This window comes from Paenibacillus litoralis, assembly GCF_046244365.1.
Classification (GTDB): Bacteria; Bacillota; Bacilli; order Paenibacillales; family NBRC-103111; genus Paenibacillus_V.
Window position 1 is genome coordinate 4,573,182 of the sequence record NZ_CP176395.1, and the last position, 230,686, is coordinate 4,803,867.

The 230,686-nt window shown below is 48.8% G+C and carries 174 protein-coding genes and 7 pseudogenes (2 of these 181 only partly in view); 47 read left to right on the forward strand and 134 right to left on the reverse strand.

Annotated elements, in window-relative coordinates; genetic code table 11:
- The 3 genes from ACKGJP_RS19055 to ACKGJP_RS19065 all read right to left on the reverse strand — a co-directional run.
- A protein-coding gene (locus ACKGJP_RS19055) for a pectin acetylesterase-family hydrolase (protein WP_409340403.1) crosses the window boundary here: on the reverse strand, positions 1 to 289 show its start. It extends 914 nt beyond the left edge of the window; the window shows 289 of its 1,203 coding nt (coding positions 1-289); it begins with the start codon at positions 287 to 289; its stop codon lies beyond the left edge, outside the window.
- 23 nt (positions 290 to 312) lie between these two features.
- Positions 313 to 1,242, reverse strand: coding sequence for an alpha/beta hydrolase (locus ACKGJP_RS19060; RefSeq protein ID WP_409340404.1), 930 nt, complete (start codon positions 1,240 to 1,242; stop codon positions 313 to 315).
- A 446-nt stretch (positions 1,243 to 1,688) separates the two neighbouring features.
- Positions 1,689 to 4,115, reverse strand: a complete 2,427-nt coding sequence (locus ACKGJP_RS19065) for a glycosyl hydrolase family 28-related protein (protein WP_409340405.1) — start codon at positions 4,113 to 4,115, stop codon at positions 1,689 to 1,691.
- 676 nt (positions 4,116 to 4,791) lie between these two features.
- Here ACKGJP_RS19065 and ACKGJP_RS19070 point away from each other — a divergent pair.
- Positions 4,792 to 6,759, forward strand: a complete 1,968-nt coding sequence (locus tag ACKGJP_RS19070) for an S-layer homology domain-containing protein (protein ID WP_409340406.1) — start codon at positions 4,792 to 4,794, stop codon at positions 6,757 to 6,759.
- 260 nt (positions 6,760 to 7,019) lie between these two features.
- Here the strand turns inward: ACKGJP_RS19070 and ACKGJP_RS19075 are convergent, their stop codons facing one another.
- The 4 genes from ACKGJP_RS19075 to ACKGJP_RS19090 form a co-directional block, all read right to left on the reverse strand.
- On the reverse strand, positions 7,020 to 8,660 hold the full coding sequence (locus tag ACKGJP_RS19075) for a P-loop domain-containing protein (protein WP_409340407.1): 1,641 nt from the start codon (positions 8,658 to 8,660) through the stop codon (positions 7,020 to 7,022).
- A gap of 640 nt (positions 8,661 to 9,300) precedes the next feature.
- The gene (locus ACKGJP_RS19080) at positions 9,301 to 9,933 is read right to left on the reverse strand and encodes a class I SAM-dependent methyltransferase (RefSeq protein ID WP_409340408.1); all 633 of its coding nucleotides are present in this window, start codon (positions 9,931 to 9,933) and stop codon (positions 9,301 to 9,303) included.
- A 205-nt stretch (positions 9,934 to 10,138) separates the two neighbouring features.
- Positions 10,139 to 10,687 carry a DUF3221 domain-containing protein gene (locus tag ACKGJP_RS19085; RefSeq protein WP_409340409.1) on the reverse strand — a complete coding sequence of 183 codons (549 nt, stop codon included), beginning with the start codon at positions 10,685 to 10,687 and terminating at the stop codon, positions 10,139 to 10,141.
- 40 nt (positions 10,688 to 10,727) lie between these two features.
- Complete coding sequence (locus ACKGJP_RS19090) at positions 10,728 to 11,066, reverse strand: AraC family ligand binding domain-containing protein (protein ID WP_409340410.1); 339 nt, start codon at positions 11,064 to 11,066, stop codon at positions 10,728 to 10,730.
- A gap of 129 nt (positions 11,067 to 11,195) precedes the next feature.
- Between ACKGJP_RS19090 and ACKGJP_RS19095 the strand changes: the two genes are divergently transcribed.
- On the forward strand, positions 11,196 to 11,519 hold the full coding sequence (locus tag ACKGJP_RS19095; protein ID WP_409340411.1) for a hypothetical protein: 324 nt from the start codon (positions 11,196 to 11,198) through the stop codon (positions 11,517 to 11,519).
- A gap of 342 nt (positions 11,520 to 11,861) precedes the next feature.
- On the opposite strand, the gene ACKGJP_RS19100 is transcribed toward ACKGJP_RS19095, so the two are convergent.
- The 5 genes from ACKGJP_RS19100 to ACKGJP_RS19120 all read right to left on the reverse strand — a co-directional run bounded on the left by ACKGJP_RS19100 (position 11,862) and on the right by ACKGJP_RS19120 (position 17,020).
- Positions 11,862 to 13,010, reverse strand: coding sequence for an ABC transporter permease (locus tag ACKGJP_RS19100; protein WP_409340412.1), 1,149 nt, complete (start codon positions 13,008 to 13,010; stop codon positions 11,862 to 11,864).
- A 1-nt stretch (position 13,011) separates the two neighbouring features.
- Positions 13,012 to 14,124 carry an ABC transporter permease gene (locus ACKGJP_RS19105; RefSeq protein ID WP_409340413.1) on the reverse strand — a complete coding sequence of 371 codons (1,113 nt, stop codon included), beginning with the start codon at positions 14,122 to 14,124 and terminating at the stop codon, positions 13,012 to 13,014.
- Positions 14,125 to 14,155: 31 nt separating this feature from the next.
- Entirely contained in the window at positions 14,156 to 15,091 is a 936-nt protein-coding gene (locus tag ACKGJP_RS19110) for an ATP-binding cassette domain-containing protein (protein WP_409347197.1), read from the reverse strand.
- A gap of 121 nt (positions 15,092 to 15,212) precedes the next feature.
- Positions 15,213 to 16,349, reverse strand: coding sequence for a sensor histidine kinase (locus ACKGJP_RS19115; protein WP_409340414.1), 1,137 nt, complete (start codon positions 16,347 to 16,349; stop codon positions 15,213 to 15,215).
- Positions 16,349 to 17,020: a response regulator gene (locus tag ACKGJP_RS19120; protein ID WP_409340415.1), complete on the reverse strand. Its 672-nt coding sequence runs from the start codon at positions 17,018 to 17,020 to the stop codon at positions 16,349 to 16,351. Before ACKGJP_RS19120 ends, ACKGJP_RS19115 begins: the two co-directional genes overlap by 1 nt.
- Positions 17,021 to 17,688: 668 nt before the next feature.
- Between ACKGJP_RS19120 and ACKGJP_RS19125 the strand changes: the two genes are divergently transcribed.
- Positions 17,689 to 18,501 carry a class I SAM-dependent methyltransferase gene (locus ACKGJP_RS19125; RefSeq protein ID WP_409347198.1) on the forward strand — a complete coding sequence of 271 codons (813 nt, stop codon included), beginning with the start codon at positions 17,689 to 17,691 and terminating at the stop codon, positions 18,499 to 18,501.
- Positions 18,502 to 18,507: 6 nt separating this feature from the next.
- Here the strand turns inward: ACKGJP_RS19125 and ACKGJP_RS19130 are convergent, their stop codons facing one another.
- Positions 18,508 to 19,113 carry a YdcF family protein gene (locus tag ACKGJP_RS19130; RefSeq protein ID WP_409340416.1) on the reverse strand — a complete coding sequence of 202 codons (606 nt, stop codon included), beginning with the start codon at positions 19,111 to 19,113 and terminating at the stop codon, positions 18,508 to 18,510.
- 142 nt (positions 19,114 to 19,255) lie between these two features.
- Positions 19,256 to 19,654 carry a hypothetical protein gene (locus ACKGJP_RS19135; RefSeq protein WP_409340417.1) on the reverse strand — a complete coding sequence of 133 codons (399 nt, stop codon included), beginning with the start codon at positions 19,652 to 19,654 and terminating at the stop codon, positions 19,256 to 19,258.
- 280 nt (positions 19,655 to 19,934) lie between these two features.
- Between ACKGJP_RS19135 and ACKGJP_RS19140 the strand changes: the two genes are divergently transcribed.
- Together ACKGJP_RS19140 and ACKGJP_RS19145 are read left to right on the forward strand one after the other, a co-directional pair.
- The gene (locus ACKGJP_RS19140; RefSeq protein WP_409340418.1) at positions 19,935 to 20,300 is read left to right on the forward strand and encodes a PadR family transcriptional regulator; all 366 of its coding nucleotides are present in this window, start codon (positions 19,935 to 19,937) and stop codon (positions 20,298 to 20,300) included.
- Positions 20,287 to 21,333, forward strand: a complete 1,047-nt coding sequence (locus ACKGJP_RS19145; RefSeq protein ID WP_409340419.1) for an HAAS signaling domain-containing protein — start codon at positions 20,287 to 20,289, stop codon at positions 21,331 to 21,333. Before ACKGJP_RS19140 ends, ACKGJP_RS19145 begins: the two co-directional genes overlap by 14 nt.
- Positions 21,334 to 21,586: 253 nt before the next feature.
- On the opposite strand, the gene ACKGJP_RS19150 is transcribed toward ACKGJP_RS19145, so the two are convergent.
- Positions 21,587 to 22,045, reverse strand: coding sequence for a hypothetical protein (locus ACKGJP_RS19150; RefSeq protein WP_409340420.1), 459 nt, complete (start codon positions 22,043 to 22,045; stop codon positions 21,587 to 21,589).
- A gap of 147 nt (positions 22,046 to 22,192) precedes the next feature.
- Here ACKGJP_RS19150 and ACKGJP_RS19155 point away from each other — a divergent pair, with 147 nt between their 5' ends.
- The gene (locus ACKGJP_RS19155) at positions 22,193 to 22,327 is read left to right on the forward strand and encodes a hypothetical protein (RefSeq protein ID WP_409340421.1); all 135 of its coding nucleotides are present in this window, start codon (positions 22,193 to 22,195) and stop codon (positions 22,325 to 22,327) included.
- 24 nt (positions 22,328 to 22,351) lie between these two features.
- Here ACKGJP_RS19155 and ACKGJP_RS19160 read toward each other — a convergent pair whose 3' ends face one another.
- The 8 genes from ACKGJP_RS19160 to sigJ form a co-directional block, all read right to left on the reverse strand.
- Entirely contained in the window at positions 22,352 to 22,477 is a 126-nt protein-coding gene (locus ACKGJP_RS19160) for a hypothetical protein (RefSeq protein WP_409340422.1), read from the reverse strand.
- Positions 22,478 to 22,480: 3 nt separating this feature from the next.
- Positions 22,481 to 26,245, reverse strand: coding sequence for a hypothetical protein (locus tag ACKGJP_RS19165; protein ID WP_409340423.1), 3,765 nt, complete (start codon positions 26,243 to 26,245; stop codon positions 22,481 to 22,483).
- Positions 26,246 to 26,263: 18 nt separating this feature from the next.
- A complete protein-coding gene (locus tag ACKGJP_RS19170; RefSeq protein WP_409340424.1) occupies positions 26,264 to 34,156 on the reverse strand; it encodes a neuraminidase-like domain-containing protein in 7,893 nt (2,630 codons plus the stop codon).
- 149 nt (positions 34,157 to 34,305) lie between these two features.
- Positions 34,306 to 42,096 (reverse strand): SpvB/TcaC N-terminal domain-containing protein, encoded by a 7,791-nt coding sequence (locus tag ACKGJP_RS19175; RefSeq protein WP_409340425.1) that lies wholly within the window; start codon positions 42,094 to 42,096, stop codon positions 34,306 to 34,308.
- Positions 42,097 to 42,287: 191 nt separating this feature from the next.
- Positions 42,288 to 42,554, reverse strand: coding sequence for a hypothetical protein (locus ACKGJP_RS19180; RefSeq protein ID WP_409340426.1), 267 nt, complete (start codon positions 42,552 to 42,554; stop codon positions 42,288 to 42,290).
- Positions 42,555 to 42,763: 209 nt separating this feature from the next.
- Positions 42,764 to 43,351, reverse strand: coding sequence for a P1 family peptidase (locus ACKGJP_RS19185; RefSeq protein WP_409340427.1), 588 nt, complete (start codon positions 43,349 to 43,351; stop codon positions 42,764 to 42,766).
- Positions 43,351 to 44,232, reverse strand: coding sequence for a GNAT family N-acetyltransferase (locus tag ACKGJP_RS19190; RefSeq protein ID WP_409340428.1), 882 nt, complete (start codon positions 44,230 to 44,232; stop codon positions 43,351 to 43,353). Before ACKGJP_RS19190 ends, ACKGJP_RS19185 begins: the two co-directional genes overlap by 1 nt.
- A 492-nt stretch (positions 44,233 to 44,724) precedes the next feature.
- Positions 44,725 to 45,588 (reverse strand): RNA polymerase sigma factor SigJ, encoded by an 864-nt coding sequence (gene sigJ, locus ACKGJP_RS19195; protein ID WP_409340429.1) that lies wholly within the window; start codon positions 45,586 to 45,588, stop codon positions 44,725 to 44,727.
- 305 nt (positions 45,589 to 45,893) lie between these two features.
- On the opposite strand from sigJ, the gene ACKGJP_RS19200 reads away from it, so the two are divergent.
- On the forward strand, positions 45,894 to 46,643 hold the full coding sequence (locus ACKGJP_RS19200) for an SDR family oxidoreductase (RefSeq protein WP_409340430.1): 750 nt from the start codon (positions 45,894 to 45,896) through the stop codon (positions 46,641 to 46,643).
- 304 nt (positions 46,644 to 46,947) lie between these two features.
- On the opposite strand, the gene ACKGJP_RS19205 is transcribed toward ACKGJP_RS19200, so the two are convergent.
- Positions 46,948 to 47,742 (reverse strand): Cof-type HAD-IIB family hydrolase, encoded by a 795-nt coding sequence (locus ACKGJP_RS19205; protein ID WP_409340431.1) that lies wholly within the window; start codon positions 47,740 to 47,742, stop codon positions 46,948 to 46,950.
- Positions 47,743 to 47,916: 174 nt separating this feature from the next.
- Here ACKGJP_RS19205 and ACKGJP_RS19210 point away from each other — a divergent pair, with 174 nt between their 5' ends.
- Positions 47,917 to 48,999, forward strand: a complete 1,083-nt coding sequence (locus ACKGJP_RS19210; RefSeq protein ID WP_409340432.1) for a stalk domain-containing protein — start codon at positions 47,917 to 47,919, stop codon at positions 48,997 to 48,999.
- A 297-nt stretch (positions 49,000 to 49,296) separates the two neighbouring features.
- Here ACKGJP_RS19210 and ACKGJP_RS19215 read toward each other — a convergent pair whose 3' ends face one another.
- Positions 49,297 to 51,366, reverse strand: a complete 2,070-nt coding sequence (locus ACKGJP_RS19215; RefSeq protein ID WP_409340433.1) for a beta-galactosidase — start codon at positions 51,364 to 51,366, stop codon at positions 49,297 to 49,299.
- 151 nt (positions 51,367 to 51,517) lie between these two features.
- Between ACKGJP_RS19215 and ACKGJP_RS19220 the strand changes: the two genes are divergently transcribed.
- Positions 51,518 to 52,369 carry an AraC family transcriptional regulator gene (locus ACKGJP_RS19220; RefSeq protein WP_409340434.1) on the forward strand — a complete coding sequence of 284 codons (852 nt, stop codon included), beginning with the start codon at positions 51,518 to 51,520 and terminating at the stop codon, positions 52,367 to 52,369.
- 133 nt (positions 52,370 to 52,502) lie between these two features.
- On the opposite strand, the gene ACKGJP_RS19225 is transcribed toward ACKGJP_RS19220, so the two are convergent.
- From ACKGJP_RS19225 to ACKGJP_RS19320, 20 genes and pseudogenes are all read right to left on the reverse strand, one after another.
- Entirely contained in the window at positions 52,503 to 54,524 is a 2,022-nt protein-coding gene (locus tag ACKGJP_RS19225; RefSeq protein ID WP_409340435.1) for a discoidin domain-containing protein, read from the reverse strand.
- A gap of 122 nt (positions 54,525 to 54,646) precedes the next feature.
- The gene (locus ACKGJP_RS19230; protein ID WP_409340436.1) at positions 54,647 to 55,492 is read right to left on the reverse strand and encodes a carbohydrate ABC transporter permease; all 846 of its coding nucleotides are present in this window, start codon (positions 55,490 to 55,492) and stop codon (positions 54,647 to 54,649) included.
- A 33-nt stretch (positions 55,493 to 55,525) separates the two neighbouring features.
- Positions 55,526 to 56,404 carry a carbohydrate ABC transporter permease gene (locus ACKGJP_RS19235; RefSeq protein ID WP_409340437.1) on the reverse strand — a complete coding sequence of 293 codons (879 nt, stop codon included), beginning with the start codon at positions 56,402 to 56,404 and terminating at the stop codon, positions 55,526 to 55,528.
- Positions 56,405 to 56,552: 148 nt separating this feature from the next.
- Positions 56,553 to 57,944, reverse strand: a complete 1,392-nt coding sequence (locus tag ACKGJP_RS19240) for an extracellular solute-binding protein (RefSeq protein ID WP_409340438.1) — start codon at positions 57,942 to 57,944, stop codon at positions 56,553 to 56,555.
- Between the two features lie 349 nt (positions 57,945 to 58,293).
- Positions 58,294 to 59,787, reverse strand: coding sequence for an ABC transporter substrate-binding protein (locus ACKGJP_RS19245; protein ID WP_409340439.1), 1,494 nt, complete (start codon positions 59,785 to 59,787; stop codon positions 58,294 to 58,296).
- A 22-nt stretch (positions 59,788 to 59,809) separates the two neighbouring features.
- Positions 59,810 to 61,357 carry a response regulator gene (locus ACKGJP_RS19250; RefSeq protein WP_409340440.1) on the reverse strand — a complete coding sequence of 516 codons (1,548 nt, stop codon included), beginning with the start codon at positions 61,355 to 61,357 and terminating at the stop codon, positions 59,810 to 59,812.
- Between the two features lie 43 nt (positions 61,358 to 61,400).
- Positions 61,401 to 64,235 carry a sensor histidine kinase gene (locus ACKGJP_RS19255; RefSeq protein ID WP_409340441.1) on the reverse strand — a complete coding sequence of 945 codons (2,835 nt, stop codon included), beginning with the start codon at positions 64,233 to 64,235 and terminating at the stop codon, positions 61,401 to 61,403.
- Positions 64,236 to 64,369: 134 nt separating this feature from the next.
- Positions 64,370 to 64,667, reverse strand: a pseudogene (locus ACKGJP_RS19260) (PhzF family phenazine biosynthesis protein); the annotation flags it as partial.
- Positions 64,668 to 64,927: 260 nt separating this feature from the next.
- On the reverse strand, positions 64,928 to 65,269 hold the full coding sequence (locus ACKGJP_RS19265; RefSeq protein WP_409340442.1) for a hypothetical protein: 342 nt from the start codon (positions 65,267 to 65,269) through the stop codon (positions 64,928 to 64,930).
- Entirely contained in the window at positions 65,223 to 65,537 is a 315-nt protein-coding gene (locus ACKGJP_RS19270) for a DUF4304 domain-containing protein (protein ID WP_409340443.1), read from the reverse strand. Before ACKGJP_RS19270 ends, ACKGJP_RS19265 begins: the two co-directional genes overlap by 47 nt.
- 23 nt (positions 65,538 to 65,560) lie before the next feature.
- Complete coding sequence (locus ACKGJP_RS19275) at positions 65,561 to 65,944, reverse strand: hypothetical protein (protein ID WP_409340444.1); 384 nt, start codon at positions 65,942 to 65,944, stop codon at positions 65,561 to 65,563.
- 498 nt (positions 65,945 to 66,442) lie between these two features.
- Entirely contained in the window at positions 66,443 to 69,562 is a 3,120-nt protein-coding gene (locus ACKGJP_RS19280; RefSeq protein ID WP_409340445.1) for a glycosyl hydrolase, read from the reverse strand.
- Positions 69,559 to 70,941: a GH39 family glycosyl hydrolase gene (locus ACKGJP_RS19285; RefSeq protein WP_409340446.1), complete on the reverse strand. Its 1,383-nt coding sequence runs from the start codon at positions 70,939 to 70,941 to the stop codon at positions 69,559 to 69,561. The genes ACKGJP_RS19280 and ACKGJP_RS19285 overlap by 4 nt, the downstream gene beginning before the upstream one ends.
- A 9-nt stretch (positions 70,942 to 70,950) precedes the next feature.
- On the reverse strand, positions 70,951 to 71,121 hold the full coding sequence (locus tag ACKGJP_RS19290) for a hypothetical protein (protein ID WP_409340447.1): 171 nt from the start codon (positions 71,119 to 71,121) through the stop codon (positions 70,951 to 70,953).
- Positions 71,118 to 71,867 carry a phytanoyl-CoA dioxygenase family protein gene (locus tag ACKGJP_RS19295; RefSeq protein WP_409340448.1) on the reverse strand — a complete coding sequence of 250 codons (750 nt, stop codon included), beginning with the start codon at positions 71,865 to 71,867 and terminating at the stop codon, positions 71,118 to 71,120. The genes ACKGJP_RS19290 and ACKGJP_RS19295 overlap by 4 nt, the downstream gene beginning before the upstream one ends.
- Positions 71,868 to 71,892: 25 nt before the next feature.
- A complete protein-coding gene (locus tag ACKGJP_RS19300) occupies positions 71,893 to 73,863 on the reverse strand; it encodes a hypothetical protein (protein ID WP_409340449.1) in 1,971 nt (656 codons plus the stop codon).
- A 22-nt stretch (positions 73,864 to 73,885) separates the two neighbouring features.
- On the reverse strand, positions 73,886 to 74,713 hold the full coding sequence (locus ACKGJP_RS19305) for a carbohydrate ABC transporter permease (protein ID WP_409347199.1): 828 nt from the start codon (positions 74,711 to 74,713) through the stop codon (positions 73,886 to 73,888).
- A complete protein-coding gene (locus ACKGJP_RS19310; protein ID WP_409340450.1) occupies positions 74,713 to 75,597 on the reverse strand; it encodes a carbohydrate ABC transporter permease in 885 nt (294 codons plus the stop codon). The genes ACKGJP_RS19305 and ACKGJP_RS19310 overlap by 1 nt, the downstream gene beginning before the upstream one ends.
- 85 nt (positions 75,598 to 75,682) lie before the next feature.
- Positions 75,683 to 77,020, reverse strand: coding sequence for an ABC transporter substrate-binding protein (locus ACKGJP_RS19315; protein ID WP_409340451.1), 1,338 nt, complete (start codon positions 77,018 to 77,020; stop codon positions 75,683 to 75,685).
- A gap of 140 nt (positions 77,021 to 77,160) precedes the next feature.
- Positions 77,161 to 78,189 (reverse strand): serine hydrolase domain-containing protein, encoded by a 1,029-nt coding sequence (locus tag ACKGJP_RS19320; protein ID WP_409340452.1) that lies wholly within the window; start codon positions 78,187 to 78,189, stop codon positions 77,161 to 77,163.
- Between the two features lie 186 nt (positions 78,190 to 78,375).
- Here ACKGJP_RS19320 and ACKGJP_RS19325 point away from each other — a divergent pair, with 186 nt between their 5' ends.
- From ACKGJP_RS19325 to ACKGJP_RS19335, 3 genes are all read left to right on the forward strand, one after another.
- On the forward strand, positions 78,376 to 80,103 hold the full coding sequence (locus tag ACKGJP_RS19325; RefSeq protein ID WP_409340453.1) for a sensor histidine kinase: 1,728 nt from the start codon (positions 78,376 to 78,378) through the stop codon (positions 80,101 to 80,103).
- The gene (locus ACKGJP_RS19330) at positions 80,100 to 81,659 is read left to right on the forward strand and encodes a response regulator (protein WP_409340454.1); all 1,560 of its coding nucleotides are present in this window, start codon (positions 80,100 to 80,102) and stop codon (positions 81,657 to 81,659) included. The genes ACKGJP_RS19325 and ACKGJP_RS19330 overlap by 4 nt, the downstream gene beginning before the upstream one ends.
- Positions 81,660 to 81,801: 142 nt before the next feature.
- A complete protein-coding gene (locus ACKGJP_RS19335) occupies positions 81,802 to 84,066 on the forward strand; it encodes a right-handed parallel beta-helix repeat-containing protein (protein WP_409340455.1) in 2,265 nt (754 codons plus the stop codon).
- Between the two features lie 232 nt (positions 84,067 to 84,298).
- Here the strand turns inward: ACKGJP_RS19335 and ACKGJP_RS19340 are convergent, their stop codons facing one another.
- From ACKGJP_RS19340 to ACKGJP_RS19350, 3 genes and pseudogenes are all read right to left on the reverse strand, one after another.
- On the reverse strand, positions 84,299 to 84,763 hold the full coding sequence (locus ACKGJP_RS19340; RefSeq protein WP_409340456.1) for a VOC family protein: 465 nt from the start codon (positions 84,761 to 84,763) through the stop codon (positions 84,299 to 84,301).
- 224 nt (positions 84,764 to 84,987) lie between these two features.
- A pseudogene (locus ACKGJP_RS19345) lies at positions 84,988 to 85,119 on the reverse strand (HAD hydrolase family protein); the annotation flags it as partial.
- Positions 85,120 to 85,177: 58 nt separating this feature from the next.
- Entirely contained in the window at positions 85,178 to 86,251 is a 1,074-nt protein-coding gene (locus ACKGJP_RS19350; protein ID WP_409340457.1) for a phosphotransferase enzyme family protein, read from the reverse strand.
- A gap of 471 nt (positions 86,252 to 86,722) precedes the next feature.
- On the opposite strand from ACKGJP_RS19350, the gene ACKGJP_RS19355 reads away from it, so the two are divergent.
- Positions 86,723 to 86,947 (forward strand): hypothetical protein, encoded by a 225-nt coding sequence (locus ACKGJP_RS19355; protein ID WP_409340458.1) that lies wholly within the window; start codon positions 86,723 to 86,725, stop codon positions 86,945 to 86,947.
- Positions 86,948 to 86,955: 8 nt separating this feature from the next.
- Here ACKGJP_RS19355 and ACKGJP_RS19360 read toward each other — a convergent pair whose 3' ends face one another.
- The 4 genes from ACKGJP_RS19360 to ACKGJP_RS19375 form a co-directional block, all read right to left on the reverse strand.
- Complete coding sequence (locus ACKGJP_RS19360; RefSeq protein ID WP_409340459.1) at positions 86,956 to 87,714, reverse strand: class I SAM-dependent methyltransferase; 759 nt, start codon at positions 87,712 to 87,714, stop codon at positions 86,956 to 86,958.
- Between the two features lie 293 nt (positions 87,715 to 88,007).
- Positions 88,008 to 89,969, reverse strand: coding sequence for a ribosomal protection-like ABC-F family protein (abc-f, locus tag ACKGJP_RS19365; RefSeq protein WP_409340460.1), 1,962 nt, complete (start codon positions 89,967 to 89,969; stop codon positions 88,008 to 88,010).
- A gap of 391 nt (positions 89,970 to 90,360) precedes the next feature.
- Positions 90,361 to 90,963, reverse strand: coding sequence for a class I SAM-dependent methyltransferase (locus ACKGJP_RS19370; RefSeq protein WP_409340461.1), 603 nt, complete (start codon positions 90,961 to 90,963; stop codon positions 90,361 to 90,363).
- Positions 90,964 to 91,051: 88 nt separating this feature from the next.
- Positions 91,052 to 91,612 carry a TetR/AcrR family transcriptional regulator gene (locus ACKGJP_RS19375; RefSeq protein ID WP_409340462.1) on the reverse strand — a complete coding sequence of 187 codons (561 nt, stop codon included), beginning with the start codon at positions 91,610 to 91,612 and terminating at the stop codon, positions 91,052 to 91,054.
- A 167-nt stretch (positions 91,613 to 91,779) separates the two neighbouring features.
- Here ACKGJP_RS19375 and ACKGJP_RS19380 point away from each other — a divergent pair, with 167 nt between their 5' ends.
- The gene (locus tag ACKGJP_RS19380) at positions 91,780 to 92,730 is read left to right on the forward strand and encodes a DsbA family protein (RefSeq protein WP_409340463.1); all 951 of its coding nucleotides are present in this window, start codon (positions 91,780 to 91,782) and stop codon (positions 92,728 to 92,730) included.
- A 336-nt stretch (positions 92,731 to 93,066) separates the two neighbouring features.
- Here ACKGJP_RS19380 and ACKGJP_RS19385 read toward each other — a convergent pair whose 3' ends face one another.
- Positions 93,067 to 93,948 carry a phosphotransferase family protein gene (locus tag ACKGJP_RS19385; RefSeq protein ID WP_409340464.1) on the reverse strand — a complete coding sequence of 294 codons (882 nt, stop codon included), beginning with the start codon at positions 93,946 to 93,948 and terminating at the stop codon, positions 93,067 to 93,069.
- 1,142 nt (positions 93,949 to 95,090) lie between these two features.
- On the opposite strand from ACKGJP_RS19385, the gene ACKGJP_RS19390 reads away from it, so the two are divergent.
- From ACKGJP_RS19390 to ACKGJP_RS19400, 3 genes are all read left to right on the forward strand, one after another.
- A complete protein-coding gene (locus ACKGJP_RS19390) occupies positions 95,091 to 95,789 on the forward strand; it encodes a DUF4386 domain-containing protein (RefSeq protein ID WP_409340465.1) in 699 nt (232 codons plus the stop codon).
- 33 nt (positions 95,790 to 95,822) lie between these two features.
- Positions 95,823 to 96,443 carry a class I SAM-dependent methyltransferase gene (locus ACKGJP_RS19395; RefSeq protein ID WP_409340466.1) on the forward strand — a complete coding sequence of 207 codons (621 nt, stop codon included), beginning with the start codon at positions 95,823 to 95,825 and terminating at the stop codon, positions 96,441 to 96,443.
- A 202-nt stretch (positions 96,444 to 96,645) separates the two neighbouring features.
- Positions 96,646 to 97,155: a hypothetical protein gene (locus tag ACKGJP_RS19400; protein WP_409340467.1), complete on the forward strand. Its 510-nt coding sequence runs from the start codon at positions 96,646 to 96,648 to the stop codon at positions 97,153 to 97,155.
- Here ACKGJP_RS19400 and ACKGJP_RS19405 read toward each other — a convergent pair.
- The 3 genes from ACKGJP_RS19405 to ACKGJP_RS19415 form a co-directional block, all read right to left on the reverse strand.
- Complete coding sequence (locus tag ACKGJP_RS19405) at positions 97,131 to 97,589, reverse strand: hypothetical protein (RefSeq protein ID WP_409340468.1); 459 nt, start codon at positions 97,587 to 97,589, stop codon at positions 97,131 to 97,133. The two genes, ACKGJP_RS19400 and ACKGJP_RS19405, sit on opposite strands and share 25 nt — an antisense overlap.
- A gap of 279 nt (positions 97,590 to 97,868) precedes the next feature.
- The gene (locus tag ACKGJP_RS19410; RefSeq protein ID WP_409340469.1) at positions 97,869 to 98,651 is read right to left on the reverse strand and encodes a hypothetical protein; all 783 of its coding nucleotides are present in this window, start codon (positions 98,649 to 98,651) and stop codon (positions 97,869 to 97,871) included.
- A gap of 365 nt (positions 98,652 to 99,016) precedes the next feature.
- Positions 99,017 to 100,270 carry a hypothetical protein gene (locus ACKGJP_RS19415; RefSeq protein ID WP_409340470.1) on the reverse strand — a complete coding sequence of 418 codons (1,254 nt, stop codon included), beginning with the start codon at positions 100,268 to 100,270 and terminating at the stop codon, positions 99,017 to 99,019.
- Positions 100,271 to 100,684: 414 nt separating this feature from the next.
- Here ACKGJP_RS19415 and ACKGJP_RS19420 point away from each other — a divergent pair, with 414 nt between their 5' ends.
- From ACKGJP_RS19420 to ACKGJP_RS19435, 4 genes are read left to right on the forward strand one after another with little or no spacing between them, the layout of a single operon-like run.
- Positions 100,685 to 101,257 (forward strand): RNA polymerase sigma factor, encoded by a 573-nt coding sequence (locus ACKGJP_RS19420; protein ID WP_409340471.1) that lies wholly within the window; start codon positions 100,685 to 100,687, stop codon positions 101,255 to 101,257.
- Positions 101,254 to 102,081 (forward strand): hypothetical protein, encoded by an 828-nt coding sequence (locus ACKGJP_RS19425; protein WP_409340472.1) that lies wholly within the window; start codon positions 101,254 to 101,256, stop codon positions 102,079 to 102,081. The genes ACKGJP_RS19420 and ACKGJP_RS19425 overlap by 4 nt, the downstream gene beginning before the upstream one ends.
- Entirely contained in the window at positions 102,071 to 102,973 is a 903-nt protein-coding gene (locus ACKGJP_RS19430) for an ABC transporter ATP-binding protein (RefSeq protein WP_409340473.1), read from the forward strand. Before ACKGJP_RS19425 ends, ACKGJP_RS19430 begins: the two co-directional genes overlap by 11 nt.
- Entirely contained in the window at positions 102,970 to 104,109 is a 1,140-nt protein-coding gene (locus ACKGJP_RS19435) for a hypothetical protein (protein WP_409340474.1), read from the forward strand. Before ACKGJP_RS19430 ends, ACKGJP_RS19435 begins: the two co-directional genes overlap by 4 nt.
- A gap of 161 nt (positions 104,110 to 104,270) precedes the next feature.
- On the opposite strand, the pseudogene ACKGJP_RS19440 reads toward ACKGJP_RS19435, so the two are convergent.
- Positions 104,271 to 104,384, reverse strand: a pseudogene (locus tag ACKGJP_RS19440) (isochorismatase family protein); the annotation flags it as partial.
- A 970-nt stretch (positions 104,385 to 105,354) separates the two neighbouring features.
- A complete protein-coding gene (locus ACKGJP_RS19445) occupies positions 105,355 to 105,789 on the reverse strand; it encodes an SMI1/KNR4 family protein (protein ID WP_409340475.1) in 435 nt (144 codons plus the stop codon).
- An 847-nt stretch (positions 105,790 to 106,636) separates the two neighbouring features.
- Here ACKGJP_RS19445 and ACKGJP_RS19450 point away from each other — a divergent pair.
- From ACKGJP_RS19450 to ACKGJP_RS19460, 3 genes are read left to right on the forward strand one after another with little or no spacing between them, the layout of a single operon-like run.
- Positions 106,637 to 107,137: a MerR family transcriptional regulator gene (locus ACKGJP_RS19450; RefSeq protein WP_409340476.1), complete on the forward strand. Its 501-nt coding sequence runs from the start codon at positions 106,637 to 106,639 to the stop codon at positions 107,135 to 107,137.
- 3 nt (positions 107,138 to 107,140) lie between these two features.
- Positions 107,141 to 107,581, forward strand: coding sequence for an SRPBCC family protein (locus ACKGJP_RS19455; RefSeq protein WP_409340477.1), 441 nt, complete (start codon positions 107,141 to 107,143; stop codon positions 107,579 to 107,581).
- An 8-nt stretch (positions 107,582 to 107,589) separates the two neighbouring features.
- Positions 107,590 to 109,170 (forward strand): MFS transporter, encoded by a 1,581-nt coding sequence (locus ACKGJP_RS19460; RefSeq protein ID WP_409340478.1) that lies wholly within the window; start codon positions 107,590 to 107,592, stop codon positions 109,168 to 109,170.
- Between the two features lie 350 nt (positions 109,171 to 109,520).
- Here ACKGJP_RS19460 and ACKGJP_RS19465 read toward each other — a convergent pair whose 3' ends face one another.
- From ACKGJP_RS19465 to ACKGJP_RS19545, 17 genes are all read right to left on the reverse strand, one after another.
- On the reverse strand, positions 109,521 to 109,994 hold the full coding sequence (locus ACKGJP_RS19465) for a response regulator (protein ID WP_409340479.1): 474 nt from the start codon (positions 109,992 to 109,994) through the stop codon (positions 109,521 to 109,523).
- A gap of 183 nt (positions 109,995 to 110,177) precedes the next feature.
- Positions 110,178 to 110,687 carry an SRPBCC family protein gene (locus tag ACKGJP_RS19470; protein WP_409340480.1) on the reverse strand — a complete coding sequence of 170 codons (510 nt, stop codon included), beginning with the start codon at positions 110,685 to 110,687 and terminating at the stop codon, positions 110,178 to 110,180.
- Between the two features lie 267 nt (positions 110,688 to 110,954).
- Positions 110,955 to 111,506 (reverse strand): cyclase family protein, encoded by a 552-nt coding sequence (locus tag ACKGJP_RS19475; protein ID WP_409340481.1) that lies wholly within the window; start codon positions 111,504 to 111,506, stop codon positions 110,955 to 110,957.
- 236 nt (positions 111,507 to 111,742) lie between these two features.
- Positions 111,743 to 112,525 (reverse strand): exo-alpha-sialidase, encoded by a 783-nt coding sequence (locus tag ACKGJP_RS19480; protein WP_409340482.1) that lies wholly within the window; start codon positions 112,523 to 112,525, stop codon positions 111,743 to 111,745.
- 232 nt (positions 112,526 to 112,757) lie between these two features.
- Positions 112,758 to 113,942 (reverse strand): CapA family protein, encoded by a 1,185-nt coding sequence (locus tag ACKGJP_RS19485; protein ID WP_409340483.1) that lies wholly within the window; start codon positions 113,940 to 113,942, stop codon positions 112,758 to 112,760.
- 537 nt (positions 113,943 to 114,479) lie between these two features.
- A complete protein-coding gene (locus ACKGJP_RS19490; RefSeq protein ID WP_409340484.1) occupies positions 114,480 to 116,435 on the reverse strand; it encodes a GTP-binding protein in 1,956 nt (651 codons plus the stop codon).
- A 375-nt stretch (positions 116,436 to 116,810) separates the two neighbouring features.
- Positions 116,811 to 119,459, reverse strand: a complete 2,649-nt coding sequence (locus tag ACKGJP_RS19495) for a hypothetical protein (RefSeq protein WP_409340485.1) — start codon at positions 119,457 to 119,459, stop codon at positions 116,811 to 116,813.
- Between the two features lie 36 nt (positions 119,460 to 119,495).
- Positions 119,496 to 120,404, reverse strand: coding sequence for a carbohydrate ABC transporter permease (locus ACKGJP_RS19500; protein WP_409340486.1), 909 nt, complete (start codon positions 120,402 to 120,404; stop codon positions 119,496 to 119,498).
- A gap of 17 nt (positions 120,405 to 120,421) precedes the next feature.
- Complete coding sequence (locus ACKGJP_RS19505) at positions 120,422 to 121,312, reverse strand: ABC transporter permease (protein ID WP_409340487.1); 891 nt, start codon at positions 121,310 to 121,312, stop codon at positions 120,422 to 120,424.
- A gap of 73 nt (positions 121,313 to 121,385) precedes the next feature.
- Positions 121,386 to 123,038 (reverse strand): extracellular solute-binding protein, encoded by a 1,653-nt coding sequence (locus ACKGJP_RS19510; RefSeq protein ID WP_409340488.1) that lies wholly within the window; start codon positions 123,036 to 123,038, stop codon positions 121,386 to 121,388.
- 168 nt (positions 123,039 to 123,206) lie between these two features.
- Positions 123,207 to 124,625, reverse strand: coding sequence for a helix-turn-helix domain-containing protein (locus ACKGJP_RS19515; protein ID WP_409340489.1), 1,419 nt, complete (start codon positions 124,623 to 124,625; stop codon positions 123,207 to 123,209).
- Positions 124,626 to 124,629: 4 nt separating this feature from the next.
- The gene (locus ACKGJP_RS19520) at positions 124,630 to 126,387 is read right to left on the reverse strand and encodes a sensor histidine kinase (protein WP_409340490.1); all 1,758 of its coding nucleotides are present in this window, start codon (positions 126,385 to 126,387) and stop codon (positions 124,630 to 124,632) included.
- Positions 126,388 to 126,845: 458 nt separating this feature from the next.
- Complete coding sequence (locus tag ACKGJP_RS19525) at positions 126,846 to 127,571, reverse strand: ABC transporter permease (RefSeq protein WP_409347200.1); 726 nt, start codon at positions 127,569 to 127,571, stop codon at positions 126,846 to 126,848.
- A gap of 42 nt (positions 127,572 to 127,613) precedes the next feature.
- Complete coding sequence (locus ACKGJP_RS19530; protein ID WP_409340491.1) at positions 127,614 to 128,384, reverse strand: ABC transporter ATP-binding protein; 771 nt, start codon at positions 128,382 to 128,384, stop codon at positions 127,614 to 127,616.
- A gap of 30 nt (positions 128,385 to 128,414) precedes the next feature.
- Entirely contained in the window at positions 128,415 to 128,759 is a 345-nt protein-coding gene (locus ACKGJP_RS19535; protein ID WP_409340492.1) for a hypothetical protein, read from the reverse strand.
- Positions 128,760 to 128,765: 6 nt separating this feature from the next.
- Positions 128,766 to 129,197, reverse strand: a complete 432-nt coding sequence (locus ACKGJP_RS19540) for a hypothetical protein (RefSeq protein ID WP_409340493.1) — start codon at positions 129,195 to 129,197, stop codon at positions 128,766 to 128,768.
- Positions 129,198 to 129,213: 16 nt separating this feature from the next.
- Positions 129,214 to 129,579: a DUF2089 domain-containing protein gene (locus ACKGJP_RS19545; protein WP_409340494.1), complete on the reverse strand. Its 366-nt coding sequence runs from the start codon at positions 129,577 to 129,579 to the stop codon at positions 129,214 to 129,216.
- A gap of 959 nt (positions 129,580 to 130,538) precedes the next feature.
- Between ACKGJP_RS19545 and ACKGJP_RS19550 the strand changes: the two genes are divergently transcribed.
- A complete protein-coding gene (locus ACKGJP_RS19550; protein ID WP_409340495.1) occupies positions 130,539 to 130,838 on the forward strand; it encodes a hypothetical protein in 300 nt (99 codons plus the stop codon).
- A 394-nt stretch (positions 130,839 to 131,232) separates the two neighbouring features.
- Here ACKGJP_RS19550 and ACKGJP_RS19555 read toward each other — a convergent pair whose 3' ends face one another.
- The 3 genes from ACKGJP_RS19555 to ACKGJP_RS19565 are packed head-to-tail and all read right to left on the reverse strand — an operon-like array spanning position 131,233 to position 132,351.
- Entirely contained in the window at positions 131,233 to 131,652 is a 420-nt protein-coding gene (locus tag ACKGJP_RS19555; protein ID WP_409340496.1) for a DoxX family protein, read from the reverse strand.
- The gene (locus tag ACKGJP_RS19560) at positions 131,606 to 132,025 is read right to left on the reverse strand and encodes an SRPBCC family protein (RefSeq protein WP_409340497.1); all 420 of its coding nucleotides are present in this window, start codon (positions 132,023 to 132,025) and stop codon (positions 131,606 to 131,608) included. Before ACKGJP_RS19560 ends, ACKGJP_RS19555 begins: the two co-directional genes overlap by 47 nt.
- Complete coding sequence (locus tag ACKGJP_RS19565; protein WP_409340498.1) at positions 132,022 to 132,351, reverse strand: ArsR/SmtB family transcription factor; 330 nt, start codon at positions 132,349 to 132,351, stop codon at positions 132,022 to 132,024. The genes ACKGJP_RS19560 and ACKGJP_RS19565 overlap by 4 nt, the downstream gene beginning before the upstream one ends.
- Before the next feature lie 516 nt (positions 132,352 to 132,867).
- Here ACKGJP_RS19565 and ACKGJP_RS19570 point away from each other — a divergent pair.
- On the forward strand, positions 132,868 to 133,320 hold the full coding sequence (locus ACKGJP_RS19570) for a VOC family protein (RefSeq protein ID WP_133235270.1): 453 nt from the start codon (positions 132,868 to 132,870) through the stop codon (positions 133,318 to 133,320).
- A 241-nt stretch (positions 133,321 to 133,561) separates the two neighbouring features.
- On the opposite strand, the gene ACKGJP_RS19575 is transcribed toward ACKGJP_RS19570, so the two are convergent.
- From ACKGJP_RS19575 to ACKGJP_RS19665, 19 genes and pseudogenes are all read right to left on the reverse strand, one after another.
- Positions 133,562 to 135,013, reverse strand: a complete 1,452-nt coding sequence (locus tag ACKGJP_RS19575) for a hypothetical protein (RefSeq protein ID WP_409340499.1) — start codon at positions 135,011 to 135,013, stop codon at positions 133,562 to 133,564.
- Positions 135,014 to 135,025: 12 nt separating this feature from the next.
- Positions 135,026 to 135,658, reverse strand: coding sequence for an alpha-L-rhamnosidase C-terminal domain-containing protein (locus ACKGJP_RS19580; protein ID WP_409340500.1), 633 nt, complete (start codon positions 135,656 to 135,658; stop codon positions 135,026 to 135,028).
- A gap of 158 nt (positions 135,659 to 135,816) precedes the next feature.
- Positions 135,817 to 137,037: a hypothetical protein gene (locus tag ACKGJP_RS19585; protein ID WP_409340501.1), complete on the reverse strand. Its 1,221-nt coding sequence runs from the start codon at positions 137,035 to 137,037 to the stop codon at positions 135,817 to 135,819.
- A gap of 163 nt (positions 137,038 to 137,200) precedes the next feature.
- Positions 137,201 to 139,585 (reverse strand): polyprenyl synthetase family protein, encoded by a 2,385-nt coding sequence (locus tag ACKGJP_RS19590; RefSeq protein ID WP_409340502.1) that lies wholly within the window; start codon positions 139,583 to 139,585, stop codon positions 137,201 to 137,203.
- A 174-nt stretch (positions 139,586 to 139,759) separates the two neighbouring features.
- On the reverse strand, positions 139,760 to 145,366 hold the full coding sequence (locus ACKGJP_RS19595) for a hypothetical protein (RefSeq protein WP_409340503.1): 5,607 nt from the start codon (positions 145,364 to 145,366) through the stop codon (positions 139,760 to 139,762).
- A gap of 266 nt (positions 145,367 to 145,632) precedes the next feature.
- Entirely contained in the window at positions 145,633 to 146,841 is a 1,209-nt protein-coding gene (locus ACKGJP_RS19600) for a GDSL-type esterase/lipase family protein (RefSeq protein WP_409340504.1), read from the reverse strand.
- A 17-nt stretch (positions 146,842 to 146,858) separates the two neighbouring features.
- Positions 146,859 to 149,075, reverse strand: a complete 2,217-nt coding sequence (locus tag ACKGJP_RS19605; protein WP_409340505.1) for an FAD-dependent oxidoreductase — start codon at positions 149,073 to 149,075, stop codon at positions 146,859 to 146,861.
- A 101-nt stretch (positions 149,076 to 149,176) separates the two neighbouring features.
- Positions 149,177 to 150,799, reverse strand: coding sequence for a response regulator (locus ACKGJP_RS19610; protein WP_409340506.1), 1,623 nt, complete (start codon positions 150,797 to 150,799; stop codon positions 149,177 to 149,179).
- Entirely contained in the window at positions 150,799 to 152,538 is a 1,740-nt protein-coding gene (locus ACKGJP_RS19615) for a histidine kinase (protein WP_409340507.1), read from the reverse strand. Before ACKGJP_RS19615 ends, ACKGJP_RS19610 begins: the two co-directional genes overlap by 1 nt.
- Before the next feature lie 67 nt (positions 152,539 to 152,605).
- Positions 152,606 to 154,198 carry an extracellular solute-binding protein gene (locus ACKGJP_RS19620; protein ID WP_409340508.1) on the reverse strand — a complete coding sequence of 531 codons (1,593 nt, stop codon included), beginning with the start codon at positions 154,196 to 154,198 and terminating at the stop codon, positions 152,606 to 152,608.
- 65 nt (positions 154,199 to 154,263) lie between these two features.
- A complete protein-coding gene (locus ACKGJP_RS19625; RefSeq protein ID WP_409340509.1) occupies positions 154,264 to 155,133 on the reverse strand; it encodes a carbohydrate ABC transporter permease in 870 nt (289 codons plus the stop codon).
- Positions 155,134 to 155,146: 13 nt separating this feature from the next.
- Positions 155,147 to 156,094 carry an ABC transporter permease gene (locus tag ACKGJP_RS19630; RefSeq protein WP_409340510.1) on the reverse strand — a complete coding sequence of 316 codons (948 nt, stop codon included), beginning with the start codon at positions 156,092 to 156,094 and terminating at the stop codon, positions 155,147 to 155,149.
- Between the two features lie 297 nt (positions 156,095 to 156,391).
- Positions 156,392 to 156,631 (reverse strand): annotated as a pseudogene (locus tag ACKGJP_RS19635) (ATP-binding cassette domain-containing protein); the annotation flags it as partial.
- Positions 156,632 to 156,937: 306 nt separating this feature from the next.
- Positions 156,938 to 157,699 (reverse strand): SDR family NAD(P)-dependent oxidoreductase, encoded by a 762-nt coding sequence (locus ACKGJP_RS19640; RefSeq protein ID WP_409340511.1) that lies wholly within the window; start codon positions 157,697 to 157,699, stop codon positions 156,938 to 156,940.
- Between the two features lie 76 nt (positions 157,700 to 157,775).
- The gene (locus ACKGJP_RS19645) at positions 157,776 to 158,255 is read right to left on the reverse strand and encodes a MarR family winged helix-turn-helix transcriptional regulator (RefSeq protein ID WP_409340512.1); all 480 of its coding nucleotides are present in this window, start codon (positions 158,253 to 158,255) and stop codon (positions 157,776 to 157,778) included.
- A gap of 662 nt (positions 158,256 to 158,917) precedes the next feature.
- Positions 158,918 to 159,415 carry a DinB family protein gene (locus tag ACKGJP_RS19650; protein ID WP_409340513.1) on the reverse strand — a complete coding sequence of 166 codons (498 nt, stop codon included), beginning with the start codon at positions 159,413 to 159,415 and terminating at the stop codon, positions 158,918 to 158,920.
- A 101-nt stretch (positions 159,416 to 159,516) separates the two neighbouring features.
- Positions 159,517 to 160,554, reverse strand: coding sequence for an alpha/beta fold hydrolase (locus ACKGJP_RS19655; RefSeq protein ID WP_409340514.1), 1,038 nt, complete (start codon positions 160,552 to 160,554; stop codon positions 159,517 to 159,519).
- Positions 160,555 to 160,772: 218 nt separating this feature from the next.
- Entirely contained in the window at positions 160,773 to 161,996 is a 1,224-nt protein-coding gene (locus ACKGJP_RS19660; protein ID WP_409340515.1) for a sensor histidine kinase, read from the reverse strand.
- A gap of 124 nt (positions 161,997 to 162,120) precedes the next feature.
- Complete coding sequence (locus tag ACKGJP_RS19665; RefSeq protein ID WP_409340516.1) at positions 162,121 to 162,801, reverse strand: response regulator transcription factor; 681 nt, start codon at positions 162,799 to 162,801, stop codon at positions 162,121 to 162,123.
- A 492-nt stretch (positions 162,802 to 163,293) separates the two neighbouring features.
- On the opposite strand from ACKGJP_RS19665, the gene ACKGJP_RS19670 reads away from it, so the two are divergent.
- The 4 genes from ACKGJP_RS19670 to ACKGJP_RS19685 are packed head-to-tail and all read left to right on the forward strand — an operon-like array spanning position 163,294 to position 166,820.
- A complete protein-coding gene (locus tag ACKGJP_RS19670) occupies positions 163,294 to 163,863 on the forward strand; it encodes a sigma-70 family RNA polymerase sigma factor (RefSeq protein ID WP_409340517.1) in 570 nt (189 codons plus the stop codon).
- Entirely contained in the window at positions 163,820 to 164,992 is a 1,173-nt protein-coding gene (locus ACKGJP_RS19675) for a hypothetical protein (RefSeq protein WP_409340518.1), read from the forward strand. Before ACKGJP_RS19670 ends, ACKGJP_RS19675 begins: the two co-directional genes overlap by 44 nt.
- Complete coding sequence (locus tag ACKGJP_RS19680) at positions 164,989 to 165,978, forward strand: ABC transporter ATP-binding protein (protein WP_409340519.1); 990 nt, start codon at positions 164,989 to 164,991, stop codon at positions 165,976 to 165,978. Before ACKGJP_RS19675 ends, ACKGJP_RS19680 begins: the two co-directional genes overlap by 4 nt.
- On the forward strand, positions 165,975 to 166,820 hold the full coding sequence (locus tag ACKGJP_RS19685) for an ABC transporter permease (protein WP_409340520.1): 846 nt from the start codon (positions 165,975 to 165,977) through the stop codon (positions 166,818 to 166,820). The genes ACKGJP_RS19680 and ACKGJP_RS19685 overlap by 4 nt, the downstream gene beginning before the upstream one ends.
- A 174-nt stretch (positions 166,821 to 166,994) precedes the next feature.
- On the opposite strand, the gene ACKGJP_RS19690 is transcribed toward ACKGJP_RS19685, so the two are convergent.
- Entirely contained in the window at positions 166,995 to 167,405 is a 411-nt protein-coding gene (locus ACKGJP_RS19690) for an Lrp/AsnC family transcriptional regulator (RefSeq protein WP_409340521.1), read from the reverse strand.
- 228 nt (positions 167,406 to 167,633) lie between these two features.
- Here ACKGJP_RS19690 and ACKGJP_RS19695 point away from each other — a divergent pair, with 228 nt between their 5' ends.
- Positions 167,634 to 168,395, forward strand: a complete 762-nt coding sequence (locus tag ACKGJP_RS19695; RefSeq protein WP_409347201.1) for an MBL fold metallo-hydrolase — start codon at positions 167,634 to 167,636, stop codon at positions 168,393 to 168,395.
- A 133-nt stretch (positions 168,396 to 168,528) separates the two neighbouring features.
- Here the strand turns inward: ACKGJP_RS19695 and ACKGJP_RS19700 are convergent, their stop codons facing one another.
- Entirely contained in the window at positions 168,529 to 170,784 is a 2,256-nt protein-coding gene (locus ACKGJP_RS19700) for an ATP-binding cassette domain-containing protein (RefSeq protein WP_409340522.1), read from the reverse strand.
- Positions 170,785 to 171,226: 442 nt separating this feature from the next.
- On the opposite strand from ACKGJP_RS19700, the gene ACKGJP_RS19705 reads away from it, so the two are divergent.
- The gene (locus tag ACKGJP_RS19705) at positions 171,227 to 172,591 is read left to right on the forward strand and encodes an FAD-binding oxidoreductase (RefSeq protein WP_409340523.1); all 1,365 of its coding nucleotides are present in this window, start codon (positions 171,227 to 171,229) and stop codon (positions 172,589 to 172,591) included.
- A gap of 95 nt (positions 172,592 to 172,686) precedes the next feature.
- On the opposite strand, the gene ACKGJP_RS19710 is transcribed toward ACKGJP_RS19705, so the two are convergent.
- Positions 172,687 to 172,968: a HesB/YadR/YfhF family protein gene (locus ACKGJP_RS19710; protein ID WP_409340524.1), complete on the reverse strand. Its 282-nt coding sequence runs from the start codon at positions 172,966 to 172,968 to the stop codon at positions 172,687 to 172,689.
- A 284-nt stretch (positions 172,969 to 173,252) separates the two neighbouring features.
- Between ACKGJP_RS19710 and ACKGJP_RS19715 the strand changes: the two genes are divergently transcribed.
- Positions 173,253 to 173,894, forward strand: coding sequence for a helix-turn-helix transcriptional regulator (locus ACKGJP_RS19715; protein ID WP_409340525.1), 642 nt, complete (start codon positions 173,253 to 173,255; stop codon positions 173,892 to 173,894).
- Between the two features lie 89 nt (positions 173,895 to 173,983).
- On the opposite strand, the gene ACKGJP_RS19720 is transcribed toward ACKGJP_RS19715, so the two are convergent.
- A complete protein-coding gene (locus tag ACKGJP_RS19720) occupies positions 173,984 to 175,153 on the reverse strand; it encodes an MFS transporter (RefSeq protein ID WP_409340526.1) in 1,170 nt (389 codons plus the stop codon).
- Between the two features lie 171 nt (positions 175,154 to 175,324).
- Positions 175,325 to 176,512: a M20 family metallopeptidase gene (locus tag ACKGJP_RS19725; RefSeq protein WP_409340527.1), complete on the reverse strand. Its 1,188-nt coding sequence runs from the start codon at positions 176,510 to 176,512 to the stop codon at positions 175,325 to 175,327.
- Positions 176,513 to 176,721: 209 nt separating this feature from the next.
- On the opposite strand from ACKGJP_RS19725, the gene ACKGJP_RS19730 reads away from it, so the two are divergent.
- Positions 176,722 to 177,498, forward strand: coding sequence for an SDR family NAD(P)-dependent oxidoreductase (locus ACKGJP_RS19730; RefSeq protein ID WP_409340528.1), 777 nt, complete (start codon positions 176,722 to 176,724; stop codon positions 177,496 to 177,498).
- A gap of 81 nt (positions 177,499 to 177,579) precedes the next feature.
- On the opposite strand, the gene ACKGJP_RS19735 is transcribed toward ACKGJP_RS19730, so the two are convergent.
- From ACKGJP_RS19735 to ACKGJP_RS19785, 11 genes are all read right to left on the reverse strand, one after another.
- Positions 177,580 to 179,418: an ABC transporter ATP-binding protein gene (locus ACKGJP_RS19735; protein WP_409340529.1), complete on the reverse strand. Its 1,839-nt coding sequence runs from the start codon at positions 179,416 to 179,418 to the stop codon at positions 177,580 to 177,582.
- Positions 179,415 to 181,148, reverse strand: coding sequence for an ABC transporter ATP-binding protein (locus ACKGJP_RS19740; RefSeq protein ID WP_409340530.1), 1,734 nt, complete (start codon positions 181,146 to 181,148; stop codon positions 179,415 to 179,417). Before ACKGJP_RS19740 ends, ACKGJP_RS19735 begins: the two co-directional genes overlap by 4 nt.
- Positions 181,149 to 181,334: 186 nt before the next feature.
- Positions 181,335 to 182,216 carry a carbohydrate ABC transporter permease gene (locus ACKGJP_RS19745; RefSeq protein WP_409340531.1) on the reverse strand — a complete coding sequence of 294 codons (882 nt, stop codon included), beginning with the start codon at positions 182,214 to 182,216 and terminating at the stop codon, positions 181,335 to 181,337.
- Between the two features lie 14 nt (positions 182,217 to 182,230).
- The gene (locus tag ACKGJP_RS19750) at positions 182,231 to 183,196 is read right to left on the reverse strand and encodes an ABC transporter permease (protein WP_409340532.1); all 966 of its coding nucleotides are present in this window, start codon (positions 183,194 to 183,196) and stop codon (positions 182,231 to 182,233) included.
- A 91-nt stretch (positions 183,197 to 183,287) separates the two neighbouring features.
- Positions 183,288 to 185,006 carry an extracellular solute-binding protein gene (locus ACKGJP_RS19755; RefSeq protein ID WP_409340533.1) on the reverse strand — a complete coding sequence of 573 codons (1,719 nt, stop codon included), beginning with the start codon at positions 185,004 to 185,006 and terminating at the stop codon, positions 183,288 to 183,290.
- Between the two features lie 36 nt (positions 185,007 to 185,042).
- Positions 185,043 to 186,191: a Gfo/Idh/MocA family protein gene (locus ACKGJP_RS19760; RefSeq protein WP_409340534.1), complete on the reverse strand. Its 1,149-nt coding sequence runs from the start codon at positions 186,189 to 186,191 to the stop codon at positions 185,043 to 185,045.
- A gap of 146 nt (positions 186,192 to 186,337) precedes the next feature.
- Positions 186,338 to 188,059 (reverse strand): dihydroxy-acid dehydratase, encoded by a 1,722-nt coding sequence (locus ACKGJP_RS19765; protein WP_409340535.1) that lies wholly within the window; start codon positions 188,057 to 188,059, stop codon positions 186,338 to 186,340.
- Positions 188,060 to 188,116: 57 nt separating this feature from the next.
- Positions 188,117 to 189,337, reverse strand: coding sequence for an MFS transporter (locus ACKGJP_RS19770; protein ID WP_409340536.1), 1,221 nt, complete (start codon positions 189,335 to 189,337; stop codon positions 188,117 to 188,119).
- Between the two features lie 470 nt (positions 189,338 to 189,807).
- Positions 189,808 to 191,394, reverse strand: coding sequence for a response regulator (locus ACKGJP_RS19775; protein ID WP_409340537.1), 1,587 nt, complete (start codon positions 191,392 to 191,394; stop codon positions 189,808 to 189,810).
- Between the two features lie 16 nt (positions 191,395 to 191,410).
- Positions 191,411 to 193,252, reverse strand: coding sequence for a sensor histidine kinase (locus ACKGJP_RS19780; RefSeq protein ID WP_409340538.1), 1,842 nt, complete (start codon positions 193,250 to 193,252; stop codon positions 191,411 to 191,413).
- A 326-nt stretch (positions 193,253 to 193,578) separates the two neighbouring features.
- A complete protein-coding gene (locus tag ACKGJP_RS19785) occupies positions 193,579 to 194,466 on the reverse strand; it encodes a LysR family transcriptional regulator (protein WP_409340539.1) in 888 nt (295 codons plus the stop codon).
- A 113-nt stretch (positions 194,467 to 194,579) separates the two neighbouring features.
- On the opposite strand from ACKGJP_RS19785, the gene ACKGJP_RS19790 reads away from it, so the two are divergent.
- Entirely contained in the window at positions 194,580 to 195,965 is a 1,386-nt protein-coding gene (locus ACKGJP_RS19790; protein ID WP_409340540.1) for an MFS transporter, read from the forward strand.
- A gap of 252 nt (positions 195,966 to 196,217) precedes the next feature.
- Here ACKGJP_RS19790 and ACKGJP_RS19795 read toward each other — a convergent pair whose 3' ends face one another.
- From ACKGJP_RS19795 to ACKGJP_RS19820, 6 genes are all read right to left on the reverse strand, one after another.
- Complete coding sequence (locus ACKGJP_RS19795) at positions 196,218 to 197,633, reverse strand: S41 family peptidase (RefSeq protein ID WP_409340541.1); 1,416 nt, start codon at positions 197,631 to 197,633, stop codon at positions 196,218 to 196,220.
- Between the two features lie 349 nt (positions 197,634 to 197,982).
- Complete coding sequence (locus ACKGJP_RS19800) at positions 197,983 to 199,374, reverse strand: sensor histidine kinase (protein WP_409340542.1); 1,392 nt, start codon at positions 199,372 to 199,374, stop codon at positions 197,983 to 197,985.
- The gene (locus ACKGJP_RS19805) at positions 199,371 to 200,051 is read right to left on the reverse strand and encodes a response regulator transcription factor (RefSeq protein WP_409340543.1); all 681 of its coding nucleotides are present in this window, start codon (positions 200,049 to 200,051) and stop codon (positions 199,371 to 199,373) included. The genes ACKGJP_RS19800 and ACKGJP_RS19805 overlap by 4 nt, the downstream gene beginning before the upstream one ends.
- Before the next feature lie 98 nt (positions 200,052 to 200,149).
- On the reverse strand, positions 200,150 to 200,701 hold the full coding sequence (locus ACKGJP_RS19810) for a nucleotidyltransferase domain-containing protein (RefSeq protein ID WP_409340544.1): 552 nt from the start codon (positions 200,699 to 200,701) through the stop codon (positions 200,150 to 200,152).
- A 43-nt stretch (positions 200,702 to 200,744) separates the two neighbouring features.
- Entirely contained in the window at positions 200,745 to 200,900 is a 156-nt protein-coding gene (locus ACKGJP_RS19815; protein ID WP_409340545.1) for a hypothetical protein, read from the reverse strand.
- A 353-nt stretch (positions 200,901 to 201,253) separates the two neighbouring features.
- Positions 201,254 to 201,676, reverse strand: a complete 423-nt coding sequence (locus ACKGJP_RS19820; protein ID WP_409340546.1) for a GNAT family N-acetyltransferase — start codon at positions 201,674 to 201,676, stop codon at positions 201,254 to 201,256.
- Between the two features lie 319 nt (positions 201,677 to 201,995).
- On the opposite strand from ACKGJP_RS19820, the gene ACKGJP_RS19825 reads away from it, so the two are divergent.
- Positions 201,996 to 203,465 carry a flavin monoamine oxidase family protein gene (locus ACKGJP_RS19825; protein ID WP_409340547.1) on the forward strand — a complete coding sequence of 490 codons (1,470 nt, stop codon included), beginning with the start codon at positions 201,996 to 201,998 and terminating at the stop codon, positions 203,463 to 203,465.
- Between the two features lie 348 nt (positions 203,466 to 203,813).
- Here the strand turns inward: ACKGJP_RS19825 and ACKGJP_RS19830 are convergent, their stop codons facing one another.
- The 4 genes and pseudogenes from ACKGJP_RS19830 to ACKGJP_RS19845 all read right to left on the reverse strand — a co-directional run bounded on the left by ACKGJP_RS19830 (position 203,814) and on the right by ACKGJP_RS19845 (position 207,292).
- Positions 203,814 to 204,704: a glycosyltransferase gene (locus tag ACKGJP_RS19830; protein WP_409340548.1), complete on the reverse strand. Its 891-nt coding sequence runs from the start codon at positions 204,702 to 204,704 to the stop codon at positions 203,814 to 203,816.
- Between the two features lie 126 nt (positions 204,705 to 204,830).
- Entirely contained in the window at positions 204,831 to 206,168 is a 1,338-nt protein-coding gene (locus ACKGJP_RS19835) for a YheC/YheD family protein (RefSeq protein ID WP_409340549.1), read from the reverse strand.
- A gap of 146 nt (positions 206,169 to 206,314) precedes the next feature.
- Positions 206,315 to 206,401: pseudogene (locus ACKGJP_RS19840) on the reverse strand (DNA-binding response regulator); the annotation flags it as partial.
- Positions 206,402 to 206,413: 12 nt separating this feature from the next.
- A complete protein-coding gene (locus ACKGJP_RS19845; RefSeq protein ID WP_409340550.1) occupies positions 206,414 to 207,292 on the reverse strand; it encodes a LysR family transcriptional regulator in 879 nt (292 codons plus the stop codon).
- A gap of 125 nt (positions 207,293 to 207,417) precedes the next feature.
- On the opposite strand from ACKGJP_RS19845, the gene ACKGJP_RS19850 reads away from it, so the two are divergent.
- Positions 207,418 to 208,158: an SDR family NAD(P)-dependent oxidoreductase gene (locus ACKGJP_RS19850; protein ID WP_409340551.1), complete on the forward strand. Its 741-nt coding sequence runs from the start codon at positions 207,418 to 207,420 to the stop codon at positions 208,156 to 208,158.
- 252 nt (positions 208,159 to 208,410) lie between these two features.
- Here the strand turns inward: ACKGJP_RS19850 and ACKGJP_RS19855 are convergent, their stop codons facing one another.
- The gene (locus ACKGJP_RS19855; RefSeq protein ID WP_409340552.1) at positions 208,411 to 208,806 is read right to left on the reverse strand and encodes a VOC family protein; all 396 of its coding nucleotides are present in this window, start codon (positions 208,804 to 208,806) and stop codon (positions 208,411 to 208,413) included.
- Between the two features lie 552 nt (positions 208,807 to 209,358).
- Here ACKGJP_RS19855 and ACKGJP_RS19860 point away from each other — a divergent pair.
- Both ACKGJP_RS19860 and ACKGJP_RS19865 read left to right on the forward strand, forming a co-directional pair.
- Positions 209,359 to 210,822 carry an ABC transporter substrate-binding protein/permease gene (locus tag ACKGJP_RS19860; RefSeq protein ID WP_409340553.1) on the forward strand — a complete coding sequence of 488 codons (1,464 nt, stop codon included), beginning with the start codon at positions 209,359 to 209,361 and terminating at the stop codon, positions 210,820 to 210,822.
- Positions 210,809 to 211,531, forward strand: coding sequence for an amino acid ABC transporter ATP-binding protein (locus ACKGJP_RS19865; protein WP_409340554.1), 723 nt, complete (start codon positions 210,809 to 210,811; stop codon positions 211,529 to 211,531). Before ACKGJP_RS19860 ends, ACKGJP_RS19865 begins: the two co-directional genes overlap by 14 nt.
- 140 nt (positions 211,532 to 211,671) lie before the next feature.
- On the opposite strand, the gene ACKGJP_RS19870 is transcribed toward ACKGJP_RS19865, so the two are convergent.
- From ACKGJP_RS19870 to ACKGJP_RS19885, 4 genes are all read right to left on the reverse strand, one after another.
- Positions 211,672 to 212,523, reverse strand: coding sequence for a nucleotidyltransferase domain-containing protein (locus tag ACKGJP_RS19870; RefSeq protein ID WP_409340555.1), 852 nt, complete (start codon positions 212,521 to 212,523; stop codon positions 211,672 to 211,674).
- Positions 212,524 to 212,651: 128 nt separating this feature from the next.
- Complete coding sequence (locus ACKGJP_RS19875) at positions 212,652 to 212,891, reverse strand: S-layer homology domain-containing protein (RefSeq protein WP_409340556.1); 240 nt, start codon at positions 212,889 to 212,891, stop codon at positions 212,652 to 212,654.
- A gap of 176 nt (positions 212,892 to 213,067) precedes the next feature.
- Positions 213,068 to 214,465 (reverse strand): copper amine oxidase N-terminal domain-containing protein, encoded by a 1,398-nt coding sequence (locus ACKGJP_RS19880; RefSeq protein ID WP_409340557.1) that lies wholly within the window; start codon positions 214,463 to 214,465, stop codon positions 213,068 to 213,070.
- Positions 214,466 to 214,692: 227 nt separating this feature from the next.
- Positions 214,693 to 216,273, reverse strand: coding sequence for an MHYT domain-containing protein (locus ACKGJP_RS19885; protein WP_409340558.1), 1,581 nt, complete (start codon positions 216,271 to 216,273; stop codon positions 214,693 to 214,695).
- Between the two features lie 257 nt (positions 216,274 to 216,530).
- Here ACKGJP_RS19885 and ACKGJP_RS19890 point away from each other — a divergent pair.
- Positions 216,531 to 217,803 (forward strand): annotated as a pseudogene (locus tag ACKGJP_RS19890) (IS110 family transposase).
- Positions 217,804 to 218,328: 525 nt separating this feature from the next.
- Positions 218,329 to 218,751, forward strand: a complete 423-nt coding sequence (locus tag ACKGJP_RS19895; RefSeq protein WP_409340559.1) for a cupin domain-containing protein — start codon at positions 218,329 to 218,331, stop codon at positions 218,749 to 218,751.
- A 37-nt stretch (positions 218,752 to 218,788) separates the two neighbouring features.
- Here ACKGJP_RS19895 and ACKGJP_RS19900 read toward each other — a convergent pair whose 3' ends face one another.
- The 3 genes from ACKGJP_RS19900 to ACKGJP_RS19910 all read right to left on the reverse strand — a co-directional run bounded on the left by ACKGJP_RS19900 (position 218,789) and on the right by ACKGJP_RS19910 (position 222,830).
- A complete protein-coding gene (locus tag ACKGJP_RS19900; protein WP_409340560.1) occupies positions 218,789 to 220,015 on the reverse strand; it encodes a hypothetical protein in 1,227 nt (408 codons plus the stop codon).
- 12 nt (positions 220,016 to 220,027) lie between these two features.
- Positions 220,028 to 221,176 (reverse strand): HesA/MoeB/ThiF family protein, encoded by a 1,149-nt coding sequence (locus tag ACKGJP_RS19905; protein ID WP_409340561.1) that lies wholly within the window; start codon positions 221,174 to 221,176, stop codon positions 220,028 to 220,030.
- 349 nt (positions 221,177 to 221,525) lie between these two features.
- Entirely contained in the window at positions 221,526 to 222,830 is a 1,305-nt protein-coding gene (locus ACKGJP_RS19910) for an MFS transporter (RefSeq protein WP_409340562.1), read from the reverse strand.
- A gap of 327 nt (positions 222,831 to 223,157) precedes the next feature.
- On the opposite strand from ACKGJP_RS19910, the gene ACKGJP_RS19915 reads away from it, so the two are divergent.
- A complete protein-coding gene (locus tag ACKGJP_RS19915; protein WP_409340563.1) occupies positions 223,158 to 223,886 on the forward strand; it encodes a helix-turn-helix domain-containing protein in 729 nt (242 codons plus the stop codon).
- Between the two features lie 147 nt (positions 223,887 to 224,033).
- On the forward strand, positions 224,034 to 224,906 hold the full coding sequence (locus ACKGJP_RS19920) for a DMT family transporter (RefSeq protein ID WP_409340564.1): 873 nt from the start codon (positions 224,034 to 224,036) through the stop codon (positions 224,904 to 224,906).
- Between the two features lie 92 nt (positions 224,907 to 224,998).
- Here the strand turns inward: ACKGJP_RS19920 and ACKGJP_RS19925 are convergent, their stop codons facing one another.
- Positions 224,999 to 225,589, reverse strand: coding sequence for a TetR-like C-terminal domain-containing protein (locus ACKGJP_RS19925; RefSeq protein WP_409340565.1), 591 nt, complete (start codon positions 225,587 to 225,589; stop codon positions 224,999 to 225,001).
- Between the two features lie 282 nt (positions 225,590 to 225,871).
- Here ACKGJP_RS19925 and ACKGJP_RS19930 point away from each other — a divergent pair, with 282 nt between their 5' ends.
- Positions 225,872 to 227,308, forward strand: a complete 1,437-nt coding sequence (locus ACKGJP_RS19930) for a DHA2 family efflux MFS transporter permease subunit (protein ID WP_409347202.1) — start codon at positions 225,872 to 225,874, stop codon at positions 227,306 to 227,308.
- Between the two features lie 258 nt (positions 227,309 to 227,566).
- Here the strand turns inward: ACKGJP_RS19930 and ACKGJP_RS19935 are convergent.
- Positions 227,567 to 227,878: pseudogene (locus ACKGJP_RS19935) on the reverse strand (6-aminohexanoate hydrolase); the annotation flags it as partial.
- Positions 227,879 to 228,017: 139 nt separating this feature from the next.
- On the opposite strand from ACKGJP_RS19935, the gene ACKGJP_RS19940 reads away from it, so the two are divergent.
- A complete protein-coding gene (locus ACKGJP_RS19940) occupies positions 228,018 to 228,398 on the forward strand; it encodes a VOC family protein (RefSeq protein WP_409340566.1) in 381 nt (126 codons plus the stop codon).
- A gap of 152 nt (positions 228,399 to 228,550) precedes the next feature.
- On the opposite strand, the gene ACKGJP_RS19945 is transcribed toward ACKGJP_RS19940, so the two are convergent.
- On the reverse strand, positions 228,551 to 229,981 hold the full coding sequence (locus tag ACKGJP_RS19945) for a PLP-dependent aminotransferase family protein (protein ID WP_409340567.1): 1,431 nt from the start codon (positions 229,979 to 229,981) through the stop codon (positions 228,551 to 228,553).
- A gap of 116 nt (positions 229,982 to 230,097) precedes the next feature.
- Here ACKGJP_RS19945 and ACKGJP_RS19950 point away from each other — a divergent pair, with 116 nt between their 5' ends.
- Together ACKGJP_RS19950 and ACKGJP_RS19955 are read left to right on the forward strand one after the other, a co-directional pair.
- Complete coding sequence (locus ACKGJP_RS19950) at positions 230,098 to 230,331, forward strand: aldo/keto reductase (RefSeq protein WP_409340568.1); 234 nt, start codon at positions 230,098 to 230,100, stop codon at positions 230,329 to 230,331.
- Positions 230,328 to 230,686 carry the beginning of an aldo/keto reductase gene (locus tag ACKGJP_RS19955; RefSeq protein ID WP_409340569.1) on the forward strand. Its footprint extends 394 nt past the window's final position, so only the first 359 of its 753 coding nucleotides appear in the window; its start codon is at positions 230,328 to 230,330; its stop codon lies beyond the right edge, outside the window. Before ACKGJP_RS19950 ends, ACKGJP_RS19955 begins: the two co-directional genes overlap by 4 nt.

The following is a 230,686-nucleotide window of genomic DNA, read 5'->3' on the forward strand; positions in this document are numbered from 1 at the left end:
AGCGCAGCGACAAAGGGATATGCGCCGTCTCGCCGTCCCAGCAGGCACCGCCTCCGCAAAAATAAACCATCAAATTGCGGCTTGCGCCTTTGCGGGTGTACAAAAAAAACTTCGAGCCGTCGGTTGCCGTTGCTTTTGTGCCCAGCTTCACTTTATTCCACTTGCCAGGCTTCGTTTGCTCAAAGCTGGTTTTGCTGCTCGGTCTCTTGAGAACTTTGCGGTTGAAGTACACGATGGAAAGCACAACAGCGGCAATGGAATAAAAAAGAACGCGCTTAATCGTTTTCATTGGTCGATTTCCTCTTCCCGTCTTTAATTAACGTCCTTAAGATTTTGGGTGCGGATATGCTTCCAGCCTTGATTGCGATGCATCTCGGGGCTCTTACCCGCAAAGGCGGCAGCGGCTTGCCCGTCCTCTGCCAACCGATACCGCAGCCACGCGGTCAGATAGCCTCTATGCATGCCTCCGTTCCCCATGCTTTCCAGATGGTCTGCACATTTCGTCATAGCCATGGCTGCCGCTTGCCCCGGACGAACCGCATGATAGGCTTTCGAATTGGAAGCTGTCGGAGAAATAATGAAATCGTGCGTACCGGCCATGAAAAACAAGTCGGCAGACTGGCTCTCGATTTCATACACATCCTTCGCATCGCACCATTTCAGAGCCGGCAGAGCAATCGTAACAACCGTCTGAAGCGGCTTCTCCAAATACTTGTTGGCGTTCAGAACCCCGGTCGCGCCTTGAGATTGACCAACCGCGCCAATCCGATCCGTACGGATCTTACCATAGAAGAGACTTGTTGGCTTTTCATTCTCACGTAACACATAGTCGACGGTGTCCGCAATCTCCTTGCCGGTTCCCGTATTGCGGCAATAATTGCCGACAATCGCAAACCCCCAAGTGGCCAGATGAGCCAGCAAATCTCCATAATTCTCCGGCTGAGCATCCGAGCCGTTGCCCCATATGACAACCGGGCAGGCTTCCATCCGATCTTCCGGATAATCGATCCGATATAGCGGGCGTCCCTGTTCGTCATGAATGACAACGCTGGCGCTTCGGTAAGGCCCCGATTCGCGATACAGCCGCTCCAGCTTCTCCGGTCGATAGCGGTATAACCGCTCGCGTAATTTAAGCACATACATAAGCAGCACAATTATAGGCATGACCACCCACTTTATCCATGGGCGTGCTGTCGGCTGTTCCGAGGTCGTCATACGGTTTTGCAATCCTTTCTCATTCATTTTATGTTACACCTAGTTCATTCATTACACACCGTGTGTAACACATTATAATTTTGAAAGCCCTTTCTGTCAACGAAACGATTAACAGTTCCTTGGATCATTCTTACTTTGTTGCTTGAACGGGGAAATAAAGAGCTCATGAAAGGCAGTACGGTTATTTTAATTGACGCTGCTTGGACAAAAGGATATGTACGAAGGACAAGCATGAGCTAACGTGTGAAAGACCATCCCAAGGTGATTGCCGAATCTTTGAACACGTTTATTCACTTGCGGGAAAGCATATATGTTCTTGTCCATATAGAAAAAAACCGCGCAGCGCGCGGATCTTAATGAATGTATGTTCTTGGCTTCCGACATCGCGCTTCTCCTCCTACTATGTGTCGCGGGCAGCGCAACCTTCCGATTGCGTTTACGACATCTGTCTGCCCGCAACCACTCAAGTAAGGTCAGCTCGATGCGATAATCCCGTAGTCGCGCAGCGCATCCTTCAATTTATTCACTTCCGCCTCGAGCGCCGTCACCGTCGTGAGCGTCGTCGTTTTGACGATTCCCGGAAGCTTTCCGACTGCGCCAAACGTTTTGAGCACGGGTACGGTAAAGGAAACGTTCCCGCTTGAAGCGGCAGCCGTCAAGCTTCGGTCAAGCCGGAGCTCGTTCCCGCCGATTCGCAAGATTTTGCGCGATACCGTCGTACTGTCCGATTGCACGATATCGATCCATTGCCCCACCTTTAATTGCGAAGAGCTGCTTACGGTTATTTTGTTCGAGCCGCTGCTCCCTGTGGCCGTTACCCCGCTGAGCGACCCGATCGTGCCGCCTGACGCGCATTTGTAGCCGCTTGGCGTTTGGCCGTCCATAATGGATGTTTTGATCGAAAGCACGATGTCTCCCGGATCGAACGTTCCCGAAGCCGGCGGATGCTCGCTCGCGAATTTGATTCGTTTGTTCGTATCGGAAACGGTTACGGAGCCACCTAGATCGAGCCAAGGCCCCCCTTGCTTCGCCTGAATGAAATTTCCGCTCGCTTCTACGTTCGTATAGGTGCCATCGTTGTCGTTTATGCGGATCGAATAGAGCATTTTGCACGAATCGTACGTATCGATGATGCAGTTGTTCGAGATTTTGGCATTCATGGCCGTTTTGCGCAAATAGATGCCGGTATTGTATTGTTCAGTGACAGCGGGGGACGGAAAATGGCCGGCATTGACGATGACGTTGCCGGTAATCTCCAGGTTGCTGAAGGTGCTCGTCTTGGGAGCGGGGTTCGGACATCCGATGTGGATGCCGAACGTTGGGGCATTTCGGATAAGATTGTTGCTGATGAGGATGTTCCGGTATTCGATCCCTAACGGATTCACCGACGTATCAGCGCCGCGCGTAAATCCGATTCCGCATGTAAAAGCCCCGTCCAAGCTCGAACGGTACGTCAGCTCTTCCTTGAACAAGATCGTATTCCCGCTAATCGTAATGTTCTCGAAAGCGCCAACATCTTCCGCGCCTCCAGCCGTTCCGATGCCTGTCGTCGTTATCCGCAAATGAGCGGTATTATTAAGGCTTATCGTATTCCCGGAAATGGTCACGTTCTTGAGCGGGTAACCGAGCCGAGGCCACAATTGGATGCCGTTGTTCGCGTTGCTGAACGTGTTGCCGGCAATCGTCATGTCGCAGTGATCCAGCGCGGTGGTCTGCTCGCTCGCCTGCAGGTTGACGCCGGTACAATAGCCGTCGGTCACGTTGCCGGTAATGACACTTTGTCCGGTGTGCGTTTCGATCGCACCGAGCGCCTTCGCGTCAATGGCCGCATAAAACTTGCAGTTCATGACCGTATGGTTCGTGCCGTTCAAATAAACGGCCGAGTTGTCGTAGTTCGCCGTCGACGTCCCTTTGGCGTGCACAAAACGGAACTCGCAGTCGGTGATCGTCGCCTTTTGGCAGGTCGGTTTGTTCAGCGTGATCGTGTTGACGCCGCAGGTCGGGTCGAAGCGGACATGGTCGATGACGATATTCTCGTAATCATAAAGGGCAATGCAAAACTGCCGCCAGTAATAGTTTCCGGCAGCATCCTTGGCCGGATCGATGCCGCACGACGTATTGTTGTCGACGTTCTGGTCGATGCAAAGGTGGGCGATGCGGACATTTTCGACTCTCGCCGAAGCCGGGTTCATGGTGCCGAATATCGTCCAGTAGTCACCGGCGTTGTTTTTTACCTTAATGACCGAATTCGTGCCTTCGCCGAGCAGGTTGACGTTGCTTTTCAGGTCGATGCGGCTGCTTAGGCTGGGTGCGACGATATACGTTCCTCGCGGAAAAAAGACCGTACCGCCGCCCATGGCGGAAACGGCATTGATTGCATCCCGGATTCGCTGCGTATCATCCGTGCTGCCGTCCCCTTTGGCCCCGAACCACTTGACGCTCAGGTATTCCGTCTCGATGATCCGCTTGAACCGGTAGCCGGTGCCTGCCGGCGTGGACACGACGATCGTTCCGGTATTGTCGGGGGATGTCGTATCGGCGGCATCGTACGCAAAAAAGCCTTCCTGCCCACTGTCCGTCACAAAGTAAATCGTCCCGGCCGCGGGCGCCGATGCCATCGACCGTAGTCCGGGAATCGTCGCGCATTCCAAGTTACCTGCCCCGGCCAGCATCTCTGCGGAGCCGCCGCCATAGACGGCAAGGGCAACTGTTTCTCCCATGCGGTTTGGAAGCAGGTTGCCCGCTGCGAATGCCGCTCCAGCCATTCCGATCGAGGCGAGGAGTTTCCTGCGGCTTATGAAGCCCCCCGTGTCACGGCCATCTTCGTTCCTCTCCGGCGTTTGCCCGCCGGATTCGTCTTCAGTCCAATCCCCTCGGTCCCGCTTCACACTGTCCTCCATACTGATGCCTCCCCAAAAAAAAATTTCGCAAGCCTGCCGCGGCCCTGGGACTGTTGGAGTCATATTCAGGAATGTTTGGATCTGGAATCGGATCGGTAAGCGCTTCGTTCAGCCGCCGCGCACATCATTCCCTACCACCTTAGCACGGGGCCGCGGAAATTGATTTATACGGCCGAACGTTTTTATTGCACTGCGTTTTACACTACCGTTCGTTTTTTTTGCGTTAATCATTAATAGAGTCAATCGATGCCGGCATGATTTGGATTCATGAAAGGAGCAAAACAATTTGTCCTCCAACAGCCGGCTTCTCGTGTCCTCTTAGTTGAGCAACTATGTTCAATAGCTCTACAAGCTGACAACTACGTCAGTCTAATACATTAGTCTAATACTTTATTTCCAGTCTAAAATATTATTTTCTTCTGACAGGAGCCAGATGCGACGCTCTCGTCAGGCTCTTCCTTCAGCTGCTGCTGCTTCTCGATCGATCTCAGGGTGCCTGGCGCCGGGCGGCGGCCTGTGCCCCCCGCGCCCCGGCACAGAGCATTTGCCTCGGATCAGGATGGCCACGTTCTCGGGGGACAAAAGAAATTTCACATTTTACTATCATTGGAAAACCATCTAATAATATAATTTGAGTATCCGAATCCCGTCGGAATATCGACATTGGAGGAATTCCATGAACAAGTTGCGACGTAGGGCTTCTTTATTATCTATACTTGGGCTGCTTGCCTTCTCGCCATTCACCGCCTCGGCAGCGGAACCGATTATTAAGCCGACTCTCCCGTCTTTTCCGTCTGTACCGATCATATTGATCGATCCCGATGACGATTTCCCTTCGGGGTCCTTGGCGAACGCCACGTTGATCGAGCGCCGTTGGGAGTATTCCCACCTAAAGGGAGCGTATTATTCTCCGAGCCTGGCGACAGACGGCACCTTATACGTCGGAAGCTGGAACAAATACTCAGACGGTGACGGGCTGGCCGCCATCGCACCAAACGGCAAGCCGTTGTGGAGCCTCCTCTCCGACAACGGCTATTACGACACGACCATCGGACCGGATGGCACTTTATACGCTGCAAGAGGGGGAGGCGGGCTGCAACAAATATTCAAAGACGGACGGACCGGATGGACGTACTCAGGTTCTATTACGGGGAAGATTTCTTTTTTGCCGGACGGAACGATTGTGCTCGCAGACTCGAATAAAATCGTATTTATCGACCCCGAAGACGGTTCGGTTATCCGGTCGGTCGCTGTGCCTTCGGTGCTCCCGCATTCGCTCAGCGTCGCCTCCGACGGCACTGTCTACGCCGTATCCGGAAACTCGACTATCTACTCGATCAAGCCGGACGGCAGCTTGAAATGGTCGCGCGATATGACCGGCGGCAGTGGCTCCGCTAACTTCTTCGGCACCGCGCTCGGTTCTGACGGCACCGTGTACGCCGTAGCCAACAAAAACACCGTCATGGCCTATAAGCCGGACGGGAGTGTTAAAGATAAATTTACGGCATCCGCGGACATTTCGACGACCCCGGTCATCGACAAATCCGGCGAGTTGTACGTCGGACTCGTCAATGGCAAGCTGGTCGGATTGAATACAGCCATGGACGTGAAATGGATCACCAAATTCACCAATTCCATCACGCGAATCGTCGCCGGTCCGGGAGAGCTCGTGTACGTCTACAGCAGCGACGGTCAATATTTGTACGCGATTGCCGCGGTCGACGGCAATGCCAAGTGGAAAGCCGAAGTGCCTCATAACAGCGGCGGCGGCCACGGGAATATCGTTTTCTCCTCCGACGGTACCCTGTTTGCCAGCGGCTTCGGGCTGTTCGCACTCGGAACGCCGCCAGTTGCCAGCGTAACGCTGGATAAGTCGACGATCGAGCTGCAAGCCGGACAGAGCGCGGCGCTAACCGCCACCGTCGCTCCCTCCGAAGCGGTCAATCGCAAAGTCAATTGGAAGAGCGACGATCCGAATGTCGCCAAGGTGGATGGCGCGGGCATCGTAACGGCAGTGTCGGCGGGCAAAACCAAGGTGATCGCATCGACAGACGAAGGCGGCTACATGGCGATTAGCGAGGTGAACGTCAGCACCTCCACGCCCCCTCGCATCGTGTTGAAGGATATCGACGGCCATTGGGCCAAACCTGAGATTGCGAAAGCGGTGGAACTGGGAATTGTCTTCGGATACGAAGACGAAACGTTCAAGCCGGAAAAGGGCGTGACAAGGGCGGAGTTCGCGGTGATGCTCATGCGGGCTTTGAAGCCGGATGTGGAAGGCATTGCTCTGCCGTTCACGGACAAAAACGATATACCTTCATGGGCGGCCAACGCCGTCGCTCAAGCCGCTCAGCTCAATATTGTAAGGGGCAATTCCGACGGAACCTTTCTTCCGTCGAACAACATCACGCACGAGGAAATGCTGGCGATGGTCGTGCGCGCCTCAGGAAAAACGGTTCCGGATCCGGCGCCGACCAGCGGTTACGCCGACGACGCCGATCTTTCGGACTGGGCCAGGGGATCGGCATACGTCGCTAATCGGTATTCGCTTCTCGGCGGCATGAACGATAACAAGGTTCGGCCGAAGACCTCGACCACTCGCGCGGAATCTGCCGCCGCCATCGTCCGCATGCTGGACATATAAGTCAACAAGCCGGGGATCATAGTGTCCCCGGTTTGTTACCAGGGCATTGTGCCTGGCGCGGGCGGCGGTCTGCGCCCGCCCTACGGCACAGAGCGTTTGACCCGCGAACTGTCTGATGAAAATAGTGTTAGACTGGAAGGCTTGATATTACGTGCTTTGAGAACAGGGAAATCGTCAGTTAAATAGATTAGGCTGTCCCCAGAAATCGAAACAGCGACAGACTTGGACGAGAAAATAAAGTCCTAGTCTGCCGGTGCCATTCAAATAAAATTCAAATGTTTCATTCGGTTTATGACAGATAATACTTCATTAATTCTTGGTAATTCAAGCCATCTTTCGAAACCAGGAAAAAAGGAAGAAAATACAATATCCACTCCTTCTCTCTCCATATCTTCGAGAGCTTTTTTGATCTTTTCATGAAGAAAGATGAGGTGATCCTGATTACTTATAGCGATTTTTCGAATTAAAAAGGCAATAGCTGCAAGCTGGGCGTGTGATGTGATATTGTAAAGCCCTCTGATATCAATTTGTTCATCACCTATCATCATGTATCCCATGGTTGAAACCATCAGCTTTTCTCTACCACTGCCCTGTGGATAGCTCGAAAAGTGATCGGTGGTTATTTTTCTTTCTATCTCCCATTTTGTAAGGGGGATACGTTCGCGCGGTTTGTCGTGTTCACATAATTTTTTTGCTTCCTGGGTTACGTTTTTTGGCACAAAATTGTCCATCAGGATGATTTGATCGGCAACGGATAAAAATTCACCGCTACCTCCAATAACAAGAACGGAAGATACGCCAACAGCCTCATAAAGCTCCTTGACACGTTCCGTAAAAGGTGTAATGGGTTCATGCTTGATTAATGAACGCATTTTGATGTCTTGAATCATAAAATTCGTCGCACTTCTGTCTTCATCAATAAGAAGAAGCTTACACCCGAAGTTGATTGCCTCCATAATATTTGCGGCTTGAGATGTGGAACCTGAGGCGTAGTCAGTCGAAAACTGTTCAGCCGAACTATTGGGTATCCATTTTATGAAAGGCGTAATATTGATATTTTTAATGGAACGGCCTTCCTCTGCAGATATTTCCATTGCACTTTGATCTGTAATCACAAATTCTCGTCCGTCGCCTTTGATGTGATTATAAGTCCCCGAATTAAGTGCATCCAGCAATGTGCTTTTACCCGAATAACCACCGCCGGTGATGACCGTCACACCATGTTTTATTCCCATTCCTCGCAAACCACAAATTTCAACTTCAACATCTTCCGGGGATGTAAAAGGCAAGGCACCCTCCAGTGGCCCGCTGTTGTCTTTATTTCTTGGCAAAATGCTGCCATTCGCAATAAACGCACAATAATCACTGGATTTCAGCCATTCGCGAATCCTATTTTGTTTTTTTACCAATTCATAGGCAGCATTTAATTTGATGAGATCAAACTTGGCAATTAACCCCTCCACTTCTTTTGGAAGCATTTTGCAGAGCATGCGCATAGCTTTATCATTATTCTTGAATGGAAGTTGAACTGTAATCATTAAGCATAGATACCATTTTTCCGAGATGACTTCGACAAAGGATGCATTACGTTGCAACACCACATTGGTTGGACGAAAACAATAAAAAGCACCATTTTCTTTATCAGAACGTGACCGGTTATAAATCAATTCATTTAATGCCTCAATATGATCAACCCATTCTCTTAATGCAAAATCGGAGAGAACAACTTGATCCCTATTTTCATCTAAGCCGAGACGGTCAAAAGGTATTTTTATGGTGATACATGGTTTATCCAGTGTGAGTTTATGTGTCCGTTCAATGTAATAGGCAACATCATTATTCCAATAGGTTGGGTCCGATATCGTCCCCCCTTGATCATAGTATGAACCTTCATAAATCATACTGTAAGATGACTGTCCGGATTGTAATGAGCGAAAATATTGAGCGAGTCTTTTAATAAAGCATCATCCTTTCATATTTGGAAAGCGGCGAATAACGGGAAACGATGCCGAAGTTGAAACGATATCTCAAGAAGGGGGCCCCTTATCCTTTGGAACAAGGTAACGACGAAACGGATCGACCAAGTTCAATACATATTCCCCCTAATAGAGTTCAGATCAATTTGTAAAACAAACGATTAAATCCTAACCAATTTCAAAATAAAACCACTATTGTTGCCTTGACCAACCTTTTGTCCTAAAAAAATAACAGCCACTCCGAGAGTGGCTGTCATAGACCGGCAAGAAAGGTTAAACGTACCTTCTGCCTAAATATAAAAGCCCTGAGAGTGAATCCTACCCTCAGAGCCTGATGTATTCGTAAAAAAAACTAAAAAGCATCATGAGGATAAGACGTATATTTTTTTGTTTTCATTGTCCTCACCTCGTTACGCTTTATTTTTACTGCAACACAATCATAACATTAAGATCATCCACAATATAGGGAAAGATTAATAATAATTAACTCAAACCCTGAAATAGGTAAAAGATGCCCCCATAGAATGAAAACACAGGACACGATATCCTCTTCCCGAAGCTGCCATCAGCGGACACAAGCCGCCAGCTCCCAGCAAATTTTCGGCTTCCCGTAGCGCTGCATGTTCGTCTCCGTCAGTACGTCGATCGCCCATCCGGCAAACAACCGCTGCAAATCTGCTTCGTCAAAAAAACGTTTCCGCCGCCCCTCATGCTCGTAATAACGGGGTTCCACTTGGATGCCCTGACCGGCGCCGTAATGAACATCGCGCGTGGAATTCAAGCGGGCTAACAGCAATCCGCCGGTGCCGACAACTCTAGCGATTTCGCTAACGATAGAAACAGTATCGTCCCAGCGAAAATAATGCAGCGACAAATCCGCGACAACCGCCCTCACGCTGCCATCCGGAAACGGCAATCCGCCCGTCATATCGAACAGCTTCGTTTCCGCGCCAGGCACGTATTCGCGTATAATCGCCAACGCTTCCGAGGAGAAGTCGCAGGCGATGACCCGATAACCTCGTTCCGTTAAAAACATAGAGTCGCAGCCATATCCGCAGCCAAGATCAATGACCGGTCCATTTTGGGGCGATGCCAGCCTCGGTTCGTATTTTTCCAGCCAAAAATCCGCTTGTGGCTTGCCGAGCTTCAGACCGGCAAACACCTCGTTCCAATGCTCCGCTTCTGAACGCATCGTCATAGGCAGTTCCTCACTTTCTGCGCATCAGCAGCGCAAGCCTTATTTTCAAACATCGAAGTCAATTCCTTTACTGTCTGGGACGCTTTGCCGCGCATCGGCTTGACGGTTACGATCGAAAGACCGTCGATGCGCAGCGAGGCTGCCGCTCCTTGCCGGCAGCCCCGCCTTAAGCGATTATTGAACTATCGTTTCCGTTAGCTTAATGTTATTTATCTGGAACTTGCATACTATGTTCCTCAATTGAACTATCCGTAATAATTGCACTTTTGTATCGAATAGTCCAAACCGCTGATTTTTCATTATAAACTACTTCATTGATAACAAAGATGTTGATACTTGAAATATCCTTGTTTAAGAGGGCTTTGCGTATTACTTCGTCTTGAGACATGATTGCTTTTTCAGGTTTTTGTATTTTGGTTATGGTGACCTTCGATGCTTTTCCTTGAGCAGGGTATGAGGTTGCAATGGCACCTTCAAACCATACATTAACGTATTGCCCAACCTCTACATCTTTGGGTATATTTGAAACCCATATTGCATCGTAGAACTCTTTTCTCGTTTGATTTATTTCTCTGCTTATCGGACTAACCACCAAGGCTCTTTGATTTTCAAGCTTGGTAATATAACCCACAAGTTCCGCTGAACTGGATTTATTAGATTCCGCTAATGGAGATTGCTTAGATTCTACTTTGTTGGAACAAGCATTAAGAAAAAGTGATGCTATTAAAATGAATAATAAACAAAGTTTTTTCAATGGATAACCTCCTTTGAGTCTTACATAATAGACGTTGTAATCATTTTAGAGGTTGCGAAGTTATTCCGCTATCCTGCATAGTTTGTTGAGCAATTCTGCCAGTTAGTTTTTCGTCATAATACAAATCAAAATGTACGATATATTGGATCAATGGCACCTCTGAAATAGAGCGTATAATATGCCCCATGAAGGGAGGCATTAGGAGAATGTCGCCTTCCTTCACCTGATATTTGACCCCGTCCAAAAAAAACTCAGCTTCTCCTTGCTCGATATAGGTAAACACATGGTCATAATCCATCCATTCACCCGCCAGAGAGAAAGATTTATGAATTTTGACCACTCTGACGAAAGGCGTCAGGCTGTTCATCCAAGTCTCCATGTACTTCCCTCCTGCGGAATGATAATTGATGAATGCCTCAATAGTTAACCGTATTATCCGCAAAATGACTGCCGCCGTCACTAATTGTCCGCAGTCCCAATACAATATTGCATATTGGGGAGGGATGATATGGACATCTATGAAAGATACCACACTTGTAACCGCTACATGAACCGAAGAGTCTCCGTGATCACGGTAGACGGAAGACGACATGAAGGCGTAATAGTAGGCGTTGACGAACAAAACGTATATCTCGATACGTCTGAGGCACCCGGCTATCGGGCAGAAACGTTATCGACCAAACGCAAGAAAGCCAGAACATCGGGTTTTGGGTACGGCTATGGTTACGACAATGGCTACGGTTATGGCAACGGTTATGGCAACGGGTTTGGGTTTGGAGGAGCGATTCTACCGCTAGCGCTGTTCTCTTTGCTGGCGATCGCGCTTATATAGAACGACGTAAGGCTCCTTTCGGGGAGCTTTCCGCGTGCCGAGGACTTTATGAACGTTGAAGCCCTCATCGAGTCGCGCTCATCCCTGCGCTCGGCGCGGGTTATTATGGATATATGTTCTTGTCCTCTGACAATGATACTTTTAAAATTTTTAAGGGCTACTCCCTATTGCGTGTAGTAAAACTTTCCTTTGATTCAAAAATGCACGAAAAATAAATGCACCAAAAAAAGAGAGGTCAATTAAAGACCTCCTTTTTCATTGGAACGAGTACATGGCTGATCGAGCCCGGCTGCTCAATGGAGCGGGGTTAACTTACCGGAGGCTTCCGACTTATAGGGTTAGTCATATATAGCTTCGCGTATCATTATTTCTGCTAAATTTATAAATCGTTATCAAGGATAGAGTAATGGCGAAAGCGATAAGGATCAGCAGGTTAACGAACACGCCCTCTAAGGAATTCCCCTCCTGCAGCTTGCCGAATGAGTCGAGCACCCAGTATTGGGGAAGGAAAAAGGCGACTTTCTGCATCATTGCCGGCATAATCTCGATCGGAAACATACACCCGGCAAGGAGACAGGTCGGCAGAAACAGTATATTCTGAACCGCGCTAGCCGCCATCGAGCTTTTGGAGAACGCCATAATCACCAGAGACAGGCTGATCGCCACGAGAGCGAATAACCCCAAGATCAAAAACATTTTCCAATACGGTAAACCCGGATCCACATGGAAGATCTCAATCATGACCACTAGCGTTATCGCGATTTGCGCAACCATGACGGCTAGATTGACAAGAATATTGGAAATCACATAGGTTCTTGCCTTGACAGGCGAAGTGATGATGCGATGATACGTTCTGTTTTCTCTTTCTTTGATAAGGATCCCTGACAGACTTGCGGCCGCGAACAGCATGAGCACGATCAAATACCCCATCGATTGATTCGACTTTCTATAATTGACCGACCGATCCTCTATGGTTTCGGCGGTTACATGGAAACCGGAATTTTGAAAATCGGCGTACATGGCATCAAATGCAGCCCCGTCTCCTCCAGCCATATCGGCGATGGAAGCCATATTGTCGATATACTGATTAAGGCTCGACTTCACATATCCGGTAATCTCCGCTCCTTTAATCGACACGATTTGTACGGATTCGGGTGTACCGCTCTTTAAGCTTTGGGCGAAGCCGGCTGGAAAAATAAGTGCTGCATCCAAATCGCCCGATGTCACCTTGTCCTTTACTTCCGATTCCTTTATCTCGCTAAGCAGCACGGAATCCAGCCGTTCGATGAACGCAATCATATCCTGTGTCATGATCTGCCCGCTGTCCTTATTCAAATACCCGATCTTTACTTGCATGTCTCCGGATTGGCCGCGGGTCAGAACGGCAAGGACAATAGCCAATACGGGTAAAGCGAAATATAATAACCAATTTTTATAGTTTTTGAAAGTTGATATACATGTTTTTCGGATCAGCCATACCGTATCCTTCATGTTACAACCCCTCTCGTCTTCGCATGATGATCGCCGCCGCGCTTAGCAGGAACACGGAGAACCCGAGGTTAAGCAGCATAGCCTTCGCGGCGGCAGACCAGCCGTCCCCATAAATGACTTGAAGAATAGCCGTATTCGTCCACTCCAGCGGTGAAAATCGAGTGATCGTCCTCATCACCCCCGTCAAATCCTCAACCGGAAAGTATGAACCCCCCATAAACGCTCCTGCCTGGATCACCATCATGATGACCGAACCCGCGGCTTTTCCCTTTAGGAGATAACTAAACCCAAGTCCAACACTTAGGGCGAATATGATCTCAGTAATCAACACAAGAAAGACAAGACCCAAATTCTCTCCCCAATACACATTCAACATATATTTGCAGACGAGAACTACGATTACGGTACTTATGACGTTCGTCAGCAGGTTTCCCGCGATTTTCCCCGCAAATATTTCTGCTTTCGAAACAGGAGCCGCAAGCAGCCGGGCGGCTGTATTGCGTTTTCGTTCGCTGCTGAACATCTCGGCTGCCGATAAAGCGCTGTACATAATAATCAAGGTCAACATCGCTATGGCATAATAGTCCAAAGCGCGCGGCTGCCTAGCCGCATTAAGCGAAGTTTCCCGCACATAATCCGGATTCCCGTTCCCGGACAACAATGCAGCTTGATCGCTGCTACCCGCTGCCGCCGATGCAAGCTTGTAGCGGTTTGCGAAAGCCGTAAGCAACCCTTGGGCAATACCGCTTTCGACCGGACTTGAACTATTTCCGTAATAGTTCAGTCCTCCATCCGAAATCTCGACATAGCCGACGTACCGATTGTTAGCGACTTCCAGCTTACCGTCCGTATTCTCGTTAGCGGGCTCAAGCGTCATGCCGGATTCGCTCGCTTGATCGGCGAATGCGTTCCAGGATTTCGCAAGCTCGGATCCCGAGCCGTTTATTTTATATAGAACACGAATGTCTCCGACCGTTATGCTTCCGTTAAAAGCATTCGTAAGCACAGACCCCAGTATAAGGATAATCAGTGCCGGCATCAGGATTAAGAAAGCGATTGTCTTGATGTCTCTAAACGCTTTTATTTCCTTGAGTGTAATACGCCATACGTTCAAATTTCCCGCCTCCTTCTTGCTTCGTTCAGGGTCAATCCCGCAAGCTTCTGCCGGTCAACGTAAGGAACACCGTCTCCAGATTGGGCTCCCGCTCCTCCACGGAACGAATTTCGATATGATCTGCCATCAACAGCTGGATGATCCTGTTTAAATTATTAACCTCGGCATCGGAACTGAACTTCAAAATCCGATCTTCGATTTCCACCTTGTTTACACCGGCAACTTCCTGCAAATTGCTTAAATTCAACTGCTCTGCCGACCGCACTTCGATCCAAATGCTTTTCTGGTTCGTTACGATCGCCTCGAGCTCTTTCTTCGTTCCTTCCGCAATGATCTTGCCGTGATCGATAATGGCGATGCGTGTACAGATCTCCTCGACTTCCTCCATATAATGGCTGGTGTAAATGACCGTACAGCCCATCCGGTTCAGCTTCTTCACGGAGTCCAAAATATAATTTCTCGAATGCGGATCAATCCCTACGGTCGGTTCATCCATAATGAGCAGCTTGGGCCTGTGAGCGATCGCGCATGCAATGTTCAGCCTTCGCTTCATGCCTCCCGAGAAGTTTCGAGGGTAGCCCGAATGCTTATCGCCAAGACCGACGAATTCCAGCGCCTCGACCGTTCTTGCTTTTAATTCGGAGCCCCTTAGACCATACAATCCCGCAAAAAAATGAACATTCTCATATGCCGTCATATCCTCGTAAATCGCGATTTCCTGGGGGACGATCCCGATGTTCGATCTCGCAAATTTGGCGTTTTGGGATATGCTTTTGCCCAATACCTGAATTTCGCCTTTCGTAATGCGGAGCAAGGAGGCGATCATGTTGATCGTCGTGCTTTTGCCGGCTCCGTTCGCTCCCAGAAAGCCGAATATTTCTCCTTCCTTTATGGACAGAGATAAATTATCCACGGCGATGAATTCTCCGAATTTCTTGGTGAGCTGTTTAATTTCGAGCACGTTCATCTGTTCCACTCCCATCCATCCTCTAAGATGCTCTCAGTATAATGAAAAAGGATGTACCTGCGACAGTGCACAAGTTCATCCTATACCCATGAGAAATTTCATCATTTTTGGAACGCTCGAATCATTGCTTTTCCCCATAGGGAAGCAAGGTGGTAACCGAAAAGCCGTGCGACCCGTCGACGACAACCTTGCCGTTCACGCTCGCAGCCCTTTCCTCCATCCCGATGATTCCCAAGCCTTTGATCAGCTTCTGTGTTCCTTTGCCGTTATCGGAAACCTCGAATTTAATCAACGTATTAAGCACCTGAATGCGGATGGAGACGGTAGCAGCCCCTGAATACTTCAGCATATTGGTTAACGCTTCCTTGCCGTTCTCCATAATAATTTTCCATTGAATCGGTGTGATCGAATCGATGTTTCCTTCATGTGTCAGTATGGTTTTAACGCCATGCTTGGCGGAAAACTCATCGATGAACAATTTCATGCGGTTGATGCCCAGTTGCTCCGTTGCCGGCTTCATCCTTTTGAGCTCGGAACGAATGCTCTCGATGCCTTCTTTCGATATATGGATGGCGTTATCCAGCAGCGACGCCGATTTGCCGGGATCCGTTCGAATTAATCGCTTTGCTGCCTCCATCTGGATAAGCGCCCCGGTCATCGCATGTCCGATGTTATCGTGAATGTTCTGGGATAACCGGTTCCGCTCCTCCATCTTATGCGTATACTCCGTTTGCCGCAGAAATTCGTCATTTTCCCGCAGCCGGGTTTGCAGCCTGTCCAAGTCATTGCGCATCCGATCCAGACTGGCGCTTTGCTCCCGCAGCTTGCCGCTGAACCTCTCGACCATTGAAAAATACATTAGCGTCAATAAAGCAATCAGCATGTACAAGGGAAGCAGATGCGGGGGTACGAAAATCAGAGGAATCAACATAAGGAGGAATGCCGCTATCCCTTTTTTGCCGGAAAACATAGACGATAACTCGAAGACATGAACCGGAAGCAGAATAAAAAACAGCGGGTAGTCCTGAAGCGCAGCGGAAAATACTATCCCTATGATTAGCGCCGCGGCGGCGGGACGAACGCTTTCTTTCTTAATGATGTAGAACAGCAAATTCGAACTGAGATATAGCAAGAGATAAAAAACGATCCAAGGTGTAAAGCTCGAGTCGGACGTCACAAAGGGAGTGACAGCAAATAATAGCAAAACCGCTTTATAACCAATCGACCATAATTCCTGTACTTCGGTGGCTTCCCGCATTAGGTCAATTCCCCAGTCAAATAATAGATGGCAATTTGCGTGCGGTGCGTAAGACCTGTCTTCCCAAGTATGGAGGTAACATGATTGGCGACGGTTCCTTCCGATAGAAAGAGTTGATTGGAAATTTCCTTGTTCGTCCGGCCTTTGGCGATCAGTGCCATAACGTTGTGCTCTCTTTCTGTGAATAGACTGCGGTCAATCCCGCTCCACTGGTTGGGCGCAGCCGCATTTTGATTGATTTCATTCTTTGTACCGGCAACTCCCGATTTCAATTTCTCCATTACCGTATCCTGCAGTACGCTATGGCCGTAATATACGGTTCTAATCGCATCGCAAATTCGATCGGGGTCATTATTTTTAAGCAAATACCCTCTAGCCCCGTTGGCGATCGCATCCACTATGTATTCGTCATCATCGAACGTCGTCAATATTAACGGCCGGGTTGCTGTCCGTTCCGTAATCAGCCGGGTCGCTTCCACGCCGTTCATCTCCGGCATCCGAACATCGAGCAGCGCAACATCGACCTCATGCTGTTCGCAGTATGCCACTGCCTCCCGACCGTTCTGAACCGTTGCGACCACCTCGAATCCCTCGAACGTGCCTAATATGATTTTCATCCCTTCGCTTATAAAAGAATTGTCGTCGGCAATCAGAACCTTTATGTTTAGCACGATTCGTCCTCCTAGAAATTAATTCAAAAAACGGATTGTAGTCGATCTATCGTTGTCAACAATGGGTAAAGCTTGTCTCCAGCATGCCAAATAAAGAATCATGGATGAATCCAAAGTACTCTTAATTATAACACGTTCCCTAAATTAAACTATTCTCTTCAACTTTCTTCGAGCCTTACCAATACGCCAAATCTCCATTGATTTCATGTCTGATTATCTCATTCATCTTGAAATCACTACCTTTCCACAATCCCCCATTTTACTCGAGTATAGAACATTAGTTCCCGTCAGGAAATCATTTTGTTATATGAATTTAGACAGCACTCCGTCACCATCCGTCTGGTTATCACAAACTGCTCCGGAGAGGTGTACTTTACTGATATCATGCTGCAGGCCGGTACCATTGCCACAGGATGGGTCGGTCATAAATGAACGCTGGATGGATGATTTTAGGTGGATTTGTTCATAGAAAAACGGTATATTATTTTGAGGTTAATAGCGCAGAGTGTTCGTGTTCGATATGTGTTATTTGGCTAACATGCAAGTCAGGATATCCGTTTAGGCTCATATTAATTATATTTGGGGAGGGCGTCGGCATGGACAAGAATGCTGTTTATAAAACAAACATAATAGGCGCTGGCGAGGTTGGCTGCGCCATCTCGGTCGACATGAACAAGAATGCTGTTTATAAAACAAACATAATAGGCGCTGGCGAGGTTGGCTGCGCCATCTCGGTCGACATGAACAAGAATGCTGTTTATCAAACAAACAGCTTCTATTGGGATACAAAAGGAAATGATTTCTTAGGAGCAATCGTGCTTCCTTTTTATGGAGCATTTGTCTCAGAAGAAAAATGCCAGCTTTTTGGCGATGTCTCAGGGAAAAAGATGCTGGAGATAGGCTGTGGAAACGGTCAATCCTTGCAATATCAGGGGGAACGCAAAGCATCTGAACTATGGGCTGTGGATATATCAGAAAAACAAATCGAAAAGGCAGCGCAACATTTGAAAGCATGCGGTCTTTCAGCAACATTGATCTGTTCTCCCATGGAAGAAGAATGTGGCATACCAGTGGATTATTTTGACTTTGTTTATTCGATTTATGCCATAGGCTGGACCACTGACCTTGAGGGTACTTTTTGCCGGATCGCTTCTTACCTTAAAAAAGACGGTGTATTTATTTTCAGTTGGTCTCACCCTATACACAAATGTGTTGTTGCAGAAAATAATAGGCTTGCTTTTAAAAAATGTTATTTCGATGAATCTTGGTATTCGGTATCTCTTGATGAAGGTGCGCTAACATTATCGGACCGTAAACTATCAACCTATGTGAATGCGTTGGCAAAAGCGGGATTTGTAATTGAGCGAATGATTGAGCAATCTGATGATGAAATTATGCAGTCGCGGGACGATAACAGCGATTTTGCAAAAAAAGCAAAGATGCTTCCTGTAACTTTTGTAATCAAAGCAAGAAAACTATAGTACCCGTTAGCTCGATCCCTTTTCTTCCCTCTGTTTAACCCAATTTGGAATATGATGACCAAAATATTTTGTGATTTTTTCAGCCTCAGTTAGGACCGTTTTTATTCCAAGTTCATTATAATACCAATTCTCTCTATTCAAACGGGAATCATCTTGCTTCACCTGGAATATTACAGTTTCTGGGAACACTGTTTGGTAAGTCATCAACGCTCTTCTTGAAAAGAAAGATTTACTTACAATAATGGCACGTCTTACTTCAATTTGTTGCTCAACGATCACCTTCCAGGAGTTCCTTGCATTATCAAATGTGTTTTTTGCTTGGTCTTCTTTAAGTATCCTATCTTCAGGTACTCCAGATGAGATTCCGATATCTTTTAGAAATTCCCATTCCGTTTTACCGATCTTTGCATTATAACCACCGGAAGGTAATATATAGTTTGCCATTCCAGTTTTAAATAATTCCGCAGCAAGCTCCATAGGCCTTATATGACTACCACCTGGAACGAGGATGATATCCGACGGAACGATTTCTTCATCTGGAACAAATACTAGATCCGTAAGGCAATCAAAGGGATATTTCAATGAAGCAGCCCCAACATGAGAATTACTCAATTCCTTCACTCCTCTAAAAGACTACTTATAATAAAGGGCTATTTGATTGATACTGTTTAAAAATTCAGCCCAATAGCGAAACGAGGCTGCCAATCATTTCCTCGGCAGTCTTCTTGTCTTGGATGTTAAGTTCTTGTGCCCGTTAGCTTAACAATTCTGCGTTTGTACGTAACCCTAAAATTTCAATAACTTCTGCTTTTGCCACTTTTTTTGGACCTTCCATGAAATAGCCAATAACACCAATCCTTATTCTATCCACATGTATTTTCTTTCTCATTTCAGGAAAAAGAATCCACATTCGAGCCGTACCTTCAATTGGTACAGGAGTGGTGTCGCTTAGATTGACATTGCCCTGATCATCCTCAAACTCTGGATGTATACAGTAAATACCATCTCGTATATCATCTCCATCATAACAAAAATCAGAGCGGTAACCTTGAAGTACGGGCTTCTTTCTACCGCCTTCTTCTTGAGAATAAAATCTGTACTTAACTCTGAAATCAGCTGGGTGTTTCCTAATTTCTTCATAGGATTTCCACACTAACAACCCTCCCTAAAAAGTCTTTCCCCTTTCAATGATACCATAAATTGGTGGTAGATTCCCGGTTACATTATTAAACTGAAAAGTCCATAGGCATCCAGGACCACCTTCGATGTCACCTACTTTGACACCATAAATTCATATTCATACTACTTGAAGGGCGAGCGAGACAGAGGAATCTTTTAAGTTCCTGAATAAAAGGCACAAAGTGAAATTAATTATATTGTTACATTTACAATAGTGTGTGACGCACAGTATAATATCTCCAGGAGCTGATCAGATGGCGGATGTAAATGAAACGATAATGGGTTTATTAAGCGAGCTGCGGCGAGGCACGATTGTCATTGGCGTGCTCAGTCAATTGTCCGAACCGCGGTATGGCTATTCTCTTATACCCTTCTTGGAGGAAAAAGGAATCACCGTTGATCCCGGCACCTTGTACCCCTTGCTTCGCAGACTGGAGAAGCAAGAGCTGTTGGAGAGCAGATGGGATACGAATGAATCTCGCCCCCGTAAATACTATTTACTCAGTCCGCACGGAAAAAAAGTATATGCGGGACTGTACCAGGAGTGGCGCAAGCTAGTCGCCAGTATGGAAGGCATTTTGACTGATCTTGGAGGAGGAGAGCAGGATGGAAAGAATTGACCGTTATATTTATGCGGTGACACAGCGTCTGCCTGAGCAGCAAAGAGAGGATATTAAACGGGAATTGCAAAGCCTGATTGAAGATATGCTGGAGGAGCGCATATCAACTGGCCACGCATCTAAAGAGGATGTCGAAAGCGTGCTGCTTGAGCTAGGTCATCCGAATGAGCTGGCCGCGAAGTATCGCGGGTACGAGCGTTACTTGATCGGTCCGATGTTGATCGACGCTTACTTGACTACGCTAAAGATTGTGTTGGCTTCGATCGCCATAGGGCTAACCGTCGTTTTCATCATCGATACATTCCTTTCACATTCGGGGAGGCTTGAACCGGTAACAAGTTACCTGGCCTCTTTAGTTACGGGTGCTGCACAAGGATTCGCTTGGGTCACCGTTGTATTCGCTTGGATGGAGTATAGGCAGCGAATAAATAACGCCGGTAACGGCAGCAGGAATAAAACGTGGAGACCCTCCGATTTGCCGCTGATTCCAGATGCAAAGATGAAAATCAAAAGGATCAGGCCAATCTTAAGCATCTTTTTTACCATTGTGGTCATGGTGATTTGTCTCTATTTGACCGATCTGCTCGGGATTTGGAGGTACCGCGATGGCGTGCTCACGGCCGTTCCGTTCCTGGACAACGATGTATTCCGACACTATTGGCCGCTTCTGTGGATCGTGGCCGCACTTTCCATTACGAAGCAAATCGTCCGAATTATTGTGCGTTATAGATCGAGCAAACTGCTGGCTTTCCATATCGTGATGACGATTACTACAACGATACTTGTGTGCATCATGCTTTCGGATATATCGCTATGGAATCCCCATTTCATCCAGGATTTGACCGCCTCGAGCCTTATGTCCGCCGAAGGAAATAACCTCAAATCCCTAGTGTCAACCTGGCCCAGGATGAAAGAATGGTTCGTAAACGCCATCGTGTTGTTTGCATTACTCAATATCATAAGAGAGTCCCTTGCCTGGTATCGAGCAAAATCATCGCCCTCTCCAATCACAAAACAAAAGCCGCTTGTATAGCGGCTCAGGCTGTTGAGAATCCCCCCATTTTTCCGATTGTGGCTGGATCAGAAGTGATCTCGGCAAATTCTCGACAATCTGACTGACCTCAAGAGGTCAGTTTTTTGTTGTTACATCTACAGTCCTCAAAACATCATTTTCGCCCTACTTGTGGAAGGGTTCACCGAACAGTGGATCGCGGAGAATCGGATTCTTTCGTTTTATGGAACGACTAATTTGCTCAGCTGCATTCTCTGGTTTTTTGGTGTTGCTTTTAAGCTTTACCTGATGGTTCCGTTCCGTCTGGGCCATCGACAAGATCCACCAAGCCAATACCAATTGTGGTGATCGCCGCTGCCTTCCCCAGCTTCTTTACGCCTTCTTTAAGTAGCTCCTTATCGTTTTCTTTGATGCCTGTCACCATCTCTCTCCCGCTTTCGACCACGTATTCGATCCCATCGCCAATACCTTTAACTGTTACATCTCCAAGCTCGCCTATTCCCGTATTCGTTTGCCGCTTATCCGCCGTTAATAAGCCTGCGCCTACATCCCATACGCCGCTCGCTGCTTGCCCTGCGATTTCACCCGTCTTAGCGGTTACTCTTTCTACATCATTGCCGATCTCTTTAATGTAATTGCTATTAACGAGCTCACCGGCAACACGCACAGTACCTCCAAGCACTCTCCCTGTCACATCGCCAGCCAGTTTCCCAATGCCTTTCAATAAATCCATCTAAAGCACCTCTGTATCTTCGAATTATTTTATATATCGACTGTTGACACGCTTCATTTAGTCATTATTATATTTGAATACCAGTATTAACAAGAACAGACCTGCGGCTTTATTTGTACTGGACTTTAGTCGGAGGAAAGGTAATCGATGAATCACGGAAAGGCAGATCATCAAGAGTACGGGAGCAAGGCGGCCGTGCTGGAGGACAACATTTTGAATAACCTGGGCGATGCCGAGCCCGAAGAAAACCAAAAGGAGCTTTCCGCCCTGTCAGGAAGATGACGTGAGGATAGCTCCTACTTGCGTTTAGAACAATTCTTTGTGAATCGCGTCCAAGGCGTAGCGGCTAACCGGCGCTAGCGCGCGGTTGATCCGTTTGCCCTTCGTGAAGTCGGGGATCGCGACCGTCATGCTGCCGAGTGCGTTTGTCACCTATTACTCTCGCCAATTTATCGCAATCCATAGATCGGTTATATTCTTTGATTCAAAATAGAGAGTAAGCTTTTCATCCGGCTTTGCAGGCACCCCTTTTATTAGAGGTCCGCGCAAAAGCATATTCTGCTGCTGAAGTGTACCCATTATGTCTTTGATGGTTGAATCCGCGCTTTCAAAAATATCAATGCTAAGGGTCGGCTCCTCTGCAGGGATTCTTGCTAGAATCTCAACCCGTTCTGTAGCATTCAGACGACCCTTGCTCCAAATTGGGAAATGTTCAGGACGAATATCAAGTGTAAGCATGAAACGCTGGTTCTCAGCAGGCTTGCTACCCTGGAATTGAGCCCATGCAGTAGGGAACTCATGGCGGACGGAGAACAAGCGTATGGAGCCCGGTGCCAGTGCTTCTTTAAACAGGGATTTCACATGCTCCATCGCAGCCCTTCGCAGCAGGCCTCCCCCTTCGCGCGCCGTGTACTGTACATGCAGGAGAACATCGCTAATCGTGTTGTAATCGAATGTACATGGATCATTCTTGCTCAGGTCGGCTGGCAGTTCCAACTGCCACTCGCTGATGACACCGGCATTCTCGAAGGGTAAATAGCGCTCATCGCGAAGATTGGTTTCGAAAAGCCCAGTATCGTTTTGAGAGGAACTGGTGATGATGGATTGCAGACTGCCGTAATAGTCGCTGAATCGCTCGTCATCCGCATCTTCGCGCGCATAGTTCCCGCCGCTAAAAATTTGCGTCTTTCGAATACTGCTCTTCAGCAGCGTCAAGGTGCAATTTACGCTGACATATGGCCCGACAACACATGGGATGCTTAGAGCCACAGACTTGATCCGCCGAAAGTAATGCCCAGGTCCGTCCATATCGAATAGCGATTCGGGAAGCTGTACCGTGCAACGGCCGGTCATTCGCAGCTGAATAAGCGCAAGTGGATCTACCTGTAGGAAACTAATATGTTTAGTCAACTCATACTCTCGCTGATTAAGCTCATGATAGGCTAGCTCCATTCTCTTCACGTCGAGATAGAGCTTCTCGCCGGCCAGTAAGCCTTCCTTGCCAGCAACATACCCAAACTGAAGAAAGCTTACATTAGGATTTCCTATTTCATGCTGCAAGGCACGCTCTGCCTTTTTAGCGAGATCGAAGGCGAATTGGAAGCTCTGAACATAGAGACCTCTGACTTCCCGCTTTAACCACGTGTAGAGTGCTTTGTTGGACTTCTTACCCTCCTTCCCTGTTCCCTCCGCATTCAGAAAATCCTCTATTTCCCGGGCTTGGGTCATCTGCTGCTGATGCGATTTCAATTCCTGCTCGGCGATCGCCTCCCGAATCTGTGCGACACGCAATTGCTTGAATATCTGGTTCATCTCGCCGGCAGCCAAATTACTTTGGAATGCCCATTCGCGTTCCCGGCGGGCAAACGAATCGATCCGACTGGCTCTCCTCGCTTCGAAGTTCAATCGATCCGCCAGACTCCGTGAGGCATCTGCCAGCTTGGAAATTCCCGATGAAATGTGTTGACCTCCATACGTATAGCCAGTACCTACTCCCCATGGCGCGGCTACTAATGAGAAGTCTGGCATTACTGTGGCTGCTGAACTGGTAAGGTTTAGCACTCCTGCAATGTCACTCGCAAGTTGTGCACCTTCTAGCAGAAGAGTCTCACGCACTTCGTGTGAGCTAAGCAGCTTGCCTCCATTCAGAAATTGTGCAGCCTGGGCAAATACATCCGTTGCGATATCAGCCTCGATCGATCGCAGCTCGATATCATTCACTTTCGCAGGCGAATCCCAAAAGTTACTTCCTAGTTCACCCAATTCATTTTTGGCTTGAGTGATTGCCTTCTCTATTTCTTCCGGTTTCCTTCCAAGTTGCTTCTCGTAGAAGGAATACCGCTGCACGGCCAAAGCGAGTGAAGAACCAATAGCTTCCTTCGATTGCGTAGCTTCTTGAAGCTGGCCTCGCTTCACATAATCTACCATTTGCATAATGGCAGTCTCGTGCTGAGCGCGCTTGACGGCCAGCGCCTCCCCATCCTCTTTCTCAATAGCCATGAGCAAGCTGCTGCCAAGAGACTTCAATTCCTGAATGACCTCAATCGCCTTCAGTACAAGAAATTGAAATCGAACAATTGGCAGCGGTTGATTCAAACCATTCACGATTGATGCAACGTCTAGGCCCGCTGCAGTTGCACTTGCAAGCAATGCGGGATCGATAGGCGGTTCAAACAGCGCAAGCTGTCTAAACGTACCCTGAAAGTTGAGACTATTTCGGATTTTGAACAGTCGATCGGCAATCGTATCCCAGTAGCTTAGCAGCTTATCGTTACGCGGCACAGCGAAGTAGAGCGCCTTGCTCATACTGCGAATTGTAGACATACGCTCGTCATCGCCGGTGCTTGCTGATGGAAGCGGCATCAGATCGAACGGCATGTCAGCAGCCACATCGCTCATCACGACGCCGAACTGTTTGATCTCCTTTCTTAAGTTGGCGTAATTCTGAGGGCGGACGGAGCCCTTCTTCGGCACTGCTTGAGGACGCGGCCCTAGAATATTGGCCGCCAGGATATAATGCAACATAGCTTCCTCGATCGATTCCCCTTTATCCTCCATAAATAAGGAGTCACCCCAGGAGATCAGGTTATCTAGATAAGCCATAACCGCTTTGTACATATAGGCTTGCTGCCGATATCTGGCAATTACATGCGGCCGAAAGGGTTTCGATTCCCACTCCTTAATGCTCTTGATGGTCTCCTCACTCAATCCATCGTTTGCTCCAAGGATCTCCTCTATCTTCTTCATATCGGAGTATTGGAACGGTTTTACTTTCCAGAATCGGTCCGGAGTAGGTCCTTCGCTGTCATCCGTCGGGTTGAACACATAATGGAGCCACCTTTGCGCCTCTGCATAATGTTGATTTTTGCTAAGGTGGCTGGCAATTGCCATTGGGATATGGAAGAACAATTCCCAGTTATATACGGAGTAAGCGCCACTAGATGTGAAGTCAAGTTCTTTCACAGGGTAGGGCCATTGCACGAATGCCGGATTCGGTTTGTACAATGCGTCGAAGAAATCAGCATATAGCTCAGGAAGCGGCTTGCTCTTAAGTAGACTCGCCGTTGTCAGCTTTGGAATTACCATTTGTGTATCACTTGTGAGCAACATGTCTGTTCCAGCAGGAATCGTCGCTAGCTTGCCATCATGCAATTGAATCGGCATGACTTCAACGGATTTCATACTCAACCCGCTGAGCGTAATCGCTTTGCAATCTTCGGACAGCGTAAAAGCGGATCCGATGGAAGGGGCTTTGCTCATACCATCGATCAACGTCACTCTTGTTTCGCCAGTTAGCATAACGCGACGATAGTTTCCGATATTTGCAAGCTTATAAACCAGGTCAGGTGCCAGTTCGATGGTACCATCCTCTGTCATGGCGTGTACGGATTGAGTAAGAGCGATCCGGGAACCCGCGGGAACCAACACCGGCGTGTTGCTTGCAAGAGTAATGACCATGCTGCCTGGTAGGGTAGCACTCTTATCGTATTGTGTGTCCGCGTCTTGCAACCCGGATACTCCGCCTTCGAGCAGCCTTGTCATGAGCTGTTGTACATAGGGATGCTGGTGCAGGTAAAGTCGGTAACTCACCTCGCGTTCTTGGATGACTGTCGATTTCAATACCTGCATATCGTCTGGTCTAATTAGGCGCTCGATGTCCAGATGCCCATGGAACCGCGCTTCCGAATACTTCGCATTCATGCTTTGTTCCCTCCTTCGTTAAAGGCTGATGCGGCCTGTGCTTTGCGTGGAAAGGATACTATCCGAAATGTTTCGTGATATTGCGCTATGAAGACCCGCTTCCCCGACTACGTTCGAGCGCTGTGGTCCAATAACTTTGTCGTCAAACAATAAGCTGGTTTGGGGATTGATTAGCCAATCGGCGTGCGACTTCAAGCTGAAGCGAGAGAGCGGATCAAGCACAATTTGAGATGTGTCATTAGGGTCCAAACTAGGCTTCTGAGGCATGATCACGATATCTTTCCACCAATCGGGATGCTTGACTTTCAGAGGAGGAGCGATCCATTGGTTCCACTCTTCGATGGTCTGTTCTACAACGTAAGGCTCAACGAAAATGGTGTTCATTCGGTTGTCGTCCTGGTAAAATATAGGCTTCATGAGCGACGAAATTTCGGGCGATCCGATCACGATGTCGTTATTACAAGGAAGCAGGGTAAACGTGGTGCCTTTTTGCAGAATGATATCAGAAGTCTCCGCATCCGGCCTCGGGTCTGATTTCGCCTCAATAAGTGATCTCTTCGTAAGCCGATGCTTAAACTTAACGGCGAGTTCGTTCCCTCCTGTAAAGCGAGTGGCGGACACATCAGATGCACTGTAAGGATTTCTTGGTACCTTGCCGCTCTCTACAAGTTTTGGTGTACTATTTCTGCCAGCCAAGTAGAAAGAGGTAAAGAGCGTATTGTAGAACGAGCCAGTCAAATGAATATAGACCCCCTGCTCTTCTCCTCCCTCATATGCCTTGGAAACGTGGATGCCTACGTCATTCGGATCGTAATCACGCGGGAATTCCGCCTTCAGAATAGTTGTACTCGTTTTTCTGGTGCTCCACTCCCCATGCAGGTATTCGCTCCAATACAGTTGGATTTCCATGTTTTTTCCGCCTAGTAGGGTTTGCAGCTTATCCATCGTCATGGCAAAAACATCAAGCGAACCTTCGATGCCGTTCCCGGTTACATTCGGCTCCTTAGTGGACAAGTCCGCTAGTGTTACCCAGAACAAATATAACCGACCGTGCCATACGATCGGTGCAAGGTGATTACTTTCTATTTCAGCGCTGATCGGCTCCCATGGCGTCCACGATTGATCAAGGCGGCGATAGAAGTATTTTTTGGGTTGGTTAAAGGTGCGTCCGATGACATGCAAGATTCGTAAAGAAGGGTCGTTCTCACTTACTTCCAAATGCATCGCCACGACATCTAATCGTGCCAGTTCGTCCAGTTTATTCAGATATTGGAGGAAGGCGTCCTCGGCTAGATCGGAGGACACATCTCCCTGAAGCAGAGCGCCTTCCAACTCACTGAACAGATGTGTTTTGTCGTCGCGGAATTCAGGTTCCAACCAGTTTTCCGGGAAGAGGAAAATTTTTCGATTGGCTTCCCATACGCGGTAACGCTTCATCCATTCCCATTGTTTCGAGTTAATAACGGATGGATGTACCTTGGTTTCATAATTAAGCAGACATCGTTGAATGAAAAGCTGCACCGAGCTGATAGCCAGTCGTATTCGGGACGTCTGCACGACCGGTTCCATACCGGGGTCGATTAGGAAGTATTCATAAATTTGCTCCATGCTGGCAAAGCCGAGCTGTTGCTTAACGTATGAGACTAAGGCATCTCGTTGACGCTGGCGCAACTTGTCGAATATAGGCTGAGCGACGCGCTTCCAAGCCTCTGCGTCAAAGCGAGCCTTGATGGTTTCCTTCATTTCGCGAGCGATGGCGAAACGCTGCATAGGCGAGGCGGCCGGACTTACAATATGTGTCCATTCAACCAGCGACGACGTGGTCACGCCGAACCGCTCCATTACTTTCAGTGCTTCCCATATCCGCAGCAAAGTCTGTTCATTGGCAAAATCGGGCTTTGCAAACAGAGCAATACAGATGGACTTGATTAAGTCCTGATTACGGCGGAAGAGCTTTGCAATGAGCGTATAGACGTTATCTGGGGCGTGATTCGGCTCCCCTGCTCCGTTCGCTTCAAATATCTCAATGATTTGATCGCTGTTTACGACTAATTCCCGTTTCAGTCGTGCATAGCTCGCCAGGCGTCTGAAAGACTTATAAAAAGCTTGACTGCCCTCTAGGGTGTCGCTGCCGCTCTTCGTCGGCATTAAGCTCAGATTCAGTCCGCCAACTGTAAGCAAATAACGTGCTTCACGCTCCCCTAATCCAAGCTGCTGCAGCAGCATATTGGCCTTCGTCAACAAGATGATCGACTGTTCAGCCCCCTCGATTACAGCCTTTGGATAAAGCACAAGCTGATCCAGACTGCCCTTGGGTAGTGTTTCTCCCTGAACGAGCAACCGTGCGCCTCCGCCGTTGAGCTTGCGAAGATCCAGTGCAAATCCGTACATAACCCCAGCTTTTAGTTCCAAATAATGCTTGGGACTCTCGCCCAACACACTAAGATCTTGCTCGGCGACTTCACGCCAGAACATCGGATCCGGGAGATGATCGAAGCGTAAGTCTACTTCAGCGTCCTTCTTATCTAGCACAACTGAGAATCGGTATGCACCGGTCTGAGTGACCTCCAAATATCCTTCTAGATGAGCGCTGTTCGCCCCTGGAGGTTTGATAAACGGATTAACTGCGATTGTTTCTGCCGGCTTCAGTAAATCACCCGAACAATTATCTGAGGCGTAGTATGAAGCCGTCATCCCTCGTTCAGCAGCGGCGGTTAACTTAGCAAGCAGCGAACCTGGATTAGCTAGCATTCTCGCATCCGTAAGTAAGCTCTCCACAAGCAGAGGGTCTCCGCCAATATATGCTGTCATGGTTTGGATCATATATTGTCGGATCAATTTGTCCTGCACGAATGGCAGGAAGCTCTCAGCAATTCGCTTGCGCTTGTTTCGATCCCGCGCTTCCCGGTTGCGCAATTGGACATCTTCGGTTTCGTCAACTTCGAGCGGCCGATAACGGTCAAACAGCAGATCGAAATCCGCGCTATCGAGAAAGCCGGTAGCAGGCTGGTAATCCGGTGCTTGCTTCTGAAGATGTCTGACAAAGAACGACCGGGGCTGCTCCCGAATGTCGTCCAATAAGCTGGTCAATAAAGCAGAATGCTCATGTGGCAATCTGCTCAGCAGGACTTGCTGATCACTCTCAAACAGCACGCCTCGATAGGTTAGTTTTAGTTCTTTACGCGTATCGCTATAGCGTACTTCGCGGATTGCCGCTTCATCGGCAAAGTCTTCCGGATGTAAGGGGGCATCCAGCTCCACTTTCACAGAAGCGGTATACTCTGCTGTGCCGTTCATCATCGCTTGAAATTGTTCGGCTACCTCAATGGGTACAATAAGCCCCAGCTTCTGACGCAGCATCTCATCGGTCAAGACGCCGGGATCCTCCGGTACGGCATGTTCGGCGCGAATGGCGCGTATTCCGTCAACCAGCTTACTAAGCAGCGCCAACATATCTGCACGATTTGGAACATACTTGCCAGACTCGTCGCGATGGCGCAGTAAATATTCCAGTTCACCAATCGTTACACCGCTATCCTTGACCTCCTGAACAATATCAACAAAGCCGAGTGTCTGTGTGAACGGATGATCTTCTTCCAGCGTGAGTAATTTGTCAGGCTTTAATGGCTTGAAAGGATCGAGCCCGGATAGTTGTTTCAGCGTGATCAAGTCACTAACTGAAAGATGTAACGCTTTGGCCAACAATCCATAACGATATAGAAGAGATACATTAGATAACGAAAGGACTGCCGTACTTAGAGACTTCTTGGCGTCAACCAATATGTGTTCGATGTCATCGCCAGTAAGACCTAGTATGCCTTGAAGTGAAGTCAAATGACCTTTGATGAGCGAAAACTCGTTAGCTTTAGCTTGTACCCCATTCAGCAGCGTAGCGAATTCGGGTAAAGGCGCAATGTTCATCAAAGTATCCTTATCCGCATCGCTCATCACACCTTTGAAGGCAACATACTGGACTTCCTCCAGATGATCGTATGTTAGCTCTATCCTAGGATCTCCAGCAAACAATGCTGGATCGATTTGTTTGTCTGGCGGTATTTGCGTTAGACGAAACTTGAACAGGCTTATCTTCGACAAGTCTGCGATCCGTTTTTCTGACAGGTATCGCCCAAGCGGGTCGTCGAACACAGGCTCGCTCTTCAGTATGCTTGGCGCAAGGAATAGTTGCTTATAAAGCGGCTTGTTCCCCGTCGTCGGAATATCTGACCAGAGTGTAATCAGCTTTAGCCGACTACCTTTGCCTAACTGCAGCTTGTCATCGAGCGACTTGAAATGCGACAAGTAAATTAGTGCAGATTGAAGCGGCTGCTTATCAAGATGGGCGGAATCATACGGTGTATCGCTAGGCATGAACGTATGAAGAGCACGGTCGGTCTCGTCGATCGTCCAGCCCAGTTTACGCCACAATCGCACGAAAAGATTGATTCGCAAGAAGGTGAGATCATCCGCTTCATCCCCATTTGCGTACTGCAGCACAGTTAAGTCGAAGCTGCATCCTACATAAGGATCGGCCAGTACAAGCACATGTGAGAAATCAATGGCATCCAGCTCGTTTTGAAGTTGATCCAGCTGCACATTGAGCGCATTGGCAAGTGTAGTCATACGGTTGAAGAATGCATCCGCCTCTAATCGACGCTGCATATCATCAGGTGAAAGCGTGTTAGGATCCTGCAGCAACAGCTCCTTGTTGAGTTTATACGCCCGTGCATCATGAATGCTGACTCCGAGCCTGTACAGAATACCCAGACTCGCCATGCCTGGATTAACAAAATTGGTTTCAATAATGTCCGTCAGTTCCATGTAAGATACACCCAGACGGTCTGATAAAAACTTGGCGGATTTCAGTTTCGGCTTAACAGAATCGGCGGATGCGTATCCATAAAGCTGGTGCCATTTATTGGCGGAAAGCGGGTTCGGATCGGTGAAGATGGCAAATTCTATTGGTAAGATTCCAAGTGATTCCATAAAAATAGCGGTGCGATCGTAGGGTTGTGTCTTAGCCATAAGATCGTTGCTCGGGCGGAAAATGTCTAGCAATCGATCTAGCGGAGTGTCGAAATAACTGCAGAACTGGCGCACGGTCTCGGTCCACAGATCGAATGGCAAGTTAAGGGGATAAAGGGAATCACGCAATATGTCATATGCCTCACGAATGACGTTCTGAGGCTCGGCGAGTAACTGATCAGTTGTAGCTTCACCCGTGTCGTGTGAGGCATGTTCCGATAAGCCTCCGTTGGCTACATAGTACTCAAGAATCTCGTTTATGATGTCAATATAGGGCAGAACGGTTAGCGTGTTCTCACAGGTGAGCGGTAGATAAGGCAAATCCGGCCGGCGCTCAATGAGTGCGTCATATGGCTTCATATACGTTGCATGGTAAGGCGTATCGTGCCTTTCATCCCACCGTGCGAGGAAAGTCTTCCATGTTTCGGGCTCGGTGTCAATAAACTGCAGCAAATCTACCAGATAAGCGGCCGGGCTGAGTACCGAACGGCAATGCTCGCATTCGCAATAGTCCATGGATCCGAACAGCGACTCCATGGTCGGGAATTGCTTGATCAGTTCATTGCGGACGTTTTCTCGAATATCTGCGGCGGCTGACATTCCAGCAATCTGCACGTCGCTGTCGATTTTTCTGGCCACAGTGAATAGGTTGTATAAAACGCTGTTGATCTGCTTTGCTTTGCGATACACTAGCTTGGCTTCCACTTTAGCAGGCTCTTTTTGAAATAATTGCTTAAAGGCGGCATTATAGGAAATGAGGAAATCGGCTTCAGAGTGGGCTGTTACATCAGAGGCCGAGGTAATACCCAAATGCAGCATTACAGGAATCCCTTCATTCCCTGTGGTGAGCTGATAAATACGCTGCAGTGTTTTCAACTGCTTCCCCGCTTCCATAAATTCGTGCTCCATCATCCCGGCCGAGACTCCGGTATGCGTATTGAGGAATGCGGATACAGGTGTTCTGCCTAGCCGAAAGCCTTGCCTAGCCGAGTTTTTTAGAAGCTTCGCGGTATTTATTCGATATGCGCCAAGTCGGAATAGATCCTCGTCGTCCTTCTCAAGCAACCTTGCCACGACGTGCGTCGGGTAGCTCAAACGGATTTTGCGAGCCAGATCCTCGGTATAGGCGTTCAGGCGGTTTTCCAGGCTCTCGTCAAGATAAGCTGCGGGGATCAATTCTGACAGTACAAGCTCATCATTGTCTGCAAGCCTTCTGACCTCATCTCTCCAAGTTTCAGGCAAGTGAAAATCGAGATCTACCAGTTCCGATGGATCGAAGATGGAACTGGCTCCAATCTTCTTGCTCATGAGCATGGCAGACATTGCATTGCTGTTTCCGACGAGGAATGCCAGCTTGCCGTGAAGCTGCAGCCTGCTCACTTGAACATCGTCCAGACCGGCTTCACGCACTTTGCTCCACAATTGTTCGGCATCTCCGTCATGATTGAGATAGACCGATACAAATTTGTTGCGTGCCTCCTCATGAAGCCCGGAGGATTGAAGCAGTTCACCATAGGTCGATGTAGAGCCCGGGGCTGGAATCGTAAGTCGAACTTGGTTAGCGAAAGCGACGAACTGTTCCTTGTATTGGTTAATCTGGTCGTCATGAAGCGCAATAATGCCTGCATCTCGCACCCGTATGAGCGCTTGTTCGGCTAAATCGGGCGCTACTTGCGCAAGCAACAGCTTGTCCGAGGGCAAGCCGGCACGAAGCAAGCCATAGATCGCCTCCTGCGGCAGATTAACTTCCTGATCAGCGCTCAGTCGTTCTGTAAGGACAGCTCGAGCGATAAGTCTCGAATCCCAGCCTGTCGCCCGATTGAGAATCGTCAGATCCTGTTGTTCGTCACTCTCTCTTGCATCAGCTAGCCTTGTTAATTCACCGACATGCGGTAAGAGATCAGCCTTCAGACGTTCGTATTCCGAAGCCGATGGGGCTGCAGGGACAACCAAATTCCAGCTCTCAAACGCAGCTGCACCGTATCTAGGATGAGACAACGGAAGCTCTTTCTCCTGGTTAAGAGGGTCAGTGATCCGAATTTCCAGATTGACTGCAGTTGTGCCGGGATCATATCGGAAAGTATATCTGCCGCTTTGATCGGTATTGGAACTGCCTAGCAACAAGTTATTGCCGCCGAAGCCCAATTGATATAGGAACAGGGTCAGGTTTGGCGCAGGTAATCCATTGTCTTGAACGACGACACCTGCGACGACTGAGTGTTTGATCACGCGGATCACGACAGGTTTCCGCGGAGGCTGAAAGGCAATCAATACGCCTTGATCGTTTGCGTTTTCTGGCAGTACATCCTCCAATTGAATTGCTCCGCGTTGGGCTGTGAAGAACAAGTTGGGATGTAATTCACCCTCATTCGCACTGAAGTCGGTTCGTCGGAAGCGGAATGCTACGTTCCCCCCGGTATCCGTTATCACGGCTTCGCCTAGTTGTATCGGTGGTGAATTCTCGTTACGGTGGAAAGATTGGAGCTGCAATCCTGCAATTGGCGTGTCGCGGATATCAACAACCTGACAAAGAACGATATACGGGGAATCCATATGAGCGTTAGCGCTGCTTAACGGTGGAAGTAATCCCCATTGACGCAGAAGAGCGTTTACGACATCGGCGGTTTTCTCATCCACGAAATGATCTTCAAAAGGAAGCCCGTGTTCATTTTGTAACTGGGATACAACAATCGCGGTGAAGTCGCCGTATTTGTTCGCTTCTCTTTCACGTTTAAGATTGTTAGTCCACTCGTTGCGCCGCTCGTTGTGCTGACCATCATTGCCTGGGAACAAGGCTCCCCTTTCAAGCAGGAACAGTAACGCATCTTGAAGATTGGTCACGTCTTGACCGACTGTTCCTCGCTTTAAGGGGAAGATAATAGGGTTCATGCCGTTTCCTCCGCTCTTATGATTTAAATGTAAAGTGGCTATTGGCAAGGGCGTTTCGAGTTGCGTCGAGTTGCATCATCGAACACGCCCGTGCGGGCAACATTTCGCTAAGCTCTCAGGTTCCAACGCTATCGACTCAATAAGGGATTCTACTGCTTTAAAGGTTCATGTATGACTGTAATTTTCCCCTTAATTTCCGGATCGTTTTCGAAAAGCATTTGAAAAGCTTGTGTCGCTTTTTCTCCAGATACATGCCATTCGATTTTTGCACCTGTTCCTTCTGCTGCTTTTACTTGATCCTTGGCTTGATCCAAGATTTCACTAGCTTTATCCAATAAGTACATGTAGTCGCTGTAGTTGCCGTTCATCAAATTGTTTAGAGCCTTCATAAATCTACTATTATCGCTCCAATTTTTGGCCTCGAGCAGTTTTCCTGGCTCTCCTCCTTTTCCGTCCCTATAGCCGTCAAAAGATACGCCGTTCACATAATAAGTCTCACTGGCCGGTTTACCGGTAATCTGCTTCTGATATAAAGCATCTTTATCCTCCATATTATGACCAGCTGTTAAGTCCGGGGCCCATTGACCTGGTTCCTTCTTCTTAGGGGAACTCGAACCTGTTGCCTTCCCTGTCGGTGCTGGCGCCGGGGTTGCCGCTACTCCATGATTTGGAGGCAGCTTCGGCGGTTTCATAGCATTACCGCTCTTGGCATTTGATCTTCGAGCCGCGGTATCGTTCTTAGGTACCGCAGGTACAAATACGCCGTTCTCCCATTTGCCCTGAATTTTCTCAACACTAGGATCGTCCTTTAACGGCGGAGGTGGAATTACTGCAGGCTGAGAAGGTTTTGGCGGTGCACTTGAAGGCGGCGGACTTGGCGGCGCCAATGATGCAGTACCCGCTGGAGCAGGAGTCGGCGTCTTGTTGTCTTCCGGTTTTGTATAGGGCACTGGATTAGCTTCTGTGTAAAAATGAACGGCTACCGGTACTCCGATAGCGACAACTGCGAGAAGTGTATAAGGGCTACTGGCAACACGTACCACTGCAGGCACCGCCACTGGCATACCAATAGCTATAAAGCCAGAAGCTAAAATCCGATAACCTGTCTGAAGAACCTCTTGCTCAGTGGGGTATCTCCCGTCAAGGTCGAAATAGCGGATTGGGTTGCCTCTGACGTACATATAGACGCACGGACCGTCAGCTAATCCTGCTGGATCACAACTCGTCCATCTAGCCAACCATAGCGCATAATACCTCGCTCCATGATAGCTAAACCCAGTCTCCTCATCCCGTTCCTTACCCGTATATCGATAGCGTTTCAAACTTACCTCGGCAGCGCTGCATCCGGCACAGTAAGCGGTGCTGCCGAACGGCGTATATTCCTCATATGTGATCACCGCAGCGTTCTCGTCAAGTTCCAGACTGACCGAACCGAGGTGATTTCCAAGTTGATAGCGAACGATAGGCTGGGGGCTGGCAATCGGAATCTGTTCTTTAATCGTTTGTGTCTCGATCAAAGCCAAACGCTGCTTGTCGTCCATCACATGTAACGACTCACGCTCTAGCTTGACCGTGCCGCCGCTGTATTCACGATACAACTCAAACCCGCCGATATAAATGCGCTGCTTGCTGAGTGCGCCTGTTTGCGTTTCGGTCACCTTGCGGACGCGCTGGCCTGCCGCATCATAGACGTAGTAAGTTATCGCCGATACTTTGCCGGGTGGCAGGCTATCGTTCTTGACCATCTTCGTTGTTGCGATCAATTGGTCTTTGAAGTCCCAACTCATCTGAGGCAAGTGCGGCATCGACGTCATATTACCATGCAGATCGTAGGTATATTTGGCACTGTATCCACCGGGCGTTGCCGCATAACCAAGCAGGTCAGGGTCATCGGGTAGGCTTGTGGCAAGCAAACGGTTGCTGTCCAAAGCATATTGGTAACGCCGGTTCCAGATCGACTGACCCGGTTGCGCCAGATTACGTCCAGTGTGATGGATCATTTGCATAATGTTGCCGACCTCGTCGTAACGATAAGTCTCTACGTAGTTCTGTAATGCATGACAGTCGTTGGTTATCGTTGGGACATAATGGGAACTATCATCCCAGTCATATTGCTGGCCCTTGCCTTTATGTTCTCTTCCGCCGGCTGCGATGAGGCGATACAAGGCATCGTAGCGATACTCCGCACCCGGCAGCACGCATTGGTTGTTGTGAATCACTCGATCATTGGCGTTGTCCAGGATTTGAGTGATGTTCCCCACAGGATCGTAAGTGTAGTTCAGGTCTTGCAGAAGGGCGTCATCATTGTCGCGTGTGGTTATCAATCGTTTCAGCCGGAAGCTCTTCTGTTCGTACTTGTAAATCGTTTTGGATCCATTCCCATATTGCAAAAGCACACGCTGCCCTTTGGCATTATACTTGATGTTCTTCACAGGATGCTGGCTTGCCGTGTTACCGGCAAGCAACGTAATAGGCTCAACGGCTTGGTTTAGCCACACATCCAAGCGCTCAAGCAGCCCGGCTTCGTTGTATACCGGCTGGGTAATGTTGATGCGCTTCGGGTTGGCCGTCATGTAGTGCGGCGCGACGAGTTGGATCGGCCGATTTAGTGCGTCGTAGCGGGTTCTGGCGACGATCCGCTCCGCTTCCAGCGCTGGAGCCGGATGTTGCGACCAATCGGGGGTTGCCTTGTAGTCGACCGTCAGTTCGCGTATCGTTTGCAAAGGATTTCCCTTAAAGTCGTAGGCCTCAACCTCAACGATACCAGCCGTATCGAAATGCTTTAACAGCTTGCCCCTTAAGTTGCGATTCTTATCGTCAACTTGTCCTTCGCCATATATCAGCTTCTCGAATTGAATCTCGCGGCTAGGATTGACCGGATCAGTGCCGGTGACATAAGAGCCGATAGGCCGGTGCAAATCATCATAGATCGTCCTCGTTCTGAACGATCGGTTGTTCCAGGCAAACATCGGCTTACCTGACGCGTCAAATAACATCCAGCGGTCGCCGGCGTCCATGCTATGCTGGTAGAGCAGGTTACCTGCAATGTCATAACATGGAGAAAAACCTTCCGTATCCATATTGATGGGGTCGTTGAACAGATGTACGCCGCCCGGCAGCAGCGGTAAGATGTATTGCATCACACGGTTGCCGCGCGCATCTTGCACCCATAGCGGTTTGCCTTCAGCATCTAGCTTGGTGAAGGTGACGTATTTCTCGTCGGTTGACCCCACGCGGTTGTGAGCGATCGTAACGACCTCGCGACCTAGGCTGTCGAAAATCGTCACTGAGGGCGTATTCTCATGTTCTGCAGCCAATAAGGCCGCACGCTGGTCTTCTTTCGAGACTTCCAGCTTACTGTTGCGATTGTACCAGGCGTTATTCATTTTTACCGTGTCGTTCGCATCATAATGTACGGCATGCCATGGAGAAAAATCCGCGCGGCTGTAGGATCCGTTCGGTAAATCCGTGCGTATCAACCGCCCGACCGCGTCATAATACATCACCGGTGTCACCCCGGCTTCGGACGGTTCCTCATAACGATGCCCGACCATCGGCTGGCTAAAGTACGGCTCATATTGTTTAACCGGATTGCCCTTATTGTTGTGAATTGTCTTTCCGCTTGCTACCCACCGCAAAGGACCGCCGGGTGTTTCCGGGTCCGCTTCGGCCTGAACTTTCTTCACTATCACATTGCCCGTGCCGTCCGAATATTCAAACCCGCATTGCACCGTGCTATCCGGCTCGTCGACAAAATGCCGCTCACGTACAATACCGCAAGCGCAGGCAGGATGCTGCCCCCAGACGGTCTTGCCATCTTTGAAGATCTCGCCGAAGTAATACACATGACGAGCACTTGCGCCGCGCAACAAATTTTTGGCATCGGCAACGTCATAGTCATGGTTGACGAAGAAGTTCTGCCGTGTTTCTAGATCAGGATTCAGCAGCGCGTTATCGAAACCGATTAGACTGTCGGCTTCACCGCCTTTGCCCAATACCGCTGTGGCAGCGGGCATCCCCAATATATCAAAGCGCACTTCCGAAAGATTATCGTTCAAATCTTTCATACGGCGAGGGGCTAGCACGCGAAAATCGAACTCAACCACCTCAGTCCGGTTACCCTTCGCATCGGTACTGGATTGGATGTAGAGATCGCGTGAATCATAGCTTAATGTTGTCGTGTTTCCGAATGGGTCGGTATAGCGTTCGGGCAAATAAAAGTGATCACGGGCATCTACGTTAAAACCTGCCACACCCGAGCACATCCAGTACTTCCCGGCTATACTCAAGTAGCCTCCTTTTTTCTTGTCCGTAATCGCCGTTTGAACGTCTAGATGGATTTTGTCTCCGAAGACCAATCCAAGAATTTCATCGGTAAGCGCCAGTTTATAACTCTCATACGGCAGACCAAGTGCGCTCATTTGCCCCAGAGCCAGCGGCTGATCCAAGTTTGCATCGAAAAATCGCGTTTGCGAATGTTCAACGATTCGCTTTTGAGGCAAGTCACCGCTTGGGAGAACTTGATAGGCGATCTCCTCAACCAATTTTGGTTTTTTGACGCTAGGGTATCTGTCACTTAATTTGTATTCCCGCAGCTCTTCCAGAGTGCAGCAGCGACAGGCTTCATTAAATCTCGGCTTGTCGGTCAATTCATATCTCAATAACTCGCAAGGCAGCCGCAAGCGATAGACGTCCGGCTCCATTACGTCCTTGGTATAGTGTGTCTCGGTATAGGACAGATGCATTTCCGAATGCACATGATGGATCAACTTCCTTGCATCGTCTTGCACATGCAGGTACACATCCGACTCATCGCCTATTAACGCGGCATCGCCATGATTCCTCAGGCGAGGGTAGACCACTGCAACGGATTGCTGATTGTTGCCATATTCGTCCATGCTCAAATTAAGGGTGTGCACGATACGCGGATCGGGCTTTAGCTCCTTAGCGCGCAAATCGAGTTCATAATGGTAGGTAATCGCTTCGCTCTCGGTGACGTGAAATACCGCATGCGGATTGTCCGCTTTCGGTTGAACAAGGTGTATATGGCAATTGTGAAAAGCAGCCGAGAACAGTTTGACTTTCGCTATCGCTTCCACATCAAGTTCATACACTTCTTGCCGCAGCATCATGCCTTTGCAGGCTCGCAGCGCTTCGCGCCACTCTTCGCCCGAAAGATTCAGAGCATCGAGATCGGGCTCGGGTAAGGGATTCTCTTGAAAATCGCCTTGAACTTGAAAGTACTCTGCTTGAAATTGGCCCATGATGCGCTCGCGGTCGAGAAACGCTCCGGTGTGATACCAGGTGACGGTTTTAACTGGGGGCTGATAGAGGGTATTGACATCGGTGATGTAGGGGCTGTTATTGTTCTCTTTGGCAAATGTGCCATAATCCTCGACGTCGATCTGTTCAACGCGACCAAAGCCTCGAAACTCACGCTCCGACCCATCGAAGTAGCCATGATGGTAACTATAGGTCGTTGAAAAATTCGTTTGGCGCCAAATGTCCTTCACCGTCACCTTCTCCACGCAATGTACCGGAAAAGGCAGCTTGGTGATCCATGGTTTGCCATCTTTTTTGTCCTGCAGGTAAAACTTGGTCGAAGGCGCATAATGAATGGTCGTCTCTGCACCCAGGTTATTGATCGTTTTCTCCAAGAGGTGCGGCTTCTTCCCGCCCATCAGGTCAAGGTAACGAAGCGGGCGGCGAGCGTCGCTAGGCAACGGCGATGACCAGACTAAACAGGCCGTACCGTTACCCAGAAGATCCATCACCTGCACCGAGCCTACATGATCGGGTAAGGGGAAGTTCTGGATTGCGGTCGGAGCGCTCCAGCTATTACCGGATTGGTTAAAATACACGCGCACGCCATCACGATGAAGATAGAGAATGTCGGTCGTACCCGTGCCGTCGATATCGGCCAGCCGAATACGGCGAGGATCGAATTGATCGGCATGGTCGAACAATAGCGGCTCAAATTGATCGGGTTGATCTACCCTAGGCGCGTGATCCATCGTGACTTTAGCGCCAAAGCGGCCGTATCCGAGATTAGGCCAATAACACACTTCGCAGTTGCGAACACGTACGATGTCGCTCAACCCATCGCCCGACATATCCGAGAGATAGATCGACTGTTCCCCATCGGCAAATACGATGTGAGGTCCTTCTTCTTCGTCCCATGATTTGCTCACGCGCTTCGCCGCATCAAAGCCGGCTTCTCCAAGAGACGGATACCAAACAAACGCATCGTGTTCACTGATCAAGATATCGGCGTGACCGTCCCCGTCGAGGTCGATGAATTTGAGATTGGGGTCATTCCAATCCACATTGGGCAGAGAAGCAAATGGTACAAACGTGTCCCACTTCTCGTCCATAGTCCGTTCAAAGAACCCCGGCATTGGGCCTGCAAATCGCACCACATCCGGACGACCGTCGCCTGCCAAATCGAGGAACTGCGTTTGTCTGGCCAACGCCATCGAAGGTTTGGTAGAGACAAGTTCCGGCGGTCCGAACTTCGCCTCAATCTGCTCGCCCACCGCGTTGGTAGGACTAAGGTTGCGTTTGTAGTACCATGCGTTTTCTTGTTCGGCCAGAATACCCGATAGCCCTTCACCGTCAAGGTCAATCCAATGATATTTAGCGCCGTCAATGCCTATGGGAATATTATCGAGACTTTCGCCCTGTAACTCTCGCAGTTCATCTTGAATAGCAGCGTCGCGGTATTGGAACTCATGCGGAGGGAGCATGGCTGTGAGGTATTCTCCGTCTGCTGTAAGTTGATAACTTCGCTGCGCCACTTCGATCATTTTTGAAAAGATGGGGGTGCGAACGTTTTCGGTGTCATCCTCGTATTCGTAGGAGAATTCGGTCGAACGAACAAGGCCATCGTATCCTTTGTGACCGTCAGGACCAGGATCATCCGGAATGTGATGGAACATGAGAACGCGCTGGCACAAACGATAGGTACGCACTTCAAACGTTGATCGGTATGAGGAGAAGGGATCATAACGAAGGTTCCATAAGCCGACTTCTTCAGGTGCAGGTTTGGTCTCATGGTGTTCGCCATAGTCGAATACCGTTTCAAAGTACCAATTGTCCGGGGGCTCCGGCCATGGCCGATCTTCCACAAGTTTGGGAAAATAGGGCTTATGGTTGCCATAGAAGATGCGCTTGAGATACCTGTTGGAAAATCGCCGCTTGTCCGTTTCATCCCCGCGATTCAGCTCATGAGCTTTCGTGAAATCAACTTTGTCCGCGTTCTCGGCTTTATATTGATACTTGATGACGTTGCCCTTGTCGTCGTGGCTCTGGCAGATGAGCCAACTGAAAATGCGTTCGGAATGCTCGGGGGCTGTAATTCTCGACTCTTCGTTTCTGCCGTACCAGGTTGTAACATTGTCTCTCGAGATGGAACGCCAAAAGACATCGTCCGGCTTGGACGTATTTGTCCACCTTTCAATGCGGGCGAACAAGCCCTCGACGCGCGGGCGATACCGGCAAATCCGATAGTTTTCACCATTTACCGTCCGTGGATCTACTTTCTCGCGAATCCATTTTTCATCCGCATCCATAATAAGTGCAGGCACCAAATCTTCGGAACCGGACAGCATGAACACGTCCGAATCCTCGTCATCCAAATATTGCGGCAGCCCCTTATCCGTCTTACGCGTGATTGAAGGCAGAGAGAGACTCCAGCCCAAACCAAAAGGCCCGTTCCCGGCACCGGAGTCATACGATAGGGAAAGCTGCGGGCCAAAACCGCCGCGGCCAGGACTGGTCACAATGGGTACGCTCATAGATCCGGTACCTGTGACCGGGTTGGCGGAGAACTTCTCTCCTATGCCGCGGATCGCCCCGCCACCTTTGGGCAGCGAGATGGAGGGCGCCTTTAATACATGCTCATCTTTGCTTGGACTTGTTGTCATTTCCGGTAAGACCATAGTCATCCCCCTGTTAATACCCAAAAATGATTTCTTTTTGTCTTATTGACAATGTCCGTCAGCATCCCTAATCTCTATTATTGCTTAGGGTGGTTTATTTTACCAATGTGCTCTAATACCTATTTATTTGATAATTCTTTCGTTTCATTTCGCTAAAAAACGCGATCATTCTACACAAACATGATAATCTTTTATATCCATAAAATAAAAAAACCGCGCTCGGCGCGGGTTTTTATTGATATATGTTCTTGTCCTCTGTCAAAAATCGACTTTACGTCTCGTAGCAACAGCCCTAATGGCAAAAAGAACATCAATTTACTCAAATCTATGCCAGTTACCCTCAATGCAAGTATGACGATAATCAGTGCCGCCAGTAACAGACCTAAGTCAATCATAAAACCAAAAGCTCGCCGTCTGTAAGATGCCCAAGTTAATACTAACTCTCCTTCTGGCTGCATGACTTCTCCTCTCTGTAATCCAAAAAAATCAATGGATGCACCCTCTGATATCCCCTACAGTTGCTTGATAATATTACGGCTGTCTGTCCATTAACGAAACTAAACTAATTATTTCTTTCAAAACTGTTTATTACTGCATCCCACGCTAGCTCCGATGCAAGTAATCCAATATGACCGGCACTAAGATCTGGGTTATCGACTTTATTGGTTTAAGCCATAAATAAAACGTCACCATCGTCAATTGTGTGAAATGGATATATTGCTCTTGCCATTGAAGTATGTATTTGCTTGGACAATTGGCGCAAAGATGCAGCAGGTAACTTCTGATTGGTTACGACTACTGTCAACGTTGTATTTCCAAGCTTCTTAACAGAGTCATCCATATGATGTTCTAGGTTCAAATATCGTGTATTTATATGGATATCATGATAACCTCTTATAATTGAACCATCTCTACCTATAATGGCTCCCATCGAATTGACAACTGTGTATACTACAATTTTCGTTGGACCGATTTGCCGAAAAGCTGCGCCTTGGCCTCCTGCTTCCCAATGGTTATCCCCTTTTCCAACCTTTGCGGAACGTCCTGCACCAATTGTTCCCATCGGAAACTTGTTTATTTGCGCACTTAGAAAGGCAGCGCTTCCGAGCTGCTTATCCGGGTAGATCGCGTTATCCCTTCCGACGAAGTCATAGATGGTTGCTGCCGCCACTCTAGGCATAGAGTTTGTTGAGTAACCGCTCTGGGCCAATAATTCAGAAGTAACTCCAGTCACAGCTTCTAATCTGCCAGCCATTATATATCGCTTGGAGGTCTGCTCAATCGAGTGTCCGGTTTGTAATATTTTGTTACCCAATGGTTTAATGACTTTTCTTTGAAACCAAGACTCTTATACAATTTTATCGCAGGATTGCCTTTTACAACCCCGAGCGTCACGTTTTTTCCACTTCTTCGCATAATTTCATTTACTAGAAATGAAATAAAAGCTCTGCCGTATCCTCGTGATTGAATATCTGGGCGAACGGAAACATGGCTTAGCTCACTGCCGTCAATAATGCCAACTGCCACTATTTCACCGTCGATAAGCATCACGAATCTATTGTTTCTATCTTCGGCGAATCTCATCCGTTCCGTTTCGTTAGGAGGATAATAGTAAGACGGAAGAATCCCCATGCGTTCATGCATTTGGTAAAAGGCTATTTCGCAAATGTTATGGCATATTACATAATCATCATCTTCGTATTTCCTGACAGAAATATTACTTTCAGGAAGAGGTACACCTTCACGCTCCATGATAAAGGATGAATAACTTATGTAATAACCATGCTTATATAAAAATTGGAGAGAACAACGATCGCCATCTATACAGACTCCTATCGAACGTTCTACTGCCGCGTTTTTGGAAAGTATGTCATCCGCCTTTGCCATAAGTGCGGCACCAATGCCCATTCTTCTGTATTCTTTATTAACAAATATCGTCGTCAACGCTCTTCTCTTAAAACCATCAAATGAGAGAAAAGCTACCGTTAAGTCGTTGTAACGAGCAACAAATATTCCGTCAGAGAGCATTTTGTCACTCTGTTGAAACACGTTAAACGGTTCATTTCCACACCACATGGCTGTGATTGAGGCTTTATCCCTTTCGGGTTTATAGGGTTCAATTATCAGATGTTCCACCGGCATTCTCCTTTCAAATTAGGCATTTAATACTGTAACATTTTACCACAATAATCAAACATGCGTTCAACGTGGTGTTGCGTTATTCTGCCCGTTCGTAATATGAGGTCAGCCAGTCCTTTCTAGTTGATCCTTTTTTCATATGCTCTGAGGATAAAGTTGGCCGAGTCGAACGTTCCTGCCCGTGTGACTTGATACCGAGCGCTATAATGTTCACCCCTACTTGTCATGACCATGATTGAGGCTGGTTGGGACGTGTGATCCCGTATAACAAGCGATGCTATGGAGCGACAAGAAGAACCCCTAGGGGCTGGAGCTTTTGTGCGTTTTGCCGGCAAGCATTTTTTCCTACACAAAAAAAAGCCTGATTTCTCAAGCTTTTTGTGTCTTTGGACACGACATCAGTCGTCGTTTGTCGGTTGACAAGAACTTAACGACATTAAAGATCACCCGAAAAAACTTGACTGCCCTCGCCTCAGGCCCATCAGCCCCTCACGCCAGCGACTTAAGCTTGTCCGGATTACGCAAAACATACAGGCCGCGGATGAGTCCGCCTTCGACGCGGAACAGGGCTGCCGTATGAACAACTCCGTCCTCGGAGCGCAGAATCATGCCGGGTTCCCCGTTGATGCGCTCCATATGGATAACCACTTCTCCCTCGAACGTAGCGGCCTTGCGAATGATGCCCATAAGAAATTTCGCAACGCGCTCTGCGGTATGAATCGGATTAACCGCCGCCTGCACCTTGCCTCCGCCATCGGGCAGCAGCACAACGTTGGGATCGAGCATCGACAGAAGGCGATTCATGTTCCCCTGTTTGAGGGCGGTCACGAAACCGTCTACCCATTCCTCGCCGGCCGATTGGGCCGGGAGCGGCGCCTCGGCGTCCAGCCCCAGTTTCGCGCTTGCGCGGCTGAACAGCTTCCGGCAATTGACCTCGCTTTTATCCATTAGCCTGGCGATTTCCCCATACTCGAACCCGAGAGCCTCCCGCAGCACAAAAACCGCCCGCTCCGACGCCGACACCCGCTCCAGCAGCACCAGCATGGCATAGGACAACAGATCGTCGCGCGCGACCGAATCCGCCGGGTCGTTATCCGCCGCAACATGGGGCTCGGGCAACCACTCTCCAAAGTATTCCTCCCGCTTCTTGCGAGCCGACTTGTACAGATCCCGGCAGCGGTTCGTGACCATTTTGCAAAGGTAGGGTCCGGGCTCGTTCAATTTCTCCGGCGGCAATTGATAGGCTTTCAAAAATACGTCCTGCACAACGTCCTCGGCGTCGGAGACCGACCCGGTCAGCTGGTAGGCGAGGTTGAACAGCAGTCCTTTGTACTGCTTGTACAACTCCTGCATCTTGTCACTTCCTTGTCCGGCTGCTTTCTTCTTGTACTTACCTTATAACTTGATCGGCAATTAATCAACCCAAGCCTAAACGGTATACGACGTCCTTTGGAATTGCGCAATATCGTTTAATAGTCGCATTCGGATAAAGTTAATGCAGTCCGGGCGCTTACTTTTTGTTTGTTCAAGCGAAAATCTTCGCCGTCCCGTGTCACAGAACGTTCGGCTCGGTCGTTATAAGTATGTCGGACCAAACAACAGGCTTCATTTAAACCTAATCGCCCAGCGGATACGGGCTAAAATCCAGGAGGAAACTCATGAAAATTGTAGTGATCGGCGGCAGCGGACTTATCGGCAAAGGACTCGTACAGAACCTGAACAATCTCGGTCATGAAGCGGTGGCGGCTTCCCCGTCTCTGGGCGTCAACTCGGTAACGGGCGAAGGGCTGGCCGCGGCGCTGGCCGGCGCGCAAGTCGTCGTCGACGTCACCAACTCGCCTTCGTTCGAAGAGCAAGCGGTGCTGACGTTCTTCGAAACGTCGACCAAGAATCTGCTGGCCGAGTCGGCGAACGCGGGCGTGCAGCACTATATCGCCCTGTCGATCGTCGGCACGGACCGTCCGCCCGGAAACGCTTATTTCAACGCCAAGGTCGCCCAAGAGAAGTTGATCCAAGCGTCCTCGATTCCTTACACGATCGTCAGAGCGACGCAGTTCTTCGAATTTGCCGGCACCATCGCCTATACGGCGACGGAAGGTCAAATCGTCCGTTTACCGTCCTCCGCTATGCAGCCGATCGCGGCCGCGGATGTGAGCGCAGCTTTGGCCGACTACGCGCTGGCGGAACCCGTGAACGGCATAGTCGACCTGGCCGGACCCGAAAAGATCGGGATGGATGAGTTCGTCCGCCAATCCTTGAAGGTGGCTGGGGATAATCGCGAGGTCGTCACGGACAACGAGGCAGACTACTTCGGAGGGCAAGTGGATGATAGCGCGCTCGTTCCTGCGGAAGACAGCAACGTGCGTCTTGCGCCGACCCGTTTGGCGGATTGGCTCGCGCGCTCCTGATTGCAAGCAATATCTGGGAGACATATGGTGTACTGTGGCTATCGTTGCGAGTGTGTATTCCGCGGATGAAGTATAGGCTCCATATCGCTTGAACTGTAGGGTAACATTCCAGGTTAGATACTAAGGGCCTCAAATTCTCTGCGTAATGCAGGGGGATGAGGCCCTTCGTGACGTTGGGCTTTAGAAGGTTCGTGCGACAGATCAGGTATTTTCCCTGCCCGTTACTTCAAAAAAATGAAGGAGGAACCGCGGCTTGGCAAACCCTATGCAATCGTACCCAGTTCAATCAGTATCAGCTTGTGATTCACAGCACAAATTTCTCAAGTGCAACAGCAACACCATCATTATCATTTGAATCGGTTACGTGGGCTGCACAATTCTTTAGTTCCAATATCGCGTTTCCCATTGCAATCGGAAATCCACACATATGGAACAGTCCTAGATCGTTAAAGTCATCCCCCAATACCATTACATTTTCAGATGTTACCCCGATTTCGTTTAACACCCATTGCACGGCATCTTCCTTTGATGCTGATTTATGCATGATTTGAACCAATACTCCTCCATCGGTTGCGATTACGTTCACATGCTCACCGAAATGTTCGATAATATCCCTCCACGTGTTATAACCTAGTACCAATATTTTGGTCGGGGAAAGTGAACTAATATAATCTTTATCAACAACCTGGGGTTTCGGGTCATTCGAGCGGATACCTAATGGAGCGCATTGGGAGTCGGGAACTGGTCTACACGTATACCATGAATCATTAACCTCGTATGAGATTATCGATTGAGGTATTCGTAACTCGATAAATTTGATAATCTGTTGGCTAATCTCCATAGGGATACTAATGTGCCGCTCATTTTGCTTAGATTTGTATGTAACTAAAGCACCGTTATAATAAACCATGTAGTCTACAAAAGGGAACTTCTTCAAAAAATGACTAGCCGCTCTAGGCGGCCTCGCCGTGGCAATAATAATATGAATTCCAGAATCAAAGCATCTTTTAACAGCCTGATAATTCCTAGGGGATATCGATTTATCACTGCCGAGCAAGGTTCCGTCCAAGTCCAGTACAATTGCCTGAATAGTAGACATCTGTATCCTCCCCTCAAAATAAGCTAAATTGGGAGAATAATACTATTTAATAAAGGTGTCGTCAACCGAAAAGTCATAATTTTGGACACCTGCAACCTATTCGAACCGATATTCGTCTGATGGATTGTCAACATGATTGACGCACAATATCAGATTGGGAAGGAGCTTTATGGTATGGAAAAGAAACTAACGGTATTATTAACTTTGGCTGGGATACTCGGCACGACGGCCGCTGTCGGAGCTGAAGATTTTGTAGAAAAGGTTATAGGTTTCTTACAAAAAGATGTAAAGGTTCTTGTTAACGGACAAGACAGTAAGCTTACGCCTGTCTATATCGATGGAAAAGCGTATATCCCGGTGCGCGATGCTGCTGCTAAGCTGGGGTATACTGTAAATTACGATGAAGCCAACAAAGAAATCGAGCTTGACGAAGCGGCTGACTTGATGCGTGCATCCGGTGTAATCGTAAACGTGCAGGCTAAAGAAGACGGGAAATACCGTATCGAGCTCCTCGGCAGCACATGGGTCATTTTGACTGTAGACCAATCGACAGCGATTAAAAGCCTAGACGGCAAAACGCTAACCCTTGCCGATTTGAAAGCCGGCACACAAATCGATGCGGAGTTCGGACCGACCATGGCGATGAGCTTCCCGGGCCAAGCGCAAGCCGTAAGTATTAACGTTCACGCAGATCGTGCGATCAAAGAAGATACAATCAAAGAAGTGAAACATACGGATGACGGCTGGCAAGTTCAATTAGGCGACTCTTTGGTACTGAACGCAGGTAAGGAAACTCGCGTCATGACGTCTCAAGGCGAGTCCGTAAATTGGGAGGAACTGAAAGCCGGCACGAAAGTAATAGCCTACTATGGTCCATTCGAGACGAAAAGCCTCCCTCCTCAAAGCCCTGTTTTCCTCCTAGTTGTTCAGGCTAAAGCGCCAGTTACAGGCGAACTGAAAATGTCGCCAGAGACGGCGCAGGAATACCGCAACTTGGCATGGGCGCAAGTGAATGTGCAAGCGTCCCATATTACGACGAAGCAAGATGAAGCAACTGTTCACATTGTTTCTTCTAAAGTGGTTAACGTATTTGCTCCCACAGCCGAGCAGAAAAAATTGTTTGCAGAAGTTCAAGCTGCGAACGGCAACTTTGTGACGGTTACTTACAACACGGACCAAGATGAGCTGATTGGACCTTTGACAGTCGTGTTCGATTTCAACACAAAAGCTTTTGTCGGCTTTTACCCAAGAAGATAAATGCTTTCTATGCAGCCATGAAATTCAATCTCCGTTGAATTTCATGGCTTTTTTTATTCATTAGGTGCAGAATGTGTTATTTAAGCGCTTAATCTAGTGTTCGTCAGGTAAATATCTCCATTCTTTAACCTGCTTCCAGAATCCTTAATTCCCACATATTACAACAATTAGATTAAGATAACGTTTGGAAGAAAAGGCTGCCATATCGGCAACCTTAAAGGTGATTATTGAGCAAACGTGTTTAAGTGAAAGGCTCTATGTCTTTGTGTCGCCGGACAATAGTGACTCCGGGCTCGATCAAACCACTTCCCGCCGCAAAATCCGGACGCCATTTACGGGTAACTCCACCTGCCGGCCGACCGTCTCGCCGGTTTCGGCATCTTCATAGTTGCGGCCATCGAGCTGAACGGCAACCTCCTTGCCCGAGAAATTGAGCAGAAACACATAATCGCGGCCGCCGTCACTGCGAATCTGGGCGGTTACCCCGGCAGGCAAGCTGGCATCGATTGTCTTCCTCGCACCGGCTTTTTCGACGATTTTGCCGTAGAAATCCTGATAGAAAGCGGGGTCGTTTACTCGAGCCGCGAGGTAATACGCTTCTCCCTGTCCAAGCCGGTTGACAGTTAATACCGGATTGCCGGCGTAAAAATCGTCCTCGTATACGGCAAGAACTTCTGCACCTTCGGAATGGATCCGTTCGCATATTTCGCGGACTTCGTACTTGCGGGTCAATCCCAGCGCATTGCCATCGGCTGGTACAAGAGCATTGCGGTCGTGATCGTACAGCCCCTCGATTTCCTCCGCCCAAATGCCGACCGTCCTGCGCAGCGGACCAGGGAATCCGCCCAGATGGCAAAGATCGTTCTCGTCGACAATCCCTGACCAAAAAGTAACAACCAAAGTGCCTCCGTTCCGGACGAACCGCTCGATCTTTTCTCCGGTCTCTTCCCGCAGCAAGTATGCCATCGGGAGCACGAGAAGCTTATACGTCGCATCGAAATCATCACCGGAGCCGACGATATCTGTAGGTACTCCCATTTCCCAGAAGGCCCGGTAATGCTGCATAATAGTCTGCTCGTAATGAAGCCCCGAATTTCTCGGTCCCTGCGCGTCGTTCACCGCCCAACGGTTGTCCCAGTCGAACAGGATGGCCGTTTCCGCCGGGACCGGCATCCCTATCAGATCGCCAAGACCAGCAAGCGACTGGCCTAGCTCCTGAACGTCTCGGAAAACACGTGTGTTCTCGTGACCGACATGGTCGATCACGGCGCCGTGAAATTTCTCGCTGGAGCCGCGGCTTTTACGCCATTGAAAATATTGGACCGAATCCGAGCCGTGCGCTACAGCCTGCAGCGAAGAGAGACGGTGCATGCCCGGCCGCTTCAGCTTGCTCACGGCCTGCCAGTTCGTCAGGCTCGGCGTGCTTTCCATCAGCATGAAAGGCTTTTTCTTCAAGGACCGGAACAAGTCGTGGTTAAACGCGAACCATGACGCGATATTACCGTCCGAAGCCGCTTCATGCCAAGTCGGGTACGCATCCCAGGAGACCACGTCCAGAGTGTCTGCGAACTTCCGGTAGTCGAGATCGTAGAACTGGTACATCAAATTCGTCGTACACGGCAAATCAGGATTGGCGGCCTTAAGCGGCGCAATCTCATGCTTGTAAAAATCCACCGTCTGATCGGAAACGAAGCGTCTCCAGTCCAGGTTCAAACCGTGAACCATCTTCTCGCCATGCGGTGCTGGAGACTCGATCTGCTCCCAGTCGGTATAGGTATGACTCCAGAAAGTCGCCCACCACGCTCGGTTCAACGCATCCAGCGAGCCATATTTCGCCTTCAGCCAATTGCGGAACGCCGTCTGGCAATAGTCGCAATGACATTCGCCGCCGTATTCGTTCGAAATATGCCATCCTACGACGGCGGGGTGCTGCCCATATCGTTCGGCGAGACGTGTGTTCATGATCGTCACTTTCTCGCGGTATACCGGGGACGTATAGCAATGATTGTGCCGCAAGCCGTGCAAATTCCGGACGCGGTTTGCCCCGACACGAAGCACCTCCGGATATTTTTGCGACATCCAAGCAGGACGGGCACCGCTCGGCGTAGCCAGCCAGACATAAATCCCGTTCTGATCAAAGGTATCCAGGACACGATCCAGCCACCCGAATTCAAAGGTCCCTTCTTCCGGCTCGAGTGCCACCCAGGAAAAAATGCCCACAGACATCACGTTGCAATTTGCCAGCTTCATTAAGCGGATATCTTCGGCCAACACTTGCGGGTCGTGAAGCCATTGATCCGGATTATAATCGGCCCCGTGCATAAAGACCGGCAGCTTGCTGCTGATGGGCGGAAACTTACTTGCCATAGTACATGTCTCCTTTAGTAATGGTTTTTTAGGGTCTTTTCGATTATCGGGTTGATCGCTCATCTGATTTGATCATAAACCAAGCAGGACTTATACTAATAGCAAAGAACGACCGAAAAATCCTCCAATTTGAACATGGTGGTTATAGAACATGATGCCTTTCCTTCTTGCCGAATTCGCCAATATGGAGAATACTCTTCCGCTTTACGTTTGTTGTGTGGGGAGTCACGAACAAAAGCATCTCGTGCGAAAGAACGGCTATCCGGCCCATCAGCTGTTTCTGTCCAGAAGCGGAAGGGGCACATTTCGCATTGAAGGTCGGCGCGACTTGGTCCTGATGCCCGGAACCGTACTGATCCTGCCCGCCAGCGTGCCTCACTCTTACTTTCCGGATTGGCCGGATGATGTCTGGGATTTGGGTTTTGTCGCTTTTCAAGGCAAAGCTGCCCTCCCCATGCTCGAGCAAATAAGCCATCTGCTGATGAGAGCACTGGAAACGCCGAATTTCGCAGTTCTCTGGGATCAGTTGGAGGCTCTTTGGCATCTGATTAGTCTCAATGGGGAAAAGGCTTATTGGGGAGCGTCAAAGCGGTTGTACGATTTGATGCTGACCCTGTTGGAGGGCCAGGCTACAAGCAAACCGGTACCGAAAAGCGTCTTCCCCGCGGGACAACCGCATCCCGCTCTTCAAGCGGCCATCAAGCTTATCCACGATCATTTCAATGAGCGGCTGCTCCTGTCGAATGTCGCTAGAGCAGTGGGCTACTCCGTGCAGCATTTTCGCCGCCTGTTCGTAGACTATTACAGGATGACGCCGCAGCAATATATTCTGCAGCTCCGGATGCGCTGGTCCACCCAATTGCTGCAAGAGGATCCGGGAATCGCCGTTGAGACTGTCGCTCAGCAGATCGGTATGGATACTAGCTATTTCATTCGGATGTTCAAACTAACGTACGGTAAGACACCGAAACAATACCGCAAGTCAAAGCATTCTCACTCGTAGGAAACGTGCTGCAAACAATACCAGTGGGGCGCATCCTCCCGTTCCACCGGGACAAAACGGCACACGCAACAGAACCGGGTCCGATTCATCATCGGATACCCGGCCCTTCTCTTTTCTATCATTCGAGCTCTACTTAAGAAGCTTCATACAACTCTAGCTCGTTTAACAAAGCCCATCCTGCGGACTTGGTAATCTCCACCTTGACGTAAGCGGCCGCCATCGGCGCCGCAAACCGGGTGATGTCGATCGTTCCGTCTTGATGGACGGCGTCTGAATAAGTTGCTACGGGGATCCACGTCGTACCGTCCGCCGAGACCGATACGACCGCATCCTCGGCATAACCCGGCTTCAAATTGACGCCTACCGCCTTCAATTGCTTCGTACTGCCAAGCGAAACGGTATAATGCGCTGACGGAGGTGCGGACGAATTGCGGGTGGAGGAATACCAGTAGGATGAATTGCCGTCGATCGCGCCCGTTACGCCGAGCCCCGGGCGGGATGATGCGGTATAGGTCATGTCGGTATCGATCTGGAGCTGGTTGGCGTTGTACAGCGAAAGCAAGTCGATTTTTGTGCCGGGACTAGGAGGCTGCAGCGTCCCGAACAAGGCGATCTCCGTCAGTCCGGCCCATTGGCTCGACGACGTAATCTCGACCCGGACATGCTTCGCCGTGACAGGCGCGGTCGGCTCGATCATGTCGAACTCGCCGCTGTTTTGTACGACGTTCGTATACGTTCGCAGCGTCGTCCAGGACGTTCCATCGTTCGAATAGGAAACCGTACCGCTCATCGTATAGTCGGGCCTCATGTTGATGCCGACCGCCCGAATCGTTACCGGGTCTTGGAAACTCAGCTCGTAATGCGCCGCGGGCGGAGCCTTCGAGCCACGGAACGAGCTATTCCAGTACGAAAAGCTGCCGTCGATCGCACCCGTAATGCCCGTCACCGGATGGCTGGCCGTCGTCCACGTCAAGTCCGTGTCGATCTGCACGGCGCCGCTCGCATAAAGGGACATCAAATCCAATCGGTCATGCGGATCTTGCTTGGACAGCTCCTCCACGGTCGCATACGTCCCGCCGATAAAGCCGCGCGATGCATCGTAATACACTATGAATATGGTCCCGTCCGGCAGTTCGACCGCGCTCGGGTAGCTCATATCCCCTACGCTCCCATTTTTGTAGATGCCTACCGTTTGCCAATCATCCCAGTCGTCTCCGACCGGAATCGCCTTGCCTACCACCGGTCTGCCGCCTGAAAAAGCAAAGCTCCGATCCCCCCACGTGTGCAAAAGAAGACCTCCGCTCAGCAGCAACAAATCGGAGCAGTGCGCCTTCATCGACGTTCGCGCCGCCTGTGTCCACGTAAAGCCGTTGTCATACGAGTGGCTTTCCCATGCGTGATAATTATCGTATTCTCTCAACGTACGATGCAGGCTGTACAGATGTCCGCTTCCAAGGTCAACGATGACCGGCTCGACGAAGCCGATGTTTTGCGCCGGAATCGGCTCGGCCAGCAATACCTCCGTCGAAGCGTTCCAGGTCAAGCCGCCGTCCGTGCTTCGAACCGCGGTAGAGCGCGGCATTTCTTGCCGGTTTACGATAGTACCGTAGATCGGCAGGAGCAGATCGCCGTTGCTCAGCTCGACCGCCTTCGATGTGACGGCCGAGTAAGAAGCCAGGCTTGTGCCGACCGTGACCGGACTGCTCCACGTCGCTCCGCCGTCCGTGCTCCGCGCCGTCCGGACTTGCCGGGCCGTCGTCGTATTGTTGAAGGTAAACCAGGACACGAGCAGCGTGCCGTCGTTCATCTGCATGACCGACGGGTCGCGGTCGTCTTCCAGCGTATCAATTATCGTGACGGAGGTCGACCACGTTTGTCCGTTGTCTGCACTTACCGTTTTCATGATTTTGCCGTTCGTTGCCTCGTGGGCGCTGGCGGAGTAATAGACGACGAACAGAGTTCCGTCTGCTAACCGCTCCATCGAAGGAAAATACGTATTCGACGTTCCCGGGATACCGGATGCGACGATGATGTCAGGCTCGGTCTTACTGGAGATCGCCGAAGCCGGCTGAGACCGGGACAGGATCAGGCCGATAGCCATAACGAAGCACAGTAGCAGCCGGCTTGCGTACGTGACATTTGTTTTCCTTTTCATACCACAAAACCTCCAATTAATGGAATGCGGTCCAGTTGTTCCTGGAAAGGTCGAGCTAGTTGGCTGCCACCATTCCAGGTCCACGATATGTTCATTAAGGAAATCGATATGCGTCATTGTCCTTATCCTTTGAGCGCGCCCACAGTAATGCCTTTGACGAAAAATCTTTGAAACGCCAGGAAAAACAGCAGCATCGGCAAAAATGCCGCCGTACCGCCCGCCATAGCAAGCCCCAAATGAACCGTCGTCAAACCGTACGCCAGCTTGGAGACGCCGAGGGGGAGCGTCAGCATTTCCTTCTGATCGACGACGACCAGCTGCCACAAATATTCGTTCCATACCGCGACGAAGGCGAAAATGCCGACCGCCCCGATCGCCGGTTTGGCGATTGGCAGTACGATCGTCGAGAAAATCCGGATTTCGCCGGCTCCGTCGATTTTGGCCGCCTCCAGCAGCTCGTTCGGTATCGACGACATGAATTGCTTAACGAGGAAAATGCCGAACGGGTATGCGAGAAACGGCACAATCAGTCCCGAATACGTGTTCATCCAGCCAAGCTCGGCGATCAGCAGAAAACGCGGGATGAGCATCACCTCGTTCGGCAGCATCATCGTTACCAGCATGCACCAGAATAACAGAGTGCGTCCGGGGAACATCTTCTTGCCGAAGGCGTATCCGGCCAGCGCGCTTGTGAGGATGGCGCCGAGCGCGGCGCTTCCGGCAACGATCACGCTGTTCAACAGCCATTTCAGCGTCGGATTGCTCACGAACAGGATGCGGTAGTTTTCCATCGTCGGAGCGGCGGGGAACCATTCCGGAGGCATCTTCATCGTGTCCGACATAATCTTGAACGAGCCTGTAATCATCCAATACAGCGGCATGAGGGTAATAACCGTCATTATAGTCAATAGCAGCAGTCCGCCCGCGCGCAGCATCGTTTCGGACCTGCTCAAGTGCATCGTTTTCATTCTATCCCCCCCTTCCTAGACCGACGCTCCGGATCAGTATTCGGTATCTCTGCCAAGCAAACGGAAATTGATCCAAGTAATTAAACAGACGATTGCCAGCAGGACAACCCCAAGCGCGGATGCATAGCCGAAATTGAAAAAGTCGAATGCGGTCTGATAAATGCGGAACACGATCGTCTGCGTGCTGTTGGCCGGTCCGCCGCCCGTGAGCAGCAGGATGACGACGAACACCTGAAACACCGCTATCGTCTTGGTCACGACGACGAACAGCGTCGTCGGCTTCAGAAGCGGCAGCGTAATGCGTATAAACCGCTTCCAGGCATTCGCCCCGTCGATCATCGCCGATTCGTACAAATCGGAAGGAATGCCGCCAAGCGCCGCGAGGAACAAAATGATCGGCTGCCCGATAATAAAGGTGACGACGACCGTAATGATCGACATAAGCGCTTTGCCCGGCGTGCCCAGCCAAGCTACCGGCTCGATGCCGAACAAGCCGATGAGGTAATTGAGCAGTCCATAGGTCGGATGCAGAATCCAAATCCATACCATCGAAAGCACGACTCCGCTTGCCACGACCGGCAGATAGAATGCCATTCGGTAGAACGTCTGCAGCCAGCGGCTCAACGGAAATACGAGTACCGCAATGCCTAGCGACAGCACGAGTCCTGCAGGTACGACACCCAATACGATGAGGACCGTATTCGTAAGCGACTTCCAGAATGCCGCGTCGTTGTACAGCTTCTCGAAGTTGCCGAGCCCCACCCAAGTTTTCCCGCTCAGTTTCACGTCATAGAAGCTGAAGCTTAGCCCGCGCAGGATTGGAACGAAAGTAAAAATGACGAAAAAGAAATAAGCGGGAAGCAGGAAGAAATAAGCCCACCTCGCTTTGACGATTTGACGGATCAGGTTCATTTCCTTTGTCCCCCCCTTAACGGAGCAGCAAAGCCGCTGCCTGGCATTTGATGCCAAGTCTCTCACGGCGCAGCTGAAAGTGGAGTCAACTGTTCGTTAGGACTTCCCGTATGGCCGCGGCTTTCGCTCCAATTGTCGATCGTGCCGGTTACTTGCCGGATAAAATTTTGTTGGCCGCCTTCTCATAATCGGCGAGCGCCTGCGCCGGCGTCTTGGCCTTAAGCAGCGCCGCTTGAATTTCAGGTTGAAGCAGCACACGGATTTCCGCATATTTCGGAACGGTCAAGCCGAGGTCCTCGACGCCGCGTTCCTGAATGATTTTTTGCAGGACGCCATAGTTTGGATCGTCTTGAAGCGGACTGCCGGCTGATTTTTTGACTGGAAATTGCCCGGCGTTTATTGCGTATGTTTTCTGGTACTCCGTACTGTTCAGGAACTTTAGAAATTCGCCGATCCATTTTTTCTTCGTTTCGTCTTTTTGTTTGAATACGGCGAGGCCAGTCGGACCGACCGGTACGCCGTTTTTGACGCCCTGAGCACTCGGGAGCTGTACCATGGCAAGCTCGACATTGCCCTTCACTTTGCCTTCCGTCTTCGCATTGTCAAGCTTCGACCACTGGCCGAGCGTATCGCCTTGGGCGCCCAACTGGCTTTGCCAGAACAATAGGTCGATATCGGCCACTTTGGCCGTAACCGCGCTAGGCTGCAGAAGACCGTCGTCCTTCATTTTGACCAAATATTCAAGCGCCTTCAGACCTTCGGGACTATTAAGCGCTACTTTGCTGTAATCGCCGTCCTTGAACAACTTGGCGCCGAATGCCCAGAAATAGCTGTACAATCCATGATCGCCTTGCGGAACGGCAACTTGAATACCGAACGGGTACACCTTGTCTTTCTCGGCTACGGCACGCATGGCTTGATCGAATTGTTCGATCGTCCAGTATGGATTTTCTTTGGTCGGCAGCATGCTTTCTTTTCCTTTACTCTTCCAGATCGATTTATTGACGACTAGACCGCTCGCCCAGGCATAGGACGGAAGCGCATGAAGGTGCCCGTCGATCGTATACAGCTGCATGTAAGACGGGATATAATCGTCAAGCTCCTCCTTCGGCAAGAGCGTTTCCAAGTTTTCGAGAACGCCTTGGTGCGCGTACTGTGCAGTCCTGCCGAGGTAATCGCGCAAAATGTCAGGCGGTGTGCCGGCAGCTACAGCCGCCGGAATTTTTTTCGGTAAATCGTCCCATGTAACCGATTGAACGTCGATCTTCACGTTCGGATATTTCTCCATAAATTTCTTCGCTTGAATTTTCTCAAAATCGCCGAAGTTCTCGGTCTCCTTCTCCATCCCTTTGATCCTTTGGAAGCGCGGATCCACCCAATAAGTAATCGAAACCTTTTCATCCTTGCCGGTTGCGGCTGCTGATGCGTTTGCCGGTTTGTCCGATTGATTTCCGGCATTTCCGCTTCCGCCGTTTCCGGAGCAAGCGGTTAAGTACACCAAAGCGAATGCGGTACAAGCCAGCAGCATTTTACGAAACATACGGTGATTCCTCCCCAATCGTAATTTTGACAAAATCAATTTCTCAGTACACAATCGCCCTCAATGTCCGGTTGTGATACCCCTCCTTTTGTTCATGCGGTCCGCCCCTTTCCTCTGGCATTACGGCAAAATCATGATACGATCCGTTCTCATAATGTTCGCCCGACTGTCGGGCTTGATATCATTGTAGTTTTTATGAAATCGCTTTCCTATGTGGTAAAACTAATAAAATGTGTGTGGAATTAACTAAGAGCGGCAAACTTCACCGCCATGCAACGAGGAGATCCCCACCCTTCGATATCGCAGATGTCCTTATCAAAAGGGATGAAAAAAACGACTCGGCATCTTGTTACCATACCTTGTCGTTTTTCGTTTTATCTGTCGATTCCGCTGGCGCTCCCGCATTAGCAGCTTCCTCATCGGCAAATGCTTGAACCCGCTCCATCAGCTCATCGACGGTGATCCTCCCCGCGAAATAACGGTCGGTTTCCCGATTGAACGCTTCCTTCATATCCGTTAACAGCTGAGCGCTAGTTTTGTCCGGCGGAACTTCCCCCTCAATCGGAACGGTTTCCTCCATCACGCGCTTAAGCTTGCGCAGGTATGATTCGGGATACAGCCCGGTATGCTTAACGTTGTTTTTATCAATAAACGTATTGAAAATTTGATTGTACAACGACATATCCGCTGTTTTGTCGGCCGGTATATGCCCGTTCAGATCGGGGATTTCCGTCGATAGAAACTTCGCGAACATATACGCTTCGAGCGGATGCTTCGTTCGGGCATTAACCGAGTACCCCCAGCCGGGCAATACTTCCTGCCGTTTAGGCGTGGAGGTCTCATCGTAACGAGGAAGGAAGGTAATATCGTAACGGAAGCCGGGCTCATCCGGATCAAGCGTGCCGCTGTTATACTTCTGCATGCTCCAAAAAACCTGCGGCCACCAATTCTCGACCATCATTGCCGCTTTACCCTCCGCAAATAAAACGGAAGCTTTCAGCTTATCCAGCCGCAGCTGAAGATAACTCGGGCTGGCGCCCGAATCGAACAGCTCCTTATGGAGTTCAAGCGATTTACGGACGCGGGTATCGGCAATGCTCGGCGACCGAACGTCCTTCATCCAGCTCCAACCCGCATTGAGCGCCGGCTGCAAGGGATTTTTGCCTATATACCCCCATACTTTATCGCTGCCCGATCCTTCCTGGAGCCGTTTCGCCATGGAAACGAGCTCCTCGAAAGTCGTATGCTCGTTCGGATAAGGCACGCCTTTCGAATCGAACAAATCTTTGTTGTAATACAGCATTTCGACGTTTAACGTGTATGGGAGCTGATAGTTGTAGCCGCCCAGTTGTATGCTTCTAAGCTTGCCGCCGAATATGGCGTCGATGCTGTCGTTCGCCTGAAGCGCCATGCTGTCAAGCTCATGAAGCTGGCCGTTCTGCGCACGCGGCAGCACCTCCTCATGGGATAACAGCAGCACGTCCATCGTTTCGTTCGAAGAGAACGCTCCGTTTAGCGCTTGCGAGTATGAAGGCGGCTCGGCGGGAAAATCTTTATAGACGACTTCGATATTCGGATACTTGTCGTGCCAGCGAGCCAAAATCGCGTCTTTCTTCCCTCCGGAAAGCATATTGTAACCGACCCAAACTAGCTTGACTTTGTCACGCCGGTAAGCCAGATCCGAAGCGGTCAGAGGCGTTCCATGGCTGGAGGCCCCGCCTTCCTCCTTCTTCATGCCCTCCTGAAGCGGAGCGCTGTCCCTACAAGCGGATGCGAACATCGCAACCGTAAGGAAAATGATCCCCAGCCGCGCTTCGCGACTCCTGTTCTTCCATCCGCGCATCGTCCCTCTCTCCCTTCAGCCGTTACAGAGATTCCACGTATTGCTTGGGCGTCATCCCCGTACTTTCCTTGAACACTTTGGAGAAATGACGAGGATCGCTATAGCCCACCTGCTGCGCAAGCTCGTATATTTTTAACGTGCAATCCGCCGCCATGAGCTCCATCGCCCGCTTCATCCGAATATCCCTCAAATAAACATGGAAGTTGACGCCTTCCTCTTTCTTGAACAGCACCGACAAATATTCTTGGGAGATCGAATATTTATAAGCAATTTCGGCAAGCAAAATCGGCTCGGCAAGCCGTTCGTTCACAAATCGCTTCGTTTCCATAACGATTCTGCGTTTTTTATCTTTGGCCGCGGCAGCCAATCGATCGGCGATTTCCTCGAACCGGCGCATCATGTCGCGATGCAGAACGGAAAGTGTCGGTAAGCGTTCGGACAAGCCGAGACCGGGGTTTTCCTCCGTAAACGAGCGTCCTCCCGCGACCGCCGCTGCTTCAGCGGCACAGCTCAAAAGCCTTTCGTAAATACGGCGGACGCTGTCCGGATCGTATTGAGGATTCGCTTGCAGAGAAAAGTATAAATCGGACATCGACTGCCGGATACGCTGCAAATCATTCCTCCGAATCCCCTCCGTTACGGCTGTCCCCAGCTTATCATCTGGTTCGAGCCTGCGGCGCGTGCAGGAAGGAATGGGCAACTCAAGCTGCATCACCTTTCCCGAAGCATAGAACAGCTTCCGTTCCAGATAGCCCGTTTCGATGGCGGAACGAACATAAACGATCCAATCCTCCGCTGTCAACAACGGTCCGACGGCAACCGTTTCCGCCGCGTTGTCCGCAATGTTCGCGAGCAACTCTTCCTTTTCTACGATACGAACCCCGATATTTATCGGATGGGGGGCGTCCATTTGGACAGAGGCAAGAAGCAGTCCAAAATGTCGACTAACCGCACAAACCGTCATATCGGCCCCTAAAATTTCCGTCAGCCGTTCCGCCGCCGTTTTCTTAAATGAACCCAAATCGGGACCGATTCCCGCAATGGCCACAATCCGAAGTTTATATCCCGCGAAATGGCGGACGAAGCTGTCTCTGCTATCTTCGCTTAACCCCGCTTGCTCCCCGGCAAGTTTATGCAGTACGGATTCGAGCATCTGGCGCCGCAATTGAAGTTCTTCGGCTTCTTGCCGCTTCCGTCGGTCCAGCTGTCCGCGAATGTTTCGCATAAGAGGAACGAGCTCGTCCATGTCGACCGGCTTCAGCAAATATTCAGCCGCTTTGTACTTAACCGCGGCACGGGCATATTCGAAATTGTCATAGCCGCTCAGCACGACGGGAATCACATTCGGCTCACGCTTCGCCAGCTCCTCCAGCAGGTCGATTCCGGACATGCGCGGCATTCGGATATCGAGAAATACGACATCGATATCGCCCTGCAGGATGCGGTCCAGCGCTTTAGCGCCGTTCTCCGCTTCAGCCGTTACTTGAAAGCCCAGCTCCCGCCACGGAATGAACGTGCGCATTCCGCTGCGCAACACAGCTTCATCGTCCACAAGCATAACCGAATACATGCAATCCCCCGCATTCCTTTGATTTCAGGCATATTTTCTCTTGTTATTCATGTCCGGCCGCCGTCTGCGTAATCTGCCCGTAATCCTCGTCCCGCTTCAACGGAAGCTCCAATCTGACGCGCGTCCAGCAGCCCGAAACGCTTTCGATACGCAAGGATGCCTCCTCGCCGTACAGCAGAGCGAGCCTTCTGCTTATGTTTCGAAGCCCGACGCTTTCCCCGGCCGATTCATCCTTCATGTCCGCGTGAATCTCTTCCAACCGTTCCGGTTCGATACCGGCTCCGTTATCGGTTACGTCGATAACGAGCTTCTCGCCCTTCTTCGCGGCACAGATCAGCAGGTACGCTTGCGTCTCTATCCCGTCGATCCCGTGCATGAGTGCGTTCTCGACAATCGGCTGTAGCACGAAACGGACGATCGGCACATGCTCCAAGCCGTCTTCTATCACCCATTTAACCTGTAATTTTCCGCCTAAGCGAATTTGCTGGATATAGAGATAAGCGCGCACATGGGCCAGTTCCTCTTTAACCGTAATCATGCGCGTACCGGCATGTACGCCTGAGCGCAGGTAGACGGATAGCGCGCGTATGATTCGGGTCACTTTATTTTCGCCGTTCGTCATTTCCATCGACATCCATCGGATCGTTTCCAGTGTGTTATACAGAAAATGGGGGCTTAATTGCTGCAGCAAACTGGATAGCTCCGCTTTTTTATAGTCAAGCTGAATTTCCCGGTTACGTACCTCTACGTCGTATATGTAATTCATCTGCTCCTGGATTTTATGAATCATCGCGCGGATATGTGCGGCCAGCTCGCCGATTTCGTCCTTCTCCGCAAACACCGGCACTGTCGTCTTCTCGAATTTATTGTCAATGACAACTCGGATGTGACGGTTCAATTCCTGCATCGGCCTCGCGATCTGTCTCGACATGAAATAAATGAAAGCGAACAAAGTAAGGAGAACGACGAGCAAGGCAAACCCGTTTACGAGCAGCACATCTTTCGCCCCGCGGAATGTTTCGGCCGAATCGATGACGCTGATGAACGTCCAGTTCGTTTTGTTCATCGATTCATGCATGACGACGGCGTTGCGGCCGTCGATCTTCTGCACCGACATCGCGTTCCCATCGACGGTGACGGTCCAGTAATTCGGCCACGGCTTGCCGACGAGCTCTTTGTTTTTGCTGTAGATGACTATTCCATTCGACTCCGTTATAAGAAAATCGAGGGATGAGAGGCCGAAGCTGTTGTTCATAATTTCCAGCTCGCGTTCGTTGACGGCGAACATATAATAGCCAATAATGCGAGGACTGCTGCCGAGCCCGTAAATCTTTTTGGCGGCGGTTATGACATGATCCCCGAAAGGATCTTTATTTTCGTTCACATAGATGGTTTCGCCTGATGTTTGCTGCAGAGAGGGGTAAACGTTCCGCGTTTGAATCGGGCCTTCGTTCAAAAAGCTGTTTACTGTGGAAAAGAGCAGCTCGCCGCGGCTATCATATAAGTTAATGTAGTTAATATTTTTGCTGAGGACATGCCGGTAGGAGAAAAACTTTTTGAATTCGTTACGCATTTCGTCGGTGCTGCCGGCCGCGGTAAAGTATTGCTGAAGCTTGCTGTCGCTGACTACCGTATTCAATACCTGCTCCGAGCTCCGCAGCGTCGCCTCCATCCATTTGTTCGATTGAAAGACGTATTCCGCGTAATATTGTTCTAGATTGTGTTTAATCAGCCGGGAGGCGTAAGCATAGTTGATCGTAAACAGGACGGACGCCCCGAATACATATACTGCGGCAAGAAAAACGAATATTTTAACACGGAAGCTGAGCGGTCTGATGCGGCCTGCTTTGTAATTCAGTACGGCGCTTACAGAGTCGAACTTCTTAACGTCCTCGATTTGCTGCTTAATCTTCGCGATCGGCAGCATGAGACCGCGTGCAAAAAGCCGCACGGCGGCAAACGTCAACAGAATGAGCGCCAAAACCGCTATCAGTAGGGCTTGCCGATTTTCCGCCGTAACATGCGTGCCTACTGAATCCTCCGACGAAGCGATAACCGCGAGGCCGAAGCGCGCCGTTCCCGCTCCTTTGGCCGGCGGACCCAAGGATAAACGGTTACCTGCGTCATCGATGCCGGCATTTGCCACGCCGCTTTCAAGATATACCTTCTGCTTCACGGACGAAAGGACGGGTTGAAGCTCGTACCGGAATACGGACTCGCTTGCGATCAGCGCCTTCATGTTGCGGTAATTGACGGTAATGGTTACGGCTATATTGTTGTTTAATTGTTTGATGTAAACGAACCGGTCTTTAAAGACAACTTGTAGATCGGAGAGCCGAGCTTGCGAATCGGAGGCGGGAAAAAGCGGCGGAGGCAGCCACGCCTCGCTGCGGCCGGCCATCGCTTCGTAAAACTGCGGGATCTTATAGAAGTTCAGCGCTCGCCATTCGTCGGACGTCAGGAAATACGGATTGGCCGATACGTACACGTTCCCGCTTTTTTCCGAAAGCTGAATCGATTCGATGATCGGTGTAAACGTCGGATTCATGCGAAACAGGTTTGTTTCGATAGACTCGACGCGGCTCCATTCCTGCAGCGCATCGGCTCCCCGACTGGTCACCTCGTTCAGCAAATCATTGTTTTCGGATAAAATGAGCGCGATTTTCTCTACCTGCTCGAATACGGCGGCGATGTTTCGCGATGCCTGATCCTGAATGCCGGCAAGCTGCTTCGCCTTCTCCTCGTCCACCTTCTGCAAAGACAAATAGTAGGAGACGGCTGCCGTAGACGCAAAAACGATGAGCCCCAATAACAAAGTAAAGGTGACCAGTTTGCTGCGGATGCTGCTCATATTCAGCTCCTCGTAGAGATATTCCATTTTGTTGAAACGCTTACATATTAATTGTATTACATTTTATCACAGCCGCTCCGCAAAGGGCATCAACTTTTTCAGAAAACCAAATAACTCCGCCATGTACATATGATGGTACCCTCGCTTCAACCGCTTCAGTGGGGTCTGACTCCAAGAGCTTCAAGCATCTGGTCGGTTAATTACCGGCATTATGCTAGGAAAATCCGTTTGGTACATATCCCCCTTTCTCACTACTACTAACTCGCCGCTTCATGTTTGAAAGCGAATGCGCTCGCTAGCTTTATCATAAAAATTTGCGATCACGTAGGCTGTGGCTAACGTTGCATGGCCGCATAAGTCAATTTCGCCTCATGGCGTGAACCACCGTAGCCGGTAAAGTTCATCCTCTTCTTTGACCGCAGAGGCTGTTTCGGAGAGATTGTTCTCCATCACAATCTCTTATTGTTAACTGATTATTAAGATCATAAAATATATCGTACAAACTCAGGTGTTTATTGGTGGAGAACCTATCATTTATATGTACAATTACGGATAACCATCCGACTTCTTGTCTTGCGGATAGGACAAGAAGTTGTAACCATAAAATAAAAAAAACCGCGCTCGGCGCGGGTTATTATTGATATATGTTCTTGTCCACTGACACTAATTGATAACTAAATGTCCTCCCACCTGGGTGGATGATGGGGTTTTTATGAGACTTATAGCTTATTAAATTCCACTCCGTATTTATTGAAGATGGTCTTGTATTTATTTTCGAATATGGTCCATCGCTTTTCTGTTCCGTACTTTTCCTGCAAAGCTTTCAAATAATGGTTAGCCGCTGCTAGATCATTGGATTGCAATAGCAAATGAAAGCTCTCTTCGCCCAGATGTAAAAATGGACCTGAAGTGTAATAATCAACAAGGGATCTGGCACTGGTCATCGTATCATAGAAAAGAATAACCTCTTCTAATCCACTTAGCAGCGTTTTTCTCAAATCATCCATATTCGTATCAGGAGTGATTGAAAATCGATCTGGAACAGACTCGACAATTTCCAATTCTTGCTCTGAAGTGACACTCCGCTTCTAGGGGTGCTGTCAGAATCTCTCTCGATTGTATCTGTGCCAACTCCGCTGCATAAATACCGCAGTTCACATAAAACATAACATTGTCCGCTGCATTGCCAGAGGATTTTTGAAAATTGAACATGTAGATGAGGCTTTCTGTTATCTTATTGAAATTCAAATTCTTCTTTGTGAAGCCACGCATGGAAAGGAACGGCTTTACGTCCTTCTTTATCATATCGTTAAAGAGCTGCTGCAACATGATCCATCCTAGAAGATCTCTCGTTAGCCGTCATATTGTGAGTACAGCGCAAGCATATCATCAGCACAGCCAGCTATGATAGTATTTGCTTGTTCAGCATGTTTTACTGCCTCAGCGTAAAGCTGTAGATTAAAACTAACAGAAGCCATAATTAAATGCCATTCAGCGTCCGTAATTCCCTTATCAGAAACATTTTGCAGCAGCTCGTATGCTTGCTCAAATGGATTGGTCTGGTCAGAATAATCTTGCAGATAATTCAGTGCCCTTGCATATGCTAAAATCATTTCATATGACCACTGTTCCTGAGGGTACTGCTGCAGGATTGATTTTATTTCATTATAATTACCTTCAAGCTTCATTAGATCCATCTCTGCCTCAAGATCGTTTATATACTGCATGTCAATCATTCAGTTTCACCTCTGGCTACAATCATACTAACATACTAAACTGCATTCCGTTCTTTTTACCGGGTTTAAGTGAACCGCGAAGAAGTACAAGCATCATACTTCTCCCTTGCTAATTCATGTGCCAATTATACCAATTATGGATACATGATGTAAAAGAGGAATTCGTCCTATTTTTTGCTATCCTGCCCTTTACTTCACCTTCACATTTGTAAAATCATACGTTCTCAATTGCATCGTTGTCCACTTCTCGTTCAGCTTTTCTAGTATTTCCATAGCACTGCGTCATCATATAATCGATAGCCTAGATTGAACCAAATCGTATGGATCCACTGTCAATCTCCTTAGGCGGGCAAGTGCGTTACGAGGCTTCCGGGGGCTGTATTGGCCGGAGCGTTGCCGTCATCACTTCCTGCTGTGATATTTGAACCAGTCACTTTGTCCAGCAATACAACGCAAGAGCCCGGAGCATGCCGGGCTCTTGCTGGCTTTCTGATCATTTCAGTAATACAGTCGCGGTTGCTCCATTATACCGTAGGGCATTAGCCTGTAGCCGGATTCGCCGCGCGCATCCTCCCGCTGAAAAAACGACCAATCCATCCAAGGATTATGCTGGCCCGATTGGTGAAATGGGCCGAGCAGATTGCGCAAACTTCCCGCGATTTCCACGTCGATACCATTCACGCCCTTAACCAGCCCGCCCGCAATATCGAGACCGTCCGCGTCCTCCCACGGAATCAAACCGGCCGGCGATCCATTCACCCGGACTTCCGCACAAACGCCTTTCCAAGTGCCCAGCCGCAGTTTGCAAGCCTGCTTCAAGCTAGCCGTTTCCACTTTTCCGCTCGCGTCGAAAGTATAATGATACACCATGTTTCCCGGATAATGCGGATAACCCTGCAGCGTCCAGTTGCCTACAGCCAGTTCGGCGGGCTCGCGCACGATTTTGCGGCTGGCATCAACCGCAAAATCTCCGATGACGAACATATTTTCCATCTCATCCCGGTTTCGATATAAAGCGGTCAGAATCAGCTCTTGTCGGCCCGCCGAATGGCGGGGCAGGCGGATGCGCTGCCAATCACGGTCGATATACGAACCTTCCGACCGTACTGGAATGGTTTTTCCGTTCCACGTTGCTCGAAACCGTTCGGCATATTCCAAAACAAAAAAAAGGTCCCCTTCCAGTACTTCACCTACCTCATATTCGACCCGCCAATCCACCTCGGCTCCGTCCCCAGGGTGCGGAATGTCCGCCCAGCGAAATCGTTGCTGCTGCCCGTTGTAATGAATGTCTCGCATGCCGAATCGCGTCCGGATTTCCTTCTGGGCCTGCCATACTTGCATCGGCTCGGACCATTCTCCTCCATTCACCCGGTACGAGCAAACGTCCAACAAAAGCGCATTGGGCATAGTGCGAGTAAAGGCACTCTTTACCGGAAACGTCCAAGACGCCGTATCCATCTCGTGCGCCATCCGATAAGTAAACCTCGATTCCGCAGCCAAAGGCGTCCCGTCCGTACGGATTCGATACAACTTCGAGCCAGCCGCTCCCCACCGATCGACGAAACGGATGGAGCCAGACTCCGTTTTTACCGCCTTTTCCGACATTTCACCTGAAAACGGATCCCATTCTTCAACCGCCCCCGTCACATTCAGGCGCACTTCCGCTTCAACCCCGGTCAGCCGGTCGTTATTGACGACGAAAAGGGTATAGCCATCCTCGTGTTCGCGGAGCATGCCAAGCAGCTGCGGAGCTTCCAGGCCATACTCGTTGCGAAGTGATACACGTCTCGGGCAATATCGTTCCAGCCATTCTACGGCTTCACGCGCGTCTGATACCAGGTGAAAACCGGGATGCCGCTGCATAGCTTGCCAATCCCCCGACAGTTCGCCGTCGATCAAGCCAGGCACTTCTCCGATCGCCACAATCTGCCCGCCGTCTTCCGCAAAACGCAGCAGCAATTCGAATGTAGTCCGCAGCACGTTATTCAACATGGGAAGCACGACTACACGATAAGCGGCGTGTTTCACCACGAGTTGCCCTTCCCGGACAGCCCCATCCTCCGACAGGATGATTTCATCCCCGAAGTCAAAGTCGATGTGTTGGCCCAGTAATGTCTTGATCGTCCTCACCAGCTCGGCTTCATACACGTTGACGGCCAGCAAGCTCGGATCTTCCCATTGCAAATAACGCTCCGGGTCCGACCCCACTCTGGTCCAAATCGTCGTGGCCGGATGAATCAGCAGCACGTCCCGCACGGGAATCCCGTCGCACAATACCGCCGACAGCCGGGCAAAATAATCTTCTATTGCATGGTTGTATTTCCACCAAGGCGACACGTCGCTGAATACGGGCGGAAAATCCCGTTTACGGCAGCCGTTGAGGCTGTACAGCGACAGATGTTGGCACCGCATCGTCACGCCCATGACGAACTGCCAGTCCCCGAGCCATTTTTGCCCTTCGAAGGTGAAATCCCACCCGCAGCAGCCGTACATCTCGGACATCACATGCTTGCGGCGGTACTGACTGGCCACACTCGTGCACTGCTTGACGGTCAGCCATTCCTCCGTTTTCTCGTCTAGGATATCGATTCCGGGGATTTGCTGATAACGGTAATGAGGCATCACTGCGCCGCTGACGCGCGTGGATATCCCCAAGTTGTGTTCGATCAGAAAATGTCCCGTAAAAGCCAGGCCGTTGCGTCCGCACCATTCGCCCAATTGCCGGGCATACGCATCCGAGAACCGTTCGGTGATGGAGCGCCAGTAGTCGTGCCGTGTTTTAGACGCCAGTTCCCCGTCCAGAAAAAGGTAAGGCAGACGTTCGATCAAGTCGTAGCCTCTCCGCTCCCGGAACATCTCCTCAAAGCCGTCCGTCCAAGGAAGCCAAGGGCGTCCATTCGGATAGCTGCAATGAAAATCGGCGATGCTGGGCTCATCGGTAAATATGCCGGGGATTGTCCGGCCGAATTCGGCGCCGACCTTCTCCCGGTATGCTTCGTAGGTCACATCGATGAATGCTGCCACGGCATCCGGGTTCAGGTTGTCGACGGGCGCTTCGCCATTGAACCATTCCGTTCCGGTCGAAACTTCCCGCCGCAGCAGGAGCCAGACCGCCCTGACATCCGGCTCCGTTTCCCTGGCCGATTGCACATCAGCCTGCGAAGCGCGCTCCTCCTTCACGCGTTCCAAACCGACTACCGCATGACCCCGAAGTTGCGCACGAAAAAGCGCCAACAGACGATCGTCCGATTCTATCTGCAGAAAATCCGCTATCTCCAGCGTCACCGCTTTAGCTCGGAATGCGTCGCCCCCCATCCGGGGAACTTGCCCTCCGGCACCCCCCGAAGGAAAACGGTCCTCGTCGTACAGCCAAGCCTTGATCCCGAGTTCCCGGGCTTCCGAAACGAGACCGGCCACGTTATTCATCCATTCCTCGCCCATGTACTCGGTTTCCAACCCTTCGCGAGAGTGCATGAAGAACCCACCCATTCCCTGGGCCTTCATTTCCCTCGCCTGGCGAATCAGCTCCGCAGAGTCGAGCCGACCGTTCCAAGCCCAGAAAGGACTGGATCGGTATTCGGCTCCCGGATTGCGGAATCGCTCATTAAGCGCGCTCATTCGAACGCCTCTTTCTTTTTCGACCGGTTCATCCGCAGCACAAGCACAGAATGCTTGGGCAGGAATACTTCGATACTCCCGTCTCCGCCCGGCAAGGCCGTATCCACAACTGAATCGAAATCATGCCCCGCATCGAGCAATCGCCACTCCGCAGACCATCCTCCGACCGCCCCGTTAACGCCTTCCGCAATAATCGAATATTTACGGCTTTCGCCGCTGAAATTACTGAGCCATAGCGCCATCACGCCGTCATCCGAAGCGACTCCGAATCCGAACAAGCCGGCTGCAGATTCCCTCACTGCCACGCCAATCCGGCGCGGGTAAGCGCACAATTGCTGGAACTGCTCGAACACCCGGTACGTCTTCTGCGGAATGCAATAGCCGTCGAACAGCCCGCCATACAGCTCGTGCGGCTGACCGTCGTAATAGTTGGCTTCGTCGATCGGCGCATCCTGCAGCATCGCGAACACGGCGGCGACGAAAGAGGCACCCTCTTCATTCTTTTGCCGTTCGAACAGGTTCCTCCGGAACGTCTCTCCCCCCGGCTTCCACAACTGCCCCCAGATTCCATCATCCGCGCCTTCGTCGGCACGCATATAATTCCACTCGTTCAGGTGGCTTTCCGTATCCGCGTATCCAGCCTCGTCCAGAAGTGTTCGCGCCTTCAAAGCGTTATTCAAAATTTGCTGCGGATCGTCCGCGTAGGTGTGCCAGGTAAAGAAATCGAGTGGCAGCCGATGTTCCCGGCAATACGCGAGGAAACCTTCCGTGAATGGCATGTTCACCATCGTAGCGGCTTGGCCACCCACCTTCAAGGACGGATCGAGACTTTTGATCGCGGTCGCTGCAATCCGGTAAAGCTCGTAATATTGCTCAGGCGTCCCCGACCACATGCACTGCCGATCCGGATTGTCCGGCTCGTTCCAGATTTCCCAATATCGGATGTCATGATGGAAGCCGTTCGCCCAACCCTCGTTATAATGGCGGATTATGTTTACGCAAATACGCGCCCACTTCTGCATATCGGCTGGAGGATGGACATAATATTTTACCTTTGTATGTTCGATGCTTTCCCCTAGCCGGTAAACGATTTTCGCTCCCGTGGCCAGCACGGAGGCGATATAATCGTCGGTACGCGCAAAATCGTACGAAGCGGGATCGTCGGCATCTTTGGAGAAATCGCGAAAAATGGTATGGATATCCACTTCCCCCGGATTAGGCCAGTTCGTGTCATGCAGCCGGACTAACGGAATCCCGGCCTTCTCGTAATAAACCGAAACGTCCATGAGCGATCCGTAGCAAACGGGGCCGTTGTTCACACCGTGCAGGCGTTTGAGCGGAGCGTGCATCCGCTCAGGATATAAGATAATGTCTGCCATTGGCTCCTCCTAATGTAACATCCGGCCGCCGTCGAAATTCAGCGTCTGTCCTGTGATGAAGTCGCTGTCCAGCGAAGCCAGAAAAACGAATGTCCCTTCGAGATCGAACTCCGTCTCTGCCGAGAAATAGTAGCGCCGGAAGTCTTCCGCCGTTACGGACGTTTTGCTGAATGTACTCATGAGCTTGTATCCCCCCTCTTTCCCGAAATAGGGCAGGGCTCGCGGAGCACCGGCTTTCCGTCCTTCGCCATTTGCGGATTTCCCCAGGCAGAGTAACACATGATGAACGATCTCCGGTGATGATCCGAATCGTTGGATGCCGAACAGTGGAGCAGATTGCAGTCGAAGAAAAGCGCTGAACCCGGCTTCATCTCGCAGTACACGGTCTCGAACAGCTTCTCCGCCTCGGCGATCCGTGCCGGATCGGCGGCGGTTTGCCCCCCGACTCGAAGGTGCGTAAGCCTCCCCATTTTATGAGATCCCTTGAGCACCCGAAGGCACCCGTTCAGCTTCGTTGCCGGGTCGATCGCTACGAATGCGCTTATCATATGGGGGAAGAGGAACCCCTGATCATACCAATAGCCGTAATCCTGGTGCCATTCCCACGCCCCGCCCGTCCGGGCTTCTTTCATCATCACCTTGCCGTGGAAAAAACTGGCCTCTTCGCCGAGCAACATCCGTACGTTATTGACGACGCGCGAGCTAGTGGAAGCGGCGGACCAGACATCGTCCGCGAGCTCTTCCCAATACGCGAGCTTGGCTTTCTTCCCCGATTCGTCGTTCACGCTCATGGCCGATGCAGCCGTGCGCCCTCCGCCTTCGATGTCCGACACCATTGTCCCGATTTCCTTAGCGGTAAACACATCTTCAACCAAAATGAATCCATCCCGCCTGTATTGTTCGACTTCCTTATAAGTCAATAACAAGGAATCACCCTCCTGTCCCATCCATTTATCGTACACGGTAAGAGAAAATGTCACAGCACATCTCGCCTTCCAACAATGTCATCGTTACTGCATGGTTTGCATTCGCCAGTCCGTCCCGCCCGACCACAATACGCGAACCCGGTATCCCGGCATCTGGCAGCAGCTCGATATCTTCCAGCCATTGCCCGTCCATCGTTACGCTGATTTTGCCGTATCCTTTAACCGGCATCCTGACGCGGAACGCGTCTCCGCGAAAACTCCATTTCAGCATGGACACGGTTTCTTCAGCGAAACCGGAACGGTCCGTCGAGCGGAAGCCAAAGCCATTGCTGTAAGACGGATCCGTCTCGAAGTCCCATTTGTCCGGACACTGAGCCGAGCCTGCCAACCCCTCGCCCGGCAGCAGCTCCACCCAATGCTCCCGGCTTTCTCCTTCAATTTCGAAACGCGTACACTGTACCAGCGCGCCATTGCCGGCGATGAGTCCGATACGCCCGGCAATGGCGGGCCGCTCGGCAGTCAGTCTTCTTCCGTTGACCTCCACGAGACAGCGCGAATTCTCCTGTCGGATCATGATCCGGTACGCTTTGGGTTCGCCGAGGGGCGGGCGCCCATCGGATTCGTCCTCTTCCGGCTCCGTTCCCAGACTTGAATCCGCTCCAGCCCAACAAGCGTTCCGCTCGTCGTATTCCTGCGTTCTTGCCAGCACTTCCACCGTCCCCAGATCCGTTACGGCAATCAAGGCAAATTCGTCGCCTGACACCGAAAGTCCCAGGCCGTGCGTGAACATCGAAGCGTGCGGCATCCCGTCCGCCCAGCGCGGCATCACCGTCGACCCGACGGGTCCGTTCCACCCCCACACGACGGTGAAAGTATTCGTACTCGTCACCTCCGCCGCCAGACTGAAATCCCCATACCCCTGCCGAATAAAACTGATGGCAGCTGCGTTGTTCCCCGAAAGCACGAAACGGTCGGCATAAGGCTCGGACCAGGGACGCGAAGCCATGTTGATCGTCCCCTCGCCCCGCTCGTTTAAGGCGGGATACATCGCCTGCAGCATGCCGTCTTCCATGACTTGGCCGGAGAAAGTTTGGCCCCATATCCCGTATCGCTCCGACTGTCTCGCCTCCGAATGCCAGCAGGAGCCATCCTGAACCAGCTGCCAGGCTTCCGCCGAATGCGCCTGTTCCAGTTCCGCCCGAAAAATGGCTTGATACGTGCGGTTACGGCCCACCGAAGTGGATGGTGCATAAACATATCCGTCATGCACATAAGCGGGGTAGAACTCAATCGGAGCCGGAAGGTAGAACGGACTTTGCGGGTACAGCAAAAACGCCGGATCCCCGAAAGGTCCATCTGGCCGTTCGGAGGTCAGCGCCACCAGCGACCAGGAGCCCCCGGTATTCCTGGGCATACTCATCATCGCGAGGATCAGCCAGTCGCCTCGGCGCCTGATCAGGGTGCTTGCATACGTTCGCTTATACATTCCGAGTATCAGCGCGGTATCCGTCTCATTCTTGATCGGGTGCGGGTGTTTCAGGAACGGACCTTCCGGATGGTCGGAGTACGCATACGCGATTCCACCCTGCGCCTCTTTGAGCGAGCCCCATCCGTACACCATGTGATAGATGCCGTCCTCATAGACGACCGAAGCATCCAGAGAAGCCAAGGCCGCATCCACCGGCGTATATCTTTCCGCTAATCCCCTGCCGTCAAATACCGGTCCGAGGTTTCTCCAATTCTTCCCCTTGTCGGTCGAGCGCATGAGCATGACCGCACCGCAATGCCGGTACCCTTTGGCATACAAACTGACGTACACGTACCAGTTGCCCGATACCGGATCCGCGAACAGGAAGCCGTTGACAGGCCATTCCCAGACGCCGATCCCTTCGTGTATCGGATTGCCTGCGAATCTCTCAAAAGTATCAAATGAAGGATCGCCGATCAGCGGGTGCGCAAACCACATCGAACGAAACCGGCTTTCCGCGAAATTCATGCTTCAGCACCTCCTCGGATCATCAGGCCTTGACGGAACCTGCCGTTAATCCGGAAACCATATATTTCTGTCCGAATACGTAGAATACCAAGCATGGGACAATCGCTATGAGGATATCCGCGAATAGTAGATCCCACCTCTGACTGTATTTGCCATAAAACTGAAACACTGTCATCGGCAGCGGCCACTTGTCTCCTCCCGCGAAATATAGGTACGTCGTCACATCGTTCCAGACGCCGATAAAGTTAAAGACGACAACCGTCACCGTAACGGGGGCAAGCAGCGGAAAGATGATCCGAAAAAACATCTGCATCGGCCGGCTTCCGTCGATGATCGCCGCTTCGTCGATTTCCCTTGGGATCGTTCGCATAAAGCCCGAATAGAGAAAAATGCTCAATGGAAGGGTGTAGGCGATGAAAATCGAGATCAAGCCCAAATACGTGTTGTTCAGATTCAGGACGAGCATGGCGAAATAGGTCGGGATGATCGCAGTTGGAATGATCAATCCGGAGACAAAATACATGGCGGCGAATTTGGAAAATCCCGTGCTCTTTCTCGATAAGTAATAAGCGGCCATGGAAGACAGGAGTCCCGTGATCAGGACGACCGTAACCCCGATTGCCACGCCGTTGATAAGTCCCTGCAGAGCATTGGACTTCTCGAATACTTGCGCGTAATTATCAAAATGGAATTGTCTCGGCCAGCTGTACCCGATCCGGTTGGCGCTGAGCGTGTCTTTGAGCGAGTTGACCACGATGATCCAGACGGGCGCCAAGTAACATAAGGCGACGAGCAGCATGACGGCTTCCAACACCAGCTTGATCAGGCGGGTTTTGACTGTGTGCGACATCAATATTCGACCTCCAGCTTGCGGAACAAATAGAGCGTCAGAAAGCTGACGATACTGACAACCACTGTAAACAACAGCCCTGCCGCCGCGGAATAACCGAATAAGCCCGAAGAGAATGATTTGAAAATGAACGTGCCATAAACCTGCGTGGCGTCGGCCGGTCCCCCGTTGGTCAATCCGTACACCTGTCCGAACACTTTCGCTCCTCCGATCAAACAGAGGATCGTATTTATCGACAGCGAGTAGATGGTGAGAGGCAGTGTGATGTGGACGAACTTGTCGAACCTGCCCGCGCCGTCCACCGTGGCAGCCTCGTAAAATTCCTGCGGCACGGACTGAAGCCCGGTCAGGAAAATCACGATGATCGCCCCGATCGAAATCCAGATGTCCATCATGCAGATGGCCAGCATCGCGTATTTCACGTCCGTCAGCCAATGCTGTGCCAGGAAATCGAGACCGACAAACCTGAGGAACGTGTTGAGCGGACCGTAATCCGGTTGATACAGGGCGCTGAAAACGTATGCGATGACAAGAGGATTGAACACGAATGGAGCGAAAACGATCGTCCGGTACATGTTCTTGAACTTAACCCCGTTGTTCAAAATGATGGCCATCAGGAAACCGATTACGATTTTGAAAACCGTCGTGACGACGGTGAAATAGATCGTGTTGCGAACAGCCGTCGCGAAGACGGGCGAAGCGAACAGGTCCTGGAAATTCCTCCAGCCGTTAAAGCTGGGGCTAAGCGGATAGTAAGAGGACCAGTCGGTGAAAGCCATGACGAATCCCGACAGATTCGGCAAAATGAAGAAAAGGCTGAACAGGATAAAAGCCGGCAGGACGAACAGTACCGGATAATGCTTGGAGATTCCTTTCGAAAGCATACGCCAACGCCTTTCCGTTAACGCCGTCGCCCCCGGGTTAAACCGAGCCGCGACGGCGTCCATTTTTCCTATGACTGACTAAGGATTACCAGCCCGGGGTTTTCACCGTCCGGTTGTATTGCGCGTAGTCCGTGTACCAATCATCAAACGCTTTCTTAACGTCTTTTCCGTTAAAAATATCCTGAATTGGCTTTCCAGCGTCGGTGCCGAGCGGGAACGTCGGGAAGTGTTGTCTGATAACATCGAGGGTAACTGGAATATTGTATTGAGAAATATAACCGTCTACTTCTTTCTGCCATGCGCCCTTTTCCGTGTTGTATCCTTTATATGGAGAAGATCCTAGAACGGGTTTGACTAAGAGGTTGAAATGATCCGGCTCCATGAGGAAATTGACCATGTCTTTCGCTTCCTGCTTGTGCTTGCTGTTGAAAGGAACGGCTAATACTCGGCCGGACAAATTCACGACTGCACTAATCTTCGAATCGTCCAGTGTGAACGGCATGAAGCCCAGATCTTTGACTTTCTCGGCGTCGAGCTTGGCGAAATCGTCGTACAGCCAGTCGCCCAGAACGGTCATCCCGTATTTGCCGTCCAGTAGACCTTGATATCCGTCCGCGATTATCGTGGACATATGATCCTTGTTTGTATAAGGCTGCAAGGCAACCATGTGCTCCGCGAATTTCAGGAAACCGTCCATCTTGGAAGGCTTGGTTTCGTTCTTGGCCATGCGGTTCGCTTCCTCGTCCGTTACCGAGTAGACACCGCCGACAGCTTGCAGCATTTGGTAAGTCCAGCCGTCCTTGCCCGGAATGAATAGCGGCGTAACTCCTTTCGCCTGGATCTTCTTCATTCCATCCATCAATTCTTGGTAGTTCATCATCGGCACTTTGACGCCGGCTGCTTGGAACACTTTCTTGTTGTAGATCGCTCCGAAATACCCGAGCGGGAATGCATAGGCTTCATAAGCGACGCCTTCCTTGGCTGTGAAGAGTTTAACGCTATCCAATGTCTTATCAACCCAAGGACCTTGGAGAGGCTCCAGGAACGAGAATGGAATGACACCATCGCCAGCAGTGGCCATGAACAAATCGGGTGCATCATTCGTCGACAATTTAGTCTTCAGAATATTGATGAACTGATCGTCTGGATAGACATCCACCCTAACCTTATTGCCGGTTGACTGCTCGTAGGCTGCAATTGCTTTCTTCAGTCCTTCCGTCTCGCCCCAAGCATTGAAGGTGGCCAACACCATTTCGACCGGTTTTTTGGACGGCGCCGCCGAACCTGATGAAGCCGGGCTGCTTGCCGCCGGGGACGATTCTCCTGGCACATTGTTAGTTTTTCCTCCGCAAGCCGCCAAAATCGCCATGATTAAGACGATTGCAAGCAGTACTGCCCCCCGTTGAACTCTTTTGTTCTTCAATCGAATAACCTCCACATCCAAATTTTTGTGATGCTTTAATACTAGCTAACAAGACCCATTATGGCAGATCGCTTGCATGCATCGATATAGAAGATCAGACGGCCAATCTGGATTTTTGGACAAACTTCGTTCCGCTTTTACTAAAGACTCATTAGCTTGTTCCAGATTATTTTATAATTTTCCTCATCGCTATGAAGTCTTGGGCTATTCGTTAAAATAACTCCGATTCGTTGATATCGGGGATCGATAGAAAGCATGCAGCCGCTAAAACCTGGGTGCCCGATACAGGACGGCGAATGCAAGTCGCCAAAACATCCGTACTGGTCGGTATCCGTTCGCTGCCAAAAAACAGGGGTTTTAGCGAATTTTCCATTCGTAACCTCGCGCATCATCAAATCAATGCCGGCTGGCGAGAATATTCTTTTGTCTCTAAATTTCCCTGCACGCAAGAACAATTCCGCGAACCGCATTAAATCATCCGCCGTCGAATATAGACCGCTGTCGCCGGTTACGGCCGCATGCCGTAAATGGCTCATGCAGCTGCCCGTTTCGTAGTTCCAAGGCAGCACGAACGAATGATCCTGCATTCGTTCCGTCTCAAAAGTCGTATTTTCCATTTCCAAGGGAACGAACAGAGTCTCTCTCGCAAATTGTTCGAGACTCGTACCGGTCACCTTTTCGACTATATCCATCAAAATCGTGTAACCTTGCGTAAAATAAATTTGACGCTCACCCGGCGAATAAGATCTGTTGCTGATTCGGTAGATTTTGATTAAATAAGCTTCGGCATCTTCCTTGCTCGGCCATGGCTCATCGAACCCTTCATAACCAGCCGTGTGCGTAAGCAAATGGAGTACCGTAACGTCAGAGAACGGAAAGGAAGGAATAATCGTTTGTACGGATGTCGTAAGGGTCAGCAATCCATCCTCGATCAGTTTGACAATTAAGCTGCCGGTGATTATTTTGGTGACCGAGCCGATGTTAAAACGTGTATGACGATCAATCGGACTCCTCTCATACCCGGCGGGCGCTGAGAAGCCCTCTCTAAATTCGTATAGAGAATCTTCTTTGACATCCATAAAGCCGACAGAAAAACACGGGCTTAACTCTCTATCCAACAGATTTCTGAAAAATAAGTCCAAGTGAGGAGCGTGAACCGTTATGCCCATATCGAATAACCTCCCTTAAAATGAAGCGTTTGACAATTACTATATCGAACCGTTCAAACGAACAATATGGAAGATTGTATTTGCGGTCTGGATTTTTGAACACAATTGGTGCAAGTATGGATTTCCGAACAGAATTGGTGCTATTATAGTCGCAAGGCGGTGATCAGACTGAGAATACGCAACCCCTTGCAGATCAAGCTTTTCTTCGTATATTCCCTCGTATTTGTTCTGATTACGATTCTTGCAAGCGTTCCCACTTATCTCTATCTCAAGAGAGGGGTCGAGAAGAATGCCTTGAACAGCATGAATGAAACCGTCGCAAACGTGACCAACAAGCTGGATGCCAGCCTGAAAGAGTTCGACAACATCAGCAAGCAGCTCTATCTGAGCACGGATTCGAACGGGCGGGCAGTGATCCAGCACCTGCAGTTTCTCGACGGAAGCAACGGCACTTTTGACGTATACGAATCGATCCAAGCGGTGAACAATCTGCTAGGACTCGTTAAGGCTATTTACAATGATATATACCGGCTTACGATCTATACCTCCAAGAACGAGGTGTTCTCCAATCCGAAAGCCCGCATGACCGTCGAACAGGCTTATGCGAACGAAAGTGATTTGACAGAGATCCGCCAATCGGCGGGTGAGACGCTGTTTCGATACGCACAGAAGGATCGTTGGGCCGGTCTGAACGATACGACCGTCTTTACCTTCAGTCGCTTGCTGAACCCGCGTCAGAACAAGATCGCCGTCATCGAGATGCAAATCCGCTCAGACGATCTGCTGCCTCTCGACCAGATCCGTTCCATACCGGGTGCCAAGCTGACGTTGTCTGATGGCGACCGGCTTCTGTTCGACAGCATTTCCGACAACTTGAATTCGCTTCCCAAGGATGCCTACGTGTTCCAAAGGCGAATCGAATCTTCGAATCTAACGATTGCCCTAACGGTGCCTCGGAGTGTCGTCCTTTCCGAACTCACCCTGTTCCGTAATTTCGCGCTCGCTACCATTTTCTTGCTCATCACGTTTTCCTTGCTGGTCTACTATTACTTATCCCGCTTGCTGACACAGCCGCTGGTCAAATTACGGGGAGCTATCGACTCCATCGATTTGGAGGACAAGAGGCTGAATATTGACAACAAATATAAGGTCAACGAAATCGAGCGGATCAATCGTTCCTTCCGCAATATGAACAACCGACTGCAGCATTCGCTCGAACAAATCGTGCAGTTCCGGATGAGGCAGCTGCAATCCCAATTCGATACCCTTCAGGCGCAAATCAATCCACATTTTTTATTTAACATGTTGGGAATCATTCAGGTGTCCGCGGAAAACGGAGAGCTGTCGCAGGTCCAGACGGTTTCGCGGAATTTGTCGGAGTTCATGCGCTATTCTACCTCCATTGAGTCCCCCGTGACCATTCTGGAGAAGGAAGCGGCTTTCACGTTACGTTACCTTGAGCTAATGAAGACGCGGTACATGCACAGATTGACCTACCATATCGATCTTGATCCCGGCATGCTGCATATGATGGTGCCCAAGCTGATATTGCAGCCGCTAGCGGAGAATGCCATCCAGCACGGATTCGGAGACATTCAGCATCCCCTCCATATCGAGGTGACAGGACGTCTTGACTGCGATAGATGGGAGCTTCGATTCCGGGACAATGGGGCCGGCTTCACGGAAGAGCGGTTGGCGGAAGTAAAAGAAAGCGTGCGATTGGCGTTTGAGCGGCTGGATACGGATTTCGAACGGATCGGGCTGGGACTTGGCGGAATGGGGTTGACCAGCACCATCGTACGCCTGCAGTTGATGTTCCGCAACCAATTGCAGTTCGAAATCGGCAACCATCGCGACGGCGGTGCGGAAGTCGTATGGAAGGCATCCATCAGCGGACAAGGAGAACAAACATGAAGATCGTAGTGGTCGACGATGAGCCTTTTTTTATCGAGCAGTTGAAAAAGAAGCTTGCGAGGCTAAGCAATGAGCTGCAAACAGAGTTAACGGTTACTTCAGAGTGCTACAACGGCAGGGAGGCGCTGGAGGCAATCGCCAGGGAAACTCCGGACGTTGTGTTTACCGACATCCGCATGACCACAATGAACGGTATCGAGCTGGCGAAGGCAATACGGGAACGTCATCCCGATTTGCCCGTCGTGATCTTGAGCGCCTATCCCTCGTTTGAATATTTGCGTGAGGCGATGCGCGTCAACGTCACCGATTACCTAGTAAAACCGATTGACGCTCTGGCATTGCAAGAGATTTTGGAGAAGCTCAACGCGAATGTGGAGAACAAGAACTATCTCAAAGCACAAAAGACGCTGCTCACTATTCTCGTCTCCTCGACACTGCCGTCCGAGGCGGAGAAAACGGCCCGTTCTCGGCTGCCTTTTCCGTTCTATAGGGCCTTTTTCATCAATAATATCGAATCCGTACACGAGTATCCCGTTCTTGCCCCAAGCACCGACGAGGATGACAAAAAGCTTATCTACGAACTCGGCCAAATCCTGTCGGGCGGCGAGTTGTCCTGGATCTTCCCGCTTGATGACGGGAGATCGCGACTGCTTGTTCTCGGTCTGAAAGATAACACGGATAACAAGCTACCCTCCCTATTCGCTGCGTTTTCCAAGCATTATACACGAGGCGGCGTAGGTCCTTCAGTCGTCTATAGCGATGCTTTCAACGATATTTTCCGTTTGAACCAAATTGTGCCCGCCCTTCGGACTTGCTTGTCTGAGCGACTTGTCATCGGAAAGGCGATCTTTCTGGTTGCCTCCGCTGCCGAACCGGATCGCCATGCTACAGTTCCGGACACGGACATCGAGAAATCCAAACTGGACCGACTCCTCGCTGCACGGGATTATGGAGGGGCGATCGAATTGATCCGCAGCCTGTTTCGTATATGGGAGAAATACGATTGCCCGACGGCAATCCTTGGGATGCAGCTGAAAGATATTGTGCACCGCATTGAGAACCAAGAGAATAAACCGAAAAATTCGGGCTTTCGAAATTGGGACGCCAGGATCGAGGAGCAATTGCAGACCGCCCGATCGTTCCCGGAGCTGGCCGAAGGCTTCATCGCCATGCTTTCGAGAATGTTTGAACAGGAAGCGACCGGAAACTGGTCTCAAGACTTGAGTCTGCTATTTGCCCGGATCGAAACCTTCATCGCATCCCGTATCGGGCAACCGTTGTCCCTCCCCTTGCTTACCGAACATTTTTATATTTCGAAAACGCTTCTTTGCAACCTCTTTCGGGACTATAGCGGCAAATCCTTCGTCGAATACGTAACGGCACTCCGTATGCACAAGGCGCAAGAGCTAATGATTCACTATCCTCGGATGCGCAACAAAGAAATAGCGGAGTTGGTCGGCTACGCCGACCAGAACTATTTCAGCCGCGTATTTACTTCGGTCATCGGCATGAGTCCGAGCGAATTCCGCAACCGCAATGGCTCCGAAACCCTTTGACGGAATCATTGTCCAAAAATCCATGCTGTACGCACGATCTTCCATATCGGCCGCATGCGCCATGCACTATAATTCGCATCAAGAGCGGCTTTCTCAATAATTCGGTTCTCTGCCGCCAAAAGGTTATGGGAGTTGACGATTGATGAGGAAATTGGCAATTGGGATAAGGTTAGGACTGGCATTAACGCTGCTGATTTTAATGGTTCCTTTTTCCCCCGTTTACGCCTCGCCGACCACCTATTATGTGAGTTTCACCTCAGGGAACGATTCCAATAGCGGAACTTCTGCCAGCACCCCTTGGAAGACGTTAGGCAAAGTGTCCTCCCAAACGTTCAACGCTGGAGATACGATTCTGCTGAAAAAGGGAGACAATTGGACTGGTGAAACCCTATATTTGAACGGAATCGGCACCAACACCAATTGGATTACCTTGTCCTCTTACGGAACGGGCGGTAAACCCTCAATCACTCCATACACGTCCGTGGCCAACATTCCCGCAGCCAACGCCGCTGATTTAGCAGCGAATGGGTTATTATACGCCATCTACCTTCACAATGCGGCCGGCTGGAAAATCTCCGGACTTGAAATCGGATTCTCCAAGAGCGGCATCGTAAACGTCAATGATTCGAGCGGCGCGCGCAATGGCCTTTGGATCGAAGACTGCTACATCCACGATATCTTTAAATGGCCCTTGCATCCGTTCCCAAACGAGGATAATCGGGTGGCCCCCCTGCAGATCATGCCATATTCCGTTGGCATTTATACCCACCTCGACGAATCTTCCGTTTTCAATGAGAGGCTTCAGAACGTAACCGTCAAGAACGTCACGATCGAACGAACGGATGCGCCTCTGGAAATTCGCAAAAGCGATAACGTAACGATTGAAAACCTAACCGCGACCGATTCCTACAGGGAGGGGGTAATATTGACGGGTATTAATTATGACTACCCGGGCACGCCGGTCGGCATCCTGAAGAACAGCGTAATAACCAACTCAGGTCTGAGCGGTATGGTATGGGGCACTGCGGGTCTTGCATTCAACGCCGTGCACGACTTCGTTGCCGATCATGTAGAAATCGCTTACACGATGGCGCCGAACGGAGTTGACGGTGTCGGTATCGATTATGAAGGATTAAACAAGAACGTAACCGTCAAGAACAGCTACATCCACGACAACGTCGACGAAGCCGTGATGGTGTACCGGAATCCGCAATGGAGCGGCGGTGTGGAGAACGTCAATACGAGCCTGATCGACAACGTTTTCAAGAACAACGGCATACTTGGCGACTCGAACCTGCACGCCGCTTTCCTGACGCATCAATACAATTCGACGTATGGCGGGACGATTTCCGGCAATACCATCTACAAAACCGGACGCAGCCAGGCGTTGAATTTCGTGCAAGAGTTCTCGCCCAAAACAACGGAATCCTGGCCCAATGGAAATTACATCCTTTCGGGCAACAAAGTTCTGCTGCCGAACGGCAATCCGCTGCATTTCGCCTCCACGGGGTTCGCCTCCGCGCAAGGCGCAAACGGCTGGAGCTATCAGCAATACGACGGAAACACCCTTAGCAATCTTTCCTGGAATTCGGCCTCCGGTTTATGGGAGGGAACGGTTGGGAACCTGTATGTCGGCGACGACTGGATGCATCCAGCGGTCGGATATTTCACCGAACGAACCTGGACGGCGGCAGCTGCGGGCATTATCCGGATTACCGGCACCGCGCGCAAATTCGACTCCACGCTCGGCAACGGCGTCATCGCTTCCATATGGAAGAACGGTACCCAGATCTGGGGACCGTATTCCATTACCGATATGACCGGTTCCACGCACGATTTCGGCGTCAGCGTCAGCTCAGGCGACAAAATTGTTTTCGTGATTAACGCCAATGGAGACTCTTCCTACGACAAAACCTATTGGAATCCGGTCATTGAAGAGGTTAAACAAACGATTTATACCGCCAGCACCGACTTCATGGGGCAGCAGGGCATGTACAACTGGAATTACGCCGAGTATAACGGCACGACGCGCACGAATATGACCTGGAACGCCGCCTACGAAGTCTGGTCGGGAAGCGCGTTGAACTTATATATTGGAAACGACTGGGTGCATCCCGCCATTGGAATCCAGCCACAACGCAAATGGACGGCCCCGTCCACAGGCACCGTGCGGCTTAGCGGAACCGTCCGCAAATACGATTCGGTATCCGGCAACGGTATAATTGCAAGCATCTGGAAGAACGGAACGAAGATCTGGGGCGACACGGCCGTTACGACGTTGTCCGGTACTTCGCACAACTTCACGACGACCGTCAGCGCGGGCGACGTGCTCTATTTTGCAGTCGACGCCAACGGGGACTCTTCCTATGACAAAACCTACTGGAACCCGACGGTGGCATACGAATAAATAATTGTCTGACTGGTAATTCATTTGCTGTTGCGCTTTCTATTTGTTGAACGAAAATCCTTCCAAGGGCAGTCCGCTTGGAAGGATTTTCAACACCTGATGCCTGAGCACCCTACAGCTAGCTCCGCGTACGCCGCCCCTTCCGTAACGAACCGGCACATCCGGGCCAGCTGGCCGGACGAGTGAGAAAACGAGATCATTTCGAGGGAGTGTAATAGATCTGATTAATCGATTATGGTTGCCAAACTTCCCATATGTTCCCGTCAGGATCAGCGAACGTTATGTTTGGTCCGCTTGTCACCCGTTCACCTAAAATATTCACTCCGTTTTCCTTGAAACGTTCAAATAGCTCCTCGATCCGTGGAGTAATGAAACATGCCATTGCATGGGGTTTGCCGCTGTCCAATGACCATGAAAAGCGTAACCGACCGCCTTCTTCATCCGATTTGTGAAGGAACAGAGCAGGTACAACTTGCCTTAAACCAGGTGTAGGCAGGTTTCCATTCCGATCGGGTAAATTCAAAACAGCCATCACCATCCCAGGCTCGACACGGTCGTTGTTTGCAGGTTGGTACCCTAAATTCTTTTGGTACCATTTAATAGACTCGTAAACATCATTTACCGGTACGTAAATACAAGTTATACCCGTAATGTCTTCCAGTTTTTCTTCCACTTTGATTTCCTCATTTGCCTGCATATCCGTTTCCTCCCTCTCCATATCTTAAATCAATAATGATCACATCCTACAACCAACCATTCCTAATTTTACCACTACTACACAAGGATGGTATGACATTTTTTGAAATTTATTCACTTGTTCATTATGCTTTCCTGCCCGTCCGTGAGAAAAGGCTACCGATAATGCCGGCAGTCTGTTGTCATGAAGCTATCGTATCCGTCTCAGCGACGGGGCTTTCCGAATCAAATAATGCCAAATCTAGTTAAGGCAAAGTATATGCCATCTTCACTTGCTTTTTTAGTAACGAAATCTGCCTTTTGTTTAAGGCGTTCCTCACCGTTGCCCATGGCAATACCCAGACCAACAACAAGAAGCCGGATGCCTTGCTATTTATTCCCAAAATGGTGTACCTGTAATTTAGCAATAAAAAGACTAAATATTTCGTTCCTCATACTCAAAGGGCTCTTCACACGAGAAAATTTCATGGAAAAATCCCATATACGGGATATCGTCTTCCAGGCATTTGATGCAATATGACAACTCCTCATCACACTTCGGCTCTTCACCACTGTTCCGCATACACTCGAACTCATCCACAATATTTTCCATGAGGGTTACTTTGATAAATAAGGGCAATTTATCCAACATCGAATTTTCGATCTTGGTCTCGGATCTGTATCCCTCGAGGGCAGTTATAAAATAATCATCCATAAACTTTTTGCGTTTACCGGCGTCTGGTTCCGATAGTATCCAGCCCACTCCGTTTCTCCAGAGATCTGCCAGGTCATACATATACCAACCGAAACATGAATTATCGAAATCATACACAGTTATTTGCCCGTTATCAAAATCTATCATATAATTCCCATCGTTATAATCAAAATGGATCATACCGAAAGACTCACGGTTCCTGTCCAATCCTTCTAAGGTTTTAAGGAGCTCTACCACCTTCTCCTTAAGCAGAGCTAAGGAGTCGGGTATCAGTTTATCGATATATTCGGCATTGTATTTATCAAAGAAACTATACCGACGATGGACTGGAGAATATCCTTTCGACAATTGGTGCAGTTTCCCCAGGACTTTACCGCAGTTATGATAATATTCGGTAATAGGAACTCCTTCACGGTACCGATAATTATTTTCCACAAGCTTTTTTCCTCTGGCCTTATCAAACAGGCAGACAAAAAAAGTGTGATTATTATGAGTTATCTCTTCCAGCAGATTCCCCTTCCTGGATCTGACTACACCCGAGACACTTCCGCCATGCTCGAATAAATACCTGATATATTCAACTTCTCCCAGCAATTCTTCCCGGCTCCTGTCATTTAAGAAGGCGATTCTGATTACTTTCGCATCAGCGCCCTCTTTCTCACAGTTATAGACGACATTCCGCCCTCCGGCATGTGCCTTAACCGGCCTTGTTTCATAGCCTTCCAACCCGTACAACTCCGATATTAATGGGAGTAAATAAGCATCACCGATTTTAATTACCTCGTTATAAGTCATAATATCTCCCTTAGCTACTAACGTAGTTAAAAACTCTGTTATTATTTATTTTCAATTTTCTCCTTAATTTTGACCGCAAAATAAGCCCATATAATGGTAAATAACTCCTGTGGAATTAAATAATAACCACCTTGTTTTACATGGATACCACTCCATTAAGCTTTTTTCACTTTGTATTTTACCTAATAATGCCAATTCAATTCTAAGGAAACTTTCTCTATAACAAAATTCAATTTTAAGTTAAAGTCGAGCAAGGATATTTGCTTTATTCTGCCAGTGAACAAAGGCAACCGATCATTCTGGCCGGCTGCCGGTGGTCTCTTATTCAACTTTTGTGTCCCGTTAGAATAACTTCATTTTTCTCCTTTACCTGCAAGAAATAGAGCAATCGAAAAGAGAACTGTGGACCCCCCTAATCAAAAAACAGGAACAATGGAGGTATGAGATTAGAAGTTCCAAAGATTAGATCATGTGGGTGTAATCGTAAATGATTTCTCTGCCGCTAAAGAGTTTTTTCTCGATTTTGGCCTTGAGGTGCGGGGGGAATGGGTATCGGAAGGAGAGTGGATGGATCAGGTAGTTGGGCTTAATGACGTTAAAGTAGCATGTGTAGGATTGCGGACGCCAGACGGTCAGGCATGGATAGAGCTAATCAAATTTTATACGACGTCAGAGAGTGGTTCTCGTTGGATGTAACTTCTCTATTATTTATTAGCCAAAATGGTAAATTCCCAAGGAATGTTTTCATTTTTCCAACCACGATGCTCATCAAATTTCATTAACTTAAAACCGGATGTAATAACGGAATTTATTATTTCGCTAAGGGTATAAGACCTAGTCGAAACGTCTGGAAATTCTTTTTGTTCATGTTCATCGAAATAGTGTTTATATGCTACATCCCCACTATGTAATTCTGCGTCAAAGTAACATTGTTGGATTTGATATTGGATTTTAGCATTAGAAACGATACACCTTCTCAAGGGATGAAAATCACTTAGTACCATCACTCCGCTATCTTTAAGTAATGAAAAAAGAATAGACATGAATTTTTCAATGTCATTGAAGTAGTGTAATATTCCACCTTCTAAGTATAGCATGTCAAAATGACCACTATACTTTTCTAAGTCTATATCATAAATATCAGTAACAACATAATGTATAGATGCATTAGCGGAATCCGCCAGTTCCAGGGCATACTTTTTATTTTCTTCCGATATATCAAATACCGTTACATCTGCGCCTAACACTGCTAATGGGACTGCTTTTCTTCCATTTGAACCACAAAGATTAGCAATCTTTTTTCCTGCAATGTGTTCAAAATATTGCTTATGTTTTTTTAGCTGTGCTTTGGGATTCTCCAATATTTGTTTTGCCTTATCCTTAGGTGAACCATCTCGTCTGTTCCAAAATTCATATGCTCGATGTTCCCAAGCTATCTTATTTTTAGCACTTTGTTCATTCATGGTAGTCGAATCTCCCTTCATTATCATCTATTTTTGATTTCCTGTCTTGACAAACATTAAAAGAAACCGCATACAATTCTAAGGCAAATTACATGATACCATTTATTGGAACACTATGCCATATCATATCGCTTCAAATTTTACTCATAGTCGGTCGGCGGAAGTGCCTATGGCATATCTAAAAACCAAAGAAACCACTCCAATATTAGGAGTGGCTTTGTGTTTGTAATTTTCTGGCACTCAAGTTCAACCATTGCAAAACCTAGTTCTTGAATTGCTGCTTTCTATTGTAGTCATTGCATCCATTCCATCCATTCCTCTATTAGTTGGTCTAATTTAGACTGCAGTTGTTCACGCTCTAACCAAGTCTTCTCCAATTTCTCAATTTCATTAGAAGCATTCCATTCAGCCAATTGCTTATCCAATAACACTGCTTCAGCTTCTAAGGCAGCAATATGTTGCTCCAGCTGTCCAGCCGAATTCTTTTCTTTCTGCTGCTTTAATGTCTGTTTCCTGCCGCTGTCTGTAAGCAGATTATTTTTTTGCAAGCTGCCTCTCTCGACTTCTGTCTCCCGTTCCAATTGTTGCACGCTCACATTCTCTTTCGTTCCCAAAGCGTCCAGCCTTGCCGCATAAACTTTATAATCATCGTAATTCCCAATAAACGCTCTTACCTTTCCATTTTTTAACTCCCATACTTTCTTAGCCAAGCGGTTTACAAAATAACGGTCATGCGAAATGGCCAGCAGAGTGCCTGGAAACTCCTCTAACGCCTCTTCGAGCGCCTCCCGAGAAGCAATATCCAAATGATTCGTCGGTTCATCAAGCAATAATAAATTCGGTTTTTTTCTAACCAGCAACGCAAGCCGAATCCGTGACCATTCCCCGCCAGAGAGCATACTTATAGGCTTAAATACATCATTGCCGTAAAATAAATATTGGGCTAGAGTGTTTCTAGCTTCGCCTTCCTCGTACTGCCCCTCTATGCAAAAATATTTCAATAACGTCAGCTTATGATCTGTACCCGTATGTTCTTGCTGAGCCAAATAGCCGGTTTCTACCCGTGCTCCAAGCTCCAAAACACCCTTATCAGGCTGTATTTCGTCCAAAAACAGCTTAAACAATGTTGTTTTTCCAGTGCCGTTATCTCCAAGGAGCACAACCTTTTCTCCATATTGCAATCTTCCTTCGGCTTCGTGCAAAATCTGCTTGTTCCCGAAACTCTTGGATAATTGCTCAAACTGCAATACGGCACGTCCGGAACGGTCTGACGGAGAAATCATAAAGCTAGCCTGCTTCTGCTCTAAAGCAGGTTTCTTAATGATCTCCATTTTCTCAAGCACTTTACGGATTGAAGCGGCTCTTTTGAAAAACTTTTCGTTATCGCCATTTCGTCCCCATTCCTCCAGCTTGCGAATGGTCTCCTTCATCTTCTTTACAGCCTTTTGCTGCTCTTCATATTGAGCGAACTGCTGCAGCACCCTTTCTTCCTTCTCCTTCATATAACCGCTGTAATTGCTGAAATAGACATGTGCTTCGCCATCCTCCAGCTCTATTATCTTATTGCATACAGCGTCAAGGAAATAGCGGTCATGAGACACAATCATACAGGTTCCGTCATAGCGCTCAAGAAATTTTTCAAGCCATTCTATGCCTTTTAAATCAAGATGATTAGTCGGCTCATCGAGCAAGAGCAGCTCAGGCTTCATAACAAGCTGGGAAGCTAGCACAACCCTTGTTTTTTCTCCGCCCGACAAACTGCCAAACTTTCTTTCATCATAACTGCGCTCTATCTGAAGACCGCTTGTTACTTGATCAATAGTTGTATCTATTTCATAGCCCCCGCCAAGCTCAAAGCTATCTTGCAATTGTGCATAAGCAAGCAGCAATTTTTCCATTATTCCCGGATGCTCCGCTGCTTCAGTACTTGACATTTGCTGCTCCAAAACAGACATCTCATGCTTTAAATTGATTATTTCATTAAAACCGCTGGCAAGAACTTCATAAACCGTCATCGTTTCAAACTCTTTAGGTACTTGCGGCAAATAACCGGTTTGTAAATCCTTTCTTCTTGTCAACACGCCTTCATCAACATGATCGCAGCCGGCTAATAGACGAAACAACGTAGATTTTCCACTTCCGTTACGTCCTATTAATCCTGCTCGTTCGCCTTCCTGCAATTGAAAGGTTACTCCGTTCAAAACTAGATTTGCGGCATGGTATTTTTTCACTTGTTGTGCATTTATCAGTAACATAGCAAGAGCCTCCTAATTATTAGAGACACTCTTTCTTTCCCCTTTCAGAAAAACAAAAAAAGAGCCGCGGCAATAAGCACACGGCCCTTTGAACAGATAAAATTTATCCGATCAGGTAAAGGCAGGCGTCTTCTCGCGATTGGTAAACGGTATGATCAAAAATAGACGGACTGATCCCGTTCGCGAAAAAATCATGAACAATGCCAGCACATGCCAATGGCCGCCGGCTAATTGGATGATTAAGATTCTCTTTATTCACCTGCCTCACCTCCTTCTGCATAGTAGTGATAATATAACATATTAAAATACAGCTTGGCAATGAAGTACATGCTCGATGCTGCACATACTCGAACGGCCCCTGGTACTAACGAGATAATTCCGTCTTAAAAGTTTACTTTTGAGAATCAAGAATAAACATAGATGCATCCTGACCCATGAATAATTTACTCCCCGTATAAAAAGTTTTGGATTGAATATTCCTATACCCTATTTTAGTCATAATGTCGGTTAGCTCGACTTGATTAAATCCGTTATGAACGATATCTGAAACTATTTTTTCATTTTTATTAAAATCTACGATTAGTAAATGTCCTCCTTCATTCAGAACATCAAATAATCTTGATAAAATTAATTCAACATCATGAATATGGAGCAGAACCTGAGCCATAAAAATATAGTCAGCATGTAAATCCGATAGACCTTCCTTTTCAAAATCAAAGCATAATGTATCTACATTCTGAATATTAAAACCAGAAACTTTTTGGTTTATTTGATTAATCATGTTTTGAGAAGTATCCAGAAAAAGCATAGAATTAAAATCGTTTAACAAGTTCATTCCGACAAGACCAGTGCCACACCCAAAATCAATAGCATTCTTACTATTAGCGTCAACTAAATATTCACGAATGGCATCAGATGATACCTTGGCAATTTGAATTCTTTCAGAAGTGTCATATATATTCGCTATCATTTCAAACTTATCCGTATTTCCCATTGTTACCTCTCCTTAATAATAAAGTCTGAACACTAAAAAACTTGCCGTTACTCGTGGTAGTACATAGTCTTGTGGAGGCAACAAAATCTCAAACTTGTTCAATCCCAGACATCAGAAAAGAAATGGCCGACTTGATAAATGCTTCCGGCGATAATTCCTTACTATTTCTCCTCCACTCCACAGAAGCGCCATAAACGCCCCAACTTAAAATGACAGCTGTAATTTTTAGAGATTCATTCTCTTTCGTTGTATGTTGTTTTCGCAACATTCCATAGAAAATGATTTCAAGTTGTTCCCTAATAATACGGGCTATGGTCTCGTCGTATCCTCTATGACACCGACTGGACAAAGCTCTTTGGAAATCCGTTATGGCCACGAAGATATCAGTAATCGATTCTTCATTTAATTCGCTTTTCTCGAAGTCTATGGCATTCAAATTAATCAATAAAACTTCCGATAATACCTTGTCGAGCAAGTCATATATATCTTCAAAGTGATAATAGAACGTTGCACGATTAACCATAGCCTCTGTAGTAATATCCTTAACGGTAATTTCCTTGAATTCTTTTTTACCTGAAAGTTCAATAAAAGAGTCCATGATTAACTTACGAGTTCGTAAAATTCGGGGATCTGTCTTTGATTGAGTCATATCATGTCCCTCCAACTTTTTAAACAATTGTATCAATGTGTTGCATAAACGACAAATGGAATGATCTATTGGTGTTCCGATAGTTTTTTTATGGCTAGAATAGGATTGTAAAACAAAGCGATGTTTCTAGTAAAGCTTGTTTATGACACATCAAGGAGGCAATAATCATGGTGAATGAGGATAAACGAATGGCGAACGATAATCATATGATTTGTGATTTGGAAACAGGTGTATGTGGAGTAGCTGGGGAGGAAGAAATGAAGATAATCGATTTTAATCAACCCCCAAAATCCATTGAAGTTTATTATGTAACGGATCCCATTTGCTCTCACTGCTGGGCGCTTGATCCTGTTCTTCGTCGATTTAAAGAGCAGTATGGACATTATTTCAACTTTCATACGGTTATGGGTGGATTGCTGGAAAAATGGAGTGATGAGCCTGTCGACCCGCGTAACGGAATATCTGGGCCTGCTGACGTCTTCGGCCACTGGAGAGAGGTTGGAAAATATTCGCGCATGCCGATTGACGGTTCACTGATGCTCGACAATCCGGTCCAATCCTCCTTCCCGCCTTCTCGTGTATTTAAAGTGATTCAAAAAACTTATAACGATGCATTAGCCTATGATTACTTAAGACGATCACGAGAAGATCTGTTCGCATTTAATCGAAATATCGCCGATGAATCCATCATGATAGACATAGTAAATGAGCTAGGACTTGATGGAGAAGCTATTGTAAAGGATGCCGAACAACAAACCGCCCAACAATTATTGAATGAAGATTTTAGTCTCGCTAGAAGCCTTGGTGTTAGAGGTTTCCCGACGATCATTATGATGAACGAGGAAAATAAAGGATTGAAAATCGTAGGCAGTCGTCCGATTGAGTCCTATGTTGAGGGCCTACAGCAAATTCTAAATACGGATGAAATACAACCAAAACAACAACCATCGCTTTCTAACTTGCTTGAAAAAGAAAAGCTATTATTTTCTAAAGAAATTGAAGTTATGTATGATATTGAAAAGTCGGAAATCAACGCTTTTGTTGAAAAAGAACTTTCACCAAGCAGTTATCAAGTGAAGGAACTTTTAGGAGAATCCTATTTTACAACTACCAAATAATAATAGAGAAAGTCTTGCCGGCTCAGTCCTCAGTTCGACTGTTGTCTGACTGATAAAATATCCAATAACCATTTTAAACAATACCCTTCCGCAAATAGTTCAAAAAGGGGCTTTTCCTTTCGACGGAAAAGTCCCTAAACTGAATCATAAACTCATAGTTGTTATTTGACTTTAAGCTTCTTGCACCAGTAACCCAGCTTTCTGCGCCCCGTGAGCGGTCAAATCCAAAACTTTTTGCTGTTACTTGTGGTACGGTTCACCGCGCTGTCTGTAACGGCAAGTTTAAAGGCCATCCTTTGTGGGATGGCCTGCCCTATCAAATCTAAACAACTATACTCAATAACCTACCGAATTCCTTAAAGTAAGAATATTTTCCTGAAGGAACGTTTGATTTTTTTCAATTCCTCTGTTTTTACACCAAACAACTGCGTTGAAAGCATCGTAAAAATCATAAAATGGCAGCACTCTTTCCAGAGCCAACATAGGTCGAATCGATTGATAACCTTCAATGAACGGCAACTTTGTTCTCGGATTGACTTCCCAAATATATCGATTGACTTTTGTAAAATCTATTTCCGACGATCCACCACGGGCACTCTCGAAATCAATAATGCCAGTGACCTTGTTATCATTTACCAATATATTACCAGGTCTAAAATCCATATGAACAATGCATGGCCCGTCAGGTTCCGGTAAAGCAGAGAAAACTCCATCAAAGTGAAGAATACATCTTTCATACAATTTTGAGTCGAGAATCTCTTTGCATGGCTCTTTCCACTTTTCAAAATTACTTTTGATATGTAATCTCCAATTATTTTGGTCAAGTAACTTAAAACCATCGGTTACATGGTAACCATACCCAGGAGTTTTAACCTCATGGAGCATAGCATGATACACGCCAATTTGAAAAGAGAGTTTCTCATTAATGTCTCCTGTACAAGGCATACCTTGAATTGCCGAAAGAAGCAATGCTCCAGTAGTACTTTCATCCCCGTACCAAATGTCCAACACCTTAGGAACAGGTATTACACCCTTTAATGTTTCAAGCATCTGAAATTCACGGAATAGTTTATCCTTGTTAAATGGAATTTTTACATACACTTTTTCTCCGTTAGCGAGAGTAAGTTTGTATACATCAGAACTAAATGACTCTGGAACATCTTCTACATTCAAGACGTTCAGCTTTAACTTTTCAATAACATTTAGAATGGAACTCATAAAGTACCTCCTCGTTTTGGATTGCAAAACGATAATCCCGATTAAAAACCTTTGACTTTCTCGGGATCTCTTGGCATTCCCTGGAATTAACCAAATTAAACCCAATCTCTTACATATATCATATTCTTGATCCAGAACCAAGACCCCTTTTTAGAGGGGTCATTTCTCAACTGTTCGACTTAGGCGAAGGACTTCAGGCTTACAAATTCGTAGTGCTTTACGACAACGACTACCTGTTGACGTTCTTCACGCAGGCCGGAGCGCACGACGAGGAGGTGGAACAATGGCTAAAGGAGCAAGCGGAAAGAAGTTGACGGCGAACGAATTGGTTCTCCAGAAGCTGAAAGAGACGTTCGATCGGAACGAAAACGTCACAGCCGACAGCAACGGGACTAACGTTTGTGGCCTATCCCAAACCCTTGCCCGGCAATGCCCCTTTGATCGCCGCATATTCGGCCACCCCATTCCCCATATGTATTGCACATCATATTGATTGGTTAGGGCTTTGTATTTGTTACTATCCTCATATATCCCATGATGGGATAAACGCACCGCATTTGATTGGCATTATCCGCAAATAATGGATAAAATGTAAGTATTCATGCATATCCTTCCACGTATTTCTTGATCTCTTTATTTAGATCATAGAGATTTTCGTTCATCTTCATAGATACTGCTTGATGTGTTCATATTTTCATTCTACGGAGAGTTCTTCGAGCTCGCTACGAACTAAAAGGGTGCGATAACTTTTCGGTGATTAACATAGTAGCATACCCATGTTGTTTATGGATATCATCACCCCAGGGGAGTGAATAGAATTTGTCTGACTAAGTACTGATGTCCTCCAAAAGACATATGCATATGCAGAAGAGCAGATTGGTTGAAAGTCTGTTCCCTCACCTTTCAACAGATCACTGGAATCCTTCTCGGAATGCCGCCTGCTGCTGCCAATGCGATATAGCGCCCCATAGAATGAACGATGACCGAGACGGATGTGGGTGTGCTTCTACTGCTGATCCCCCTTTTCACAAAAAACCAATCGATAGCCATTCGAAATGTCATCATCGCTACTTCTTTGACCTCATATTTCTCACGTCCCGCAAACATCCGCCAAAGGTGGGTATTATTTAAGGAGGTTAATTATGTTGAGGAAGAGTACAAATTCAGGTAGAAGGTCTGCAGTAATTACTGGGGTGTTGTTAATAGCCGGGTTGGTTACAGGTATATTTAGTGTTGTTCCTGTTATAGATGGAGCAGACTACCTTGTCAAAGCTTCTACAAATGAAAATCAGGTACTAATAGGAGCATTTTTCCAGTTGTTAATGGTTGTTGCATATGTTGGTATTCCTATTTTGATGTATCCGATTATAAGCAAGCATAATAAAGGTTTAGCTCTTGGATCTGTTGCTTTCGGCATCATTGCGGGTGTGTTCATTATTATTGGTGTAATCATACTTCTGTTGCTATTGACATTAAGTTACGAATTTGCAAAAGTTGGAACTCTGAATGGTTCGTATTTCCAGACCCTGGGTGCATTGTTACGGGAAGGACGTGATTTGGTGAACCATGTGGCAACGACACTGGCATTTGTTTTGGCTATGTTCTTGTTTAACTGCATATTTTACCAAACAAAATTAGTTCCACGTTGGTTGTCCGTTTCGGGTCTAATTGGGTCTACATTGTCCATATTGGCAAGCTTATTATTTATGATTCGCTTCATCGGTCTGGATGCAACCTACATGATGTTGAACATTCTAATAGCCTTTCAACAATTGGCTTTGGCTATATGGCTAATCATGAAAGGATTCAACCGGACGGAACAGGATTCTGTATCCAATTAAGAGGAATGCTCTAGAAAAGAAGGTGTAACGGAAATGAATAAATCAGAAAATTTTTGGGACAAAACAGCAAGTAAATATGATCAAATAGAGATGAAGGATGAACTGACTTACATCAATATAATAAAAAGAACGAAAACGCATCTCAATATAAGCGACATTGTTATGGATTACGGCTGTGGGACTGGATTGATAGCAAATGAAATTGCAGAATATGTGAAAGGGATTCATGCGATTGATATTTCTTCTAATATGATAGGAATTGCAGAAAAAAAGGCAAAAGAGCGAAACATTGCAAATATAAACTATGCTCATTCGACCATTTTTGATGATAGGTATAAGAAAGACTCATTTGATGTCATCCTTGTTTTTCATGTTCTGCATTTGTTGGAAGATGAACATGTCGTTCTACGAAGAATTAATGAACTGTTGAAACCAGGAGGATTATTGATTTCTGCAACACCATGCGTGGGAGAAAAGATATTTCTAAGAAATTTGTTATTCTTTGCAGGAAAAGTTGGGTTAATGCCGAGTATAAAATCATTTAAAATACGCAATTTAGTAGATACAATTGAGGAAGGGAATTTTTCAATTGTCGAATCGGATTGCTTGAAGAAAAGTTCTCAGGAATATTTCATTGTTGCCAGGAAGATTTGAGATATGTTCTTGTTCCAAGTGACTCTGACCACCCCACCACAAACACAATAGACCAGTCCCATCAGTCTTTTTTTATGAAGCTGGAGGCTGATGAACATCAAACATATTTCCGAACGGATCATAAAACTACGTAAATATTTACCTATTCGATCTACCCTGCCCGATCCGCGACAATTTCGGCGGGGGATAGCTCGCGAAAGAAATGCGCTTCAAAGATTTGCCGTTCGCGATTGCTAATGCAATGCAGCAGCGAACGCTACTGCTCCATCATCTCTTTGCACAGTATGCTGGTAGCACGACAAACCTGATCGAGGACGATCAGGCCGTCAGCTATGCCTTTCTGAATACGAACGGCGGTAACCACAACGAATCCGATACCGTAGTGGCCATGACGTTCCAAAATATATGCCGAACATTCCGTCATGGCGAAGCCGGCCGAAGGAGTCAAGGCTCGATCGTTTGGCTGCAGCACCGGACTACGGAGATGCAGAAGCTGTATCCGCAAGTCTTTGAGAATTATGCCGCCCAAGCAGGCGATACGTATGAAATCGGCGGTAACTTCTATATCGGCGAGCTCCTATGGCTGCCGAATGTGCCGGCAGCCTATCATGGTGCTAACGTCCCGTTAGCTGAAGTATTTAGGCAGCTCATTGTTAATATGATCTCGATAATCAATAGTTTAGTGATTTATTTTCTTTTTAATAATTTATGAATACTCGACGGCTGTAAGCCGGCTTGAAAAAGCAATTTAATATTGAAACCTGATTTCCCGTAGCTTAAACGATACCAATAATAATTTATATATTCTATCACGGAAAAAACATAAATTAACATACCTACAATTAGGTCTCTTTTACTCTGTGCGAGCATTATCAATAAAATAATTACTAACACAGCTAGAAAAAGATTCATACTTCTAAGCACAATCAGGGTTTTCAGCATTATAAATGGTTTCTGTTTACCTGTTGAATAAGATCTAAATACCCAATATAAAACACCTTGAAATAATATAAAAACTAGGAATGATAGCGCAAGCAAGCTCGCAACTCCCAAATCTAAATATATTTTATATACAACCAAAAAAGAAAAAGCGGCTGCTAACTCACCCAACGCAAGATTCAATAGGTGTTTTCTTAGTTTTCTCATAAACCTCCATTTAAAGCACATCAAACAGTCTTTGATCGAATTGATGTTTTCATTTTATCACATCAGATTGTTAAGCATTACTGCCCGTTACTTCAATAAACAAAAAAAGGAGCTGCCGCACAGGTGCTCCTCTAATTTCGTACCCTTCAGCAGCGAGGCTGCCAATCTAATGAAGTGCGATCCGGCACGGCCCCGTCCCGTACTGGTGCTTCGTCGGTAAAGCCATTAGGCCGCCTTGGCAGGACGCCAGTGTTCAGTGTAAAGATATGATTACATTGACTACAGATACGGAGGCTCAGCACCACTTCCTCCTTGGGCTCCCATGCTTCCGCGTCTGACCTCGTAGATCATCTGATATTGACCATTTTCCTCTCCCTTACGCCAACGTTCCGTGAACACCACTTTATAGATTTCCTTCTCGGCCGTTTCCTCTACCTTCGTTTCCCGCTCAACGTCATAGCCGTCAATTTGCAGCTTAACCACTCCTTCTTCCTTGGGGAATCGGTCTTTGGTAGTACCACTGCCGGAAGTAGCAAATTGTACAGCATCTTTTGTAGTAAACGACGGCTTCGGCGGCGATGTGGCATCGATCGCACCCGCTATGAGAACAAACAGAAGCACGGGGGCAATAAAGAAGACCACTCGTGTCTTCCTCTTAAGGATCGGGAAAGCATGAATGATGATTCGATCGAAACTAAAGAAAAGTATTGCCGATACTCCCCCCATGATGCTAAATAGTGAAGAATGAAGCACATAGCCAAAGCAAAGTCCAAAGGCGACATGTAACAAACCAGATACCAACGCCTCACCGGGACCTTTCACTTTCAACTTAACCGATAATGCTTCGAGTAGCGAAGAAACTAGAACTCCGTAGAGAAAGATAGCGGGAACTGCGTATAATGCAATGATGAATGCCCATGACAAATAATTTTCAGTCGCGTTCCAGTTTGTTCCTCCTAAAGCTATATTAGTAAAGGAAAACCAAGTGACAATTGCCCAGGATGTGAAATAAGCGGCTGCCAGCTTTCGGACAAGCATCCGTCGTAAGTTCGACTGCCTCAAATGATATCCCCCCATAAAGAGCTAATAAACCATCGTCTTTAAAATAATTATATTATTGTTTGACGAAAACTGCCCGTTAGGTTAGCCACCTCCACTTTACTTCGGCAAAAGGGACAAGTTCTTGTAGTTCGTCCGCGACAAGAACTTGTCCGAATGAAATCAAAAACCCACAAGTTATGCGGGTTTGAAAACTCGCTACTTTCCCGAATGGCGTTTCTATTTGCATCTCGAATGTGTAATTTTTGGCCCTTTTGTTGACAAAGTCATCCGTCGTTCTGACCGGTTATCATCGTCAAACTTCACCTCAATGTATCTTCATTGAAAAAACTACATTATCGTAGCGTCCTTCCCACGATATCAAACAACTAAAACGCCGGATCCTCACAGACGTAGACCGGATCGATGGATAGCGGCACCCCGCACGCAAACATTACATATGCTTGAACCGGCAGTTGCTCCTCCCAAATACTGTAGATGCCCTCCTCATTCACGTCAAGGGTGTGCGCATCCTTCATCGCATAATTCACCTGCGTTCCGTCTTCCAGGAGCTTTATCTTCACAAGCCGATGATTACTGCCGGAAGGCTTCAAGTCCATTAAATGCAGGCTCTCCACCCTCTCGAAGAAATTTTCCGCCAGAAGCCTAGCTTGACTACTCACCGGCGTTCGGGCCGCAACCATCTTCCATACCCCATCGAGCCCGAGTTGCTCAATCGATACATTGCTAATGAACGTATCCCTGGGTTGCGATTCCAGAACGCCAGCGATCCCAGGCATCATCAGCTGTGAGACGTACAGCAGCAGACCCAACAGCGCCGCCATATGCTTAATACCGCGATTTGGCTTCGCCTTTCGGAAGAACAGCCAATATACGGCAAAGCCCAACGGCAGCCGGGTGTCGTTCAACGTAAGCGTAAACCCGCCAAGCAAAAAATAGCCGATAAGCTTCCACGCAAGTCCGTTCTCCGGTTCCGAATGTTTGCGATATAACACCGCTAGCACGACAATCAACAGCAGCGTAAAGAGGATCGGCAACCAGAATGCTGCATACTCCCCTGGCAATTGTCGGTATCCGTATAAGTAGAAACCCGAGAAACGTACATTAGCCCCGTGCTCAAACTTCTCGCGGTCCGCATCATCAATGAAAAGTGCGGATACATTCCCCGGCCCATCACCCGTGCCGAAACTGCCCCCGAGCAGGTCGTGCCCTGCAGCGTCGGTAACCTGCCATTTCGTATAACTTCCTGTGCTCGTAAAGGATTCGTTCGCAATAAGATATGTCGATAGCAGTTGCCCGGAGGTTCGATTCGGATGAGGGATGGTATTTAGTTGAATGTAGAAATCCTTCTCTCGCTTCGCGACTTTTTCCAAAACAATTTTCGTATCGAACTTCTCTTCGATCACAAGATTCAACCGCTTCTCTTCGCCGTCCCGTTTCGGAATCCATTCCGGCTTTAAGAAGAATTCTGTTTCGATACCTTCCTTCACAAGCGACAACGTATACCCGTCTTGGTGAGTGATTCGTTCGAATACCTCTTCGCTGCGGTTCTGGTAGAGCCAGTTTGCCGCGATTAGGATGACGACGACCAATACGATGCCGAACGAGAGCTTCCATTTCAAAACGCTATTCCCCTCTCTAGGCCAGGGTGCTGTCCGGCTGAGATCTGCATTTTGTCCCGATAGCATAGGTAAACGTTACCTGATACTATGATGATTGTACATATGATAAATCCTTTGTTTAGATGTACTATCTCATAACGATATTTGTTAAGACGCAAAATATTACCGAAATAATTGTGTTATCCTGCCCGTTGAGACATATCGAAGCACTTATCCGCTTTGTCACTTTTGCCAAACAGATAAACAGACAGACCGTCATCGCAGAGGAACGGTCTTTTTCTTCTTCTTAAGCTAGAGGTTTTTTTCGTAAAGAATGATCGTCTATTTCTAAACGTAGCCTGCCATGCATCTTTCCAATCAAAAAAATCGTAGTATGGTGTGTCAAGAGAGTTCGAGTGCAAAGAGAGGATGACCATGAAAGAAGAGCGATTAGTCATCGAAGCGCAGCAGGGTAGCGAGGCAGCCGTTGAGTTGCTTATTCGCCTTACGTACGATGATATCTATCGATTTATCCGCTGGAAGGTTCATGATGCCGAGCTGGCCTGGGATCTGGCTCAACTGACCTACGAGAAAGCGTGGAAAAAATTGCATGTTTACCAAAGCGAGCAAGGACGTTTTCGGGCATGGCTGTTAGCAATCGCCCATCATGTCTGTATCGACCACGCCCGCAGCAAATCGGCGAGACAAGCCGGCATGCACGACCATTTGTCGGATGAAGTGCCGAACAAAGCGGATCTGCTGGACGGCGTCCTTATGCGCGAGGAGATCAAAGAAGTATACGCAGCCATTCTCGACTTGCCGGACAATCAACGCGACGCGCTGCTTCTGCGTTATAAGCATGATCTAACCTTCGGAGAGATGGCCGCTGTTACCGGTGAATCCGAATCGACCGTAAAATCGAGAGTCAGACGCTCGCTTATTCGACTGCGTGACATGCTTATGCCTTCCGCCGAAGCTCGTTTGTACAAGAAGGGGGAGAAACAATGAAGGATCGAAAAGGAAAACCGGGCGACTCGTTCCCTCAGCATCAAACAGACGATTTGACGGACGAATCGCTCGAACAGCTTGCCCGCAAAATTGCGCTTCTGCCGGAGCCTCCTCCGCCCCGCGGCTTCGTTGAGTCAGCGATGGCGAACTGGAGAAAATCGCAGCGCGTATTGCCCCCGCCCGTCATGCCTGCCCCTTTCTCCTTTCGGCAAAAGGTGCAGACGATATATGCACAGGGCTTGTGGAAGGATATTGCTCTAGGACTTCTCTTGTTTGTGGGGGGCATTGTTTTTTTGTTGGTTACACATCTGGTTCCTTCTACCTTGATTCTCCCGATAGTCGGCTGCATTCCGCTGCTTGTCGTCTTATCCAACACGGCCCGGCTTGCCAATTGCGGAATGAGCGAGCTCACCCGAAGTTTACGCCTCCCGCTTCAGTGGTATATGCAAGCCAGATTGCTGGCGATAGGCATGATTTCGCTCGTCATTAATGGCATTACCCTATTCGTGCTTTATCCGGCAGGGGAAGGCGCGCTTATGCTGCGGCTCGCTCTGCTGTGGAGCATACCGACGCTTCTCAATACGGCTGCTGCGCTGAGCCTTGCCGCACGCATCCGCAACTTCGGCCAACTGGCCGCTATGCTCGTCCTACTTCCCGTGTGCTGGCTGGTCCTGCTGACAAATCAGTCGGTTATAAACTGGACGGTTTCTATCGATATCGTGCGGCTCGGGGGATTGGCGGCCCTGGCGGCTCTTCTATTAGGCGGAAGCCTCATCATTAACGGGAGTTATTTGAAAAAAGGAGGTTTTCTGCATGGAGCTTGAGCTGTATAACATTCATCATCAATACGGCAAAAAACGGATTTTACAAAACCTCTCCCTTACGCTGACGCCTGGAGTGTACGGTCTGCTAGGGCCGAACGGGACGGGAAAAACGACGCTGATGCGAATTATCGCCGACGTTCTGTATCCGACAAGCGGGCAAGTTCTGCTGAACGGGCAGGACAAAAATATAATGGGCGACCTTTACCGGGCTCAAATCGGCTATCTTCCGCAGGATTTGGGGATGTATAGTCATTTTACGGCGCGTAAGTTTCTCTACTTCATTGCCGCTCTGAAAGGACTGTCCAAAGAAGAAGCCGGCGAGCGAATACAAAGCTTGGCCCAAATCGTCAACCTTTCCGACCAGCTGGACGTAAAATGCGGCAAATATTCCGGCGGGATGAAGCGTCGTCTCGGGATTGTGCAAGCTTTGCTCAATAATCCTCGGATTCTGGTTTTGGACGAGCCGACGGTCGGTCTTGATCCGATGGAACGCGTTCGTTTCCGAAACCTGATATCCGAAATATCCGGCGATCGCATCGTCATTCTCTCCACCCATATTGTGCCCGACATCGATCATATTGCCAAGGATGTGTTTCTGATGGGTCAAGGCAGTATATTGCGGCAGGGAACGATTAAAGAGCTCATCTCCGAGGTGCAGGGTGAAGTATGGCAGGTCGTCGTGCCCGCACGCTTGCTGGCGCAAATCGAGGAAAAAGGCACAGTAGTCAACATGCTGCAGCTGGATTCCGGGCTGGAATTGCGGGTTGTCGGCAAACAAGCGCCCCACCCCGATGCGATTCAGGTCGCACCGTGTCTGGAAGATGTTTATATGAGCTATTTCCGCTCGTTGGAGAGCGAAAAACCGTTTACGAAGGAGACCGCATTCCGATGAAACCGTTGATCGCGTTCGAGCTGCGAAAAATCTTAATCCTCAGAGTCTGGGTGGCCATGGCTGCTTGTTTGGCGATAGCCGCCGTCTATTTCGTGGATCATTATCCGTCTGGAATGAATAGCATCTTGGCTGTGGAGAAAGAAAAACCGGAGCTTGTAGCCGCCCATATCGGGCCGGTTCAAGCGGATCTGGCTCAGAAGTATGCGTTTCGGCTGAAGGAGGAGTACGCGGAGAACAGCATCGGTACGGATGAAGAGAAAATCTACCGCATTGTGGAGCAAAAATATGCTTCGGCCGCTTATCGTGCGGACCTTTTTAACAAGAGCCTTGCCCAATTCAGTCAACAGAAGAGGCAGCTGGAACCGCAAAAAGCGGAAGCCCCTTTCTTATACAAGGATGCCGTTAAAAAACTGGGCATGATGGAAAAGGTCGATCCACCAGGATTTTTTGTAACAAGGGATTGGGAGCAGCTGTTTCTGTTTATTTCCGGCAGTCCCGGTCCCGGACCCCTGTTTATAGCTTTTGTGATTGCGCTGGCGTTGGCGCCGCTTTATTCGGGAGAAACCGGCTACCGGATGGATGCCCTCATTCTGTCCAGCAGGCATGGAAGACGGCGCATCGTTGCTGCAAAGCTGACGGCTGGCTGGTTGTTTACAGCCGGTTGGGTTACCGCTTTTTACGGAATATGCGCGCTGCTGAGCTGCCTACCCTATCGTTTTATCGGGTGGAACGCGCCGCTCAACAGCAATTATCTCTTCGATGAAAGTCCCTATGCGTTAACCCAGCTTCAGGGCTTGCTTTTGCAGTACCTGATCACTTTAGCGGCGGCAAGCGCGTTTTTTCTATTGACGGCCTTGATCTCGGCAGCCTTCAAGAGCAGTATGAGCAGTCTCGGCTTGGCCTTAACCATGGTCATCGTCCCGTTCCTTTCACTGCCTGGTCTTCTCGGTAAAATTATGCTGCTGTTTCCAACCAAAGTGATGTGGAGCAGAAACTTGATCGACCACTACATGTCGTACAACCTTTTCCATACTCCTGTCCTCTACCTGCCCCTGGCCTTAAGCGTCATGGCGGTGCTGGGAGCTTTCGTTCTTCCCCTGATATCCAAGGCGTTTGAACGCCGATTGAAGATGTAGTCAGTTGAAAAAAGAGAGTCGGATCATTCCTCAAGCGCTCTTTTGGTGCGGAAGCCATCTACAATGCATTGGGATACTGATACCTTAATTCGTTTTCGTTTCGCTCCATTCTGTGCCTAGAGTCTTTGCAGCGTCTTCACAAGCACTGCCTCGTTTTCCCTATGTAAATCGGTTTCATGAAAAGAATCCGGAGTCGTTTTTTGAATGACTATATCTCCGACATTGGGACGAATTGCAGGATGAACTTCCCACCCAGGAGTCCTTGGTTCGAGTGGCTTTCCAGTACATCAATCACAAATAGAGCAACGTTATTATCCATACATAGCCTCCATGGTTAGATTTTAGCTATTAGTATTTAGCGTATATCCACCTCATATTATTGCAACTTATTGAACTGACTTTCGATAAATTTTTCAACATTTCTGCCCTTTAGCGGAACAGGCTTCCGACGATGCCGGCAGCCTGTTGTCATGATACCTCTCTTATCCGTTAGCGCAATCATCTTTTAACAAAATATGATTCAAAATCTTGGTTATTTCGGCGTAACCTACTACTTTTGAGCCTTCTTGAATAGATATCGTTTTCCCTCAACAGGTTTGTCTTTTTTCTATTATGTCCCATTTGTTTAGTCGAACCTAAAGTCGATGTTGGCTTGAAGTTTTGTTACCGAAGATAGACGTTTTAGATCTTCGATATTTGTTAAGAGGTATTCTGAATTATAACTAAACCCACCAGTTAAAGTGGTCCTTACTTGCTTTTCAACGCTGTATTTGGAAGTTGATATTGAATAGGTAAGATACAAATCACCATTTCGAGTTATCTGTTCAAGTGACAAAGTAAAATCCTCTGGAGACATAGCATGGATACTGCATTTTGCTGATAAATCCCCTTGCTCGAGACGGTCAATAAAATGGATCAACTCGTCAATTGAAAACCAGATATCTACGTTCCAGCCGGTGAATTTGTTATCAAGCACATCAATAGAACAAGCTAAGCTTGGATGTTGGCATGTACGTACTGTTCTAATGAGAAAGTTATATGCGAATTTCTATCATCGGAGTAAATCCTAAAGTCATAATCTGTTTTTGGATTAAAAATAATACATCCCCCATTCCGAGATTACGTTCTATATTTCGGCTTACTTACTACACAATCCTTCCTATTACTTCAACAAAATGAAGGAGGAGCCGCCTCTTGACAAGCTCCTTCGCAATCGTATCCGTATAATAGTTTTTTAGTATTGATTTATATACGAATTGTCCCATTTAACCAACCTTTTATAAAACTTGATAAAGAAGAACTAATCCATGTTCTACTATCATCTTCATGGTTCCATACATAAATATCTTCTTTTACAATCTTCCCGTTTAGGATTGGAAAAGCAAATTGATCTCCATTTCCAGCATCAGAGAAAAACAAAAGATGATCAAATGGCATATAGAGTTCTTTAAAATCATTATTTTTTCTAAATTCTTGATTGTCTTTTTTTATACGTTCAAGTGTCCAAATAATATCACAACCGTATTCACCAATTACCCCATTACTCTCGAGCAAGAATTCCTTTAATGAATCTGGTAGGTCGACTTGAAGTAAGCTTTCCACTTCTAACAGTTGAGATTCTGTGACAGGCACATGAAACTTAATATCATTTGTCAGTTCCTTTATTAGATCCATCCACATACTGTTTTCCACCGCCTTGATTTATTGATTCATTTGAAACTTCCACATATCTTCCGAAAATCCTTGTTATACATAATTGCCCTTAGTTGATAAAAGGCAGCCGAATCTCTCAAGTCGCTGCCTCAAATGCCTTTATTGAGCTCGTGCTCGTTAGTTTAGATCCACAGTTACTCCTCAAGATTGCTTACCGTGATTGTTTACTCCTTTAAGATAGGAATCAATCGTTTCAAAATCTGCGCAACAAATTATTAACTCCGACTATTGGGCATGGAGAAAAAGCCCATTGTTTGGGAAGCATATCCCCTTTCGCTGGGATCAACGTGTATATAATAACCATCGATAAAGTCATTTTGAGCCAGTCTTAATAATTCCTGCGCAAAACCTAGTCATTTTAAAATATCTTCTCCTAACTCATATCCAGACATAGTAACGGTAACTGGCGTTACCTACCCAGTGACCTTGAAACGTCAATCCACCTACTTTTTCAGTTTTACAATCATCAGTTACTAATCGACAGCACCTCCGACACTTGACCTTATAAAATCAAAAGCCCACAAGTTATGCGGGTTTGAATCGTTCTACGTTCTTGTCGTCCGACAATTATTATGGACGGCTTTCTTTTTGTCGGCTTTCACCGGCTAGTTGCGACTAGCTTGCATTGGACATAAACGAAAAGAATCCGGCCGCTTCGGTGCCGATAGTCGATTCGCCCCAGGTCCCTAAAGGACAATACCCCTTTTTCAAGCTAATAGCAAAAAAATTCATTTTGCACTTGAAGCTTACGTTAAGTAATGAATTATGATGTGGATACCGGTAAAAACCTAGCGCGCAAAAAAAGGGGATGATCATGAAACTGGAGTGGAAAGTTGGAGAACTTGCAAAATTAGCAGGATTAACGGTTCGTACATTGCGATACTACGACCAGATCGGTTTGTTGCCATCCGGTCATACTGACTCCGGACACAGGATTTATACCGAATCCGATATTGCACGCCTACAACTAATTCTGTCAATGAAGGAGTTCGGCTTGTCGCTGGATCAGATTAAATCAGTAGTTGTCGGCGATCATTTCAGCCTGTTAGATATCGTCTCCCTTCAGATTGCTCGTCTAAAAGAAAATATTAGCGTTCAACAGAAGCTTTTACAGGAATTAGAGCGTTTAACAAGCCTTATGCAGAGTAAAGAACCTTTAACAATTCTGGATTATACCAAAAAATTAGGCGCCATTAGGATGAATCATGAGAAATATTTCGCCGAACGGAAAGCGATCTGGGATTCACACCTCGACCGGCTTGGTGATTATCTTGAAGAGCATCCGGATGAGCCGACCTTAGGGAGGACTACATAAACGATGAACGAACGATCCGCAAAACACTCTACCTTTGTTATCGAGCGTAATTATAACGCATCACCCGAGAGGGTATTCGCCGCTTGGTCTGACGCGTCGACCAAAGCCAAATGGTTCCCTAAAGCCGACGAGTTCGACTTCCGAATCGGCGGGCGGGAGATTAACCGCGGAGGCCCGCCGGGAGGGTCGATCTACACGTTCGACGCCTGCTACCAAGAGATCGTTCAGAACAATCGCATCGTTTATACCTACATCATGGACCTGGGAGAGACGCGGATATCGGTCTCCGTGACGACAGTGGAAATCAGGCCGTCGGACAGCGGTACACAGCTTATCTACACGGAACAAGGCGCCTTCCTTGATGGTCATGATGCGCCGGAACAGCGCGAGCACGGAACGAAATATATGTTGGATAAGCTGGGCGATTTTTTGAAGAACGAATGACGAACACAATGAACGGAACTGAGATGAAGGCCGGCATGCGTGAATGGGTCGGGCTCGCGGTTCTTGCCCTGCCCGCCCTTCTTGTCTCAATCGATCTCTCCGTTATGATTCTTGCACTGCCGCACATTGGCGCCGACCTCGGCGCCGACAGCGCCCAGCAGTTGTGGATCATCGACATCTACGGCTTCATGCTCGCCGGGTTCTTGATCACCATGGGGACGCTGGGAGATCGGATCGGCCGCCGCAAACTGCTGTTGATCGGCGGGGCCGCATTCGTCATAGCCTCGATAATGGCAGCATTCTCCCGAAGCGCTGAGATGCTCATTGCGGCCCGCGCACTACTCGGTATAGCGGGGGCGACTTTATCGCCTTCTACTCTAGCCTTGATAAGCAACATGTTCCGTTCCCATAAGCAGCGCTCCCTCGCGATTGGCATATGGTTAACGTGCTCCATGGGCGGCATGGCCCTCGGGCCGGTGGTTGGAGGTATCATGTTGGATCATTTCTGGTGGGGCTCGGTGTTCCTTCTGGGCGTGCCAGTTATGTTGCTTTTACTTATAACCGGACCCTTGTTGCTGCCCGAATACCGGCACCACGAATCCGGCCGGCTGGATTTGACCAGTGTCGCGTTATCCCTGGGCGCCATCCTGCCGGTAGTATACGGCCTCAAGGAAATCGCCAAATACGGTCTGCAGATGGTGCCTGCGCTGTTAATACTGGCGGGCGTCGTCCTCGGCACGGTGTTCGTGTTGCGGCAGCGCAGGCTGACTAATCCCCTGCTGGACCTGCGCCTGTTCGCGAGTCCCGGATTCAGCGTTGCACTTGGCGGCATGTTCGGTATTACACTGACAGGAGCGACCATGCTCTTCATCGCGCAGTACCTTCAATTTGTGCAAGGAATGTCGCCGCTTCAGGCAGGGTTGTATATGCTCCCAGGGGTAATGGCCTCGATGGCCGGTATGCTTCTCTCGCCGCTTATCGCACGCCGGATCCGACCGGCTCGTCTTATCGGAACGGGTCTATTGGTATCTACTGCGGGCTGTTTTCTACTGACCCAGGTGGGGGTTGAGTCAGGTCTCACATTTCTGGTGCTCGGGTACATCTGCTTCAGTATAGGTGCAGCTCCGCTCCCGAGCCTGTCCAGCGACCTTGTCGTTGGCGCTGCCCCGCCAGAAAAGGCGGGATCGGCGGCCTCCATGCTTCAAACCAGCGGTGAATTCGCCTTTGCGCTGGGCATCGCAGTCTTTGGCAGCATCGGTACGGTCGTTTACAGCAACCAGGTGGCGAACTCTATTCCTGCCGACTTGCCGGCATCCGCGGTACAAGCTTCCCGCGACAGCTTGGCCGGTGCCACGGCTATAGCGGAAGGCCTCTCCGAACAAGCCGGCAAGGTACTACTCACCGGCGCACGTGAAGCCTTTACCGGCGGGATGCACGCCGTTGCGGCAGCCAGCGGCGCTATCATGCTCGCTATCATCGTCCTTGTCACTACGCGGCTTCGGCATTTAAGACCAATCGGAGAGACTCAGTCTAACCAAGCCGGCAGTATTCCAGAAGCAGCACCCGGCGCTGCCAAAAAATCAAGTTAGTTGCATTGCAAAGTAATGATGAATTAAAGAAACCAACCAGTACGAGTGCATTTATTGGGTTGAGGGAGGGATTCGAACCCCCGAAACGAGTTAAACTGTTCGCGTATGCGGCGGGGGAATGGGATAAAGTTCTTGTCATCACCGAATAACAAGAACTTTATCCCATAAAATGAAAAAGCCGCATTATATGCGACTGTTACTGAGGTAATGTTCTTGCCACCCGACATAGTTTCATTGATTACGCGGCAAATAGTAAGATCAAGTTCCGTGAAGTTACTTTTTTTTCAATAACCGGCCAGAATGGTACTGGATAAGCCAACATTATCCCCAGCCCTTCTGCTTATGTTCGCTTACGACATGAAATTCGGGATCAATTGCACCTGGAGCACCGGCATACTCTCTTGAATGCGCTTTCGCAATTGCTCGTCGCTTTGATGCTTTTCCAGCTCCTGCTGCTTTAATTGCTTCACCTTGCGGAGCGAGCCGGTCAGCTCGGTTAAGTCGATCGGCTTCAGAATATAGCCGTAAACCTCCAAATTAATCCCGCTTTTCAAATAATCGTAATCATCGAAGCAGCTCATGAAAATAAACTTCGTTTCTGGCAGCTCCTCTTTTATTTTTTGCGTCATTTTTAATCCGTCCTTAACGGGCATGGCCACGTCTGTCAAGACAAAATCGGGCCGCAGTTGCATCGCTTGCTTGTACCCGTCCTCACCGTCGATGGCAAGACCGACTACCTTGATGCCAAGCTCGTCCCAATCCGTCAAACCTTGGATGCCGGTGCGATCCGCGCGGTTGTAATCCACAATGAGAATCGTGAACATTGGCTTCCTCTCCCATTTCACTTATTTCCCAAAACAATCCATGTTTCATATATACCACGCCAAAACGATGCTTGTCCAAGAACAAAAAAGCATTGGGGTTGCCAGCCTTTCACAAATGACAAGAACTGGAGCTTTGTCCCATTCTGAGGACATAAAAAAAACATCGCCGCATTACTGGCGATGTTAATTACAATGGTCTGCCAAATATTCTTCGAGTTGATCGAAAGTTCCTCCGAAGCCCGCCTGCATGGATTCGAACATGCCTTCAAAGAAGCTTCTCTCATCCTCAGTTGCGTTGATCGGTCCGCTGCATAAGGTCATTGTGGTTATACCGTTATTTTCACTAAAGGTCACCGTATTTCGAATTTCCAGCGGGATTAAATCGCTAAATGGAGCTCGGACAATGTTGCCCGCCTCATCTGAAAAGCTGTTGACCCAGACAATCTTTTCAAAAGCTTCGATTTCCTGATACACAAATTTACCCCACATTTGATTACCTTCAGAAGATTGCATGTTGTAGTGAAAAAAACCGCCCGGACGGAAATCCAATTGCGCGACACTTATTTCAAATCCTTTCGGTCCCCACCATCGCTTCAGATGTTCGACCTCGGACCATGCTTTGAATACAAGCTCACGCGGCGCATTGAGTACACGTGTTATAACTAACTCCTTACCTTCCGATCTCACTGTCATATCCATTCCTCCATTTCCATTTCTCAATATAAACTCTTGATTAAAATATACTTCAATTAGAATATTCCTGTAAAGGAATATTGATCTGCGCGATAGAGGGGTACCACTCGGTACCTCCTAGGCGTATCAAAAAAATCTATTGGAAACTAAGCCTTTAAAACGGCAAGCAGTCGTTCAATGTTGCAATGCTGCCTACTACTTTCATGAAACATCAAAGAGGAGCTGTCCTTGCGGCAGCTCAACCCTATCGTTCTCCGCTAGGACATTTTATGCGTTCATTCCAAGCCCAGCCGGTTCATCCTCCACCACCGCAACGGCCCGAACCGGGGATCCGTCACCACAGACGATGCGTAGAGGAAATCCGTAAAACATAAAGTCGGTTCCGCCGGGAAGATGATCCAAACCCTGCAGCCCCGTATACGTCACAATGCCGATTCCCAACAACGCCCGCTCCAGTTCTTCAGATAGTTCGCCGCCGACGAACGGTGGTCGCAGCGCAGCGAGTCGCTCAAAGCATTCTAGCCCGACGGAATCGACGAAAAACAGACCCCGGCCTTCCGGCCAAGTCGGGTCTTCGATCCGTGCTACGCGCGATGCTCCGAAAAATCGCTCCAACGGCAGCTCATCCAATGTCGAGGCACCGGGGTGCATATGTGAAGGCGCGTCCACGTGTGTTCCGGTATGGCTACCCATCGAAAGCTGCCGCAGCTCCCACGTGTGACACTCGTATGTGTGCGCTACCTTGACTTTTACCTCAGGATCGCCGGGATAAACGGGCATGCCGTCCGCAATCGGCAACGACAAATCGATCACTCTCACTCAGGCGCCTCCTTTCCTACAAGCTATTATCCAAATTTCACTTCAGTTTAACTTGAACTATCGTTTCCCGTCGTTCAAAGGAAATATTGCTCCCCTTCTCTTATTATATTATCTTATTAACGATTCATAAATTCGCTTTTTTGATTAGCCTGAAAAGACAGCCGATTGTTCTCGTCGGTTGTCTTTGGTTTAGTCTATTGGCTCAAATATTAAGTATTGTTTTCGCTACATTTGCACTAAGGCTTCCACAGAGTGGCTGCGATATAGCAGGACCCGCCCATCGCATCGTTGTAATAATAGACGGTTACAAGCGCTCCGTCCGGCCGTTCGACGGTGCGCGGATAGCCGATATCGTGGCTGCCGCCGTCGGAACGCAGAATGATTTCGTCTCCCCATGTCAGACCGTTGTCTTGACTCAGCTTAGCCCGAATCCCGTACGGAGCGTTTCGGTAGCCGTAGATCATGCAAAGCCTGCCGTCCGACAGCCGGTTCAGCGTCGGTGGATTGCCGCCTTTGCCCGTATCTTCTATCGGACGATTCCTATAGCTCCATGTGCGGCCGTTGTCCTGCGAGCCGTACAGGTCGATCCAGTCCCGGCTCCCTTCGCCGGACTCGCCGCGGTAGCGGATCGCGACGAGCAAGTCCGTCACCGAAAGCCGGACACCGGCCGGCATGATATGGAACCCCTGCTCCGGCTCGGGACCGATCCACGCCAGAAATTCATGCATTTTGCCGTCATCCTCCGTCCGCGCGCAAAACACGCGGCTGCCCGTCTCCGTCCCTTCCCGCGTCGGAGCGGTCAGAAACAGCAGGCATTCCTCCGGGCCGGAAACGATATAATCGGTGTGGGCGGAAATGCCGAGCAGCCCCATCATCGGCAATTGATAAGGGCCCTGCCACGAATGGCAGCGATCCGTCGATGTATAGAACCAGGAACGTGAGCCGCCGGTCAAATTCTGTCGTGCGAACATCATGGCGAAATTCGAATCGGCCAGATCTACCCCGCCCGGAAAAGGCACGGGCTCGTTCGCATCGCCTGCTCCCCCCGCCTGCTTGTTCGTATGCTCGCCGCTTGGATTTCCCTTGCTAACGGCTCACTCTCCACCACTACTATCACCGAGCTAAATTGCCGGACGGCAAGATCTATTTTAACAAAACCAACGCACACTTATCAAAATCCTCAGACTTTCCATACACGGCCTTTACGTCTCTGGCGGCCAGTCTAAATCTTTATGACCAGCCGACTTTTTATTAGGGTTGCGCTTTTACAAGCGCTCCCTCTAAAGTCACGCCGAAAGAGATCGACTGCAAATATTTATGCTGCTTCGCCACGTACTCGTCGCCTTTGGGCACGATCTGATTTTTCTCGATGGCGAATGGCTGGAAGGACATCTCGATCCGCTCGCCGTCAAGCTTAAGATGAAGCAATCCCGTATCCGCCTTCGGACCGCGCACATAGTCGGGAAATAGAAAATTACCGATCGAATACGCGATCGGCTTGCCTTTGTAATACTCGAATCCCTGCAGCACATGAACATGACTCCCCACGATCGCGTCCGCTCCCGCATCAATCATTTGGCGGGCGAACTCGCGCTGCCACACTTCCGGACGATTGTTCATCTCCACACCCCAATGAATGTAAACCAGCACATAATCGGCATCCTTACGCTCGCGTTCGATCGCATCCAGCACCGGCTTCCGGTCGTAGGCCTGGGCGATACCCGGCTTATCCGCACCGGCAAACCAATCTCCCGTCGGGATGAAGCGCGAAAAGGCGAGAAATTTAATCTTTTTCTCCTTTATGTCAACGCTCTTTGCCGCATAGGCTTCTTTCGAATTTTTGCCGCCCCCTACATAGAGCAGTTCTGCTTTGTCGAGATTGTCGAGCGTGTCGAGGAAGCCTTTTTGCAGGTAGTCCATCGAGTGGTTGTTAGCGACCGATACCATATCGAAGCCTGCATTTTTCAGTCCGGCCAGTGATTCCGGGTTGGATTTGAAATTATAAATCTGATTTTTATCAAGATCCTTCTCAAGCGTAACAGCAGTCTCCAGGTTGACGAAGGCGTAGTCAGCCGCCATTACTTCATCCTTCACGTGAACAAACGGAAAATCGGCACCTTTCGCCGCTACGGCTTCCTTAACCGACAAGTCGAACATCGCATCGCCGGCGTAAACGATATCGATCGGCATTTCTTGCCGGATAGTTGGTGTTTCGGTTGGGGGCGAGGTAGGCTCCGGCTTCTCAGGAGAAGGCGTTGGCATCGGAGTAAGCGAAACGGCCTGCACATTCGGTTCGCTCGACGAGATCGGGTGCTCGGATACAGACGGATGAGCTTGTTCTTGCACCTGTATCGAAGAAATTCCAGATGACTGGCATCCGTAAAGCAAAACAGTCAGCATTGCAATAATCAGGCTGTTCGTTCGCGGTTTCGGCACAGGCACAACTCCTTTGAAGGTGGCTATTCGACTATACGCACAAGAACTACTATATTTTAGCAATATTCACCTAAAAATGGTGTCGAACCCGCGATGCCGAAAAATGAAAAACAGACCAAAAAAATAGGGATCCCCCTGTAAATGATACAATTTGTGTCGAAACTCTTAATCCGTTCGAGTAAATGGGCCATCCAGAGAAGATTGCCATGAATAAATCATCGATGCGAAATCATATTCACAGCGAGCAAACACAGCCAGCTTCGCCGCCGAGAAAGAAGACGAACAACTAAGCTCAAAAAGCAAAAGCAGCCCCTTCAAAGAGAAGAGGCCGCTTCCTTCATATTGGCAAAATTCGCGCGATTATTGGATTTAATTTCAACAAGTCTGCCCGTTAGCCCGTAAAAAAACCGCGCAGCGCGCGGACCTTAATGAACGTATGGTCTTGTACACCATGCTTTTGTTCCAGACCTGCTAGACTCCCTTTCAAAATGTACAACCCAGCGTCGGACCATCTTTATCATTGATACCTAATTCCGCTTAAAGCAGGTGCATCTTGGCTTCCACCTCGTCCCACGGCACCGAGTAGCCAGCCCCCTTGGCGCAGAATATGGAGGAGGAGGTATAGAGAGAATCGGCTTCCTTGCGGTAGCCTATCCGTTCGATCACTTCCTCCGCATTATGGCAGCGGTCGTAGCCGCTGAACATGCAACGGATGCTGCCTCGTCCATGCGTGAAGGAAGCGAGCTCGGTGCTGTAGTTCATAAAGGTCGACACGGGCACCCTTCCCGTAATGACCACATGGGTATCCATCGACTGCGGCGGCTCGAACTTACCTGAGGCACGCTGAATATCCGACAGCACCCTCCCCATCTCGTCTATTCCCACCTTGATTTTGAAGTCGTAGTAGGGCTCCAGCAGTAAGTTGTTCGCTTTCTCCAGCCCCTGCCGTAGCGCGCGGAAGGCAGCCTCGCGGAAGTCGCCCCCATGCGTATGTTCGTTATGCGCGCCGCCTCTTAGCAATGTGATCTTCATGTCAGTGACCGGCTTGCCTGATAACAGCCCGTGATGCTCCCGTTCGTAGAGATGCGCCCGAATCAGATTCTGATAATTAAAACTTAGGTCATCTGGATGACATGCGCTGGCGAATTGGATTCCACTCCCCCGCTCCCCCGGTTCAAGCAGGAGGTGCACTTCCGCATAGTGCCTGAGTGGTTCGAAGTGTCCATATCCCGTCACAGCAGACTGGATCGTTTCTTTATATAAGATTTCCGGCTGGCTGAAAGAGATAACGAAACCGAATCGTTCTTTTACTACCTTTAGCAGAACTTCCAACTGGATCAGACCCATGACGCCAATGTGAATCTCCTGCAGGCTCTCTTCCCAGACGACATTCAGAGACGGGTCCTCCGCATGCAGCATGCGAAACTTTTCGAGCACTTGATGCACATGAAGTGAATCGTCGAATTGTACTTTCGACTGCAATGTCGGTTCCGACTCGTAAGCCAACTTGTCTGAGTACAGCCCCAATCCTTGTCCGACCTCGGCCGCTGACAAGCCTGCGACCGCAAACAAATCGCCGGCTGCCACTTGATCCGCCGACTGATATTTAATGCCGTTAAATAATAGGATCCGTGTAATCTTCTCGTCGTATTGAAGCCCGCCATTCTCATAGCCAAGCTGCTCCCGGACCTTCAGGCTGCCGCTCAGCGCTTTGATGAACGTTAGCCTCACCCCGTTTGCATCGTGACGAATTTTATAAATTCTGCCCCCAAAAAGATCGTTCTCGTCATAAGACGTTGTCGTCAGCAGGTGCAGTTGTTCCAAGAATTCAATAATGCCCGTATCCTGCAGCGCAGAGCCATAGGCGCAGGGGAAGAGACGGCCTTCTCGCACCATTTCCTGCAAGGCGTCCAACCAGAAGTTTTGATCATCCTTTCCCTCCAGGAACGCTTCTAGCAAAGACTCGTCCCGCTCAGCCATTACCTCCCGCAGCGCCCCAACGACGCTGCCATCAACAAAACTTTCCGTGATGGAACAGACATCCCCGGTCAAATGCCGGCGTATGTCCTCTTCGGTTCTTTTTGCATCCGCGCCGACCCGATCGATCTTGTTGATGAAGAAGAACGTCGGAACCCGATGTTTGCGCAACAGCTGCCAGACTGTCTCGGTATGGCCTTGGACACCTTCAACCGCGCTGACAATCACAATGGCGTAATCGATTACCTGAATCGCACGCTCCATCTCTGGGAAGAAATCGACGTGCCCAGGCGTATCGATCAAATAGAAAACGTCGCCTTTATAGTCCATAACCGCCTGATCGGCGAACACCGTAATGCCCCTTTCCCGCTCGATGTCGTGGCTATCCAGGAAGGCATCTTTATGATCCACCCGCCCCCTCGAGCGAATGCTGTTCGTATGGTACAGCAACTGTTCCGCAAAAGTCGTCTTGCCTGCATCCACATGAGCAAACAAACCGATCGTTAGTCGCTTCATCGTATCCCACTTCCTCAGCTTCTCATCTAAATTCTCTCCTATCATTAAAGCACATGAATCGGGAACATGAACAGAGATTATCCCCACTGCACTAGCACCCTCAAAACCAATTATGGGTATATTTGAATCACACACTCTCTCCAGATAAAATACAATCTACAAATCTGCCTTTACTTCAATAACCAAAAAAGTGACCCACAGCAACGGGCTGTGGGCCTTAACACATTTACACAACTAACGTAACCGATAGAGTTCAATGACAATTTACAAGTCTTTGCTCTGGTTGTGTTTTCCAATCATACCCTTCACCCAGGATTGTTAATGTCATTAAATTTATCATTATTTTTTCATTTGTGATCCAAAAACTTTAGATAATCATTCAAAATGCAGTTCAATTTCAGCGTACCCGCCGAAGGTTTCCAGCCGTACGCTCTCCTCTTCCGGTAAATAGACGCCTCCTCCAGACAAACGGATTGCCCGTTTGCCTTCAGGATGCGGAAGCCGCAGCAGGACGGTTTCGGGTCCCCGCTCCGGGCTGCAGGCGATGCTCGCCGATAGGCGCCCGCCTTCGGATGTTACCCGCAAAGTGAAGCTGCCGAAATAGCTGCATACGTTCTGCAGCTCGATCCGCTTTCCTTGCTCCAGCCATTTGCGCGGAATACCCGGCAGCAGCTTGAGCGCTGGGCCTTCCTCCATAAACAGCATCCAGCGGGTTTGCATGAGAAACCAGCCTTCTTCGTGCGTTTTATGCGGACTGACCTGGTAATAGTGCTCCCAGAACGTATACGTTTCTCGGTCGGCCAAACCGGCGAAGGTGTTATAATACGCCTTCAGAAACGGCTTCACCTCGCCGCGCTTCAAGTGAACCCAGGGATGCGTGCTGTAATAAGGCTGGCTAAACGCCACATTACGCGTAAACATCAGCTCGTTATGGTAATGGATAAGGTAATCCGCGGCGCGTTCACGCGGATCTATGACCTCCTGGAACAGCAGATACATCGGCCCAAGCATGGAATCCCGGCTCAGGAAAGAGCCGTGCGTGTACCAGTTTCCCCCTTCGGCATAGAGCGACAACGGGCCGCGATATTCCGTCCAGGGCGGTGCGGTGGGAACCCATGTGCCGTCTCCGAGCGGAACGACCGGCGAGCGGGCTGCCGCTTCGTCGAACGAGGCGCGAATATCCGCTTTGAGCCTTTCCGCGTCGCCGCGTATTTGTCCGGCCAGCCCGGCGTCGAGATCCGCCATCATTTCCGCCAACCGGCTCATTCCTATATACGCATAGCCGCTCAGCATGAAGGAATGGAACGGGTCCTCAGGGTCGGCCGTCTTGCCCTCCAGCATGCCGTAGCCCCGTCCGCGCAAGCTTTCCGTTTCGTTGCGTTTTCGCCATTCCAGCAAATATTCGTAAGCTTTGAGCAGCTTCGGCTTGATCTCGCGAATCCAGTCCGCATCGCGAGTATACCGGTAATACTCCCCTATGCACCATAGAAAGGCGCCGGTTTCCAGCATGTAGCCGCCGAAGTTTTGGATAAATCCGTTCTCATGCTGCTTATCCAGAAAAAAGCGCAATCCCCGCTTGGCCGTATCGCTCCAGCCCATTGCATTCATAAATTGTATAATCGGCGAGCTTTCCGAGCCGATCGCCGTGTAGATGCCGATTGCCGGAACAAGCGTTCCCTTCGGCTCTTGTCCGTAAAAAACCAGATCCGTATGCAGCAAGCCCGCCCGGAGCATCTGCTCGATGCGAGGCTCCGGCAAACGGATTTGCGCGCCGCCCGACAGTTTACCTTCCCAGAATGCGCGGCAATCCTCGCAGCGCGTCTGAAAATGTTGCGCGATCAGCTTGAACGCCCGCTCGCGCGAAACAGGCTCATGCGGCAAGTAAAACTCGAAGCTGGCCTGCTCGCCGGGCATGATCAGAACGGCCGTCTCCTCCGCGCGAAGAGGCTGGCCGTTCAGCTTCGATACGCCGAACACGCGATCGGCGCCATACTGTGCGAATCCTGCATCGCCATCAAAGGTATAAGGGATGCCGCCGGCGTTGGGAACGATGTTCTTGAACCAGGCGTATCTCGGCACCGAACCGGTATTTTCGGCCGTAATCCGGCAGTAGTAAACCGTTGTCTCAACCGCTTGTCCTTCCTCTTGCAGAAGCCGCGCTCTCTCCTTGGCTTGCGACTCCGTTAACATATGACCGAACCCGTAGCCGTCGGCGATCAGGTAGTGCGTTCCGTCTACGTTGTCGGGTACAAGCGGACGCGTTTCGTACGATACGAACGATACGGCTGTATAGACGATCTCGTCATCCGCAATGGTCGTATGGAGAATCGGCAGCGCGTTATCCTCCAGTCTGCGGACGATCCCGTCCGTACAGCCCATCCCCCGGCCTGCCATATAGTAGTAGCGAACCGGCTGGCCGACGTTTTCCGGCAAGCCCGCTTCGTTGGCGTGCTGTCGCGGCTGCACCCAGTCCCACTGCAGCGCCGAGCCGCCTACAGGCGGATTCCAGAAGTTATTGCTCGGCCTGCCGCGTACCTGGGATTCAAAGATTCTCGTATCCCTGCCGACCCCTTGCCAGATGGGACAAGGCTGGTTTTTAGTCGCGGCGCTTGCCGCTTCGAACGACTCCTCCGGTTCCTCGGCGATCTTTTGCAAATTCGTCCGCAGTCCTCTCCGCCCGATATCGGCTTCAATCTCCTCGTAGGAACGCAGATCGCCTGCGGCGGTTACCGCTACGCCAAAGTCCGGCATATAGATGGGATAAGCCGGATGGGCATCCTCCGCGAAAAAACTAAACGGAAGCGGACAATTGACGATGCTGACAAGCGGCTTGCCGCCGCCGGACGCCGGAAGCAGCTCAGCGGCCAGTTCCAAGGCCAATGGCCCTTCGCCATGACCGCTCCAGGAATCGCCCTCCGCAACCCCGCTCCCCTCTATCATCCGGCTGCCGCGCAGGCTGCCGTTCATGACTTCAATACGGCCCGCTGCGGGACCGCTTTTCCAAACTACTCTTATGCTTTTCAAGCGGATACACTTCCTTCCTTAGCATGGGCGCTCCCGTTACTCTTTCACCGATCCAAGCGTAATGCCGTGAATGAAATACCTTTGCAGGAACGGGTAGACGATGAGCACGGGAATGATCGTGACGAATATTTTCGCCGCATTAAGCGACTTGTTCGAGAGCTTCGCCAATTCCGCAAGCTTCTCGGAATCCGTTTCGCTCAGATTGATTTTGACGGCAAGCTGCTGGATATACGTTTGCAGCGGATAGTTCTCCGGCTTGCTCATCAGAATGAGACCCTGAAAAAAGTCGTTCCAATGCGATACGATGCTAAACAGCGTAACGGTAGCGAGCGCCGGAACGGCCAGCGGAATATAGATGCGAAGCAGCAAATACCAGGGACCCGACCCATCGATATAAGCGGCCTCCTTCAGCTCCTTGGGCAAATTCCGCATGAAATTCATCACGAGGATCACATTGAAGACGGGTACGGCGCCTGGAATGACCAGCGCCCAGATCGAATTGATCATGCCGAGCGATTTGATCATGCCGAGCGATTTGATCACCAAATACCACGGAATCAAGCCGCCGCCGAACAGCATCGTAAAGACGATAATCCACATATACACATTCCGGCCCGCGAACTCGCGTGAACTCATCGACAAAGGATAAGCCATCAGCACGGTCAGGATGAACTGAATTCCCGCTCCAAGCGCAACCCGTTCAAGCGAAACCGCAAAAGCTCGGAAAAATTTCCCGTCATCTAATATTTTCAAATAGGCGCTCCATGTAAAATCGACAGGCAGAAACAGCACTTTGCCGCCTTCCACCGCCGATTTTTCGCTAAGAGATATCGCAATGGTATGCCAGATCGGCGCTATGCAAACGAGTGTAATCAGCACTAGCAGGGCCGCAATCAAATAGTCCGTTATCGTCAATTTTCGTGTATTCGTGCTTATTACGTGCATGCCTCTCTCCCTCCCCGTTAAAAGACCCGATAGTTGGCAAACCGGGAAGCCATCCAGTAAGAAATCACAATCAAGGCGAACGAGACGACCGATTTCATCAGTCCGACCGCAGTCCCAAGCCCGTATTGAATATTCAGGAGCCCGACTCGGTATACGTATGTGTCGATAATATCCCCGGAATCGTATACGAGCGGATTGTACATATTGAAAATTTGATCGAAGCCGGCGTTAAGAATGTTGCCCAGGCTAAGTGTAGCGAGCAGCACAACCGTCGTGACGATGCCGGGAAGCGTAACGTGGAGCAGTTTTTGCAGCCGGTTCGCGCCGTCGACTTCCGCAGCTTCATAAAGATCCGGGTTAATGCCGGTAAGCGCCGCCAAATAAATAATCGTTTCGAAGCCGAACTCCTTCCAGGTATCGCTGGCTACGATCACATACGGAAACCAGTTGTTGTCGCCGAGAAACATGACCGATTCGCCGCCAAGCGTCGTGATCAACTGATTGATCGGCCCTTCCGAAGACAGCAATTGAATCACGATGCCCGACAGGATGACCCAGGAGAGAAAATGCGGCAAATAGACGATCGTCTGAATCCACCGCTTCAGCCTGCCGAAGCGCAGCTCGTGCAGCATCAGCGCGAAGACGAGCGGCACCGTCAAATGGGCGATCATTTTCATCAGTGCAATAAAGACGGTGTTGAAGAAGATCGTCCGGCTGTCGCGAAGCTCGAACAGAAAGCGAAAGTTATCGAGCCCGACCCATTCCGAATGGAAAAAACCGAGCCCCGGATTAAAATCCTGGAACGCGATAACCCCGCCGAGCATGGGGATGATGCTGAATATGCACAGCACGATCATGCCGGGAATCATCATCACGTGATAGTGAATTTGAAAACGCCGATTTCTCATGGAGTTGCTCACCCGCTCTTTCCGAAGAACGGGCGTTCGCCGCAATGCTCTGTTGACGAACGCCCGAAACCGCTTATTTCTTCAACTCTTCCTCAATTTCTTTGATGATCTGTTCGCCGCCGCTCTTCTTCCATTCTGTGACGAAAGCGTCGAACGAATCGAGCGATTCTTTGCCCATGATGATTTTGGTAATCATCTCGTCCTCCATCTTCTTCAGCGCCGGCCATTTCAGTTCCATCGCCTTCGTCTGCGAATTGAACACGCTCGCCACCTTGTTCATCGGCGATTCCAGCGCTCCGCCGCCAACCAGATAAGCATTGGTGTACATCCAGCTTCCGGGATCTTTGCCCGGATCCGCGTTATTCTTAACGACTTTATCGTAAATGTCCTTCTCGTCGATTCGCAGTTGATCCGGTTTGAGCTGACCGTCAAGCGCTTTCTTGACGGCTTTCAGACGATTGGTTACGATCTGCGGCTCCACGAATGTGGCGCGAAGCGGGTAGTAGGCGGCATTGACGCCGTTGATCAATTTGGACGTCGCCTCGGCGTCGTTCTCGATATTCGAGTACAGGTTCAAATACTTCACAACTGCTTCCGGATTCCTATATCCTTTCTTGACAACGAAATATTGCGAGCTGACGGGACCTACTGTCGCATTGTACTTGCCAGAGCTGTCAAGCGGAAGCGCATACGCTTTCCATACCGCTTTCGGGTTATTTTTGACCGAATCGTATAATCCCCACGGCATCGACCAGCCGGCGTACAGGAATAATCCGGCTCGGCCGCCGTTTACAAGCTCCGCAGTATCTTTCCGTATCGCGTATTCCTTGTCCAGCATCCCCTGCTCGTACCACGCTCTCAGCTTGGCAAGCGCCTGCTTCATCTCCGGAGCCGTCGTTCCGTAGAATACCTTGCCGTCCTTATCCTTCAGCCACTTACCGGGATAAGCCTGATACGCGGAGTATAGCGGCCCGAACGTATTGCCCGAATCCCCCAGCAGACCGAATGTATCCGCCTTGCCGTTGCCGTCCGGATCTTTTTCGATGAATGCTTTGGCGATCGCCGCCAATTCGTCGACGGTTTGCGGGGGCTTCAAGCCGAGCTTGTCGAGCCAATCCTGCCGTACCCACATCAGCCTGATCGGATCCTCGTCAACGTTAAGATTCGGAAGCGCCATCAACTTGCCGTTGAAGGTCGCGCTCTCGAACGCTTTTCCTTTTGTCGCGTCATACATTTTTTTCAAATTCGGGGAAGCGTATTGCTCGTATACCTTCGACAAGTCTTCAAGCTGCCCGGCTTTAACCATCGCTTTCAGCTCTTTCTCGGAAACGACCATCGCATCCGGCAGATCATTGCTGGAAATCGACAATGCCAACTTTTGATCGAAAGCGTCTCCCAAAGCCGCAACCCACGCCGCCTTGAATTTCAAATTGAGCTTTTCCTCGAAATAACGCGTAAACTGGTTGTTCTCTACGGTGTCGCCTGCGGGAAGCGTTTTATCGTCCGCCGGCACACCCTTTCCGATCGTCATCGTGACGGGCTGGGCGTATTTGCCGAACGGATCGGCCTTTTCCGTCGCTTTCGGCTGTGCGCTCGACACCCCCGCAGCCGGCTCCTCCTTCTTCGGGCTGCTTGCCGGCGTCTCCGTATTGCTGCTGCAAGCGGATACAAATGCGAGCGAAACCGCCATCATCGACAATCCGATTGCTTTATACTTGCCTTTCATGCTCCCATCCCCCTCTGTTGGTTTGATTGTTGTTTACAGTGATTATCATAAAACAAAAAAGACAGCGTCCGGGAGACGCTGCGTTCATACAATGGGGTCAAAAATACACGCTGCTCGAAATAATGGCGCAAGCAAGTATGAAAAAGTGTCCCTCATAGCGAAACAATTTTATACCCTCGTCTTGGTCTGACGGTATTCGCTCGGAAGCATACCCATTCGTTCGCGAAACACTCTACTAAAATACTTCTCGTTCGGATACCCGCACTGTTCCGCAACCAGGTAAATGGGCTGCTTGGTCTCCGCGAGCAGCAGCCGGGCGTTCTCGATTCTGGCATCGCGAATATAATCGTGAAAGGTTTGGCCGATCATTTCTTTAAAGCATTGGCTGAAATAGCCTTTGCTCATATTCGCTTCCTTCGCCAGATCGCTGTGCCGAATGTCCGCGTCAAGATTCCGATTAATAAAGTCGACAGCCGTCATAATGCTGCTGGTGATTTCCTGCGAATACGCGGACTTAAGCACGATCCCCCGCAGCTTACCGCGTATGGCGTTCAGCCAGCTTGCCCACTCCGTCCAGTACGAGCCTGCGCCCGGCATCCCCGTTTCGGCCCAAACTTCCTCGCGCGCGATGCGGAGCCAGTTCATTGCGGCCGTATAGAACAGGCTTTCGAGCTGCGCGACGGACGGCCTTGCCCGCCCGATTTCCTGCAGTAGCTCCTCGAACACGCCGAAACGGACGATCCATTGCAGGGACGACCAGGCGTCGCGATTCGTCCGCAGCTCCTCGTCGCTCCAGCCCGGATATTCGGCAGGCAGTTGTTCGGCGGAATAGACGTAATAGAACACCTCTGGTTTATGCTCGTAAAATAACGATCTTTCCTTATATTGCAGAAGCCTCTTGCGAAACGGATCGCGCTCCGCGCCGCGCGCCCCGTGAAGGTGGAGGACCGTTATTTGCCGATCCAAGCCCCGTTCAACAAGCTCTCTCTTCATCGCCGAAACGGCTTCCGCCGTCATTTCCCGCTCCAGCGGGACGGACCACATCCCCAAGCTGATTTCTTGCGCCGCTTTTCCTTGCATGAACGGACACTGCCAGAGCGGGCCGAGATCGGCCTGTCCTTCTTCGGCGATGCATACGAGCATCGAATCCGCGGCGGTAAGCGGCTCGGCCGTCCTCGACCCGGCTGTTGGACGGGATGCGTCAAGGTTGCGCCGAATGCGCTCGCTGATTCTCCCCAGCACCTCCTCCATCCGGGTATTCTCGATTTGCGTCTTGGCAATGTAATCGATCGCCCCGATGCGGAGCGCTTCCTGAATCAATTCGAAATCCTGATGGAACGTCAGCACGACGAACCAAATAGGCGGATAAAGCCGCTGCACCTCCCGCATTAAATCGAGCCCCGACATGACCGGCATCGCCAGATCGGTAATCAGCAGGTCGACCTCCTCGTTCCGCAAAAATTCCAGCGCGCGCTCCCCGTTGTTCGCCTCGCCGACGACTTTCATGCCGAAAGCATCCCACGGCATTTCCGCGATAATGCCGCGGCGCGCCAATTTATCGTCATCGACAACCAGCACCTTGATCATCGCTTCAATCCTCTCCTTCGCCCTTTGGTTCGAGCGGGATTCTTATGGACATCGCCGTTCCTTCCCCCGGCTTGCTGCGAATGTCGAAGCTCGCGTCTTCGCCGTATTGCGTGCGAATCATCCGATTTACATAGTAAAGCCCGATCCCCATCCCGACTTTGCGGCGCTCGCGAGACTGATTTTCCAAAAGCTGCTTCATTTCCTCTTCCTTCATACCCGCTCCGTTATCCTGCACCCGAATACTCGCATAGCGGCCTTCCGCCGCTTCGATGCGTACCTCGATCATCCCTTCGTCCTTTAACCCGTGATACAAGCAATTTTCCACCAGCGGCTGCAAAATAAACCGGGGAATCGGCAGATCGAGCACATCCTCGTTCACATGAATATGGACCGTGAACGCAAAATCGTAACGGATGCGCTGCAGTTCGACATAATCTGTCAAAGCCGCGATCTCTTCTCGGATCGTAGACGATCCGCCTTTGCCCATATTGTAATACAGAACCCGGTTCAACGCGGATATCAGGTTGTCGATCTCCAGCATGCCCTTGGAGCGCGCCAGCCAACGAATCGTATCGAGCGTATTGTGTATAAAATGCGGATTGATCTGGAACAGCAGCTTTTCCACTTCCATCTCGGTTTTTCGTTTTTCTTTCTCCTTGACCTCTTGCAAAAGCCCCCATATTTGCTGTCTCATAAGCTGGAACTTGCGCAGTAAAAAGTCAAACTCGATGATCTTAGTCATTTTAAGCGGAGAGTGAAAATTACTGTCTTGTACTTGCTTGATTTCCTTATTGAACCGTGCAAGCGGCCTGCGCACCGTTCTCCAGATCGTCCATGCAAAAATGAGCGCGATGAGTATGGAAAAGCATGTGAACAGTGCGAACTGCCGAATCCACAAGTTTTTCTCGCTGTTGTAGTTTTCTTTCGGGATAACGGCAACGAGCTTCCAGCCCTGATCATGCGGCTCCTCAAAGAGTAAGCTGCCTTGACTTTCATAACCCCCCTCGCGGTTGCGAACAGGTTCGTACAGGCTTCCGACGGGGAAGCGCTCGCTGTTTTCGCTGTAGGCGATCCGGTTTTGCTCGTTGATCAGTAAATGCGCTGCGCTCATGGATGCGTTATCCGCTTGCAGCACGTTCTGCGTCAATTGGAAGCTTGTCTCGATATAAACGTACAGGTTATCATAGCCGGGGACATCCACTTTGCGGGTAACGGAGAGCACCGTTCGGTCAATGAAACGGGACAATGTCGTCCGGTGCGGACCGTAATAGGTCAGTTCACCCTGTTGCAGAAGCCGCGGATTGTTGTCTGGAACGAACTTGTCGCTCAGCATCGGCTCCGGAAACACATAGCTTTGCGTATCGGCAAAATAGTAGAACATATGGCCGAGATCGGGGTTCGTAAATCGGATTAAATTCACATTGTTCTGAACGCCTTTTCCCAGCTGGTCTTTCAGGAGAATGTCATCGGTTTCCAAATATTTGGCAAGATCGCGTCCAACCGTACCGTTAAAAGCGAGCTGCTGGGACACATGGTTTAAATTCGAGAGCGTGTTCACAAGGGATATCTGCACCTGTCTCAGGTTGCTGTGAACCCCGCTCTGAATTTTATTTTCCAGGATGGAGGTTATCGAAAAATACGAAATGCCGCCGCTCAGCATGAGCGGAATCAGGGTGCTGAGCAGCAGAACGGCGATCATCCTGTTTTTCAGCGAATGCAGTGAGAAACTTGCCATGCTTGGAAACGACAATCGCCACTCCATCGCTTCTACCACCTTGTTCATTTTTTCAGCCATTATAGCATATGAGTTTAGCAGATTGTCGACATTTTCGGACTCTAGCGCGAATCTCGTCTTGTTGCAATTTGACTCGTTCACCGTCAAATCGGATTATTTCGATGGATGGTTTCTAATGAAGCGCCTTTCGTACTTCCATACCAGTCCATTTGACTAGATAGCGATATAGCAAAAACAAAAAAGGAACGCATCACTAAGAATGTGTTCCTTTTTTTGCTCATATTTAGCTTTTCCTGCCTCTCAATTCGTGCTTCTCCATGCGGGGCATCCTTGATCCGCTGAATCGTAAAAATTTGACATCGGACTATGATAAAGTTCTTGTCAAAATCGGAATGGATCTTTTCAAATTTTGACAAGAACTTTATCCCGTAACAAAGAGCCGCGATATCAGTTAATGTTCTTGTCAACCAACAACCAAATGTTTGTTATACTCTCTTTTTATACACCCTCATTGCAAAGAAATAAGCCACGAGCATAATTCCTACGCACCACGCAAGAGAGATCCAGATATCATTATCTAACGGCTGACCTGACAGCAATGCGCGGATGGATTCTACTATCGAGGTAACAGGTTGGTTTTCGGCAAAGACGCGAACGGCGGTCGGCATCGAATCGGTAGGAACAAATGCGGAACTTATAAATGGCAGGAAGATAAGGGGGTAAGAAAAGGCGCTTGCGCCATCGGTCGTTTTAGCGGACAGTCCGGCTGTAGCTGCTACCCATGTTAAGGCCAGCGTAAACAGAGCGAGTATGCCGGCTACGGCAAGCCATGGCAGCACTCCTGCGGAAGAACGAAAACCCATAATTAAGGCTGCAATAATGATGACGACAACCGAAATGGCGTTGGATACCAGCGAAGTGAGCACATGCCCCCAAAGCAAGGCGGAACGTGAAATCGGCATGGTATGAAAACGTTCGATTATCCCCCGCTGCACATCGGTAAACAGGCGGAAAGCTGTGTAGGAAATTCCGCTCGCAATTGCCATGAGCAAGATACCAGGCAACAGGTAATTCACATAGTTATCCGTTCCGGACTGAATCGCACCGCCGAACACATAAACGAATAGCAGCATCATCATGATAGGCATGATGGTGACCGTGATGATGGTATCCATACTGCGGAAAATATGACGCATGGAGCGTTCTAGCATAACGCTAATATCGATGAAAAAATGATTCTTTGTCTGTTCCATTTACTTCCCCTCCTTTTTACCAATGATCGCGAGGAAGATCTCCTCTAATGTTGGCTGCTTCTCCACATACTCCAGCTTAGCGGTCGGAAACATCTTTTTCAGCTCCGGTAGCGTGCCATTGGCGATTATCCTGCCTTCGTGCAGAATAGCAATCCTGTCGGCAAGCTGCTCGGCTTCCTCCAAATACTGTGTGGTGAGAAGCACAGTAGTCCCTCCGTCGGCAAGCTCCTTGACAATTTTCCATACCTCCATCCGTGCCTCAGGGTCAAGCCCGGTGGTCGGTTCATCCAGAAAAATAATCTGTGGTTTGCCCACAATACTCAAGGCGATGTCGAGCCTGCGGCGCATCCCCCCGGAGTAAGTAGACACTCTGCGGTTTGCAGCATCAGTCAGACCGAAGCGTTTTAACATGTCGTCCGCAACCTGGCGAGGGTTTTTGAGGTATCTCAGCTTGGCAATCATAATCAGATTTTCCCGGCCAGTCAAAATTTCATCTACTGCTGCAAACTGCCCGGTCAGGCTGATCGTCTGCCGCACGTGATCGGGTTTGGCTGTGACATCATAGCCGTTTATGGCTGCGGTGCCGCCGTCTGGTTTTAGCAGTGTCGTGAGGATTTTGACAACCGTTGTCTTGCCTGCCCCGTTCGAGCCAAGGAGAGCGAAGATACTCCCCTTTTCCACCTCGAAATCTACACCTTTCAGCACTTGATGCTGCTTGTAGGATTTTTGCAGTCCTTTTACTTGAATGGAATTGGTTTGTACGGTTTGCATTTGATTACCTCCCTTAAATGAAAGGTTTGCCTACAATTTAATCAACACTTCCGTGCCGTCCTGAGTCTGGACATCGACCAGAACCGTCCCTTTGCAGCGTTGCAACTCCTTGATGAGCTGCCTGATCGCTTGCTTCGCGTTTTGGTTTTCGAGAATCGACAGCACCAGTTCAATTCCGAACCGGCTGCTGTCCGAATCAAAATCATGCTTCCGGCTCAAGTGCCCATCCGCATGTCCGCCGTGCTTGTTCAGCCAATCCTTCACTATGCGTTGGACTAAATTAGAGGTCAGTATACCGCTCCCCATGCGTAATACGGCGTAAGGGACCGGAATCGTAAAAGCGTGCTCCTTGTTTTTAACCTTCACATTCATCATGACCAATCACTCAATCACTACGGTGACGGTATCCCTTTCACCGGAGCGGATGTCAATGATTTGCCCGTCAAGCTCGTTCTCTATTGCATCGATCAGCAAGTCGATATCGATATCCTTCACATATTTCGCAGCCTGCGGAATATTGGACGCGATGCTGTGCCCCGCTCCTAGAACAGCCTTCACCAGTTTAATCGGCAAATTGACGCTGACATTATCGTTTTCTTGGGATATTACCCGTATTTTCAACGTTTTGTCTAAATAACCGCCGGATGCCGATGACTGTTTCTTAGCGTAGTCTGGTTTCCCCAGTACCTGCACGGCTTGCGATGTATGAGCCGTTTGCTTCTCCTTCAGCGCGTCAATCAACTCCGAAGCCTCGTTTGAATCAATTTTACCTTCCTGCATCATGGTCAGTACTTTGCCGATTTCTTCTTTCATCGATTCTTCAGCCTCCTTATTCATTCTTCAACATTTTGACCGCTTCATCCGCGGTGATTTCGCCATTCTGAAGCATGGAAATGACCTTCTTCTCATCGACTTCCGGCTTTTTCTGCGTTTCGTATCCTAGGGCCGTAATAATATCATTGAGCTTGCCGCGCACCGTCGGGTAAGAGATGCCGAGCTCTTTCTCAACTTCCTTTATGTTACCCCTGTTTACTAGAAAGGTGATCACAAAATGGAGCTGTTCCGGCGAGAGCAGAGCCAGCTTTGATAATTCAAACTTGTTCTCAATCGTCGTCCGGCAATGTCCGCATTCCAGCTTGACGGCGTATAGCGGATGGTTGCATACGGGACACTGTGTGATGATGGGATATTTCATACTCTACTCCTTTCTTTTTTTGAATTATAAATCAACATATTCAATTTGTAAATGCGTAATATTAATTATATTAATTCAATAATTAATTTTGTTGATTTTTAAGTTGTTATCCGTTTAAAAAAATGTTCTATTAATAAAAGCAAACACAGCCGTTGATTGATATACTGCCTTCTTCATGCTTCGAAATTGTAATCGACCGTTGCTAACGAGGTGTTCCTGCCCCTGCCGGATTCATTCAATCCCGTCATCGCCTCGTTCGCAGCGTTATGGACCCCATCATGGCATAACACGCAATCTATTCGGTACTGTACAAATTTTGTATTGCTGTATTCCGTTCCGTACTCCATGCTGTATTCTTTTCGGCGTTCTAAATCGCTTCCGGCCGCAGCTTCAAAGTATAGAAATCACCGAAGGAAATAACGCGGATATAGTGGTCCAAGGTGACGGAATCGTATTCTTCCCTAGAGCAGATGTTTTTTTGATTGCTCCCTTCGTAACGGAAGATCCCAACTACCCTCATCCCGCCGATTTCGCTTCCACAGGCGTCGCAAGCGGAAAGGTAAGCGTAAACTCTAAACCTCCCCTATTTACTATTACCTGTAAGTGATTTTGCTGTGTTATTCTGTATGTTAGCTTAGCACACTGGTCAAAGAGATTATTAGCATCCTTACCAATACCCCTATCTTCCATAGGGTCAAGCCGTATCGTTCGTCCGCGACAAGAACCTGTCCGGATGAACACAAAAAACCGCAACCTATGCGGGTATAATTCGGCGTATTTTCTTGTCGTCAGAAACTTCCGGAGCTCGGCAGAATGCCTATTGCGCGCTTCATTAGCAGACATCTGCTCACACTTAATTCGGCCCCCGTCTGTAGCAAATGTCACTGACTTCAAATCACTTGTTATTATACAATGGAAAGAAGATAACTATTTCGACTGCTTAATGGAGGTAAAGAGGAATGAAACAAGAGCATATCGTCCATTTTAAAATGATAAGCAAGGCGGGAACGCGGCTGCTAAGAGGACTTATTTATTTGGAGGAAAATCAAGAGCCTACCATACAAGACTTTGAGCAGTGCCTTAAAGACTGTGGTCACGATGTACGCATAGAAAATAAAGAGCAGTTCATTTTCAAAGCGTTTAAACCCGGAGAGGAGTATCTTATCGATGTTCTGGAAGATTACGAGGATTCTCATACGAGGGATCGGCATGCTGAAAGCTTGTTCAAAACGTTTACGAAAGACAACAATCCCTTTTAGTATGCAAATAAGCCTAATTTCTCAATCTTTTTCTTACAATTAATGTAGGAACATGTGTCTTTGGACACCGCGAAACGTACTCGTGTCCGAATTGGGCCCGCTTTATACGCCTAATCCCTTGCCACCCACCGCACGGGTCTAACCGGCTCGACGCCTGCGATTAAAGGCCGCTCGCGCTGAATGACGGCCAGCACTTCTTCTTGAGAGAGTCGGCATGAGCTTGAGCATCGCGCCACAGCTCAGTGACCCAGAACTCTTGTAAACATTTCCTATTCCTCCATTTCATTATTGGCTTAAGCACTTCAAGCATACAAAAAAACCACTGACAATTACGGTCAGTGGTTTTTCCTTAGCCTGGCAAAACAAGACTTGAGGTTCTTTGAATCGCTCTTCTTCATGCTACCTGTTGCACGACTACCAGAGTCGCTGCAATCAAAGTAATCACAAAGGCCGGTATCGCACTTCCGACAGGATGCTTGACTCTGAAATGTGAAAGACATGCCACCAGCATCGTAATGCCAATCCAAATGCCTGCCCATACGGCCACTACCGGATTCCAGTATCCGATTACAAGTCCGGCTGCCCCGGCTAATTGAACGAGCCCAGTAACAACTCGAAACCATTGCGGAAGTTTAATCGACTCGAACATTTCAACGAAATTTTTCGCACCTACCAGCTTGCTTCCGCCGCCAAAGGCCATGGTGACGAGCAGAAAACTTTGTAATATAACGAAAATGATCGTTATAAAATTCACCTCCCTTTTACAACTAGGCCAATGCCTTTTCAAGCTCGCCGCACCATTTACCCCAGCCATACCTAGCGCCTTCAAGACCATGAACATTGGCGAATCCGGTTTGTTCGAGATGAAGGTTAACCTTTCCTTCTCCTAAATCCTGCAGCGTCCAGGTGACCGTGTGCTTCTCTCCTCCGCTGGCCCAAGTATAGGACACCCGGTTTGGTGCCTCCACGATAAGCACTTCGCCGTCAATAATGCCATCCCAATATTCGGACGGCTGCGTGCGAAATTGAAAACGGTGTCCCACGACGGGCTTAAAATCATTTTCCATCGCCTGACCTGTGTGGATGTTGGCCACCCACTTGGCAAGCTTGCTTGAATCGGTTAAGGCGGACCAAAGCTTCTCGATCGATGTCGTGTACTGAAAATCCAAGGATAATACTAAACTCATTCTTCTTCCTCCTCTAATAGTTTGTTCAAGCGCAACATATTCGCACTCCAGAACTTGCTGTAGAAAGCTAACCAATCTTGAATTTCTCTGAGTGGAGAGGCGTTTAGCCTAAACAGCGTTTCTCTGCCGACTTTTCGGTCAAGTACCAGTCCGGCCTCTTTCAAGATTGTCAAATGCTTGGATACCGCTGTTCGGCCCATTTGAAACTGTGCCGTTAATTCATGAAGCGGCATCTCTGTCGCTTCTGCTAACAGACGAATCAGTCGTCGCCTAGTCGGATCTGCAATCGCGTCAAACACATCCCGCAACTGGTTGTTCTCGCTCACAACACCCTCTCCTAAACATTTTGTTTTTTTCTCGATTGGACACCATTTGGTGACAATTTGATTATAGGACACCATTTGGTGTCGTGTCAATAACTTTTTTAAACTAACTCCACATGAAAACTCTCAATCAGCAATGTGTAATCAACTATTGATATTATGTGTGCCATTTGGCTCCTTGCTTCAGATATTTTCAGAGCAGTTAAATGGCGGCCGCTCCTTGGCTTCCCCTGTTCAACATTTGTTAACAAAAAGGCTATGTTAAACTTTGTTGTTGATATTTGATATATACGAACTAATGTTCTATAATTAGGGTAATATCACTGTTCGGAGATGATTTACCCAAGGATTTAAAGGAACTGAAGAGACTTGCTGATACATTGGACGTATACTGTGACTTATCTTTGTTATCATGAACTGTGACAAGATGTTAATCGTTTGGAAGGAATTAGTAATTCTTGATAGAATAAATATGAAGATGATCAGGTAATAAATTTGTACACATAAGGAGATAAAACTATGGCAAAAAACAAATTACTTAGAATGGACAATGTTGGCATCGTTGTAGAATCCCTTGATGACGCAATCTCTTTCTTCGAGGAGATTGGCTTGAAGCTCGAAGGGCGAGCTACTGTCGAAGGTGAATGGGCTGGTCGCGTAACCGGGCTGGGTTCACAGTGTGTAGAGATTGCTATGATGGTTACCCCAGATGGCCACAGCCGACTTGAACTTTCGCGATTTCTCACCCCACCTACTATATCAGATCACCGAACTGCTCCTGTAAATGCCCTCGGTTATCTACGCGTCATGTTCACCGTTGAAGACATTGACGAAATGGTATCCAGACTCACTAAGCATGGTGCTCAGCTCGTTGGCGAAGTGGTTCAGTACGAGGACTCGTATCGGCTCTGCTACATTCGTGGAAATGAAGGACTTCTAATCGGTTTGGCGGAACAACTCGGTAATAAATAAGTGACGTTTAAAAGAAGACTTAACTGAAATATACATTAGAGTAAAAATAGAAACAGAAAAGCAGTGTGAACATATCTCGAAGAAGTCGGGTGCATCATATTAACACCGCATTCACGCTCCGGGTCTGGGCGACCCTCGGTCCCGGAAACAATATAGCCAACAAAAAAAGCTGAGCATTTCCCCAATAAAGGATATGCTCAGCTTTTGTTTTCTAAAAGGAATCGATCACCGTCAATTGTCTCTATACCGGTACTCGAAAAGCATCAATGGAATGGAAGGTGATGTAATTCGCATTATGAAAATTGCAAGCTCCGTTGATGGCGGTTCTGGAAACAGCTGCTATCCGGTCCCCGTCAAAAATCCAATCCACATACTGAAATCCTACCATGGAGCTATCCTCCGTCCAACCGTTATGCTCATAGTTCAAAATATCGCGAACGGCAGTCCATTCCTCCAGATTGTCGGAAACGGCAAGCGTCAGGATGTTGCGTTGATAAATATTTTCGGAATCGACGCGGTTGACCAGCGACCAGTACTGTTTGGACTTCGGATCATAAGCGATCGTGAACTTGGACATGCTGCCGTGGAACGGAATCACCTTCCGGAACGTCATCGGCTCCGCGGGGCGCTCCTTATCGACGTTTAGCATGATGGCTCGGCCGTAATCCGGCGTTCCGCCGTTCGTATTGTATCGCAGTACATTGACGAGATCGCCTCCCGGCGTGATAGCAATGTTCCCTTCCAGCACACTGGGAGCGTCACCTCCCTCAATCGTGTCCGGCCAGCCGTCATCATAAGGGAGGAACGGCGGCACCGTCCAACTGGCTGGATCGAGCAGATCCGCGTCCTCCGAAGCGGACACAACTCCTGCCTTGTGACCGCCAAGCATCCAGGAGCCGAACTCCAAAGCGGTCCAGATGCGTCCGTGATGAACGACGACTGGCACCGGAGCTTTATGCGGTCCGCCTGTTTTCCGTGATCCTCCTGCAAGGATGGTACGGGGAGCGCTCCACGTTTCACCCCCGTCCACGGATGCGCCGATGAGCAGTTTGCCGTATTCCGTGCTGCAGGCGATCATATACAAACGATCGCGGTGGACGAACAATTTGCCCCAGAAGCACGGATACAAATACGTAACGAACGTCCAGTTGTTACCCTCGTCCTCCGAACGGAAGACGACGGTCAGATTTTGACCGCCCTCCCCCCAGTATACGTCGTGGGATGCCAGAAGCCGTCCGTCGGGAAGCCGGACAAGCGAAGGACTGGCTGGGGAACGCCCGGAAAAATCATATGTGTAATCGTCCGGATGAATGTAGTTGATCACCGTGCCGGGGACGATCCCAGGCCGAACTAGCCGCACCGGGCTATGCGCGACGATTCGCTGCGATTGACGGTCAACAGCCGTCAATCGCACTTCGTAATCTCGTCCGTTTTCAAGCGAGGTTATCGTCAAGGTTCCCGACGGTCCTTCAATCGCACGGATATGTTTCCCGACATCCCCTTTTTGGCCGTATTCCGCCCGATACTCCAGCCTGTCCGGATTGACATCTATACGATGCTGCCAATCCATTCGCACACAACCGTCTCCCGGCGCCAGGCGGGTGATATGCAAATCCCTCCCGGCTTCGTTTGAGCCCGTCGCTGCTCGGAACAGCTCGTTCTGATCCTTTATGCCCCAAGATTGCGTATCCATACCGGTCTCCTTTCATGCCCGCATTGCTTCATGCAGATTTACCGTAATCCCGAAGCGCTTTGCTTCCGGAATTTCCATTCGTTCCCCGTTCGGCAGAACGATTTCGACAGGAATAAGCGGAGGTCCATCCAAAGCCAAGCTGAATTTGTTCGAACTTTCAACGTACCATTCCACTTTCACGTTACCGTGAGGCGTAGCGACTTCGCCCTTAGCCCAAGTCAAATGGCCGGTTTGAGGAGCGACGCGAATTCGTTTAAAGCCCGGCTCGGCAGGCTTAACGCCTAATATTTCGGCTGTAAATTCATACAGAGGAACCGCCCCCCAGGCGTGGCAATCGCTTCGCTGCGATACCGGGTCCTCCACCCATGTCGTCAAATTCAAGCTCGCAAGCCGCCGCCAAATATCCCACATCTCGAAAGAATGCCGATAAAGTCCTGAAGCCGACAGCGCACGGAACAGAAAATAGGACATGGCATAGGATACCGCCGGGAGCGTATCATCCTTCATCATCCTCAGTATCAGCGTTTGTGCTTGCTCCTCTTGAACCGTACCGGATATGACGCTCCAGATTTGCGCATGCTGACTGAAAGCGTCCGCTTCAGGCCCGTCGCGAAAAAGCTGTCTTTCCCTTGACCAACAGTTCAAACGTACTGCTTTCCACGGTAGCCTCGTGATGTAATCTCAATTTCTTGTGTCCAGATTCCAAAAGCGCAAGTGTTATTCTCCTAATAAGACATTTGCTAACTTTCGGGGGCAGTGCGCCAAATAAATAACCGTCCGGGAAACCGAACGGTTGGTTCAAGCTAAGGACGCGCCCATTTAGGGCCTTGCCACGTATGGATAAAGTACCATGTCTCTCCGTTCGGAGCTGCCCACTTACGAGAGGCGGTCACTGTTTGCGGGCTCAACAGCATCTCATAGGAACCGTCAAAGTACGGCTTGCTCAGCACGACGGACGATTCGGTCAGAGCGACCTCCACGAGTCCTTGCTCCACGCCAAGCTTCGCATCATTCTCCCAATCACCAGTCATCTGAACTGCCGCTTCCATGGAAGGATTTACCCACTTCCCCGTACCATCTATCAACACGAAATACCAGCTGTCCTGCTTGCCGAGGGCTTGCAGTGTTTGCGGGAGCTGCTCTTTCTCCTCCTTGTAGCCGGTAAAAGGAAGTTTGTAAAAATGAAACGGAGTCGTCATAACGACGCTTTGCTTCACCGGTTCTACCCGTTCAATTCCGAGTCCATAAGCTTGATCCTGATGAACCCACCGGAGGCCTTTCGGGGTCTCCACCTGATACCAGACGCTGGGAGGGACCATTCTCGCCTGTTGAGTGTACTTTGCCTTAGGCTGGACGACCTGAGGCTCCGGCCTAGGTTCGTCTCTCAGCGGTTTATCGAACGGGTACGGATATACCTCCATGGAGCCGTCCAGCACAATCATGCCCTCTACAGGAGTGCCTACGTATCTCTCTGCAAAATGATAGGGACGAATCCACTGCTCTCCAAGCCAGGAGGTACGGATGAGATACCACCTTTCGTTTCCGAAACAGGCATTGTACGGGTCACATACCGGAATCGAGGCAATTGCTTGAACCTGCTGTGGAGCCAAAGCGTAAGAGGTGTGGAGGGCACCCGGGGTTTGATATAGCTCGGTTTGCTCCTGAAGCAGGGTGAGTGTTTGTTCCAGAACCGTCAGCTTACCGAACTTGTAGGAGCCTTCCTTTAGGTTGAGCCAAGCCGGCCCGAGCCAGGTTTCTACGACAACCTTTTGCTTGCTGGAGATGCCGATCCATGTGCTTTGGTCCTCATTCAAAGCAAGTCGCACCGATTGCATCGAACCGAGAGCACCTATTGCTTCGCTCGGTTTGGTCTCGGCACTGGAATACAGAGTAAAATCACTGAGCAGGGTGACGTACGGCTGATTGATCTCTTCGCCTAATGTGGGCGCGGCGGGCTCCGCTTGTACCGCCAACGAAGGCAGCAGAAGCACCGCGGCCAACAGGGTAAGTAATCTTTTGTACATAGTTTCACACTCCTTTTCTCCTTAGACGTATATTCCGCTAGAAAAGTTACCAGGCCGCTTCCAATACTCGGACGGGGTTTCTCCGGTCATGCACTTAAACACACGATACTATTCCGATGGTTCCGGCAACTCATTCTCATTTTCCCTGACCAATAGTAAACCGTCAACAATCCCGGCTAATGATATAAGTCAGCAAATGTTTCAAAAATACGGGATTGCGCGGCAGCTTTTTCAGCTCCTTCATGGCGAGGCAGTAGTGCTCCCACATCTCTTTTTTGGCGCCCTCCCGGCCCAAGACGGTCACGAAAGTCGAGGAGTTGTTTTCAATGTCTTTGCCGGCAGGCTTCCCAAGTACACAAAGATTCCCTTCTGCATCAAGCAGGTCATCCTTGATCTGAAAGGCAATGCCCGCATGATAGGCAAATTTGGTTAAACCGGCAATTTCCGCCGCCTCGGCTTTAGCGAGAATGGCCGGCATGACCAGCGATGCCTCAAAGGCGATTCCGGTTTTGTAAAAACATATGCTGTTCAATTGCTCCAGTGTCAGCACTTTTCCTTTGGATTGCAAATCCATCGCCTGTCCCGCGCACATGTCCCCCGCCCTTTGGGACGAATATTGCATCAGGGCCATCACGACTTTGGCGTCAAACCCGTCCAAGGAAGCCTGTTCTTCTATCGCTTTCTGGATCAGAAACAGACCGGTTAATTCCGCGGTGGCGCTATCGTGCACCTCGTGCAGGGTTGGACGCCCTCTACGGACGGACGCGTTGTCCTGCGACGGCAAGTCATCGAAGATCAGGGAGGCCGTATGCATATATTCCAACGATCTCAGCAGCGGAGCGATCGCGGCTGCCTGAAGCCCGTATTCGTCGACTCCCATGACCCAGGCCAGTATGGGCCGCAGTCGTTTGCCGCCCCCTTCGAGACTGTAATTGGCGGAGTAGATAATCGCCTCCTTCATCGGCGGTATCCCGTCTTGCTTCTGAATGAGTAGCAGACTGTTAATTTGCTCTCGAACCGTTTTGACCTTATCAAGAAATTGCTGCTTTTCTTTCCGCTCATTTTTCAGAACGGTCACCATCTGGTCCCGGAGCAGCTTGTCGAAAAAATTCACATCGTCCGCTTTTCTGACCATTTGCTGGACAAGTCGATTGAATTCCGGAATTCCGGAGGTGAACGCACCTACGATTTCGTTATACGTTTCCACGCCTACGCGCTGCCTGCATCGTTTTAAACCGTTGACGGCACGGTCGAGAATCACTTCCCGAGTTTTGGCGTCGGCATCATATACGTGATGGATCAAATGCGAGATGACCGCCCAATACAGCTCAAAGGGATTGATCAAGTCCGGACGCTGGCCGCGATAGGTCAAATAATACGTAAAGGGTGTCACCGCTCCGGCCTTCATATCTTCAAACATATCCGCAAAATCGTCAGCAAGCTGGTTGTAGATGCCATAATAAAAGGTTCGTTGGTCGAAGCCTTCGTCCACTGGAGCATCAATGACAGACCGGACAATCAGCCGGGAAAAGGCGGATTTCAAGATGATCGGCACATACAGCTCTTCGTTCGTGTAATCCGGATTCGAAAGCTCCTTTATCCGGTCCATATCCTGGGCATGAAAAAAAATATAAGATTTTTCAAAAAAAAGGTGCTGCGTTTCCGGTCGCTGATGCCTTTTGATATAAGCGTAAGCGTCCCGAAGCTCGGCGTGCACGAATCGAATCAATTCCTTGTTTGGTCCGGCCAATTTCCCGGGCTCCGGCACGGTTCCGGTGAGAAGTGAGGTTCGGATCATGCGGCCATATTGTTCTTTCTCTCGAACCGTTAAGACCGGGGAATCGAGCAGATCATCGATAAAAGGATACGTCAGGCCGTAAGAATACCCGAGTCGGATTGCTTCATCCAGTTTGCGCGCACGCTCCGCAGGCGATGTATGGTCGCCCATCTCTTCGATAACATGCAGAACAACCCCGGTAATGATTTTGATGAGCTTGCGCAGCGAGTGCTCGGCGTTCATTTCCTTCGGAATGTGCGCGGAAACGGTTTTGAGCTTGTCGATTACCCAGATTATGGCGTTTTCTATTCCTTCCTTCCCGGCCCAACGGTACAGCCCGGCCAAGCTCATAAACTCCGGATCTGCCCCCCCATTTGACGCTGCGGAACGAATCAAGTACCTTTTGACGTCGGCGACTACCCGCTGAATCCGGGTCTGGGTGGCGGGAGCATTCAGCGACTTGCCCAAATCGCGCATGTAAATATAGGAGACGCTTCGATCCAGGAAACCATCCAGTTTGCCCTTATGGTTCAGCCAGCGTATATAGTTGTTATAATCCCGGGGATCCGGTTTTCGAATGGCTTGTGAAAAAAAGGACAGCAGCGAATTACGGTCCATATGGCTTTTTTTCCACAATTGAAAGTCTTTCGTCAAAGCAGGTACATAGGATTTCTCCTTGACCTGCTCATAAAGTGATGCAAAATATTGAGCCGCCTTTCGCTCGGCCAGCCGATACCACAGATCCGCTTGAAGCGTAATTTCCTCATTCATAGACAGTTCCCTCGACTTCTGTTTTTGTTAAACAATAATCCATGAAAGGGATTATGTTTACATTTCTATACGTGAAAGTCGGGATCGGGTTACGAAATCGGCTGAGGTTGGGCGGTTTCATACGTCTACAGAAAAAAGCCGAATGGATCGTTCTCATCCACTCGGCTTTTACGGTTATTTTACAATAATTTGTATAACATCACTTACCGTTGTTCCACTTCCATTCATAAACTCGCCGCGATATTGATAAATGCCAGGAGCTTTTCCCGAAATTCGTGTAATTGCCGATTGGGCACTTGGTGTGTGTGAAGACAAAGATTGCGTTTCAATAAGTTCGCTATTTTCATATAATCGATATTGTGTTGCATTCGTGCCCCACCACATATTAGCCGTAATGGTATAGATCCCATCTTGATCCCAGTTGTCATTGGACAACACAGGTTTGCCGGGATTCGCATTAGCCACAGTGACGGTGTGCGGCTCACATGAAGTTTTTCCATACAAATTCGATAACTCACATGTATACGTATAGGTTCCGTTTGGCTTATTTTGAATAGGAATAATGGAAATCTGGGCTGCCGGCGATGCATCGGCCAGTGACTTCGTTTGGATCAATTGGCCGTTCTCGTACAACTTATACAGGGAGCCATTGTTTCCCCACCACATATTCATCGTAACCACATAATTGCCATCATGTAAGCCTGTCGCAACACCACTTGTATTCGAAAGTGTCGGTTTCCCTGGTACCCCGTTCGCAAGCACTGCCCGACTGACGGAATGCCGTTCGAACTTGACTGCATCAGCCCTCGTATAGATCATATCGGCAGGAAGGGTTGGCGGATCTACCGTTGTCGGGGTCTCCCTGGTTAGACGAACATACTCGCTGCCGTCTCCGTTAAAGTCGAACGTCCCCAGATTAACCCAACCCGACGAGCCGACTGTCGCATCGATATACGTGACCTCGGTAACCGATTGATGCTTCACTTCCACTTTGACATGATTATCGTTTGCCGTCGTATGGACGAGCTTGTAGATGGAGACCGTATATCTCCCCTCTGGAAACAGGCCCTTCCACGTCGCCGATGATCCTTGAACTGTAGAGTAACGGGACTTAACACCAATTTTGTATCCGGCTAAATTGCTTTGGCTCCAAGACCCTTCCGTAACGTATAACCCGGTCGTATTCGTGCTGTCGACAATAATCGTTAGGTCCCTGATCGTTATAGTCAAAGGCGGTGTTGTTAAGGTCACTCCGTCAATCGTTACAGTGGCCCACACCTCAATGTGATCCGTTTCTCCATCGAGATTTTGAAGGGTCAACAAACCGCTGCTGTTCACTTCAGCCAGATCGGTTCGATCAACGAAATACTGCACATTTGCCTGTGCCAGATCACCGATCAGACCGTTATCCAAATAGCCGGTTACACTCAGTTGAGCAGTTTGAGTCATCTGCAGATCGTCCCGATCCGACTTGATGGCCACAGACTCCAATTGCGGCATCCTATTCGGGTCCACCCACATCATCGCATCGGCAACTACCCGTGACTTGTTGGCCTTATTGGTTAATTCCACATACCCGCTATCGCCTGCTGCGAAAGGATAAGCTCCCAGGAACACCCAAGTTCCATTGGCCGTTGTCTCATCAACGGTAACCGTCTCGGAACCCCCGCTATAATAAACGGTAAAAGAGGCATTCGTTGCCCAATTTTCACTCGTGGCGGTTATTTGCGGAAGCTTGTAATACACACTGTAAGTGACACTTTCCGGCAGCTCAGGCCGCCATAGAATCCTGCTTGTTGCTGTGCCGGCAGCCGATTTGGCATACACATAGTTATCATAGTAATAGTCGTTAGCCGTTGTATCCCGTATCCAGACGCCTTCTGTCTCCGCTTCCGTATTATCTACAATGATAGATGAACCATCCTGCCAATCCGGTTGGACCGGAGTTACCGTTACCTGATCAGGCAGATATAGTGTCCGCTTGCGGGTCTGTTTTCCGTCCGATTCCACATAATAAGTGAAGGTTTGGGATAAATCGTTTACCCGTATCGACCATTCCATCGGATATATCGTATCTGGAATGGTCGTGTACGTGGCCCCGCCATCCAAAGAGTAATGGATCGTCGCCGGTTTCGTCGTTTTTGCCTGCACATAAGCATCGTAGGCCGTTTCGTCGGGCTTGACGATTAGCATGCCTTTAGCCGCATCTATTGGACTGTGGATATCGAAGAAATAGCTTGCATCCGATGTATCGGCAGTTCTGACTTGGTGCAGCGGCACATCAATGTTGAGTCCCTCCACAATGATAGCGGTTATTCCCTTGCTTGAAACCGTGGCATGAATGATTCCACCTCTCATAACCGCTTGCTCTGGTGTGCCATTATCGCGGATGATGGTTACGGTATAATCTTGTGCCGGGTTGAACCCAATGATTTGCGCATTCAATTCGATCGGAGTCTGAACTTCAGCTGACGATTCGTTGCTTAACCCGATATAGAATTTATTCCCGCTCTCTCCCGTTATCCAGTTCAATTGAGGATGGTTGGTCTGGATAATCCCCTTGGGCATCCAGAGCCAAACGTCGGAATTGCCGTAAAAATGACCTGGTTTATTCCCATAGAGATGATATTTGAACCATAAAAAATTGGTTTCGAATACGGAAGGGAATGTAATACGCCCATTCGATTTCAACGATTGTTCGCTGATCAGATAATCCATCGTTTGCCCGAGCTGCGCCGGCATATGGTGATAATAGATGGATGTAGCCCCGCTTGGACCTTCCAGAGGAAAATCCGGTTCAAGTTGACTAACGGCGAAGCCCTTGTAGTAATAACCCGGATAGCTGGAATATCGTCCGATGACCGCATTATGAGCAATATCCTGCAGCAGCTTATCACCTGTATAGAGCGACAATCTCAGCATGAAAGGAGCCTCCTGAGCATTCATCCGGTAATAGCCGGTTGTACTTCCCGCCTCAAACGTCAACCCGTTGGGTGAAACAAGCCAACTGTCCGCTTGTACGCCCCCGGCTACATCTTCAGGGAGCTTGCTCCTAGGATATGCGTATTTACCGCTTTCCGGCCAATGGAACGACTCCGCGTAATTATACGTCTCCGGCTGCGGAATCGTAACGGTGCCTCCAGGAACGGGACGAGCAACGAACATGGTGGCATACTGTTTGGCTTCCTTGTACGCGGCATTCAAGTATTTGGGATCCTTTGTTTCTTCGTATAGCTCCAAGATCTCCATCCACAGCTTGCTATAATAATAAATGAACTCATTTTTACTCACATTCACGGATTCAGGAGTATCGATATTTTGAATGATATAGCTGTCGGCTGCAGCCTTGGCAGCCTGTAAATACTGCGCATCCCCCGTCATACGATACATCATCAGGGGCTGAATGACAGGACCCCGGTCTTTCTGGTCAGGATTGCGCACGAGGTACTCTTCCTGCCCCAGCGCTTGAATTCCTGCCGAAGTGCCCATCATCTGATTGACAGCGGCTACGCTTGAAACATCGAACGGCAAGGTTGCCATTTTCCATAACGACGGCACGCTGTATACCGGCTTCTGCGTCGGCGACCAACCGATACCACTCCGGGATACACCATACTGGATGGACGGCAGCGCCCTCGTATCGTATAGCTGGTCGTCCCCGGTCAGATAGTAGGCTCCCAGAAGAACCGCATTTGATGTTGTTCGAACGCTATCCTCGTTCTCGATATCAATGAAGCCCTTGGCTCGGTTCCACCACCCGCTGGGCGACGGGACATAATGGACAGAGTCGTCCCCCTGCGGCTCTATCTTGAGCAGATCGATCATATTGAACATCGCGTCAGTAAGCGACTGATCTGCGACATTTTCCCGGTATGCCGAATAACCGTATTCATTGCGGAGAATATCCTCGTAGGCCTCATACAGACTGCTGCTTTGAGCGATTAGCCCCATATGAAACTGGTACGTGCTTTCTGCAGTCATTTGCGAATAAGTCCCTAGCTGAGGAGCATAAAGGATCGGCTGCACGCTGCCTTCGTTGTTGACAAGACTCATGCCAAGCCGTTGTTTCGTAACGCCTCCCGTCGGTTCAAATTCGACCGGAAGCTCTTCCGACGGTACAAATACGCCATACGACAAAGCGTTCCCCGCGCCGTCATTCTTCTCAACCAGACTCATCGGAGCGCTCAGCTCCCTCAAGCTTGTTGATTCCACCGAACCTACCATTTTCGCATGCGACCTGAAACCATTTAACACTTCATTGACGCCAGAGATTAGCTCTGTTGTGAAAGACTGATATCCGATCACATAATTGCCATCCCGGCGAGGTGTAAAGGCGAAGGAAACATCCGGTTTGTCCCCTGATAGGGACCAGTTCACTTTTAAATCGTAATCGCTTCCATGCAAAGAGTCGGTTAATACCGCCGTGTGGCTATCGGGAAAATGAATCCCGTCGAATGTAATCCAGCGTTTGTTCATCGTATCGTAGTAATTGGTTCGACTCCCCGCATTCCCATCCAATAAAACCCATTGTTCTTCAAGTCTTTCCGCCACATTATTGACTGGCACCCAGTTCCTCGTATTCGTGTCCTTGTAGAACATATCACGAACGATGGATTTGCCTCCATCCCATGCTGCTTCATAGAAGGTCACCTTATAGCTTGCGTTTTCGATGCTGCCTTTTTCCGTGTAACTGAGATTCGTCAATGTGCGGCTGCGCAGCGGAGGCAACGGTGGAGCTTGCTGCCGGATATTTCCTTCGAACTTGACCGCATCGGCCCGCGTAATGATGGTGCCCGTCGTAGGTTGCGTTCGAGTCAGCCTGACAAATTCGGTATCATCACCACTGAAATAATACTCCCCCAAATCAACCCATCCGACAGATGGGCCAGACGAGGGCCTCAGATCCATAAACATGACATCCGTAATCCCATTGTGAACGATCTCGATCTTTACATTACTATCCGCTTTATCCGCCCAATCAAGCTTATAGAACGATATTCTCGCCGTTCCTGCTTCCAAGCGCGGATTCCATGTAATGCTTCTTCCTACAGCATCCGTATATTTGGAACTGGAATTATTGTATCCCTTCACTCCCGCACTTGAGGTCCAATAAGGAGCGGAGTACCCGTTATTCGCGTTATCCGCATCCGCGGTGACGATACTATCAATCGTGATGCTTCCATCATCAATGATGATCGTCTTATGCGGCTCTTTCTGCTGAATATTCCCTTCGAACTTGACCGCATCAGCACGCGTAAGTATAGTGCTGGTGGTGCTGGTAGACCGGGTCAATTTAACGAATTCTTCACCAACCCCGGAAAAATAGTACTCTCCCAAATCAACCCATCCCGCAGGAGCGCCAAACGAAGGTCTCAGATCCATAAATAGAACATCCGTCGTTCCATTATGAACGATTTCAATTTTTACGTTGCTATCCGCTTTGTCCTCCCAGTTAAGCTTATACAACGATATTCTCGCCGTTCCTGCTTTCAATCGCGGATTCCACGATATCGTTCTGCCTGCTGTACTCGTATATTTGGAACTGGAATTATCATACCCCTTCACCCCTGTGCTTGTAGTCCAATTCGGAGCCGAATATCCGTTGCTCTCGTTACCCGCATCAGGTGTCACAACACCATCGATCGTAATGCTCCCGTCATCGATGATGATCGTCTTATACGGTAAGGTCTCCGCATTAGCGGTCCTTATTCCGACTAGGCTTAAAGGAACTACTATCGTCATGATGAAAACGATTAAGAAAAACAGCTTCCTTTTTATCATACAACTCACAGCCTCTCCGCATATTGACAACGCTTACAAAACAATCATTCCCTCCTTCACTCGAATGATCGCAAAGAAGCAATTAGCCTTTTCCGTATGGCTAATTGCGCTCCGTCTTTTTGATCATAGCATGTCACCTATCCGAGAAATTTCTTTCATTTCAAGAATTTCTTATAAGATTTTAAGTAAAAAAGAAACCTACATCGTAATCGGACCGCTCAACTGCAGTCAGATACGATGTAGGTCTTCCAAGCCGATCCTATCCATTATAATGGCGGCTGTACCAATAACAACTTCCCAAGCTGGATCACCGTTTGATCGTACCAATCCGGATGCTGCCGAACATGCTCCATGCTTCGTTCATTGCCGCATGCCTCAAACACGGCCGCTTTGTCTGTCTTCTCGGCATCGACTTCGAAGCGAACCGTATGCCTCCCATTCGGGAGCTCCGGCAAGAAAACATACTGATTCCGATTATGATCGTTATGTGGTGTGAATCGGTCGACAAGGAAGGGTTCCCCGCCATCCACCGTCACCTTCAATCTGCCGGAATCCGGCCCCCCGATATCGAACAACCCGATGTGGGTGCCTTCGAATTGCACCGTGATAGCCTCTCCGGGATCGACTGCTCGCCATAGACCGGGGAACAACCAATTATACTCGCGTACCAAAGCGAAATCATCGGGGGTTCTGTAAATCCACCCTGCTGAAAAGTTGGAAATGTCATCCAGTGGCAGCATAGCCGCGTACTCCCAAGGATTGTCCGGGACCAACGGGTCCTCAGGCAAGTTATGTTCCCCGCTTCCCGAGTGATCTCGAAGTTCGCTAATTTGCTCAAATGACCGGGTGATCGTATCCGTGTAAATCTGGTGTCCTTCTGGAATTGTCGGATGGATCGAATCATGCGTAAAAACAACGGCTCCGGGAATGGACTGGTCTGCCCCTGAGGTAAAAATGAGCTTTCCCTCGGACACCATTTGACAGACCGCTACGCCCAGATGAATCGAAGGAATACCGTAATAATCGGCCACTTCCTCTTGCATAAGAGCCCCCTTCTGGTATTCCCCAGACTGAAATCCGACCACATCCCGCTCCTTCACCGTATAAACGAACAGGATATCGGTAAACCGGCTCCGCTTGCGGATCTGACGGACAATTCCTTCGATCCGCGCCTTGGACTCGGGAACTCCGCCATCGTTACCGACAAATTCAACAAACACTAGATCAGGCTGATGACGCAGAACATCCGTCTCCAAACGGGCGCAGCCCAAATCCGATCCTGTCCCAGAAATACCAGCATTCACAGAGCGGATATCCGCCTTGGGATATTGCCCTCGAAGCCAATCCGCCGTCATGACCCTGTATCCTTCAGAACGCGTATTACTGCCGCCAAAATAGACGATTGTCACTGTTTCCCCATTTTCCAACTTTTGAATTACATTAGGTAGCCCTCTTCGAGGGAAAAATTCCTTCATCGCGACTTCACCTGACCTCACTTATCGTTTTTAGGTGCAAACAATTTTACAGCAAACACTTCATGATAAGGCGAACCGTAAGTTGCGATAGAATTAATCCGGATTCGGGTTACACTTTTCGCATCCACCTTATGTTTATTCAACGTGAGATAATTTCCGCGGATTATGATATCCCTCTCCGTTCCATCTTCTAAGGTCAAGGTCACATCATAATCTCGGATGAGGAGCTCGATAGGATCGTCGAAATGCTCCAAATCCAACTGTGAATTGAATACAAGATGGATTTCGTCCACATTTTTGGGGCTTGCAAAACTGAATTCCAACCATTCCTGTCCTTCCGTACGTTCGGAAATCCAGCCGTTCGGCAGACCATAAGGTCTGGAGAAACCGTTGACGACATTCTCGGGATTATACATATTCTGGGATGGGGACAGGTCCTTAAAGCAAATGCTCTTATTGAATTTCTTCAGCCTGGACGGCACTTCCGGCCTATAATGGAAGCTGACCGCTCCTGTCATTTTCTCTTCATTGACGTATACGGCAAGGCTGGCCGTACCTTCCAGTACGATGTAAATTTTGTCGTCTGCCGGCTTCTTGCAGCCCAAGTCCAGCGTAATCCAGTCGTCATGACCGGCTGCAATAGCCAAGCGGTAGTCTTTCAACTCGCTGGTAGGAATGTAGTTTTCCTTCCGTTCTCCGCCAAACAGCTTCACATGCAGAGTTTCCGAATGCTCGGAACTATTCTTAATTTGGATCCGAACGCTTTCAGCCAAGGATGTCTGAATCGGCAAGACCAAACATAACCCTTTCTCTAAGGGAATCGCTTCGGTTGGATGAAGATTGTCGTAGCTGCGCTGAGACGAGGCACGAATCGTTAATCCGTCAGCGAAGTAAGGATCCAATTCCTCTTGAAGCCCTACAATCGTTTGCCCGTCTCGAAGCAGCAGCGCCTGCAGCTCCCCCATATGAGCTTCGACTATGGCTGCCGGGTCTACCTCATATTTCAAGCATAACGAAGCAGCCGTTCCAACCGCCTGCCCCATACAACCGCAGGTTGCCATTACCCTTGTCGATCCGAAAGCCACATGGGTAGCGCTTATATTGCGGCCAGCGAACATGAGATTAGGAATATTTCGAGAAAATAAACTGCGGAATGGGATATTGTACAATCCAGGCACGAAATTCCATGCTGTAGCCGGCCCCTCATCATAGATGCCCTTGGCAGCATGTAAATCCATATACCATCCCCCGACGGATACAGCATCCTCGAAATGCGGCTTTGCTGTAAGATCGTTCTGAGACAACATGTGATCCCCGATAAACCGCCTCGACTCCCGCTTTCCCGGAATCGGGCATACATAATCCAAGATGAGATTGTCCACATCATCAAATTCGCCGCTATTTTTGATATAATCCCAAATCCCGTAAACCAATTTCCGCAGCTCCAATGCGATGTCTTCATTGTTTTTGATGACATCCATATGTCCGCCGTATTCCAGCCACCACAATCCGCCAAGCCCGTTGATTTTTCTTGGGATAGCCCGATGGTTCAAGCCTCTTCTGATACTATCGAAAAACGCTAACTTCGTAATATCATACGCAAAGCCAGGCCTCTTGTACGGAACGGAATATCCTACGTCACGGGCTTGAAACAGGATCGTGTCTCCCATGGTGTAATGGTCCGCCACTTCAGGAGCCAAGTCTTCCTTGTATTCATGCTTCGCTTCTCTTCCCCATCTGAAGTGAGCACCTGCCTGATATCCGACAACTCCATCTCCGGAGCAATCGATGTAGGTTCGGCTTTCAAAACGAAATTTTCTTTCGGAAGCCAATTGAAGGCCTTCCACCCATTTAATTCTGCCGTTCTCCATGCCCGTCTCATGCACGCATGTATTCAGAAATAGAGAAATGTTAGGCTCATCATAGACCATATCCAACAAGACCGTATCCGAAAGCGAAAGCATAAGCTTCTTGTTATATAACGGATTATAGTGGAAAATCTTCATCTTAAGTTCTTCCACCAACCCGCCCTCACGCGCATAATAGGATGGACTATTTCCGAGATAGGCCGACCCGTTGATATGAACCCTGACCTCGCTGCTGGCATTTCCCCCAAGAACCGGTCGATCATTAATAAGTGAAACTTGCAGCCCGTGACGTGCGGCAGCAATGGCAGCGCATAGCCCGGCAATACCTCCGCCTACGACGGTTACATCCGCTTTAATAAGCTCCATTTCGATAACCTCCATGATTAGATACATCTATCATGGTAATCCTTTTGACCTCCGTTTTTTTTACATGATTTCGCGAAAAATTCACACATTTTTTTGCAACCTTATTTGGATTCATACCGTGTCATTTTTATCCGATATTGCTTAGGCGTATCACCCGTATATTCTTTGAACAATTTACAGAAATACCCTTCATTTACAATCCCCACTTCCTCGCACAATTCCAATAAAGAATAATCCTGAACATGTAACAGCTCGAGAGCCAATTGAATTTTTTTACGGTTGATGTAGCTGATCACGCCTTCGTTCATTGTTTTTTTGAATAAGCTGCTAAAATAAGATGGAGCTAAATTCACATCCTCGGCAATAGCCTCCAACGTTAAACGCTGTTTCAGGTTTTTCTCTATAAACCGTATGGCACTCATGATTTCTGCACGATGTAAAAGTTGGCCAGCGTGAACATATTCGAATGTGAAGTCCCCAATATAGGCAAGCTGCTCCCGAAATGCCATAAATTCTATGGGAAACTCCGCTACATCCGTGGTCAACGTGTTCCCCGATTTAAATTTCGCAGTAATGTCTCTGTACAGGTCTCGAAGCATAGGTGCCATAATGGACTTATGGATTTTATGATCCGTAACAAATTGGTTTAAATCAGCAAATTGTTTCTCCAGCTCTTCCTTGGAAACCTTCCTTTGCACCCATGCAAGAAAATCAGCCAGTTTTTGCTGAAAGTCGTCCTTTTTGTCATTACGGTAATGGAACCGATGCGCGGGTGTTTTCACTACTTTCTCTGTATGATAATAGAAATCCTCACTCCCATTTTTAGCTTCCGTGTAAGCTTGTTTGATGGATTCCCAGCCTCGGTGCGGACCTCCAAAAGCGACGGATACCATTTGATTCAAATATTGATGCAAATGGGAGACGATCTGACTCCCCAATGTCTGGCAAGCATATTCCGTATCCATCTCACTGCGATTATTTTCCCAGGAAAGAAAGCCAATAAACCGATTATCGGATAGTTCTGCAGCTACACCCCTGCCATAATTCATCACCGTTTCTTCGATTACATTCGTAATCGCATATTTCAAGATGTTTTGGTCAACCGCTGAATATTCATTACGGAAACTTTCATACTGATTCATTTCAACAATAAAGCAGCAATAGTTGGCTTGAAAGAACTGGAACTGCATGCGATTGGCGAAATCCGATGCCCGATGAGTTGGGATTTCCCCTCTGATCAGCTCGTTAAAAAATTGCTTGCGGACTCTATATTTATTTTCAAGAACGGATACGTTTAAAGATTGAAATTCCTCTTCTTTTTTCTTGTTCTCATCCAAAATTCCGGCTGCCTTATCCAGAGCTCGATCCAAATCCGCTTCCCTGAGCGGAACCTTAACAATGTACTCCAATACGTTGGCATGAATAGCTTTCTGTGCGTATTCAAAAGACGAATAGGCGGTCAAAAGAATGTATTGGGTATGGGGCAGTTCCGGCTTTAACTGCTCAATCATGGAGATCCCATCCATTCGCGGCATAACAATATCGGATATCACGATATCCGGCTTAAGCTTTAAGATCTCCTCTATCCCCTTCAGCCCATTATTCGCTTTACCTACTAAATGAAATCGCCTTTCCCGATGGGAGAGCTCGCTAAAAAACAATTCCAATCTTTGAATGATTAGATCTTCATCGTCAACAATGAAGCAGGTGTAGTCTCTCACCATCATGCATCTCCTTTAAACAAACCTGCCGGGAATACGGCGCGGACACGGGTTATTTCCCTCGGTATGCTTATGATTTGGAGCCCGAACTGTTCCCCGTAGTGAAGTCTTATTCGACCATGAATATTATTTAACCCGATTCTTTTCCTTTTTACTTCCACATCACTCGATTCTGAGATTAAAATATGCTTTATTCTATCCGTTGGGATTCCCTCGCCTTGATCAACTACTTCTATCATGATGTTGTCGTCCTCCCTATACGCATGAATAGTAATCGAACCTTCGATCGCCCCTCCGTTATAGCCATGGAAGATACTATTCTCCACAATGGGCTGCAGCAGCATTCGAAAAACCGGAAAATCCATTAACCCCTCTTCGATGTTCTCAATCAAAAGGAAGTTGCTGTTATAACGGATGTTCTGAATCGCGATATAGTCCGCTACATTTTGCAATTCTTGACGTAGGGAAACCTTCTCCGAAGCGTCGGCGATCCCGTATTCCAGCAATGATATGAGAGACCCGATTACTACATCTACTTTCTCAATTTGTCCGAGGCGTATGACATTGCTGATAGAACCAAGCGTGTTATACAGAAAATGAGGGTTTATTTGAGACTGCAGCACTTGGATTTCCAGCTTCCGCTCAAGTTCATTATGAAGTTCCGCTCGCCGAATCAGTTCCACAATTTGCTGCAGCATACGGTCGAAGGCTAGGGAAAGATCTCCGAATTCATCGTTTCGGTTAATCATTATTGTAGTTGTCAGGTCGCCTTGCTCCACACGCTTCATTTTTGTTTTGAGCGCATAGAGCGGATTTCTTATATATTTGGCAATAAAATAGGAAATGAACAAACTTAAGAGAAGACCTGCGGCTAGTAGCCCGATATAATAGGTTTCCAATCTGGACAACGCAGCTTCCAAGCGAGATTCATCGTTGATCGAGATGAGGGACCAATTGAATTTCTCCGTCGGTTTCTTCAGAATGGAGACCGGCATGCCATCCTTGGTATGCAGTTGAAGGCTTGTTCCCGTAGTATTAAGAATTTGTTCCGCCGACGTTTCCCCGATTGAAAAAGTATGATCTTGAATACTCAGCGGTCCTCTATTTTCCGAAAATCCGGCAATGATTTTACCCGATGTGGTGATCAGAGCCAGATTCATTTGTTCTTTTTTATTAATCCTGAACAAGGTTTCTTCAATTGCATTTAGATCCAAATCTACCGCAATGGCCATAGGAAACGGAGCGCCGTTCAGATATCGAACCATCGTAACTGTCCAGCCGGAATACTTGGATTTATAAGGATCACTGACAAATGTAGTCCGTTTGTTCTTGTCGGCCGCATCAAACAAAGGTTTTCTGTCAGATAAAGGTTCATCGAAAATTCGCGTAGTCGTACTTCCGCCCAGAATGGATAAATCGCTTTTGATCAGGTAAATGTTACTGATGTAATTACTGTTGAGTTCATATAGCTCTCTTAATTGCTTTTTAATCACTTCCGTATTGTCAATGTTGGCTTTCACCGATGTTTCGACCGAGAACAAGATCGTCTGGAAGGAGGAAAAATTAACTGTCAAATACTGGTCGACCTTGTCGAGTATTTGGTTTGTGTAATAAATGCCATTGGTTCTTATTTCCTTTTGGACATAGCGATAGGACAATTGGCTTATCAAGATTATGCAGCTTAATACAAACGCAAACACGATAAAAAATAATTTTAAAGGCAAGCTGATTCTTCTTCGCATCGGTCATCTTCCTTTTAAGAATAGCATAAAAGAGAGGGGCTATTTATCGCCACTCTCTTCGCTTATTTTACTTGATTATGCCCGCTTCTTTAAATTGCTTGACTGCTGTATCCTTATATTTCTGCATATCAAACTTGGTATCCAACGTTTTGAGGAAATTGTCCCAGTTGGAAAGAGGGTCTTTGCCCGACATAAATTTGACTAAGCTTTCATTAATGAAACGTGTGCGGTCAGCTGCCAAGGTATCGCTAGGGTCTGCAGTCAATATATTTCCGGGCAATGTAAGCCCCACATATTTCTGATTGTTCGTGAAAGCTTCTGCCGTCTTAGGATTCTGGAAGCTGAAGTACTCGGCATCATCGCCACGGCGCGGCATTCTATAATGATCGACCCATAGGTACTTTTCTTTCATTTCCTTCGATAATTCGGAGGTTTTATTTTTGACCTTGCCGTCCACCAGATCCCAATGAATCCCTTTAATTCCGTATGCAAAATTCGGATATGCTTCTTTGTCCGTAAAGAGATATTCCAGCATAGACAAGATCCGAATGATTTTGTCCTTGTCGGCTTTCTTGGAAATGGCCCATGAATTGCCTTGGAACGATTTTCTCTCCACGATTTGATCGCCGTAAGGCCCTTTCATTGGAGGGATGACGATCCATTCCGGCACCTCTCCGCTGATTTCTTTCATTTTCTGCTGATAATCCGGTTCGAGCCTGCGGGCATCTCTTATCATGAAGCCAACTTTACCCTTAAATAACTTTTGGTCCAACAAATCGGGCGTATTCATCGTCACCCAGTCTGGGTCTACAACTTTGGCTTCCATCATTTTATTGATGTAAGCGAGCGCCTCTTTCATTTTGGGATCGATAAATAGGAATACCGGTTTATTGTCTTTCACATCAATGGCTGAGGGAGGATTGACGCCAAACATCCACATCAAGCTGTCGAAGCCGTAGGTTTGCAAATTGCCTTCTTTATTCATACCGCCTATGAATCCGTACGTATCGTTTTTGCCGTTTCCGTCCGGATCTTTCTCCGTAAAGGCTTTCATCACCTCAAACAGCTCGTCAGGGGTTGTCGGCACTTTCAAATTCAGCTTTTTCAGCCAATCGTTGCGGATGAAGAAGCTTCGACTGATCCCGTTTACATTATCATAACCTGGAACTCCAATGGTTTTTCCTTGATAGGACATCGCCTCCCAGGAGTCTTTGCCGAAACGCTTCTGCAATTCAGGGAATTGAGCCAGGTACGGAGTCAAATCCGCAAGAACGCCTTGGTCATAATATTGCGCGAGATCGGCCCGACTCTTCAAGAAGAGCAAATCTGGAATATCCCCGCCTGCTATAAGCGTATTTAATTTGGTTGTTGCTTGCCCGGCTTGAGGAATCATCATATCCAAGTCGATGTTCATCGCCTTTTCCAGCATCTGGCGTTGAACGTCTTCATCGCGTGGAGGTATCGGAGCGGCAGCGTTGAAAGTACCTTGGTTAAACATCGAGATTTTCATTTTCTTCTCAAACTTGTTAGCCGCGGCTTGCGGGCTTGGGCTGCTCGAAGCTGCCGGCTTACCTTCTTCTTGTCCCCCACATCCTGACAATAGCGTTCCCAGCCCTGCCATAGCAACCAGCATAGTAAATGAAATCTTAGTACGTTGCATATTGACCTCTCCTTTTGCTTGTATATTATCACGGTTTCCCGTAACAACCTAGTTAGGAATTGCCTTTACCCTTTTACCGATCCCATGAGTACACCCTTAGTAAAATGTTTTTGCATAAATGGATACACGATCAAAATCGGGATCGTAGTCACGACGACAGCAGCCATCTGCACTGCGAATTTGCTAACCGTTCCGGAATTGGCAATCGAATCAGCGCTTTGTGTTGCGACGTTAAGCAGAATGTTGCGCAAGACGACTTGAAGCGGCATTAAGTTCGAATCATTGAGATAAACAATAGCATCGAAATAACTGTTCCAATGTCCCACCGCGTAAAATAAAGAGATTGTGGCAAGGACGGGCATCGACAGGGGTAATATGATCTTCCATAACGACTGAAGTTCACTTGCGCCGTCTACTCTCGCCGATTCCTCGATTTCAGCAGGCAATTGCTCGAAAAAGCCTTTAATGATCACCAGATTAAATGCACTAATGAGATGAGGAATAATCAATACCCACGGACTGTCTAGCAATCCCAGAGAGCGGATTAACAAATAAGTCGGAATTAACCCTCCGCCAAACATCATGGTAAACACAATGAATAGTAAAAATGAGCTGCGTCCCGGCAAATATTTTTTGGATAACGGGTACGCCGCGATTACCGTAAAAAACACATTTAACGCAGTGCCTACAATCGTTCGAAACAACGTAATTTTATACGCCTGCCCTATACCATGAGAAATGAATACTTCTTTATAGGCCACAAAGGAAAAGGTTTCCGGTATAATAACAATTCCTCTTCTTAACACTTCCGATTCTGGCGTTACTGAAACAGCAACCACATATAGAAAGGGAAGTAAGCAAAGTAGTGATAGCAAAATAAGAATGGAATATACGACTGCTTGCCATACTTTTTCCCCGATTGTCAGATTAATCATCCTCAATACCACCTCACCAAATTTGCCCATCGAATTTTTTGGCGAGCTTGTTCGCAGCCAAAACTAAAACAAATCCGATAACAGCTTTAAACAATCCCACAGCAGTAGCCAAGCCAATCTTAAGACGCTCCAGTCCTTCACGGTATACCCATGTGTCGATAATATCGATCTTCTCCTGGTTAAAACTGTTGGCAAACATGAATATTTGGTCAAAGCCAGCGTCCAGAATATGGCTTAATTTAAGGATCAGCATCAGAATAATGACTCCTCGAATGCCGGGTAATGTTATATGCCATAACTGTCTCCACTTGGAAGCGCCATCAATCCGAGCCGCTTCATATAAGCTTGGATCGATACCTGCTAATGCGGCAAGGTATAATATCGCTCCCCATCCAATATCCTTCCATATTTCAGATAAGATGATCAGCAGTCTTCCCCAGGCAGGTTCCGTTAGAAAGGAGATCGGTTGAACACCATTTTCCTTCAAAATCATATTAAAAAGGCCATCTCCCGGGGCTAATAATGCCACCATCAGTCCATAAACAATGACCCATGACAGAAAATGGGGCAAATAAGTGATCGTTTGTACGATTTTCTTAAACCATTGGGTATAAACTTCATTGAGAAGCAAAGCAAGTACGATAGGAGCGGAGAAACCGAACAATAACTTATACAGCGATATGATAATCGTATTTCTCATGATGTCCCAGAAATAAACGCCGTTAATAAAATCTTTAAAATTTTTCAATCCCACCCATTGGCTATCCCATAGTCCCAAAGCCAGGTTGTAGTTTTTAAAAGCAATAATGATTCCCGCCATAGGAATGTATTTGAATACGGCAAAGTAAACCAATGCCGGGATTAAAAGAGCATACATCACTTTATACTTTTGTATCGTTCTTATCCAGGAATTCCGCTTTTTGGGGAGGGGAATGGTGTCCACTGCCAATTTCGCTTGCATATCATCACCTCGTCTTTATTTATATTTGAATAATAGCATCCCCCTATCGGATAAATTTCTGTTATTTCAAGAATTTCTTATAAGATATTAAGGAAGCGGGCCTTGGAAAATTCCAATACAATAGGCATGATAAAAACGGACAGAGTGACCGTCACCGTTTCTAGGCGCTTTCACTTTGTCCGTAAATTTTTTCATATTTACGTTACGGTTTTTCCTCACTATTCGAACCGGCACGAAAAAAGCGGGCTTTGAGATCGTGCAAAGCTCTTACAATATGCCGGATTGATCAGGAACTTGCGCGATGATGACGACGGTTCTGTCCCTTGCCAGTTCCTCGAATGCATCCTGAATATACCGTTCATTATCCGGGTCCACACTGGCAGTCGCTTCATCGAGCAGCACGGTCGGCGCGTCTTTGAGAATGGCGCGAGCGATTGAAATACGCTGTCTTTGTCCGCCCGACAGCAACCCCCCGCATTCGCCGACAACCGAATCGCAATAAACGATAACCATACTCATCGAAATGAAAACGTGCAGCGATCATAAATAAAAGTAAAGCGGAGTTGTTTTTGAACGTAAAAAACAGGGAAGCAGGCTCCTGCTCCCCTGTCTCCCTGTTTCCCCTTTCCCGTACGCACAGCCCATGTAACGAAAACGAAATTTGCTATTGTTCGCCCGTCCGAATATGCGGGAATGTACGAATCGACCAGCGGATCCAGCGATTACCACGAACGAAATATCGATCGCCGCGGATATGCCCTCCAACCGATCCGGTTGCCTTCCACTGCCCTGTGTTCAAAACTCATAACCAAAGAGGGCGCTCTGCGTTGAAACTCGCTAAACCTAGTTTCTTGTCCTCGCCACATAAGGATAAATCGGGCCTCTTAGTTCGAATTCATACGTTTTTCCATTCACAATTCCAACAACTTCCTTGCTATCATAAAGATCTAACATAAATCCAGCCATTTCTTTTGCAGTATGATAGTTTGGAACTACTCCTTCATAATGAAACTCATCTAAATCCAAAGCATTTTTAATAAATTCAGTTTCCGTTGAGGCGGGTGCCAAAACCTTTACTTGCATGGGAGATCCTTTTTCTTTCAATTCTTGTGCGAGCCCTTCTGTAAAGGCACTTACATAGAACTTTGAAGCGCAGTAAGTCACAGCATTGCCAACAATTTGGTATCCTCCCCCTGAAGAAATATTGATGATTTGCGTTCCTTCAACATCTGCATAGTCACGTACATAAAGAGTGGATAGAACGGTTAAGGCTTCAATATGCAAGCGAAGCATCGTCTCCATTCTTTTTACATTTTGCTCCCCTACGGAAGCGAAGTTTCCAAATCCGGCATTGTTGATCCAGGTCTCGATCTGATAATTTTGAAGACTTTCGTAGAATTCATAAACATTAGCAGTTACAGATAAGTCAACAGTTCGAATGACAACATCCAGGTCTTGGTTAAGGTTTGCCACTTTTGATTTTAACTTTTCCAATTCCGCCGTTCTCCGAGCCGCTATGATTAAGTTTTTTCCACGAGCCGCAAAAGCAAGAGCCGTTTCATACCCAATTCCTGAGCTGGCTCCCGTAATAACCGTATATTTCATATAAAATCCTCCTGTTCCACGCATGTCTATATTACCTTTAGGTTATCAAAAAGATGTCTGTATAATAGTCGTCTACTCATTTCTCAAAACTCCGGAGATAAAATTCCTGTTGTTTTAGCATATAATCCGAAGTTTTTCTCATCATCTCGGCAAAGAGCAGGCTTTCTTCCTCCCCTAGATGCCTAACGAGACCAACGAACATATTGAGGCGGGCCTCATTAATTCCTTGTATATACGTTTCCCCTTTATCCGAAAGCCGGATTCTGACAACCCGCCGATCGGCAGGATCGGCATGACGCTCGACAAGCTCCTGTGCTTCCAAACTATTGATATGCTGCGTTACCGTTGGCGAAGTGACATTCAGCTTTCCGCTTATTTCCGAAACCATCAATCCCGGACTGTCATCCTTGACATTCATGCTGATGAAATAGAGAACCATGATCTCGCCTGGCTTTTGATTGTATATAGAGCGATTCTGCATCATATTTCCACTAACCTGCGATTGGAAGTACGATTCCATTAACTGCTTTGCTATTTTCGTCTGCCCATCCGTCAATCCATTCACTCCTCGAATACGAATACATTGGAAACTGCCTAATGTAGTAGCTTGGTTCCATATTGCAAAGATGCTATAGTTCTAAGACTCCATTTCAGAGGCAAATCGCGCTGCAATGGTGTAAAATACTTCCTTGGGTTCCCAGGGCATATCAGGGTAAGTCGTGCCGCGGCGTTCTTGCAGCACCCGTACGATCCCATAAGACGCTCGATCAAAATCATGATCGGGGTCTTTGTCGTTCATGTGTCATAGGTCAATCCGCGCAAGCGCATAATGGGCGCTCCTTTCGTTCTCAAAATAAATAGAACACTAATTTATTCGGTTACTTATTTAATAGGTAACCTAAGTATATGTTAATGAATGAAGATAGTCAAATTGTTGCTTGATGCACGGTATTAAACTCGAAAAGGCTGCCATGATGCCGGCAGCCTTTTGAAGGGGGTTATTGAGCAATCGTGTCCCCTTAGTTCACTTCCTGATTAGTAAACGTTAGTTTTTGTGAAAACGCTCAACATATTCGTCCTTGGTTAGCCCGTATAAGATGGAATCATAATATCTTCCGTTTGTGTAGAACACTTGCCGTGCCCCCGTCGTCCCGAAAAAAAAGTCGCAGTATACCGGCGGTCATGCCGATGCCCTGCGACTTTTCGGAGCGTCTTCGATCACTTGCCTTCCTCGTCGGCCGAGGGACCGTAGAGACCCGGCACCGGAATATCGAGAAGCCGCAAATATACCCCGAGCTGCGCCCGGTGGTGGACCATGTGGCTTAATCCGAAGGTGCGAAGCGCGATCGCCCGCGGTTGGCGAAGGATGATATGGTCGCCGTTCCGCAAGGTCCATTCCTCGCCGAGCGTTTTCTCGTCGCATTCGGCTAACAGCTTTTCTAGCTTGACGACGTTCGCGTCGAATTCCTCCAGCACGTCTTCGCGTCTTTCCAAAGCTTCCCGCCGAAGCGGCACAGTCGAAAGATCGAATACCGGGTAAAGAAAAATCGCGACTTGCCAGTTCAGCAGATTGATCAGATGCGTGGCCAGCCCGCCCAACGTCATCGATTTCACGTGCGGCTTCCACATCATATGCTCATCGGGCAAGCACTTCAGGATGTGGCGCGTATTGGCCAGCTCATGCATGGCGTCTCCGACGATCAGTTGTTTCACCATAATTCCCCTCTCCTCCCTTATATGCCTAGCATACTATAAACCCGATCGAGTAAAAAGACTAATCTCGGTCGTTCGGCATCGGATGACGGTGCGACGTTCTGCTAGGGAGTTGCATTTGCGCGTGTTACTTTTCCAACGACGTCCTTGATAGCAGCAATCACCGCGTCCGGGCGCTCCAACTGTATAACGTGGCTGGAGTCTGCGAGGACTTGTTGCGTGCTGTTGGAGGACCAACTGGCTTCCTCGGCCTGCATGCTTGCCCAAGCTGCTTCCGCACGATTGAACTGTTCACGCGTTAGGCCACTTGCGGTCTGCTCGGATTCGCTGAAAGCGCTCCAAGGCTTTCCTCTGGAGAGCACGGCGAGGGGCAGGTTGCCGAGGGTACGAAATGTGCCTGCCTCGCGTAGTGAATCTTCGAATACGGCTGCCTCCGCGAAGGCGGCTGCGAGTGATGTCGGTTGATAGGCCGTGATTGCTTTAGCTGTCTGGGACGGCAACTCCGGGATTACAGCATCGGGAAGCACGAGCCTCGGCAAACCGGTCCACGCGATTGCGGCGAGGGCGCGAAACGCGATTGGAATCGGATCGCTCTCTGGCTCGCCGGTGGCCTGAGCGAGGCGCGCGGTCTGGTCAGGATGCGAGGCGTCGACCAGAACCATCCCAGCGACCTCTTTTCCGTAATGCTTGGCGAACGTCATGACGTACGGGCCACCCATGGACGCACCGACCAAAATGTAAGGCGTCTGTTCATTTGCAGCACGCAGGGCCTTGTGAAGATCTGCGGCAATAGCGAGACTGTTTCGCCGACCCTTGGCCGGATCGCTCCACATAATGCCGGCCCGGTCATAGGAGCAAACCCTCGTGAAACGGGCGACCTGTTCCTGCACCGGTTGCCATAGCGCAGATCCGCTTGTGTCTGCACCCGCCTCGAGCACAACGAGCGGCGTGCCGTTACCCTCACAATTCAGATGGATCTGACGCCCCCCTATGTCCACAAGCCTTCCAGGCGCAGGGAAATCCTTAGCGACCCGGCTGCGAGCCGCCTGTTCATAAATGCCGCCAATCGAGACTAGAACGATTGCAAGGATAGAGCCGGTGATGGCCACACGCTTTACCCAACTTCTAAAAGATAGACGCATAATCTTCCTCCCTCAGTAAAAGAATTTTTTCTGCTCTCTCGCGAATTCTCATGGATCGATTTTCTCCCAAACTGTAAGCTCTCTCCTTTTCATTCATCTAGGGACACTATACGCGTCTTATTTGAATTGAAGATGAACGCAGAGTTACAAAAAAACAATCGGAGGCCGGCGACCTCCGATTGCGAGTAAATCAGGTGACAAGTATAGATATGCGGTTGTTACAGGCTCTTCCTGAGCGGCAGCTTCACCGTGAAAACCGAACCTCCGCCCGGCTCCCCATCCGCCCGGATTTCCCCTTCGTGCATATCCACGATTCGTTTGACGATGGATAGACCCAGTCCGCTTCCGCTGACGGAACGGTCACGGGACTTATCTACTTTGTGGAACGGCTTGAAAATATCCGCCCGCTGATCCTCCGGTATTCCGATGCCGTTGTCCGTTATGCGGACAACGGCCGACCGGCCGTCGGCATAGGCGCGAATGCGGACCCTTCCGCGGACAGGAGTGAATTTAATGCCGTTGCCCAGCAAATTCGTCCATACCTGGCTGAGTTGATCCTCATCCGCATGAACGGTTACCGGCTCCAGGTCCAATTCGACGGCGATCTCTTTACCCGACCATTGCGGCTCGAGAGCGATGACGACCTTGCGAAGCTGTTCGTCAAGCCGGAAAGCCGCCGATTGAACGGGATGACGATCGTGCTGCAAGGAAGAAAGCCGCAGCAGGTTTTGGCTGATCCTGGACAGCCTTTCGCTTTCTTCCTCGATTATCGTCAGGTAATGCATCCGGCTTTCCTCGCTCATGCGTTTCTGCTTCAACGCTTTGGCGAAACCGGAGATGGACGTCAGCGGCGACTGGATCTCATGCGATACGTTCGCCACGAATTCCCGCCTCATGCGGTCCAGATTAGCAAGATCCTGCGCCATCTCGTTAAAACTCGCGTTAAGTTGTCCGATCTCATCCTTGCGGTTCGTCCGGAGCTGCACGTCAAAATGGCCTTGAGCCATTCGCCCGGCCGCATCTCTCAGCCGAAGAAGCGGCTTCACTATCGATCGCGCGGCGGCCAGAATGAGGGAACTTCCGATCAGGAAGACGGTCAACAGCTCCGTGTTGACTTCTCTGTTCGTCTGCATCCACAATTCGTTGCTCTTCAGCATGACGAATAAGGCATAGGACTTGCCGTCAACCGGTAACGGAAGTCCGACCATCGGATACCTGCCCTCGTTCTCGACGTCACTGGCCACGCCGCCGGCCAGCACGTGACGAATCCGTTCCGCGTCGGGAACGACAGGCTCCGACCTGACTTCCAGCAACGGATTGCCGGAGGCGTCGAACAGCTGAACGGCATAGATAGATATGCTGGAAACGTTGTTCATGAAAGGAATCAATTCCGTTCCGGCTGATGAACGGTAGGTCTGAATGATTTGTTTGCCGTTCGACAACAAGCTGTTCTCCAACGTGTGCACAAACGGTTCCCGGAACAGGAGCGTAGACGCAATGGTAGCGACGATGAGGCTGACAACGATGACACCGACGAAGATGAGGACGATTCGGGTATAAAGCGATTTAATCCCGGTACACCTCCAGGCGGTAGCCGAGACCTCGCAGCGTTACAATGCGGAAATCAGACTCGTGTTCGGCGAAGCGCTCCCGAAGCCGCTTGATGTGAACGTCCACGGTCCGTTCGTCTCCTTCGTAATCCATTCCCCAAATCTCCCCGATCAGATGATTCCGGGTGAACAACTGCCCCGGATAACTCCCAAACTTGTAAAGCAGTTCGAATTCTTTCATCGGCAGGGTGACCTCCAGGCCGTCCTTGTTCACCACCTGGTAGCATTTGCGGTCCAACTGCAGATCGCCAAGCCGGAGCGTTTGGGAATAGGCGATCCGGTAACGCTTCAACAGCGCCTTGACCCGGAGCGCAAGCTCCATCGGGTCGAACGGCTTAACGAGATAATCGTCAGTACCCAGCTTGAAGCCTTTGATGCGGTCCGCCGGCTCGCCTTTTGCGGTAATCATGAGAATCGGCATGTCGCCAAGCTCGCGGAGCTTGGCGCACAAGTCCCAACCGTCCATTCCCGGCATCATGATATCCAGGACGACCAGATCCGGCGAATGATTCTCGGCGTATTCCAGCGCTTCGGCGCCGTTTCCCTTCTGCACTACTTCGATCCCTTCATCTTCGAGGTAGAGCCGTACCAGTTCGCGAATGTGTGCGTCATCGTCCACAACCAGCACTTTGGGCATCCGCCTCCCCCCCTTTTCGCCTGTTCCGTCACATTTTACGACATGTGTATGAACTCAATATGAACAAAAGCCTCCGGCGCGACGGCAATATCCGCTGCGGCCAAGTTTTCAAAATGTATTCAGAATCCGAATCAGTTACTGCAATAACTCTCACTTTGATTAACCCCTTACAAAGGCGATTACATTTATGATAACCTGATTGCTTTCCCTAGAGAAGATAAGGGTTTTTTATAAACTATTTGCCCGATGAGAAAAAGGCTGCAGCGGCTCGATACAAGGGTTTTGCACGATCACCGATCCTTGCTCGGCAGAGGAGCGCAAAAAAACTTGATTGGCACTGAAGCCGATCAAGTTTTACTCGCGTGCGGTAATCGTGTATAACCAATTTATAATAGATTGCCTTCAAGTTATCCTTCGTTCAATCCGCTTTTTTCACTGCTACAAAACCGATCCGGCATCCGTCTTATATGCGAAAGGGGGGACGGCGGCAACATGGAAGAAGGCGCACAGGTACCCGAGTTGTTCCAGCGCTTGTTCCGGGAGCATTACCCCGGGGTGGCGCGGAAGCTATATGCGTTAACCGGCGATTATGCGGCGGCTGAGGATTTGGCCCAAGAGGTGTTTCTACGGTTATACCGGAGCCCTCCCGACCGGCTGGAGGTCGTCGGCGCTTGGCTGCACCGGGTACTGACCCGAGTCGGCTACGATTATTTGAGACATCGGTCGTCAGGCAAGGCGTTATTGGAAAAGGAAACCGCCCGCGTCGCCGCTTGGTCGGAAGGCGCAGCCCCTTCGGGAGAGACGGAAGTCATCCGCGAATGGGAAAAAGATGTGGTCCGCCGGGTGCTGCAAAAGCTCTCGGATCGGGACCGGACAGCCCTTCTGCTTCGGGAGGAAGGGTATAGCTACGAGGAGATTGCCCTCCGGTTGGAGGTCAACCCGAAGATTGTCGGCACGCTGTTGGCCCGGGCGGAGGAACGGCTAAAGAAAAAATACGGGCAGGAGGAGGAGCGGCAAGATGGCGGACGGAAAGAAACGGACCGGCGAGGAACCGGTTTTTGATACGGAACGGGCTTGGGACCGGTTCGAGAGGCTCGCGGCCCGGGAGCCCGTTCCGGCGTTTTGGAGGCAGTCGGAAGGAAGTCGGCGTTCAGACGATACAAGGATCGAGGCACGGTTGGATGGGAATCAAGATGATCACAAAAAGGATGGTGCGAGTGAGATGAAGCAGACGGGAGCATTTCGGGAAACCCAAGGGCCCTCGGTTGTCGAGGCGACGGAGGCTGCAAGCGCGTCGATGGCTAACGTGGCGGACGGCGCCTGGCGGACGGAGAGACCGGGTAAGCGCAGGCTTCGGAGACTGACGGCAGGAGTTGCCGCTGCTGTTATGGTCATCGGCCTGATGGCAACCCCTCTAGGGGACCGGGCGCTCGCAGCCATGCAGCAAACCTTCCGGATCCAGCACATGGTCGGAGTCGGGATCTCAGCGGATGACATGACGGCCATCTCAGGCCTGCTGGACCGCGGCTCACCCGATGGAGACCGGAGCTTCAACCTGGCCCAATACGGCACCTTGACCCAATCAGGAGGCGGAGAGGCCCGCACGGTTACTTGGGAGGAAGCGGAAAAACAGATGGGCGCCCCCCTGCTCCAACTGGGGAGCTCCGCAGCCCCTGTCTTTCAGCCGGCCACCACGCTGACCTTCCACCTGAACGTGGAGGCGGTCAACCGGCTGCTCATCCGTTTGGGCAGCAGCACTACCCTGCCTGCCGAGGCGGATGGCAAAGCCATCCGCCTGCACATTCCGGACGGGATCGCTACAACGGGCACCTTGTCGGGCAAGCCGATGCGGCTGCTACAATTCGGCAAGCCCGAGTTGACGGTGGAGAGCGGCATCGATGCGGCTACCGTCCGAGAGGCGGTACTGGGGCTGCCCGTGCTGCCGGATAGCCTGCGGACCAAGCTGGCCGGCATCGGCGATTGGCAGAGCACTCTGCCGGTTCCAGCACGAGACGGCGTGACCACCAGCCTCCGGCTGGGCGGACATGATGCGGTAATGTCCGTGAACGGTACGAATCGCTATCTGCTCTGGCTCAACGGGGATCGGATGGGCTTGCTGAGCGGCGATACGAAGGATTTCCCTACGGAATCCACCTTCAAGCGGGCCGCGGAGGAGCTTGTTCAACCATGATGATGATTGATACGGCGGATTTGACCAAGACCTACAACGGCCGCGGCGGCTGCCGCGGCATCACCCTGCAGGTGCCGGCGGGCTGCATCTTCGGACTGCTGGGACCCAACGGTGCCGGCAAAAGCACCTTCGTCAAAATGCTCGCCGGTCTCCACCGCCCCGATTCCGGGCGGGCTGCCGTGCTGGGGCTGCCCCTGGGCCGGCCGGAGGCACGGCGCAAGCTCGGGTATTTGCCCGAGCTGTTCCGCTTTCAGGATTGGCTGACACCGGCGGAGGTGCTTCGCTTCCATGGTCAGCTGGGCGGGCTGCGCCCGCAGGAAACGCGGGCACCCGCTTTCCGCAGCCGGATTCGGGACACTTTGGAGCTGGTCGGCCTGTCCGAAGCCGCGGATCGACGGGTCGGCGGCTTCTCCAAGGGGATGCAGCAGCGCCTCGGTCTGGCTGCCGCCCTGCTCCTGGATCCCGAGCTGTTGATTCTGGACGAACCCGCTTCTGCCCTGGACCCCGTCGGCCGCTACGAGATCCGTAGCCTGCTAAAGCAACTCCGTGGCAAAGGCGTGACGATCTTCCTCAATACCCATCTGTTGGAGGATGTGGAGGAGCTGTGCGATGAAGCCGCCTTCCTGTATGGAGGCGAGCTGTTGGCGTCGGGTCCTCTGCACATTCTACTCAGCGGCACCGGTGATAGCGGGAACAGCGGTGCCAACTGGCGTTTCCGGCTCGGCGGCTGGCTCCCGGAGACGTGGGCGGAGCTGAACGAAGCCGTCGGCGGCGCCCTCTCCTCTCTGCTGCACCTGGTCGAAGCCGATGAGAGCGGTAACGCCCTCCTGTCCGCCCGCGTAACCGACCGGGAACAGGCCGGCTACCTGTGCTCTTTGTTTATTCGGAACGGCATGACGCTCTACGAGTCCGGCCCCGAGCCGAACAGCCTGGAGACCTGGTTCCTCCAGATGACGAAGTCCCGCCAAGGAGGTGTTACGAAATGACTATGTACATCTCTGCCACCTTCAAGGAGCTGACCCGCAAGCGGGTGTTTCTGGTCACGCTCATTCTGACCTTCGTTTTTCTGGTTCTGTTCGTCTTCGGGGTCCGGGAGATCGCCGGCACGGTCGGGCAGAATGCGACTTCCCCCGCCGAACGGATATTGAACAGCATGGTGATGATGGTGCTGGGGCTTTTTTTCGCACAATTTCTGGCGTCTTTCTTCGTGCTCTTCTCGGCCATGGGGACCGTCACGGGCGAACAGGAGAACGGTCTGCTGCTGGCCGTCGCCGCCCGCCCCATCCCCCGCTGGAAGCTCTATCTGGCTAAATGGCTGGGCCACGCCGTCTGGATCGCCGTGTACAGCACTGTCCTGTTTGTGTCCGTGGTTTGGACCATCCACAGCCAAGCCGGGCTTCCCCTACGGGTAGAGGAACTGCTGCGCGGCTTCGGACTGTTCGTCTGGATGCCCCTTCTTCTCCTCACGATAACGATGCTAGGTTCCGTCTATTTGCCAATGCTGGGGAACGGCATCTGCGCCGCCCTGTTGTACGGGTTCGCCCTCTTCACCGGGCTGGTCGAAGGGGTATCGAGCTATAGCGGGACCCACCCTGCAGTGGAAAAATTCGTCCTTCTGACCGGGCTGCTCCTACCCACGGACTCGGTCTACCGAAGAAGCCTCTACGATCTTCTGGGGGGAGAAGATTGGGCCGGGTTGGCATTATCAGACATGGGGCCTTTCTCCATGCCGAGTGTTCCTTCGAATGCCTTCCTCCTGTATACGGTGGGGTATGCGGCGGTTCTGCTCTTCCTGGGGTGCCGGGCGTTCAGCCGGAAAGATCTGTAGAGCTTGACCCTTCCGGTGGTCGATGCTACACCTCCTCATTTTCTTGTACAAGACGCCCTCCCGGCTGCCGGGAGGGCGTCTTGTATTTCAATCCATCCATCCTGAGGGAACATCTTCGAAGTAGGCACCCACTCTATTTGCTAGTTGTTCGGTTCCATCATAATACTCCATTCACTACTTATTAATAACAATCGATAATTTATAGTTTGCATGCTCGTTTAAATCTACTAAGAATTGATCCAATAATTCATTAGAAGGGAATTTACATTCTAGTAGATAACAACCGTCCCCACTAATTTTATAGTTGTTTATTGTGTATTTCTCTTGTGTTTTTATAAAAGAGAGATAAGGTTGGTGATAGGTGCTAATGGTATAGATCGTAATAAAAGCGTGCAAGAAGCACCCTAATTTAGGCTGATTAACTTTAATGGTATAACCCTCAAGCACCCCGTTATCCTCCAGTTTTGCAACTCTAGATGCAGCTGCTTGTCCGGTCAAATGAACTTTCTCTCCTAATTCTTTCATCGTAATACGGCTGTTTTTAGATAATTCATCCAATATATTCCTATCGGTTTGATCCAACATGAAATCACATCCTTTGCATCGAACGAGAAATAAAATGATGTAAATTAGTTTAAACGTAGAATTCGTTGACATCAATATCCAATCAGGATGAGCGTAATCCCATGTTCACTCCATTCACAAATCAATTTCAAAAATCAAGTTAAACCTTCAAATGACTTGATTTTATCTATGTAACAGCTAGTCCTTGATCGTATAAACTTAATTCACAAAAGAAAAAGAGCTGAAATGATGAAAGTAACACAAATTAGAAACGCAACTTTAGTTATTGAATATGCAGGGAAGAAATTTTTGATAGACCCCTTTTTGGGGGAGAAAGGTGCTTATCCGCCTTTTCCAAACTCGTTAAGACAAGATCAATTTAATCCTTTGGTTAGTTTGCCGACCTCCATCGACAATATTATAAATGTAGACGCCGTTCTTGTAACCCATTTACATTTAGATCACTTTGATGAGGCTGCCAAAGAGGTCTTGCCAAAAGATATCAGAATGTTTGTACAAAACGAAGTAGAGGCGAAGGAAGTTAAAAACGCCGGTTTCCAAAACGTGGAGGTTCTACAAGAAGATACGCCGTTCGAAGGTATCCATTTAATGAAAACAAAAGGCGAGCACGGAAGAGGAGAAATATTAAAACTTACTGGTTTCGTGTGTGGCGTTGTTTTCAAACACTCAAATGAAAAAACGTTATATGTAACTGGAGATACCGTCTGGTATGACGCGGTCCAAGAAGTAATCGAAACACACAAGCCTGAGATCATCGTTGTTAATGGTGGAGATAACCAGTTTCTTGAAGGCGGATCTCTTATAATGGGCAAAGACGATATTTATAAAGTGTATAAGGCCGCCCCTAGTGCAAAAATCATTGTCAGCCATATGGAGGCAGTGAATCACTGGACATTAGCTCGAAAAGAATTAATAAGCTTTATTGAAGAAAAGGGTATATCGTCCAATGTATTAGTGCCAGATGACGGCGAATCGTACAGTTTTTTCTAAAAACGGAGGGAAACAATAAAAAGAGGCTCCAGACATTGGATGCCTCTTTTTACTTGGTTTAACCTCTGATTTGTTCTATTTGTCATGCTAAGAAATTACGAATCCCCTACATGACGAAAGTGGATTTGTTTAATTACATTAAGTATCTTCCCGTGATCGACTGCTCTGCATGGATGATCTGCGGAGGTGTGCCCTCGAACACTACCTGGCCGCCCTTGTTGCCTCCGTCCGGTCCCATATCGATGATCCAATCCGCATGACTGATCACTTCGAGGTTATGCTCGATAACAATCACCGTATTGCCGGCATCCACAAGGCGGTTCATGATCTCCAAAAGGTGACCGATATCCGACATATGCAGGCCGGTCGTCGGCTCATCCATCACGTAGATACTGCCCTTCTTATGCAGCTCGCTTGCCAGCTTGATGCGTTGACATTCCCCTCCTGAGAGCGTGCTAAGCGGCTGGCCGAGTGTAATATAGTTCAGCCCCACATCGCTCATCGCCTGGAGCTTGCGCACAACCTCTTTTAGCTTAAAAAAATCCAATGCCTGCTCCACAGTCATCTCCAGCACTTCTGCAATTGACTTGCCGTTCAGCTTGTACTCGAGTACCTCTTCCTTGAATCGTCTGCCTCCGCATACTTCGCATGGCAGCTTCACACTGTCGAGGAATGCAAGGTCCGTGTACACTACACCTAGCCCTTGGCAGTTCTCGCAAGCCCCCTTGGAATTGAAGCTGAACAAGCTTTGGTTGACCTTGTTCGCGGAAGCAAACGCTTTGCGCACATCATCCATAATACCCGTGTAAGTAGCGGGATTCGAGCGTGTTGACACGCCTACCGCCGATTGGTCGATGACGATCGCATCCGAATGCTGGCTGAGGAATACTTCGTTTATCAGCGTACTCTTGCCCGAACCGGCGACACCCGTAACTACTGTCAGCACTCCGGTTGGAATATCTACACTAACGTTCCGCAGGTTGTGCAGCGAAGCATCCTTGATGGACAGTGTGCCGGATGGCTGCCTGCAATCGTGCTTCAGCTGAAGCGGCCGCTTCATATGGGTTCCTGTCAGCGTACTTGCCTCCAGCAGACCGTGGAAACTTCCTTCATACACGATGGTACCGCCGCGGCTGCCGGCGTGAGGCCCGACGTCGACGATATGATCCGCCACCTTGATCACATCGGGATCATGCTCGACGACAATCACGGTATTGCCCTTGTCGCGCAGCTTCTGAAGCAATCCATTTAACCGGTGTACATCACGGGGGTGCAAGCCGACGCTGGGCTCATCGAAGATATACGTGACATCCACCAGACTGCCGCTCAGGTGCTTCACCATTTTGACGCGTTGCGACTCGCCGCCGGACAATGTATCTGTCTCACGGTCAAGCGTCAAGTAGTCAAGTCCGATATCCACCAAATGCTGCAACCGCTCCGTCAGCGACTTGACGACCGGAGCGGCGACAGGATCGTCAATCTCCCGAATGACGCGAATGAGCTGTCCGACCTCCATGGAGGACATGTCCGCAATGTTGTGTCCATTTATTCTGCAGCTGAGCGCTGCCTGACTGAGTCTTGCGCCGCGGCAGCTGGAGCAAGAACCCTCGGTGATGAAAGGCGCGACAGCTTTTTGTGTGCGTTCGGACTTCGCCTTCACATCCTGCTTGATGTACTTGTTTGTAAACTTCTCGATGATGCCTTCCACTGTAATATTCATTGCCTTACCGGCGAAATCCATCTCCACTTTCCTCGCCTTGGCGTACAGCAGTTGCTCAAGTTCCTCATCCGAATACTCGCTCAGCTTCTTGTCGAGATCGAAGGACCCCGACTGCACGATCATGTTCCATTCCCAGCTGCTCACCGAATATTCCGGCAGCATGATTGCCCCTTCATTCAACGACTTTGACTTGTCCAGCGCCTTGCTCATGTCGACGCCCAGCCTGCGACCGATCCCGTTGCACTCGGGACACATGCCTTGCGGATCATTAAACGAGAACATGTACACATGCCCGACATAGGGCTGACCAACTCGGGAGAAAAGAAGACGGAGAATAGGAGAGATATCGGTAATCGTGCCCATCGTGGAATGGGAACCCCCGCCCAGCCTCTTCTGATCCACTGTAACAGCCATGCTCAAGTTCTCAATCCCGTCCGTATCCGGCTGCGGAATACGCGGCAAAAAGGTGCGGACGAACATACTGAAGTTTTCATTCAGCAGACGCTGGGATTCAGCGGCGATGGTATCGAAAACGATCGATGACTTGCCGGATCCGGATACCCCGGTGAAGATCGTGATCTTTCGCTTGGGAATGCGCAAGGATACGTTTTTGAGATTGTTTTCCCTCGCACCCGAGATTACGATAAATTCCTGATTCGATTCGCTCACGCTTATCATCCTTTCGAGAGTGTTAATTTCTTCTAATATTAACATTGAAATCATTTGTCGTGCATTACAAAATGGGGCAGCCTGAATATCACCCTATATTGTTCTAACCGGGAAGGTGAAGCGATATCTATCGAGCGACTTTACCCGTTTCGGAGAGAACTTGTCAAAATGTTCGAATCAACATAAACCGGCTGTTAAAAAGCTCCCGTTCGATAATACCGAAGCTTTATGATCAGGACTCCGTTTTTGTGTGGCATCCTACGACGCCCGTTCACCTTTGAGGTCCGGTACTTGAGCACACGCAACATAGTACACTTTATAAATATTAATATTTACTATGTGTACTATGTAAGCTATAATGATCACAGCTCCGCTGCCAACTTTTGACTATAGAGCTTTAACGGTATAGCGGACAATCCACCATACTTAGGAGGGAAACCATTTGTTCGAGCAATTAAAGGCTGATTTAATCGGACGTCTCATTTTACCGGGCGAGGAAGACTATAACGATAGAAGAAAGATTTGGAACACCGCCTTCGATAAGCATCCCGCGGCGATTTTGGTTTGCAAAGCCGCTTCCGATGCTGTCGCTGCCGTAAAATTTGCCAAAGAAAAAAGCATCGCGCTAACGATTCGCGGCGGCGGCCATCATGTAGCCGGAACAGCGATATGCGAAGGCGGCATCATGGTTGATTTTTCCGAAATGCGCAAGGTGACTGTCGAATTAGAGCGCCGCGTCGTGATCGTTGAACCGGGGGCAACGCTCGGCGACGTTGATGCGGAAACCCAAAAATACGGCATGGTAACACCTACCGGAACCGTTACGGAAACGGGCATCGCCGGACTAGCTTTATGCGGCGGAACCGGTTATTTGAGAGGCAAATACGGCTTGACTAGCGACAATATCGTATCCGCTCGTATGGTTACGGCCGATGGAGAAGCGATTACGGTCAGCGATCAGGAAAATCCCGATCTGTATTGGGCTATACGCGGCGGCGGAGGCAATTTCGGCATCGTCACTTCGTTTGAATTTCAATTATATCCGCTTGGACCTGAAGTTCTGGCGGTCGACGTCATGTACGATTACAAGGATGCAAAACAAGTTTTGCGTAATGCCCAAGCTTTTTTGCGTACGGCACCCGACGAAGTATCCTTTAATATGATGACCTTTCAAATGCCCGCCGCTCCAGGTGTGCCTGAGTCGCTGCATAATAAGCGGGTAATCGTAATAGCCGGTTTGTATGCCGGAGATAAAGCCGATGGGGATCAGGCCGTTCAACCGCTGCGCGAATTGGCTCAACCGATCTCGGATAACACGGGAATCGTCCGATATACGGAGCTGCAATCGAGGTTCGACCTCGCGGCGCCGAAAAATGTCGCCGTTGCAGGAACCTCGCTGTTCATTAAAGAGTTCAACGATGAAGCGATTGACGCCCTGCTCGCTAAGATCGAGCAATTGCCGAGACCGTCCTTATTGGTTCAATTCTGGGAATGCCACGGCAAAATGAATCGGATACCGTCCGACGCGACAGCGTTTGCCGTTCGGGATGCATCGTTTCTCCTTTGCTTCGATGTCGATTATCCTATGGAAGAAGAGCAGACATACAAGGAATGGATCGAATCCGCTTATGAAGCGATGCTGCCGTTTTCGCTTCGCAAAACATCCTATCTGAATACGGTCCGGAACGACCGCCAAATTACAATAGATACATATGGGGACAATTACGGGAAATTGGCCGCCTTAAAGCAAAAATACGACCCGACCAACCTTTTCAGGCATAATCATAATATCGAGCCGCAGGCTTAGCCCCATTGTAACCGCCAAAAACTCCGCTTCCTAATCGAAGCGGAGTTTTTGTATCGGATGTATTCATTCCTTCATAATGACCACTTCCGGCAATCCTATAACTCCCCGCGGACAAACCCGATTTCATCATGGCGGCAATCGATCGTCAAATTGCGGCCATCTAGGTGCCATAAATCGTTTTCTTCGATGAAAAATGTAATGCCGCCGTATTCATTCGATATTGCGGGATAACGCGGATCATCTCTCGTAATGCCGAATGCGAATGCATCTTCCCCGCCACCGCTGTACCTGACATAAATACGTATGAAGTCTCCCTCGCGATACCCCCAATCCTTCCGGAAACAATCCACTGCGGCATCCGTAACGATCAGCTTCATAATGTTATCCTCCTTAAGAATCCTTCTATCCGTTCCTAATAACGCAGACTGCTTTTTCTGATTATAGGCTCCGATGGATGCAGATGTAAACATAATGTCATAGCCGGCCATACGTTTGCCAGCATCAGTCGCATTTTACCGCTTTGCCCCGATAACGGCGGTCCGAAAGCCGGCTCCGCAGCCGTACTTGTCAACCTGATGTATTGTGTTAAAATACTTTTTATAAATAAAATTTAAATAAGTCCCGATTGTACTATGCAGTTCTAAATAAGGTGGTGATCCCTTTGCAGCCTAATGCCGATTTATCGACCCGTGATACGATATTGCATTTGCTAAAAACAAATGACGAGCTTACCGCCAAAGAACTTACGGATCGGCTGGACATTACGTCCATAGCCGTCCGCCGTCATATCGACACGCTGGAGCGCGACGGATTAATCGAATCGAGAATCATACGGCAGCCGATGGGCAGGCCGACTGCCGCGTACCATTTGACCGATCGCGCCGACGCGCTGTTTCCGAATAAATATCACGCTGTCGCCCTCGACTTGCTCGACGAGCTGGTGAAGGAATCGGGCGAGAGTATGGTCGAGCGATTGTTCGAACTCCGCAAAGAAACGCTGTATAAGAAGTATGCAGACATGATGGTAGACAAAGACTTTCATGATAAATTATCCGCGCTTGCCGACATCCAGAACGAGAACGGCTACATGGCGGAATTGCAAAAAAATAGCGATCACGAATACGTTCTGATTGAGCATAACTGCCCGATCGCGCAAATCGCGAATCAGTACACCCATGCCTGCCAATGCGAATTACGTTTGTTCGAAGCTTTGCTGGATGCGGATGTCACCTGTCCGGAATGCTTGGCCAAGGGCGGCAAAAAATGCGTATATCGAATTCGGACGCGCAACCTCCAATCCTAGAACTTCAAATCATTTCCTGCATTTGGAACATACCTTATTTTCAAAAAAACGCCAATCGATGTATAACATATCGATTGGCGTTTGGATTGTTACGAGATCGGCTTACATTTTTTCTTTCCCTGTAAATAATCCTTAAAAACCAAAACAGCAACGACAATAAAGCTTATGCTAACCATCCTAAAGATTGAACCTACACTAATCCATTTCGCTACTATGCCTAGTGTAAATGCGCTTATTCCAACGCCGACATCGAAACTGGAGAAAAACGTTGCATTAGCGGCGCCACTTTTTTCTTTACTCACCTTCTGAACGGCCCACGTTTGTAGGGATGGCATGACGGTTCCATATCCAGCGCCAAATAGAATCGCGGCAACAATTAATTGAAAATCATTTGTTGCGTATGACAATACGATCATGGATAAAAATCCCAGAACAGCTGAACTAATGATGATAGACCAAGGGCCTTTCCTGTCATACCATTTACCCGTAAATGGGCGAATTATCGTGGCCACAGTTGCATTAATAAGGTAAAACAGAAAAATGTGAGACAGCCCTTGTTGTTTACCGAATAGAACTAAGAAAGAAATAATGGCTCCAAAAGCAAGTGTACTTATCACCGCAAGCAATGCAGGAAACCATGCCTCTTTTTCAAAAATCATAGGGAAGAATCGGAACGGTTGTTTCTCACCTTTTTCAGATTCTGGTGCGTGTGTGAATAAAAGTGTAATGACTGCCAATAGACTTATCATTGCAGACGACCAAATTAAAGCTACAAAGGAATAAGAATCGTATATATATAACCCTAAACTCGGGGCTATAATCGCTCCGACTGTTGTGGAAACGGAGAAATAACCCATGCCTTCCCCCAACCGCGTCTTAGGGATCAAATCAACCGCGATCGTGCTGTTAGCCGTTGTAGATCCCCCCCATGCAATGCCATGGAAGATTCGCAACAATAGAAACAGCCATACAAACTGGAGAAACGGATACAAGATTGTAAAAATCATTAAAGCTGCGCACGCGATAATTGCCAGCGGCTTTCGCCGATTTCCTATTAAATAGTACCCGACAAAAGGCCTGATCAACACAGCGCCGACGGTAAAAAGTGATGTTACCAATCCTACTTGAACGGAAGATGCATTAATCGTTAACAGATAGGCTGGTAAAATGGGAAGCAGCATTTCAAACCCAATAAATACAAAAAAATTGCTCATAAACAACAGAAGAAATGATGCCGTAAATATATTTTTGTTCTCCATAGTTACTTTCCTCGCTTCTAAATTAGAATGTTAATCTAGAAGCGAGGAAAACACGGAGACGTTTTTCAATTGTCTAAGCTTTTTAGACAATTGACTCACCCTCTCTATTTGTCTTTGCTAAATTGATGTCTTCACCATAAAGACATTCAACTTCCAACATGATATTTTAACTTATTTCATTCGTTCTATCAAATTGTTCTCCCCCGTTTCGCCCGACAAGTAGTTCTCAATCAATTGCAAGTACACCTTTACCGTCGCCTCAAGCTCGCTGATCTCTACAAATTCCACGTCCGCGTGAGCCGAGCTTTGATCGGGGCCGTGACAAAGCGTCGGTATGCCGAGCTGAGACACGAATATTCCGGCATCGGTCACGATTTTCTTCCCGGCGAGCGGCAGCGGCCTGTTCTTTACTTGTCGTACGGCGTCAACCAGCGCTGCGACGGCGGGATCATGCTTATCGATCCTATATCCGTCTCTAACCTTCGTCAATTTCACATCCAACGTAACGGCGAATCGGGCTGCGATCTTGTCAAGCTCCGTACGCAGCTCCCGCTCCACTTCCGAGAAAGTCGTTTGCGGGCCGTATCTCCGAACGCCGACCAGCTCGGCCCTGTTCGGATGCTGATTATAAAATTGACCGCTGTGGACCGAACCGATGAAGTATGAAGCGTAACCGATATCCTCGACATATTCTTGTTCGAGCCTTCGATTAAGCTCATTCAGGCTGTCGATAATGGCTGCCGTCACGTTGACCGGATGCGGGGTTCCCGGCACGGTATACAACTGGTGGCTCGGCTCCCCTTCCCGCCGGACGATAATCTCGAACGTTGCCGATCCGAACTGGGCGATCGTGCAGTCGGATGACGCCCCTTCCATCACTACGGCTGCGTCTGCCTTAAGCTCGACGTTCTCCGTCAATTCGATCAGATCTTCCCCATGACCGCCGGGGCTTTCGTGAAGGCTGTTGGCGACAATGATCATTTTGCCCGCCAATCGGGTGCCGCTGTCCCTCAGTACGCGGATCGCTTCCGCAATGCAGGCAAGCGACCCTTTCATGTCGCACGCCCCTCTGCCATAAACCCGTCCTTCTTTCACACAAGCGGGCTCATGAGCCAGCGGTACCGTATCCATATGTCCGTTGAAAAGCAAGGTTTTGCCTGGACCGTTGCCATAAACGGCAACCAAAGTCGGATTGCCCGGAACGAATTCGTATCGCTCCACATGACAGCCGACGCTGCGTAATAAAGCTTCGTATTTCTCCGCCATCTCCCGTGTATCTCCTGTGGGACTCGCAATGCCAACCAACTCGAGCGTATCGGCAGTAATCCGTTCGGCGCTTACTTGATCCAGCAATGACATTCGTTTCCAACTCCTTAGCATCCATCAGATTTCTTATAAATTCAAAATACGGATATTGATTTAAAATACAAAGCTATCGATTTCGAATGGTGCTACGACAGAAACAAATCAATTGACAAACGGACATCTTAACTTTTATAGTTTAATTGTTGAACTTGGTTCAATATACAGAACCGTAAATCATGTATGAATCCCAAGGAGGAATAGCAATGAGACTTAAAGGAAAACGCGCACTTGTAACCGGCGCCGCCCAGGGGATCGGCTTAGGAGTTGCCACCCGCTTCGTGCAAGAAGGTGCCAGCGTCATTCTGCTCGATGTCCGCACCGACGAATTGGCTGCAGCAGCCGCGCAGCTGCAGCAATTAGACGTTCAGCCGCAACCCGAAGTAAGAAGCGTCGTTTGCGATTTATCCGATCCGTCTCAGGTGGAACAGGCTGCCGATTTCAGCTGGAGCTGTTTCGGAGGGGTCGATATTCTGGTTAACAATGCCGGGATAGCGGTACGAGAGCCTTTCACCTCCATTTCGCTCGAGCGCTGGAGGAAAATAATCGACGTCAACCTGAACGGTACGTTCATCCTTAGCCAGAACATTTGCAAACGGATGATCGAGGCCGGCATCCAAGGATCTGTCGTTAATATGGCCTCCAAAAACGGCTTGGCCGGCAGCGCCATGCTTGCGCACTACAACGCATCCAAAGGCGGCGTCGTGCTGCTGACGCAATCGATGGCCGTCGACTTGGCGCCGTACGGCATTCGCGTCAATGCGGTCGCGCCGGGCTTCATCGATACGCCTCTCGACCGCAAGCTGAAAGAAAGCCAAGCGGAAAGTCTCGTTCTAACCGAACGCACGCCGATGCGCCGTCTCGGTACCATTGAGGAAACCGCAAACGCTTTCCTGTTTCTCGCTTCCGACGAGGCCTCCTATATTACCGGCACGACGCTTGTCGTGGATGGAGGACATCTCGCAAACGCAGGCGATTTGTAACAGCCGTTCCGGAAAGCAGTCATGATGAGCCTTAGAAGCGATTCTAAGGCTCTTTTTTCTTTCAGCCAGCAGCCGGCGCTACTACTCGAATTGCTTCGCATGCAGTCCGCTATAAAATCCCCCGGCCGCAAGCAATTGCTCGTGCGTGCCTCGCTCGATGATTTCGCCGCCGTGCAGCACAAGAATTTGATTCGCGTCGCGAATCGTGCTCAACCGGTGGGCGATTACGAAGCTGGTGCGCCCTTTCATAAGAGCAGCCATCGCCTGCTGAATATGCATTTCCGTACGCGTATCGATGCTGCTGGTCGCTTCGTCGAGAATCAGTATCGACGGATCGGCCAAAATCGCCCGGGCGATCGTAATCAGTTGGCGCTGGCCGTGGCTCACATTGCCACCTTCGGCAGCAAGCGGCGTATCGTAGCCTTGCGGCAGCTTCATGATAAAATCGTCGGCTTTCGCCAGTCTGGCTGCTTCACGCATTTCCTCTTCCGTCGCATCGAGCCGACCGTAGCTTATATTCTCACGAATGGTACCGCTGAATAGATAAGCATCCTGCAATACGATACCGAGCATGCGGCGCAGACCGCTTTTGTCCCATGTGCGGATATCTTGCCCGTCAATGGTAATCGAGCCGGATTCGATTTCGTAGAAACGGGTAAGCAGGTTGATGATCGTCGTTTTGCCGGCCCCGGTAGGTCCGACCAGCGCAACGACATCGCCCGGTTCCGCAATAAACGAAACGTTTCGCAGCGTCGGCGCTTCGCCATACCGAAACGTCACGCTCTTAAACGCCACTTCCCCTTTAACCGGGCCGGGTTGTACAGCCTCCCCATCCCCTGCATACTCCGTCGCTTCGTCCAGCGTTTCGAACACGCGCTCGGCGCCGGCCATACCGGATTGAATCATGTTGTACTGATTGGCCAGATCGTTGATCGGGCCGCTGAACTGCCGCGAGTAGGCGAGAAAGCTGACGATGACGCCAATCGACGTATACCCGCGATAGGCCATCCAGCCGCCGGCGACAGCAAGAACGATAAAGCTCACATGATTCATCATGTTCATGATCGGCCCCATCATCCCCGACAATATTTGCGCCCTCGTTCCTACAGCCGTCAGCCTTGCGTTGATCTCCTGAAACTGCTCCGCCGCTTTGTCTTCTCGATTGAACAGCTTTACGACTTTTTGCCCGGAAATCGTTTCCTCGGTAATCCCGTTCAATTCGCCCAAATGCTGCTGCTGCGCTTGAAAATGCCTCTTCGTCCGCTTCGCAATCTCTTTGGTGAGCAGCGTGACGAGAGGGATTGTGAAGAGCGCAATTCCAGTCAGCCAGCCGTTCAATAGCGCCATCATGATAAGGGAACCGGTGAGCATAAGCATGCTTGCGATCAGCTGCGGCAAGCTTTGGTTCAGCGTATTCGAAACGTTCTCGATATCGTTCGTCGTCCTGCTTATCAGCTCGCCATGCGTTCGCTTGTCGAAAAACCGCAGAGGCAGCAGCTGCAAATGGGCGAACAAGTCGGTGCGCATATCCCGCACCGTACGTCCGGACACGCCTGCCATCACGTAAGCCTGCAGCCAAGTCACGACACTCGCGCCAGCGTAGACAGCTGCGAGGACGATGGACAGGCTCAGAAGTCCCTCCTTGTCGTGTGGAATGACATATCGGTCAATCGCCATACCGATCAAGTACGGCCCCGCAAGCGACATGGCCGTGCCGGCCGCAACGAGGACGATCACAGCGAACAGGCCTGTCCGCTGGCGGCGAATATACCGCCACACTCTCGTCAAAGCGGCTGCCGTATTTTGCGCTTTTCCTTTTGAGACTTCATCCGTTCTCCGTCTGCCGGGCACTCCGAGTGCGGCGGACAAATCTGCAGGATCGCCTTTTCCCCTTGCTAAGCCGCTATTCCGCTCGCTCATGTAGAAAGGTCCTCCTTCCATTCCTGAGAACGGTCGATTTCGCGATAGATGTCGCTCGTCAGCACCAGCTGCTCATGCGTACCCGAGGCGGCAACGCGCCCATTCTCCAGCACGATGATCGTGTCGGCATCGCGGATCGAGGCGATGCGTTGTGCGATCACGATACACGTACTTTGCGTCATCAAGCGCCGCAACGAACTTCGAATGCGCGATTCCGTCGCCGTATCGACAGCGCTTGTGCTATCGTCAAGAATAAGGATGCGCGGACGCATCAGAAGCGCGCGGGCGATCGAGATCCGCTGCTTTTGGCCGCCCGACAAATTGACGCCGCGCTGGCCGAGCATCGTGTCATAACCTTCCGGCAATTGCGTAATGAAATCATGCGCATCCGCCGCTTCCGCCGCGGCTCTCACTTCTTCCTCGGAAGCGTCCGGCTTGCCGTACCGGATATTGTCGCGTATCGTACCGGTAAACAAAATCGCTTGCTGCAGCACCATGCCGATCGATTTGCGCAAATGACGGGCGGCCATGTCGCGAACATCGATACCGTCGATCATCACTCGGCCGCCCGTTACGTCATACAGGCGCGGAATGAGGCTGGCAAGCGCCGACTTGCCCGAACCGGTCGCGCCGAGAATGCCTATCGTTCGTCCGGGTTTGACCGTAAAGGTGATATCCTGCAGCACCGGTTTGGACGAATCGGCGCCATAAGCAAAGCTGACGCGATCGAACGTCAACTCCCCTGCCCGGACCGCGTCAGTGACGGCGATTTCCGCATCGGCCATACCCGGATCGCTCTCCAGCACCTCATGGATACGATCGGCCGAAACTTGAGCGCGGGAAATGAGCGGCAGCATGCCGCCGATCCATATCAGCGACATCAACAGCTGCGCCAAATAACTGAGAAAGGCGATCAAATCGCCAACCGGCATCGTGCCTGCCCATGTCTGAGCGCCGCCGAACCAAAGCGCGGCCACGGTGCCGAAGTTCAGCAAAAGCATGAGCAGCGGCATGTTGACGGCGACGGTACGCGCCGCCTTTAATGCGGCTTCCAAATGGCTGCCGTTCGTACCTTCGAACCTTTGCCGTTCATAGCTGCCGCGAACGAACGCTTTCACGACGCGGATACCCGACAAATTTTCTTGTATGACCGTATTCAATCCGTCTAGCTTTTGCTGCATACGCGCATATTGCGGCAGCGAGATCCGGGCAACGGCATACAGCACGATAACCATCAGCGGCACTGTAAACAACAGGACGAGCGACAGCTTGGGACTGATCGCGATTGCCATCACGATGCTGCCGATAATGAGCCCGAGGCTCCGTACCAAGATGCGGAGCATCATTTGCACCGTGTTCTGCAGTTGCATGACGTCTCCCGTCAACCGGGTGATGAGCGTTCCGGATGTAAACCGGTCGAGACGCGCGAACGAGAACGTCTGTACCTTACGGAACAACCGCAGCCGCAAATCGGCGGCAAATCTTTGTGAAGCGATAGTCGAAAATACCGTGCAGCCTACGCCGCCGACAATTCCCACCAGAGCAACACTTATCATGACTAACCCTGTATTCCATATAGGCGAAAGCTCGCTCTTCATGACGCCATCGTTGATGATGCTTGCCATCAGCTTCGGCTGCAGCAAATCCATACAGACCTCCAGCAGCATCAGCAGCGGAGCGAGCAACGTAAACGCCCAATACGGTTTAAAAAACGATCGCAACTTCCACAAAATTGCAGCCCTCCGCTATTTAGTCGACTAACTATTTAACTCTTTTTGACCAAACTCGAAGAAGATCGTCCGCATCTTCGCTTCTTCAAGAAAGTAAGCTCGTGCAGCAACCGAATCTTCATTTATAGGTCCGACGAAGAGCAAGGTTTTCCTTGCTCTTCGTCGGAGACCGCTGCCAAGTTCCATTTACCCTTTAACCGAACCGACCAGCATCCCGGAAATAAAATATCGCTGCAAGAACGGATATACCAGCATAATGGGCAGTACTGTAATCATCGTGATCGCCATCTTCAAGCCCTCCGGCGTAACCGTATTGGCGTTTGCGTTCATGGCCCCCGATTGCATCAGGCTCGCGTTGTTCGCGTTGGAAAGCGTTTGGTAGAGCACATACTGCAGCGTGAAGAGTTCGGGATTCATCGCATTGTACAGCTGCGTATCGATAAAGCTGTTCCACTGCCCCACCGCCGAAAATAATACGACCGCGGCAATGACGGGCAGACAGAGCGGGAAAATAATCTTCCAAAATACCGTCAAATCGTTCGCCCCGTCCACGACCGCCGCTTCCTCCAGCGAATCCGGCAGGCTTTCAATGAAGGTTTTGATAAGGATCATGTTGAATACGCTGACGGCTGTCATGACGATATACACCCAGAACGTCTTGGAAAGATTCAGCTGAACGATGAGAACATACAGGGGAATCAGCCCGCTGGATAAATACATCGTAAACACAAAGAACTTGCGCCAAAAACGAACCGCTATCAAATCGTCCCTCGTCAAACAATAGGCCGCCATCGACGATACGAAAATCATGACGATCGGACCCAGAAGCGTTCTTCCGACGGAAATCAATATGCTGTGAAAGATAGCCGGATCTTCAAACGCCTTCGCGTAAGCGTCAAGCGTAAAGCCCGCAGGGAACAACAGCAAGCCTTGGGGCAATTTGCTCGTTTCGCTGAGCGAGTAGCTGGCGATATACAAGAAAGGAAAGAGCATGACAATCCCGACAATCGACATCCATACATAGTTGGCCGCATCAAAAAGCCGGTCGAACGCTGTTCTTTTTCTCACGACAGCTCCCCCCTTTACAGCAATGATTTGCCTGTTATTTTCTTGGACAGCCAGTTGGCCCCGATGACCAGAAGCAGGCTGACAATCGTCTTGATGATGCCGACCGCCGTTGCATAAGGGAAATTTCCGAGCTTGAGACCGAATTTATAAATATACATGTCCAGAACCTCCATCGTCTCCCAGTTGGTCGGGTTCGTGAACAGGTAGAAAAGGTCGAAATCGGAATTAAGCACCCAGCCGATATTAAGAATCAACAATATAACGAGCGTCGGCATTAAATTCGGCACCGTAATATGCCATATTTTTCTAAACCGTCCCGCTCCGTCCATATCGGCCGCCTCGTACTGCTCGGAAGATATGGACGTGATTGCCGCCATATAAATAACGCCGTTGTAGCCGAGGTATTTCCAGCCCTCCACAAAAATGATGAGAATCCATGAAAACGCTTTATCCCCAAGCACATTAATGCCTTGCTCGAGAATCCCGTTCTTCACCAGCGACACGTTGATCGCCCCGGTCGAAACCCCAAGCAGCGCATGAATAATGGCATACACGATTACCCACGAAACAAAGAACGGGAAGAATGAGACGGTTTGAATGATTTTTTTGAACCATTTCTGACGAATCTCATTTAACAAAATGGCGAACACCAAGGCGACGGTCAGGTTCAAAATAATAACCGATACGTTCATAACGAGCGTATTGCGAATTAAATAAATAAAATCGGTGCTTTCCATGAAAAACATTTTAAACTGCTGAAGACCGGTCCACGGCGCCTTCCACAGACTGATGCCCACCTGATAATTTTTGAAGGCGATCAACCACCCGAACAGCGGTATATAATGAAAGAGGACCGTTAACAGAACCGCCGGAGCCATCATTAGAAACAAATATTTTTGCCTGAACGCTTTGTTTATCCATGTTGCTTTCGGTTGCCGTACCGCTCCCGAGACGATCGCCAGCGCTTCCTGTTTCGCCATGCTCGCGATTCCCTCCTCTCCTGACAAACGCCAAATTAGAGAAAAATGGGGAATTTACAAGGTAGACTTCAATAAATTCCCCATTGTTTCGTTATTTCATATACTCTTTCACTTTGGCTTGCTGCTGCTGGAACAGCTGGTTGTACTTATCGACGACTTTTTGCGGGTTCAGAGCCTGATATTGCTTAATCAGCTCCTGCCAAATCTGTTCGAATTCCGCTTCCGACTTGGCCATAACCAGTTTCGCAGAATTTTTCACGCGAAGCTCGACGATTTTCTGAGAAATCATCCCCTCCGAGCTGGCAGGATCGATAATGATCCCGCTCGCCAGTCCCCCCGGAGCCGGTACGCCGTTCTTCCGGAACCAATCCTTCGAGTCGGCCCATCCGAGCGACTTGTAAGCATCCGCCACCGTCTTGGTCAAGGAGAATTCGTCGGAAGCCGCGGTTTCGTTCAAGAGATTGTAAGGCTGGTTATCCTTCGCCGTAAGCCACCTAAAGCCCAGGAACGACATGCCGGCACCAATGCCTTGCTTAGATAAATAATTCGGGTCCTCCTGGTATCCTTTTTTAAATTCGTCGGTCAGCACCCGTTTGCCATCGATCCGCTTGTAATGAACCCCTTCTACGCCGGATTGAAGCAGGATCTGCCCTTCCTCGGAAGAAACCCAATCGATCAGCTCGAAAATCCGCTTCGGATCCTTGGCGTTTTTCGTGATGATGACGGAGTCGTACGGACGCACCGTCTCTAAACGAAGATTTTTCTTCTGTCCTTCCTTGACCATCGTATTTGTCTGGATCGGCAGCTGGACGTAACCGAGCTCCGGATGCCCCCCTTTTTCCAGCGTCTTGTTGACCGTATCTTTGATCCACATCGTGTAATAGTAGCCTAACGCTTGGCCGGAATTGATTTTCTCCGTCACTTGGGTGAGCGTATCCGTGAAGCTTTCGTTGTCGAGCAGCCCCTCCCGGTACAATTTATTGAAGAACTGGTACGATTCCTTCGTATACGCGTTCAAAAGCATATCTTCGAATTTCTGGTCTTTGATATTGAAGATTACCCCTTCGTTGCCGACCGAGATATACTTATCCCCTTTTTCGTACAGAATGGGCATAATGCCGGCCATCCCCCATGACTCTGCAAAAGGAGCGACAACCCCGAGCGTTTTCTTGCCGTTCGTCGTCGGATGCGCAGCTATCGCTTTCTTCAGGAATTCCACATAATCATCCGTGCTCAGCAGCTTCGGATAGCCCTGTTCCTTGAGTACATCGTTACGAATGGCTATATCTTGGCATTCGCAAAAATTGTTGACATCCTGCGGAACGTTCGTTTCCCATTTGTACAATTTGCCGTCGCTCGCAGGCAGCCGCCAAAAAGGAATGGAAGCCTTATTGGCCTCGTTGAAATGTTTGGCATCCTTCAAATAATCGTCCAGAGGCAGCGCGGCGCCTGCATTGATGAATTTCGTTACTAAATCCTGACGTTCTACGCGCAGTAGCTCCGGATAGTCTCCGGAAGCGAGCATCATGTTCAGCTTATCCCGATAGTCGCCGTTAAAAGGAATGAATTCAAACACGATGTTGAATTTATCTTTAATCACTTTGCCGACGGGGGTCTCGTCGCTTTTCTTCACGACCGTTGATCCCGTCGAAGTTACCAGCACCCTGATCGTATATAACGATTTCTCCCCGGTTTTGGCGCCTTCCGATGTCGTTTCCCCCTGCTTTGAACCTGACCCGTTCGTACAAGCTGCCATAAATAGCAGCAAAGCCGCAACGCCAATCCCCGTCATCCGTTTCCAAAGTTTCAATGTCATTCCCCCCTTTAATTGTTCCTTGCCCTCATCTTACAGTTTAATAATTTGATCCGCATACGAAGCGCTCTTCCGGAAGTCGGGCATATCCATCGTTCTTCCGCCGTTCATAACGGACAGCTCGGATAACAGCGCCACGGCCGTCCATTCGCAGGCGTCGTAAACATCGATCGCCGGTTTTTCCAAGCCCTTGACCGCATTTACGAAGTCCTCGACGATAAAATAATCGCTTCCCCAATGACGCGCATTTTTCTGCTCTTCCGTCGCATTCTTGTAACGGTCCGGCAAATAATCGTGGAAGTCGCTCAGCGGACTCCACTTTCTTTCATACTCGGTGTCGCCGCCCATCGATTCCAGCCACACTCTGCCCTGGTCGCCCAGAAAGCTCGGCCCTTCGACGCATCCCTTCGTTCCCTGCAGCGAGTGATAGATACTGAGCGGCCGCTTGGATATGCAATCGTGGCGAAGCTTGATCAGCTTCCCGCTTTCCATCTGGCAAAGCGTGATCGTCGTGTCTTCTTGGCGGAAACGGGAATCCGTATGCCATCCTGTACCGAAGCAAGAAACGGAGCGAATCCGGTCGCCTTCAAACCATTTCATGACCGGCCCGAGGCTATGCGTCGGATAGAAGTTCCCTCGCTTGCCGAGCTGCCAATACTTGCGCCACGTCGGTGCGGATTGTTCTGCCGCGTCAACACGGTTAAATTGATACGCCAATCTGCGGACGTCGTGTACATATTCCCCTTCGCCAAAGTAAACGTCGCCCAACAAGCCATCCTTCACCATATTGGCGATAAGCTGATTTTCCGGAATGTAGCAATAGTTTTCCGCCATCATATAAACGCTATTAGACGATTCCACGGTTTCTTTCAGCCACCATAGTTCGTCCATCGTGACTCCCGCCGTAACTTCACAGAGCACATGCTTGCCTGCCTGGAGAGCCGCGATCGTCTGCGGTACGTGAAGCTGCATTGGGGTTGAAATGACTACGGCATCGATGTCCGATTCCAGCATATCTTCGAAAATTCGGTAAGTACGGGGTATTCCGTGCTCGCGCGCCGCTTCCTGGAGATACTCGCCATCCAGATCGCAAAGCGCTACAACCTCCGTATCGGGACAACTCTGGAAACCTTGAAGCGTACTGAGCCCGCGCGCTCCTACGATCCCTACTTTAATCGTCATATTTATCCTCCCGATCATAATGTTCAATATATTGAATTATTTTCATTATATTGAACTATCATTGTATTTTCTTTATTTACACCTCGTCAAGAAAGGTTGTTTAAGCGCTTTCATGGCTTTCTGCTAACGCTTGCTAGTACGATCCGTTACCCTCTCCCTACAACGGGCGGAACGAATACCGCCTCTTCCTTGCTGTTGGGACGCAGAAAATCCAAGTCGCATCCTTCATGAGGCTGCAGCACGTGATCCTCGAACATTCGCAGGTATCCCCGAACGTTTCGCCGCGGTGCCGGTGTCCACGCTTTCAAGCGGGCCCTTATCGTTTCATCGGGCACGTCCAGCTGCAGCGTTCCGCGTTCGACGTCGACTTCGATCCAATCGCCATTCTCCACAACCGCCAGCAGTCCGCCGGCTTGCGCTTCAGGCGAAACGTGCAGAATGACCGTCCCGTAGCTGGTGCCGCTCATGCGGGCGTCGCTGATCCGCACCATATCGCGAACGCCTTGCTGCAGCAATTTGCGCGGAATCGGTATGGAGCCCCACTCCGGCATCCCCATCCCGATCGGGCCGTAATTGCGAAGCACGAGCACCGATTGTTCGTCGACCTGCAGCTCGTCGCTATCCAGTTGCTTCAACATCTCCTCGTAATCGTCAAAGACAACCGCTTGGCCTCGATGCTTGTCCAATCCGAGCGAGCTGGCCGATCGTTTGAGAACCGCACCGTTCGGACTTAGATTGCCCTTCAGCACGACGAGACCGGATCGTTCCTTGAACGGTTCGTTCAGACCGGATATGATTTGCGGGTTTTTCGTTCCTTCCCGATACGTTTCGGCGAGCGGAGTGCCCAGCGCCGTCAAGCAGCTGCCTTCCAACTCGGGCAAGAGCTGATGAATTACGGCCGCCAAGCCTCCCGCTTCATAGAAATCGTCCATACTGCCGCTGCCGCTCGGCTGCAGGTTCACAAGCAGCGGGATATCCCGCGAATATTCCTCGTACCATTCGAGCGGTATCGTAATCCCAAGCCTTCCCGCAATCGCCGTCAAATGGAGCGCCGCATTCGTGGATCCGCCGATTGCCGCGAGCAGCTTGATCGCATTGCGGAAGGCGTCTTCGGTCATTAAGTCGGATGGCGTCAACCGCTCGCGTACCATACCTACAATCCGTCTCCCCGTTTGTTCCGCGGCTGTTTGCCGGGAGACATGCGTAGCCGGAATGCTTGAGGTACCGGGAAGCATCATGCCGAGCATCTCGGACATGCTCTTCATCGTGGAAGCCGTCCCCATGACCGGGCAACCGCCCTTCGTGCAGGAAATGCAGGCTTCCAACTCGTTCATATCCTCGCGGCTCAGTTCTCCGGCCTGATAATCCTCGAAATATCTCCACAGGTCCGTGCCGTAATTGACCTTCTTGCCGCGAAAGACGCCCGATGCGCGATGCCCGGCCGCCAGCTGAAGTGCCGGCAGATCGCAGCTGGCTGCAGCCATCAGCTGCGCCGGAGTCGTTTTGTCGCATTCGCATAGCAGCACCACCCCGTCAATCGGAAGTGATCGGATCGTTTCCTCCACATCCATGGCCATCAAATTCCGGTAAGGCAGATCGGAAGGCTTCATGAAATCGGCCGGCGTGGAAATCGTATGCATCTCGACCGGGTATCCTCCAGCCATCAACACTCCTCGTTTCACGTACTCCACTAGCTCGCGATGAGGGGCGTTGCAGCTGTTCAGATCATTCCATGAATTAAAAATGCCGATGATTGCCTTGCCTGCGAACGACTCGGGATCGTGGCCGCAGGCTCGCATCGCGGAAAGATGCTGGAAACGCGTCTCCGCATTCTCATGTTGGAACCATTGTTCGCTTCTAAGCCGCATTGAGTCGATCCTCCTTCTCCATAAAGTCAATCCGCTTATTGTTCAGGAGCCGGTAGATCAAGCGTCTCCTCCGGCATCCATACGTTTATGGATGAACCTCTTTTTTCTGGCCGCTTGAACCAGAAGGCACGCTAGAAATGCAATCATCAAGAGCGACGAGTAACGGTACATCGCGGCATATCCGGTAAACGAGGCGACTAGGCCAAGCAGCATGGCGCCCGATGCAACGCCGAAGTCAAGGGAGTTGAAATACATCCCGTTGGCTAATCCCCTTTTGGACACGGGGACAGCCTTGACCATCCACGTTTGCAAACAGGAGCGGATGCTTCCGTAGCCTATTCCGTAACAGATGGACCCTGCTAGGATTGACCATAAGGAAGCAGCGCTTGAAAGGAATAAGACGCATGCAATAACCGAGACCGCACCGGCAGTCAAAATACCCGCGTTTCCGAACCGGTCGTCCCATCTTCCGACAAACGCACGAGCGCTTACGATCGCCAAAGTGAAAATAAGAAAAAACAAACTGACATGCGCGATACCCGCTTGTACGCCGTAAAGCGCAAGGAAGCTGATAATTCCGCCGTGAACAACCGCCAACAAAAGATTCAACAGCATGGGGACGGACAGCAAGGCAAATGCTTGGCCGGAATCTTTGTTTTCAGCAGCCGCCAGGGGTGCCCCACCGGCAGTACGAAGCGGCCGTACAAGAGGCAGCAGGCCGAGCGCAAGCAGCGGTGCAGCCATTGAGGCGGTCATGAGCGGCTCCATTCCCCATTCATTCAGAAGCCGCAATCCAATGAGCGGACCGACCGACATGGCAATGCTGATGGATAAGCCGAAAATCCCCATCCCTTCTCCCATGCGTTTGTAAGGCAGAACATCCGTTGCCATCGTCGCAAATAGCGTACTGGTTATACCGAAACCGATGCCGGAAAAAGCTCTAAACAGCAGCACCCAAACGATGCCGTCCGTCCATAAATATCCGGCTCCCGACAAGATCGTTACGGCCAATCCCCAAACGACGATCGAATAATTTCTTTGTTTCTGTACCACCTTTGCGGCGAACAAACGCGAGATGATTGCAGTAAAAGCGAAAACGCTCGTGATCGAACCGGCAACCCAATCATCCGCACGAAAAGTATGTTTTACATAGGAAGGCAGCGTAGGAAGAATCATATGCAGATTGATGAATACCAATAAATTGCACAAGGCAAGTACGGCAAACGGCCTGGACCATATTTTCCCGGCGTCTGCGCCACAGTCGGTTGGCGGATTCACTTGCGCTCCTCTCTTTAGCGAAGATCGTCTAGAGTCCGGCTTGCAGTCCGGCAGCGTCGATCACCCCAAAACTTGTAAGCCCTTTCATTTATCAAAATGGCTATTTGTCCTACTAATCGTCTAAGTTCCCTATGTCGCCAAAGCCTCACAAGAGATAGCTGGAAAACTTGGTTTCAACTTCACATCTCCGATATTAAAGATTTATTATATCTATATTGGGGAACATACATTCATCTCTCCGGCGAATTGTTTTAGCTTATGGGTCACTCCTGCCAAGTTCGTCTTGATAATAGGCTATTTTCGCTTCCGATTCGTTCCTCGCCGTACTGCTCTTCGCAATCATCGTATCCCCCTCTTCTATGGTATGGTGGTTGTGCCTTACACCTTTATTCTAGAAGAGGAGCGCCGTGAATGTAACATGACAAAACCGTTATTAAAGCAGGGCAAAAAAGCACAGATGATGAAAGCACTTACGTTAAACTTCGCGTCCGACTGGTTTTTTTGTACTCCGCTGGAGAAACACCCTTGAATTTCTTGAATATCCGATAAAAGTAATTTAAATCTTTGTACCCGACCTCCTCGCAGACTTCATACGTTTTCAAATAGCCCTCTTCCAGCAGTTTCGCCGCTTTTTCCATTCGGATGCCGTTCAAATAATCGACGAATCCCATACCCGTATGCTTTTTGAACAGCTTTCCGATATACCCTTGATTAAGAAAAAACTTGCTCGAGAGCGTCGCCAAATTCAGATCCGTATTATAATGGCCGTTCACATATTGGACGATATGGTTGAGCACATCATGGTCGAAGCCGCCGCCTTTCTCCTTGATAAAGAAAGCCGTTTTGACGCATGCGGCCTCGATAAACGCGACAAGCTGCACAACGCCGTTTTCGGCACTGACATTCGCTGCATCGATATCATTGTCGAGAATGATTTTTAAATCGCCGCCGATTTCGTTCATCGTGGCTGCAAGCTCTATAAAAATGCCGATCATGATGGAATAAAGCGCCTTATTCGGCTCTTGCAAAGAACCCGCATACTGGGAAAGGCGTTCCGTCTCATGCAGAATGCCGGCCTCATCGTATTGCCGAACCTTGCTCATCAGGGCGGCATGATCCCAGGCCGAATCGGAATGGAAGTCGATTTCCATATCGTCGAAGAAAACCATCCCTGTTCCATGAATCAGCCGTTGCCATTTGGCGGCTCTGCAGCCGTTTCGATACGATTGGGGAATCGCCGCTGCACTCATCGCGTTATTTCCGAGTCCTATTGTAATATCGCCGCTTGCAACCTGCTGAATATCCGTATACAGCTCCGGCAGCACAACTTCTTTGATGTAACTCACGCCGCGCTCCCCGCTGTAAAGAAGGGCTCCGAGTTTATCCTTCTCTTCCGTTTCGAACACATACCCGCATTTATGCTTATCCAGCGTGCCGCACATGATTTCCTTGACGTTTCGCATGGAAATGCCGGTTTTCATTTCGCTCGGTATGCGATCCGCATGCCGTTCGCCGCCAAACTGAACGACAGCGACGCAGCAGGCGCTGTTCATCAGGCTCTGTCCCCAATCACCCGAATCGTAATCCGTTTTCTCCCACGCTCCGGTTTTGACCAACTGAACAAGAAGCTTCTCTCGTATAAATGCCTCCCGCTTTTTGAGCAAAAGTTTGTTTGTCTGTTCGGCATCCAGTTCTTTTTTAATGGATCGCACCGTGTTTTCCAGCATATCCCTGTTTATCGGCTTCAATAGATAATTGCGGACCCCGTACCGCAAAGCTTCTCTTGCATATTCAAACTCCGAGTAACCGCTGATGATAATGACCTTTGCGCGATTATTCGTCTCACTCAGTTTTTTTGCCAGCTCGATACCGGACATTTCGGGCATTCTTACATCCGTAATAATGAGATCGGCGGCGGTAGTATCCAGCTGTTTGAGCGCATCCATCCCGTTAAATGCAACGCCCGCAATGCCGAAGCCCTCGCTCTCCCAATCGATGATCAGCTTCAGTCCTTCGCAAATATTGGGCTCGTCATCCACGAACAAAACTTTATACATGCTTGTCCCCTCCTGTTCAACTGGCGTCCATCGGCAAACTGACCGTTACCTCAGTCCCGATTCCCTTGCTGCTGTGAATGACCAGGCCGTATGGATCCCCGTACAGCAAGCGGAGCCGGGTATGAATATTTCGAAGGGCAATCCTTGTGTCTCCCATAGGATTGTCCGCTTGATTGCTCTTATCGATCGCATCCCTCACTTGAATCAACTCGTCCTCATCCATCCCGGCTCCATTATCCGTTATCGTTAAAACAAGCTTTCCATCCGCGATACGGGCGAGCACAACTACTGTCCCCCCGGCCGCTTTTCTTTCTATTCCATGGTAGATCGCATTTTCGACAAGAGGCTGCAAAATCAACTTCGGGATATATACGTTCAGCAGTTCGGCAGGCACATCTTTCTCGTAGTTGATCCTATCGCCATACCGGTATTTTTGGATCAGGAAAAAGGATTCGACAAACCGCAGTTCGTCCGAAAGCTTGTATGTTTCGTTATGGTTGCTTAGCGCCAGCCTAAAGGTTTCGCCGAACATGCCGATGATATCCGATGACTCTCTGTCGCCCTTAATAAGCAGCTTCATCCGAATGGATTCAAGGGTGTTGAATAAATAATGCGGATTGATTTGGCTCTGAAGCGTATGAATTTCCGCCTCCCTTGCCCTTGTTTCGATGATGCTGTTTTTGAGCTTTTCCTTCGTTACCTGGATTTCGGCTTCATAGACCTCATGAATCAGCGTGTGGATTCTTCCGGTCATTTCATTAAAGCTGTTATCCAGTATGCTGATCTCATCCGTACCCTCCGCTCCATCCGAAATCGTAAAGTTTCCACGTTTGACATTGCTTATTTTTCTTAGAAGCCTGCTTATTCTTCCCGTAATATTCCGCGATAAGAGGACCGTTAAAATTAAAGAAAACACAATACAGAGCAAGCAAAGAACCAAGCTTGTCATTCGGATATGCTGAATGCTTGAATGTACGGCTCCCGCCGGAATCATATAAACAATGCTCCAATTGTTTACGTTGATTGACGGATGATCGAGCTGCTTCCTGAGCACAATGTAATCGCTTTCTTCATACCGGGCAAATGAATATTCATCGCTGCCCTTCCTGTATTCGTCTTCCATTGCGACATCCTTCAAGCTTCTATAATTTTTATCATTTTCGGTAGAAAGGACGATATCGCCTTTGGCATCGCTTATGAATATTTTTTTCCCGCCTTCGAATTCCTTGGAAATAAGAGAAAACAACTCATCTTTTCTGAAAAAAACCGCAAGCACGGATTCCGGTTTATATTCGTTTGTCGTATCGTTAAACAGAAATCTGTAACTGCCCAAATACTCCTTATCGGACATTTTGATCGAATTTCCGGCTCCAGCCCACCTGATCGTGCCCCCTACCGGATTTGAAAGATCCGCCCATCCTTCCTTAACAAAATCATCCATGGAATTATTCGTAATCCTGGAAAATCCGATGGTAGAGTTTTTCGTATATACGCGAATGACCGATTCGGCATTTTTATAGCTCAACATGGACATCAGCGGCCTGATGAAAAGGTTGTAATCATTCAGGGCTTCAAAAGACGACGTATAGTTCGTATTCAAATATTTCGTAAACTGAAGATCGTTCGATAGCCCGTCGATCATATCGTAGTAAACTTTCAGCTTATTCGTTAAGTTTTCTTCAAGCTGGTCGACCGAAACCTTGGACAGCTCCAGGGAGCTTCTGAAAGATATCGAGCCGATACTCTGTGAGAGGAAATATTCCAGAGCCAAGATCGGAATAATCGTCACGATCAAGTAAATCAAAATAAACTTTTTCCAGAGCCTTATGTTATTCGAAATCATTCGCTTTGGAAACATTCCTCTCCCCCTCTATTTGGAATGCCTTTCACTCCCCTGCTTAAGCAATTGCGGCTGCAGGGCTTCGTCTTGCGGACGTCAACAAGCCCGCCACTCGCCAGGATCGGAGCTATTGCGGGCCGTTCATGGAATGTTACTGCCACCGTTTAGGCTGAACCACTCTTCGTTCGGATGAATAGAAACGCTTTCAACAATGTGAGGATAACGCCGCTGAACCCTTACAGTCAAGACATGGCACATTATTTGTCAGGATATTTGGGTTGGTATAATTATCCATACACAACTTACCCCCTCCAAATTTATATCCGATTCCTAAACTAGCATGATTAAATTGTCTGCTCGGATATCGACCCGAAATATTCTGAAACGACCTTGCGGAATTCCAGCGCAGCCTGCGAAATGTACCGACTCTTGTGCCATAGCAGAGCTATTTCCCGTACCAATTCGTGATTCTCTACTTGGAGATAGGTGATCGGTTCCCGTGAATTCCTTGCCGTGCTCGGTATGAAGGCTATGCCAATTTCCGCTTCCACTAGAGCGCTTAGCCTTGCAGGTTCATCTCCCTCATACACATATTTAGGTACAAATCCAGCCGATTTGCATACAGAGTCTACTAAATCGCGAGTACCGTAACCTCTCTTTACACCGACAAACCATTCATCCCTTAGTTCTGTCAAGGATACGCTACTTCGTTCTGCCAGCCGATGCCCCTTTGGAACAGCTACAAGGATGGGGTCGATGAACACGATTTGACATTCAATGTCATCCCCCTCAATAGGAGGTGAGGACAAGCAGAAGTTGACCTCTCCTCGTTGAAGAAGCGTAACCATTTCCTGTGTGGTCAGCATTTGCACATGAAATTGAATATGGGGGCGCTTTTTCCGAAACGTTCGAAGGATATGGGGTAATGTGCTTGCGGTAGTCACCGCCAATTCGAGTGTGCCCTGATCCGGGCCGGACAAATCGCTAAGCTCCTGCTTCCCCTGTTCCAATTCAAATAAAGCCCTTTCTGCACGGTGAAGGAATCTATTTCCGAACTCATTGAGTCGCAGCTTTCTCCCTGTTCGATCGAATAGAGGGACCCCAAGATCCTCCTCCAGACGTTGAATCGTTTTGCTAAGTGACGATTGAGTCACATGCAGAATTCGTGCAGCTTCGGTCATATGTTCCAATCGAGCTACCGCCAGAAAATATTGCAATTGAAGAAGTTCCATTTCGCACCCTCCATTCATTCCTTCAGATCAATGAAATCATAACATAGAATGCGTTGGAGTAAATATGCGATTTCAAATACGATATCCTCATAACACTATGGGAGGAATTCAAAATGAATGCTCGCAGCAGGTGGTTGATGATTTCCGTTGGACTGGGGATACTACTCAACCCATTAAATTCTTCGATGATTTCTGTTGCTATAACCAGGCTGCAAAATGTGTACCAACTTGACTTTACAGTTGTTTCCTGGATTATTTTTTCTTTCTACATTGCAAGTTGCATCGCTCAACCTGTCATGGGGAAAGCCAGTGATTTATTCGACCGCAAGAAGATTTTTCTTATCGGGCTTGTTGTAGCCTTCGTTGCTTCATTATTAGCTCCACTATCACCAAACTTTGGGTGGCTCATCGTGTTCCGCATCGTGCAATCCATCGGAACAAGCATGATGGTAGCCGTTGGAATGGCTCTAGTACGCATTCATATTACGGAGAAACAAGCGACTGCGCTGTCCGTTTTGTCCATATTCCTATCCGGAGCTGCAGCAATTGGACCCTTTATTGGCGGGGTCTTGATCCACTGGTGGGATTGGCCTGCTATCTTTTTTGTCAATATTCCGTTCGCGGCGGCGAGCTTACTGTTAGCTTGGAGGCATATTCCCAAGGACGAACCGTCAACATCCGTTACAAGGGGCATGTCCTTTCGTAAATGGTTGGAGTTGGTTGATGCGTCAGGGATCCTGCTATTCACAGTGGGCCTGGTTGCCCTGCTCATTGGCTTATTGTCAGCAAAATCATCTGGACATGTCTCAATAATAAGCGCCATTGTCGGGCTGATAGGGTTCGTACTGCTTGTGGCTTTCGTACGACATGAGTTAAAAGCGACGTCACCCTTTATTCCTTTGCGCACATTCGCCAAATATCCTGAGATGACTTGGGTCAATGTCCAATTCATGCTCGTTAACGTACTTTTTTACTCGATCTTTTTCGGGCTTCCGTCCTACTTGCAAATGGTACGTCATGTCAACGAATTCCATACAGGGATTCTCATGCTAAGCTTGGGTTTGTGCTCGCTCGTTGTTTCTCCATTAGCAGGACGATGGATCGATAAATCAGGACCCAGGCCGGCATTGTTACTGTCCGGCATACTGATGACACTGGGGTCAATATGGATCGTTACATTGAATCAAACTTCACCGGTTATAAGTGTGTGTTTAGCGTTAGCAGCATTCGGTATTAGCAACGGATTGAATAGTGTCGCTATGCAAGCCGCCTTGTTCAAAAGTTCTCCAAAAGAAATAATCGGTGTAGCATCCGGAATATTTCATACATCAAGATACCTTGGAACCATTCTCTCTTCCTTGTTGATAGGCATCGTAATGGGCGATATGTTCAGCTTCGGGGGATTTCGAGTGCTAGGAATTATCCTCACGGTCATTGCATTGTCCTTGGTATTCATGAGTCGGCGGCGCCGGGAGTCAGGGCAATTGCAAGAGTCGTAGGTTCCCTAAGACCATACCGGACTCGATGAGGGCAAGACACGACTGCAGAGCTTCCATGACGCGAAAGTCGAATACGCAGCTCAGTCATGGAACCACCGCTCGAAAAAGACATTCGTTTTCGGGTTCGAGAACATCATCTCGCTGCACTATTTTGGATTGGCCGACTACGAGTAACATGGAAAGAAGAACTCCCGGGATGAATGCCAGGAGTTCTTCTTTTTTCTGATGCACCGTTTTATCATGGTCCACCAACTAGCCATTGAAAGAAGCTAACGCAAAATTCAATTCCACGTCCTGCCCTTCGATAACCATCATCTTAAACGTTTGTTCGTTCATGGGAACCGTAATATCGGGAGTCGCTCCGCCTTGTCCGCGTTCATCGCTATCGCCTTGAATCGTTTTGTCTCGATTTAGGGACCTGCCATCCGGAAACCGCACGTCATATCCTCCCGGCATTTTTATTTCTATAGGAGCGGACACGACGCCGAACGAACCGTTCGTAGACGTAAAGCCGACAATCTTGACATTAGGCATTCCTTTTAAAAACAAAGGTAAGCCTTCCCCCGAGCTTGCGGTGTTATGATTAATGAGGACAGCGATTTTCCCTGGAAAGGTAATCCGCGAAGGATGAACGGTTCTGGTTTCGGCACGGTTGATTTCGAAACGTCCCGTATTCCGATTGTAGTAACTGACGTATTCAAAGATCTTTTTCTCGTTCACGAAATGTCCTGCCATTTGGGCAACAAGGTCATCGTCTCCGCCCGGATTATCCCGTAGATCGATGATTACTCCCTTTACGTGTTTCTCTAGAAACGCTTTTAATTGATCTTCCAGCGCTTGCGCGGGATCGGTTTGCGTTGTTCCGGGAAGGAAATATCTGATTTTAACGTAGCCGTATTCCTTCCGAAGGATCTCGCCTTCCACGGGAGGATCTTCTTTCTTCAGCTTTACCTTCGTTTTCTTCAAGGTCTCGTACTGATCGTCGTAGGCTGTAAGCATCGCAGTCATGATCGCTTGATCGTCCCGATTCCGATATTCGACTTGGATTTGTTTGCCGATCGGAGCTCTTGCCAAGAATCGTCCTTGATTTTGAATCCGGTCACCTTCGGTTGCCGACGGGTTCTCGCTCCAGGACGTTTGGTCCAATGCTTTCTGAACGTCTTTCCCATCCCACGAAATGATTTCGGCTCCGAGCTTGATTCCGCTTTTGTCGGCCGGGCTACCCGCTAACAGCAAGCTAACCAACACCTTGCCGTTATCCAATCGAACCGCGCTAATACCGACTCCGCCGCCAACCTCATTCTTAAACGTGCTATTATCGTCGTACAGATTTTCGTTCGCGATTTTGATATGACCATCACGGAAAGAGAAGAGATAATCCCTTAAAGCTTTATAGTAGAGGTTCGGATCTTGGTTGATTTCCGCTTGGAGGAATAGAGGCTCGTATTTATTTCTCTGTGCTTCCCAATCGATTTTTTTCCAGTCTCCGAAAGGATATTCGACGGACAATCTTTCGTTCATCGCGATGAACGCTTTGGAATAGCTCTTATGGCTTAAATCGCTCACCGGATTGTATCGAATTTCACCCGCACTGGATAATGCCAATAGCGTAGGCAGGGAACCGATGACGCAAACGATAACCATGACGATCCGAAATTTCGGGGACATCGGTTTAATGGCCCTTTTGAAGATTCGTCTAATGGTGCATAAGAAAAGGATGACCGTAGAGGAGTAAACCAGAAGAGCCAGTATAGAGGCATCGCCATTAATAAGGCTTATAACCGCAATGATTACACCAACGCTCGGTATAAAATCAAACCACCGGTTATTTTGGAGGAGGGGCAAAGCATACCTCAGTAAGACGAGCAAGTTTAGCGCACATAAAATCATTGTCCAGACAGTCAACCATTTCAATGAATCCATAACATCTTGAATAAAGTTCATCGTTCTTATTCCTCCGATCGGTTCAATGTGTTTCGCAATGAGCTTATCGGAGAAATATGAACGGAGCGTGAACTCATTTATTAAAGGCGGAACCGGAAGGTGGGACAGCGGGGAGCGTCACGGTGAACGTTGTGCCCAGACCGACCGTACTTTTCACTTCTATGCTTCCGTGATGGAGAGCAACGATTTTTTGGGAGATGGCAAGACCGAGACCATTGCCGTTCCGGTCTTCGGCCCGCGACTTGTCCACTTTGTAAAAGCGCTCGAAAATAGGGCTTACATCCTCCGGCGCTATGCCGATCCCGGAATCGCTTATCGCAACGGCAATCTCATGAGGATGAGGTCGGCTGATCGCGATGAGGATTTGTCCTGCGTGGGGCGTGAACTTGATGGCATTCCCGAGCAAATTCATCCAAACCTGATTGAGTTGATCCCGGTCGGCCGTTATTCTGACGCCCGCACCCGAAGGGAACGCTATATCGACGTGAATGTTTTTGGCCGACCACTGGGACTCGCACGCGACGATGACTCGCCGAATTTGTTCATCGAGGGTAAACGATTCCGTCTCGAACGGATGATGATCCGATTCGAGGGAAGTTAACTTCAGCAGATTATCGCTTAGTCTGGACAACCTGTCGCTCTCGGTAACGATAATATCCAAGTATTGGACGCGATCGTCCTCTGCAATAACCAAATTGCCATCCTTCAACGCCTTCGCGAATCCGGAGATGGAAGTTAACGGCGATTGGATTTCATGAGACACGTTCGATACGAAATCCTGCCGCATCCGCTCCATTTGCTTGATTTCTCGGGCCATGTCGTTAATGCTCCGCGAGAGAGTTCCCAGCTCGTCTCCGCGATTGATTTTCAACTCAACCTCGAAGTCGCCTTTGGCCAGCCGCTTAGTTGCATCCGTCATCGCTTGAAGAGGCTTCACCAGGTATCTGCCGGCAATGAGAATGCACAAGCTTCCGATCGCGAGCATGAGGAACAGAATGGCGAATAACAAACGGATGATCGTGATTTCGTTCTTGGAAGAGCTCTGCAAAAATATGGCATAACGTTTTCCTTCGGATGAAAACGGAATGCCGACGAACGTTTCTTTATCCTTTCTTTGCGAACGGTACAACTCTCCTCCCAGCACCTTGCGAACGGATTCCGGGTTGATCGCTTCGGCCTTCTTGCCCTTGGTCGGTACATAGGCGTTCACCCCGCCATTGCCGTCGTAAAGCAGCAAAGTATAGGAAACCATTTCGGCCATATTTTCCATGAAAGCTTCCAAATCCGGAGGATTCGTTTGTTCGTACACGCGTATCATACGAACCCCGATCGCCATCATATCGTTTTTCCCCGTATCGTTTAGATCATTCTGGAATAGAGCAAGGGCGAGGAGAAGGGATGAGATCAAGCTGATTACGATCACGGCCAGAAAAGTCAGCACGACGCGAACGTATAACGTTTTCATCCCGGATTCACCGCCAGCCGATAACCGACGCTTCGTGCCGTTTCAATGCGAAAATGGCGGACGTCCCCGGCAAAGCGTTCCCGTAGCCGCTTGATATGAACGTCGACGGTCCGGTCGTCGCCTTCGTAATCCATGCCCCAAATCTGTGTGATCAGCTGCTCTCTCGTAAAAATCTGCCCCGGGTGGCCGGCAAGCATGAACAGCAGTTCGAATTCTTTCAGAGGCAGAACCAATTCCTCGTCTCCCCGCATGACTTTATACGTTTTGCGGTTCAGCACGATTTCACCCAACGGGATGACCTGGGAGGAGACAATACGATATCGCTTCAGTAACGCTTTAACCCTCATCACAAGCTCAACCGGATCGAACGGCTTCGTCATATAATCGTCGGTCCCGAGCTGGAAGCCTTTTATTTTCTGACTTGATTCGCCCTTGGCCGTTACCATCAGAAGCGGAATGTCGGGATCGCTTTTCCGAATCTCTTTGCACAAATCCCATCCGTCCATATGCGGCATCATAATGTCGAGGATGACCAGATCGATTCCCGAACTTTTGACGATGGCATGCGCATCGTTGCCGTTGTCCGCTTCGCTCAGATCGAACCCTTCATTCTTCAAGTAAAGGCGCATCAGGGCGCGAATGTGCGGATCGTCGTCCACGATAAGAATTTTGACCATGTATACAATCCTCCAATGGAAGCTATTGCCTGTCTGGGGTCACTAATTGATTATCGAGCTCTCGTTTCCGTTAGCGGAACGAAAGACCCCGGAAATATTCAAGGTCTACGTTGACCCACAGAGCGTGTCGATATGATGCTTTGGAGTAAATTTTTGCTCTCCAGATCCTTGGGACGTGCTGTCCTGCCTATTTGCTCATACACCACCTTTTCTTCCAACAATTGGTGCGGGCTCAATACACATGCTGATATGCCGCAAAGCTCGAAACGCTGCGATGGCAATGCATCGGGTCTCCATACCCACTCGGGTAAGTCGTGCGGGATGATGTGTCCGTTAATTCCTCGTGTGAGATATAAAAACTGGATGTCCACTTCACCCTTGCGGAAATCTGACTGTCTCTTGCTCACTGGTATGTGCTCAAACCCTGCCTCCACTAGCGATTGTTCGAGTCTTCCTTGATGCCGTTTCCAAGTAACTAGATCTATGTCCTCGTGAGTCCGGGTAATCCGTCCAAGCAGAAAATCTATCGCCCAACCGCCGCGCAACCAGAAACGTCCGTGGAGGGATGAAAATATATCAGCTATCTCACCAAGTATTTTTAATTGAGATTGGGTTTGATCGTCTAATCCCGTGAATTTTTGCTGCGACATTTGCAGGAACCTCCTGTAAACAACTTAACGAAATTGACTGGAGCTATTCGTTTTTATTTCTTATCATAAGTTCTTTTATTTCTCGCAATTCTTTTAATATTTCTTTTGAATATTGAGTGCTTTTAGAATTATCTATGCCTACTTTAATAATTAGTGCTCCCACCAACAAATAAATGATTAACATAATAATCATGCCCATCTAATCCCATTCCTTTCTATAATACCCTGTGCTTTTAATAATTTTAATACTTCTAATGAGGAAGGAAATAGCTCAAAGTCGCGAGGATGAACGAAATGACCGGTCCCACCTATGGTTCCGTCACGATCTACAAAAACAGCTTGAAGTGTCTGAAAAATAATCCCCCTATAACAAGTATCATCCATAATATGGGGTTCGACAAATCGTTAAGTTATCCTGCCCGTCAAAGCGCAGCGAGGCTGCCGATCCACTTCGGCAGCCTCGTCAGAGTTTCATATGAAGTTCTTGCTTCCAATAGTTTAATGTCTAACTTCAGATGCTAGCAGCCAAACCATTCACCCTTCGGACAAATGCTAAAGCTTTTTTATCAGATACTTTGGCGATTCTTCAAAGTTTTGCCGGAAGTAAAAACGGTGTGCATCCGTTCTTCCAGAATGGCAATGGACTTCGATTCTGTCGCAATGTCGTTCCGATGCCAGCTTGACGCAAAATTGCTCAAGCTCCTTTCCAATTCCCTTACTTCTGATTCTGTGATCGACTGAAAAATAGCTGATTCGCGCAAAATCGCCTTCCAACGCCAGTTGAGGGATAAAATGAATGGAGAGGACGGCAACCGCTTTCCCTTCCAATTCATACACCAATAATTCCTCATCCGGAAGTTCAATCAATTGTTTGATTCTCCCCGGCATAAATGATTTCGTATCCGGATAACCCAACTGATCCATAAGTTCGGAAATTTCTCTCCAATCTTCGACTTTTGCCCTTCTAATTCCCATGTCCGGCATCCCCCCGCATACAAATTTCTGATTGATTAGCAATCATTTATTTATTGGGCTATCTTATCTTGTTAACAAGTAGCGGTTGTAATCCCTGTGTAAAATAGAAACAAATTTTTCGTAAATTTTAATTAAACAACCAACCATTAGAATCTCGCGGCCGCCTTGTGGAGTAGTTTACCGAGCTCTCGTTTCCGAGGGAGTTCAATAAAAGCTTGTACGAACAACATTATCCATAATCCTCCCCCAATCAAGCTATCACATCTAGGCAAATTCCTGAATACTATGTATTCAAAAATTAACTTCTAGGGGAATAAATATGGTTAACGCCTCTTCAGCCTCTTCACTATCTCAATCCACAATGGTTTCATTCATCAGGAATGGGCTACCCAAAACTACTTCTCCGAAACGCATCGTTATCGTCGGCGCGGGGATGGCAGGATTGGTTTCGGCCTCTTTGCTTAAAGATGCAGGACATCAGGTAACGATACTCGAAGCCTCCGACCGGGTAGGAGGCCGTGTCTTCACGCTTCGTTCTCCTTTTATTAATGATCAGTTTATTGAGGCGGGTGCAATGAGAATTCCTAGTACCCATCAATTAACTTTGGAATACATCTCGAAATTTCGCTTGCCCCTTAATGAATTTATTAACACGACTCCTAATGATCTGCTATATGTGAACGGTGTAAAAACACGCCGTTGGATTTACGAAAAAGATCCCAACATTCTTCGCTTTCCTTTAGCTCCGCATGAAAGAGGGAAGACGGCTGAAGAATTAGCCCAACGTGCAGTAAAGCCAATAATGGACTATATTAATCAAGATCCTGAAAAGCATTGGCCGATTGTAATCAAAGAACTTGATAAATATTCGATGGAACTTTTTATGCGCAACAACCCGGTAGGCCCATCATTGTCTGCCGCTGCGGTAAATATGATCAATGTGATGACCGGTTTTGAAGGATTCCCTGAGCTTTCATTTTTGGAAATCTTACGTGACTTTATCCTCCTCACGCCTACTACCCGGTTTTATGAAATCTCAGGCGGGTTTGACAAACTACCCCGTTCATTCCTTCCACATTTAAAAGAGAATATTCATTTCAACAGCAGGATGACCAAAATTATCCATAACGGCAACCATGTAACGATCGCCGGCGTACAGACCCAAACTACGGAGCCGTTTCAGGTAACGGCTGATCTTGCAATCATTACCGTTCCTTTTTCCGTGCTGCAACTAGTCGAAGTAGAACCGAATAATTTGTTCTCTTATCATAAATGGACTGCCATTCGTCAGCTTCACTATGTCTCCTCCACAAAAATAGGCATCCAATTTTCGCATAGGTTCTGGGAAGAAAATGGTTTGTATGGCGGTCAGACCGTTACCGACTTGCCTATTCGACTTTCTTACTACCCCAGTCATCATTCCGGAGGACCAGGCGGTGTTGTTTTGGCAAGTTATACGTGGGAAGATGACTCGCTGCCTTGGATTAACATGTCAAATGAAGAACAAGTAATGAAGGCACTAAACATCATGGCTGACATCCACGGCGATGTCGTGTACAAAACATTTGTCACAGGAGTCGCTCATAATTGGGATCTGTCCCCCTTTGCAGCCGGTGCCTTCACAATGTTTAAACCATTTCAGGAAACTGAACTATCTCCATACATCTCTATTCCAGAGGGAAGCGTATATTTCGCAGGTGAGCATGCTTCTGATTATCATGGTTGGATTCAGGGGGCGATACAATCTGCCATTCGTGCGGCAGCTGAGATCAACACAACTCCTATGTAACTACTATTCGTAACCATTCTATGTGAAAAAACATCCGTGCTCAAGATTTGCAAATCTTGAGCGCGTTCAAAACAAAAAATCCGCGATTTACGCGGATCCGATATGACCCCGAGCTCCCGACCGTTATGGTCGGCGCTACGCAATGGGTCGCCCCCGTCGATCACGGAGGCATTATTGCTTTAGCGATTACCTGATTTACGGGGTGACCGTCGTGGTCGGCGGCGGTGCCGTTGTAGTCGTAGTTGGCGGCGGCGCCATTGTCGTTGTTACAGGCGGGGGTACCGGTGCAGGATTAATTCCCATTATTAATTCCTCCTAATCGATGGTTGCTGAACATGTGAAACCGGACTAAAACAGGACTCCAAATTCCGTCATATACCAGTCATCATCATATTGTCGACGCGAAAAATAGTTCCGGCGTTGTTCCAACACATCGCTTTTCAGCACTAAAGCCTCGATCTTTTCCGGATCGGAATACTTGATCAGTTTTTTGCATTTGGCAATACGCTCTTCTTTAAAGTGACTGTAAGCCATGCGTATGAAATTATAATCTACGTCCTCCCATGTCAGTTTAAACGGCGGATTGTCTGAGCGGAAAACATGCAGAATGTTAACGTTCGGCACAACATAGCATTTATAGCCGAACAACCATAATTTAAGCGAGATTTCCTCGTCCTCTCTGCCCCAAACCTTGAAGCCTTTATCAAAACCCCCGACATCGAAAAAAACGTTCCTGGATATCGCGAAACAACCCCCTGCCAAGTGGGACGACGGAAAAAGGGAAGACTGCCAGCGGTTCCATCTGGGCTCCAACTGTTCCGTCCAACGATATCCGTAACCCGCATTTCCCGGATTGGTGGCATCGCCAATACCCGGATTCACAGCATCGGCTTTCCCGATTCGAATCGGTTCAAGAAGGCGGTCAATCCATAGATCTTCGAAAAAAAGATGGGCATCGCAGAAAATCAAGTAATCGCCTGCGGACAGTCCGGCTCCGCAATTGCGGGCCATAGCCACTCCGAGTCCCCCGGCAGATCGGATCAGCTTGATTGGAAATCCCTGCTCTGAAGTTTCGAGGAAATCACAGCAATGATCCGTTGAGCCGTCATCGACGACAACGATTTCAAACGGATACTCCGTTTTAACCTCCAATGCCGACTCGACGGTACGACATAGATGGGTTCCTTCGTTCTTGACGGGAATAATCAACGATACCAAAGGCATGTTCCCCTTAAACATCTCATTCCCCCCAACGCGATGATGGTTTCAAAACTGTTAATTATCTCTATTCCATACAAAGCGGCTGCGGTTTGGGTTACAGCCCCATTTTCAAAAAAATGGGTATGTTAACGATTCGTCACGATGCTACTCGTAGAGCGCTACTTTCTCTTGGGTAAATCCTGCGAGTGATCTGGCATATTCAAAAGGTCTTGCAATCACTCTGTAATACATATGCGGGTCTTCGTTCAGTACGGCTATCTCAGGCTGTTGTCTGCTGTTCATTTCAAGAAGCCACACCTTTAAATGCGGATCTACAACAACGTCAATTCCCAAGTCTCCGTAAATGCCATAGTATTTCTCTAACACCAGACAAGCTTGCCTGCAGATGGAGATCATTTCTTGTTCTTTTTTTCTTGCTTGATCATCATCCAATTGAAAAGTATCCCGGAGCGTATGGCTTGCGAGCTGAATGGAGCTGATATCATTGGTGTACACTCTTCCCTCTCTGCCAAACCGTGCGACAATCCCGGAGCACTCCCATTTTTCGCTTGCATCTTTTTGCATGATCACCCGGAAGTCAATATTCTTATTGTGGCGGGTGAAAGCGACAGACTGCTGGATGATATACGGATAGGTAGCCTTCATCCGGCCAATGCGCTTTTTTACCGACATTTTCTTGGTAATGAAAGACTTGGTCCCTTTCCGATAAATAAATAGATATCCTCGTTTTGTCTTATCCACCCTTCTAATACCTTTTCCGAATGAGCCATTGACCGGCTTCAAATAGACAGACCCGTGCAAGTCCAGCATGTTATCGAGGCTCTGCAAATTGGTTAACGAGATGGTATGCGGAAGATGTTCGCGAACCAAAGGATCCGAGGATAAAATCGTCCTAAAGTCCCATTTGTTTACATAAACCGAGTTGAACACTTTGTGGCTTATATGATTAGCTAAATCGTCATACAGTCTGTTCTTTCTCAATCCAACTCTCCGATAGACCGCTGAAGGGTAAGGAAATATTCCTTTTTTCCACGGATTTTTCCCTTCTTTAGCCAAGTCCTGATTATAGTAGTATCCTTGGACGGTTTTATGGACCGGATTAATACCTTTTACAGAACAGATATAGACAAGTCCTTTAATCCCCTGATTATTTGCAAAATAACGCCGATAATAATGCATTAATCTTTCCGTAAGCTTTTGCTTGGAAACCATAAATGCAATCACGGGTCCGATATACATATGGGATCCTTCCATGTAGAACTCGAAAGGAATGGCGTCCGGCAAGGTAAATTCCTTCATTAACCTTTCAGGCAGAACGATTGTATGGTCTTGAATTTGTTCATCAAATCTTACATTCGCCTTTTTTTGCCAAGCTCCAAAATGAACGGTTATCGGTTGAGAGACTTCGCCTAAATGATCGATCCATCGTGTAGAAAGCAGGATTTGATCGGGGTTAAGTGTCGGATTCCATTCTATATGCATTCGTCCCGCATCCTTCCAGTAGATTTTTGTATCAATATATTAGCTGAGCTCCGGCAGAGTACAGACTAACGTTTAGGTTTGTAATTTTATTACTGCTCCAAAACGATTCATGCAGTGGTTTCCCCAATCTTCTGGTTATATGGCATCAACGTCCAACCGTCCATAACCGGCATCATAATATTGAGCACGACAAGATCGACATGCGCTGAGGCATATACGGCCAGCGCTTCCTTGCTTCCGCTAAATCAGACAAGCCCCTGCTGGAGATAGTGATGAAGCTTAGCGCTTGCATGTTTCAACGGATATTCCGATGTTTTACAGAGGATTCCGAACGTCATATCGATAAGGCCGCCGCTCATAGCCCTAGCCGTTGTACCTGTAGGAACGGGATCTACAAGAATTTTTGGCACAAGAGCTATGCCTAATCCGCTTTCCACATAGTATTTCAAAGCCGTCATACTCCCAATCTCCATTGTGTCTAAAGGAAGGTGCCCAGACTCCTGCAACACCATTTCAACCTTTTTACGGTATGGACAGGTAGCTGATGTAATGAGCAGACGGTGCCCACGAATATCATCCGGTGCAACAATCGCCTTTTCGGCAAGCGGGTGGTTTTCCTGCATCAATAAAGTAAATTCTTCCTTCAGTAATGGTTCAAAATAGAGCTCATCTCCTAGATCCGGTGCCGAACAAAGAGCAAAATCAATCTCTCCTTTGAGCAGTCGCTCTCTCAACACAGGCGTGTTCGCAACGTCCACCGAGACACGAATTTTTGGGAAATCAGAGATAAACCTCTTCAGAATATGTGGGAATCGGTAACTGGCAGTCGGCTCCGTCACCCCTATACGAATATATCCTGCCTCTCCTAGCTGCAAATCCGCCAAATTCGTTTGCAATAGCTCCATGCTCTTTACAATTTGCATACCTTGTTCGTAAAATAGCCTTCCGGCTTCTGTTAACCGGATTTTTTTTCCGCGCTCGATAAGCTGAACACCCAGCTCAGATTCAAGTTTTTGGATTTGCATCGTGACGGTGGATTGCACATAATTCATTTCTTCGGCAGCACGGTTAAAACTACCGTACTTGACGATCAGTTGAAACGTTTTTAATGTTTTAAGGTCCATCGAACCGCCCCCCATGTTATGGTTCATTTTTTTTGAACATTTCAATCATTTAATTCAATTGTACGAATTTTAAGCGGTAATATACAATTATTTTTACAATATTGGAACACAAGGAGATGACGAAAATGAATGTAAAAAACAAAGTGGCTCTTGTTACCGGCGGCGGTACAGGGATCGGTAGAGCTACCTGCCTGGCACTAGCAGAGAGAGGGGCACACGTAGGGGTGAACTATTCGCGTTCTAGAGCCGAGGCCGAAGAAACGGCGCGAATCATTCATAGTAGAGGCGGGCGTGCAATTGCCATACAAGCGGATGTTTCGCAGGACAAGGAAGTCAGGGAGATGGTTGATAAATTGGCCCGGCACTTCGGAACCATCGACTTGCTTGTGAATAATGCCAGCATTACAAAGCACATCCCGTTTGATGATCTGGAAGCGGCAACGGAAGAAGTATGGGATGAGCTTTATGATATTAATGTCAAAGGCATGTTTTTCTGCGCGCGCGCCGTTGCCCCTTTTATGAAAATCAATAAACGGGGAGCGATAGTCAATCTAGGCAGTATAGCGGGACAGACAGGTTTAGGCTCCTCTCTTCCCTACGCCGTTTCCAAAGCGGCTGTTCACGGTCTTACGAAATCTTTAGCGCGCGCCTTAGCCCCGAATATTAGAGTCAACTGCGTGGTACCTGGAGCCGTAGCGACAAGATGGTGGGCTGGAAGAGAAGACCAAATGAATAGGTTAGCTCCCAATCTCCTGCTGCAACGCCTTTCAACCCCTGAAGATATTGCAAGTATGATCTGTGCAGCTCTGGAACAAGAAGCAATGACAGGTCAAATCATAACGGTGGACAGCGGACAAACATTATGACCTGTTGAACCAGCATACCAATCCCCATCATCCACTATCGAATGCAAAAGAAATAGCCTCCGTTTATAGGTGAAATAAACGGAGGCTATTTTCAACTGCATGCTTGATTATTTCCGTATGATCCCGCTTGGCCTTAACCGGATCGCCTTCATCTCTCCTTGCGGGCCTCGAACGCGAGAGCCGCTCCCGATGATATTCCTACACACATGCGGTTCCGCGGCAGCTTGAATGATAGCTTCTATCGTATGAGCCTTACTGTTTGACGATCTGCCATGTGACCCCGAATTTGTCTACCACTTCGCTGTAATAAGCCCCCCAAGACTGAAGTTCGAACGGAAATTTGATCGTACCGCCCTCACTGAGATTCCCGTAGGCTTCCCGTGCTTCGATTTCGCATTCAAATGCCAAAGCCAGTGCGATGCTGCGATTGCTTTCGGACGGTTCAAAAGCGTCGGACAGAAACAACGTGTTCCCGCCGCCTACCGTTATTGCCATGTGCATGACTTTGTCCTTGATCGCTTCCGGTGTTCCCGGCGTCTGACCGTAAGTCATCACCGATAGGATTTCGCCTCCGAGCGCTTTCGTGTACATTTCGGCTTGCGATCGTGCATCCTTCGACATCAAATAAGGAGTTAGCTGTGCTTTCATGTTCATCAACCTTTCGTTTATGGTTTCTTTTTTGGTTTGCCGGGCGAACCGGATGATCACCGTGTTACCCGGACTCTATTTACACAACGAACGGGAAACGACAAAATCGACAGATCCGAAAAAAAAATTTAGAATTGAATCCCTAATTAGAAAAAAGAGTAGAGTCCGTCTTTCGATTTCAAAAGCGTTAGGCTTGGGACGAATGGCTAATGAAAGATCGTATCTTGGGTCACCGAACCCTCCACCACTCCAGAGGTATGACCTTGTCTTGGAAATCTGATGTCCTTAACGATCCCTAAATTGTCAATGATCTCGCGGGGTATTTCATACAATCGGATTGGATGATTTGAACAGATTCTCTTACTAAAGATATCTCCGCTTTTAGCTTAATAACTAGTCGGCAATACTATGTTCTTGTGGGGAATGTCGTTTAGAGACATCACCATCTTGTTGGCAGAACATTTACCATATTTAGGTAATTGCATAATCATTCATACTCCTTTATAATTGCTCAGGGTCCATGTACATACTACAAGTTAGGAGAGAAATAGGTTGAAAAAAGTTTACCGTTGTACGGCTCTTATGCTGTCGATGCTGGTGGTGCTGCTGGCCGGTCTTCCCGTTCTGACCGCTGTTGGGGCAGGCAGCCAGTCAGAGAACACTCTTGTACTGGGTACCAGCGCCGAGTTTGCGCCGTATGAATTTCATAAAACGATCAACGGGAAAGATCAGATTGTAGGCTTCGACATTGATATTGCACGCGAGATCGCCAAGGACATGGGAGCGAAGCTTGTTATTGAGGGTATGAGCTTTGATGCCCTGCTGCCCGCCTTGCAGAGCGGCCGAGTCGATCTTGTCATCTCAGGCATGACACCAACGGATGAACGCAGGCAAAGCATCGACTTCTCGAACAACTATTACCAATCCAAGCAAGTATTAATGGTTCGTACCGAAGACAAGGAACGCTATAAAACGATAGACAGCCTCAAGGGAGATAAGATCGGTGCGCAAAAAGGCTCCGTTCAGGAGGAGATTGCGCAATCCATTCCCAATGCTGTTATTACATCCCTGGACCGCATACCGGACCTTGTTCTGCAATTGCAGACGAAACGGGTTAATGCCGTCATCTTGGAAGACACCGTTGCGATCGGTTACCTGCAGGACACAGGGCTTATACTTTCTGAAGCCGTTCCGGACGATGCGCCTGTTCAGGCGGCCATCGGCATCCGCAAAGGCAACGCAGAACTGCTGGCCAAAGTCAATTCGACAATTGCTCGTCTGAAAAGCGATAACAGTATTGAAGAGTTGGTTAAACAAGCGAGCCGGCTGTCTGTTGAAAAGCAGCAGCCGCCCGGCAATATTTTCACGACATTCTGGGAATACCGCAGCTATTATGCGCTTGGCCTCGGCTATACCCTGCTGCTGTCGGCTCTTGGTGTCCTATTCGGTTTCATTATCGGCCTCATCGTCAGTCTGCTGCGGATGTCGCGCATCCGGGCCATAACCTGGTTGGGTACAGCGTATGTCGAGATACTGCGCGGAACGCCGATGCTGGTGCAGCTCATGATCATTCACTATGGGCTCGCTTTAACTCTGGGTATCAACTTTACTCCGCTGCAGTCCGGTATTATTACGCTATCGCTGAACAGTTCGGCCTATTTGGCGGAAATTTTCCGTGCGGGCATTCAAGGCGTGGATCGCGGGCAGATGGAAGCGGCCCGTTCACTTGGAATGAGCAGAGGACTTGCGATGCGCCATATCATTATGCCGCAGGCGTTCAAGTCCGTCCTTCCCGCTATCGGAAACGAGTTTATTACGATTATCAAAGAATCGTCCATCATATCCGTGATCGGGATGGCAGATATCATGTACCAGGCGGGTATCGTGAAGAACATTACATACAAGGGACTGAGCCCGTTCATTATTGCAGCCGCGATTTATTTTGTATTGACTTTCATGCTGTCCAAGCTGCTCGGCGTATGGGAAAGGAGGATGGGAGCAAGTGATCACCGTTAAAAATTTGCGCAAATCGTATGGGAAAACAGAAATTCTCAAAGGAATCGATATCAGCATTGCCAGCGGGGAGGTCGTTGTTGTCATCGGGCCGAGCGGCTCTGGAAAAAGCACCTTTCTGCGTTGCATCAACTTGCTGGAGCAACCCAGCGGCGGTGAAATCATGTTTGAGAACCAGTCCATTACAGCCCGCGGGCACAACATAAATGCCACCCGGGAGAAAATGGGCATGGTGTTCCAGCATTTCAACTTGTTTCCGCATAAGACCATTCTGCGAAATCTGACACTTGCACCTGTCAAGGTGAAAGGCCTATCAACCGCTGAAGCGGAGAAAACCGCGATGGAGCTGCTGCACACGGTCGGTCTGGCTGACAAGAAGGATCTCTACCCTTCACAACTCTCCGGCGGGCAAAAGCAGCGGATTGCCATTGCGCGCGCCTTGGCGATGCAGCCGCATGTGATGCTATTTGACGAGCCCACCTCGGCACTTGACCCAGAAATGGTTGGCGAGGTGCTGGATGTCATGAAGAAGCTGGCTAAAGGGGGCATGACCATGATTATCGTGACTCATGAAATGGGGTTTGCCCGTGAAGTAGGCGACAGGATTGTGTTTATGGATAAAGGCGTGATCGTGGAGGAAGGGACGCCGGAGCAGGTGTTTGGAAACCCGTCTAACGCCCGTACTAAGGATTTTTTGGCGAAAGTTCTATAACAAGGGGTTCTCTTTGGCAGAATGCCCTTCCTGCATGAAGAACAGGGGCTGTCCCACAAGGTCTTGCAAGACCTGAGGGGACTGCCCCCTTTTTTTACACTAGTAGTAAATTTCTTCCTATTTGCTCCATTAACCTGCGTTTAATTAGTTAGACCTTTACTCTTAACTAGCGTATCTGTTTCTTGAATCAGATCATGTAACATTCCTAGCGCCTTCTCTAAACCGGTTTGCTCTTCTGTGACTAAGGTCAAGATGTCATTTATTTTATAGGAGTATTGGCTTGGCACCCTGCTAAATGAATCGGCGATGGCTGCAGCTCCTTTTTCGTTCATCCAGTAAGTTTCGTTCAATGCGAACAAAACCTGATTCAAGCAAGAAACAGACCTGAAACAACATCCGGCGATATAAGATAAATCCTTTTTATAGATGCCTTTTCTCCCAATCTCAAAGGAGAAATATGCCTCCCATAAAAATTTTTGAATAATCGCTTTTTGCAAACTATGTGGATATGGATTTGTTCTGTTCTTCATTTCAACAACAACACCTGACGGATCCCATAACACCTTACACAACGCTATTTCAGCTAAATATATCAAATTGATAAATCCATGAGGATGTCCCGGTTGATAATCGATTGCGATATCTCCCGCGAAGCACTGTTCCATTACATTTGACACCTTGTTCAGATCACGGTATAAAAAATCGACCGGTTTTTGATTCACTTTTAGCCAGCCCCCACCATTAATCCATGGTCCCCAGCCACCGATTTCTGTAAGTAAGTTGTCTCGATTATCGTCATCCAAGACGGAGGCTGCACGGCTAAGCTGGGCAATGTCTAACTCCTTATTGGCGTTATAATAAATACCAATATCAATATCGGAGTTGGGATTTTCCGTTCCCCTTGCTCTTGAACCGCCTAGAACCAAAGCTTGTACACCGTCGACTTGCTTTAGACGATCGCAAATTTCTGAAACTATGAATTGCACATCCATGCCTCTCACTCCGTTCCAAGTATGACTATAATATATAATAGTCAATTTAGTTCCTAATGAGTATGGAAAGTATTTTTTTAAACTATCCTATCCTTTATGTGAGTAAAGGCTGCCATCGACCTGCTCTATCAAGCCGTTGGCAGCCTTTCGGCCGTGCGCACGATAAGCAATGCGTTTTCTTCCCGGGTCACATAGTCGCCCGGACGAAACAAGCCGTCCGCACCCTCTACGATTCCTGCACGCGAAGCGGCCGCGACGTAGGCATAGTACCACTCGTTTGCCGGAACATCGCGAAAGGCGGAGGAATCCGAAGATTCGAGCCTAAGCAAGCCGGCACCGATCAGCGACTCCACAAGCAGCTTCGTCATTTCCGCACGGGTAATGGCAACCGGCCTATCAGATCGTCCGAAACGCCGGATAGAGAAGGCGATGCCTGTAATACAGGCGCAACATTTCCAAAAACAAGAAGAAAGATCATAACCGTATGAAAAGCTACTTTCACCTTGCGAGACTTCCAATGACTCGGAATCAAAAAAGTCCCACCTTAAAGTTTCTTCTGTCCCTTGGCATCCGTAATCACAATGTCCCCGTCGTCAAAAAACACTTTCATGTTCATGCTCTCGCTGACGAATCGAACGGGAACCAGCGTGATATCGTCCCGGATGATGGCAGGTGCATCAAGCACGTTCACCGCCCCGTTCACGGATGCCTGCTTCTGGTCGATGACAAGTTCGATCTTGATGCCTTCTTTCACTAGCGTCACGCGTCTATCTTCACCGTTCCAGTCCACCTTGGCCCCCAGAGCCTCTCCGATGAATCGGATCGGCACCATGGTGCGGCCATCTAGCGTAAACGGCGCTACTTCGAGCGTATAGTCCTGTTCGTCGACGGAAGCGGCCGTCGAATCCAGCTTCAAAGCGATCGTTTTAAAGGGAAACGCCGCATCGTTCACATAATGGGATGCTGGATCTCCGAATTTCACCGGCTTAGAAATAACCGTCCCGTAAGCCGTTTCGACTTCGACGGTATAATATTGTCCGTCTTTAATAGAACCGTTATTGTTGGCGTATAAATCGAATGTCACGTTCCCCCTGAAAGAGCCCACCGGCTCTTTTACATCTTTCTTGAAGCCGGGCGTCACGACGGTTGTTCCTTGCGCGATTCCGAGGAGCCAGCCGGTGCCGGCCCGATTCGTCCTCCATATGCCTTGATAGGCTTCTTTGCCGTCTTTATCGGTGGAACGCAGGATTACAGCCAAAACCTCCGTTTTTTGCGCAAAACTCAGCTTTAGCTTATAATGACCGTCTTTCCGGCCGTCGGCTCCAAACTCGGCGATTCCTGTCTCGTCGGAGTCCAAATCCTTCCAACTGAATTCCCGGATGACAACCGGTGCATAGGAAGTTTCATTTTCGGCAAACGGAGTGACGGACGATTTCACTACGCCCTTGTTTGTTTCGATTTCCAAATAATAATATTCGCCCGGCTTCATCCCGTTGTTATCCGAAGCATACAGTTCCAGCTGCGCCATTCCTTTGAACGTGCCTAGCGTTTCTTGAAACGTGGTATTGACGATTTTTCCGTCCCGGACGACCGCAAGCAAATTGCCGATATCTCCCGATTTGGCCTTCCATGTTTTCCAAATGCCGTGACTGGTAGCTTTGCCTTCCGCATCGGCCGTTCTCATCGTGACGGACTTAATTTCCACGCCGTCCCCTGCATCGAGCAGCAGGTCAAGATGACCGTCCCGGGTGCCGTCAGGCTTCGCAGTCGTATCCAGGGAAATGCGGTCCAATTCCTTATCGAGATACCGGAATTGTTTAATTTGTATCCCCCCTGAAGCGGCCTGCTCCGCTGCCTCAGAAATGTTGTTCCCCGTGGCCATGCCGCTCAATAAGACGAAACCTGCAAGCGCCGATATGATGGTTTTACGGTACGATTTCATTTGAATAATTGCCTCCCTTAGGTTCCTATTACATCACTTATCTAAGCCATTGTAATCCTGAAAAAACGAACTGAGGAGGATGAATTTCTTTCACCCTTCCCCCAAAAACGCAAAAAGGCTTCCCTTTTCTGGCGGAAAGCCCCAAGTTTGTCTTAGAAAGCGGCGCACCTATTTGTATCCGCTCCGTTAGTTGACAAAAGGCTGCCGACCCATGTCGGCAGCCTTACTCAAGTTTTATTATGGAGAGAAATCGGGAGCCAGCACGTGAAGGTGCTGCCTGCTCCTATATTGCTTTCGATATCAATTGTACCGTCCAACAACCTGCAAAAGCTATGGCTAATGGCCAGTCCAAGTCCGGTTCCTCCATATTTCCGTGTCGTTGAGCTATCGGCTTGCATGAAGGGCTGAAATAACCTCCCGACTTGTTCAGGCGTCATTCCGATGCCCGTGTCTTTGACGCTGAAACAGTAGCCCATCCTATTATTTCGGGTTTCGCGGTAAACATGGAAGACAATGGCGCCATCTTTGGTGAATTTGCTCGCATTACTGAGCAAATTGATCAATATTTGCCTCAGCTTTGTCACATCGGATGTCATTTCACCTTCTACAGAGCGGGTTTCCAACTGATTTCCATTACCATCCATAAGCGGCTTGACAGTCGTTATCACATCCTGAATCAACCCGGTCAAATCAAAAGTTTCAAGGTGAATGTCCATTTTGCCGGCCTCAATCTTCGAGATATCCAGAATATCGTTAATGAGTGACAGCAGATGTTTGCCCGAATGGCTTATTTTGCCCAGATCTTCCACGAATGTCCGCTCGCCAAGTTCTTCGGCTTCTTCCGCGAGCATTTCGCTGTACCCGATAATGGCATTGAGCGGCGTACGCAGTTCATGGCTCATATTGGCGAGAAATTGACTTTTGATCTTATTTGCCTTGATGGCTTCGTCATGAGCTTGTTCCAGCTGCGCTGTGCGTTCCTTCACCAATTCCTCCAAATTTTCGTTCAACTGCCGCAACTCTTGGTTCATCAAATAGATTTCAGTCGATTTTTCCTGAATTTCCGATTCTTTATAAGAAAACCTTTTGGAGATGAAAATCCCGAGCAAAGATAACCCTAGCGTAAACAACGTGCCCCCCGAAATGAAATAAGCAAGCCATTTTTGATCCAGCACCATGCCCGAGGATAACGTCGATTTATCTCCTAAATGAAAGTGGGCAGCCACCATACCCGTATAATGCATACCAACGACAGCGGCGCCCATAATCAATCCGCTGCCCAGCTTCTTCCATCCCTCGCCGCGCTCCCCGCCTTTGCGAAAATAAAACGACAACCATAATGCTGCAATAGATGCGATAAGCGCGATCACGATAGAGAGTGCAAAATAGACCGGATCATACGTGATATCGATTACCATCGCAGACATCCCGATGTAATGCATAGCCGAAATGCCGAAGGCAAGCATCACCCCGCCGCCGAGCAATTGGCGCAGGGTTAACTGATTTCGTCCGACAACGTATAAGGCAATGAAAGACGCGAGGATGGCCACCAAGACCGATACCAAAACCGTTATCAGGTTATAAGCGACCGAAACCGGTAATGAAAAAGCGAGCATCCCGACAAAATGCATAGACCAAATCCCCATGCCCATGGCAAATGCGCCAAACATAAGCCATAACCACCGGTTCCTTCCCTTGGACGTGGTTATCCTTCCAACCAGATCGAGAACGGTGTAAGAGGCCACAACAGCTACAACATATGAAAAAATAACCAACGCCGTATCATACGACCCATGAACATGCTCCATCCCTTTTCCCCTATCCATGTGCTCTTTTGTCAGAATCTGCCGCGAAACGAAGAATTCTAGCTCCTATTATAGCTTGTACCCGTTCGTGAGAAAAGGCTGCCGATCTGCTGGCAGCCTTGAATGTGTTCATTGAGCAAATGTACCCGTTAACATTCCTGTAGGTGTTAGCAGATTGAATTTGCAGAAAAAAGTACGCCTCGCTACGATGAGTATGTACTGGGTTGCAGCCCTCAGAACTCACCTTAGGAGGCGTTATCATGAAGTCTAATCCAATTAAGTCTCAAAATCAACGTGTAGAACGAATCTGCACTACCACTCTGGTTATAGGCATCGACATTGCCAAGGAAAAACACGCAGCACAAGCCATTAATTTTCGAGGTATTGTCCTCATCAAGCGCCCTATTCTATTTTCGAATGACCTTGCTGGATTTGAGCATTTAGAACATAGCATTCGGAAATTACAGAAGATGCACGGCATGAATGACGTCGTTGTGGGAATGGAGAGCACCGGTCACTACTGGTTCAATATTGCCAACTGGTTGGTGGGTCAAGGAATTGATGTGGCTCTTGTCAATCCAATGACAACCAAACGCAATAAGGAAAACAGAGATAACTCACCTTCCAAGAATGACCCAAAGGATGCTCTGGTCATCGCCGATGAGTCGCGGGTTCTACACACCCTTCGCTCCAAAGGATGAAGCATTCCGCCGCATACGGGTTATAGTTACAAATAGAGAGCACTGGGTTGTTAAATCAGGACGGATTAAGAACAGAATCCACCGCTGGCTCGATATCCGGTTTCCAGAATACAGACAAGCATTTGATGACATTTTTAGCGATCGTTCTTTGGCCACTTTGCGTCGGTTCCCAGCCCCTTCTGACCTATTGCTGCTAACTCCGGAGCAAATGGTACAGATCTGGGGTGAGTACATGGCCAGACCTGGCGGGGTGCGAGGTAAGAACAAGGCAATGGAGCTTCAATCACTCGCTAGACATAGCGTGGGAGACACTACTGCCCTTGAAGAAGACAAATGGGAGCTAAGGCACCTCATCGAAGAGTATGAAAGAATCTGCCGAATCATTGATGAAGCGGACGAGATGATTGAAAAAATACTGCCTGAAATTCCTTGTTCAGATCTCGTTCGATCTGTCGGTGCTTCCGTTCCTGCAACGGCTGCCATATTAGCATTTGGCGGGGACTTACGTAAGCTGTCTCACGGAAATCAGTTATTGCGAAAGGCAGGATTGAACTTAGCAGAACGAAGTTCCGGCAAGTATAAGGGGCAAATCAAGCTCACCAAACGAGGCAACTCACTACTGCGTAAGCATCTGTACTTCACTGTGTTTCACCTGTTATCTTTCAATGGAGCGTTCCAAGCCATGCATGCGCACAATACCGAAGTGAAACGAATGACGAAAATGCAGTCCATGATGAAGCTGATTGGGAAACTGGCCCGGATGCTTGTAGCCATGGCGAGAGAAGGACAAACATTCTCCATGGATAAGGCCCAGCCACCGTTTGCAGCATAAAGTAAATCGTAACCCAGACACGTAGATTGGCTCATTCGCAGGATCTGACAAAGAAAGCACGGAGTACCGAGATTTTTACGCTTTAGGGCATAGACCCGTTCCGTTAACGTTGATCGGACTCCACACCTTGGATAGATAGGACGAAGGAATGTGAGGGCAAAGACCCGTCGAGATTTGGGAGAGTGAATCCCCAAGGACCTTGTGGAGAGAAGCGTGCAGCATACCATTTTTATGGAAGATGTTGTAAAAATGTTCAGCACCTTCTGTTCCCGCATACGCTCTAACGGAACTGCCTGCCCCACACTACCCAAACACCTGAACTCCTATTTAACATGCATATTGAAATCCTGCGAATGAGCGAGCATTCGTAAGAAAATCCTTATTCTCTGAGGGAGCTCAATTGTCGTTTATTTATTTTGCAATTTGTAACTCTATTAAAATAGTTAGCAATCGAGAAGAAACATCAGCATCATCTTTTCGCTAATATTAAATGGACAGAGAAATTCACGAAGGAGTTGTTGGGTGATGAAGAATGGAATCAATTTTAGCGTTGTGGAAGCGGGTTCTTTTGGCGATCTTCTGAGTGTGACGGAGGGTCCTGCTGCAGGCAAGTACTTTCTGAAAGACAAGCTTGGACTAACTGGCATGGAAGTCTCACTTAACCAACTGCCAGAGGGAGCGGAAGTACCCTTTTACCACACACATCGCGAGAATGAAGAGCTATACCTATTCATTGGCGGCTGCGGTCAGTTTCAAGTGGATGGAAAAATTTTCTCAGTCAAGGAAGGAACGGCCGTTCGCGTAAAGCCTGAAGGCGAACGCACGCTCCGCAATAACGGTAATGGGGATTTGTATTTCATCGTGATTCAAGCCCAAGCGGACAGTCTCCGCCAATGGGTGATGACTGATGGCGTCATTCTGGATAAGCCGGTGTCCTGGGCGGAATAGTGCTAATAGGTATCTGGTTTAACCAAGTACGCCATTTCTATCTTACGCCGGTAGCTTTCAAGTCTCTTCTTCGGATCTTGCGGTCGCGGAAAACATTTCTGGCACCTATGAAATACAGCGATAGTCGAATCAGCATAAGCGTTAAAATGATCGCGCCGTCCCAGAACGACACCGTATCAACGGCGAAATGGGCAACCTGATGAAAAGCCATGGAAAGTCCCGTAACAGAGGCCGGAATTGTAAATACTACAAGTATGAAAGTGAGGGTAGCGATTCCGAGCATGTAAAAGATGGAAAAAATCTTTGCCGCTCTCTTCTCACCCGAAGGCAATCTTTCCCACCGCCCTTTACTCTCTTCTCTTTTATAAGGGATGATGGATCTCAGAAAAGTCTTACTTGATTGATGGAGGTTCGCAGAATTCGTCCAATTAACGGCCACATAATAAACATCGGTCCTCAAAAAGAACAAAAACTGGGAAAGGACAGAAAAGAATAGAGCGAGTGCGATCAGCCGGGATAGCCCATAGACGAAAGTACTCTCAATCGCAGATAATTGCACGAACAAGCAAATAAGCAGCAGCGTGCAATCCCAGGCCATTCCGGCTAGATAAGGCAAATATCTTTTCTTCTTCGGGTGCGCCCATAACCCTGTCATTTGAGTTTCCACTGCAACGAACACATAACGAATACTGAATCGAATGTTCGTTTTGACCCCCTTGCCGACGGCTGCGAAGTAGTGACCGCATTCATGAATAACGATTTGAATACTACTGATGATAAAGATCAGCAAGGCATTTTCTCCAATTCCATATAGCAAAAAAGCGTCCCGAAAGTGCGGTAAAAGAGATGGTTTAAGCGCGTATAGGAAGATTACGACAATGACATTTATCACGTAGAATCTAGCCATCCACTCATGAAACAAAATGCGCCCTGCCCTTACCTGCCAGGATTCCTGCCGGAACGCCTGACTGCTATCGTAATCTACCATTTTCCTCCCATCTATACTGAAAACGAGCCCAAGCGCCAGCAGCTTTGCGACAAAATCTACAACATTCACAACAATCCCCTTTTCCTGCTGGATCAACTCTTTAATCTCATGTAGTGTCCGGTTGCCGTCGGCTAATTGTATGACTAGAACCGCAGGTTCCGGCACGCGAATAAACTTGGGAATATGGGAATCGCCGATTGTGTATTCCTGTCCTTCTTGTTGTACGGCCAGATGCGTCAGGATCACTCTGGATTCTGAATGGATTTCATGGTTCATACTCGTCTCCCCTCAAATTGCGGCCATTTTTTCCGACCCAAGCTTTACCAAGGCATCTAATGGTATAGGTTCGGCGCCTATATCCCTATTTCTCCCGCAGCTGGGGCAGTCTTCTATTCGGCTGATTTCTTCATGGGTAAACCTCATATCCTGCAGGTTTATTTTCGTATACGGCAATGGAAAAACGGGTGAATAGTTCGTTAAATATTTGGCTATTTCCGAAGCCAGTACCGAGGTTAGAAGCGATACGTTCGGAGCGAAGGACGGATTCATGAAGGAACGGCTATCCAGCTCACCGCTAGCTATGGATTTTATCGTGTCGAATACTTTGGAGTTGCGGCGAATGGACTGCATACACAAGCAATCCGTACATCCCGTTTCGAAGGGAACTACCCGGTACATAAACCCGCTGCCATGGCGAAGTCCGGCATGAAAAACAGGCTTTCGATAGTGAAGGCAAGCGGCGTTCACGTATCTGGATGCCTGCACGGGAGGCGTATCGATCACACAAACGACGACATCCGCGTCTTTAATAATGTCTTTCACCGAATGGGCGCTATCGATTTGCCGATTCACAACCTGAACGTCAATGTCACGATTCATGGCTTGGAGGCGTTCGCGAATGACATCCGTCTTGCGCTTGCCAATATCGTCTTCCGTGAAAAGAATTTGCCTATTTAAATTGTTCAATTCTACGCGATCATGATCGACGCCAACGATTTTGCCTACCCCCATCGCAGCTAACCAAACGGCCAACAACCCGCCACCGCCCAACCCGAGAATGGCGACGGAGCTATGCTTCAACCTTTCCTGGAACAGGTACCGATTTTCATGCATCGATTCGTGCACCGAATAAAAGGTGAAATTGTTTCGGTAACGCTGCAGTTCTCGCGGAGTCAATCCATACGTGTCCGTTGCATCGCTGTCGAGCAGCTTATGGTTGTGCAGCATGGCAACTCCGCGTTTCACGTCTTCCTCGGATAGATTGCATAGTTGCGCCAGTTCCTCTACCGTGTGCTGTCCCGTCAATTGATGCATAAAGTAATAAACGGTTCCATCCGGATCCGGGATTTCGAGTCGAACAAGATCCGTTTGAATCCGTATGACCTGATTGGCTGCTTGCATTTGATTTCGATAAAACTCCTTCAATCTAGGTTTCATTTATCGCTCACCTCAGTCAAAAAGAATGGAAAAGGCCGTACTTTTATGTACGACCTTCTTGCCGAAAGCTAAATCATTAAATCGTGGAGATACCGTCCCACGGGGTATCCATTCCGTCTCCTTTATACATGGTTGGAGTAAGGTCCTCTACTTCACGGATTTCGATATTCATTATTTTCACCTCCCACATTCGATACTGTTACTCTAAACCAATATTGGAAACTTGAGGAGGATGATTTTTTTTAACCCCATTTCAGACTTCACTGGACGTTAGAGACAGCAAAAAAGGAGCTGCCGCTTGGCAACTCCTTCGTTATCAATCAAGTTGTAATTCGGGCAAACGCTCCCGTTAGTTAAGAGAGCTACTGTCAGATGCCACTCCCCTGCGGGCCCAAATCACTACCGGGATCAGTAAAAGTGCAAGGCCGCCTCCGGCAAGCGACAGCGTTGCGTAACTGGATTGAGCAACAACCATGCCGGACAGTGCTCCACCCGATGCCCCAGCTAGTGCTATTAATACATCAAGCGTTCCTTGCGTTTTTGCACGAGTTGCAGGACCGGCGGCATCTACTATAAGTGCTGTACCACTGATCAAGCCAAAGTTCCAACCAAGTCCCAATAATGCAAGAGCGACTATTAGAACCAACATAGAATCTGCAGGCGCTACAGCTGCAACTATACCGGCAGTCAGTAGAATACCTCCCGAAGCTATTGACATGGCTATGCGTCCGATCTTATCAACTAGAATACCTGTAAGGAGGGAAGGAAAATACATGAAGCCAATATGGATTCCTATTACTAATCCTACTTCCCCCAAACTATGCCCGTGATGCTTCATGTGAATTGGCGTCATTGTCATAATTGCGACCATCACGATTTGAGTTAAGATCATTACGGTTGCCCCTATAAACAAGCCTCTGATGTTATTTGTATCCGAGTTCGTTTGCGCAGTTGCTGACTGGCTCAGATCTGACTGTGCTTTAAGTATTCCTTTCGATACGACCAATGGGTCTGGGCGTAGGAAAATCAAAAATACCATACCTGCAAGGATGAAAGCCGCGGCAGCTAAAATAAAAGGACCCGCTAGGGCCGGGACCCCGATTGACGTTGCAAATCGACCCATAACTTCAACCAAGTTAGGACCTGCAACCGCGCCGAAAGTTGTCGAAACCATTGCTATACTAATCGCTTTTGCCCGCTGGGTAGGCTTAGCTAAATCTGTTCCCGCATAACGCGCTTGTAAGTTTGCAGCTGTGCCTGCGCCGTAAATAAGCAGCGATACAAATAGAAGTACAATACTATGACTTACTGCAGACCCTACTACGCCAATTGCACCAAGACCGCCTGCCAAAAACCCTGCGGCAAGCCCCAACCGGCGCCCGTAATGTTGTGAAAGACGCCCAAGCAGCAAAGCGGCCACCGCAGAGCCAAGAGTCAACATGGCGGCTGGAACACCTGCAAAACGATCTGTTCCCAACATATCTTGTGCAAGGAGAGCGCCGACCGTTACGCCTGCAGCAAGCCCCGCACCCCCAAAAATTTGTGATATGACTACAACGATCAAGGAACGTTTAAACAACTGCTGCTGCATATCTAGGGAACCGGCGTAACCTCGAGATTGGTTGTCTCTTAGACTATGAGGTTCATGCGTCATCGCTTAGAACCACACCTTTCCAGTTATTTATAGTAAGATGCCAATCTTTATACTAAAGCATCTCCTTCGGGTGAAATAGTCGAATGCTCTACATGGGATATGGCCCATGGTAAAGCCGCCACTCTTTAGTGTCAAGGATTATCTTTCATCTAATCTGTCCATTCGTAACGAAGCTGCTTATCATGCCGGCAAGCCTCATCCTAGTCGATTAGTTAGCTCTCGTCTCCCTTTCGTTCTTCTTCCTTTTTATGACATTGCTACGAACATAAATTAAACGTAGAATTGTGCCAACGTGTTATTGGCAAGACTTTAAGAAGGGGCATTGAAATGGATACCTGTAAAGAGCTTGTAGCGGAAAAACGAACGTATACCGCCTCTCATGTGAAGCACACTCATTCCTATGCGCAATTGATTTTGCCTCTCCAAGGCAAATTGGCTATTGAAGCAGGAACGGAACATTTTCTATTGGACGACCAGTTGCTATTATACGTCCCTCCTGAATGCGATCATACTTTTTATTCCAATGTGCGCAATGAATTTCTGGTTTTGGATATACCGGATAAGATGATTCCCTCCAGCAGGATGAACGATAAAGGGATTTCCTACTCTTTGAACAGGAAGTGGAGAGGAATTCGTTATCTAATCTTGAATGAATTGGACCAGCAAGACGAACAACGGTCTGCTCTTATGGAGCTGTATCCTTATATTTCGCATCATTTACTCCAAGAGCAACGACCTAGATCCATTCAATTTATTCATGAGCATTATGACGAGAACATAACGGTGCAGCAGTTGGCAGCGCTTGAGCATTTCAATCGTTCCTATTATACGGAATGGTTTCTAAAGGAAACCGGAAAATCGCCGTCTGCCTATCTTCAGGAAGTCCGGTTGAGTAAGGCGAAGCAATTGCTGCGAGAAACCAGCTTCTCCATTCTGCAGATTGCTCTTCAAGTAGGCTTGGAGCATCAATCTTCTTTGACACGCTTGTTCCAAAAAAATGAAAAAACAACGCCGAGTCTATACCGAAAAAAGCATTTCATACACGGTAAGGAGTAAAAAAATTCCGATATCCGGATAAAAGTACTCATGCTCAGCCCTTTAAAATGAATATGAACTTGACCGGAGCATGGCCAAGTTCCCCTGCAAACCGTGGTTTTCGGTGAATCGCGGTTTTTGGGCATTTCACTTTAAGGAGTATAAAGGATGTCAATTGTATGGGGTTTACTATTTGCGCTCTTATGGTCTTCTGCGGCCATTGCCACGAAGTTCGGCCTGGAATCCACAACACCTTTAGCATTGGGTTCGTTCCGATTTCTAACTGCCGGATTGCTTCTTTTGCTTTATGTTTATGTTTTCAACCGGAAATATCCCTGGCCGCGATCCCGGCAATGGCTGCCGCTAATCGGGTTAGGTCTGCTAAATACGACCATTTATTTGGGAGCGACCTTTTGGTCGCTTAGCTATGTGCCGGCAGGCTTGTTTAATTTGTTCGTGGCGACGAATCCTTTTCTCGTCGCTTTCCTATCCTATATTTGGCTAAAACGAAGCATTTCGTTAAAAGAATGGCTAGGGATGGTTGTCGCAGCAGCCGGTTTGTGGATTGCCGCATGGCCATCTATCGCTAACGGCGTGGCAAGTATAAGCGGATTGATTATTTTAGGGATCGGCATGCTCTCGATGGCCTTCGGAAGTGTCTATTTCAAGAAGGTCGGCTTAGATTTGCCGGGTATCGTTATCAATACGTGGCAGCTATGCATTGGCGGCAGCTTCTCCTTGCCATTTGCCTGCGTTTTGGAGAAAGTTAAGTTTTTCCTCGTACCTGATTTTCATTTCGTCGGTTCGCTCATATGGCTGGTCTTCATCATCTCAATCGGGACTATGCTGCTTTGGTTCTATATGTTGAAGCAGGATCCCGTCGCAGCTAATAATTGGTTATTCATGACCCCCATATTCGGCTTCATTTTGGCGGCGATTTTTCTCCATGAACCGGTGACCCTATTCGATATGACAGCGACTGTCGTTGTCGTTATCGGGCTGTTCTTATCAGGCAACATTAAGAAACTTACAAGAAACTAACCCCAGACAATCTCATTCATACAGGCTCTATTGCGAACGATTACTCGAATTTGTATGCAAAAAAGACCTGCTTCATCGGCAGGTCTTAAAGGTTAACTGTATTTAAGGGAGCGCAGCAACGTAAATTGCTTGGCGAGATAGAGCGGCGTGTATGGCATATCTTTTCGAAGCCAAGCCACGATCGTGCCGATCAAGGCGGAGGAGCCGTACCAGATGGCAATATCCTTTTGAATCATTCCATTTGAAATAAAGGATTCGCTCCCCATTCTCTCTACTCTTGCAGTAATTAATTCGGTAAGCAGATGTAACAACCGGTCCGTAAAGATCGGCGTGCGCTTCGAGGTGAGAATGACTTTATAAAATTTAGCATGTTTCGCAATGTGCTCGAGCAGGTTTACCAATAACGGCCAATCATCATCCTCAGTAGGATTCTGATTCTCAGGTACATGGCTCTGAATGCTTCTGATGTCCTCGATCATCTCATCCGCCATCTTTTCCAACATATCCGGTATGTCGCGATAGTGCAAATAAAAAGTAACACGGTTGATGGTAGCGCGCTCTGCGATACGATTGACCGATATTTTCTCGATTTCCATTTCCTGAAGCAATTCAATAAAGGCATCTTTAAGTAATTGACGCGTGCGGAGTATGCGGGGATCGGTGCGGGACGCTTTATTATCCATATGTCCTCCCTTTTCCATTAACCTAGCAAACTACAATTTCCCGGCTTACGTAGTATTTTTGGGAGATAAACTACAACATACAATTCCCTGTAGACTAATTTACATTTCTTGCATACTTGTCGCTTGTAAACCCAATTGTTCTGCATATAATCTAATTTATACAATGTAAATTATATTACACGTTGTAAATTTAGTCTAGGCATCATGGAAGGATGGAGCAGGTTGAGTACAGGCAAGGCAATAGAAAGCAGTACCATAAGAAAAGGACCGGTCTTGTTCATTATGATTTTAGGCGCCTTTCTTGCGACTCTGAATCAAACGGTTATGAGCGTTGCCACCCCTAAGTTAATGGGTGATTTCAACATTTCGGCCACAACGGCTCAATGGCTGACAACAGGCTATATGTTGGTGAACGGCGTTCTTATTCCGATCACAGCCTACTTCATGCAGCGGTTTACCACACGCCAGTTATTTCAAGCCTCTATGTTGATCTTTCTTGCAGGCACGATCGTATCCGCCATAGCTACAGACTTCACCGTGCTTTTGACGGGGCGCATGATCCAGGCAGCCGGTGCCGGTATCATTATGCCTCTGCTCATGAATGTCATTTTGACGCTCTTCCCTCCCGAGAAGAGAGGCGCCGCCATGGGTATGGTCGGTTTTGCCGTTATTTTCGCCCCTGCCATCGGGCCTACGCTTGCCGGATACATTCTTGAGAATTATGCTTGGGAAACGATGTTTTATGGAATGATTCCCCTTGCCGTTCTAGTAATCGTCTGCGGGTTTATTTATTTGAGAAACGTATCGGAACGGGTCTATACCAAAATCGACATGCTTAGCGTTACCCTTTCCACCATCGGATTCGGCGCATTGCTGTACGGCTTCAGCCGGGCCGGCAGCGCAGGGTGGTCGAGCACGGAGGTACTCGCTTCTCTTGCTGCGGGCATCGTAGCCCTCGCCTTGTTTACATGGCGGCAGCTGGTTTCCCGGAATCCGCTTCTGGATCTCCGAGCCTTCCAATATAGGATGTTCTCCTTAACGACCGTCATCAACATCGCGGTCACCATGGTGATGTATGCGGATATGATGCTGCTTCCGCTGTACTTACAGAATGCCCGCGGCTACACCGCCTTGGAATCCGGTTTGCTGCTGCTGCCCGGCGCGCTTGTGATGGGCTTCCTGATGCCGGTTGCCGGAAAGCTATTCGACCGTTTTGGGGCCAAATGGCTGGCCATTATCGGATTGATTATTACGATCCTCACCACTATCGGCTTTATTGATTTGACGGACTCAACCAGCTACACCTATCTGGTACTTATGTCTACGGGCAGACGAATCGGGATGGCTTTGCTTTTAATGCCGGTGCAAACCGCAGGATTAAACCAGTTGCCGTCCAGGCTCAACGCGCACGGTACGGCTATCTCTAACACCATTAGACAAGTGGCCGGCGCCGTAGGCACTTCACTGCTCGTGACCGTGATGACAGACCGCACCAAAACTCATCTTACGGACATGATGACCTCGGAAGGGGCGAAAGGCGCAACGCAAGAACATTTGATGATGGAAGCTTCCATCCAAGGGATCAATGACGCCTATGTCGTGATTATTGGAATCGGCGTCCTAGGATTGCTGCTTTCCTTCTGGATTAAACGTGTACATGTTGCCTCCGAAGAGGAATCCATAGTGTCATTGAAGAAGGAAAGAGTCTTGGAAGCTTGAGAACCGTAATGGAAGCACCGAAATAAGACAAGAGCCGGATCCTGATAGGATCCGGCTCTTGTCTTTCCGCCCCTGGTTGCACGAAAATTCATGACTCAAGCATCGATTTTATAATCGCCCGTTTGTACACGCGGCTGAAAGAGCCGTCCTCCCCCTTTGTTCATGTCCGATTTTAGCCGTTTCTCATACTAAATTTGTCTGAGCATGGATTTGTCTACCGTTTCCTTTTGAGCACATGCAAATGTTGTTTATCCATGATCAGTCCATTACAGCCGGGATAATCCGTTCCTTAATCAATGTCCACCTGTCACGGGGATTCATGATGAATGCTGATGCAATCGCTACGACTAGGTCTTTTTCCGGAATGCAACAAATGACATTACCGCCATCGCCAAGCGCTAGGTATGCTGAAACCCCTTGCTCTTCGTGCAGCCACCATAGATACCCGTATTTATTGGGGTTTATCATGGTCGATTCATCAATCCATATCGCGGGAATCATTTGCTTATTGTTCCAAATGCCTCGGTTCAGATAGAGCAAACCAAACCGCGCCATATCACGGGGATTTAGCATTGCTGATCGGTATTTTATGGAAGCTTAGAGCCTGGACAGTCTAAAGCGCTTCAACAAAATTAAAGAAACTTGTACCTATTGTAAGGATTAGAAACATCTAGTTTGGGAATTACTCATACAAAGGAGTGGAACGTTTATGATTAGCAAAGTCGGACAAATTATGTTGTATGTAGATAACCAAGATGGGGCTCTGGATTTTTGGACGGAAAAAATGAGATTTCATGTCATTTCCGAAGAAAATAATGGTCAAGGAATGAGATGGATTGAAATTGCTCCTACAAAGGGCGCAGACACAAGCATCATTCTCCATAATAAGGAATTCGTTGCTAAAATGTCGCCTGGATTAAATCTCGGTACACCTTCTTTAATGTTTTTTAGGGAACATTTCGATCGATTGCATAGCGACTTATCAAATAAACATGTCAAAGTCGGAGAAATTGTAAATTTGCCTTCCGGAAGAGTATTTAACTTTGCAGATCATGAAGAAAATTACTTTGCTGTAATGGAAAAAAAGTAAATAGGGAAAAAGCGATCCGTTTAGGCGGCTGACAGGCATTGTCGGCCGCCTTTTCCATTAATAGGAAACGATTGTTCAATAGAAAATCGGCAGTCTAGGAAGTTATTTTCTCGTCAATGGCTGCCCTTTGACTCCGCTACAGGTAGTGCGATTCATTGTGAAGATGAGGTTACTTGGTTGGAAGATACAAACTTGTGCATTCTCCGTACGCCTTCTTCGATCTTCTCCGCAGTCAAATTTCCGTACCCAAGTACGATTTCCGCTCGATTGGGGCGGTCTCCTATCTTGTAATCGTCGGATCGTTCAATCCGAAACCCGTAGGTACTTGTGTGTTTCCATGGGAGAAGCGCATGCGACCTAGAGTGGAAATGAACCAGAAGATGCATGCCTGCTTCGTCACCCAATATAGAAATTTCTTTTCCGAAGGTGTGATGGAGCCGATCTTTCAGTACCTCTCTCCGCTTCTTATACACTTTCTTCATCGTATGGATATGACGATCCAGGTGACCTTCCTGCATGAACCGACTTAACGCTTTTTGAATTAGGAGCGGGGTGTATAGATGAAGTTTATCTTTCATCGTGACAATCGTATCGACCAGATTTGGCGGGACGATAAGAAACCCGATTCGCAGACTTGGCGATAGCGTCTTGCTGAATGTGCCTACATAGATGACCCGGGTAGGCGACAGTGTCTGGAGAGCGGGTACCGGTATGCCTTTTAGCCGGAATTCGCTGTCGTAATCATCTTCAATAAGAAACGTATCCGCTTCTTCCGCCAAACGGATCGCCCTCTGCCTCCGCTGAATAGACAGCAAGCTTCCGGAAGGGAATTGGTGTGACGGCGTCAACAGCATCAAGTGTCCCGGCGCGAACTGAGGCAGCGAATCGATATTCATTCCATTCCGATCGACCTCCACAGGGACAATCTCGTAGTTCATCATTTGAAAAATATCACGGGTTAACTCGATTGTTGGGTCTTCTAGATAGATCGAATGAAACTTGGAGGATAAGGAAAAGGCAGTTAGGAAGATGCCTTCCGAGGCACCTGAAACAATGACGACCTGTTCAGTCGAACATCGAATCCCCTTCGTCCGGTGGACAAAATCACGGATCGCGGATCGCAGTTTCAGGTCTCCAAGAATGTCCCCGTATCCTGGATCTTGATCCGTAACCGTTTCAGCCGCTTCCTTCATGTACTTCCCCCACAGGGTTCTTGGAAACAAGGCCAAGTCCGGAATGCCGGTCGCAAAGTCGATGATATCCGGGTTTGGATAATCAGCCCCTGTGTTCTCCGATACATCCTTGGAATTGTGGCTCGCCAGCGCTCGGAAAGCCGGAGTAATTCCTTCGGCCACATAGGTGCCCGAGCCTACACGCCCTTCCAGGTACCCTTCGGCTGTCAGCTGCTCGTAGACTTCGATCACGACATTACGGGCAATTCCCCATTCTTTCGCAAGCACCCGGGTAGGGAGCAGCCGGGTTCCGGCCGTCAGCTGTCCGGACTCGATCATCAAACGCAATTGGTGACAAATCTGCCGGGTAACAGAAAGCGGTGAATGCTTCTCGATATAAATCCCGTACATAAACCGACTCCTCATCATTGGTTCCTCAAATGACTACTCGATTGGATCTTCCGACAAACCACTTTTCTTCCTATTATAGGAAAGGAAAGTCGATTCGAATAGGGAGGAATTTTTTGATGAAAAAAATAGTAGGAAAAACAGATCTGGCCGTAAGTCCTCTCGGACTAGGGTGCTGGGCAATCGGAGGGAATTTTACACTGGACGGAATTCCGGATGGATGGGGAGAAGTCGACGATCAAGAATCGATTGTGGCGATCCAAACCGCGGTCCAAATGGGCGTCAATTTTTTTGATACAGCCGATGCTTACGGAACGGGACATAGCGAAGAGGTGCTGGGCACAAAGCGTTGAAAGGACGCCGAAGCGAGGTCGTCATCGCGACCAAATTCGGATACACGAATAACGAATCAACGAAAGAAGTATACGCCCTTCATGATGTATCCCCCGCCTATATTCGGAATGCCTGCGAAAAATCGCTCAAGAGGCTCGGAACGGATTACATCGATCTGTATCAAATCCATGTAGGTAACTTGAGTCATGGGGAGATGGATTCCGCGATCGATACGTTGAACCGGTTGCGTGAGGATGGGCGGATCCGTGCTTATGGTTGGAGCACCTTTGATGCTGCCCAAGCGGAAATTTTCGCGCAAAAATCGGATGCGTCGGCTATTCAGCACGCCTTAAATGTGCTGAAGGATCATGATGA

Bases quoted from the DNA above. Each gene is read 5' to 3' on its own strand.
- ACKGJP_RS19750 (WP_409340532.1), bottom strand. From the start codon at position 183,196: ATGGCGAAACAGGAAGCGCTGGCGATCGTCTCGGGAGCGGTACGGCAA.
- ACKGJP_RS19525 (WP_409347200.1), bottom strand. From the start codon at position 127,571: ATGCTAGAACGCTCCATGCGTCATATTTTCCGCAGTATGGATACCATC.
- ACKGJP_RS19815 (WP_409340545.1), bottom strand. From the start codon at position 200,900: ATGGGCATGATTATTATGTTAATCATTTATTTGTTGGTGGGAGCACTA.
- ACKGJP_RS19590 (WP_409340502.1), bottom strand. From the start codon at position 139,585: ATGAATGAGGAAATTACGCTTCAAGCGGATCTGTGGTATCGGCTGGCC.
- ACKGJP_RS19450 (WP_409340476.1), top strand. From the start codon at position 106,637: ATGAAACTGGAGTGGAAAGTTGGAGAACTTGCAAAATTAGCAGGATTA.
- ACKGJP_RS19735 (WP_409340529.1), bottom strand. From the start codon at position 179,418: ATGAGCGAGCGGAATAGCGGCTTAGCAAGGGGAAAAGGCGATCCTGCA.
- ACKGJP_RS19505 (WP_409340487.1), bottom strand. From the start codon at position 121,312: ATGAGAAATCGGCGTTTTCAAATTCACTATCACGTGATGATGATTCCC.
- ACKGJP_RS19400 (WP_409340467.1), top strand. From the start codon at position 96,646: ATGCGCTTCAAAGATTTGCCGTTCGCGATTGCTAATGCAATGCAGCAG.
- ACKGJP_RS19470 (WP_409340480.1), bottom strand. From the start codon at position 110,687: ATGACAGTGAGATCGGAAGGTAAGGAGTTAGTTATAACACGTGTACTC.
- ACKGJP_RS19765 (WP_409340535.1), bottom strand. From the start codon at position 188,059: ATGCGGCTTAGAAGCGAACAATGGTTCCAACATGAGAATGCGGAGACG.
- ACKGJP_RS19930 (WP_409347202.1), top strand. From the start codon at position 225,872: ATGATTTTAGGCGCCTTTCTTGCGACTCTGAATCAAACGGTTATGAGC.
- ACKGJP_RS19100 (WP_409340412.1), bottom strand. From the start codon at position 13,010: ATGAAGGATACGGTATGGCTGATCCGAAAAACATGTATATCAACTTTC.
- ACKGJP_RS19820 (WP_409340546.1), bottom strand. From the start codon at position 201,676: ATGGGAATTAGAAGGGCAAAAGTCGAAGATTGGAGAGAAATTTCCGAA.
- ACKGJP_RS19730 (WP_409340528.1), top strand. From the start codon at position 176,722: ATGAGACTTAAAGGAAAACGCGCACTTGTAACCGGCGCCGCCCAGGGG.
- ACKGJP_RS19320 (WP_409340452.1), bottom strand. From the start codon at position 78,189: ATGGGCATAACGGTTCACGCTCCTCACTTGGACTTATTTTTCAGAAAT.
- ACKGJP_RS19895 (WP_409340559.1), top strand. From the start codon at position 218,329: ATGAAGAATGGAATCAATTTTAGCGTTGTGGAAGCGGGTTCTTTTGGC.
- ACKGJP_RS19655 (WP_409340514.1), bottom strand. From the start codon at position 160,554: ATGCGTCTATCTTTTAGAAGTTGGGTAAAGCGTGTGGCCATCACCGGC.
- ACKGJP_RS19835 (WP_409340549.1), bottom strand. From the start codon at position 206,168: ATGCATATAGAATGGAATCCGACACTTAACCCCGATCAAATCCTGCTT.
- ACKGJP_RS19775 (WP_409340537.1), bottom strand. From the start codon at position 191,394: ATGTATAAAGTTTTGTTCGTGGATGACGAGCCCAATATTTGCGAAGGA.
- ACKGJP_RS19065 (WP_409340405.1), bottom strand. From the start codon at position 4,115: ATGGAGGACAGTGTGAAGCGGGACCGAGGGGATTGGACTGAAGACGAA.
- ACKGJP_RS19350 (WP_409340457.1), bottom strand. From the start codon at position 86,251: ATGACTTATAACGAGGTAATTAAAATCGGTGATGCTTATTTACTCCCA.
- ACKGJP_RS19510 (WP_409340488.1), bottom strand. From the start codon at position 123,038: ATGAAAGGCAAGTATAAAGCAATCGGATTGTCGATGATGGCGGTTTCG.
- ACKGJP_RS19950 (WP_409340568.1), top strand. From the start codon at position 230,098: ATGAAAAAAATAGTAGGAAAAACAGATCTGGCCGTAAGTCCTCTCGGA.
- ACKGJP_RS19760 (WP_409340534.1), bottom strand. From the start codon at position 186,191: ATGACGATTAAAGTAGGGATCGTAGGAGCGCGCGGGCTCAGTACGCTT.
- ACKGJP_RS19170 (WP_409340424.1), bottom strand. From the start codon at position 34,156: ATGAACCCTATTATCTTCCCCTTAAAGCGAGGAACAGTCGGTCAAGAC.
- ACKGJP_RS19530 (WP_409340491.1), bottom strand. From the start codon at position 128,384: ATGCAAACCGTACAAACCAATTCCATTCAAGTAAAAGGACTGCAAAAA.
- ACKGJP_RS19825 (WP_409340547.1), top strand. From the start codon at position 201,996: ATGGTTAACGCCTCTTCAGCCTCTTCACTATCTCAATCCACAATGGTT.
- ACKGJP_RS19535 (WP_409340492.1), bottom strand. From the start codon at position 128,759: ATGATGAATGTGAAGGTTAAAAACAAGGAGCACGCTTTTACGATTCCG.
- ACKGJP_RS19665 (WP_409340516.1), bottom strand. From the start codon at position 162,801: ATGCCCAAAGTGCTGGTTGTGGACGATGACGCACACATTCGCGAACTG.
- ACKGJP_RS19180 (WP_409340426.1), bottom strand. From the start codon at position 42,554: ATGCAGCCAGAAGGAGAGTTAGTATTAACTTGGGCATCTTACAGACGG.
- ACKGJP_RS19870 (WP_409340555.1), bottom strand. From the start codon at position 212,523: ATGGATGTGCAATTCATAGTTTCAGAAATTTGCGATCGTCTAAAGCAA.
- ACKGJP_RS19695 (WP_409347201.1), top strand. From the start codon at position 167,634: ATGAAAGTAACACAAATTAGAAACGCAACTTTAGTTATTGAATATGCA.
- ACKGJP_RS19230 (WP_409340436.1), bottom strand. From the start codon at position 55,492: ATGAAAACGATGCACTTGAGCAGGTCCGAAACGATGCTGCGCGCGGGC.
- ACKGJP_RS19300 (WP_409340449.1), bottom strand. From the start codon at position 73,863: ATGAATTTCGCGGAAAGCCGGTTTCGTTCGATGTGGTTTGCGCACCCG.
- ACKGJP_RS19555 (WP_409340496.1), bottom strand. From the start codon at position 131,652: ATGGCTGGGGTAAATGGTGCGGCGAGCTTGAAAAGGCATTGGCCTAGT.
- ACKGJP_RS19385 (WP_409340464.1), bottom strand. From the start codon at position 93,948: ATGAGTTCCATTCTAAATGTTATTGAAAAGTTAAAGCTGAACGTCTTG.
- ACKGJP_RS19245 (WP_409340439.1), bottom strand. From the start codon at position 59,787: ATGCGCGGATGGAAGAACAGGAGTCGCGAAGCGCGGCTGGGGATCATT.
- ACKGJP_RS19430 (WP_409340473.1), top strand. From the start codon at position 102,071: ATGGAGCTTGAGCTGTATAACATTCATCATCAATACGGCAAAAAACGG.
- ACKGJP_RS19710 (WP_409340524.1), bottom strand. From the start codon at position 172,968: ATGAAGCTGATCGTTACGGATGCCGCAGTGGATTGTTTCCGGAAGGAT.
- ACKGJP_RS19845 (WP_409340550.1), bottom strand. From the start codon at position 207,292: ATGGACCTTAAAACATTAAAAACGTTTCAACTGATCGTCAAGTACGGT.
- ACKGJP_RS19575 (WP_409340499.1), bottom strand. From the start codon at position 135,013: ATGGATACGCAATCTTGGGGCATAAAGGATCAGAACGAGCTGTTCCGA.
- ACKGJP_RS19805 (WP_409340543.1), bottom strand. From the start codon at position 200,051: ATGGTCAAAATTCTTATCGTGGACGACGATCCGCACATTCGCGCCCTG.
- ACKGJP_RS19165 (WP_409340423.1), bottom strand. From the start codon at position 26,245: ATGAATGCGAAGTATTCGGAAGCGCGGTTCCATGGGCATCTGGACATC.
- ACKGJP_RS19280 (WP_409340445.1), bottom strand. From the start codon at position 69,562: ATGAGCGCGCTTAATGAGCGATTCCGCAATCCGGGAGCCGAATACCGA.
- ACKGJP_RS19500 (WP_409340486.1), bottom strand. From the start codon at position 120,404: ATGCACGTAATAAGCACGAATACACGAAAATTGACGATAACGGACTAT.
- ACKGJP_RS19435 (WP_409340474.1), top strand. From the start codon at position 102,970: ATGAAACCGTTGATCGCGTTCGAGCTGCGAAAAATCTTAATCCTCAGA.
- ACKGJP_RS19255 (WP_409340441.1), bottom strand. From the start codon at position 64,235: ATGGAATATCTCTACGAGGAGCTGAATATGAGCAGCATCCGCAGCAAA.
- ACKGJP_RS19545 (WP_409340494.1), bottom strand. From the start codon at position 129,579: ATGAAATATCCCATCATCACACAGTGTCCCGTATGCAACCATCCGCTA.
- ACKGJP_RS19340 (WP_409340456.1), bottom strand. From the start codon at position 84,763: ATGCAGGCAAATGAGGAAATCAAAGTGGAAGAAAAACTGGAAGACATT.
- ACKGJP_RS19395 (WP_409340466.1), top strand. From the start codon at position 95,823: ATGAATAAATCAGAAAATTTTTGGGACAAAACAGCAAGTAAATATGAT.
- ACKGJP_RS19490 (WP_409340484.1), bottom strand. From the start codon at position 116,435: ATGAAGCGACTAACGATCGGTTTGTTTGCTCATGTGGATGCAGGCAAG.
- ACKGJP_RS19275 (WP_409340444.1), bottom strand. From the start codon at position 65,944: ATGATTGACATGCAGTATATAAACGATCTTGAGGCAGAGATGGATCTA.
- ACKGJP_RS19905 (WP_409340561.1), bottom strand. From the start codon at position 221,176: ATGAAACCTAGATTGAAGGAGTTTTATCGAAATCAAATGCAAGCAGCC.
- ACKGJP_RS19405 (WP_409340468.1), bottom strand. From the start codon at position 97,589: ATGAGAAAACTAAGAAAACACCTATTGAATCTTGCGTTGGGTGAGTTA.
- ACKGJP_RS19140 (WP_409340418.1), top strand. From the start codon at position 19,935: ATGGCGGATGTAAATGAAACGATAATGGGTTTATTAAGCGAGCTGCGG.
- ACKGJP_RS19375 (WP_409340462.1), bottom strand. From the start codon at position 91,612: ATGACTCAATCAAAGACAGATCCCCGAATTTTACGAACTCGTAAGTTA.
- ACKGJP_RS19115 (WP_409340414.1), bottom strand. From the start codon at position 16,349: ATGCGGGAAGCCACCGAAGTACAGGAATTATGGTCGATTGGTTATAAA.
- ACKGJP_RS19150 (WP_409340420.1), bottom strand. From the start codon at position 22,045: ATGGATTTATTGAAAGGCATTGGGAAACTGGCTGGCGATGTGACAGGG.
- ACKGJP_RS19235 (WP_409340437.1), bottom strand. From the start codon at position 56,404: ATGAACCTGATCCGTCAAATCGTCAAAGCGAGGTGGGCTTATTTCTTC.
- ACKGJP_RS19925 (WP_409340565.1), bottom strand. From the start codon at position 225,589: ATGGATAATAAAGCGTCCCGCACCGATCCCCGCATACTCCGCACGCGT.
- ACKGJP_RS19720 (WP_409340526.1), bottom strand. From the start codon at position 175,153: ATGGAGAACAAAAATATATTTACGGCATCATTTCTTCTGTTGTTTATG.
- ACKGJP_RS19585 (WP_409340501.1), bottom strand. From the start codon at position 137,037: ATGTACAAAAGATTACTTACCCTGTTGGCCGCGGTGCTTCTGCTGCCT.
- ACKGJP_RS19460 (WP_409340478.1), top strand. From the start codon at position 107,590: ATGAACGGAACTGAGATGAAGGCCGGCATGCGTGAATGGGTCGGGCTC.
- ACKGJP_RS19125 (WP_409347198.1), top strand. From the start codon at position 17,689: ATGAACAAGAATGCTGTTTATAAAACAAACATAATAGGCGCTGGCGAG.
- ACKGJP_RS19360 (WP_409340459.1), bottom strand. From the start codon at position 87,714: ATGAATGAACAAAGTGCTAAAAATAAGATAGCTTGGGAACATCGAGCA.
- ACKGJP_RS19070 (WP_409340406.1), top strand. From the start codon at position 4,792: ATGAACAAGTTGCGACGTAGGGCTTCTTTATTATCTATACTTGGGCTG.
- ACKGJP_RS19875 (WP_409340556.1), bottom strand. From the start codon at position 212,891: ATGACGAAGCTGCTTGTGGAGTCGCTGATCGGTGCCGGCTTGCTTAGG.
- sigJ (WP_409340429.1), bottom strand. From the start codon at position 45,588: ATGCAGGAGTTGTACAAGCAGTACAAAGGACTGCTGTTCAACCTCGCC.
- ACKGJP_RS19830 (WP_409340548.1), bottom strand. From the start codon at position 204,704: ATGTTTAAGGGGAACATGCCTTTGGTATCGTTGATTATTCCCGTCAAG.
- ACKGJP_RS19310 (WP_409340450.1), bottom strand. From the start codon at position 75,597: ATGCTTTCGAAAGGAATCTCCAAGCATTATCCGGTACTGTTCGTCCTG.
- ACKGJP_RS19305 (WP_409347199.1), bottom strand. From the start codon at position 74,713: ATGTCGCACACAGTCAAAACCCGCCTGATCAAGCTGGTGTTGGAAGCC.
- ACKGJP_RS19625 (WP_409340509.1), bottom strand. From the start codon at position 155,133: ATGATTAATCTGACAATCGGGGAAAAAGTATGGCAAGCAGTCGTATAT.
- ACKGJP_RS19455 (WP_409340477.1), top strand. From the start codon at position 107,141: ATGAACGAACGATCCGCAAAACACTCTACCTTTGTTATCGAGCGTAAT.
- ACKGJP_RS19780 (WP_409340538.1), bottom strand. From the start codon at position 193,252: ATGTTTCCAAAGCGAATGATTTCGAATAACATAAGGCTCTGGAAAAAG.
- abc-f (WP_409340460.1), bottom strand. From the start codon at position 89,969: ATGTTACTGATAAATGCACAACAAGTGAAAAAATACCATGCCGCAAAT.
- ACKGJP_RS19885 (WP_409340558.1), bottom strand. From the start codon at position 216,273: ATGGAGCATGTTCATGGGTCGTATGATACGGCGTTGGTTATTTTTTCA.
- ACKGJP_RS19285 (WP_409340446.1), bottom strand. From the start codon at position 70,941: ATGGCAGACATTATCTTATATCCTGAGCGGATGCACGCTCCGCTCAAA.
- ACKGJP_RS19605 (WP_409340505.1), bottom strand. From the start codon at position 149,075: ATGGAGCTTATTAAAGCGGATGTAACCGTCGTAGGCGGAGGTATTGCC.
- ACKGJP_RS19690 (WP_409340521.1), bottom strand. From the start codon at position 167,405: ATGTTGGATCAAACCGATAGGAATATATTGGATGAATTATCTAAAAAC.
- ACKGJP_RS19595 (WP_409340503.1), bottom strand. From the start codon at position 145,366: ATGATAAAAAGGAAGCTGTTTTTCTTAATCGTTTTCATCATGACGATA.
- ACKGJP_RS19370 (WP_409340461.1), bottom strand. From the start codon at position 90,963: ATGGGAAATACGGATAAGTTTGAAATGATAGCGAATATATATGACACT.
- ACKGJP_RS19240 (WP_409340438.1), bottom strand. From the start codon at position 57,944: ATGTTTCGTAAAATGCTGCTGGCTTGTACCGCATTCGCTTTGGTGTAC.
- ACKGJP_RS19910 (WP_409340562.1), bottom strand. From the start codon at position 222,830: ATGACGCATGAACCTCATAGTCTAAGAGACAACCAATCTCGAGGTTAC.
- ACKGJP_RS19685 (WP_409340520.1), top strand. From the start codon at position 165,975: ATGACTATGTACATCTCTGCCACCTTCAAGGAGCTGACCCGCAAGCGG.
- ACKGJP_RS19445 (WP_409340475.1), bottom strand. From the start codon at position 105,789: ATGTGGATGGATCTAATAAAGGAACTGACAAATGATATTAAGTTTCAT.
- ACKGJP_RS19790 (WP_409340540.1), top strand. From the start codon at position 194,580: ATGAATGCTCGCAGCAGGTGGTTGATGATTTCCGTTGGACTGGGGATA.
- ACKGJP_RS19550 (WP_409340495.1), top strand. From the start codon at position 130,539: ATGAAACAAGAGCATATCGTCCATTTTAAAATGATAAGCAAGGCGGGA.
- ACKGJP_RS19680 (WP_409340519.1), top strand. From the start codon at position 164,989: ATGATGATGATTGATACGGCGGATTTGACCAAGACCTACAACGGCCGC.
- ACKGJP_RS19725 (WP_409340527.1), bottom strand. From the start codon at position 176,512: ATGTCATTGCTGGATCAAGTAAGCGCCGAACGGATTACTGCCGATACG.
- ACKGJP_RS19110 (WP_409347197.1), bottom strand. From the start codon at position 15,091: ATGAACGTGCTCGAAATTAAACAGCTCACCAAGAAATTCGGAGAATTC.
- ACKGJP_RS19900 (WP_409340560.1), bottom strand. From the start codon at position 220,015: ATGAACCATGAAATCCATTCAGAATCCAGAGTGATCCTGACGCATCTG.
- ACKGJP_RS19795 (WP_409340541.1), bottom strand. From the start codon at position 197,633: ATGTCCCCGAAATTTCGGATCGTCATGGTTATCGTTTGCGTCATCGGT.
- ACKGJP_RS19650 (WP_409340513.1), bottom strand. From the start codon at position 159,415: ATGGTGAAACAACTGATCGTCGGAGACGCCATGCATGAGCTGGCCAAT.
- ACKGJP_RS19540 (WP_409340493.1), bottom strand. From the start codon at position 129,197: ATGAAAGAAGAAATCGGCAAAGTACTGACCATGATGCAGGAAGGTAAA.
- ACKGJP_RS19465 (WP_409340479.1), bottom strand. From the start codon at position 109,994: ATGTTCACGATTCTCATTGTGGATTACAACCGCGCGGATCGCACCGGC.
- ACKGJP_RS19670 (WP_409340517.1), top strand. From the start codon at position 163,294: ATGGAAGAAGGCGCACAGGTACCCGAGTTGTTCCAGCGCTTGTTCCGG.
- ACKGJP_RS19855 (WP_409340552.1), bottom strand. From the start codon at position 208,806: ATGAAAGCACAGCTAACTCCTTATTTGATGTCGAAGGATGCACGATCG.
- ACKGJP_RS19060 (WP_409340404.1), bottom strand. From the start codon at position 1,242: ATGAATGAGAAAGGATTGCAAAACCGTATGACGACCTCGGAACAGCCG.
- ACKGJP_RS19250 (WP_409340440.1), bottom strand. From the start codon at position 61,357: ATGTATTCGGTTATGCTTGTGGACGATGAAGCTGTGTTGCGCAGCGGA.
- ACKGJP_RS19800 (WP_409340542.1), bottom strand. From the start codon at position 199,374: ATGAAAACGTTATACGTTCGCGTCGTGCTGACTTTTCTGGCCGTGATC.
- ACKGJP_RS19615 (WP_409340507.1), bottom strand. From the start codon at position 152,538: ATGCGAAGAAGAATCAGCTTGCCTTTAAAATTATTTTTTATCGTGTTT.
- ACKGJP_RS19390 (WP_409340465.1), top strand. From the start codon at position 95,091: ATGTTGAGGAAGAGTACAAATTCAGGTAGAAGGTCTGCAGTAATTACT.
- ACKGJP_RS19090 (WP_409340410.1), bottom strand. From the start codon at position 11,066: ATGGAGACTTGGATGAACAGCCTGACGCCTTTCGTCAGAGTGGTCAAA.
- ACKGJP_RS19380 (WP_409340463.1), top strand. From the start codon at position 91,780: ATGGTGAATGAGGATAAACGAATGGCGAACGATAATCATATGATTTGT.
- ACKGJP_RS19915 (WP_409340563.1), top strand. From the start codon at position 223,158: ATGGATACCTGTAAAGAGCTTGTAGCGGAAAAACGAACGTATACCGCC.
- ACKGJP_RS19630 (WP_409340510.1), bottom strand. From the start codon at position 156,094: ATGCAAGCGAAATTGGCAGTGGACACCATTCCCCTCCCCAAAAAGCGG.
- ACKGJP_RS19270 (WP_409340443.1), bottom strand. From the start codon at position 65,537: ATGTTGCAGCAGCTCTTTAACGATATGATAAAGAAGGACGTAAAGCCG.
- ACKGJP_RS19850 (WP_409340551.1), top strand. From the start codon at position 207,418: ATGAATGTAAAAAACAAAGTGGCTCTTGTTACCGGCGGCGGTACAGGG.
- ACKGJP_RS19425 (WP_409340472.1), top strand. From the start codon at position 101,254: ATGAAGGATCGAAAAGGAAAACCGGGCGACTCGTTCCCTCAGCATCAA.
- ACKGJP_RS19810 (WP_409340544.1), bottom strand. From the start codon at position 200,701: ATGTCGCAGCAAAAATTCACGGGATTAGACGATCAAACCCAATCTCAA.
- ACKGJP_RS19520 (WP_409340490.1), bottom strand. From the start codon at position 126,387: ATGGAGTGGCGATTGTCGTTTCCAAGCATGGCAAGTTTCTCACTGCAT.
- ACKGJP_RS19560 (WP_409340497.1), bottom strand. From the start codon at position 132,025: ATGAGTTTAGTATTATCCTTGGATTTTCAGTACACGACATCGATCGAG.
- ACKGJP_RS19200 (WP_409340430.1), top strand. From the start codon at position 45,894: ATGAAAATTGTAGTGATCGGCGGCAGCGGACTTATCGGCAAAGGACTC.
- ACKGJP_RS19920 (WP_409340564.1), top strand. From the start codon at position 224,034: ATGTCAATTGTATGGGGTTTACTATTTGCGCTCTTATGGTCTTCTGCG.
- ACKGJP_RS19215 (WP_409340433.1), bottom strand. From the start codon at position 51,366: ATGGCAAGTAAGTTTCCGCCCATCAGCAGCAAGCTGCCGGTCTTTATG.
- ACKGJP_RS19145 (WP_409340419.1), top strand. From the start codon at position 20,287: ATGGAAAGAATTGACCGTTATATTTATGCGGTGACACAGCGTCTGCCT.
- ACKGJP_RS19175 (WP_409340425.1), bottom strand. From the start codon at position 42,096: ATGGTCTTACCGGAAATGACAACAAGTCCAAGCAAAGATGAGCATGTA.
- ACKGJP_RS19155 (WP_409340421.1), top strand. From the start codon at position 22,193: ATGAATCACGGAAAGGCAGATCATCAAGAGTACGGGAGCAAGGCGGCC.
- ACKGJP_RS19330 (WP_409340454.1), top strand. From the start codon at position 80,100: ATGAAGATCGTAGTGGTCGACGATGAGCCTTTTTTTATCGAGCAGTTG.
- ACKGJP_RS19675 (WP_409340518.1), top strand. From the start codon at position 163,820: ATGGCGGACGGAAAGAAACGGACCGGCGAGGAACCGGTTTTTGATACG.
- ACKGJP_RS19080 (WP_409340408.1), bottom strand. From the start codon at position 9,933: ATGACGATGCGTTCAGAAGCGGAGCATTGGAACGAGGTGTTTGCCGGT.
- ACKGJP_RS19290 (WP_409340447.1), bottom strand. From the start codon at position 71,121: ATGAGTACATTCAGCAAAACGTCCGTAACGGCGGAAGACTTCCGGCGC.
- ACKGJP_RS19220 (WP_409340434.1), top strand. From the start codon at position 51,518: ATGATGCCTTTCCTTCTTGCCGAATTCGCCAATATGGAGAATACTCTT.
- ACKGJP_RS19940 (WP_409340566.1), top strand. From the start codon at position 228,018: ATGATTAGCAAAGTCGGACAAATTATGTTGTATGTAGATAACCAAGAT.
- ACKGJP_RS19620 (WP_409340508.1), bottom strand. From the start codon at position 154,198: ATGCAACGTACTAAGATTTCATTTACTATGCTGGTTGCTATGGCAGGG.
- ACKGJP_RS19785 (WP_409340539.1), bottom strand. From the start codon at position 194,466: ATGGAACTTCTTCAATTGCAATATTTTCTGGCGGTAGCTCGATTGGAA.
- ACKGJP_RS19945 (WP_409340567.1), bottom strand. From the start codon at position 229,981: ATGTACGGGATTTATATCGAGAAGCATTCACCGCTTTCTGTTACCCGG.
- ACKGJP_RS19610 (WP_409340506.1), bottom strand. From the start codon at position 150,799: ATGGTGAGAGACTACACCTGCTTCATTGTTGACGATGAAGATCTAATC.
- ACKGJP_RS19640 (WP_409340511.1), bottom strand. From the start codon at position 157,699: ATGAAATATACGGTTATTACGGGAGCCAGCTCAGGAATTGGGTATGAA.
- ACKGJP_RS19075 (WP_409340407.1), bottom strand. From the start codon at position 8,660: ATGATTTATGAAGGTTCATACTATGATCAAGGGGGGACGATATCGGAC.
- ACKGJP_RS19600 (WP_409340504.1), bottom strand. From the start codon at position 146,841: ATGAAGGAATTTTTCCCTCGAAGAGGGCTACCTAATGTAATTCAAAAG.
- ACKGJP_RS19205 (WP_409340431.1), bottom strand. From the start codon at position 47,742: ATGTCTACTATTCAGGCAATTGTACTGGACTTGGACGGAACCTTGCTC.
- ACKGJP_RS19570 (WP_133235270.1), top strand. From the start codon at position 132,868: ATGGCAAAAAACAAATTACTTAGAATGGACAATGTTGGCATCGTTGTA.
- ACKGJP_RS19095 (WP_409340411.1), top strand. From the start codon at position 11,196: ATGGACATCTATGAAAGATACCACACTTGTAACCGCTACATGAACCGA.
- ACKGJP_RS19185 (WP_409340427.1), bottom strand. From the start codon at position 43,351: ATGGCTGGCAGATTAGAAGCTGTGACTGGAGTTACTTCTGAATTATTG.
- ACKGJP_RS19335 (WP_409340455.1), top strand. From the start codon at position 81,802: ATGAGGAAATTGGCAATTGGGATAAGGTTAGGACTGGCATTAACGCTG.
- ACKGJP_RS19880 (WP_409340557.1), bottom strand. From the start codon at position 214,465: ATGAAATCGTACCGTAAAACCATCATATCGGCGCTTGCAGGTTTCGTC.
- ACKGJP_RS19210 (WP_409340432.1), top strand. From the start codon at position 47,917: ATGGAAAAGAAACTAACGGTATTATTAACTTTGGCTGGGATACTCGGC.
- ACKGJP_RS19225 (WP_409340435.1), bottom strand. From the start codon at position 54,524: ATGAAAAGGAAAACAAATGTCACGTACGCAAGCCGGCTGCTACTGTGC.
- ACKGJP_RS19515 (WP_409340489.1), bottom strand. From the start codon at position 124,625: ATGATCAAGGTGCTGGTTGTCGATGACGATAAATTGGCGCGCCGCGGC.
- ACKGJP_RS19420 (WP_409340471.1), top strand. From the start codon at position 100,685: ATGAAAGAAGAGCGATTAGTCATCGAAGCGCAGCAGGGTAGCGAGGCA.